The organism is Thauera sp., from assembly GCF_047601425.1.
In the GTDB taxonomy this organism is placed as follows: Bacteria; Pseudomonadota; Gammaproteobacteria; order Burkholderiales; family Rhodocyclaceae; genus Thauera.
The window spans coordinates 225,743-447,851 of sequence record NZ_JASGJL010000002.1 but is presented as its reverse complement, the minus strand read 5'-3'; the positions used below and the strand labels follow the sequence as shown (position 1 = coordinate 447,851).

The window sequence follows — 222,109 nt, the reverse complement described above, 5'->3', positions numbered from 1 at the left end:
GCGCCCGCCTGAAGCGCTGGTTCGAGCGCGTCTGACGGTCAAAGCCCAGGATCGCTGCCGCCGCCGATCAGCGCGCTTTCGACGATTCGCCGCGACAGGTGTGGCGCAAAGCCTTCGATGAAGGCGAAGACATAAGTGCGAAGCCAGGCCCGCTTGCGCAGGCCGATACGGGTGGTACTGGATTCGAACAGGTGCGACGCATCCACCATGCCCAGCCGCCTGTCCTCTTCCGCGTCATAGGCCATGCGCGCGAGGATGCCGATGCCCAGGTCCATTTCCACATACTTCTTGATCACGTCGGAATCGATCGCCGACAGCACCACGTTGGGCTTCAGCCCGCGCCCGAGAAAGGCCTTGTTGATCAGGCTGCGGCCGGTGAAGGCGTCGTCGTAGGTGATGATCGGATAGCGGGCGATCGCCTCCAGCGTCAGCGGCGACTCGTGCAGGATGGGATGGCGCGGCGTGGCGACCACGCAGCGGTTCCACTGATAGCAGGGCAGCATCACGAGATCCTCGTAATCGGCGATGGCCTCGGTGGCGATGCCGATGTCGGCCACGCCATCCAGCACCATTTCAGCCACCTGGCGCGGGTTGCCCTGGTGCAGCGACAGTTTCACCTGCGGATAACGGCGCATGAAGTCCCGCACCACCGCCGGCAGCACGTAGCGCGCCTGGGTATGGGTGGTGGCAATGCTCAGGCTGCCCACCGTCTCGTTGGCAAACTCGCTGCCGACCTGCTGCAGGTCGTCGAGGTCGCGCAGCACCCGCTCGGCAATCGCCAGCACCGCCCGTCCCGGCTCGGTGACGGCGACCAGGCGCTTGCCGTGGCGCTCGAAGATCTCGATGCCCAACTCGGCTTCGAACTGCCGGATCTGCTTCGATACGCCAGGCTGCGAGGTAAACAGCGCATCGGCAGCTTCCGTGACGTTGAGCCCGCGGCGCGCAACCTCATGGATATAGCGAAGTTGCTGAAGATTCATTTCCTCGCCTCACATATAACTTTCAATTCTAAAAGTCTAACCGCAAACCACTTTCTATAGCTAAACTGAAGCTCTACGATCCGCGCACTTCACAGGATGCCCTTCATGGATTTTGCCTACACCATTGCCGGATTTGCCGTGGGCGCCATCGTCGGCCTGACCGGCGTCGGCGGCGGCTCGCTGATGACACCACTGCTGGTGTTGCTGTTCGGCATCCATCCATCGGTCGCGGTCGGCACCGACCTGCTGTATGCCGCCATCACCAAGGCGGGGGGCACGCTCGCCCACGGCCTGAAGGGCACGGTGGACTGGAAGATCACCCGCCTGCTGGCCACCGGCAGCATCCCGGCCGCAACGATCACGCTGATCCTGGTCGGCCGCTACGCACCGGGCGGCATCGAGGGCGCCGCCAGCCTGATCAAGGTGGCGCTCGGCATCGCGCTGGTACTGACCGCCGTCGCGCTGATCTTCCGCAAGCGCATCCAGGCTTTTGCCCTCGCCCGCTTCGGCGGTGAACCCGATCCGGCGCGCACCGCGCGCCTCACCATCCTGACCGGCGCGATCCTCGGCGTGCTGGTGTCGATCTCGTCGGTGGGTGCCGGCGCGCTTGGCGTCACCGCGCTGTTCTTCCTGTATCCGACGATGCCCGCGCTGCGCATCGTCGGCTCGGACATCGCCCACGCCGTGCCGCTGACCGCCGTCGCCGGCGTCGGCCACTGGATGCTCGGCAGCGTCGATTGGCTGCTGCTCGGCAGCCTGCTGGTCGGCTCGCTGCCCGGCATCTGGCTCGGCAGCCATATCTCGACCAAGGTGCCCGACCACTTCCTGCGCCCGATCCTGGCCACCATGCTGGTGCTGGTCGGCGCCAAGCTGATCGCCCACTGACACCACGGCGCAGGCACGCGGCCTGCGCCTCAGCAAATTCCCCTCAGAATCCCCCGAAACCCAGAGAGACGAACCCCATGTACAGATACGACGAATACGACCAGCGCATCGTCGATGAGCGCGTCGCCCAGTTCGCCGATCAGACGCGGCGCTACTTCGCCGGCGAACTGAGCGAAGACGAATACCGCCCGCTGCGTCTGCAGAACGGCGTCTATATCCAGCGCCATGCGCCGATGCTGCGCATCGCCGTGCCCTACGGCAACCTGGACTCGAAGCAGCTGCGCATGCTCGGCCACATCGCCCGCCGCTACGACCACGGCTATGCCCACGTCACCACGCGCCACAACATCCAGTTCAACTGGCCCAAGCTGGAAGACGTGCCCGAAATCCTCGGCCTGCTCTCCAGCGTGCAGATGCACGCCATCCAGACTTCGGGCAACTGCATCCGCAACGTCACCTCCGACCCCTTCGCCGGCGTCGCCGCCGACGAGATCGCCGACCCGCGCCCGTGGTGCGAGATCCTACGCCAGTGGAGCACCTTCCATCCGGAATTCGCCTTCCTGCCGCGCAAGTTCAAGATCGCGGTGAATGGCGCCAGGCAGGACCGCGCGCTGATCCAGGCACACGACATCGGCCTCGACATCGTGCACAACGAGGCCGGCGAACTCGGCTTCCGCGTGCTGGTGGGCGGCGGCCTGGGCCGCACGCCGATCATCGGCGCGGAGGTCTCCAGCTTCGTGCCCTGGCAGCAGATCCTCAACTACTGCAGCGCGATCCTGCGCGTCTACAACCTGCACGGCCGCCGCGACAACGCCTACAAGGCGCGCATCAAGATCCTGGTGAAGGCGCTCGGCGTGGAAGAATTCGCCCGCCAGGTCGAAGCCGAGTTCGTCCATCTCAAGGACGGCCCGTCCACGCTGACACAGGCCGAGCTCGACCGCGTCGCCGGCCGCTTCGACGATCCGGTGCTGGCGCCGCTGCCGCAGGATGCCGGCTACCGCAGCCATCTGGCCGAGAACAAGGCTTTCGCCGCCTGGGCACGGCGCAACGTGCGCGCTCACCAGGTGCAGGGCTACGCCAGCGTGGTGCTGTCGCTGAAGCCCTACGGCGTGGCGCCGGGCGATCTCACCGCCGACCAGTTCGACGCCATCGCCGACCTCGCCGACCGCCATGCCTTCGGCGAAGTGCGCAACACCCACGAACAGAACGTGCTGCTCGCCAGCGTGCGCGAAGCCGACCTGTTCAAGGTCTGGCAGCAGGCGCGCGAGCTGGGCCTGGCGACGCCGAACGTCGGCCTGCTGACGGACATCATCTCCTGCCCCGGCGGCGACTTCTGTGCCCTGGCCAACGCCAAGTCGATCCCGATCGCCAACGCGATCCAGGACCGCTTCACCGACCTCGACTACCTGTACGATCTCGGCGAACTCGAACTGAACATCTCCGGCTGCATGAACGCCTGTGGCCACCACCACGTCGGCCACATCGGCGTGCTCGGCGTCAACAAGAACGGCCAGGAGTTCTACCAGGTGACGATCGGCGGCTCGCAGGGCAACCAGGCCTCGCTGGGCAAGGTGATCGGCCCGTCCTTCGCCGCCGCCGAGATGCCGGACGTGATCACTTCGCTGATCAACAACTTCATCGACAACCGCCACGAAGACGAACGCTTCATCGACACCGTGCGCCGCATCGGCATCGACTCGTTCAAGACCCGCGTCTATGCCGAACGCGCTGCACGCCTCGAAGCCCGGGAGACCGCCAATGCCTGACATCATCAAGAACGGCCTCATCCAATCCGACGACTGGCAGGTGCTGCGCCTGGCCGAAGGCGACACCGCAGCCGAAGCCGCGCTGCCCGCCGGCCGCGTCATCGTGCCGCTGGCCGTGTGGCAGGCACGCCGCGACGAACTGCAACCGAAGGCCGAAGCCGGCGTGCTCGGCATCTGGCTGGCCGGCAACGAAGACCCCTTCGCCCTCGAAGCCGACCTGCCGCTGCTGCAGCTAGTCGCGGTGGATTTCCCCAAGTTCGCCGACGGCCGCGGCTATTCGATCGCCACGCTGCTGCGCACCCGCCTGGGTTACGGCGGCGAGCTGCGCGCGATCGGCGACGTGCTGCGCGACCAGTTCTTCTTCATGCTGCGCTGCGGCTTCAGCGTGCTGCAGCCGAGCGAAGGCAAATACACCACCGCCCAGCTCGAAGCCGCGCTGGCCAGCCTGAAGGCTTTCAGCAATCCCTACCAGGGCGCGGTCGACGTGCCCGAGCCGCTGTTCCGCCGCCAGCCGCGCACCCCGCTGCAGAAGGATGCCGCCTGATGAACGCCACGGTCTCCCTGCTGCGTCGCCCCCCGAGCAACCCGGCGACCCAGCCTGAACTGACCGAAACCCTGCGCGCCACGGTCAGCGCCAAGGCCGCTGCCGCACTCGCCCTGCTGCGCGAGTCGGTGGCTGAATTCGGCACCGCCGGCGAGCTGACCTTCGCCAACAGCTTCGGCGCCGAGGACATGGTGCTGACCGACCTGATCCTGGCGAACGCGCTGCCGATCGAGGTCTTCTCGCTCGACACCGGCCGCCTGCCGGCCGAGACCTACACGCTGATGGGCGAGGTCGAGCAGCGCTACGGCAGGAAGCTGAAGGTTTTCTTCCCCGAGTCCGCGTCGGTGGAGAATTTCGTCCGCAGCCATGGCATCAATGCCTTCTACGACTCGATCGAGTTGCGCAAGGGCTGTTGCGGCGTGCGCAAGATGGAGCCCCTGCGCCGCGCCTTGGCCGGCAAGAAGGCGTGGATCACCGGCCTGCGCGCCGCCCAGTCGGTGACCCGCAGCGGCCTGCCCTTGCGCGAGTTCGACCAGGGCAACGGCCTCGAGAAGCTCAATCCGCTGTCGGACTGGAGCGAAACCGAGGTGTGGGCCTACATCCGTCTCAACGAGGTGCCCTACAACGCGCTGCACGATCAGTTCTATCCCAGCATCGGCTGTGCCCCCTGTACACGCGCCATCGCCTTGGGCGAGGACGTCCGCGCCGGGCGCTGGTGGTGGGAAGACCCCGAAACCAAGGAGTGCGGCCTGCACGCCAAGAAGGGCTGAGGCTGGCCGCTGCACGCTCCCACACGCCCCCCGAACACGCATTCGAAACGGTAATCACATCATGTCGACGCTGACCAAACAGACGCTTTCCCATCTCGACTGGCTCGAAGCCGAAGCCATCCACATCCTGCGCGAAGTCGCCGGCCAGTGCTCGAACCCGGTGCTGCTGTTCTCCGGCGGCAAGGATTCGATCTGCCTGCTGCGCCTGGCCGAGAAGGCCTTCCACCCGGGCCGCTTTCCCTTCCCGCTGATGCACATCGACACTGGCCACAACTACAAGGAAGTGACCGATTTCCGCGACAAGCGCGCCGCCGAACTGGGCGAGCGCCTGGTCGTGCGTTCGGTGGAGGACTCGATGGCGCGCGGCACCGTGGTGCTGAAGCATGCCGACGAGTCGCGCAACAAGCATCAGTCGGTGACGCTGCTGGAGGCGATCGAGGAGTTCGGTTTCGACGCCTGCATCGGCGGCGCCCGCCGCGACGAGGAGAAGGCGCGCGCCAAGGAGCGGATCATGAGCTTCCGCGACGAGTTCGGCCAGTGGGACCCGAAGAACCAGCGCCCGGAGCTGTGGAACCTGTACAACGCCCGCAGCCACAAGGGCGAGAACATCCGCGCCTTCCCGATCAGCAACTGGACCGAGCTGGACGTGTGGCAGTACATCCAGCGCGAGCAGCTGGAGCTGCCGTCGATCTACTTCGCCCACGTCCGCCCGGTGGTGCGCAAGAACGGCCTGCTGCAGCCGGTGACCGAGCTGACGCCGGCCAAACCGGGCGACAAGGTCGAAGACGTCCAGGTGCGCTTCCGCACCGTCGGCGACATCACCTGCACGGCGCCGGTGGAATCGAACGCCGACACGGTGGAAAAGATCCTCGCCGAGACGGCGACGACGACGATCACCGAGCGCGGCGCGACGCGCATGGACGACCAGACTTCCGAGGCCTCGATGGAGCAGCGCAAGAAGGAAGGGTATTTCTGAGCGGTGTTTCCTTTGTGCTCGACCTCCGTGCAAAAGGCCGCGCACGGGGTATTCACTCCGAGGCTGCACCGCTACGCGGTGCTGGGCGGAGATTACGCAAATGCGCGCCCTTCGGGCTCGGACAGTCCTCGCCTCTCCGCGAATACCCCGCACACGTCCCGGAACGCTCAGTGGGTCACAAAGGTAAATCAAAGGCTATCCAGTCATAGCTGAGCCTACCAGCCAGCGACAAGCCGAGCCGGTGACGTGTGGGGTGTTCCTGGCGCAGGCGAGGACTGTCCGAGTGAGCGAAGCGAGCGAGTTCCGCAGCCTGCAGAAGGAACACCCCGCGCGGCACCGGCGGATCGAAGCCATCAGACGAACAACGCTACGTAACCAGCAAGCTGCTCACGACAGCACAGCGAACGAACTCTCAAAAGCTTGAAGGAACCATGACCATGTCCGCACCCGAACAACTGCCCGAGATCGACAACGGCCTGCTGCGCTTCCTGACCTGCGGCAGCGTCGATGACGGCAAGAGCACCCTGATCGGCCGCCTGCTGTTCGACAGCAAGACCATCCTCGCCGACACCCTCAACGCCATCGAGAAGACCTCGGCCAAGCGCGGCATGAGCGCGGTCGACCTGTCGCTGCTCACCGACGGCCTGCAGGCCGAGCGCGAGCAAGGCATCACCATCGACGTCGCCTACCGCTACTTCTCCACCGGCCGGCGCAAGTACATCATCGCTGACGCACCGGGCCACGAGCAGTACACCCGCAACATGGTCACCGCGGCCTCCACCGCCAACCTGGCCATCATCCTGGTCGATGCGCGCAAGGGCGTGCTCACCCAGACCCGCCGCCACTCCTACCTCGCCAGCCTGGTCGGCATCCCGCACCTGCTGGTCGCGGTCAACAAGATGGACCTGGTCGACTACGACCAAGCCGTGTTCGAGCGCATCAAGGCCGACTACCTCGCCTTCGCCGACAAGCTCGGCATCAAGGACGCGCGCTTCATCCCGATCTCGGCGCTGGCCGGCGACATGATCGTCGACCGCGGCGATCGCCTGTCCTGGTACGACGGCCCCACGCTGCTCGACATCCTCGAGAACGCCCCCGCCGCCCACACCGAGCAGGCCGAGGACTTCCGCTTCCCGGTGCAGTTCGTCTGCCGCCCGCAGGACTCGGCCAACCCCGAGCTGCACGACTACCGCGGCTTCATGGGCCGGGTGGAATCGGGCGAAATCGCCGTCGGCGACAGCGTCACGGTGCTGCCCTCAGGCGCCGCCAGCAAGGTCAGGCGGATCGAGATCGGCGGTCTGCCGCTGGAACGCGCGATCCACGAACAGTCGGTGGCGCTGCTGCTGGAAGACGAGATCGACATCTCGCGCGGCGACCTCATCGTCAAGTCCGCCGAAGCGCCCGAGCCGGTCAAGCAGATCGACGCCACCATCTGCTGGCTGTCCGAAACCCCGCTGTCGCCGGCGCGCACCTACCTCGTGCGCCACACCACGCGCGAAGTGAAGGCCAAGGTCGCCAGGATCGACTACCGCCTGGACGTAAACACGCTGGAGCAGGAAAGCGTTGCCGGCCTGGCGATGAACGACATCGCCCGCGTCACGCTCAAGCTCGCCCAGCCCATCGTCGCCGACCGCTATGCGGACAACCGCGCCACCGGCGCCTTCATCATCATCGACGAAAGCACCAACAACACCGTCGGCGCAGGGATGATCGGATAAGCCGCGCCAGGCCAGGCCGGGCCGCGTAGCACTGCAGCGCTTGAGCCTTTGCCCCGATACACGGGGCCACCGATAATGTCGGTGGCCCCGTGTCCTTTTTCAGATCTCCGCAACCGCCATGCCTGACCGTCCCGCCGCCGACAACGCCCGCACCCGCCTCGACAAGTGGCTGTGGGCGGCCCGTTTCTTCAAGCACCGCACCGCGGCGACGGAAGCGGTCGATGGCGGCAAGGTCAGGCTCAACGGCCTCGCGGCCAAGCCTGCCCGCGAGGTCAAGGCCGGCGACCGCATCGATATCACGATCGGCGAGGAAACACGCACCGTCGTCGTGCGGGCGATCGCCGACAAGCGCGGCTCCGCGGCGATCGCACAGGCCTTGTACGAAGAAACACCGGAAAGCGCCGAACAGCGCGAGAAGGCGCGCGAGCTGCGCAAGTTCGCCGCCACGCCGGGCGCCGACCTGCACGGCCGCCCGACCAAGCGCGACCGCCGCCGCATCGACCGCTTCAGCGGCTTGTGACGGCTGGCCGCAGGATTTCAGCCACGCGCGGGCTCGCCATGCACGGCCAGCCAGACCGTGGCCGGCGCGGTCGACTCCACCCTGTGCCGGCAGCCGGCCGGGATCTCCACCCAGTCGCCCGGCAGCAGCCCGATACGCTCGCCGTCGGCAAAACTCAACTCGGCTTCGCCCTGCAACAGCACGACCCATTCGTCCGCGGCCTGGTCGTACCAGAAGCCCGGCGGGCTGGCATGGCCGTGCGAGACGATGCGCTCGACGCGGCAGGCGCCGCTGCCGAACAAGGTCTCGAAATGCTCGTCGGCAGCCGCAACGGGCAGTGCTGCGTAGAGATTGCCCCGCCTGGGAGTTCGCGCGACGCCCATGTCAGGCAAGTACCATCGCCAGCGCGATCGACAGGAAGACCAGTGCCGCAAGGTTGCCGATCAGCACCATCGACGCCACCTTGTCCGGCTCCTGGCCGTAGCGCTCGGCGAACATGTAGTTCAACACCGCCGGCGGCAGCGCGCCAAACACCAGCAGCAGCGCTTGTTCGCGCGGCGGCAGTTCGATCAGCAGCATGATGAGCCAGGCCAGCAGCATGCCGGCCACCGGACGCAGTACCGCGCCGAACACGCCGAAACCGACCGCGGAGATACGCGAACTCGCCAGGCGCACGCCGAGGCCGAACAGCATCAGCGGAATCGAGATTTCCCCGAGCATGCGGATCGCGGTCAGCAGCGGCGGCCAGACCTCGATGTGCAGCAGGCTGACGGCCAGGCCGAGGAAGGTCGCCATCACCGACGGCACTTTCCATACGGTGAAGAAGTTGACGCGGCGGTCGAACAGCCAGGCGCCAAAGGAAAAGTGGATCAGGTTGGAGACCATGAACAGCACCACCATCGGCGCCAGCGCGGCTTCACCGAAGGCCAGCACGGCCAGCGGCAGGCCGAGGTTGCCGCAGTTGTTGAACATGATCGGCGGCACCAGGGTCTTCGGCTCCATGCCGGCCACGCGCGCGACTGCCCAGGCCACCAGGCCCGAGCCGACCACCATCAGCAGGGTGGCAGCGGCCAGCGGCAGGTAGGCGCTGACGTCGAAGGCCTTGTTGGCGAGCGCCGCAAACACCAGCGCCGGCACGAACACGTCCATGTTGAGCTTGTTGGCCTGCGACAGATCCGGCTTGACGCGGCGGCCGACCACATAGCCCAGCGCGGTGATCGCAAACAGCGGGAAGAGAATTTCGACAATGCGGATGAGCATGGGAAAATTCGCGGCAAGAAGACTTGGTCCATGAACGGGAACGCCCCGGCGACGGACTCATCCGCTGCCGGGGCGCATGCAGCAGGCGAATAGGCTCAGAGCACGTAGCGCGCCAGGTCTTCCCGCTGCGCCAGCATGTCGAGCCGGCCATCGACGTAGGCCGCATCGATCACGATCTTGCCGAGCGTGGCCTTGCCCGCCTCGAAGGACAGTTCTTCGAGCAGCTTCTCCATCACCGTATAAAGACGGCGGGCGCCGATGTTCTCGGTCTTCTCATTCACCTGGTAGGCGATCTCCGCCAGCCGGCGGATGCCCTCGGAGGTGAATTCGAGCTCGACGCCATCGGTCGCCAGCAGCGCTTCGTACTGGCGCGTCAGGCAGGCGTCGGTGCTGGTGAGGATGCGTTCGAAATCCCCGACCGACAGCGACTCGAGCTCGACGCGGATCGGAAAACGGCCCTGCAGCTCCGGGATCAGGTCGCTCGGCTTGGACAGGTGGAAGGCGCCGCTGGCGATGAACAGGATGTGGTCGGTCTTGATCATGCCGTACTTGGTCGACACCGTCGTGCCTTCGACCAGCGGCAGCAGGTCGCGCTGCACGCCCTGGCGCGACACGTCGGCGCCGTGGGCGTCGCTGCGGGCGGCGATCTTGTCGACTTCGTCGAGGAAGACGATGCCATCCTGCTCGACCGAGCGAACCGCTTCGAGCTTCACTTCTTCGTCATTGATCATGCGCGCGGCTTCCTCGTCGGCAAGCAGCTTCAGCGCTTCGCGGATCTTCAGCTTGCGCTGCTTCTTCTTGCCGCCACCCAGGTTCTGGAACATGCCCTGGATCTGATGGGTCAGCTCCTCCATGCCCGGCGGTGCGAAAATCTCCGCCTGCATCGACGGTGCCGCCACTTCGATCTCGATCTCCTTGTCGTCGAGCTCGCCTTCACGCAGCTTCTTGCGGAATTTCTGCCGCGTCGCCGTATCCTGCTGCGGCTCGGGTTCGGCGTTGAAGCCCATCGAGCGCGCCGGCGGCAGCAGCGCGTCGAGCACGCGGTCCTCGGCGGCGTCGAGGGCGCGGTCGCGCACCCGCTTCATCGCCCGCTCGCGGCCGTCCTTGATGGCGATTTCCATCAGGTCGCGGATGATGGTGTCCACGTCGCGGCCGACGTAGCCCACTTCGGTGAACTTGGTCGCCTCGATCTTGACGAAGGGCGCGTTCGCCAGCCGTGCCAGGCGGCGGGCGATCTCGGTCTTGCCGACGCCGGTGGGGCCGATCATCAGGATGTTCTTCGGCGTGATCTCGCTGCGCAGCGGCTCTTCGACCTGGGCTCGGCGCCAGCGGTTGCGCAGGGCGATGGCGACGGCCTTCTTGGCCTTGTCCTGGCCGACGATATGCTTGTCGAGTTCGGAGACGATCTCCGGCGGGGTCATCTGGGTCATGCGTTCGCTCTCAATCCAGCACTTCGATGGTGTGATGGTGATTGGTGTAGATGCAGAGGTCGGCGGCGATGCCGAGCGCCTTGGAGACGACTTCGGCCGGTGCCAGTTCGGTGTTCTCGATCAGCGCGCGCGCCGCCGACTGCGCATAGGCGCCGCCGCTGCCGATGGCGACGATGCCCTGCTCGGGCTCGAGCACGTCGCCGTTGCCGGTGATGATCAGCGAGTGGTCGCGGTCGGCGACCGCCAGCATCGCCTCCAGCCGGCGCAGCATGCGGTCGGTGCGCCAGTCCTTGGCCAGTTCCACCGCCGAGCGCAGCAGGTTGCCCTGGTGCTTGTCGAGCTTGGCCTCGAAGCGCTCGAACAGCGTGAAGGCATCTGCCGTGCCGCCGGCGAAGCCGGCCAGGATCTGGCCGTCGTACAGCGTGCGCACCTTGCGCGCCGAAGCCTTGATGACGATGTTGCCCAGCGTGACCTGGCCGTCGCCGCCGAGGGCGACGCGATTGCCGCGCCGCACCGACAGGATGGTTGTACCGCGATATTGTTCCATGACGATTCCCCGCCGGCTCGCGGCCGGCGTTGCTAGATGTGGAAGTTCAGTGGCGCAGCGTGACGTGCGCGACCTGGTCGACGCTCATGACGCGCAGCAGCGCCGCGACCATGGCATTGACGTTGAAGAGGGTCACGAGTTTACCCTGCGCCTTGACCGTGGCGAGCATGTTGAACAGCAGGCCGGCACAGACGAAATCGACCCGCTGCAGCTGGGCACAGTCCACCTTCAGCTCGCTGCGTTCCGCCGCCAGGCTGGCGAGCCGCTTCAGCGACTCGTTCGAGGCGCCGCACAGTTCGCCGCACAGACGGGGCACATCGTCGCCCAAGGCCGCATCCGTACCGGCCTCGGCGCGTTTCGGCACTGCCACCGCGATCCCCTTCCACGACGGCGGCGATTCCTCGAAGGTGATGGCATAGTCGATGGCGAGGTTTTCGAAGCGCTCCTGGTCGCCGGTGAATTGCAACAATTCGAGCAGCAGCAGCCAGGTGTCGCGCCCCTCCGCCCGGCCCACGTCGGCTCGCCGCGCCAGATCCTCGATGAACGGTTCGACGCTCGACAGGCTGAGCTTGATACGCTCGGCCAGCAGTTCCTCGAGCAGCCTCAGCAAGGCAGCACAGCCGGCATCCGGGACATTGCGCAATTTGCCCACATCGATGCGCACAGCCCCGCCGCGACGTGCAACGGCAGCGATCTGGCTCAGCTGGGTCTCCCCCTGGCCTGCCAGACTGCCCGACAGGCCCACCGTCGGCATGCGTTCCCCGCCTGCCCGCCCCCCTTGGGGAGACAGATCCACCCATGGCGGCGGCGAGCGCTCGAAGCGCATGGCATAGTCGAGCACGCGGGCCTCGAAACGCTGATCCTGGCCGGTAAGGCGATACAGGTCCAGCAGCATCATCCACAGCCCTTCGCCCGTCGTCGCCTTCGGGTCGTCGAGCGTCGCCGTCAGCACCTGCTCGGCTTCGGCCACGCTGCCATTGGCATAGAGGATTGCGGCCTCTTCGAATACCGCGCCGATGCCGGTCCCGACCTCCTGGACCTCCACTCCGCCCGAAGCCGTGGACAGACCGCGGTCGGCGCCGCTGAAATCGAGTTCGGACAGCACGGTCGGCGGAGGACGCACGGCCTCGCTGGAATCTCCAGCCGATCCGGTCTGCCGCTCACCGCCCGGCCGCTTCCGGCCGAAAAAGGAAAGTGCCACGCTGCGCTTCGTCCCAAGTATTTGCCACGGGTTCCAGAAACCCTCTCAGAGGATAGCATTTCCCGCAATCTACCTGCGAAAACAGGTCCGCGCCGAGACATTCGCACGGATTACGTTTTGTAAATGTCCTCATCTTCAAACGCCACTGGACGGCCCCATAGGCTCAGATAGAATGCTGCAATGCAACCAGAAATTGCCGCTGCTTCGTCCGCCCTGCCGATCCGTGTCTATTACGAAGACACCGACGCAGGCGGTGTCGTCTACTACGCCAACTACCTGCGTTTCTGCGAACGCGCACGCACCGAATGGTTGCGCGCGCTCGGCGTCGAGCAGCAGGCGCTGCTGGATTCGGCAGGCATCGCCTTCGTCGTGCGCTCGGTCAAGGCGGATTATCTTCAGCCCGCCCGCCTCGACGATTCCTTGCAGGTCGTCAGTCGCATCGCCGCCCTGCGCCGCGCCAGCCTGGTGTTCGACCAGGAAATCCGGCGCGACGGGCAACTTCTGTTCACCGCCCAAGTCCTAATCGCCTGCATCGACCTGCACCGGCAGAAGCCGGTGCCGATGCCGGCCCCGCTGTACACCAATCTGCAGGCCCACTTCGAAAAACTAGCATGACCGTCACTCACGACCTCTCCATCCTCAGCCTCATCAGCCAGGCCAGCGTCCTCGTCCAGCTCGTCATGGCCTTGCTCGCGACCCTGTCGCTGGTGTCCTGGTACTGGATCTTCCGCAAATGGTTCCAGATCCGCTCCGCGCGCACCCAGACCGACGCGTTCGAACGCGACTTCTGGAGCGGCGGCGACCTCAACACCTTGTTCGACTCCGCAACCCGCAACGAGAACGGCGGCATGGAGCGCATCTTCGAATCCGGCTACCGCGAATACACCAAGCTGCGGGCAAAGGGCCACGACCACTCGGCGATCCTCGACGGCGCGCGGCGTGCGATGCGCGCGACCTACCAGCGCGAGGTCGATGACCTCGAAGCCCACCTCGCCTTCCTCGCCTCGGTCGGCTCGGTGTCGCCCTACATCGGCCTGCTCGGCACCGTGTGGGGCATCATGAATTCCTTCCGCGGGCTTTCCAGCGTCGGCGCTGCCACGCTCGCCCAGGTCGCCCCGGGCATTGCCGAAGCGCTGGTCGCGACCGCGATCGGCCTGTTCGCGGCGATTCCCGCCGTCGTCGCCTACAACCGCTTCGCGCATGACATCGACCGTCTGGGCATCCGCTTCGAAAGCTTCATCGAGGAATTCTCCAACATCCTGCAGCGCAACCTGCGCTGACGGACACGGAGAACCGCCATGCGCCAACGCCGCCTGATGAACCAGATCAACGTCGTGCCATACATCGACGTGATGCTGGTGCTGCTGGTGATCTTCATGGTCACCGCACCGATGATCCAGCAAGGCACCATCGACGTGCCCTCTGCAGGCGCCGGCACGCCGCCGCCGAAAGCCGAGGCCCTGGTCATTGAAGTGGATGCCGCCGGCAAGCTCGCACTACGGGCCAGCAACAGCGGCACGTCCCGCCCCTTGCGCAACGACCAGTTGGAGCCGGCACTGCAGGAAGCGCTGCAGAAGAACCCGGACCAGGCATTTCTCGTTGCGGCCAACAGCAAGCTGGACTACCAGAAGGTGATCGACGTTCTCGAAGTCGCCCGCGGCGCCGGCGTGCGCAAGATCAGCCTCGTCACCCAGAGCAGCACATCGCAGAAATGAGGGATCGCGTCGCACCGCCCAGCGAGGCACCGGGCAAATGGCAGTCGCTCGGACTGACCGTTGCGGTCCATCTGGGCCTGTTCCTGTTCCTGTTCTTCGGCATCCGCTGGCAAAGCCCGCCGCCGGCCGGGCTCGAAGTCGGGCTCGTCAGCGCGCCCGACATGGCTGCGCCCGCGCCGAAGCCGGCCCCCAAGCCGGAACCGAGACCCGAGCCGAAACCGGAACCCAGACCCGAGCAGCCCAAGCCTGCACCTGAGCCCAGGCCGGAGCCGAAACCCGAGCCCAGGCCCGAACCGCCCAAGCCGGCGGTCAAGCCCGAGATCGCCACCAAGGCGCCGGAGAAAAAACCGGAACCGAAACCTGAACCAAAGAAGCCGGCCCCCAAGCCCGAGCCGAAAACCGAACCGAAGAAACCGGAACCAAAGCCTGTACCCAAGCCTGAGCCAAAGCCACAGCCACAGCCACAGCCGAAACCGGAGCCCAAACCACAGCCCAAGCCCGCGCCGGACGACGATTACATGAAGCAGTTGCTGAACAAGGAAGCACAGGCCGCGCAGGACGCCCGGCTCGAAGGCATGCTGCGGCAGGAGGCTGCGCGTGCAGGCATGCAGGGCGACATGGACAAGTACAAGCTGGCCATCGCCACCAAGGTGCGCGGCAAGCTGCTGCGGCCCCCCGGCCTGACAGGAAACCCGGAGGCCACTTTCGAGGTCGACCAGTTGCCGGGCGGCGAAGTGCTCGACGTGCGTCTCAAACGCTCATCCGGCGTTCCTGCGCTGGACGATGCCATCAAGCGCGCGATCCTGGGAGCGAGCCCTTTGCCGCTGCCTGCCAACCCGTCCCTGTTCCAGCGCACGCTCGAACTCAAATTCCGTCCGCTGGCCGACAACTAAGCACGCTTTATCCACTTAATCCATCGATATAATCCGCGGCTGGAGCAGCCCCACATGACACGAATCCTAACCGCCTTCAGACTCTTGCTCGTCATCGCGCTCGCCGGCCTCGCGCTGGGCGCGCGCGCCCAGCTTTCGATCGAGATCACGGGCGCCGGCGCCTCGCGCTTTCCGGTGATCATCCCGATCTTCGAGCACGAGGGCCAGTTGCCCAACAGCGTCACCGACGTGGTGCGTGCCGATCTCGATCGCAGCGGGCTGTTCAGCCTGGTCGACCTCGGCCCGCTGGCGCTGCCGGAATCCACCATGCCCGATCTGCCGGCAATGCGCGGCCGCGGCGCAGACGCGGTGCTGACCGGCAGCGTCATCACCCAGGGCAATGGCCGCTACGAAGTGCGCTTCCGCCTGTTCGACACCCAGACCCAGCGCGAACTCGGCGCCATGGCGCTGCCGATGACGGCTGCGCAGAACCGCCTCGTCGGCCACCGCATCGCCGATTTCGTCTATGAGAAGCTCACCGGCGAACCCGGCTACTTTTCCACCCGCATCGCCTACGTGGTCAAGAGCGGTCCCAACTTCGAACTGCAGGTCGCCGACGCCGACGGCATGAACGCTGCCGCGGCGCTGCGCTCGCGCGAGCCCATCATCTCGCCCGCCTGGTCCCCCGATGGCCAGCGTCTGGCCTATGTCTCGTTCGAGCAGAAGAAGCCGATCGTCTACGTACACACCCTCGCCACCGGCCAGCGCCGCGTCGTCTCCAACTTCAAGGGCTCCAACTCCGCCCCGACCTGGTCGCCCGACGGCAGCCAGCTTGCGGTGGTGCTGACCAAGGACGGCCAGTCGCAGCTCTACGTGCTCAACGCCGATGGCTCGGGTGTGCGTCGCCTGGCCAGTTCGTCGGGCATCGACACCGAGCCCTTCTGGGGCAAGGACGACAACATCTACTTCACTTCCGATCGCGGCGGCAGCCCGCAGATCTACCGCATTTCCGCTGGCGGCGGCAGCGCCCAGCGGGTGACCTTCGACGGCAACTACAACGTCAGTCCGCGCCTGTCGGCGGACGGCAAGCTGCTTGCCTTCATCACCCGCAACGGCGGCCGCTTCCAGGTGGCCGTGCAGGACCTCGCCTCCCGCCAGACAACGATCCTCACCGATTCGGCACGCGACGAATCGCCCAGCTTCGCCCCCAACGGCCGCATGATCCTCTACGCCACCGAAAGCGGTGGACGAGGCGTGCTGTCGGCGGTGTCGTCCGATGGGCGGATCAAGCAACGCCTGACGGTGAAGGCGGCCGATGTCCGCGAACCCTCCTGGGGTCCGCAGCCTCGGCAATAACAAAGCTGTAACAACCACTGCTGTCTCAAAACCAGAACCGGAGCATCACACATGAAGAAACTTGCAATCCCCGCCCTGCTGTCGCTGATCCTTGCCGCATGCTCGAGCACCGGCCCCTCCGACACGGCCCAGGTCGAAGACCGTTCGGGCTCGGGCAGCGGCGTCGCCACCGTCAACGCCGGCAGCGCGTCCGGCTCGGGCATCGCCGCGCTGACCGACCCGAACAACATCCTGTCCAAGCGCAGCGTGTTCTTCGACTTCGACAGCTACGTCATCCGCTCCGAAGCCAAGCCGCTGGTCGAGGCCCATGCCCGCTTCCTGGTGCAGAACCCGCAGATGAAGATGCTCATCCAGGGCAACACCGACGAGCGCGGCAGCCGCGAATACAACCTGGCGCTGGGCCAGAAGCGTGCCGACGTGGTCAAGCAGGCCCTGATGCTGCTGGGTGCGAAGGAAGCGCAGATCGAGTCCGTCAGCCTCGGCGAGGAAAAGCCGCGCTGCGACGCCGCCACCGAAGCGTGCTTCGCCGAGAACCGCCGCGGCGACATGCTGTACTCGGGCGAGTTCTGAGATGAAGCGCCTGCTGCCGCTGGCGGCGATCCTCGTCCTGTCATCGGCCGGACCCGCGCAAGCGGGTCTGTTCGATGACGCCGAGGCTCGCCGGCAGATCACCGATATGCGCCAGGACCTCGAAGGCCGGCTGGAGACCACCAGCCGCGGCCAGCTCGAGCTCGCCAACCAGAACGAACAGCTTCGCGCCGAAGTCGCACGCCTGCGCGGCCAGATCGAACTGCTGGTCAACGAGGTGGACACCCTCAAGCAGCGGCAGCGGGACTTCTACGTCGATCTCGACACCCGCCTGCGCCAGATCGAAACCAGCGGAGCAACGGCTACGGGAGCCGCCGCCAATGCCGATCCCGCGGCCGAATCCGCCGACTATGAAGCAGCCCTCAACCTGCTCAAGGAGGGCAAGCATCGCGAGGCGCTGACCGCCTTCGATGCCTTCGTCGCCAAGTACCCTGCCGGCAACTTCAGCGCCGGCGCCCACTTCTGGGCAGGCAATGCCGCACTGCAGGCCAAGGACATCAACGCCGCCACCAGGCACTTCAACACTGTGCTGACCAAGTGGCCCAACGAGAACGTCGCCCCCGACGCACTGCTCGGCCTCGCCAACAGCCAGCAGTCGATCGGCGACGCTGCCACGTCGCGCCGCACCCTGCAGACGCTGGTGGAACGCTACCCGCAAAGCAACGCCGCCCAGGTCGCCAAGCAGCGCCTCGGCAAGCGTTGAGACAGGCGTGACGGTTAACGAAACATCGACGGCAGCCGCCGTCAAACTGCGCATCACCGAAATCTTCGCCTCGGTGCAGGGTGAATCGACCCGCGTCGGCCTGCCGACGGTGTTCGTGCGCCTCACCGGCTGTCCGCTGCGCTGTACCTGGTGTGACACCGCCTATGCCTTCACCGGCGGTCAGTCGCGCAGCCTCGACGACATCATGGGCGAGGTCGCGAGCCACGGTTTGAGGGATGTCTGCGTCTCCGGCGGCGAACCGTTGTCGCAGAAGAGCTGCCTGGTGCTGCTGCGCGCGCTGTGCGACGCCGGCTATTCGGTATCGCTCGAAACCAGCGGGGCGCTCGACATCGGCAAGGTCGACCCGCGCGTATCGCGCGTCGTCGACCTCAAGGCGCCCGGCTCGGGCGAAGTCGAACGCAATCTCTACGCCAACATCGCCCTGCTGACGCCCCACGACGAAGTCAAGATCGTGCTGGCCGACGAAGCAGACTACGAGTGGGCGAAGCGCCAGATCGCCGAACACCGCCTCGCCGAGCGCTGTACCGTGCTGCTGTCGCCGGTCGCAGGCTCGCTCGACCCCGCCCAGTTGGCGGAATGGATCGTGCGCGACCGCCTGCCGGTCCGCTTTCAACTGCAACTGCACAAAGTGCTGTGGAACGATGCCCGCGGCCGCTGAGCCGCGCTGCATCACAGCTCGGAAGTCTTCCCGATGACTCAAGCCAAACGCGCCGTCGTCCTGCTGTCAGGCGGCCTCGACTCCGCAACCTGCCTCGCCATCGCCCGCGACCAAGGCTTCGACGCCTATGCCCTGTCGGTCGCCTACGGCCAGCGCCACACCGCAGAGCTGACGGCCTCGCTGCGGGTCGCCCAGACTCTGGGCGCCAAGGAACACCGGCTCGCACGCATCGACCTCGGCCAGTTCGGCGGCTCCGCACTGACGGACCCTTCCATCGACGTCCCCGAGGACGGCGAGAGCGCCGGCATTCCCGTCACCTACGTGCCCGCCCGCAACACCGTGATGCTGTCCATCGCCATGGCCTGGGCCGAGGTCCTCGGTGCCAGCGACATCTTCATCGGTGTCAATGCGGTGGATTACTCCGGCTACCCGGACTGCCGCCCGGCCTTCATCCAGGCATTCGAGACGATGGCCAATCTGGCCACCCGGGCCGGCGTCGAAGGCGCCCGCCTGCGCATCCATGCTCCGCTGATCTACCTCAGCAAGGCCGACATCATCCGCCGCGGCACTGCACTCGGCGTCGATTACGGCATCACCGTGACCTGCTACCAGGCCGACGATGCCGGCCGCGCCTGTGGCCGCTGCGAAGCTTGCCGCCTGCGCGCCGCAGGCTTCGCGAATGCAGGCGTGGCAGACCCCACGCCCTACCAGTTGCGCAACCCCTGACCCACCTCCCGGTGCTCACCGGGCAGCGGCCCGGCAGCCGTCGACTCAACGCTGCCGGGGTTTTCGCCTAGAATGGCCGGCCACTCAGTCGCCGACTCGCCATGGAAGAAACGCTCGTCTCCGCCTCCACCATCGCCTGGCTCGCTTTCGCCGTCAGCACGGTGTTCGGCTTCGTCGCCAATCGGACCAATTTCTGCACCATGGGTGCGGTATCCGACATCATCAACATGGGCGACTGGAGCCGCATGCGCATGTGGGCCATTGCCATCGCCATCGCCATCCTCGGCAGCGCCGCATTGCAACTGGCCGGCTTCATCGACCTCAGCCGCTCGATCTATACCGGCAGCAGGCTGGTCTGGCTGTCGCACATCGTCGGCGGCCTCGCCTTCGGCGTCGGCATGACGCTGGCCTCGGGCTGCGGCAGCAAGACCCTGATCCGCATCGGCGGCGGCAATCTGAAGTCGCTGGTGGTCTTCGTCTTCCTCGCCATCAGCGCCTACATGACGCTGCGCGGCCTGTTCGCCGTCTGGCGGGTGAACTTCCTCGACACCGTCGCCACCGAGCTGCCGCATACCCAGGACATTCCCGCCTTCATCGCTGCTGCCGGCATCGAGCCGGCCAGCGCGCTGGCGATCGCCGCCGGCCTGGCCGGCATCGCCCTGCTGCTGTGGGCCGTCGCCGACCGCGAGGCGCGCACCGCCGACGTCTGGCTCGGCGGCATCATCGTCGGCGCCACCGTGGTCGCCGGCTGGTACATCTCCGGCCATATCGGCTACGTCGCCGAACACCCCGAAACCCTGGAGGAAGCCTTCATCGCCACCAACAGCGGCCGCGCCGAATCGCTCACCTTCGTCGGCCCGCTGGCGTTTACGCTCGAACTGCTGATGTTCTGGAGCGACACCAGCCGCATCGTCACCTTCGGTATCGCCAGCGTGCTCGGCGTCATCGCCGGCTCGGCGCTCCACGCCATGCTGTCGAAGAGCTTCCGCCTCGAAGGCTTCCGTGATGCCCCCGACCTCGCCCGCCACATCATCGGCGGCATCCTGATGGGCTTCGGCGGCGTGACGGCGCTGGGCTGCACCATCGGCCAGGGGATCACCGGCCTGTCCACCCTGGCCGTCGGCTCCTTCATCACCACCGCAGCCATCATCACCGGCTGCGCCATCGCGATGAAGATCCAGTACTGGATGCTGATGCGTGAAGCCTGAACCAGGCCATCAGGCAGCATGCATTGTTGACGTGCCTGTTCCCAGCTTCTAGAATCCGGCCTCTCTTTTGGGTCGTTAGCTCAGCTGGTAGAGCAGCGGACTTTTAATCCGTTGGTCGCAGGTTCGAATCCTGCACGGCCTACCAAATTCAGAAAAAACGCCAATCCTGCACAGGCTTGGCGTTTTTTTTATTTCCGGCCTCGCGGCCTCTCCGCCCACATGTATCCCGGTTTGTCCGGCCCATGCCGGGATACATGCGCCCGCAAAATCCATCTGCTCCGGAAAAATCCGGGATACATCAGCCTGTTCAAATGACAGCACGGCCCGAACGGCGGGCCCCTGAGCCGAGGAGCAGACAGATGAAGACATGGACGAAGGTACTGGTCGCCACAGGCGTCATCGCAATGCATGCGCTGGGTTTTGCCGCGGGCATCCAGCCGCGCGACGGGACTCTCCAGCAAGGCCTGCTCGTGGCGCAAGCCACCGAAGCGGAATGGCTGCTGCCGGAAATCGTCGTCACCGCCAGCGCCGAAAGGACACGCAAGGAGCGAAACAGCAGGCACAGCGCCCGGCACGGCGGCGATTGCCGATTCCATTGCAATGATGGCATCCGCCCGGTGGGCGCACACCACCGCACCTGATTACAACACCGCTGATTGGACAGCCTGCTGCCGCTGCAGGTATCATGCCCGCCACTGAAGATTGGCAAGAACGCTTCCATCCACGCAGCACTACCGCCGTGGCCCCGGAAACGCCGAGCCGATGACCGCTTGACCTGTCCATGGCCTGGATGACGCCGTGGCAAGAGCGAAAGGCGGCCCTTCCCCTTCAATGACCCATCGTGTCATCCAGTGATTCCCTGAAGGGTTCACCCGGTTTTTTCCGAGACACAAGCTGCAGCATCCGAGTGTTGCAGGCCAATGTGGTCTTCGCGCCCGCCAGGCGCTTCGGACCGCCCTTACGCTGTGTGCCAGTATCAGGCATGCCGCTCGCGCCCGTTCGAAATGATGCGGGTGTGCAATCGCCCCAGCTTTGAAGCGGCCTGTCACTTTTGCGCAGGCCCGGCCGGCCCGCCCCTTGTGCCACACGCGCAAGCCCCCCGGCCCGATGCCCTTCCCCGGCGGAGGTGGGCAAATCGCCGCTGCGCGCCCGAGGCATGCGCTCCGGCACAATGACAAGGAGCCCGAACATGGCCAAGGAAGAACTCATCGAAATGCATGGATCCGTTACCGAAGTCCTGCCGGATGGACGCTATCGCGTCACCCTGGACAACGGCCACAATCTCATCGCCTATTCCGGCGGCAAGATGCGCAAGCACCACATCCGCATCATTGCCGGCGACAACGTTTCGCTCGAAATGTCGCCCTACGACCTGAGCAAGGGCCGCATCACCTTCCGCCACCTCCCTGGCCGGCCGGCCGGCACGGCAGCCGCTCCGCCGCCCCGCCGCCGCTGAGCATTCGCGTCCCTCGAAGCCCCTGCCGCGCCAGGGGCTTTTTCGTTGACGCCGGCACCCCCTGTACCAGCACCGGTCGCCATGGGAACATCGCCCTCGCTGCGGATGTCATCGCAGTGCTCACACCCAGATGGAGGAGATGAAGATGGATGCACACGATAGCTCGACGACCGAGTTCGACAGCCTGCTGCCTGCCACGCGGGTGGATCGCCGTGGCTTCGTCACGACGATCGCCGCCACCGGCTTCGCCCTTGCCGTGCTCCCGGTCCAGGCCAGCACGGTGATCAACACCGATGCGGGCGGCCTGGACGCCGGCACAGGCGCCGTCCGGACCGCCAACGGCGAATTGCCGGTGTACTTCGCCCGCCCCGCCCAGGGCGACAAGCTGCCGGTCGTACTGGTGGTGCAGGAAATCTTCGGCGTGCATGAGCACATCCGCGACGTCTGCCGCCGCCTCGCCAGGCAAGGCTACCTGGCCATCGCACCGGAGCTGTACTTCCGCCAGGGCGACCCGTCCAGGCTCGAAAACGTCGCCGACATCCTGTCGTCCATCGTCTCCAAGGTGCCGGACGCTCAGGTCATGGCCGACCTCGACGCCTGCGCCGAATGGGCCGCGACAAAGGGCGGAGACGCATCACGGCTGGCGATCACGGGCTTCTGCTGGGGCGGCCGCATCACCTGGCTGTACGCCGCGCACAACCCGCAGCTCAAGGCCGGCGTCGCCTGGTATGGGCGGCTGGACGGCGCACCCTCGGACAATCAGCCGACACAGCCGATCGACATCGCCGCGCAGCTCCATGCGCCGGTGCTCGGACTTTATGGCGGGCAGGACCAGGGCATCCCGCTGGACGATGTCGAAGCCATGCGCGCTGCCATCCACGCGGCCGGCAAGCCGGGCGAAATCATCGTCTATCCCGATGCGCCCCACGCCTTCCATGCCGACTACCGGCCAAGCTATCGCCAGCAAGAAGCGGCAGACGGCTGGAAGCGCCTGCTGGAGTGGTTCTCGGCCAGGGTGTGAGCACCCCGCCCACGCACGGCCGTTCGCGACACCCGCAATGCGGACTCGGCGCAGGCACGCGGCCGGCGTGCCTGCGGACGGGGTACCGGCCGCCGAAGCGCCGGCTCAGGAAGGCCGCGCAGCCCCCTCCTCCTTCCCGGGCGTCCCGTCGCCGAGCTCTTCCAGCAAACGTGCCGCCACCAGGCCATTGATCAGGCCGAACACCACCGAAGCCAGCGCAAACACCGGCACCAGATAGAACACCCCGTCATGCGGCACCAGCCATAGCCGCGCCACGAGCAGTTGCGCGCCGATATGCGCAAACGCAGCCAGGATGCTGTGGCTGACCGGGCCGAACCAGCGCCGCGGCAGGTGCATCGCCAGCCCCAGCACGACCAGGCTGGCGAGCGCGCCGGACAGGCTCAGGAAGAACCCCGGCGCCAGGAACTGCCCCAGCAGCAGGCTGCCGGCAAACACCCGCAGCAAGGCCACCCACACGGCCTCGCGCCAGCCCCAGCGCGCCAGCACGATCAGCGTGACGATATTCGCCAGCCCCGGCTTGACGCCCGGCAAGGGCAGCGGAATCGCCGCCTCTGCCACGGTCAGCACGATCGCCGCCGCCGCATGGCGCGCAATGCGGCGATCCTTCGGCGAAGGCACGAGCTCAATAGCTGAGTGAGTCATAGTCGGCGCCACGGCCGGTCAGGCTGAGGCTGACTTCATTGGGTGCGCAGATCGCCACCGCGCCGGCCTGGGTCAGCCAACCCTGGCGCACGCAATACTGCCGCGGCCCAGGGTCCGCGGCGACGCGTGCCCGGCCGGGCTGGATCTCGATGCGCGTGGTTCCGAGCGGACCGGCCACCTCCACCACTTGTGGCGCCGACAGTGCGATCTCGGCCACCACCTTGCCGCCGGCACGCACCACCGCCGTCTCGGGCCGCCCGCCCTGCCACAGCACCGCCGCGGCCTGGACGCACACGACAAGGCCAGCAGCCGCAACCAGCACGTCGCCCGGCCGCAGCAGCGCCCGCCAGGCGGCAAACGGAAAGCTCACGGCTGCTTGTCGGCCGCCGGCGCATGCACGGCCGCGGCACCGCGATCGGCCGCCCGCCGCGCCGCCGAGCGGTGGCGAACGATCACGCTGAGCTGATCACGGAAGCGGTCCGCCAGCCATTCGACGATATAGACCGAGCGGTGCTGCCCGCCAGTGCAACCGATCGCCACCGTAAGGTAGTTGCGATTGTCGCGCGTATAGGCCGGCAGCCAGTTGGCGATGAAACGGCGGATGTCCTCGCCCATGCGGGCAACTTCGGGAATCTTGCGCAGGAAGTCCTTGACCGGCTCATCGCAGCCTGTCAGCGGCCTCAGGCGCGGATCGTAGTAGGGATTGGGCAGGCAGCGGACATCGAACACCAGGTCGGCATCGAGCGGAATGCCGTACTTGAAGCCGAAGGACTCGAACATCAAGGTCAGCCCCTGGCTCTCCTCGACCCGGACGAAATCCTTCACCCAGGCGCGCAGCGTGTTCGGATGCAGATCGCTGGTATCGATGCGGTGAGCCATTTCGGCGATGCGCGACAGCGCGTCGCGCTCGCGCTTGATCGCCTCCTCCACGGTGACACCGTCGCTCGCCAGAGGATGGCGGCGGCGCGTCTCGGAGAAGCGCGCGATCAGCGTTTCGTCGCGCGCATCGAGAAAGATGAAGCGCAGGTCGGAAACCGTATCGCGCAACTGCTCCACCTGGCTCGGCAGGGCCGCGATGCTCGCCCCCGAGCGCATGTCGACCGCAATCGCCACCCGCGCCCAGCCGGTGCCGCGCAGATGCGTGACCAATTGCGGCAGCAGCGCAGCCGGCAGGTTATCCACCACGTAGTAGCCGGAATCCTCCAGCACGTTGAGTGCGATGCTCTTGCCCGATCCCGACAAGCCGCTGATGAGTACGATCTGCATGGTTCCTCTTCATCTGGAAACAGCGCGCAGGATACAGGCGCACTTCAGTCCCTTCGACCCGCGGATCGGCATTTCGATCCTCCGGCAGGCGCCAGCCGGGATGAGCGGCCTGCCAGCGTGAACGAACCCCGCAGCACGCGAATCTCTTGCGGCGCATTCTTGCCGATCCGGGAAGCACGATTGTATCTGTTTGTTGCGCTTCAGCCTCCAGGCTCCGCATCGGAGCTGCCCAGTTTCTGCTGGGCAACCCGATAGACGCCTGGCGTCATGCCGGTCCAGTGCCGAAAAGCGCGATGGAAAACGGCTGGCGAACTGAACCCCAGCGCATAGGATATCTCGGCCAGCGAAACGTCCTGGTGAGCGAGGTTCAGAATGGCCAGATCCCTGCGCAATTCGTCCTTGATGCTCTGAAAGGACAGTCCCTCGTCCTGCAGTCTGCGGATCAAGGTACGCGAGGACATGTGGAGTTTGCCCGACACGTCCTCCAGCGTCCGCCCGAGGTCTGCGTACAGCAATTCGCGCACCTTCAGCCGCAGGGTGTGTTCGTGGTACGAGGTGAAGATCCAGTCGCGAGGGGCGCGCTGCAGGAACATGCGCACATCGCCTACATTGCGTTCAGCCCGGATGCTTCCAAGCTCCGCATCGAAGATGATCTGCGAGAAAGGCCCTTCGAAGTCGATGGCCGCGGGAAAGAGAATCGGATAGTCGGCAGCGAAGACCGGTCGCGGGAACACGAACGACACTCGCTGGACCGGCACTTCATGGCCGACGAGCCAGGAAACGATGCCATGCGTGAGCTTCAGCATCAGCGCATGGCCGAACCGGTTCACTATCGCTTTCGGCGATCTGGGCAGCAGCGCCAGGCTGATGGCATCGTCCGCCTGGGACAGATGCAGGCGGTAGTCGTCCAGCAGCAGGTTCCAGACCTGGGTGAAACGATGCAGTGCGACACTGATCGTCAACGCATCCCTTACCGCCCGGATGATGTACTTCAGTGCGCCTGCGCGAATCGGCCGGCTCCACAAGCCCATCATCTCGTCACCCGTGGCCGATGCGCTTTCCTGATACAGCCGGACGAGTTGATCGTGCGTCAGGCGGGAACCAGGGTGCTCGATGAACTCCTTGGCGATGCCGGCCTGCTTCAGACAACGGTCCAGGACGGGCTCCGCACATATCGCACGAAGGCTCCGCAACAGGTCCTGCACGAAGTGGAAGGAGACGGTTGCAGTGGAGGCCGTATCGGCGATGGCGCCGATCCTGCCCGTTCGAGCAGAGGGTTCCGAACCGTCCACGGCACTGACACCTGCCTTGTGCATTGATGCTCCGACTCGACCTGCTTGATGCTGGTTACCCACGGCTGGTGACCCCATGCCACGACCTGCCGAGCAGTGTATCGAAGCGGCTTTCGGCATTCATGCGGATGTCAGTTTTTGCATATTCATTGTCGCCGTCGGCAATTGGGGCGCCCGTTCGGGCTGTTTACTCTGGATGCACAAAAACCAGGAGACAGCGATATGGAGCAGCCCGGAAACATGATGTGCATGCCCTTGCTCATCAGTTCGATCCTCGAACATACCCTTGAAACGAGCGCAGACCAGCAGATCGTGACCGCCCTCGATGACGGCAGCCTGCACCGCTACTCCTATCGGGAGTTCGCTCGCAGGGTGAAGGAGCTGGCCGTCGGTTTGGCGCGCCGTGGCGTAGGGTCAGGCGTTCGTGTGGCGACTTTGGCATGGAATACCTACCGCCATCTGGAAATCTACTATGCCACTGCGGGCATCGGCGCCATCTGCCATACGGTCAATCCGCGCCTGACCCAGGAACAGATCGAATTCATCATCAACGATGCCCGGGACGCGGCCGTGTTCTACGACGTGCATTTCGCCGAGCTCATCGAGTACCTGCGGGAACGGTGCCCGTCAGTGGAGCATTGGGTGCTGCTCGATGAAAGCGCCGGCGGGCACGCGGAGGGAGCGATCTACGCCGACTGGCTGGGCGCAGACAGCCGGAATTTCGACTGGCCGGCCTTCGACGAGAACACGGCCTGCGGTCTCTGCTACACCTCCGGTACCACCGGCGCGCCGAAAGGCGTGCTGTATTCGCACCGCTCGACCCTGCTGCATGCCTATGCGTCCTGCCATCCGAACGCGCTGGCGATTGCGGGCAGCGACGCGGTCATGCCGCTGGTGCCGATGTTCCACGTCAACGCCTGGGGCCTGCCGTACTCCGCGCTGATGTCGGGTGCCAGGATCGTTCTGCCGGGTTCGAACATGCAGGGCGAGCGGATCTACGCCTTGTGCGAGCGGGCAGGCGTGACCTTGTCGGCCGGCGTGCCCACGGTATGGAAAGGCGTGCTGGATCACGTCGAAAGCCAGGGCCTGGCATTCAGCACGCTGCAGCGCATCGTCATCGGCGGTGCCGCCTGCCCGCCGCACATGATCGCGGCCTTCGGCGCGCGCAATGTCACCGTCCGCCACGCCTGGGGCATGACGGAAGTATCCCCGCTGGGCACTGTCTGCCAATTGCTGCCCAAGCATGCGGGGATGCCCGCCGATGACGTGCTGCAAGTGCTGGCATCGCAGGGGCGCCCCCTGTTCGGAGCCCGCTTCAAACTGATCGACGACGACGGCAGGCGGCTGCCGCACGACGGCATGGCCACGGGGCATCTCATGGTGCAGGGCAACTGGGTCGTCTCGCGCTACTACGGCAAGGCGGAACCCGCCACCGAGGACGGCTGGTTCCGCACCGGCGATGTCGGCAGCATCGACGCGGAGGGCTATCTGCGCATCACGGATCGCAGCAAGGACGTCATCAAATCCGGCGGCGAGTGGATTTCGTCGATCGAGATCGAAAACATCGCCATGGAAGAGCCCGGCGTCGAACTGGCCGCGTGCGTCGCCGAAGCGAACGAGCAATGGGGCGAGCGTCCGGTGCTCTTCATCGTCCCCAAACGCGATACCCGCCCATCCGCCGAGCGGATTCTCGCCCGTTACCAGGGGCGCATGGCGAAGTGGTCGATTCCCGACAAGGTCGTGTTCATCGAGCACATGCCGATGACCGCGACGGGAAAGATCCAGAAAGCCGCACTTCGCGCGCTCGTCATGCACGCCACCCGGGATCAATAGTTCAAGCACCCAAGCCGCAACCCCTAGAGAGGAGAACATTCATGTCCGAAACCTTCCTGAAGATTTCCGAGCTGGACAACATCGGCATCGTCACCCTGAACAAGGCGCATAAACGCAATGCGCTGGACGAATGTGCGATCGCCGAGATCGATGCCTACTTTTCCAACGTGCCCCGCCACATCCGCGCCATCCTGATGACGGCTGAGGGGGATCACTTCTGCGCCGGCCTGGATCTCAAGGAACACCACGACAAGGAGCGCACCGCAGTCGATTTCCTGCGTGTGTGCCAGGGTTGGCACCGTGCTTTCGACAAGATCCAGCACGGCGGCATTCCGGTCATCGCCTGCCTGCAGGGCGCAGTGGTCGGCGGCGGTCTGGAGCTTGCCAGCGCGGCCCATGTGCGCGTCGCCGACAAGAGCACCTTCTTCGCCCTGCCCGAAGGCACGCGCGGCATCTTCACCGGCGGCGGCGCGACGGTCCGCACCGCGAAGATCATCTCGCCCAGCCGGATGGTGGAGCTGATGCTGACCGGACGAGTGCTCGATGCCGTGGAAGGCGAACGCCTGGGCCTCGCCCACTACGTCTGCAACACCGAAGCCAATCCCCGGTCGGCCTACGACCTCGGCCTGGAACTGGCACGCAGGATCGCGGGCAACGCCGTGCTCTCGAACTACGCCATCGTCACCTCCATCGACCGCATCTCCGACATGGCCGCGACCGAAGGTCTGTTCGCCGAGGGCCTGATGGCCGCAGTAGTGCAGACCGGGCGCGACGTCCAGTCGCGCCTGGGCGAATTCGTGAACAAGAAAGCCTACAAGGTCCAGCCGAACAGCTGACCGCCGCCGGCGTGTGGCTGCAGACGCATATACAGGAGAGAAAAACATGAGCTACCAAGCGCCGATCGACGACATGCTGTTCTGCATGCAGGAGCTTGCCGGGCTGGCTCAGACCGCGCAGTGGCCGGGCTTCGAGGAAGCGGGGCCGGACACCGCGGCGGCCGTGCTGGAAGAGTGCGCCAGGTTCAGCCAGGGGGTGGTGGCACCGCTCAATGCCGTGGGCGACAGGGAGCCCTCGACCTGGGAATCCGGACAGGTAAGGACGGCGCCCGGTTTCAGGGCCGCCTACCGCCAGTTCGTCGAGGGTGGCTGGCAGGGCCTGCAGCACCCATCGGAGTTCGGCGGGCAAAGCCTGCCCAAGACCATCGGCGCAGCCTGCGCCGAGATGTTCAACAGCGCCAATCTGAGCTTCGCGCTCTGCCCGCTGCTGACCGATGGCGCGATCGAAGCGCTGCTGACGGCAGGCAGCGACGAGCTCAAGGCGACCTATCTCGACAAGCTGGTGACGGGCGAATGGACCGGGACGATGAATCTCACCGAGCCTCAGGCCGGCTCGGACCTTTCGCGCGTGCGCACGCGGGCCGAGCCGCAGGCCGATGGCAGCTACAAGCTGTTCGGCACCAAGATCTTCATCACCTACGGCGAGCACGACATGGCGGACAACATCGTCCACCTGGTACTGGCCCGCGTGCCCGGCGCGCCTGAAGGCGTCAAGGGCATCAGCCTGTTCGTGGTGCCCAAGTTCCTGGTCGATCGGGCCGGCAAGCCAGGAGCGCGCAACGACGTGCATTGCGTTTCCATCGAGCACAAGCTCGGCATCAAGGCGTCGCCGACGGCCGTGCTGCAGTTCGGCGACGAGGGGGGCGCAGTGGGCCATCTGGTGGGCGAGGAGAATCGCGGCCTCGAGTACATGTTCATCATGATGAACGCGGCGAGATACGCGGTCGGCGTACAAGGCATCGCCATTGCCGAACGAGCCTATCAGCAGGCGGCGGCCTACGCGAAGGAACGGGTGCAAAGCCGTCCCGTGGACGGCTCCACGCCGGGCAGCGTATCGATCATCCTGCATCCCGACGTGCGCCGCATGCTCATGACCATGCGTGCCAACACGCAGGCCTGCCGGGCCATGGCCACGGTGGCGGCAGCCGCATACGACGCGGCACACCACCATCCCGATGCCGCCATGCGCAAGGAAAATGCCACCTTCCACGAATTCCTGGTGCCGCTGGTCAAGGGCTACAGCACCGAAATGAGCCTCGAAGTCGCCTCGCTCGGCGTGCAGGTGCATGGCGGCATGGGCTTCATCGAGGAGACCGGCGCGGCACAGCATTACCGCGATGCCAGGATCCTGCCCATCTACGAAGGCACGACCGCGATCCAGGCCAACGACCTGGTGGGGCGCAAGACGGTGCGCGACGGCGGACGCACGGCACGCGCCGTCGCCGCGCAGATTGCCGCCACCGAAGCCGAACTCGCCGCCCTGGACAGTGCCGCGGCGCGGGCCATGCACAAGCGCCTGCGTGTGGCGCGGGAGGCTTTCGAGCAGGTGATCGGCTTCGTGGTCGAGCACGCCGGGCAACGGCCGAACGAAGTCCATGCCGGCTCGGTGCCATACCTGATGCTGGCCGGCATCACGGTTGCCGGCTGGCAGATGGCCCGTGCGCTGCTGCGCGCGGAGGAAATGCTAATGCGCTGCCAGGGCGATCCGGTGTTCCTGCATGCAAAGACCGTCACGGCACATTTTTACGCCGATCACGTGCTCACCCGAGTGCCTTCACTCCGCGATGCCGCCATCGACGGGGGGAACAGCACGATGGCCCTGGCACCCGAGCACTACTGAACGGTATTCAGCCCCCGCTGCGGGCATTTCAACCCGGAAAACCCATTCGCGACCCACAAGGAGTTCCACCATGACGCAGAGCAGCAGCAATACCGAAATCGCCCAGTACATCGGCGGTGCACGCACGGCCGGCAGCGGCACCCGCACGCAGCCCGTCTACAACCCCGCCACCGGCGCGGTCAGCCGCCAGGTACGGCTCGGCAGCCGGGAGGATGTGGCAGCCGCGGTGGCCGCTGCCCGTGCGGCCTTTCCCGCCTGGGCGGACACGCCGCCGATCCGGCGCGCGCGCGTGATGTTCCGCTTCCTCGAGTTGCTGAACCGGCACAAGGACGAACTGGCCGCGCTCATCACCGCCGAGCATGGCAAGGTGTTCACCGACGCCCAGGGGGAAGTCGCCCGCGGCATCGACATCGTCGAGTTCGCCTGCGGCATTCCGCAGCTGCTGAAGGGCGATTTCACCGACCAGGTCAGCACCGGCATGGACAACTGGACGATGCGCCAGCCGCTGGGTGTGGTCGCCGGCGTCACGCCGTTCAACTTCCCGGTGATGGTGCCGATGTGGATGTTCCCGGTGGCCCTCGCGGCCGGCAACTGCTTCGTGCTCAAGCCCAGCCCCATCGACCCCAGCCCCAGCCTGTTCATCGCCGATCTGCTGAAGGAGGCCGGCCTGCCCGACGGCGTGTTCAACGTGGTGCAGGGCGACAAGGAAGCCGTCGATGCGCTGCTGGAGCATCCGGACGTGAAGGCCCTCTCCTTCGTCGGCTCCACGCCGATCGCCAACTACATCTACGAGACCGGCGCACGGCACGGCAAGCGCGTGCAGGCGCTCGGCGGCGCCAAGAACCACATGGTGGTGATGCCGGATGCCGACATCGACCAGGCCGTCGATGCCCTGATCGGCGCAGGCTACGGTTCGGCCGGCGAGCGCTGCATGGCGATTTCGGTGGCGGTGCTGGTGGGCGACGCGGCGGACAGGATCGTGCCGAAGCTGGTGGAGCGCACGAAGACCTTGAAAGTGCTCGACGGCAGCAATCCGGCGGCCGAAATGGGCCCCATCGTGACGCCTGCCGCGCATTCGCGCATCACCGGCTACATCGAGCAGGGTATCGCTGCCGGCGCCCGGTTGCTCGTCGATGGCCGCGGCTTCCAGGGCTCGGCTGCCGGTGAAGGCTGCGAACAGGGATTCTGGCTCGGCGGCACGCTGTTCGATCACGTCGGCACCGACATGAGCATCTATCGGGAAGAAATCTTCGGGCCGGTGCTGTCGTGCGTGCGGGTGCCCGATTTCGCCGCGGCGGTGAATCTGATCAACGAGCACGAGTTCGGCAACGGTGTCGCCTGCTTCACCCGCGACGGCCATGTGGCGCGGGAGTTCGCGCGGCGCATCGAGGTAGGCATGGTGGGCATCAACGTGCCGATTCCGGTGCCGATGGCCTGGCACGGCTTCGGCGGCTGGAAGAAGAGCCTGTTCGGCGACATGCATGCCTATGGGGAAGAAGGCGTGCGCTTCTACACCAGGCAGAAGTCCATCATGCAGCGCTGGCCGGAGAGCATCGGCAAGGGCGCTGAATTCGTCATGCCGACGGCGAAGTAAAAGCGGCAAGGCGACCGTCTGCCGCCGGGTTCACTCCTGCCGACGGACGGCGCCTTTGCCCAGCGCGCGAAAAAGCCCGGATCAGTTGCCCCGTCCTGCCCGCTGCGGCAGCAACGCAAGCCATGCGCCGCCCAGCGCCGCCACCACGAGGCCCACCCACAGCAGCGACATGAAGGGGAAGACCTTCACCACCGCGACCACGACCGGCGGCTGGCCACCGGCGGTGTTCGCCTCCAGCAGCGCCGCGGGCGAGATCCAGAACTGCACGCTGCGGCCCCAGCCGTGGTCGATCAGGGGGTCGAGCAGGTAGCCCGGTGTCGTGACATGGCGGGCATAGCGATAGTCCAGCAGTTCGCAGACCTGCCGCATCGGCCCGTCGTAGCGCTCGGGCAGGCTGCGGCTGTCGCGGTAGAGGGTCTGCCCGTCCAGGATCTCGCCGTGCTCGCCGCGCACCTCCACCGTCGTCACGGCGCGGATGCCGTCCTCGCCGCGCCGGCCGCCGTCGTCGGCGGCACCGAGCTGGATGCCGGCCAGGCGGAAGGTGTAGCCATGCCTGTCCTTCACCCAGCCGGTACTCGCCTCTCCCAGCCCGCCTGCCGGCATCAGTTCGTGCTGCGAATAGCTGTTGAGCGCGATCGCCATCATGCCGCCCCACAGCATCAGCACCACGCCGGCATGGATCGCCGCCAGCGGTGCCGACACCGACACGCCTTTCCAGCCCAGGCGCCATGCCGTCACGCCGGCCCAGGCAAGGCAGCCTGCCGCCAGGTAAGCCCCCGCGACCAGGCAGGCATCCAGCAGCGGCAGCAGCGCAACGATGTTCTGCGACAGGATGCCCATGCCTGCGTAGCCGCGCGTCAGCAAGCCGCCGAATTCGATCCCCAGCACCGCGAAAGCGGCAGCCAGTACCAGCGACACCCAGCTCGCCCGCTTCGACAGCCTGCGGAAGAAATACCAGCCGCCGACACCGCCGAGCACCACCAGCGGGACCAGCAGCAGGCGGGCCAGCACGTAGCCATCCACGTCCCATTGGTCGAAGGCCCGGCGCAGGGCGTCCAGCTCGCCGCCGCCGGGCATCAGGTTGACCAGCATGGCGAGAAAAGGCTTGTACTCGTCCGGTCGCGGCATGCCCGAAGCCTGGGCGCCGAAGGCGAAAGCCAGCTGCGCCAGCGCCGCGGCACCGGCCGCCAGGAAGCCGAGCTGTGCCAGCCACAGGCCGATGCCCGACGCCGGCTTGCCCGCGGCGCCCCTCTCGGCACGGCCGCGCCGCAGCAGCGCACAGCCGAGTCCGGCCAGCAGCAGCACGACGCCGAGCGCGAGATGGACGACCCACGAGTCCGCCCCCACGTAGCGGTGCGAGCTGGCGAGCATCGGATTGCGCGTCACCGCCATCGCCAAGGGCGCCATCACCGCGGCGAGCAAGGCCGCCCAGGGCATGGCCCAGCCGCGCTTGCGCCCGGGCGCCCAGCCGGCGACACCGTGCAGATGGGCGGACAGGAAGCACCACAGGCAGAAAGCCGAGGTCTGCACCGGATCCCAGTGCCACACCTGGCCGTACATCGCGTCTTCGAAGGCCCACACCATGCCGAAGCCGATGCCGGCGGTCAGCACTGCCCAGGCCCGCCGCGCCCGGGCACGCGCAAGGCCGGGCCAGGCCGGCTGAACGCCGCGCAGCGCAGCCAGCGCGGGCGCCGCCAGCGACAGCACCCAGGCGTAGGCCAGCACCACCAGCGGCGCATGGAACAGCATCCAGATCTTCATCAGGTGGGCATTCATGCCCTGCGACGGCGCTTGCGCCAGCCACTCCGGCGGCGTCGCCGCGAACGGCGCCAGCCAGACCGTGGTCAGCCCATACCAGGCGGCGATCGCCGCAGCAACCGAATAAGGAGCCGCGTCCGCGCCGCGGCGGGCGCCGCTCGCGGCGAGGCTCAGGCAGCAGGCCGCCAGCAGCAGCGTCGTGCCTTCGTCGCCGCCCCAGACGTTGGCCAGTTTGAGATGCAGCGGCAGTTCGGCACTGCTGTACAGCCAGACGTAGCGCAGCGCGAAGCCATCGGTGGCGAAGTGCCAGCCCAGCGCCAGCACGCATCCCCAGGCCAGCGCCGCCGCCAGGGACAGGACGGCGGCGCGCCACTGCGTCCGGAACACGGCGTGCAGCGCCAGCAGGCACGCCGCCGCCAGCACCGCAGAACCCGCACCCGCCCATGCAGCCACCACTACGGCGGCGGCAAGTAGCGCAGGCCACCCGGCCGCACGCGCTCCGATCGACATCATGCCTCCCGATGGAATGTGGTGCCGAATGGCCGGCGCACCCGGCGCTTCATGCAGGCTTCACGCAACTCACACTCGGCATGAGCGCCGCCAGACAGCGGCGCCCCGGCCGATCACAGGGCCATCAGCACCGACTTCAGCTCGGTGTACTGGTCGAACACCGCCCGTCCCATCTCGCGGCCGATGCCCGACTGCTTGAAGCCGCCGAACGGCATCGAGTTGTCCAGCACCGTATGGCAGTTCACCCACACCGTGCCCGCCTTGATCTTCGGGATCAGCCGATGCACCCGCGTCAGGTCGTTCGACCAGATGCTCGCCGCCAGACCGTAGGGCGTGTCGTTGGCACGGCGGGCGACCTCGTCCAGGTCGTCGTACGGCATCGCCACCACCACCGGACCGAAGATCTCCTCGCGCACCACCCGCATGTCGTCGTGCGCATCGACCAGCACCGTCGGCTTGACGAAGTAGCCCCCGCCCCCGCCCGTCTCACCGCCGACCGCGGCGCGCGCCCCTTCCTCGAAGCCGCTGCGGATGTAGCCCATCACCCGCTCCTGCTGCACCGCCGACACCAGCGGGCCGAGCTGGGTGTCGGGGTCCAGCCCGGCGCCGACCTTCATGCCGGCGGCGATGTTCGACAGCCCTTCGACCACCTGGTCGAACTTCTTCTTGTGCACGAACAGCCGCGAGCCCGCGGTGCACACCTGACCGGAGTTGAAGAAGATGCCGTGCGCCGCGCCGGCCGCCACCGCGTCGACGTCGGCGTCGTCGAGCACGATCATCGGGCTCTTGCCGCCCAGCTCGAGCGAGATGCGCGTCATGTTGTCGAGCGCGGCCTTGCCCACCAGCTTGCCGATCTCGGTCGAGCCGGTGAAGGCGAGCTTGTCGATGTGCGGGTGCGAGGACAGCGCTGCCCCGGCGACGTGGCCCAGGCCGGTGACGACGTTGAACACCCCGGCCGGGTAGCCCGCTTCCTGCACCAGCTCGGCCAGGCGCAGCGCGCTCAGCGGCGTCTCCTCGGCCGGCTTGAGCACCATCGTGCAGCCGCTGGCCAGCGCCGGCCCCATCTTCCACGCCGCCATCAGCAGCGGGAAGTTCCACGGGATGATGGCGCCGACCACGCCCACCGCCTCGCGCCGGGTGAAGCCCCAGAACTCGCGCTCGCGGATGATCGGCACCGAGGGCTGCATGGTCTCGCCGCCGATCTTGGTCGCCCAGCCCGCCATGTAGCGCAGCGAATCGACCACCAGCGCGACGTCGGCGAAGCGCGCCACCGCCACCGGCTTGCCGTTGTCCAGCGCTTCGAGCTCGGCCAGCTCCTGCGCGTTGGCCTCCACCAGCTCGGCCAGCTTCATCAGCAGGCGCTCGCGGTCGACCGCCCGCATGGCCGCCCAGTCGCCGCCGTCGAAGGCCTTGCGCGCCGCGGACACCGCACGGTCGATCTCGGCCTTGCCGCCGGCCGGCACCTTCGCAAAGGCCTGGCCCGTGGCCGGGTCGAACACGTCCAGCGTCGACCCGTCGCTCGCCTCCAACCACTCCCCGCCGATCAGCATCCGTTGCCGCTTGGCCACGAAACGGCGCGTGCTCTCATTCAGCAGTGCACTCGTATGTGCATCCATGTTCTGTCTCCGTATGCGTCTCTGGTGTTGGTGAAATCACGCCGCCATCAGAAGTTGAACAGCAGCACCGCCTGCAGGTACACGTTGCGCCTGTCGTTGCCCTGCAGGCTCTTCACGTCCTTGCCGCGCGGCTCGTAGATGCCGAGCAAGGGCACGAAGGTGAGCTTGTCGTTGATCTGCCAGAAGGCGAACAGGTCGATCTCGCGCCCGTCCAGGTCGGCGGCGTCGCCGATCGAGCGGATGTCCCAGTACTGCAGCGTGACCGCCAGATCCTCGCGCGGCGCCAGCGTCAGCTCCAGGCGGTCGACCTTGTTGCCGCTGTTGGCCGGTCCGGCGTAGTTGGCCGCGACTTCGCCCTGGAACCAGGTGCCCAGGCCGCGGCTGAGGCCGAAGAACAGCGGATCGAAGGCTTCGTTGCGGGTGGTCGAGGCCTTGTCGGCCGAGAAGCGCGCATAGCGGTAGTTCAGCGTCGGGCTCCAGGCGACGTCGGCGAAGGTCCAGCCGCCTTCGACGAACCAGGCGTCGGCGTCGTTCTTCACCGCGGTGTCGCCGCCGCGCTGGTCGACGTACTCGAAGGCCACGAACAGGTTTTCCACGCCCAGGCTGCCCTGGCCGCGCAGGTTGGCGATGCGCATGCCGTCGCGGCGGTCGAAGATGCCAAGCCCGGCGCCCTTGTCGACGCCGAGCACCTTCATCCAGCTCAGGCCGAGCGTGCCGTAGGTTTCGGACACGTACTCGAGGTTCAGCCCGCCCAGCTCGGTGTCCTGCTGGTAGGGGTTGTTCGACTTGAGCCAGAACACGTCGCCGCGCCACGGTCCGGCGGGATCGATGCGCAGGATCGCGGTATTGCCGAAGCTTTTCTTCGCTGCCAGGTAATACGAGCCTCCCCGGTTGACATCGACACCGAGCGCATCGAGTCCCTTGCCCAGGTTGACGCGGTCGGCGGCGATCAGGAAGCCGTCGCCGAGCTGGAACTGCTGGCGGCCGAAGGAGAAGTCGAACACGCCGCCCGCGCTGCGCCAGCCCAGATAAGCGTCCTCGAGGTTGACGTCGCGCTCGCGTCCGTTGGTGTAGCCGGCGGCGTCGCCATCGCCCCAGGTGCCCTGCGCGATGGCGCCCAGGCCGCCGTACAGTTCACCTTCGCCGGCACGGAGGCTGCCGGTCAGCACGCCGTGGATGAAGGCTTCCCGCCATTTCTTGCCACCTTCGCCCAGATAGTCCTCACGGGTGGAAAAAGCCCCCGCCATGCCGTCCACGCTCAGCCCCAGCGAAGCCCGCTCGCTTTTATAAAGATCCAGCGCGTACGCCGGCCCCAGGCATGTCAGCCCGGCAGCCAGTGCGGCTGCCACCTTCGTTCGAATACGCATTCCGCCATCTCCCCGATGATTTTTTCAGTGATGCATCCGTGCGGCCTTCCGGCCGCGCGAGCCCCTGCTCCGCCGATGGAACAGGGGCCCCACCTCAGCGCACGAAGACCTGGCCGGTGCCGAGGGACATGTCGCCGCCCGGCAGCTGCACGTTGCCCAGCTTGGTCAGCGAGTCGGCGTCGTAGATGGCGATGTCGTTGAGGGTGCCGGTGAGATAGAGCCGGCTGCCATCGTGATTGGTCAGCAAGGTGTAGTAGGTATGCTCCAGCTCCACCGCCTGCAGCAGCTTGCTCTCGGCGATGTCGTACTTGGTCAGCCGGTGCAGCAGGCCGTAGATGATGTTGCGGTCCTTCGGCGAGCGCAGTCCGGTGAAGTAGATCTCGGTCAGCGGCCCGAACTCGCGCGCCTCGGCCTCGCCCGTCAGCAGGTTGATGTTGAGATAGCCGTACTGGAACTCGGCCGTCGCCATGTCCTGCTTGTCGTCCTGGTATTTCGCCGTGGTGTAGAGAAGGGTGAAGTCCCGCTGCGGCGTCTGCACCGGCCACACGTACAGCACGTCCAGCGGCGCATGGGTGCTGCGGTTCCATTCCCGGATCGGCAGCTTCACCTTCATCTCGCCGGTCTTCACATCGACCTCGTACACGTTCTGCCCGGCGAGATAGAGCCTGCCGTCGGGTGCCGCCTGCATGATGGTGGACTGGCGCGGCGCGGGGAAGGTGCGCACCGGACGGGCCTCGAGCCCGGCGCTGGTGTCATAGACGGCAAAGCGCGGTTCGCCGACGCGGTAATGATCGCGGTTGATCGTCGTCGGGTTCTGCACCGCGTACACCTCCTTGCCGTCGGCACTGACGGTGAAGGACGCGAAGGACTTCGCCCGCTCGTTGTCGGCCAGCGACATCTCGGCGCGGAAAACCACCTTGCAGGTGTCGAGTTCCACCCCGTAGATGGTGCCGAAGCGGTTGTTCAGGATGTAGGCGGTGCGCCGGTCGGGCGAGATCTGCGTCAGGCCCGGGCCGAAGGCGTCGGGCAGCGTGCAGGTCTTGTAGACGCTGGCGGTCGCCACATCGACCACGTTCAGGTTGTTCGGATAGTTCGCCACCATCAGGTACTCGCTGCCCGTTTTCAGCGCCAGCGACTCGTTGGCCGCGGCGGCCGGCAGCGCGCTGCCGGCGACACAGGCAGCCGCAACCACCACGCTTGCGCTGCGGCGCAGGGCGCCGCCGATCATCGTGCTCTTCATGTCCGTCCCCTTACAGCTTGTCGCCCGGGAACACCGAGTCGAGATTGCGCCAGTCTTCGCGGGAGTTCATCGCGTCCTTGTTCCAGTCCGGATAGGTGATCATCGTGTCGGGCACCTGGGCCGGCCACCAGCAGGGGTCGGCGCAACCGTAGAGGTCGGCCTCCATCGGCTGGCACAGCCCGGCCACGCCGCCGAAGACATCGACTTCCCAACCGGGGTCGACCGTCGCCGTGCAGCCGGCGAGCGCGCTCATCGCCACCACTTCCTCGACGCGATCCTCACCGACGGCCTGCTCCAGCAGCTTCGCCTTGTTGTCGATTGCCTTCAGATGTTTCATGACGCCCTCCTCGGGGAAATGTGCTGTTCGATGAAGGCCGGATTGCCGGCCATGATGCGGCTGTAGACTTCGATGCCGAAATCCACCCAGTCGCGCATCAGATCGCAGTAGTGGTAGGTGGGGTGGGTGGCGTCGCCGTAGCGCGCATAGCTCTCGTGGTAGCAGCCGCCGGAGCACAGGTTGCGGATGCGGCAGCTCGCGCAGCCGGTGCCGCTGCGGTCCAGGCGCTGCGACAGGAAATCGCCCAGCTGCTCGCGCTCGATGCCGTCCTTGACGTTGCCGAAGGTCGGCAGCTCGGAGCCGGTGAAGCGGTGGCACAGGTTCAGCTCGCCTTTGTGGTCGACCGCCAGCATCTTCAGCCCGGCGCCGCAGGGCAGCAGCTTCTTGTGCCCTTCGTGCATGTCGGTGATCAGCTGGTGCATGTTCGAGAAGCCGATGTTGCGCCCTTCCAGCGCTGCCTCCAGGTAGCGCCGGCCGAGCCGCTTCATGCCGGCGAAGACCTCGGCCACTTCCTCGTTGCTCAGGTTGAAGGTGCTGATGTCGCCCGAGGTCACTGGCGCGAAGCCGACTTCGGCGAAGCCCAGCTCGTTGAACAGGTGGTCCCAGATGCGCTCGACCTCGGTGGTGCCGTGGGTCAGCGTCACCCGTGCGCCGACCGGCCGCGCGGTATAGCGCGACAGCAGCCGCTCGGCCTTGCGCCGCACGGTTTCGTAGGTGCCCTGGCCGCCGACCGTGAGCCGGTTGCGGTCGTGGATCGCCTTCGGACCGTCGATGCTGATCGACAGGCCGAAGCGGTGCTCGTTGAGCCAGTCGATGGTGTCGTTGGAGAGCAGCGTGGCGTTCGTCGTCATGACGAAATCGACCTGCTTGCCGAGGCCGGCGAAGCGCTCCTCGCAGTAGGCCACCACGTCCTTGATCAGCGGCAGGTTGCTGAGCGGCTCGCCGCCGAAGAACACCACGTTGTAGCGCGACTCGTCGGGCGACTCGCGCAGCAGCAGCTCGATCGAGTCGCGCGCGGTGTCGAAAGCCATCTTGCGGCCGGCCGACGGCTTGTCGAGGTCTTCCTTGTAGCAATAGGTGCAGCTCAGGTTGCAGCCGGTATTGACGTTGAGCACCACCGTCGTCAGCGGAAAGCGCTCGAACACGTGCGCGGCCGCCGCGCTGCCGGCCGGGCGGCCGTCGTCGACCAGCTCGAGCGCCACCAGGTCGCGGATCGCACCGGCGACGTCGTCGGCGTCGAACTGCGTACGCAGGCCGTCGATCAGCGCCTCGGCGGTCAGGCTCTGGCGGCGGATGCGGTCGATCAGCGCCTCGGTCAGCGGATCGAGCGCGAACAGCGAACTGCTCGGAATGTGGAACAGCATGCGCGTGTCGTCGACGCGCAGCTCGTGCAGGTTGTGCTGCACCAGGTTCAAGACGGCACCCATCGGAGCCTCCTCAATCATCGGGATCGCGGGTGGCGGGACATCGCCCGCCGGGACGTCGGACGCAGCCGGTCAGGGAAGCGGCGGGTTGTTCCAGCGCGGCGGCGCAATGATCAACTGGCCTTCGCCGCGCAGCGGCGCACCGCCCTGCTCCACTTCGGCCACCACCTTCAGGTTGCCGACGTTGTTGGCCGACATCCGCCGCAAGGGGTTGGGGCCTGCACCGCCGGGCACGAAGACACCCGAAGCCTCGTCCATCAGGCCGGCGAACTTCACGTCCTCGTCGCGTGCCGCAACCTCGTCGAACGGCTCCACCGACCATCGGGCCGGCACCACGCCGATGCGGAAGTCGTCGCTGGTACCGGGCTGGCCGTCCGGACCCACATCCCAGGCCTCGGCATCGAAGCGGGCTTCGACCTTGGCGGTCGGCGCGCCATTGCCGCCGATGCGGGCCACCGCATAGGCGGGCAGCACCTTGAGTTCGCCGATGCGTTCATACACCGCCAGGCTGCCGCCGCTGGCCGTGCCCACCGTCACCGGATGCGCGCCGCGCGCCGCCGTCTCCGCACGCACGCGCAGCACCACCTCGCTGGCCGAGCGCCTGACGGTTTCCAGCAGGCTGACGCCTGGCGGCAGGCCGATTTCGCCAGCGAGCTTCGAGCCGACGATGCGCAGCTCCCCTTCCTCGCCCGCCTTCAGGTAGGCAGGATGCACCGCCAGCACGCGGGCATTGCCGTCGCGCTGCAGGCTGGCGACGACGTCGCCCCCCACTTCGTCGTGGTCGCGCAGGAACATCCGGCCGCGCAGCACGCCGTCCTCGAGCGCGAGCACCTGGCGCATCGGCATACCATCGACGACCAGATCGCCGCGCCATTCGTAGCCGGTGTAGATCAGCGCCTGGCCCTTGCCTGCCATCGGCTTGCCGTCATCCCAGCGGCCTTCGAAGCTCAGCGCGTGGAGATCCTCGCCCTTGCCGGCCGACACCTTCATGACGCCGGAGAAGCCGCCGCGCCCGGTCATGTGGCCGCTCAGGCTCCATTCGCCGTTGACCGCCTGCGGCGCGCGCGCCTGCCAGGCTTTCCAGGCTTCCGATTCCAGCGGCAGCTTGCCGGCGAGCTCGGGCACCATCTCCTTGAGCGCGATGCCCAGCCAGTCGCGGTCGCGGCTGAAAGCCTGGAACTCGGTGGTGGGGTACTGGCCGAGGTGGAAATGCACCAGGTGCTCCCATTCCGACGCCGGCCGGCGCTGCAGCAGCACCCGCGCACCCGAATGGCAACGCGCGCACATCTGGGTGAACTGCTCCGATTCGAAGGATTCCATGGTGTTCAGGCGGCGCTCGAGCGCATAGCGCACGCCCTCGGTCTCTGACGGCGCCAGCCCCTGGGCATCGGCCAGGTGCTTGACCACCGCGCGGCGCTCCTCGTCGGTGATCTTCAGGCCATGCACGATCTGCATGCGGGCGATCGACATCAGCCAGCCTTCGGGCGACTTGCGCTGATGGCTGATGCGGCTGAAGCCTTCATCAGTTTCGGTGTGACAGGCCTGACATTTTGTGCGTAACACGGCTTCTGCCGACGGGGCGGCGAGCACGCTGTGCCCGGGCAGCAGCACTGCCAGGGCCGCCAGCGCGCCGCGGAATGTTTGGGCGATCAGTTTCTCGTTCAAGGTCGGTACTCCCGTTCTTGGTCATGAGCATCGATTCCAGGCAGGACGATGGCGCCCGTACCCACCACACCGCGACGACGCGATCGAAGCGGCAATGTCGTCAAATGCTAGGCCGGGCAGCAGGGCAGGCGTTATCCGAAACCGGCAAGGCAGGCACCTTCCGCCCGCACGCCCATGCACCATCCCGGGCGCCTGTCCGCCGGCGGCCGGCCCAATCAGTCCTTGACACCGCCTCGATCACGGCATAACCATAAAAGGAGAACGAAAACGACAAAGGCCTTCCTTTCCATCGAGAAGGCAAACAGGAGACAGACAGAAATGAACCGCCCCTGCCCTGCAGCGTGCGCATGTTCGCGCGCGCGCGTCCTGCCCGCGGCACATCCGACATCCCGATTGATCCCCTGTCCGCCGCCGTGCCCGACACGAGGGCGTCGTCGGGCCACCGTGCGCCAGACCGGGGCGCGCCGCCACTTCAGCCGCATCCCGCCGAGCAGCAAGATGCCGTCCATCAAGGGTTTTCGGGCATGGAACGGAGTTGGTGCGGGCCTTGCTTGCACACACCGGTCATCGTCGTTCCGGTGAGGAATCCCCCATGATTGCCCAGGCCCTGGCGCAGGCCAATGCGCCATTCATCAACCACCTGCACGAAACCGGCGACATCGACGAGCATGCCGCCTGTCTGCGGGAGTGGGGACAGCGCTACGACCAGCTGTCGGCAGGCACTTTCGACGGCACCTTCGAGGAATTCTGCTTCGGCAACGTGCAGATCTTCCGCGAACAGGCCAACCAGTCCATCCACGAGAGCGGCATGCCCTGGCAGGGCTCGCTGGTGGTGGGCGTGGCCACCTCGCTCGACAGCAACGGCTGGTTCTGCGGCGAAAACTTCACCCATGATTCGATCATCACGCTGAAAGGCGGCGAGGCACTGGATTTCCGCACACCCAGGCGGCACGAACTGGTGGCCGCCACCATCGACATCAACAAGCTGAACGACTACGCGCTCCAGGTCGAACACCACGATCTCGGCAACGAACTGAAAAACCTCGGCCCGATCGCCAACAGCCCGGAGCATGCGGCGAAGCTGCGCTCGTTTCTCGTCACCGTCCTCGCCAGCCTGCGCGCAACGCCGCAGATGCTGGCGCACGAGCAGATCCGCAAAGCCCTCGAGCAGTCCATCTACGCCACCATCCTCGAATCGATCGGCAGCGCCCCCGAGCCCCGCCAGACGCCGTCCAGCCGGGCGCGCCGGATCATCGTCGAACGGGCGCGCACCCTGATGCACGAGCATATCGACGAACCGATTTCCGTCGCCGACCTCTGTATCCAGCTGCGCGTATCGCGGCGCACGCTGCAATACAGCTTCCAGGACGTGCTGGGCATGAACCCGGTGAAGTTCCTGCGCGCATTACGCCTCAACGGCGTACGGCGCGCGCTCAAGCAGGCGGATCCGCAGCACGACACCGTCGCCGACATCGCCGCGCACTGGGGCTTCTGGCACCTGTCGCATTTCGCTGCCGACTATCGCGAGATGTTCGCCGAGCTGCCGTCCGACACCCTGCGCCGCGCGCGCGATCCGGCCCTCCTCCTGCCGCCGCCGGCGCGCTGAGCGCCCCTGTGCGCCATCATGGTGCACAGCGTCATCCCAAATCGGCAATCCAGCCCTGGCGGCGCATCCATTCGGTGAGCGCAGCGGCACGCTCGATCGGCAGATTCAGCGCCGCTGACAGCGCTTCACCAGCCGGCTGGCCCGGGAGCGCGGCCCGCACGGCCAGCAAGGCGGGTGCCAGCGGCACGCCATCGAGATGCCAGACACCCTGCGGCTGGTCCGGCGTCAGCACCACATCGGCTTCCACGATGCGGTCCCCGTGCAGTACCGGTCGCCGCGCCACGGTGACTTCGGCCGGCATCACCCCGCGATGCAGGGGTTCGGCATCCGGCCAGCCTCGGCGCTGCTGCCAGAACGGCTGGTCCGCCCACGCTGTTTCCTGGGCATAAAAATCACGCCCGATGCGGGCGAAACGGTAGAACAGGTGCTCGATGCGCTGCTGGTGGAAGCGGCGCGCCAGGGCCGCGCGCGCCGGATCGTGGCGCAGCGTCGCCGCCACCGCCGGCGCCTGCAGCGCCGAAGACAGGGCCTGGAAGATGCCGTTGCCCGACAGGGGATCGACCGCCATCGCCGCGTCGCCGACGCGAATCCAGTCGTCGCCGGCCAGCACTTCGTTGAGCACCGGCGTACTGGTGCGCGCATGGGGCTCGCCGACCGGTTCGGCATCGCGCAGGAAAGGCACAGCGGCTTCGATGCCGCGCAGGCGCGCAGCGCAGTAGCCGGCCAGCGCCTTCTTCGGCGGCAATTCGGCACTGCGCACGTCCAGCGTCAGCTGCAGGTAGCGCCGGCCATCGGCTAGCGCCGCCATCCACGCCCAGCCATCCTCGCAGCTCTGCACCGCCGAATGCGCGCTGCCGGGCGGCCCCTGCCAGTACTGCAGCAGCGACACCGTTTCGGCGCCGCGCACGCGCGGCAGCCCGCCGCCCGGCGCCGCGCGGCCGCGGGCCTCGACGATGAAATCCGCCGACAAGGTCTGCATGCCGCCTGGGGTCTCGACCCGGATCTCGTGGCAGCCCGGCGCGGAAGCGACTTCGGCGACGTGGCCGCGCACCACCTTCACGCCCAGGCGCTCCAGATCGTCCAGCACGCCGCGGTCGAAAAGCTGGCGGTCGACGAGGCTCTCATGGTTGGCCTCGGACGGCATGCCGTTCCAGCGCACGCGGCGCGGCGACGGCGGCGCGAACGCGCGCATGGCCTGCTCCAGCCCCAGCCCGCGCAGGGCTCCGAGCACACGCGCCGACACGCCTTCCACCGCGGCGAAACGGCGCGGCTCGCCCACCAGCGTGACCGGCTCGCCCATGCGCGCCAGCCCGATTGCCGCCGCCGCGCCCGCCGGCCCGGCGCCGACCACGACGATTCCGTCAGCGGCCATGTCTCAGCTTCTCCCGTTTCAGGCTCTCCAGGTCTTCCACGCCGTGATGGCGCGCCTGCGCCGCCAGCCAGCCGGGCAGCGAGGCCGCGCTGCCGCCGGCCGCCAGATGGCTTGCGGCCATGCCGCTGAGCCAGGCGCAGGCCATGCTGGCCCCCGCGCCTTCCAGGCTGCCGTCCAGCGGCCGCACATAAGCACCGTAATCGGCATGTCCGGCGCCGAGCGCGGCGATCTCGCCGGGCGCGGCACAACGCGCATCGCCCGTCACCCGCAGCACGCCGGGAAAGCCCGCAGGATAGACCGGCTGGCCGCGCGCCGGCGCCGACGCGCACAGCACCACGCCCGCCGCCAGCGCACGCGCACAGGCGGCCGCCAGCGCCGGGCGTGGCTCGCGCAGGCCCAGGCTCAGGTTGATCAGCCGCGCATCCGCGTCCACCAGCCAGTCGATCGCTGCCGCCACCTGGGCGGCAGACGTCGCCGGGCGGTCGCCGAACACCTGGGCGACCAGCAGCTCGGCCTGCGGCAGGCAATGCAGCAGGGCTTCGGCAACGCGGCTGCCGTGCCCGAGGCGGTCGGCTTCGACAGGCACGCAGCGCAGCTCGCCATCGTCGAGGACGAAGGCGGCGGATGCGGCCACGTGCGGCGCCTGCGCAGCCGCATGTCCGCTATCGACCACACCGATGCGCATCCGCGTGCTCATCTAGACGGCCTCTCCGCTGTCCGCCAGCACACCCAATCGCCCTGCCTGCAAGCACACTCGCAGATCACAGCCGGCCAGCGTCGCCGGGCGATGGCTGATGAGGATGCGGGTACGGCTGGCGAACAGCGCATCCACCTCGGCGATGATGCCGGCCTCGGTCGCCTCATCCACCGCCGACGTGGCTTCGTCGAGCACCAGCACGCAGGGCTGCTGCAGCAGAGCGCGGGCGATCGCGATGCGCTGGCGCTGGCCGCCGGAAAGCTGCTGGCCGCGCTCGCCCAGCGGTGTGTCCAGCCCCTGCGGCAGGCGTTCGACGAGTTCGTCCAGCCGCGCCCGCTGCGCGGCCTCGCGCACCGCCGCATCGTCGGCCCGCGGCGCGGCGTAGCGGATGTTGTCGGCGAGGGTGCCGCGGAACAGCACGATGTCCTGGCTGACCACCGCCACCGCGCGCCGCAATTCGCCGAGCCCGATCCGGCGCAGATCGGTGCCGTCGAGCCGGATCGCGCCTGCGCCCGGATCGTAGTGCCGGTGCAGCAGGTCGATCAGCGTCGATTTGCCGGCGCCCGAGGCGCCGGTCAGCGCCACTTTCGCGCCGGCCGGGATCGACAGGCTGGCGCCGTCCAGCACCGCGTCGGCCCGCTCCGCATGGCGGAACGCCACCTCGTCGAATTCGATCGCGCCGCGCCATGAGCGCGGTGCCGGCTGCACGGCGGGCCGCGGATCGGCGGCGCCTTCACCGCCCCCGTCCACAACGTCGGCCGACGCCTCGCGCAGCTCGCTGACCCGCATCAGGCTCACGCTCATGCGCTGGATGGCGACGTACAGCCCGAGCAGGCTGTTGACCGGGCCGGTCGCCATGCCCAGGTAAGTGGAGAACGCGATCAGCGCGCCGAGCTGCCAGCTGCCCTCGATCACCCACCAGCCACCGATCAGGAAAGCCGCGGCGCGCGTCAGCGAGGTCAGCGTCGATGGCACGGCCTGGGTGAAGAACTCGGTGCGCTGCAGCCGCAGCAGGTCGCCAAGGTAGCGCTCGCCCAGGCGGTCGAGGCGCGCGCGCTCGTCGGCCTCGCGCCGCGAGGCCTGGATGAACTTCATCGCCGGCAGCGTCTCGACCAGGAAGCTCGACACGTCCGCCGCGCGCTCGCGCACCGTGCGCGTGCGCGCTTCCACCTTGCGCCGCATCCAGCGCAGCCAGGCTGCCTCGAGCGGCACCAATACCAGCACCAGCAGCGACAACTGCCAGGACAGGCTCAGCATCAGCACCAGCGCGCCGACCAGGCCGATGACGCTGCTGACCGCGGCGAACAGGCTGTTGACGGCAAAGCGCTGGATCTCCGCCACGTCGCCGTCGAGCCGCGACATCAGGTCGCCCATGCGCTGGCGGCCGTAGAAAGCCGGCGACAGGGTCTGCAGGTGGCGGTAGAGATCGCTGCGCAGCGCGAACAGGATGCGGCCTGACAGGCGCGTGTGCAGCTGCCGGTTGACGCCCGCCAGCACGGTGCCGGCAATGCCGGCCAGGATCATGCCGCTGGCGACCGCCACCAGGGTCGGATAGTCGCGCGCGATCAGGCCGTCGTCGATCAGCATCTTGGTCAGCCACGGCTGCAGCAGCACCAGCAGGGTCGCGCACAAGGACAGCGACAGCAGGCCGGCGATCGCGCGCCGCTGCGGCCGCACGAAGCCGTACAGCCAGCGCAGGCCGCGGCGCAGCTCGTCCGGCCGCTCGCTATGGACCAGGCGGCTCAGCACGGAACGCCCTCCCGCCGCCGCATGGTTCAGCTTGCAACCAGCGCGCCGTGCTCCCGCCGCGCCACGCCAGCCCGCTCCAGCTCCTTGACCAGCCAGGCGGCCAGCGCATCGGGATCGAGGCCGAGGAAGCGCTGGTTGGCCGCGCGGTACAGCGGCGTTTCGTCGAGGTGGCGCGGCAGTTCGTCGAGCGCCATGCTGCGCACGTCGAGCAGCCTGAAGGTGATGCAGGCGCGGATCGCGTTGCGCGCCATGCGCGCGCCGTCCTCCTCGAAGGCGCGCAGGCGGGCGAAAGCGCGCTCGAGCGCATCGTCGAATTCGGCGAAGGGCGCGCCATGGCCGGGAATGACCGCATCCACCGCCAGGCGGCCGATGGCTTCGAGCGTGCGGCGGGCCTCGCCGAGCGCATCGCCGGTGCCGAGCACGTCGCCGAACAGGATGCCGAAGCCGTCGCGCCACAGCGCATCGCCCGACATCAGGATGCGGCGCTCGGCGTTGTAATAGGCCAGCGCGTCCATGTCGTGGCCTGGCGTGGCGATGGCCTGCCATTCCAGCCCGCCGGCGACGAAGCGGTCGCCGGCATCGAGCGTGGCGTCGGCCTTGAAAGGCTCGCCGGCCTGGTCGATGACGCTGAGCAGCAGCGCAGCCTCGTCCCAGCTTTCCACCGCCGGCGCGACACCCTTCGGCACCGTGATGCTGCAGCCGAAAGCACGCTGCACGGCGGCGTTGCCGCCGATGTGGTCGGAGTGGGAATGGGTGTTGATCAGGCTGCAGAGGCGGCGCCCTTCGAGCGCGGCATGCAGCAGCGCCACGGTCTGTTCCGCGTGCGTGACGTAGCCGCTATCGACCAGCGTGGCTTGGTCGCCGTCGAACAGCAGCACGTTGTTGGCCGACAGCCAGCCGCGTTCGATCACGCGCAGCGTATCGGGCAGGCGGGGTAGCGTACTCAAGCCTCGTCCTTCCCTGCTTTCACGGCGTCACCGGGCACGGCAGCACCTTCGCTTGCCGGCGATTCGGCCCCCGCTTCGGTGCCGGGCGTATCCGTCGTGCCGTAGATCTCGTCGGCCGTGCGGCCGCAACCCAGGCAGACGCCCGCATCCCAGTCCATCATGCAGACGCCGACACACAGCGCATCGCCACTCATTCGCGTACCTCCACGGGCAGGCCGGCCTCCTCCAGCCAGGCACGGCGTTCGGCCACGGCAGCAAGGATGGCGCGGCGGACCTCATCCGTCGCGCGGCTCCAGCCCGCGATCTCCTCGATCGTGCGCTGGCAGCCCTCGCACCAGCCCGTTTCCGGGCTCATGCGGCAGACGTTGATACAGGGCGAGGCAGGATTCATGGCAGTTCTCTCGGTGGGGCGCGGACGACGCATGCGTGTGCGCAGTCTCATGATCTCGGCAGGGCAGGATTATGACCGACTCGGCACGGTCCTGGCCGCACGCCCTTCCCAAAGAAGCACTGAACAAGTCCGGCTCGTTCAGTCCCTCCCTAAGCGCAGGCGGCCTTCGCCCGCTTGGCCAGCACCGCCCGCGCCACCCGCGAGGCCGGCTCGCGCTCCAGCTCCGCGCTGATCCAGGCCGCCACGTCCACCAGCGCATCGAGGTCGATGCCGGTGGTGATGCCCAGGCCGTTCAACAGCCAGACCACGTCCTCGGTGGCGACGTTCCCCGATGCGCCCGCCGCATACGGGCAGCCGCCCAGGCCGCCGACCGAGGCATCGAACACCGCCACGCCCATCTGCAGCGAGGCATGGATGTTGGCCACCGCCATGCCGTAGGTGTCGTGGTAGTGGCCGGCCAGGCGCTCGACCGGTACCCGTCGCATCACCGCCTCCAGCATGCGCGAGATGCTGGCCGGGTTGCCGCTGCCGATGGTGTCGCCCAGCGAGATCTCGTAGCAGCCCATCTCCAGCAGCGTCGCCGCCACCTCGGCCACCGCCTGCGGTGCGATCTCGCCTTCGTAGGGGCAGCCGGCCACGCAGGAAACGTAGCCGCGCACCCTGATGCCCGCCGCCCGCGCCGCCTCGGTGACGGGGCGGAAGCGCTCGAGCGATTCGGCGATCGAGCAGTTGATGTTCTTGCGGCTGAAGGACTCGGACGCCGCGCCGAACACCGCGACTTCGGTCGCGCCGGCGGCCAGCGCGGCCTCGAAGCCCTTCAGGTTGGGCGTCAGCACCGGATAGCTGACGCCCGCCACGGCGCCGGCCAGCACGCGGCCCAGCACCTCGGTGTTGTCGCCCATCTGCGGCACCCACTTGGGCGACACGAAGGAGGTCGTCTCGATCGCCTTCAGTCCGACCGCCTCCAGGCGGCGGACGAGTTCGACCTTGGTGTCGGTGGACACCAACCGCTTTTCGTTCTGCAGCCCGTCGCGCGGCCCCATCTCGACGATGCGGACGGCGCTGGGCAGGATCTTGCTGGTCGTCATGGATCGCTTCTCCGCGGTCGTTCAGATGCCTTTCGCGTCCCCGAGCCCGAGGATTTCCTCCATCTTCTGGCGGATCCGGAACTTCTGGATCTTGCCCGAGCCCGTCATCGGGAAGCTGTCCACGAACTGGATGTAGCGCGGGATCTTGTAGTGCGCGATCTGGCCCTGGCAGAAGGCGCGCACGTCGTCCTCGGTGATCGAGCCTTCCTCGCGCGGGATGATCCAGGCGCACAGCTCCTCGCCGTACTTCTTGTCGGGCACGCCGACCACCTGCACGTCGAGGATCTGCGGATGGGCATAGAGGAATTCCTCGATCTCGCGCGGGTAGATGTTCTCGCCGCCGCGGATCACCATGTCCTTGATGCGGCCGACGATCCTGCAGAAGCCCTCGTCGTCGATCACCGCCAGGTCGCCGGTGTGCATCCAGCCGGCGGCATCGATCGCCTCGCGGGTCTTGGCCTCGTCCTCCCAGTAGCCGAGCATCACCGAATAGCCGCGGGTGCACAGCTCGCCGCGTTCGCCGCGCGGCACGATGCGGCCGTCGGTATCGACGATCTTCACTTCCAGGTGCGGCATGATGCGGCCGACGGTGGAGACACGGCGATCGATCGGATCGTCGGTGGCGCTCTGGAAGCTCACCGGCGAGGTCTCGGTCATGCCGTAGGCGATCGTCACCTCGCTCATGTTCATCTTGTCGATCACCCGCTTCATGATCTCGATCGGGCAGGGGCTGCCGGCCATGATGCCGGTGCGCAGGCTGGAAAGGTCGAATTCGGCGAAACGCGGATGGTCGAGCTCGGCGATGAACATCGTCGGCACGCCGTAGAGCGCGGTGCATTTCTCCGCGGCGACGGCCTCCAGCACCGCCAGCGGCTCGAAAGCCTCGGACGGAAACACCATGGTGGCACCGTGGGTCAGGCAGGCGAGATTGCCGATCACCATGCCGAAGCAGTGGAACAGCGGCACCGGAATGCAGACACGGTCGCCCGGCACGAGCCTGATCGCCTCGCCGATGAACAGGCCGTTGTCGAGGATGTTGTGGTGCGACAGCATGGCACCCTTGGGATGGCCCGTGGTACCCGAGGTGAACTGGACGTTGTGGGGATCGTCGAACTGGATCTGCTCGCCCAGCGCTTCCAGTTCGTGCAGTTCCTCATTCGTCGGCGAGGCCATCAAGTCCTCGAAGCCGATCATGCCGGGCGTCTTGTCTGCGCCCATGCGGATCACCATCTCCAGCGCCGGCAGGCGGTGGCTGCGCAGCAGGCCGGGCTCGCAGTGGCCCAGTTCGGGGGCAAGCTCGGCGAGCATCTCCAGGTAGTTGCTGGTCTTGAATGCCGGCGCCATGATCAGCGCGCGGCAACCGACCTTGTTCAGCGCATATTCCAGCTCGGCGAGTCGATAGGCCGGGTTGATGTTGACCAGGATCAGGCCGGCTTTGGCGGTGGCGAACTGGGTCAGCACCCATTCGACGTTGTTCTGCGACCAGATGGCGATGCGATCGCCCGGCGCGAGGCCCAGACGGCGCAGGCCGCAGGCCAGCGCATCGACGCGGCTGCGCAGTTGCGCATAGCTGAGGCGCACGTTCTGGTGGCGCACCACCACGGCGTCATGCTCGGCGTGGCGCGCGCAGGCCTCGTCGAAATAGCGGCCGATCGGCAGGCCGATCAGTTCCTTGCCGGTCGAACCGTGCACGTAACTCGGGATATTGCTCGACATCTTCGTCTCCTTGCGTCCTCATTGCCGCACCAGCTCTTGAACGGCCGGCTGACAGCGTTTGAAATTGCCCCGGTTCAGACTCTCAGCCCACCGCAGCCTCGAAGTCGACCAGCTCGGCACCATCGCCCACCTGATCGCCGACCGCGAAGCGGAAGGCCTTGACGGTGCCGGCCGCAGGCGCGGTGATGGTGTGCTCCATCTTCATCGCCTCCAGGATCAGCAGCGGCGCGCCCTTCTCCACTTTCGCGCCTTCGCTCGCGACCAGCGCGATGACCTTGCCCGGCATCGGCGCCAGCAGTCCGCCTTCGGCACCGCCGCCTTCGCCGCCGTGGTGCAGCGGATCGATCGCGGCGAGCTGCCAGGCGCGGCCGCGGGCAAAGACGTGGCGGCGGCCGGCGGCGGCGATCACGGTGGCATCCATGCGGGTGCCGTCCAGTTCGACGCGCAGCAGGCCGCGCGGATTCAGCTCGCCGCGCGCCTCGACGCTGCGGCCTTCGACGGTGAGCCGCCAGGCGCCCGGCAGGTAGGCGACCTCGACCGCATGGTCGGTCTCGCCGTGGCGGAACATCAGCGTGCGGCGCGCGGTGGCGTTCACGCGCCAGCCGTCACGCGCGTGCCAGGGCGAATGCAGGTCGGCGCTGCGCTGCGCACGCTTGCCGGCCAGCGCCGCCTCGCGCAGCAGCTCGGCCAGCGCGGCGATCTGCAGCACTTCGTCGGGCAGCCCGGCATCCGCGGGGAACAGGTAGTCCTTTTCACGCTCGATCAGCCCGGTGTCGAGGTCGGCGCCGGCAAACGCCGGGCAGGCCGCCAGCCGCGACAGGAACTCGATGTTGTTGGCCACACCCACCACGCGGTAGTCGGCCAGCGCCTGCAGCAGGCGGGCCAGCGCGCGGTCGCGGTTGATGTCCCAGACGATCAGCTTGGCGATCATCGGGTCGTAGTGCGGGCTGATCTCGTCGCCCTCTTCGACGCCGGTATCGACGCGCACGTGCAGGCCCTCGGCCGGCGGCGCCAGATGCACCAGCCTGCCGGTGGAAGGCAGGAAGCCCTTGGCCGGGTCTTCGGCGTAGATCCGCGCTTCCAGCGCATGGCCGCGGATCTGCAGCTGCTCCTGGGCCAGCGGCAGCGGCTCGCCGGAGGCGACGCGCAACTGCCATTCGACCAGGTCCAGGCCGGTGATCATCTCGGTGACCGGGTGCTCGACCTGCAGGCGGGTGTTCATCTCCATGAAGTAGAAGGAGCCGTCCTGGTTGGCGATGAACTCCACCGTGCCGGCGCCGACGTAGCCCACCGCCTTGGCCGCGTTGACCGCCGCCTTGCCCATCGCCGCGCGGCGCTCGAGCGTCATGCCGGGCGCCGGCGCTTCTTCCAGCACTTTCTGGTGCCGGCGCTGCACCGAGCAGTCGCGCTCGAACAGGTAAACCACGTTGCCGTGGGTGTCGCCGAACACCTGGATCTCGATGTGGCGCGGCTTGGTGATGTACTTCTCCACCAGCACGTGGTCGTCGCCGAAGCTGGAGATTGCCTCGCGCTTGCAGGACGCCAGCAGGTCGAGGAAATCTTCCGACCTCTCGACCAGGCGCATGCCCTTGCCGCCACCGCCGGCCGCCGCCTTGATCAGCACCGGGTAGCCGATGGCCTCGGCCTGCCGGTGGAGCAGCTCGGGCGTCTGGTCGTCGCCGTGGTAGCCGGGCGTCAGCGGCACGCCGGCCGCTTCCATCAGCTTCTTGGCTTCGGACTTGGAGCCCATCGCGCGGATTGCCGACACCGGCGGGCCGATGAAGACGATGCCTTCGCGCTCGCAGGCCTCACAGAAATCCTCGTTCTCGGACAGGAAGCCGTAGCCCGGATGGATCGCCTGGGCGCCGGTCTGCTTGGCCGCGGCGATGATGCGGTCGATCACGAGATAACTCTCGCGCACTGCCGCCGGGCCGATCAGCACTGCTTCGTCGGCCAGGCGCACGTGGCGGGCATTGGCATCGGCCTCGGAATAGACCGCGACGGTCTTGATGCCCATGCGGCGGGCGGTCTTGATCACCCTGCAGGCGATCTCCCCTCTATTTGCGATCAGAATCTTGTCGAACATCTTGTCTCCCCCAGGTTTGGGTCAATCTTGTCGCGTTTGGTCACACTGCGGTCGGCCGGGGACGCGGCCGGAAAATACGTTTGAGGAAACGCCACAGCAGCACGATGAGCACGATGGCGCACAGCACGAACACCACCAGGCCGAAGGCGAACCACAGCGGATGGTTGAACATCAGCCACAGGCCGCCGATGAAAATCCCGTCCTCGCCGAAGGACGCCAGCAGGTTGCTCACCGGCTCCGGCGAGGTATTGAGCGCCGCCCGCGCACCTGCCTTGGCGAAGTGGGTGCTGGCCGCCAGCGAACCGCCCAGCAAGGCGCCGGCAAGCTGCAGCCCCGCGCCCTGGTCGCCCATCACGCCGGCCGCCAGCGCCGCGCCGGCCGGAATGCGGATGAAGGTGTGCAGCGAATCCCACAGCGAATCCAGCCAGGGCAGCTTGTCGGCGAAGAACTCGGTGAACAGCATCAGTCCGGACAGGCCGAGCACCCAGGGGTTGGTCAGCGCTTCCAGCCCACCCGGCAGATGCACGCCGCCCCAGCGGCCCAGCGCCCCCAGCACGAACACCAGCGCATAGAGCCGCAGGCCGCTCGCCCAGCCCACACCGGCCGCCAGCACCGCCAGCGAGGCGAGGTCCAGCGGCAGTCCGCTCCAGTCCAGCAGCGGCGTCAGGCTGCCCAGCCCGGCGAACCATTCGGCCAGGGTATCCATATTCATCGCCCCCAGGCGCGGCTCAGGCCTGCGCTGGTGGCACCCAGGCCGCCGGCCGCTTGGACAGGAAGGCGTCCAGGCCCTCGCGGGCTTCCGGCGTCACGCGCAGGCTGGCGATGCGGCGGGCGGTGTCCTGCACCACCGCATCATCCACCGGCTTGTTCGCCACCGCGCGGATCAGGTCCTTGCCCGCGGCCTGCGATTTCGGCCCGCCCTGCAGCAGCGCGGCGACGATGGCCTGCACTTTCGCATCCAGTTCATCCGTCGCCACCGCCTCGTGCGCCAGCCCCAGTTCGGCCGCGCGCCGGGCGTCGATGCGCTCGGCGGTCTGGAAGTAGCGATAGGCCTGGCGCTCGCCGATGGCGCGGATCACGTAGGGGCTGATCGCCGACGGGATGATGCCGAAGCGGACTTCGGAAGTGGCGAACGCCGCCTTGTCGCCGGCGATGCAGATGTCGCAGGCGCTCGCCAGCCCCATGCCGCCGCCCAGCGCCGCGCCATGCACGCGGGCGATGGTCGGCTTGGCCATGCCGGCCAGCGTGCGCAGCATGCCGGCCAGCTTCATCGCGTCGGCGAAGTTGTCCGCTTCGCTGGCCTCGCCGGCGGCCTTCATCCAGTTGAGGTCGGCGCCGGCGGAAAAGCTCTTGCCGCGTCCGGCCAGCACCACCACACGCACCGCCTCGTCTGCATCCAGCGCCCGGCAGGCCGCGGTGAGGTCGGCGATCAACTGGGCGTTGAAGGCGTTATGCACGTCCGGACGGTTCATCCAGATCGTCGCCACGCCGCCGTCGCGCTGGATTTCCAGGGTTTCGTAGTCCATCTTTCCGTCCCCGTTGCTTACATGCGGAACACGCCGAAGCGCGTCTGCTGGATGGGTGCATTGAGCGCCGCCGACAGCGACAGGCCGAGCACGCGGCGGGTCTGGGCCGGGTCGACCACGCCGTCATCCCACATGCGGGCGGTGGCGTAGTAGGGGTGGCCCTGGAACTCGTACTGCTCGCGGATCGGCGCCTTGAAGGCTTCCTCTTCCTCGGCGCTCCAGCTGCCGCCCTTGGCCTCGATGCCGTCGCGGCGCACGGTGGACAGCACGCTCGCGGCCTGCTCGCCGCCCATCACGCTGATGCGCGCGTTGGGCCACATCCACAGGAAGCGGGGGCTGTAGGCGCGGCCGCACATGCCGTAGTTGCCGGCGCCGAAGCTGCCGCCGATCAGCGCGGTGATCTTGGGCACCTGCACGGTGGCGACCGCGGTGACCATCTTGGCGCCGTCCTTGGCGATGCCGCCGTTCTCGTACTTGCGGCCGACCATGAAGCCGGTGATGTTCTGCAGGAACAGCAGCGGAATGCCGCGCTGGCCGCACAGCTCGATGAAGTGCGCGCCCTTCTGCGCCGACTCGCCGAACAGGATGCCGTTGTTGGCGACGATGCCGACCGGATAGCCGTGGAGCTGGGCGAAGCCGCACACCAGCGTGCTGCCGTAGCGGGCCTTGAATTCGTCGAAGCGCGAACCGTCGACCACGCGGGCGATGATCTCGCGCACGTCGAAAGGCTTGCGGGTGTCGGTGGGGATGATGCCGTAGATTTCTTCCGGGTCGTAGGCGGGCTCTTCGCCCTGGCCCAGCGCCACGCCCAGCGGCTTGGTCCGGTTCAGGTTGGAGACGATGCGGCGCGCCAGGTAGAGCGCGTGGGAGTCGTTCTCGGCCAGATGGTCGGCGACGCCGGACAGCCGGGTGTGCACATCGCCGCCGCCGAGGTCTTCGGCGCTGACGACCTCACCGGTGGCCGCCTTCACCAGCGGCGGGCCGCCGAGGAAGATCGTGCCCTGGTTCTTGACGATGACGGTCTCGTCGCTCATCGCCGGCACGTAGGCGCCGCCGGCGGTACACGAACCCATCACCACCGCGATCTGCGGGATGCCCTTGGCCGACATGTTGGCCTGGTTGTAGAAGATGCGGCCGAAGTGATCGCGATCGGGGAAGACTTCATCCTGGCGGGGCAGGAAGGCGCCGCCCGAGTCGACCAGGTAGATGCACGGCAGGTTGTTCTGCTCGGCGATCTCCTGCGCGCGCAGGTGCTTCTTGACCGTCATCGGGTAGTAGGTGCCGCCCTTCACCGTGGCGTCGTTGGCCACGATCATGCACTCGACGCCCTGCACGCTGCCGATGCCGGTGATGACGCCCGCGCTCGGTGCCTCATCGCCGTACATTCCCCAGGCGGCCATCTGGCCGACTTCGAGGAAGGGCGTGCCGGGGTCGAGCAGGTGGCCGACGCGGTCGCGCGGCAGCAGCTTGCCGCGCGCGGTGTGCTTGGCGCGTGCGGCCTCGCCGCCGCCGAGGCTGACCTGCGCCGCCTTGGCACGCAGGTCGTCGACCAGGCCACGCATGGCCTTGGCATTGGACTGGAAATCCTCGCTGCGCGTATTGATGCTGGATTTGATCGTACTCATGTCACCTCGTCCTCATGTTCTTTTGTACGGAGGCTCGTTCAGAACCCGCCCGTTGCCAACCAGCATTCGATCTGCGGCACGCGATCCACACCCCAGAAGGGCTCACCGTCGATGATGACGAAAGGCGAGCCGAATACGCCACGGCTGATGGCCTGCGCGCATTCGTCCTTCAAGCGGTTGCGGATCTCATCACCGGCGAGCCCCTCGACCAGCGCCGCACGGTCAGCGCCGTGGGCGGCAGCGATGTCCAGCACCGCATCCTGCTGCGAGATGTCGCGCCCATCTACAAAGTAGGCGCGCAGGGCCGCGAGCGCGAAGCGGCGCGCCGCTGCGGCATCACGGTCTTCCAGCCAGTAGAAGGCACGCGCGGCAATCTGGGTGCCGATCGGAAAGGCTTCTGGAATGCGGCAGGACAGACCGAGGAAGCGGGCCGAGCGTTCGAAGTCGTGCTTCGTGTAAGCACCCTTGAGCGGCTTCGACGGCAGGGGCGTGTCGCCCGTGACCTTGTACACCGCTCCCAGCAGGAAAGGCCGCCAGCGCACGCCGCGGCCGTGGGCAGCCGCCAGCGCATCGATCTGCTCGGCCATGAAGTAGCCGTAGGGGGAAGAGAAGTCGAAGTAGAAATCGATCGGCTCAGCCATGTTCCGACCCTCCCTGTCAGCGCGTTTCGCTGAACAGTTCGCGGCCGATCAGCATGCGGCGGATTTCGCTGGTGCCGGCGCCGATCTCGTACAGCTTGGCGTCGCGCCACAGGCGGCCGACGGCGTATTCGTTGGTGTAGCCGACGCCGCCCAGCGCCTGGATCGCCTCGCCCGCCATCCAGGTGGCTTTCTCGGCGGTGTAGAGGATCACGCCGGCCGCGTCCTTGCGCAGCGTGCGGGCGTGGTCGGCGCGGTCGCAGGCCTGGCCGACGGCATAGGCGTAGGCGCGGCAGGCGGACCAGGTGGAGTACATGTCGGCGATCTTGCCCTGCATCAGCTGGAACTCGCCGATCGGCGTGTCGAACTGCTTGCGCTCGTGCATGTAGGGCACGACCTCGTCCATGCACGCCGCCATGATGCCGAGCGGGCCGCCCGACAGCACCGCGCGCTCGTAGTCGAGGCCGGACATCAGCACCTGCACGCCGCGGCCGATGTTGGCCTCGCCGCCGAGCACGTTTTCGAGCGGCACCTCGACGTCGTCGAAGAACAGCGGGAAGGTGTTGGAGCCGCGCATGCCGAGCTTGTCGAGGTGGGTGCCGCACGAGAAGCCCTTCATGTCCTTCTCGACGATGAAGGCGGTGATGCCCTTCGGGCCGGCATTGACGTCGGTCTTGGCATAGACCACCAGGGTGTCGGCATCGCCGCCGTTGGTGATCCACATCTTGCTGCCGTTGAGGATGAAGCGGTCGCCCTTGCGCTCGGCGCGCAGCTTCATCGACACCACGTCGGAACCGGCATTGGGCTCGGACATCGCCAGCGCACCGACGTGTTCGCCGGAAATCAGCCTGGGCAGGTACTTGTGCTTCTGCTCCTCGGTGCCGTTGCGGCGGATCTGGTTGATGCAGAGGTTGGAATGCGCGCCGTAGGACAGGCCCACCGAAGCCGAGGCACGCGAGATTTCTTCCATCGCCACGATGTGGGCGAGATAGCCCATGTCGGTGCCGCCGTACTCCTCGCCGACCGTCATGCCATGCACGCCCAGGTCGCCGAGCTTCTTCCACAGGTCGGCGGGGAACTCATTGACGCGGTCGATCTCGGCCGCGCGCGGGGCGATCTCGGCCGCACAGAAAGCCTGCAGCGTGTCGCGCAGCGCATCGATGGTTTCGCCGAGGTTGAAGTTCAGGCTGGGCACGTTCATGAGTTGTCTCCTTCTCGATTTGTCCTGGAGCTTGGGCAGTCCGCTCTGTCCAATGATGGACGACAGACGCTTGAAGATGAAGCGAGATTAGCCCCATGCAACGCCCGACAACTGCCATCAGGGTTGCAGATCCTGCCACATTGTCCAAGAATTCCGGCCATGAAGATCATCACCCCCTCGCCCGCCGAACTCACGCTGGGCCGCGCGGCCACACCGACCGCGTTCATCCGCGCGATCGTCACCGCGTACCGTCAACGGGGGATGGATCCGGCCAGTGCGCTGCGCCAGGCGCAGATTCCCGCCAGCCTGCTCGACGACCCCGACGCGCACGTCACCGCCGCGCAGATGGAAACCATCTCGGGCATCGCCATGCAGGCGCTCGACGACGAGGCGCTGGGCTGGTTCTCGCGCCGCCTGCCCTGGGGCAGCTACGGCATGCTGTGCCGCGCCTCGCTGAGCTCGCCCACGCTGGAAGTGGCGCTCAAGCGCTGGTGCCGCCACCACCGCCTGCTGACCGAGGACATCGTGTTCGAGTTCGGCCAGACGGGCAGCCAGCAGCGCGGCACGGCGGCGGTCCGCGTCGTCGAGAACGTGGAACTCGGCGAACTGCGTGAATTCTGCCTGCTCACCACGCTGCGCTACCTGCTGGGCTACGCGAGCTGGCTGATCGACTCGCGCATCGCGCTGACGGAAACCCGCTTCCCCTTCCCCGCGCCGCGCCATGCCGACGCCTATTCCCACCTATTCCCCTGCCCACTGCACTTCGACGCCGACACCGCCGGCTTCAGCTTCGACGCCCGCTACCTGTCGCTGCCGGTGCGCCGCGACGAGCGTGCCTTGCAGACGATGCTGCAGCGCGCGCTGCCGCTCACCGTGCTGCAATACCGCCGCGACCGCCTGCTGGTGCACAGCGTCGCGCAGATCCTGAACGCCGCGCCCGGCGGCGCCCACACCGCCGAGGACGTCGCCGCCCGGCTCAACCTGTCGGTACGCACCCTGCACCGCCAACTGAAGGACGAAGGCGTGTCGCTGCAGCGGCTGAAGAACGAAGCTCGCCGCGAACACGCCGTCCGCCTGCTGCTGCAGACGAAGAAGCCGATCAAGCAGATCGCCGCCGCGGTCGGCTTCGACAGCGAAAAGAGCTTTGCGCGGGCGTTCCGGAGCTGGACGGGGGCGGCGCCGAGCGCGTTCAGATCGGAGGCACTGGACGGACTGTCATGAAGTCCGCGCGATAACCAGCGACATATTGCACGCCGCCCATCAAGTTTTCCGCGTTGCGGCCGTTAACCCCCGCATCCGACGACGGCCGGAATCACGCCGCGAGCAGCGCTCCAAGGAGAACACCATGGCAATGACAGGCAACGGCATCAACCAGGCGGCAGCGGGCGGCGCGACGCAAGCCGCGCAGGCACAACAAGCAACCAAGAACGCCCAGCGCAGCGAAGCCGGCAGCCTCATGTCAACCGCCGAGACGGTTCGCCACGAGCAGAACGCCGCGATCATCACTGCATCGCTGCAGGTTTCGATCAAGGCCGGCAACGATTCGCTCACCCTGCTCTACCGCTCGGCCATCGGCAGCCTGAACGAGATGTTCGCCTCCTCCGGCCGGAACGTCAACACCATCGGCGAAGCCGCCGGGCAGGACAACTCGCCCGAAGCCACCGCCGAACGCATCCTTGGCTTCGCCACCGGCTTCTTCGACGCCTACGCGGCCCAGCACCCCGGCAAGGATCCGGAAGAGCTGGCCCGCAACTTCACCGACATGGTGCGCGGCGGCTTCGAGAAAGGCTTCAAGGAGGCACGCGACATCCTCGACGGACTGGGCGTGCTGGGCGGCAGCGACATCGAGAACGGCATCATGAAGACCTACGAACTGGTCTCGAAAGGCTTCGACGACTTCCTCGCCGCCAAACTGAAGCCGGCAGACGGAGCCGAAGCTCAGCCCAAGACCGAAACCCAGCCGAAGACCGAAAGACCGCTCTGACCGGGAAACCGGCCGCCCCTCATGACGCGTGCGGCTTCGCCGCCGCGTCATCTCCACCCAGCCACAACCACAGCGCGGTGCCCGCCAGCAGCACGGTCGCTGCCGCGCTGGCCCAGTCGAGGGCGCCCCAGCCGGCGATCCGCGAGTCGCCGATCAGCCGCACCAGCAGCGGACCGGCGATCTGGCCGGCGGCGAAACCGGCGGTCATGCGCGCCAGCAGCGGCGTCGGATTCTCGGGCATGCGTTCGCGCGCCAGTTGAAGGCCGCCCATGGTGGTGACCATGAAGGTGCCACCGACCAGCACCGCCGACACTGCCAGCACCCACAGCGACTGCTGCAGCAAGGGCAGGACGGTGCCCACCGCCATCACGCCCTGGGCGAAGCCCCAGACATTGCGGCGCGGCCAGCCGTGCATCCAGCGCGAGGCGATGGCGATCGACAGCGCCGCCGCGGTACCGAAGATCGGCCAGGTCAGGCCGAAGACGAGCGGGTCGGACACCAGTTGCCGCGCCATCGTCGGCAGGAAGGTCGCCGGAATGATGTAGCCGAAGCCGAACGCGCTGTAGCAGAACACCACGCCCAGGTTGCCGCGCCCGCCTTTCGTCGGCGCCGGCTTCGGCGCCGCACCGATGCCGGCGGGTGCCGCAGCCGCAGCGGGCGAGCCCGGCAACTGCCACAGGACGTAGGCTGCGCCGACGATCGCAAGCAGGCCCAGCTCCAGCCACAGCAGCATGGCGCGCTGGCCGCCGCCCAGCCAGGTCAGCACCCCGGTCGTAGCGATGCCCAGGCCCACGCCGATGTAGATCCATCCGCCGAGCGCGGTCGCGTTCCGCCGCGTCAGTTCGGGCAGGCACCAGCCGCTGGCGCAGACCAGCACCCAGGCACTGAAAACACCCGCGCTGAAGCGCAGCACCAAACCCAGCCACGGCAGTTCGGCGTCGCCCCAGGCCATCCCGAGCGTGGTCGCGGCGACACCGATCAGGCCGACCTGCAGCCCTCGCCGCGGGCTGCGCGCGAACCACGACGCGCTCAGCGCACCCAGCAGATAGCCGAAGTAATTGGCCGTGGCCCATTCGGTGCCCGTCACCGCATCGAGGCTGCCGTCGCGCAGCATCAGCGGCATCATCGGCGTGAATGCGAAACGGCCGACACCCATCGCGATCGCCAGCGCGACCAAGCCGATGAAGACGATCACATGCGGCGGCGGCGCCGAGGCGAAACGCCCTTCCTGCGAGGACAGGAGCTTCATTCCTTGAACCTGATCGCCAGCATTTCAGCGCTTGCGCACACCTGGCCAGCAGCCGTCAGCGATAGTTCCACCCACACCTTGCGGCCTTCGATGCTGCGCAGCCGGCCCTTGATGACAAGCTCGGTACCCATTGGTGTCGGCTTATGGAAGTCGACCTTCAGGGAGGCCGTCACATAGCGGATGGGCTCGCCTGCCGAACCCATCTCGCGCCCTTCGGCCCGATAGCTGAATGCGGCCGCCGAGGCCGCGCCATGGCAATCGAACAGGGAGGCAATCAGGCCGCCATAGACGTGATCCGGCACGCCGCCGCTGTACTTCGCGTCCGGCAGAACCCTGGCCACCGTGTCGTCGCCGTCCCAATGACTCTTCAGGTGATGTCCTGCCGGATTGTTCCTGCCACAGCCGTAGCAGTGGCTGAATTTCTCGGCATAGACGTCCTGGAATGCAATGCTCATTTCGTTTTCTCTGGGATGAAACCCGTCAAGGCGCATGGATTTGCGCAAGCGCCGCCATCACCAGCAGCAGGGTGACGGCGGACAGCAAGGTCTGGAACGTGATGAGGCCGGCCATCAGGTGGCTGTCGCCGCCGAGCTGGCGCGTGAGCACGTAGGCCGACGGCGCGGTGGGCAGGGCGAAGAACACCACCACGACAACCGTTTCGATTTCGGGCAGCCCCAGCAGCCAGGCGCTCAGGAAGGCGACCGCCGGCACCGCGAGCAGGCGGACCAGGCTGTTGCCGAGCAACGCGGCGCCCTGCCCGCGCAGTTCCTCGAGCTTCAGCGCCGCCCCCACGCACAGCAAGCCGAGCGGCAGGCTGGTATTCGCCAGCAGGGTCAGCAGCCTGTCGGTGCCCCATTTCAGCTCCAGCCCGGAAAGATTGAACAGCGCCCCGGCCAGGCAGGCCAGGATCAGCGGATTCTTGATCACCGGCACCAGCAGCGACCTCACGCTCCGGCTCCTGTCGGCCGACAGCGCCAGCACCGACAGCACATTCACCGCCGGCACCAGCACCGCCAGGATCACCGCGGCGAACACCATGCCTTCCTTGCCATACAGCCCGCTGACGGCGGCGATGCCCAGATAGGTGTTGAAACGCAGCAGGCCCTGGAGCTGGACGCCGAAGCGCGCCGCCGGCCACTGCCTGATCCGGCGGGCGGCGAGCAGGCCGGCGGTGACCACGCCCAGCACGACCACCAGCACGACGAGCAGGCGCGGCAGCGCCGGATTGTTCAGCGGCGCGCCGCTGAGGCTGCTGAACAGCAGCGCCGGAAACAGCACGAAGTAGTTGAAGCGCTCCGCCCCCGGCCAGAACCCGGCTCCCGGAAACCCGGAGCGCTGCATGATGTGGCCGACCACGATCAGGACGAAGAGCGGCCAGAGTGAAAACAGGATGTCGCTCATCAGGCGTAGCTTGCCCCCATGCCTGCACGCACGTCCTGCTGAATCCCGTACTGCGGGAACGGGTAGCGGAAGCCGTTGCGCGCGAGCGCCTTCATGCCTTCGATGGCCTTGTCCAGATGATCCGGCGGCAGCGCCATCAGCATCTCGTCGTCCAGCACGCCGCCGTAGCGGCGTTCGGCGAAACAGGGGATCGACAGGCTGGGTTCGCGGGTCTTCAGCGCGCGGCCCCAGGAATCCGCACAGGCGGATTCACCGACCACCGACCAGTCGAACTTCCGGTAGCCGCTCCACTGCAGGCCATTGATGAAGTACATCATCGCCCCCGGCGTGGCGTAGAACAGCACGATGTCGGGCGGATCGAGCCGGCCGCTGGCGAGCGGCGAAATCGCCAGCGCCTCGTACCTGCCATCCTCGACGCAGTGCATCGCCGCCTGGTGCGCGGCCGCATCGCCGGCGGTCTTGAACCAGTGGCCGACCATGAACTCGCCGCTGCGCCATTCGGCATCCTTGGCATTGCCCAGGCCGACGACCGAACGGCACTGCGGGCCGTAAAGGTTTTCCGCGGTGACGCCGACCGTCCAGCCCAGCCTGGCGGCCTGCGCGACGAGCTGGTCGAGGTTGTACACCGACGCGGGACGCCGGATCTTGGGGATGGCCTCCATGTCGGACCTGCTCTCGTACAGTTTCATGCCGAAGACGAAGCTGCGGAGCTTGAGCAACTGCTCCAGTTCCTGCGACCTGCTTTTCCAATCGACGCTCATCCTGCCTCTCCAAAGCGATGGCCGGCGCAGAACGCGCCGGCTCCGGAGTTTAGCGCCCCATCGAGTAGAACTCGGCGTTCGGCCGCATGCTGGTGACGTTGGCGATGCGGTTGGACATGCCGAAGAAAGCCGCGATACCCGCGATGTCCCAGATGTCGTCGTCGGTGAAACCGTGCGCCTTCAGCACCTCGAAGTCGGCATCGCCGACCAGCTGGGCCGCCTGCGACACCTTCATGCCGAAATCGAGCATCGCCTTCTGGCGCTCGCTGATGTCGGCCTTGCGGTAGTTGGTCGCAACCTGGTCGGCGATCAGCGGGTTCTTGGCGCGGACGCGCAGGATGGCGCCGTGCGCGATCACGCAGTACTGGCACTGGTTCACCGCGCTGGTCGCCACCACGATCATCTCCCGCTCGGCCTTGCTCAGGTTGCCCGGCTTTTCCATCAGGGCATCGTGGTAGGCGAAGAAAGCGCGGAATTCATCCGGGCGATGTGCCAGGGTCAGGAACACGTTGGGAACGAAGCCGGCTTTTTCCTGGACGGCGACGATCCGCTCGCGGATGTCCTCGGGCATCTCCTCGAGTGCGGGAACCGGGAAACGGCTCACGGCGGCCTGTTGTGCTTGAGTCATGTACTTCTCCTTCGAGTGATGAGGCAGGTTTCGGGATCTGCCAGGTTTTTATCGATTGACGTCCACGACCACGCGGCCGCGCACTTCGCCCTTCAGGATGCTCGTGGCCAGCGGGATCGCTTCGGCAAGGCCGACTTCACGGCTGATCTGGCCGAGTTTGATCACGTCCAGGTCGCTGCCCAGCCGCTGCCACGCCACCAGGCGGTCGGCACGCGGGCACATCACGCTGTCGACGCCCGCCAGGGTCACGCCGCGCAGGATGAAAGGCGCGACGCTCGCCGGCAGGTCCATGCCCGCCGCCAGGCCGCAGGCCGTCACCACGCCGCGGTACTTCGTCGTCGCGCAGACGTTGGCCAGCACATGGCTGCCGGCGACATCGACCGCACCGGCCCAGCGCTCCCGGCCCAGCGGCTTGCCGGGCGTGGCATAGTCGGCGCGATCCACCACCTCGGCAGCGCCGAGCGCCTTCAGGTAGTCGGCATCGTTCGTCCGGCCGGTCATCGCCACCACCGTGTAGCCCAGCTTCGCCAGCACCGCGACGGCCACGCTGCCCACGCCGCCCGCCGCGCCGGTGACGAGGATCTCGCCATCCGCCGGCTTCACGCCATGCCGCTCCAGCGCCAGCACGCACAGCATCGCGGTATAGCCTGCGGTGCCGATCGCCATCGCCTGCTGCGGCGTGAAGGCCGCGGGCAGCGGCACCAGCCAGTCGCCGTTCAGCCGCGCCTTCTGCGCCAGCCCGCCCCAGTGCGTTTCACCGACGCCCCAGCCGTTCAGCACCACCGCGTCGCCGGCTTTGTATTCGGGGTGGCTGCTGTCCTCGACCACACCCGCCAAGTCGATGCCCGGCACCATCGGGAACTTGCGCACCACCGGCCCCTTGCCGGTGATCGCCAGGCCGTCCTTGTAGTTGATCGTCGAATGGCTGACCCGCAGCGTGACGTTGCCTTCGGGCAGTTGCGCCTCGTCGATGTCCTTCACGCCGGCGCGATAACCGGCTTCGTCCCTCTCGATCAGAATGCCCTTGAACATCTCACCCTCCTTTATTTAGACCGATCGTCTATTTCCGGTCAAAAAAATCAGCCTGCTGCCAGGCTGGCAAAGAAAAACCCTGCAAACACCTCGAGCGGCCTCGCGCTGCGCTCGAGCTTGGCGCGCAATACCGCGCCCTCCCAGCCGATCCAGAACACCGCCGCAAGCTGCGCGACGTCGGCATCCGCGGAAACCTCCCCAGCCTTCTGCGCTTCGCTCAGGCACACCGCCAGACGAGCCTGCCAATCCTCGAAGGTCTCCTTGAGCCGGTCGCGGAAACTTTCCGGCAGCGCCCCCATCTCCTGCCCCAGATTGCCGATCAGGCAGCCTCGGCGGAATTCATAGCGGGCCATGCCGTCCGTGGCGTCGGCCACGAAAGAGCGCAGGCGCTCCAGCGGAGACAGCGAGGGATTGGCAAGATGCCGATCCAGCTTGCGGGCAAAGAACACCCCATAGCGCTCGATCAGGTCGAGGCCAAACACCTCCTTGCTGCCGAAGTAGTGATAGAAGGAGCCCTTCGGCACGCCGACTCGGCCGAGGATTTCCTCGATGCCTGTGGCGGAAAAGCCCTTCTCGGTGAGCACCTCCAGACCCGCGCGCAGCAACAGCTCGCGGGTTTCGATCAGGTTCTCACGCTGCCTGGGCGGCCTGCCGCGGCGGCGAGGAGCTTGTTGTTCGACATCCATGCGGCGACATTAAACTGATCGTCTCTTAAAATCAAGCGGAAAGATCGTCAAACTGCACGCGACCTGCCACACCACAAGACGAGGAGCCAGCCGAGCATGCTGCCGGCAAGGCACCCCATCGACCCGATACCAATGCTGGCGGTCAGAGGATGGCCGAGATGAAAATAGGCAAGCGCATTGCCAATGCCAAAGCCGGCAACGGCAAACCGGCTGACTTGGCGCCGTCGTGCCTCGATGGCCTCCTGCTCGCAGCGTTTGCAGCGGGCTTCTTCCTGAGCACGGATGCCCGGTTCAAGTATTGCGCGGGCTACGGCGTCTGCTTGGTTCTTGTTCATGAAATTGCCAAGGCCGGGTCGGGACTCGATAGGGAACGAATGAAGTCTAGCACCGCCCAAACCGCATTCGATCATGCAAGAAGCATCAACAAGTCCGATGCAATAGCTGACGATAGCCACAGGAAGCCTCAAATGGGACCAGTCCCAAGTGGATAAAGCCCACGACGTACCTCACAAAAAAGAACAGCCGGTGCGCCCGACATGAGCAGCACCGGCCATTCGCCGAAATCTCGAATCCGCGCCGAACCGGCGCAGCTTTCAGCCTCCCTGCACCAGCAGATCCCCGGTGATTTCGGAAACGCTCTTCACGCTGGTCAGCGTCATCGCCACCCGCATTTCCTTTTCCAGCAGGTCGAGCAGATTGCTCACGCCCGTCTGCCCCTGAGCGGCCAGCGCGTAGATGAAGGCGCGGCCGATCATGGTGCAGTCGGCCCCGAGGGCAAGCATGCGCACCACGTCCAGGCCGTTGCGGATGCCGGAGTCGACCAGGATCTTGATCTGGCCCTTCACCGCGTCGGCGATGGCCGGCATCGCGCGGGCCGAGGACAGCACGCCGTCGAGCTGGCGGCCGCCGTGGTTGGAAACGATGATGCCGTCGGCGCCGAAGCGCACGGCGTCCTTGGCGTCTTCGGGGTCGAGGATGCCCTTGATGACCATCGGGCCTTTCCAGAAGTCACGGATCCATTCCAGATCCTTCCACGAGATCGAGGGGTCGAAGTTGGCCCCCAGATAGCCCATGTAGTCTTCCAGGTTGATGTCCTTGCCCTTGTAGGTGGAGATGTTGCCCAGGGTGTGCGGCTTGCCGTTGAGACCGACGTCGATGGCCCAGTGCGGGTGCAGCACGGCCTGGATGTAGCGGCGCAGCGCGGCGTTGGGGCCGCTCATGCCGGAGTGGGCGTCGCGGTAGCGGGCGCCGGGCACCGGCATGTCAACGGTGAACACCAGCGTCGAGCAGCCGGCGGCCTGGGCGCGCTCGAGCGCGTTCTGCATGAAGCCGCGGTCCTTGAGCACGTAGAGCTGGAACCACATCGGCCGCTTGAGCTTGGGCGCGACTTCCTCGATCGGACACACCGACACGGTGGACATCGTGAAGGGGATGCCCTTCTTGTCGGCAGCGACTGCGGCCTGGACTTCGCCGCGACGCGCGTACATGCCGGTGAGGCCGACCGGCGACAGCGCGACCGGGATGGAGAGCTTTTCGCCGAACAGCTCGATGCTGGTGTCGAGCTGGCTCATGTCCTTGAGCACGCGCTGGCGCAGCGCGACTTCGGCAAGGTCTTCGACGTTGCGGCGCAGGGTCTTTTCGGCATAGGCGCCGCCGTCGATGTAGTGGAACAGGAAGGGCGGCAGGCGCTTTTGCGCGGCGGCCCGGTAGTCGCTGGCAGAGGAGATGATCATTGCGTTTGTCTTCCTTGATAGCTGGATCGGGATGACGAAGCATCAACCCGGTTCATCGGGAATCAACGTGGGCACACGCGCTTCTTCAGGCAGGCGGCCGTAGCGGGCGCGCCTGGCGTCGTCGTCGTCGAAACGACGAACGGTGTCGCGCACGAAATCGAGGTGGTTTTCGATCAGTGCGCGCGCCCGCGGTGCGTCTCCGTCGAGGATGGCCTGCATCAGTGCGTGGTGCTGGTCCGTCAGCTCGTTGATGGTTTCCGGCGAGCTCAGCGTGAACATCGTACGCCGGCTATGCATGACGTTGGAGAACACCAGCTCGAACAGGCTGTGCATGACGCGCAGCAGGACCACGTTGTGCGAAGCTTCGGCGATGGCGAGATGGAACTGCGCGTCGGCGCGTGCGGACAGCTCGGCATGGCCGTTCTGCTGGTGGCGCACCATGACGTCGTAGCTGCGCCGGATGCGGTCCTTGTCGGCCTGCGTGGCGCGCAACGCGGCGTGCCATGCGGTGCTGCTTTCAAGCGCGTGACGGGCTTCCAGTACGTCGTAGCGGTATTCGGGGTCTGCGGTGAGCAGGTTGGCCAGGGGCTCGAACGTGCCCGCCAGCAGAAAGCCCCGCTTGCGCTCCTGGACGTAGGTGCCCGCGCCCCGCCGGCTGTGGAGCACGCCCTGGCTGACCAGCTTCTGGATGGCTTCCCGCAGGGAAGGCCGGGAAACCCCCAGTTGCTCGGCAAGCTGCCGTTCGGCCGGCAAGCGCTCGCCCGGCTGCCACTTGCCTTGCCGGACGAGGGTATGCAGTTGCTCGGCGATCTGATCAGCCAGGCGCATCACGTGCTTCCTACCCTACTCAGTGCGCCGCATGGACGACCGGGATCATCCACGGGAAGACGTAAGCCTGCAGCGTCGTCATCGCACCGATGATGGCGGCGAAGATCAGGCTGTGCTTCACCGTGAAGCGGAACAGATCGGATTCCTTGCCCGCCAGGCCCACGGCCGCGCACGCGATGGCGATGGATTGCGGCGAGATCATCTTGCCGGTCACGCCGCCCGTCGTGTTGGCCGCCACCGTCAGCACTTCCGGCAAGCCAAGCTGCTGCGCCGTGGTGGCCTGCAGCGCGCCGAACAAGGCGTTAGCCGAGGTGTCGGAACCGGTCAGGAACACGCCGATCCAGCCCAGGAAGGGCGAGAAAAAGGTGAAGGCATCGCCGGTGTGGGCCAGCGCCAGCGCCAGCGTGGCGGACAGGCCGGAGTAGTTGGCGATGAAGGCGAAGGCCAGCACCATGCCGATGGAGTAGATCGGCCACGCCAGGCTCTTCAGCGTGTCGGCGAAGGTCTCGATCGCCTTGGCCGGCTTGAGGCGCAGGAAGATGATGGTCAGCAGCGCGCCGATCATGATCGCGGTACCGGTCGCGGAGAACCAGTTGAACGAGTACACCGCGCCATACGGCGTGGCTGCCGCGACCACCGGCGGCATCTTCTCGACCAGGTTGTGCAGCAGCGGCACCGGGATATTGACCACCCAGTCGGCCAGCGCACCATTGGCGGCGAACAGCGCCTTGAAGGGCTTCAGGCTCCACAGCGTCACCATCACGGTCAGGATGATGAAGGGCGACCAGGCCTTGAGCACCGTGCCGACGGTCAGTTCCACTTCAGGCTTGGCCAGGCCGGCTGCGCCGCCTGCCGCGCCCTGGGGCGGCGTGCCGTCTTCGGTCTCGAAGCGGAAGATGCGCTTGGGCTGCCATACCTTGAGGAAGGCGGTCAGCGCCACCAGCGACACGATCGCCGAAGTGATGTCCGGCAGTTCGGGGCCGATGTAGTTGGCGGTCAGGAACTGCACGATCGCGAACGAGCCGCCGCCGACCAGCACCGCGGGCCAGGTTTCCTTGATGCCGCGCCAGCCGTCCATGATGGCCATCAGCCAGAACAGCACGATGATGGTCATGAACGGCAGCTGGCGGCCGGCCATCTGGCCGATCGCAAACGCATCCACGCCCGACACCTGCCCGGCGACGATGATCGGAATGCCCATCGCGCCGAAGGCCACCGGCGCGGTGTTGCCGATCAGGCACAGACCGGCGGCATACAGCGGCTTGAAGCCGAGGCCGACCAGCAGGGCGGCAGTGATCGCCACCGGCGCGCCGAAACCGGCCGCACCTTCCAGGAAGGCGCCGAAGCAGAAACCGACCAGGATCATCTGCAGGCGCTGGTCAGGAGTGACCGACAGGATCGAGGAGCGGACGATGTCGAACTGTCCGGTCGCGATCGAGACCTTGTACAGGAACACCGCGGCAACGATGATCCACGCGATTGGCCACAAGCCGTAGAAGAAGCCGTAAACGGCAGAGGCCAGCGCCGCCGAGACCGGCATCTGGTAGAAGATGAGGGCTACGGCCAATGCCAGCACCACGGTGATGGTGCCCGCCACATAACCCTTCAGTCGCAACTTCGTCAGTGCCAGAAAGAAGAAGATGATCGGTATCAGCGCGATCAGCGCCGATATCCATACGTTCCCGGCGGGATCGTAGTTTTGTTGCCAGATCTGTTCCATTTTTGCCTTCCTTGGTCGATGAACACGGCCTCTGAAGTTATCGCTCTTCAGCTTGGCCCCTCTGCGCGCCAGCTATCGAGGGCGGTTCGCCACACTGGGCAAATCCACTCCCGCACCGATCTAATTGGTCATACCAGATCACATGCCTATCGCGCCGCGCGATTATATGAAGCCAGTTCCCGGGCAGGCGTATCGGCAATGCGGAAAAATACAGTTATTGGCACCCATTAGCAATTATTATCAAATTGGACTGACCAATCATGTTACTGATTCGCTTTCTCATCACGACGGGAGGCTCAAAAACAACAGGGCCGGCGCCGCTCCTTGCGAGCGGGCCGGCCCTGCGGGCGGGGAACGTAACGCGAGTGGTCAGCCCACCAGCGCGCGTCCGATCACCAGGCGCTGGATGTCGCTGGCGCCTTCGTAGATCTGGCACACCCGCACGTCGCGGTAGATGCGCTCGACCGGGAAGTCGGTGACGTAGCCATAGCCGCCATGCACCTGGATGGCATCGGAACACACGCGCTCGGCCATTTCCGAGGCGAACAGCTTGGCCATCGACGCCTCCTTGAGGCAGGGCCGGCCGGCGTCCTTCAGGCTGGCGGCATGCCAGACCAGCTGCCGCGCCGCTTCCAGCTGCGTCGCCATGTCGGCGAGGCGGAAATTAACCGCCTGATGCTCGAAGATCGGCTTGCCGAAGGTCTCGCGCTCCTGCGCATACTTGATCGCCGCCTCCAGCGCGGCCCGCGCCATGCCGAGGCACTGGGCGGCGATGCCGATGCGGCCGGCTTCCAGATTGGACAGGGCAATCCTGTAACCTTCGCCCTCGGCGCCGATCACCGAGCCGGCCGGGATGCGGCAGTTCTCGAACAGGATCTGCGTGGTGTCCGAGGCCCGCTGGCCCATCTTCTCCTCGATGCGCCCGACCTGATAGCCCGGCGCATCGGCCGGCACCAGGAAGCAGGTGATGCCCTTCTTGCCCGCCGCCCTGTCGGTGACGGCGAAGACGATGGCGACGTCGGCGTGCTTGCCGGTGGTGATGAACTGCTTGACGCCGTTCAGCACCCATTCATCCCCCTCCCGCACCGCGGTGGTGCGGATGGCGGCGGCGTCGGAACCGACATGCGGCTCGGTGAGGCAGAAGCAGCCGAGCTTTTCGCCGCGGGCCAGCGGCCGCAGCCAGGCTTCCTTCTGCGCCTCGGTGCCGAAGCGGTTGAGGATGCCGCAGGGCAGCGAGTTCTGCACGCTGAGGATGGTCGAGGTGGCGCCATCGCCGGCGGCGACCTCCTCCAGCGTCAGCACCAGGCTCATGTAGTCCATGCCTGCACCGCCCCATTCTTCCGGCACCACCATGCCAAGCGCGCCGAGCTCGGCCAGTTCCTTCAGCGCCTCGCGCGGGAAGGTATGGTTGCGGTCCCATTCGGCGGCGAAAGGCGCCAGGCGCTCCTGGGCGAAGGCGCGCATCGAGTCGCGGACGAGTTCCTGCTCCTGGGTCAGAATCATGATCGTGCTCCTTTCAGCCGCCGCAGCCGACGGCCGCGTCAACCTCGACCGCCACCGCCGTGGCCTCGCCGCCGCCGATGCACAGGCTGGCGACGCCGCGCTTCAGCCCGCGCTTGCGCAGCGCGCCGATCAGCGTCACCAGGATGCGGGCGCCGGAGGCGCCGATCGGGTGGCCCAGCGCGCAGGCACCGCCATTGACGTTGACCCTGTCGTGCGGCAGCTTCATTTCGTGCATCGCCGCCATCGTCACCACGGCGAAGGCTTCATTGATTTCCCACAGGTCAACTTCGTCGCTGCGCCAGCCGGCCTTGGCCAGCACTTTCTGCATCGCCCCCACCGGCGCCGTGGTGAACAAGGCCGGCTCCTGCGCATGGGTGGCATGGCCGACGATGGTGGCGACCGGCTTCAGGCCGAGCCTGTCGGCGGTCAACCTGCGCATCAGCACCAGCGCCGCGGCGCCGTCCGAGATCGAGCTGGAATTGGCCGGCGTGACCGTGCCGTCCTTGCGGAAAGCCGGTTTCAGCGACGCAATCTTGTCGATCTGCGCCTTCAGCGGCTGCTCGTCCTTGTCGACGATCACTTCGCCCTTGCGCCCGGAGACCGTCACCGGCACCACTTCCCAGCTGAAATCGCCATTGCTGATCGCGGCCTGGGCACGGGTGGTCGAGGCGATGGCGAACTCGTCCTGCGCCTCGCGGCTGAAGCCGAAGTGGCCGGCGCAGTCCTCGGCGAAGGTGCCCATCAGGCGGCCCTTGTTTTCCTTCGAATAGCTGTCTTCCAGGCCATCGAGGAACATGTGGTCCAGCGTCTGGCCGTGGCCGAGGCGGTAGCCGGCACGCGCCTTGGGCAGCAGATAGGGGGCGTTGGACATCGACTCCATGCCGCCCGCGACCATCACCTCGTTGGTGCCGGCGAGGATCAGGTCGTGCGCCAGCATCGTGGCCTTCATGCCCGAGCCGCACACCTTGTTGATCGTGGTGCAGCCGGCCGACAGCGGCAGGCCGGCGCCGAGCGCTGCCTGGCGCGCCGGCGCCTGGCCGAGGCCGGCGGGCAGCACGCAGCCCATGATCACTTCCTGCACCTGCTCAGGCGCCAGGCCGGCACGCCCGACCGCCGACCTGATGGCGGCGGCGCCGAGCTGCGGAGCGCTCAGGCTGGACAGATCGCCCTGGAAACCGCCCAGCGGCGTGCGGGCGACGGAAACGACGACGACAGGATCGGACATGCTGTTCTCCTCATTGATGTTTTGTTGCAGCCGCGCTCAGTGGCCGAGCGCGTCGAGTGCCGCCACGTAGCGCGGCATCAGATCCTGCGGGCGGCTGACGTTGAGCCCGAGATCGCGGATCAGGCCGTTCTTGAGCCCGTAGATCCAGCCATGCACGGTGAGCGGCTGGCCCTTGCGCCAGGCGTCCTGCACGACCACGGTCTGGGCGACGTTGAGCACCTGCTCGAGCACGTTGAGTTCGCACAGGCGGTCGTGGCGCAGTTCGGGCGGCAGCGTGTCAACTTCCTGCAGGTGGCGCACATGCACGTCCTGCACGTGGCGCAGCCACAGGTCGACCAGGCCGACACGGGCACGGTCTAGCGCAGCCTTGACGCCGCCGCAGCCGTAATGGCCGACCACCATGATGTGCTTCACTTTCAGCACATCCACCGCATACTGGATCACTGCCAGGCAGTTCAGGTCGGTATGCACGACGACGTTGGCGACGTTGCGATGCACGAAAACTTCGCCCGGCAGCAGGCCGACGATCTGGTTGGCCGGCACGCGCGAATCGGAACAGCCGATCCACAGGTATTCCGGGTTCTGAAGGTGGGACAGCTTTTCGAAGAAGCTCGGATCGAGCTGCTGCATCTGGCGCGACCAGGCCTGGTTGTAGTCGAACAGGTGCAGCAGGCCTTCGTTGTTCGCCTGCTCCTCGGACCACTGCGAAAGGTCGAGCGTCAGGAAGATCGTGCCTTCGATCGGACTGGGGTAATAGGCCGGCGCTTCGGTGAAACCCAGTTCGCGGTACAGCTTCACCGCGATGCGCATCGCCGGCAGGGTGTCGAGCAGGATGCGGCGGTAGCCCAGTGCCTGCGCCGCCTTGATCGCCTCCAATGCCAGCTTGCGGCCCAGGCCGTGGCCGCGCGCATCGGGATCGACGTAGAGCCGCTTCATCTCGCAGACGCCTTCGGAGAAGCGCCGAACGCCGACACAGCCGGCCGGGCGGCCGTCCACCTCGGCGAAGAACAGCCGCCCGTCGGCCTCGCCATAGGCGCCCGGCAGGTTCGCGACTTCGTCGGCGAAACCCTGGTAGCTGAGATCGACGCCCAGCCAGGCGGCGTAATTGCGGAAGAACTGGCGCACCTGCTCCAGTTCGGCCGTATCGGCGGAAGTCAGCACGCGCAGGCTCAGAGACATATGAATTCCTAGGATTGTGGCAAGCAGATGAGCCGGACTGCAGACACTCAGCCCTGGCGTTCGTTCTTGCCCTGCATCGCCATGATGGTCTGCTGCATGAGTGCGCACAGCGTCCAGCGCTCGTCGCGGATCGCGAACACTTCGGCCTTGGTGATGATCAGCGTGCGGCCGGGCTTGATCACTTCCCCGCGCGCCACCAGGCGCTGGCCGTCGGCGGGAGCGACGAGGTTGAGCTTGTATTCCACCGTCAGCACGCTGGTATCGGCGGGCGTGAGCGTGTTGGCCGCGTAGCCGGCGGCGGAATCCGCGATCATGCCGACCACGCCGCCGTGGATGTAGCCATGCTGCTGCGTGACTTCGGGCTTGGTGGGCAGGTGGATCTCGGTATAGCCCGGCTCGATCACGGCCAGTTGCGCACCGATCAGCGCCATGGCCCGCTGGAGTTCGAAGCTAGCCCGCACGCGTGCGGCATAGCCGGGGTCCTTGGGCTGAAACTGCGGCATTTCCGGACGCATGGTGATCTCCTTCGCAAGCCTGCTCTCGCAGGGTCCTCATTCCGGCGCGTATTTTCTTTGTTTTTACGTTTACGTCGAACGTAAGATTGAACTTGCCAAAACCGGGAAGCATCGCTCAATCGGCCACGGCACGGCCCGTGCCGACACCATCGATGTGCCTGACCAGCTGCGCCCTTGCCGCTGCAGCACCGGCAGCATTGTGGCCGAGCAGGGCATGGCATTGCTGCTCGAGCATGTCGATCTCGAGCAGTACCGCCTCGATGTCGAGCCGCTGCTGCTCCAGCGCCGCACGGCGCTCCTTCAGCACATCGAGGAAGAGTTCGAGTTGCGAAGCGGAATTGTGTACGCCACCGTACATGTCGAGCAGTTCGCGGATCTCGGCAAGCGACAGGCCCAGCCGCTTGCCCCGCAGCGTGAGCTTGAGTCGGGTACGGTCGGCCTTGGTGTAGATGCGGGCACGCCCGGCCCGGGCCGGGGTCAGCAAGCCCTGGTCTTCGTAGAAACGAATCGCCCTCGGCGTGATGTCGAATTCGCGTGCGAGTTCGGTGATGGTGTAGGTTTGTTCGTCGCCCATGAGTCGTCCGGGGTGGCCGCTGACGCCGCACGAGGCGCGGCACAAACAGCAAGATATTGTTTTATAAATCAAAAATTATATAAATCAGCGGAAGTTAAGCAGATTTCGGCAGTTTGGGCAACGCCAGGCTGCCGCAAGCCCGCTACCGCGCAAGCCCACGAGGAAGACAGAATGATGCCCCCGCTGCACTACCCCTTTCCCGATCTCCCTGCCGCAGCCCATGCCACCGAAGTCGCCCCCGGCGTGCACTGGGTGCGGATGCCCCTGCCCTTTGCCCTCGACCACATCAATCTGTGGCTGCTGGACGACGGCGATGAAAGAGTGGTCGTCAACTGCGGCTATGGCTCCGACGACACGCGCCAGGCCTGGACCGGCGTGCTCGACGCCGATCCGCGCCCGGTCACGCGCGTCGTCGTCACCCACCACCATCCGGACCACGTCGGGCTGGCGACCTGGCTGGCGGCACGCGACGGCGCCAGCATACACATGACACTGGGCGAATATCTCCTCGGCCACACCATCTGGCACCAGTTGCCGGGATACAGCGTGGGCGACATGGTGGCCCAGTTCCGCGCCCACGGTCTCGACAATGGCCCGGCGCTGGCACTGGCGAATCGCGGCAATGCCTACCGCCGCGGCATTCCGGAGCTGCCGTCGCGCTACGAGCGCATTCGCCACGGCAGCACGCTGCAGATCGACGGCCGCGAATGGCGCGTCATCGTCGGCTACGGCCACGCCCCCGAGCACGCCAGCCTGTACTGCGCCGAGCTCGGCGTGCTCATTTCCGGCGACATGCTGCTGCCTCGCATCTCGACCAACGTCAGCGTCCATGCTGCAACGCCACATGACGACGCCCTCGGCTATTTTCTCGACTCGATTCAGGAACTTTGCGCCTTGCCCGATGACACGCTCGTGCTACCATCGCACGGCAAACCTTTCAAGGGTATCCGGTCAAGAGTGGAGCAGCTCGTCACCCACCACCGCGAGCGCTGTGCGGCATTGCAGGCCGAGTGCCGCAGTGCACGAACGGCGGGCGAAGTGCTGGCGACGCTGTTTCCGCGCGAGCTGGATACCCATCAGGTCATGTTCGCCATGGGGGAGGCCATTGCCCACCTCAACTACCTGGAGGAGCGGGGAGAGCTCCGCCGGGAAGTCGGTACGGACGGCCTGATCCGTTTCATCGATAGCAAGCAATGAAGAAACCTGCCGGAGAGACATTCCGGTCGCCAACCAGGAGCTCAAACAAGATGGCTGCACCCTCCACCGAAACCGCTCGTCCTGAATTGCCCGATCCGCAGGAGGTCGCCAAGACCTACGCCGAAGTCGCCCGCCGTGCCTCGCACCTGATCAGCGATCACGTCAACCGCCAGCTGAAGAAGGGCATCACCGCGCCCGCCGACGAACTGGGCATCGCCCAGGCCTTCATGGACATGATGGCCAAGCTGCTGTCGAACCCGTACAAGCTCGCCCAGGCGCAGATGAACCTGGTATGGGACTACTTCTCGCTGTGGCAGCACTCGATGATGCGCTTTGCCGGCCTCAACGCCTCGCCGGTCGCCGCGCCCGAGAAGACCGACAAGCGCTTCAAGGACGAGGAATGGGAGCAGCACTTCCTGTTCGACTTCATCAAGCAGTCCTACCTGATCGCCGCCCGCCACATCCATGACACCGTGTGCTGCGTGGACGGCCTGGACGAGCAGACGCAGAAGAAGGTCAACTTCTACACCCGCCAGTACATCGACGCACTGTCGCCGTCGAACTTCGCCGTGACCAACCCGGAAGTCTTCCGCGAGACCGTCAAGAGCGGCGGCCAGAACCTGCTGAAGGGCCTGAACAACCTGCTGCGCGACGTCGAGGACGGCGGCGGCCAGCTGCGCGTGCGGATGACCGACACCTCGGCCTTCGAGCTGGGCAAGAACGTCGCCACGACGCCGGGCAAGGTCGTGTTCCAGACCGACATGATGCAGCTGGTGCAGTACACGCCGAGCACCGACAAGGTGCTGAAGAAGCCGCTGCTGATCGTGCCGCCCTGGATCAACAAGTTCTACATCCTCGACCTGCGCGAGAAGAACTCCTACATCAAGTGGTGCGTCGACCAGGGCCACACCGTGTTCGTCATCTCGTGGGTGAACCCGGACGAGCGCCACGTCGAGAAGACTTTCGACTCCTACCTGGTGGAAGGCACGCTCGCCGCACTCGACGCCATCGAACAGCAGACCGGCGAGAAGTCGGTCAATGCCGCCGGCTACTGCCTGGGCGGCACCCTGCTCGCCACCACGCTGGCCTACCTGGCCGCCAAGAAGCAGTCCGGCCGGATCTCGGCCGCGACCTTCTTCACCACCATGACCGACTTCTCCGACCCGGGCGAGCTCGGCGTCTTCATCGACGAAGGCCAGATCTCCAGCCTCGAGAAGAAGATGTTCGAGCGCGGCTACCTGGAAGGCTCGGAAATGGCCGGCACCTTCAACATGCTGCGTGCCAACGACCTGATCTGGTCCTTCGTGGTCAACAACTACCTGCTGGGCAAGGACCCGTTCCCGTTCGACCTGCTGTACTGGAACTCGGACTCCACCCGCATGCCGGCCAAGATGCACAGCTTCTACCTGCGCAAGCTGTACATGGAAAACCGCCTCGTCGAAGCGGGCGGCATCAGCGTCAACGGCGTGCCGATCGACCTCGGCAAGATCAAGACGCCGTGCTACTTCATCTCGACCATCGAAGACCACATCGCGCCCTGGAAGAGCACCTACATGGGTGCGCGCAACTTCGGCGGCCCGGTGCGCTTCGTGCTGGGCGGCTCGGGCCACATCGCCGGCATCGTCAACCCGCCGGCGGCCAACAAGTACGGCTACTGGATCAATCCGGCCGCCAAGCTGCCCGCCAGTTCCGACGACTGGCTGGCCGGTGCGCAGCAGCACCCCGGTTCGTGGTGGACCGACTGGCAGGCCTGGCTGACCGCCATCGACGGCGAGCTGGTCGATCCGCGCGACCCCGCCAAGGGCAAGCTGAAGGCGCTGGAAGAAGCACCGGGCTCCTTCGTCAAGGCGCGCATCACTGCCGCACAGCCCGCCTGATCGAAACCGACCGGCCGAAAATGAACGGGGAGGGGCAACCCTCCCCGTTTTTGTTTCTGCCGGCTTCCCGTGCCCGCCATGCAAGCCCGGCTCGCTCTCGACACCAACACCATCCTCGCGCTGTGGATGTTCCGCGATCCCCGCCTCGCTTCGCTGCGCGACTGGATCGAGGGCGGAGCCTGTGCGCTCGTCTCGCGCGAGGACGCGTTGACCGAACTGCGGCATGTGCTCGCCTATTCCCAGTTCAGGCTCGGCGAGGAAACGCAGCACGCGCTGCTGGCGGACTACCGCAGCCGGATCGAAATCCTGCCGGACATCCCCGAAGGCGAAGGGCACCCGCGCACCCTCCCCGTCTGCCGCGACGGGGACGACCAGAAGTTCCTCGAGATCGCCTTCGACGCCGGCGCCAGCCATCTGCTGACCCGCGACAAGCTGCTGCTGCGGGCCGGCCGGCACCGCCTGCTGCGCGACCGCTACCTGGTGATGACGCCCGAGCGTTTCATCACCGAGGTGATCGCTAAGCGCCCGCCAGGCGGCGGCGCAACGCGATGAGGTAGCGCAGCCCGGCAATCGCCCGGCTGCCATACCACGACACCATCTCGCCGTCGATCAGCACCGCAGGACGCCTGCCGAGCGCCTCGACTTCCGCCAGATGGCCGTCGTTGAAGTGATAGGGCTCGGACGAAAGGAACACCCGTGCAGCCTGGTCCGCCAGCGCCCACTCGAACACCGGGTAGCGTTCCAACGCCCTTGCGGGCAACGTGCGCCAGCCGACGGCTTCGAGCATCGCCGCAATGTACGTGTCGCGCGACACCGTCATCCACGGCTCCCGCCAGATCAGGTAAAGCACGGCTTCGTCCGCCAGGCTCGCGCGCAGCGCCGCGGCATCGTCCAATGCGGACTGCAGTTCGATGCTCAGCCTTTCCGCCGCCGCCTCGCAACCGAACACGCCGCCGAACAGGCCATAAAGCTGGAGATTGTCGGCCGGAACACACGGATGCGTGACGATCACGTGCGGCACGAATGCCGCCAGTTCATCGACCGTTTCCTTGCGGTTCTCGTCGATATTCACGATCAGGTGCGTCGGCGCGAGCGCCTTCAGCACATCGATCTTCACATCCTTGGTGCCGCCGACCTTGGGCACCGGGCGCAGGGGTCCGCGGGGATGAATGCAGAATCCGGTACGACCCACCAGCCGTTCGCCGAGGCCCAGATCGAAGATCAGTTCCGTCAGCGACGGCACCAGCGAGACGATGCGGGCATCGGGCCCCGCCGGCGGGTGTGCATGGCCGAGGGCATCGACGTTCGTGGAACTGGCCAAGGCAGCCCCGCCTAGATCAGCGACGGCCCCGCCACGATCGCGGCGGCATCCTTCTCGGTGATGCGGACCGTCGCCGTCATCAGCACGTGGGCGATCAGCCAGTCGCGCAGGCGTTCGGCACCATCGCCTTCCAGGCTGACGAAGGAACAGCCGATCTGTGCCGATGCCGCAAGAAAATTCACCGTCACGGCACGGCCGCGGATTTCGTCCGGCACCCCTTCGCGCTGCAGCACGAAGCCGAACACCTCGTCGCTGGCAGGAGCAGGTGTCGCCGACGGGTACGAGAACCCCTCGGCAGACAGATCATTGAGTGGAATGCGCGTGCCGTCCATCACCACCCAGAAGCAGGGTTCGCCCCGGCGCCGGGCAACGAAGCGCTGGCAGCCCCGGCGCTCGGCCGAAGCCTCGTCACCCTGGGGCGGCACGGCACGCGTCTCGCTCATTTTCCGCTGCGCTCCTTGCGGGCCCGTTCGATCAACTGGCCGACGACCTGCAGCGTGCCCTCATGGCCGCCTGCCATCGTGGCCGAAGTCAGGAAACGGCCATCGACGGCCATCGTCGGCACGCCCTGGATCTTCATCGCGCGCGCGAGCTGGTCGGCCCGCTGCAGCTTGGAATTGACGCCGAAGGACTTGTAGGCTTCCATGAACTTGGCCGTGTCGGCCACCTTGCCCGGGATCCACTCGAGCACGCCTTCCTCGGTATGCAGCGGACGGCGCTCGTCCTGCACGGCGACGAACACTTTCTCGTGCAGCGTCTTCAGGTCGCCCGAGGCCTCGGCGGCGTAGTACAGCCGCGCCAGCGCGCCGAGCTGCGGATTGTTCCAGATTGCCGGCACGTGGCGGAAACTGACGTCCGCCGGCAGCTTCTTGCTCCAGGCCGCAACCAGCGGATCGAAATCGCGGCAATGGGGGCAGCCGTAGTGGAAGAACTCGATGACCTCGATCTTGGACGGATCGTCGGCCGGCTGGGCGGGGTTCAGGACCACGAACGGATCCTTGGCCCAGGCGAGATTGGCGAGCGGCAGGGCTGCGGATACGGCGGCAAGCTGCTTCAGGACATCACGACGGTTCATTCAGGCTCACTCCAGTATCGATAACGGCCTTCAGACGCCAGCAACGCCTCCGCGTTCCCGGCCGTTCAAAAGTATCGGGCAATCAAGGGGTGCTGCGGCTCACCGAAGCATTGAAGCCGGCTTCGGCCAGCCGGGCACGGGTCGGGTTCATGTCTTCCGGCCGCGAGAACGGGCCGATGCGCACCCGGTGCACGACCCGGCCGTCGGCCAGTTGCGCCCGCTGGGCGCTGGCCTCGATGCCGGCCAGCGCCAGGCGCGCCTTCAGGTTGTCGGCCTCGCCCGGATTCTCGAATGCGCCCACCTGCAGGTACAGGCGCTCGGCCGGCTTCACCGAAACCTCCTGCACCGGTGCCGGCGGCTGCTGCGCAGGCACGTTCACCGCCGGCCTCTGCGGACGGGCGGGCGGCTCGGCCGGCGCGGGCACGTTATCGCCTTCGGGCAGGATCTTGTAGAACTCGAAATCCTGCTTCGCCACCGGACGGTCGCCCGGCTTGCCCGGTAGCGCGGCCGGCGCCTGCCGCTCGCTGGGCGGCAGGCGCGAAGCCGTCGGCGCCGACTGGAAGGGGTTGGCGCGAGTGAAATACCAGGCCGCGCCAGCGGCGATCAGCGCACCGAACACCAGGCCGATGAAGATGCCGATCAGGGTGCTGCCGCCACTGCGCGACGGCGCACGAGCGGATTTGCGGGCAGGCTTGCGATTACGGCTCACGAACGTCTCCGCGGTTTACATCGATTCCGGCGCCGACACGCCGAGCAGCGCGAGGCCGCTGGCCAGCACCTGGCGCACCGCGCCGGCAAGCGCCAGGCGGGCGAGCTTGAGCGCCTCGTCCTCGACCAGCATGCGCTCGGCGTTGTACCAGCTGTGGAAATCGGCTGCGAGATCCTTCAGATAGAAAGCCACCTGATGCGGCGCGTAGTCGGCCGCCGCGTTCTGCACCAGTTCGGGAAAGGCCGCCAGGCTTGCACACAGCGCCAGTTCGCGTTCGTGCTGCAGCAGGCCGAGATCGGCACCTGCCAGCTCGGCCGCTTCGCCGCCCCACTGGTTCAGCACCGAACACACGCGGGCGTGGGCGTACTGCACGTAATAGACCGGGTTCTCGTTGCTCTGGCTCTTGGCCAGATCGAGATCGAAGTCGAGGTGCTGGTCGGACTTGCGCAGCACGTAGAAGAAGCGGCAGGCGTCGTTGCCGACTTCCTGGCGCAGCTCGCGCAAGGTCACGAACTCGCCCGAGCGGGTCGACATCGAGGTCTTCTGGCCGTTGCGGTACAGCACCGCGAACTGCACCAGCGCCACTTCCAGCTTTTCCGGCGGCAGGCCGAGCGCGGCGATGGCGCCCTTCACGCGCGGAATGTAGCCATGATGGTCCGCGCCCCAGATGTCGATGATGCGGTCGAAGCCGCGCTCGTACTTGTTGAGGTGGTAGGCGATGTCGGAAGCGAAATAGGTGTACAGCCCGTTCTCGCGCTGCACGACGCGATCCTTCTCGTCACCGAAGGCGCTGGAGCGGAACCACTTGGCGCCGTCCTGGACGTAGATGTGGCCCTGCTTCTCGAGCTGGGTCACGGCACGCTCGACCAGGCCGGTGTCGAACAGGCTCTGCTCGGAGAACCACTTGTCGAAGCGCACGCCGAACTCGCCGAGGTCGTCGCGGCCGTCGCCGAGCTGCTCGTTCAGCGCGAAGCCATGCACCCAGCCATAGTCGTCGCCGAGCAGGCGCTTGGCGTTGGCGATCAGCGCGTCGAGGTGAGCCTCGCGCTGCTGCTTGGCGTCATCGTCGTTGCGCTCGGCAGGCGGCAGGCCCGGCGTGCCGGCCAGCACCTGCTCGGCGCTCACGCGCGCGAAGCGGTCCTGATGGGCCTCGCGCATGTCGCGGCCCATTCCAGTGACGTAGTCGCCCTGGTAGGCATTGGGCGGGAAGGCGATCTCGATGCCGAACAGCGCCAGGTAGCGCAGCCAGGTCGACAGCGCCAGGATGTCCATCTGGCGGCCGGCATCATTGACGTAATACTCGCGCGTGACGTCGAAGCCGGCGAAGGCCAGCACGTCCGACAGCGAGGCGCCGTAGGCCGCGCCGCGGCCATGGCCGACGTGCAGCGGCCCGGTCGGGTTGGCGGAGACGAACTCCACCTGCACCTTCACGCCCTTGGCCGCGCCGCGGCCGAAGGCCGCGCCCCTGGCCAGCACCTCGGAGACGACCGCGGTCTTGGCATCGGCGGCGAGGGTGAAATTGATGAAGCCCGCGCCAGCCACTTCGGCCTTCGCAACCAGCTTCGACACCGGCAGCTCGGCCATCAGCATCGCCGCCAGTTCACGGGGATTGCGCTTCAGCGGCTTGGCCAGCTGCAGCGCGAGATTGGTGGCGAAATCGCCGTGGCTCGCCTGTTTCGGACGCTCCAGCAGGACGGGGGTATCGGCGTGATCCGGCGCCACGCTCTTCAGCGCGGTTTTCAGCAGATCGGTCAGCAGGGCTTTGGGGTCGGCGCTCATGGCACTCGGCTGGAAATCTAAACGCTGGATTATAGCGGATCGCCCTGGGCACTCCGCGGCCGGCATGTGAGCGCGAATTACAGCGCAATGGAAACGGCATTCAAAGCTGCATTCGTCACTATCGCAACAATGTTGCGAATAAAGCGCAAGCCCCATAGAATCCGCCCATGCCTTACTCCGCCCGCGCCCGCCACTCCGCCGTCCCGCCTCGCGCGCTGCGCAGCGGCGCTCCGCGGGCACGCCCGGCCAATGCCATGGCCCGCTTGCTGTGGTCGCTGGCATTGGCTCTGGCGCTGCTTGCCGTGCAAGGCCAGGCCCAGCTCCATCTGATCGGCCATGCCGGCGAGTCGCTGCAAGGCGAAGGCGCCAGCAAGGCTCCCGCTACATTCGACCAAACCGAAAGCGACGGCGAGCACCTTGCCGCCGCCTGCCTCGAATGCCTGGCTCTCGCCGGCGTCGATACACCGCTGGGCAGCCCCGCCGCTGGCCACTGCCATCCCCCCACGGCGCTGCTGTCTGCACAGACTGCATCAATTCCTGCTCCCGGCGCGCCACCGCTCCAGCCGCGCTGCCGCGCCCCGCCCGCATCTCCCCTGTTCGCCCCGCTGGCTTGAACGACCACCCCGCTTGAACGCCCACCGCGCCGGCTCACCGTCCGGCCGCGGCATTTCCACTGCCGGCACCACCGGCTGGTGGGGCTTGCTGTCGCACCCCGGCCCCGTCCGATGCCTGAACAAGCCCCGACCTGACTGAAAGAACAAGGGATATCCGATGTCCTCCATGCTCCATCCCAGGCGCCGCGCCGCCTTCCCCCGCCATCCCCTCGCCGCCAGCCTGCTGCTCGCCTTCGCCCAGGTGCCGGCCTTCGCCGACGAGGCTGGCGGGCGCACCGCCACGCTCGCACCGGTCACCGTATCGGCCAGCGCGCTCACGCTCGGTACCGACGCCATGAGCACGCCGGCCAGCGTGCTCGAAGGCGACACGCTCGTGCTGCGCCGCGGTGACACGCTGGGCGCCACCCTGGCCAGCGAACCCGGCATCGCCGCCAGCCATTTCGGCGCCGGCGCCAGCCGGCCGATCATCCGCGGCATGGACGGCCCGCGCGTCAAGGTGCTGTCCGACGGCGCCGAGATCATGGATGCCTCCAGCATCAGCCCCGACCATGCCGTCGCGCTGGAGCCGATGCTGAGCAAGCAGATCGAAGTGCTGCGTGGCCCGTCGGCACTTGCCTACGGCGGCGGCGCCGTGGGCGGCGTGGTCAATGTGCTCGACAAGCGCGTACCCACTGCGGTGCCGGAAAAAGGCGTCGAAGGCAGCATCGAACTGCGCGCCGGCAGCGCCGCCCGCGAGGGCGCCGGCGCCTTCGAGATCACCGCCGGATCAGGCAGCTTCGCCGTCCACGCCGAAGGCCTGAAGCGCGACGCCAATGAATACCGCGTCGGCGACGGCTGGCATGACGGCCGCCGCGTTGACGGCAGCTACAACACCACCGACAGCGGCAGCCTGGGCCTGTCCTGGGTTGGCGAACGCGGCTACCTCGGTCTCGCCTGGAGCCGCCAGCGCAACGAATACGGCCTGCCCGGCCACAGCCACGAATACGAGGACTGCCATCCGCACGGCGACCACCTGCACTGCGGCGGACACGGACATGGCCACGACGATGACGGCCATGGTCACGGGCACGACCATGAGCACGGCGTTCCCTATGTCGAACTCGACAGCAAACGCTGGGACCTGCGCGGCGAACTGCTGGACCCGCTGCCCGGCTTCACCCGGCTGCGGCTGCGCGCCGCGCACACCGACTACGTGCATGACGAAATCGAGAAGGAAGACGGCGAGCGCCACATCTCGACCCGCTTCCGCAGCAAGGCGCACGACGGCCGCCTCGAGCTCGAGCACGCCCCGCTCGCCGGCTGGCGCGGCGTCGTCGGCCTGCAGACCTCACGCCGCGACTTCAGCGCCAATGGCGAAGAAGCCTATGTGCCACCGACGCTGACGAAGAAGCACGCCGTCTTCCTGATCGAGGAATACGCGCTCGGCGACTGGCGCTTCGAGGCCGGCCTGCACCACGAGTGGCAGGACATCGACGTCGACGCGGCGCAACGCGACCGCAGCCACCGCGGCAACTCGCTGTCGCTCGGCGCGGTGTGGAACTTCGCCCCGCAGTACGCGCTGGGCCTGTCGCTGTCCCGCACCCAGCGCCTGCCGAGCGCCGAGGAGCTCTACGCCAACGGCATCCACCTGGCGACCAGCACCTGGGAAGTGGGCAACCCCGACCTGAAGGCGGAGACCTCGCGCAACATCGACCTTTCGCTGCGCAAGACCGAAGGCGCCACCACCTTCTCGGTCGGCGTCTTCCACAACCGGGTCAAGGACTACATCTACGCCAGCACCCTGGACGTGCACGAAGGCTTCCAGCTGATCGAGTACGCCCAGCGCGACGCCCGCTTCACCGGCATCGAAGGCCAGCTTCGCCAGCAGTTGACCCCGATCTTCGGCGCCACCGTGTTCGGCGACTACGTCCGCGCCCGCCTCGACAGCGGCGGCAACCGCGACCTGCCGCGCATTCCCGCCCACCGCATCGGCCTGCGGCTGGACGCCAACTGGAACGCATGGAGCGGCGAAGCCGAGATCTACCGCGTCGGCCGCCAGAACAAGGTCGCCGAATTCGAAAGCGAAACCGCCGGCTACACGATGCTGAACCTCGGCGCCAGCTACCGCGGCAAATACGACGGCATGCCCTGGCTGCTCTACGTCAAGGCCAACAACCTGACCGACAAGCTGGCCTACAACCACAGCTCCTTCATCAAGCACGTGGCGCCGCTGATGGGGCGCAACGTAACGGTAGGCGTCAGGCTGGAGTTCTGAGCTGCTTGCCCGAGCGGGCCAATCCCGGCTTCCGGGCTGGCTCGCTCAAGCCGCACCTTGCCTGACAGTCCGGCTTCCGTGCTCACCAGCGGCTCCATCATCGTTGCCTCGCCACCAGGCATGCACCAGCGCAAGCAGCATGCCGAACATGCCTCCCAATATGCCCCCCAGCACGCCTCCCATCACCATAGAGGACCTGCGCTGCTTGATCTCGGAGCCCTCAGGCGGCGCAATGAAACGCATGCCCAGCAAGTAGGTATCGATCCAGTTTTCGCGCTCCACGTCGAGTTCGTTCCAGGTCTGCTCGACGATGTCCAACTGCTTATCGTGATCCAGAAACACTTCCGCCTGAATGTCCCTGAGCCCTTCGAGAAACACCCGGCCGCTGGCCGCATGCTGCAGAGCCTGCTGAGCCCGGCAGTAGTAATCGCGCTTGAGCCCGCTGCTCACACGATCGCGCTTGCGGCGGACTTCGGCAAGCTTCATGTCGGCCACCTCGATTTCGGCGGCCACCAGTTGCGCAGAAGGTGACAGGAAACGCTCCGTACCCTTTTCCAACGAGACGATCTGGCGGTTTTCGACGATTCCGGCATCGGGGTTCAGAGCGACGATCCTGCGCAGGTTCGTGATGCGGCTCTCGTCCTGCCGAATGGCGAAGTCGTTCTGTATCTGGGCATTGCGCAGTTCCTGCTCGCGCTTACGGAAACTCGTGCATTGGGAAAGCAGCACGGCTTCCATGCCTACCCTTATGATCGACTCGCGGACATATTCCGACAGCAGCACGATCGGCGCGCCATTGGTCGGCTGGTCATGCTCGAAAAGGAGGAGGATGCCAAGAACGAGCGGCAGTTCGTCTTCCTTCCTCGCTGCAATACCGAATTCCTTCTGATCCTTGTCGGTCACAGAGATCTGAGGTTTCAGACTTTTCCTGAAACGCTCCGGATTGCTCGCCAGAGCATGGAGTATCTGTGCATCCGGCGTGGCCGACTGACCCGAACTCTGCAGGAACTGCTGCAGGCGTGCACCGCTGGTAAGGACGCCTTCATAGCGCTTGAATTCCCCCACCGAACGGATCGGAGTAAGAAACAGAGCTTCGGTGACGTAGCGGGTGGATTGCAGGCTGGCACCCACTCCAAGCACCGCACCAAGGATTCCCGCACTGACGATCAGGCGCTTGCGCCGCCATAGCGCGCTGACCAATTGACGCAGATCGATTTCGTCTTCGGCATATGCGACTGACTGGCTGTTTTGCATGACTGCTGAACCGGGCTACATCTGGAATTGAGGAAAAAACCGCCCCTGCCGTCCGATGCAACCGCCGGCTACCACGTCGTGACGCAGGCATGAGCGACAGAATGCAGCACAGTTCCAGAGGCTGAACTGCCGCCGGCAGCTGCCATTCATCTGTCTTGGGAGCAGGGCTTCGGAGGGATCGAACCGGCAAATCCCGGAAAGTTTGCCGCCAACTTAACTTATAGTCAAAAAATAATAATGCACCTCTGGACAACATCGCGATTGCTAGCGTTGCGCCCATGCAGCCCTACCTCGAACGCGATGCCTTCAGCGCCCGCTTGCGGGAAGCACTTGCACGCGCGGCACCCGATGCCGCACGGCCTGCGGCACTTGCACGGGAATTCAACCGCCGCTATGCCGGCGAGCCCGTGACGCTGCATGCCGCGCGCAAATGGCTGGGTGGCGACGCCATTCCGGCCCAGGACAAGCTGCGCGTGCTGGCTGACTGGCTGGGCGTAAATGCGGAATGGCTGCGCTTCGGTGCCGGCAATGCCCCTCTCGCTGCCAGGGAACCGGTGCCCGCAGTCGATTACCAGTTGATGCGCGACATCGCGACACTCAACGATGCCCACCAGCAAGTCGTCAGGGATCTGGTCAAGTCCTTGCACCAGGCGGAAACACGCTAGCGCCCGGCTGCCGCGCTCCCGCGCTTTTTCCCGCCCCGTTCCACGCCCGGCGCTTTCCGGCTAAAGTCCGGCCTTTGCTGCCGCCTCCCCCTTCCGCCGTGCGCCTCTTCCGCCTCATCAAGATCGTTTCCGTCAGCCTGCGCTTCGGCCTGGACCGCCTGATCCTCGACGCCGACAGCAGCGGCCGCCTGGCCCGGGTCTGGCAGGCCGTGTTCTTCTGGCGCAGTTTCTCCGAGCCCCGCGGCGTGCGGCTGCGCCAGGCGCTGGAGTCGCTCGGGCCGATCTTCGTCAAGTTCGGCCAGATGCTGTCCACCCGCCGCGACCTGCTGCCGCCCGATCTCGCCGACGAACTGGCGCTGCTGCAGGACCGCGTGCCGCCGATTCCGATCGAGCAGGCGCTCGGCGTGCTGGAAGGCTTCTACGGCCGGCCGATCGACGAGGTGTTCCGCAACTTCGAGCGCACGCCGGTGGCGTCGGCCTCGGTCGCGCAGGTGCATTTCGCCTGCCTGCCGGACGGCACCGAGGTAGCGGTCAAGGTGCTGCGGCCGGGCATCGACCGCGTCATCACCCACGACCTCGCCCTGCTCGAAGCCGCGGCGATGCTGCTGGAAAAGGTCTGGCCGGAAGGCCGGCGGCTGAAGCCGCGCGAAGTGGTGGCCGAGTTCGACAAGCACCTGCACGACGAGCTCGACCTGATGCGCGAGGCGGCCAACTGCTCGCAACTGCGGCGCAACTTCAAGGACTCCCCGCTGCTGCTGGTGCCCGAAGTGCACTGGGACTGGTGCGGCAACCGGGTCATGGTGATGGAGCGCATGCACGGCGTGCCGATCTCGCAGACACCGGCGCTGATCGCCCAGGGCAACGACCTCAAGGCGCTGTCGCGCGCCGGCGTCGAGATCTTCTTCACCCAGGTGTTCCGCGACGGCTTCTTCCACGCCGACATGCATCCGGGCAACATCTTCGTGCACCGGGACGGCCGCTACATCGCGCTCGACTTCGGCATCATGGGCACGCTCAACGAGGTGGACAAGAACTACCTCGCACAGAATTTCCTCGCCTTCTTCAAGCGCGACTACCGGCGCGTGGCCCTGGCCCACATCGAAGCCGGCTGGGTGCCGGCGAAAACCCGCGTGGATGAGTTCGAGGCGGCGATCCGCACCGTGTGCGAACCGATCTTCGACAAGCCGCTGAAGGACATCTCCTTCGGCAAGACCCTGCTGCGCCTGTTCCAGACCGCGCGCCGCTTCGAGATGGAAGTGCAGCCGCAACTCGTGCTGCTGCAGAAGACCCTGCTCAACATCGAAGGCCTGGGCCGCCAGCTCGACCCCGAGCTCGACCTGTGGAAGACCGCCAAGCCCTTCCTCGAGCGCTGGATGAACGAGCGCATGGGCTGGCGCGCACTGACGCATGGCATCAAGGAAGAAGCGCCGTCCTGGGCCGGGATGCTGCCGCAGCTGCCGCGCCTGATCCACCAGAACCTGGCGGAGGCCGGCAAGCAGCAGGCCGCCCAGCAGCAGCGTCTCGACCAGCTCGCCGCCGGCCAGCGCCTGCAGGGGCGCATGCTGGCCGTGATCGGCGCGCTGGCCGCGGCCCTGCTCGGCCTGGAGCTGTACCGCCTGTTCGGCTGAACGAATCCCCCTCGCCCCCGTCCAATTTCGCAAGGCGGCCTGCCAGAACAATCCAGCGGCGCCCGCGCCAAAGCGGGACGGGAGGTGTGCAATGGAGAAGACAGCGCTGCGGCCGTCCGCGCCGCGTTCCCCACTGAAGATCATCGGTGCCGGCTCCGCCCTCGGCGCCCCTCACCCCGGCAGCGCCGCCGCGCCCGAGGCCTTGCGGCAGGGCGGGCTGGCCGAGCGCCTGGCCTCGATCGGGCTCGCCGTCGAATGGAGCGCGGCGCTGGAAGCGCCTCCCTCGGCGTCAGTTCCTCCCGGCATGGATGCGCGCCTGCAGGCCAACGGCGACTTTGCCCGCCGCCTCGCCGACGAGGTCGCCGCGCTGCCGGCCAATGCCACCGGGCTGGTGATCGGCGGCGATCACACCATCGCCGCCGGTACCTGGCGCGGCATCGCCCGGCGCATCGGCCATGCGCCCGGCCTGATCTGGGTCGATGCCCATCTCGACAGCCATACCGCCACCACCACCCATTCCGGCAACATCCACGGCATGCCGCTGGCGGCGCTGCTCGGCGAAGGCGACCCGGCGCTGGCCGGCATTCCCGGTCCACGGCTCGATCCGGCGCACGTCTGCATCATCGGCGCACGCTCGTGGGAAGTGGAAGAGCTCCAGTTGCTGCAAGGTCTTGGCGTGCGCATCTTCGACATGGCCGAAATCAGGCGGCGAAGCCTGGCAACCGTGCTCGATGATGCGCTGACGGTCGCGCGCGGCGGCGGCAGCGGGTTCGGCCTCAGCCTTGATCTCGACGCCCTCGACCCGCAGGCCCTGCCTGCGGTCACCTGCCCCGAAGCCAATGGCATCGATCCTCGCGAACTGGCCAGTGCCTTGCTGGCGCTGCGCGGCTGCGACGATTTCCTCGCCCTCGAGATCGTCGAATACCGTCCCGATCTCGATGCCGACGGCCGCAGCGCCCGCTGGGCGGCCGAGTTCGCCATTGCGGCGCTGGGTCCGGACGGCAATGATCTGCGCAACCGTGAGCGGAATCACGGCGCCGCCAACTATGCGCCGCTGCCGGTGGTGTTCCAGCGCGGCGAGGGCATGTGGCTGTGGGACGTGGAAGGGCGGCGCTACCTCGACATGATGAGCGCCTATTCGGCGGTCAGCTTCGGCCACGGCCACCCGCGCCTGCTGCGCGCGCTGACCGAGCAGGCGCAGCGCCTGGCGCTGACCTCGCGCGCCTTTTCCAGCGACCGCCTGCCGGTCTTCCTCGAGCGCCTGTGCAAGACGTTCGGCTACGAGCGCGCGCTGCCGGTCAATACCGGCCTGGAGGCAGTCGAGACGGCGCTGAAGGCGGCACGCAAATGGGGCTACAAGGTCAAGGGCATCGACGAAGGCGAAGCCGAGATCATCGCCTGCGACGGCAATTTCCACGGCCGTTCGATCGCCATCGTCGGCCTTTCCTCGCATCGCCAGTACCGCGACGGTTTCGGCCCCTTCCCGTCCGGCCTGCGCCGCATCCCGTACGGCGACGCCGACGCGCTGGAAGCAGCGATCACGCCGCGCACCGCGGCCTTCCTGGTCGAGCCGATCCAGGGCGAAGGCGGCATCGTCGTGCCACCGGCCGGCTACCTGGCGCGCTGCGCCGAGATCTGCCGCCGCCACGGCGTGCTGCTGCTCGCCGATGAAGTCCAGACCGGCCTCGGCCGCAGCGGCCGGCTGCTGGCCTGCGAACATGAAGGCGTGCGGCCAGACGGCCTGATCCTGGGCAAGGCGCTGGGGGGCGGGCTGCTGCCGGTGTCGGCCTTCCTCGCCGACCGCGCGGTGATGGACGTGTTCCGTCCAGGCGACCATGGCTCGACCTTCGGCGGCAACCCGCTGGCCGCCGCGGTCGGTACCGAAGTGCTCGCGCTGCTGGCCGAAACCCGGCCCTGGGAGGCGGCCGAGCGCCTGGGCGAGGCTCTGCGCACGCAACTCCGCGCCGCCGCCCTGCCCTGCGTGCGCGAAGTGCGCGGCCTCGGCCTGCTGGTCGGCATCGAGCTCGACCCCGCCTTCAGTGCCGCCCGTGCCGCCGAATGCCTGCTGGCACGCGGCATCGCCACCCGCGACACCAACCGCAACGTGCTGCGGCTGGCGCCGCCGCTGGTCATCGACGAAGCGGTGCTGAAGGAGGGCACGAAGCTCGTCATCGACACCTTGGCCGGCCTGTCGGCCTGAGAACGCCGACGCAGGCTGGCACAGCCGTACCGGCCCGGCAGCGGAGGCGTTTCCAGCCCGCCTTCCGCGCCCCCCGTTTTTCTCCGTTGCACGACAGCCGGAACACAGGCAAATTGCACTGCAACACGCGGCCGATTCATTGCTAGAATCGGCCGGTTTTGCCGTCGCAGCCCCTTTCCCCTGGCCTCCTTACCCCGCTGCCTGGAGTCACCCAACATGATGCTCTGGCTCGTTGCCGCCTATCTGGTCGTGTCCATCGTGATCGGACTCGTCGCCGCCACCCGGGTGCACAACACCCAGGACTACGTCAGTGCCGGCCGCAATCTGCCGATGTTGATGGTGCTGGCCATGGTGTTCGCGACCTGGTTCGGCGCCGAAACGGTGCTCGGCATCTCGGCCACCTTTCTCGAGGAAGGCTTTCGCGGCCTGATCTCCGATCCGCTCGGCGCCTCGGTATGCCTGGTGCTGTTCGGCCTCGTCTTCGCCCGCCCGCTGTACCGGCTCAACCTGCTGACGCTGGGCGACTTCTTCCGCATGCGCTACAACCGCGCGACCGAGCTGGTGCTGTCGATCTGCATCGTGCTGTCCTACCTGGGCTGGGTCGCGGCACAAGTCACGGCGCTGGGCCTGGTGTTCAACGTACTGTCGGCAGACGTGATCTCGATGAACCAGGGCATGCTGATCGGCGCCTCGGTGGTCCTGCTCTACACCCTGTTCGGCGGCATGTGGTCGGTAGCGGTGACCACTTTCGTGCAGATGATCATCATCGTGCTCGGCCTGCTCTACGTCACGTATCTCGCCGGCGACATGGCGGGCGGCTTCGAGGTCGTGGTATCGAAGGCCGCCGCCGAAGGCAAGCTCGACTTCCTGCCTACGCTGGACCTGCTCGACATCATCGGCTGGATCGCCGCCTTCGTCACCATGGCGCTGGGCTCGATCCCCCAGCAGGACGTGTTCCAGCGCGTCAACTCGTCGAAGAACGAGTTCGTCGCGGTCTGGGCCACCACGCTCGGCGGCGTCGGCTACTTCTTCTTCGCCGCGGTGCCGCTGTTCCTGGCCTACACCGCCAACATCATCGACCCGGCGATGGTCGAGCGCCTGATGGAGCAGGATTCCCAGCTCATTTTGCCGACCCTAGTGCTGCAATACATGCCCTTCTACGCCCAGGTGATCTTCTTCGGCGCGCTGCTGTCGGTGATCATGAGCACGGCCTCGGGCACGCTGCTGGCGCCCTCGGTGACCTTCACCGAGAACGTGCTGCGCGGCTTCATCCCGGACATGAAGGACCGCCAGTTCCTGTGGAGCACCCGCATCACCATCACCGTGTTCACCGCGCTGGTGACCTGGTATGCCACCAGCACCGAAAGCTCCATCCATCACATGGTCGAAAACGCCTACCGCGTGACCCTGGCCGGCGCCTTCGTGCCGCTGGCCGCCGGCCTGTTCTGGAAGCGGGCCAACAATCTGGGGGCGGCGCTGGCGATCGGCTTCGGCCTGGGCACCTGGATCCTGTGCGAGATCTTCGTCGCCGAAGGCGACATCGAACCGCAGCTCTACGGCCTGTTCGCCAGCGCCTTCGGCATGCTGATCGGCGGCTATCTCGGTTCGCACCCGGCACCCGGTGCCCACCGCGTAACGCACTGAGTGGAATCCGCCGGCAGCGCCGGCAAGCACAGTTGCTCAAGCACGGCCGGTCAGGTGTGGCCGGCGAGGTGCGGCCCGCCGCGCCAGCCCTCCCGGCGCCTGGCTTTGATGGTTATCAACGAACGGCCAGCCCCCCTCGTCTAAGGTGGCGCAGTTTTTACCGTTCCGGACACCATCATCGTGCCTGCCCCGATCGAGCTCGTCTGCCCCGCCGGCAGCCTGCCGGCCCTCAAGACCGCCGTCGACCACGGTGCCGACTGCGTCTATCTCGGCTTCAAGGACGCGACCAACGCCCGCAACTTCACCGGCCTGAACTTCGACCCGCCGCAGATGCGCGAGGGCATCGCCTATGCCCACGCCCGCGGCCGCAAGGTGCTGCTGGCGCTCAACACCTACCCGCAGGCCGGCAACTGGCCGAGCTGGACGCAGGCGATCGACCGCGCCGCCGAATTCGGCGTCAACGCCCTCATCCTGGCCGACCCCGGCCTGATGGACTACGCCACGCGCACGCATCCGCAGCTGCGCCTGCATCTGTCGGTGCAGGGTTCGGCGACCAGCTACGAAGCGGTGAACTGGTACCACGAGCGCTTCGGCATCCGCCGCGCGGTGCTGCCGCGCGTGCTGTCGCTGCCCCAGGTCGCCCACGTGGTTGCCAACACCCCGGTGGAGATCGAGGTCTTCGGCTTCGGCGGCCTGTGCGTGATGGTCGAAGGCCGCTGCGCGCTGTCGGCCTACGCCACCGGCGAATCGCCCAACTGCAACGGCGCCTGCTCGCCCGGCAAGCACGTGCGCTGGGAAGACACGCCGAAAGGCATGGAAACCCGCCTCAACGGCATCCTGATCGACCGCTTCGCCGACGGCGAGCGCGCCGGCTACCCGACGCTGTGCAAGGGCCGCTTCGAGGTCAACGACGAGACCTATTACGCGCTCGAGGAGCCGACCAGCCTCAACACTCTGGAACTGCTGCCCGAGCTGGCGCGCATCGGCATCCGCGCGGTCAAGATCGAAGGCCGCCAGCGCAGCCCGGCCTACGTCGCCCAGGTCACCCAGGTGTGGCGCGCCGCGCTCGACAGGCTCGCCGCCGGCGGCGCCGAGACCTTCAGCGTGCTGCCGGGCTGGATGGCCGAACTCAACAAGGTATCCGAAGGCCAGAGCCACACGCTCGGCGCCTACTACCGTCCGTGGAAATGATGGGAACCCGCCACATGAAACTCGCCCTCGGTCCCCTGCTCTACTACTGGCCGCGCCAGAGCGTGCTCGACTTCTATGCCGGCATCGCCGACAGCCCGGTCAACAGCGTCTATCTCGGCGAAACGGTCTGCTCGCGCCGCCACGAACTGCGCCTCGACGACTGGCTCGAAGTCGGCGAGATGCTGAGCGCCGCCGGCAAGGAAGTGGTGATCAGCACCCAGGGCCTGATCGAATCCGAATCCGACCTCAAGGTGCTGCGCCGCATCGTCCGCCAGCGCGCCGAAGGCCGGCCCGGCTTCCGCGTCGAGGCCAACGACATGGGCGCGGTGCGCCTGCTCGGCGAAGCCGGCGCCAGCGGCTGGGTCGCCGGCCCGACGCTGAACATTTTCAACCCGGCGACGCTGCAGATGATGATCGACGCCGGCGCCACGCGCTGGGCGATGGCACCCGAGATGTCGGGCGAGGCGCTCGCCGCCGTGCGCGCGGCGCTCGCCGCACCGATCGAGACCGAAGTCTTCGCCTACGGCCGCCTGCCGCTGGCGCATTCGGCGCGCTGCTTCACCGCCCGCCACTTCAACCTGCAGAAGGACACCTGCGAGTTCCGCTGCCTGTCCGTCATGGACGGCATCACGCTGCGCACGCGCGAAGGCGAACCCTTCCTGGTCCTGAACGGCGTGCAGACCCAGTCGGCCCGCGTGCACAACCTGCTCGGCGACCTGCCGGCGGTACGTCAGAACGCCGAGCTGCTGCGCATCAGCCCGCAGGGCGCCGACACCGGCCGAGTCGTCGAACTGTTCCGCGCCACCCTCGACGACGCGCAGGCACCGGCCGCCGCGCTTGCCGCCAGCCGCGAACTGATGGTGGAAGCCCCGTGCAACGGCTTCTGGCACGGCCGCGCCGGCGCCGAGCAGTACGTGACGGCCTGAACCCTTCCGATGGCCGCCTTCTCGCCAAGGAATGACCTCACCCAGCCCGCTGCTCCCGCGCAAGCGGAAACCGCCTCGCTCGCCTGACGCCATTCCCGTTTCGCCCTTCCGTCCCATCCGGAGCCCGAACATGCCCGCCCTGCCTTCCCTGCCATTCCCGCCGCCATCCGTGCTGCTGCCCGGCAGCCTGCGCCGCCGTATCGGCGAACGCATCGAGCGCTTCCGCGTGCCGGACTTCACCGTGCCGGCGCCACTGGCGAAGCTGGCCGGCCGCCTGCCGCAGCAGCCGCCCACCCTGGCACTGACGCTGGCGCTGAACCTTGCGCTCGACCGCATCCTGCCGCGCGACACCCTGGCGCCGCTGAGCGGCCGCCACCTGCAGATGCGCGTGCTCGACGCCGGCCTCAGGCTCGACTTCACGCTGGGCGACGAGGGCTTCCGCCACGCCGTGCCGGCATCCGCCGAGAGCAAGCCCGATCTGATCATCTCCGCCACCACCCGCGATTTCATCGCCCTGGCCCTGCGCGAGGAAGACCCCGACACGCTGTTCTTCAGCCGCCGCCTGCGCATGGAGGGCGACACCGAGCTGGGCCTGCTGGTCAAGAACACCCTCGATGCGGTCGATTGGGACGCGCTGAAAGCGAATCTGGGCCTCGGCGGCTGAGATACCGACGGGCACGGCAGGCGAGCTGGCAGGCGGGGCGGCGGCATCTGCGTTAAGCTTGCGCCCCCGCTTCGCTGCCGCGTCCGCGCCATGCCCCGCCCGACCGCTTCCGCTCCGCCTGCCGCCTCCGAATTCGACCTGATCCGGCGGCACTTCAGCCGCGCCACGCGCCACACCGATCTCGCCGGCGGCGACGACGCGGCGCTGCTGCGTGCGCGGCCGGGCATGCAGCTGGCCATATCGACCGACATGCTGGTGTCCGGCACCCACTTCTTCGCCGACACCGATCCGCACGACCTCGGCTGGAAGACGCTGGCGGTCAACGTCTCGGATCTCGCGGCGATGGGCGCGGAGCCGCGCTGGGCCTTCCTCGCGCTGGCCTTGCCGACCGCCGACGAAGGCTGGCTCTCCGCCTTCGCGCGCGGCTTCTTCGCCTGCGCCGATACGTTTGGCGTCGATCTGGCCGGCGGCGACACCACGCGCGGGCCGCTGAATCTGGCGGTCACGATCATCGGCGAAGTGCCGGCAGGCGACGCGATCACCCGTGCCGGCGCATGCGCCGGCGACGAACTGTGGGTGTCCGGCCAGCCCGGTCTGGCCGCCCTCGGCCTCGCTGCATTGCGCGACGAGTCGGTACTGGATGACCCCGGCCGCCAGCGCTGCGTTGCCGCCCTGCAGCGCCCGCAGCCGCGCGTGGCGCTGGGGCTGGCCCTGCGCGGGCTCGCCAGCGCGATGCTCGACGTTTCCGACGGCCTGCTCGGCGATCTGGCCCACATCCTCGCGCAATCACGCGCCGGCGCCACCATCGATGACGGCGCATTGCCGCTGGCGGAATTGCTTGCGACCGGCGCCCCCGCGGAAAAGGCCCGCGCCTGCCTGCTGGCAGGCGGCGACGATTACGAACTGCTGTTCACCGCCCCCGCCGCCGCGCGCGCGCGCATCGAGGCGCTGTCGCACCGGCTCGCGCTGCCGCTGCACCGCATCGGCCGGATCACCAGCCAGCCGGGCGAATGCCTGTTGCACACGGCCGACGGCCGGGAGCAGCTCCTGCGCCCGAGCGGCTACGATCATTTCGCATGAGCGCCGCCGTCCCAGCCATGATCCCCCGCCTTCCGCACACCCCATCTTCCGGAGCGAGCCGATGCGCCCCACGCTGAAACTGATGATGAGCCACCCCGCCCACTTCATCTCGCTCGGCTTCGGCTCGGGCCTGTCGCCGTGGGCGCCGGGCACGGCCGGCACGCTGCTGGGCTGGGCGCTGTATCCGCTGCTCAGCGCACCGCTGTCGGAATTCGTCTTCCTGGCCTTTCTCGTCAGCCTGTTCATCGTCGGCGTGCTTGCCGCCGAACGCACCGGCCGCGCACTCGGCGTCCCGGATCACGGCGGCATCGTCTGGGACGAAATGGTGGCGATCTGGCTGGTGCTGGCATTCACGCCCGCGACGCTGGGCTGGCAGGCGGTCGCGGTGGCGCTGTTCCGCTTCTTCGACATCGTCAAGCCGCCGCCGGTGCGCTGGGCCGACCGCAGCTTCAAGGGCGGCTTCGGCGTGATGTTCGACGACATCATCGCCGCCGGCTATGCCCTGCTCGTGCTGGCCATCCTGGTCAATCTGTTTGGCATATGATGTGCGCGACGCCATTCGACGGGAGCAAGACGATGGATACTGAACTCGACCAGCTGTCGGCCGCAGCGGGCGCCGCGCTGAACGCACGCCGCTGGCAGCTGGCCACGGCCGAATCCTGCACCGGCGGCTGGATCGCGGCGGCCGTCACGGCCACCAGCGGCAGCTCCGCCTGGTTCGACCGCGGCTTCGTCACCTACTCCAACGCAGCCAAGAGCGACATGCTGGGGGTTCGCAGTTCGACGCTCGAAACGCACGGCGCCGTCAGCGAAGCGACCGTCATCGAAATGGCGGAAGGCGCACTGGCCCACAGTACGGCAGACGTCGCGATCGCCGTTTCCGGCGTCGCCGGTCCGACCGGCGGTACGCCGGCAAAACCCGTCGGCATGGTGTGCGTGGCCTGGGCGCGGCGCGGCGGCGCCACCCTGGTGCGGACGCTGCAGCTGGCCGGCGACCGCGAGGCCGTACGGCGCCAGACCGTCATCCACGCGCTGCATACGCTGATCGAACTGGCTGGCGCAGATATTGCCTGACATGTTTGCTGTATATAAATACAGCTGCTAAGCTGTGGTTGTCAGAGACCTTGTTCAAGGCTGCGACAGCTCATCGTCGTAAATCCCTGCAAGCTCTGTGCCATAATCAGCCCATCACTAGGAAAGGTTTCCATGGACGACAACAAGGCCAAGGCACTCGCCGCCGCGCTCTCGCAGATCGAAAAGCAGTTCGGCAAGGGATCGATCATGCGCATGGGCGACGGCAATGTCGAGCGCGACATCCAGACCGTCTCCACCGGCTCGCTCGGCCTCGACATCGCGCTTGGCCTCGGCGGCCTGCCGCGCGGCCGCGTGGTCGAGATCTACGGTCCTGAATCTTCCGGCAAGACCACGCTGACGCTGCAGGTCATCGCCGAAATGCAGAAGCTCGGCGGCACCGCCGCCTTCATCGACGCCGAGCACGCGCTCGACGTCGGCTATGCCGAAAAGCTCGGCGTCGACATCGAGGATCTGCTGATCTCGCAGCCGGACACCGGCGAACAGGCGCTCGAGATCGCCGACATGCTGGTGCGCTCGGGCGGCGTTGACATCGTCGTCGTCGACTCGGTCGCCGCGCTGACGCCCAAGGCCGAAATCGAAGGCGAGATGGGCGACCAGCTGCCCGGCCTGCAGGCCCGCCTGATGTCGCAGGCGCTGCGCAAACTGACCGCCAACATCAAGCGCACCAATACGCTGGTCATCTTCATCAACCAGATCCGCATGAAGATCGGCGTCATGTTCGGCAGCCCCGAGACCACCACCGGCGGCAACGCGCTGAAGTTCTACGCCTCGGTGCGCATGGACATCCGCCGCACCGGCACGATCAAGAAGGGCGACGAAGTGGTCGGCTCGGAGACCCGCGTCAAGGTCGTCAAGAACAAGGTCTCGCCGCCGTTCAAGGAAGCGCATTTCGACATCCTGTACGGCGAGGGCATCTCGCGCGAAGGCGAGATCATCGATCTCGGCGTGCTGCACAAGATCGTCGACAAATCCGGTGCCTGGTATTCCTACAACGGCGACAAGATCGGCCAGGGCAAGGACAACTCGCGCGAGTTCCTGCGCACCAACCCTGCACTGGCGCGCGAGATCGAGAACAAGGTCCGCGCCGCCGTCAGTCTGCCCGAAATGGCGTCGGTCGGCGCTGCGCCGGCCGCACCGGCGGCGGACGAGGCCTGACCGGAGCGCCGCTGGCTGCCATGCCCGAACCGAGCCTGCGCGAACGCGCCCTGCGCCACCTCGCCCGCCGCGACCATTCACGCGCCGAACTGGCGAAGAAGCTCGCAGCCCACGGCGACGAGGACGAGATCCAGGCGGTGATCGAACGCATGGGGGAACTCGGCCTGCAGTCCGACGAGCGTTTCGCCCAGGCTTTCGTGCGCAGCAAGGCGGCGCGCTTCGGCGCCAGCCGCCTGCGCAGCGAAATGGCCCGGCGTGGCCTCGACCGTGACCTGGTCGACGAGGCAATCTCCAGCGAATGTGCAGAATCCGAATCAGAGCGCGCACGCAGCGTGCTGCACGGCCGCTTCACCGCGCCTCCCGCCGATGCCCGCGAATGGGCGCGGCAGGCGCGCTTCCTGCAAACCCGCGGCTTCGCACCCGACCTGATCCGCAAGCTGCTGAAAGAGCCCTACGATGAGTCTGCTTAAGGTCGCCGGCCTGCAAAAGCGCTACAAGGCGCGCACCGTGGTGCATGACGTCGGCTTCGAAGTCGGTTCGGGAGAAGTCGTCGGCCTGCTCGGCCCCAACGGCGCGGGCAAGACCACCTGCTTCTACATGATCGTCGGCCTGGTACGCGCCGACGGCGGCCAGATCGGCCTCGACGGCGAGGATCTGACCCATCTGCCGATCCACGCCCGCGCGCGGCTGGGCCTGTCCTACCTGCCGCAGGAAATGAGCGTGTTCCGCAAGCTCACCGTGGCCGAGAACATCCGCGCCGTGCTCGAACTCCAGGGCCTCGAAAGCCGCCAGGTGGACGATCGCCTGCAGGAGTTGCTGGAAGAGCTCGGCATCGGCCATCTGCGCGACAACACCGCCATCTCGCTGTCGGGCGGCGAGCGCCGCCGCTGCGAGATCGCCCGCGCGCTGGCCACCGACCCGCGCCTGATCCTGCTCGACGAGCCGTTCGCCGGCGTCGATCCGATCGCGGTGATCGACATCCAGAAGATCATCCGCTTCCTCAAGGAGCGCGGCATCGGCGTGCTGATCACCGACCACAACGTCCGCGAGACGCTCGGCATCTGCGACCGCGCCTACATCATCAGCGAAGGCCGCGTGCTTGCAAGCGGCGAGCCGGACGAAATCATCGCCAACGAAAAAGTCCGCCAGGTCTACCTCGGCGAGCACTTCCGCCTCTGAGTACACGATGAAACCCAGTCTCCAGCTCAAGCTCTCCCAGCACCTCACGCTGACGCCGCAACTGCAGCAGTCGATCAAGCTGCTGCAGCTGTCGACGATCGAGCTGAACCAGGAGATCGAGCGCTTCCTGCACGAGAATCCGATGCTGGAGCGCGAGGAATTCGACGAACCGCCTCCCAGGCCCGAGCCGGCCACCAGCACCTCTCCAGCCGAGCGCGAACGCGAGCAGCAGCGCGAAACGAACAGCGATACAGGTGCCGATGGCGACGCCGGCGGCGCTTCCGAACGCGAGGGCGGCGACGAAGGCATCGACTGGTCGAACGTCGGCACCGGCGCATCGGCCAAGCGCGACGATGACGACGACGTCGATTTCCAGGAAATCCAGGCTGCCGAGCTGTCGCTGCGCGAACACCTCGACGAGCAGGTCGCGCTGTCGCCGCTGAACGATCTCGACCGCGCGCTGGTGCGCTTCATCATCGAGGCGCTCGACGACGACGGCTACCTGTACCAGCCGCTGGAGGAGCTGCTCGAGCTGCTGCCGCCCGAGCTCGAACTCGATCTCGACGATCTGTCGATCGCCCTGCGCCACGTGCAGAACCTCGATCCGGCAGGCGTCGGCGCCCGTACCCCGCAGGAATGCCTGGCACTGCAGCTGCGCGCGATGCCCGAAAGCTCGATCCAGATGCTGGCGCTCGAGATCGTCGATGCACACCTCGAGCTGCTGGCCGAACGCAATTTCGTCCGCCTGAAGAAGCTGACCGGCTGCAACGACGACGAACTGCGCGCCGCCCACGCCCTGATCTGCAGCCTGGACCCGCACCCGGGGCTGCGCCATTCGGCTTCCGAAACGCGCTACGTGCTGCCCGACGTCATCGTGCGCAAGGTCCGCGGCCGCTGGACCGTCAGCCTGAACCAGGAGGCCATGCCGCGCCTGCGCGTCAACCGCCTGTATGCCAGCCTGCTGCAGCAGAACAAGGGACAGGGCGGCGGGCTCAGCGGCCAGCTGCAGGAGGCGCGCTGGCTGATCAAGAACGTGCAGCAGCGCTTCGACACCATCCTGCGGGTCTCCCAGGCCATCGTTGACCAGCAAAGACAGTTCTTCGATCATGGAGACGTGGCGATGAGGCCACTGACACTCCGGGAGATCGCAGACCAGCTCGAGCTGCACGAATCCACCGTATCGCGTGTCACGACGCAGAAGTACATGGCAACGCCGCGTGGCGTATTCGAACTCAAATATTTCTTTGGCAGCCACGTTTCCACCGACACCGGCGGAGCAGCTTCCTCAACGGCAATTCGCGCACTGATCCGCCAGCTGGTGGATGCAGAGGACAGGAAGAAACCCCTGTCCGACGCACGAATCGCAGAAGTTCTCGGCCAGCAGGGTATCGTGGTCGCACGTCGCACCATCGCGAAATACCGCGAATCACTCAATATCCCGCCGGTCAGTTTGCGCAAATCGATCTGACAACAACAGGAGTTAGCATGAATCTCAACATCACCGGACGCCACGTCGAAGTCACGCCGGCCATTCGCGACTACGTCGGCGCCAAGCTCGACCGCGTCATCCGCCACTTCGACAACGTCACCAGCGTGGCGGTGATCCTCTCCGTCGAAAAGCTGCAGCAGAAGGCCGAAGTCACGCTGCACGTGCGCGGCAAGGACATCTTCGTCGAGAGCGAAGACACCGACCTGTACGCCGCCATCGACGCCATGGCCGACAAGCTCGATCGCCAGGTCCAGAAGTACAAGCAGAAAATGGCCGACCACAACCACGAAGCCCTGAAGCACCAGGCACCGCCGGAAGCCTGAGCCGCCATTGCGCTGGGCCGCCATTGCGGTTTTATGTCCGGGGTGTGGTTATAATGCGCGCGTTTTCAAGACGCGGCTTCAACGCACCCCGGTCCAACCCCCGTCGCCCAGCGTGGCGCCAACGGTAACGGCGCTGCGCGAGCTCCATAGCGAATGAGCCTGATATCCCAACTCCTGCCACTGTCGAACGTGGTGGTCGATCTCGACGCCAGCAGCAAGAAGCGCGTCTTCGAACAAGCGGGCCTGCTGTTCGAAAACAACCAGGGCATCGCCCAGAGCCTGGTGTTCGAGAGCCTGTTCGCCCGCGAACGGCTCGGCTCCACCGGCCTCGGCCAGGGTATTGCGATTCCCCACGGCCGCATCAAGGGACTCAAGGACGCCGCAGGCGCCTTTCTCCGCCTGGCGGCGCCGGTGCAGTTCGATTCGCCCGACGGCAAGCCGGTCAACCTGCTGTTCGTGCTGCTGGTGCCCGAGCAGGCCAACGAAACCCATCTTCAGCTGCTGTCCGAACTGGCGCAGATGTTCAGCGACCGCGAATTCCGCGAAGCCCTGCTGGACGCCCCCGACGCCGCGCACATCCACAAGCTGTTCGTGAACCTGGGGCGCCGATGAATGAGGCAGACCAGCGTCGCACGGCTGTTCGAGGCTGAGCGGGAGCTCCTTCAGCTCAGCCACGTCAGCGGGCGGCTGGATGCCGTGCTGGCGATGGCCGAAGAGCGGATCTGGCCGGCCGATCTCGTCGGCCACCTGAACCTGATCCACCCCACCCGGCTGCAGATCGTCGGCGCCGCCGAGCTGGCCTGGGCCCAGCGCCAGACCACCGACAAGGTCACCCACCACCTCAACGAGATCCTGTCCTGCCAGCCGCCGGCGATCATCGTCGCCGACGGCTGCGCGGTGTCCCCTATCATCCGCGGCGTCTGCGAAGCCCACGACGTCGCGTTGTTCACCACGCCCCAGCCATCGGCCAGCGTCATCGACCAGTTGCGACTCTACCTGTCGCGCGAACTGGCGGAGAAAGTCTCGCTGCACGGCGTCTTCATGGACGTGCTCAGCGTCGGCGTGCTGATCACCGGCGATTCCGGCGCGGGGAAGTCCGAACTCGCCCTCGAACTGATCTCTCGCGGCCACGGCCTGGTGGCGGATGACGTCGTCGAGTTTTCACGCATCGCCCCCACCGTGCTGGAAGGCCGCTGCCCGCCGATGCTGCAGGATTTCATCGAAGTCCGCGGCCTCGGCATTCTCAACATCCGCACCATCTTCGGCGAGACCGCCTGCCGCCGGAAGATGCGCCTGCGCCTGGTCTGCCACCTCGAACGCCGCCAGCCCGGGGACGGCGACCCGAGCCGGCTGCCGGTGCAGCAGGAAGTGAAGGACATCCTCGGCGTCAAGATCGCCCGCGTGGTGCTGCCCGTGGCCGCGGGCCGCAACCTCGCGGTGCTGCTCGAGGCCGCGGTGCGCTCGACCATCCTGCAACTGCGCGGCATCGATGCGATGCAGGAATTCATCGACCGCCAGATGCGGGCGATGAGCAGCACCGACGGCGACGGCGCGGCCTGACCCTTTGCTGACCTTCCATCCTCCGAGCAGGCCAATGGCAGCGCTATTGCCGCAGTGCCGCATCGGCTGATACCCTCGGCGGCTTTGCTGCCCCGCGAGCCTTCGATGAGCACCCCCACGGATTACCTCGAGCGCGTCCTGAACGCCCACGTCTACGATGTCGCCGTCGAGACGCCGCTCGATCTCGCCGCCAACCTGTCCGCGCGCGTGCACAACCGCATCCACCTCAAGCGCGAGGACATGCAGCCGGTGTTCAGCTTCAAGATCCGCGGCGCCTACAACAAGATGGCGCGGTTGTCACCGCAAGCCATGAAACGCGGCGTGATCTGCGCTTCGGCCGGCAATCATGCCCAGGGTGTCGCGCTGTCGGCCTCGCGGCTCGGCGTACGCGCAGTGATCGTGATGCCGAGCACCACGCCCCAGATCAAGGTTGACGCGGTCAAGGCGCGCGGCGGCGAAGTCGTGCTCGTCGGAGAATCCTATTCGGACGCCTATGCCCATGCGCTGGAACTGGAAAAGAGCGAGAAACTGACTTTCGTCCATCCCTACGACGACCCGGACGTCATCGCCGGCCAGGGCACGATCGGCATGGAAATCCTGCGCGCTCATGCCAAGCCCATCCACGCCATCTTCTGTGCGGTCGGCGGCGGCGGCCTGCTCGCCGGCGTCGCGGCATACGTCAAACGGGTGCGGCCGGAGACGAAGATCATCGGCGTCGAGACGCTGGACGCCGACGCGATGACGCAATCGCTCGCCAGCGGCAAGCGGATCGCCCTGGACCAGGTCGGCCTGTTCGCCGACGGCACCGCGGTCAAGCAGGTCGGCGTCGAAACCTTCCGCCTGTGCCAGCAGTACGTGGACGAGATGATCCTGGTCGACAACGACGCCATCTGCGCGGCGATCAAGGACGTGTTCGAGGACACCCGCTCGATTCTCGAACCCTCGGGTGCGCTTGCCATCGCCGGCGCCAAGGAATACATCAAGCGCCACAAGCTGCGCGACAAGAACCTGGTGGCCGTCGCCTCCGGCGCCAACATGAACTTCGACCGCCTGCGCTTCGTCGCCGAACGCGCCGAACTCGGCGAACAGCGCGAGGCCGTGCTGGCAGTGACGATCCCCGAAAAACCGGGCGCCTTCCTCAAGTTCATCAAGCTGCTGGGCAACCGCAACATCACCGAGTTCAACTACCGCTACGCCGACGCCGAACATGCCCACATCTTCGTCGGCGTCACGGTGCACAACCGCAACGAAGCCAGCCGCCTGGTGGAAATGCTCGAGCGCCACGAACAGCCGGCGATCGATCTGACCGACGACGAACTGGCCAAGACCCATGCCCGCTACATGGTCGGCGGCCGCTCGCCGCAGGCCGAGAACGAAGTCGTCTACCGCTTCGTTTTCCCCGAACGGCCCGGCGCGCTGGTGAACTTCCTCTCGCGGCTGCATTCGGACTGGAACATCTCGCTGTTCCACTACCGCAACCACGGCTCGGATTTCGGCCGCGTGCTGGTCGGCATGCAGGTGCCGCCGGAAGACACCCAGGCGTTCGAGGACTTTCTGCAGCAGCTCGGCTACGAATACGAAGCGGCGACACACAATCCCGCCTACCGGCTGTTCCTCGCCGGCTGACGGCGGGCTTCAGCGCACAGCCGGGGCCGTGCCAGTGCGTGCTGCCCCGGTATGCACCGCGCCACTCTCCGTGACGATCCAGTCCATCGGCAGGTCGTGCGGCTGCGGCAGCACGCTGGGGACGCGGCCCAGTTCGAAACCGACGCCGATGGCGACGGCGTCCATCTGCGCCAGCGTGCGGTCGAAGTAACCGCCGCCGTAGCCCAGGCGATAACCGGCGGCATCGAAGGCGTTCAGCGGCACGATCACGGCCTCTGGCACCACCTCCTCCGGCACCACCGGGTACGGGATGCCGTGGCGATCGGGCGCCATATCGGCCCCCGGCGTCCAGCGGCGGAAATGCATCGCCGTGCCGGCCGCCACGACCACCGGCAAGGCCGCCGTCCGCTGCGCATCCCGCATCAGCCAGTCCTGGACCCAGGCCCTCAGATCGGGCTCGGCACGGAACGGCCAGCAGAAGGCCAGCACACGGGGCGCCACTTCACCGATCACGCCATCGAGATGTGCCGTCAGGCGCGCGGTGAGTCGTTGCCGCTGCGCCTCGTCCAGCGCCTCGCGGGCCTGGAGTGCGTGCCGGCGCAGGAATTTGCGACGCTTCTCGATGTCATCGGCGGGGTCGGAAACAGGCTTCGTCACTGTGGTATGGTGCTTGCAATGAACAGCAGGGGAAGTATGAAAACGGGCTTGATGAGGGTCGCACTCTGTGCGGCCGGGATGTTGCTGTCGGCGACGGCGCAGGCCCAGGTGCCGCCGACGTTCGGCGACGAGCGCATCGTCGCTGCTCGCGAGGCGGTGCGCAAGGGGGACCGCGACACGCTCGACATGCTCGCGTCCGAATCCGGCCCGCACGTGCTGGACCCATATGTCCGCTACTGGCGTTTCGTCAATGTGCTGGCACGCCCCGAACAGCCTCCCCCGGTGCAGGAGCTCGAGGCTTTCCTGCGGCAGGAAACCGGCACCGTGCTGGCCGAACGCCTGCGTGCCGACTGGCTGCGCCGCCTGGCTGCGGATGGTGACTGGACAGGCTTCTCGGCGCTCTATCCGGACCTGCAGAACCCTGACAGCGAAATGCGCTGCACGGCCTGGACCGCCCGCCTGATGACCGGCGACACCAGCGCGCTCGACGAAGCCGCGCAGGAATGGCGCTCCCTGGACAATGCTCCGGCGGCCTGCGACACCGTGCTGAGCGCCACTCACGCCACCGGCAGGGTCGATGACGACGAGGTCTGGCGCCGTGCCCGCCGCCAGGCCGACACACGCAAGCCCGACGATGCGTTGCTGAGCTGGCGCTGGCTGCCTGCCGACATCGCGCCGGCCGCCGCCGATGCCGAACAGGCCTTGCGCTCTTCCGCCGCGTGGCTCGACCGTCTGCCGGCCAATTTCGCCGTCACCCGCGCCGGCCGGGAACTCGCCCTTGCCGCGCTGACGCGCATCGCCTGGCAGGACGCCCGCCTCGCCCATGCCCGCCTGCTGCGCCTGCAGGACCGCCTCAGCGGCGAGGAGCGCGGCGAAATCCAGGCCGTCATCGCCATGCATGCCGCCATCGACCAGATGCCCGAAGCGATGGCCTTCTACCGCGCCACGGGCAAGGCCGAGCTGACACCGTCACAACGCGCCTGGCGCGTACGCGCCGCGCTGCGCGCCGGAGACTGGGCCGCCGTGCGCACGGCCATCGAAATCATGCCGGAATCCGAGCGCCAGCAGCCCGAATGGACCTACTGGCTCGGTCGCGCGCATGCCGCGACCGGCCGCGCCGAAGACGCCGAGGCACTCTTCAGCCCTATTGCCGCCGAACCGCATTTCTACGGCATGCTCGCCGCCGAGGAACTCGGCCAGCCCTTTGCGCTTCCCTCGGCCGGAGACCCGCCGTCCGTGCCCCCGCTCGACGAGGCCGAGAACGATCCCGCCCTGCGCCGCGCCCTCGCGCTGTACCGGCTCGATCTGCGCACCGAAGCAACCCGCGAGTGGATCTGGGCCTTGCGCGGCCGCGACGAAACCTTCCGTCTTGCTGCGGCACATCTCGCGCTGCGCAACGAGCTCTACGACCGCGCCATCAACAGCGCCGAACTCTCCAATCCGCGCGCAAACTATGCGCTGCGCTTCCTGGCCCCCTACCGCGAGCTGATCGAACCGCAGGTGCACATGCAGGGACTCGACCTCGGCTGGGTGTACGGCCTGATGCGGCAGGAAAGCCGCTTCGTCGTCCCGGCGCGCTCCAGCGCTGGCGCCCAGGGCCTGATGCAGGTGATGCCGGCGACCGGGAAATGGGTGGCGAACAAGATCGGCCTGCGCGGCTACCATCCCCGCCTGCTGAACGACCCCAGCACCAACGTGCTGCTCGGCACCAGCTACATGCGTCTGATCCTGAACGACCTGGACGATCACCCGGTGCTGGCCAGCGCCGGCTACAACGCCGGCCCGGGGCGTGCGCGCCGCTGGCGCGACGACAAGCCGCTGGAAGGCGCCATCTACGTCGAGACCATTCCCTTCAACGAGACGCGCGACTACGTCAAGAAGGTGATGGCCAATGCAGTCATCTACGGTGCGATGTTCGAACACCGGCCCCAGTCGCTGAAAGCACGGCTGGGCGTGATCGGCCCGCGCCCGGCCAGTGAATGAGCCGAGTCTTTCCGGAGTCCCAACCATGAATATCAAACGCGTCGTCCTCATCGGTGGCACCGGCTTCGTCGGCCATGCCGTCGCCAATCGCCTCGTCGAAGCCGGCATCCGCGTCATCGTCCCCACCCGCCGCCGCAGCCGCGCCGGCCACGTCCTGCTGCTGCCCACGGTCGAGGCCGTCGAAGCCGACGTGCATGACCCCGCCACGCTGGAGCGCCTGCTTGCCGGCGCCGACGCAGTGGTCAACCTGGTCGGCATCCTGCATTCGCGCGGCGGCGAGCCCTACGGCGCGGACTTCGCCCAGGCCCATGTCGAGCTGCCGAAGAAGATCGTCGCTGCCTGCCGCAACACCGGCGTGCGCCGGCTGGTGCACACCAGCGCGCTCGGCGCCAGCGCCGACGGCCCCTCCGGCTACCAGCGCTCCAAGGCCGCGGGCGAAGCGGCGATCCGCAGCACCGGCGCCGACCTCGACTGGGTCATCCTGCGGCCCTCGGTGATCTTCGGCCGCGACGACCGCTTCCTGAACCTGTTCGCCAACCTCGCCTCGACCTTCCCGGTGCTGCCGCTGGCCGGCGCCGATACCCGCTTCCAGCCGGTCTGGGTCGAGGACGTCGCCGAAGTCGTCTGGCGCAGCCTATGCACGCCGGCGGCAGCCGGCCAGATCTTCGAGGTCGCCGGCCCCAGGGTCTATACCCTGCGCCAGCTCGTCGAATACGTCTCCGCCCAGATCGGCAAGCCGCGCCCGGTGATCGGGCTGCCGGAAAGCCTGGCGATGCTTCAGGCCGCGCTGCTGGAGCTCGCTCCCCAGCCGCCGATGAGCCGCGACAACGTCCGTTCGATGCGCGTCGACAACGTCACCGATGGCCCTCCGCTGCCCTTCGGCCTGCAGCCGACCGCCATCGAAGCCCTGGTGCCGAGCTGGCTGGGCGATGAAACCGTCCGCTCGCGCTACCATCCCTTCCGTCGCCACGCGCGCCGCTGACGCGCGAGCGCCCCCACCCACAAGCCCATCATCATCACCCGGAGTCGGCCATGAAGCTCATCATCGGCAACAAGAACTACTCGTCCTGGTCCCTGCGCGCCTGGCTCGCCGCGCGCGAAGGCGGCTTCAGCTTCGGGGAAATCGACATCCCGCTGTTCATCCCGGGCAGCCGCGAGCGCATCCTGGCGCACTCGCCCTCGGGCAAGGTACCCTGCCTCAACGATCACGGCCTGCTGGTATGGGACTCGCTGGCGATCGGCGAATACCTCGCCGAGAAGCAGCCCGCGCTGCTGCCTGCCGACGCTGCCGCGCGAGCCACCGCCCGCGCCGTCACCGCGGAAATGCACTCCGGCTTCCAGAACCTTCGCAGCAGGATGCCGATGAACATCCGCAAGGATTACCGCGGCTTCGGCCACACGCCGGAGGTCGATGCCGACATCGCCCGCATCACCGCGATCTGGAACGACTGCCGCGCCCGCTTCGGCCAGGACGGCCCCTACCTGTTCGGCCGCTTCAGCCTTGCCGACGCCGCTTTCGCGCCGGTCTGCTTCCGCTTCCAGACCTATGGCGTGCAGCCGGACGGCGCCGCCGGCGAATACCTCGCCACCATGCTCGCCAACCCGCACATGCAGGACTGGGCAGCCGCAGCGCGCGCCGAGACCGAATCGATCCCGTCCGAGGATCTGTACGGCTGATGCAATGCTACGTCGTGGGCGGCGCGGTGCGCGACGCCCTGCTCGGGCTGCCGGTCTCGGACCATGACTGGGTGGTGGTCGGCGCCACGCCCGAGGACATGCTGGCCCGGGGCTTTCGCCCGGTGGGCAAGGATTTCCCGGTCTTCCTGCATCCGCAGACCCAGGAGGAATACGCGCTCGCCCGTACCGAGCGCAAGTCGGGCAAGGGTTATAGCGGCTTCGTCTGCCACGCATCGCCCGACGTCACGCTCGAAGAAGACCTGCTGCGCCGCGACCTGACGATCAACGCCATCGCACGCGACGCGGACGGCAGCCTGATCGACCCCCACGGCGGCATCCGCGACCTCGAGGCCCGGGTGTTCCGCCACGTCTCGCCTGCCTTCGCCGAAGATCCGCTGCGCATCCTGCGGGTGGCGCGCTTCGCCGCGCGCTTCGCCGACTTCGACACCGCACCGGAAACCCTCGCGCTGATGCGCCGGATGGTCGAGGCCGGCGAGGTCGACCACCTCGTCGCCGAGCGGGTGTGGCAGGAATTCGCCCGCGGCCTGATGGAACAGAAGCCGTCGCGCATGATCCGCAGCCTGCGCGACTGCGGCGCCCTCGCCCACATCCTGCCGGAAGTGGACAGGCTGTTCGGCGTACCCCAACCAGCTCAACATCACCCGGAAATCGACACTGGCGAGCACGTCATGATGGTCATCGACCATGCCGCCGCCACGGCACAGCCGCTCGCCGTGCGCTGGGCCTGCCTGCTGCACGATCTCGGCAAGGGCGACACGCCGGCCGGCATCCTGCCGCACCACTACGGCCACGAGCAGGCCAGCGCGCGGCGCGCACGCGAAGTGTCGATGCGGCTGAAAGCACCGGCCGACTGCCGCGACCTGGCCGAAATGGTCGCGCGCGAACACGGCATCTTCGGCCAGGCGGCGATCCTGCGGCCCGAGACCATGGTCAAGGTGCTGGAGCGCTGCGACGCCCTGCGGCGGCCGGAACGCTTCGCGCTCGCACTCGATGCGGCGGCTTGCGATTACTTCGGCCGCGGCGGCGGCCCGCGGCCCGAATGGGCGCCGCGCACGGCCTGGCTGGCAGCGCTGGATGCGGTACGCAAGCTCGATGCCGGCGCGATCGCGCGCAGCTGCGCCAACAAGGAGCGGATACCCCAGGCCATCCACGCCGCCCGGGTCGACGCAGTGCGCGCACTCGGCCTCCGCACTCCTGCCGCCAGCCCGAATCCGGCAGGCAGCACGCGAACGTGATCCAGTCGGCTTGGCGCCGTGGCAAGCTGCGTGCAAAATCGCCCTCACGACAGCGGATGAGCCCCCAGAACAAGAAACGCACACGCCCCTTCTCCGCTGAGCACGAGCGGCCCCGCACCGTGCCTGCAGCCCTCTTCCCCAGGAGCCCCAAATGAATACTCGCCGCTTCGGTGACCTCGAAGTCCTCTGTCACTCGCCCTCCACCCCGGTCCACGCCACCCCGCTGCTGTTCGTGCACGGCGCCTACGTCTCGGCCTGGTGTTGGGAAGAGCACTTCCAGCCCTGGTTCGCCGCGCGCGGCTGGACGTCCTATGCGGTGTCGCTGTCCGGCCACGGCTACAGCCGCCAACGCGAACATCTCGACACCTATTCCATCGACGACTACGTGCGCGACGTCGCCGAAGTGGCTGCGTCGCTGCCGGCGCCGCCGGTGCTGGTCGGCCATTCGATGGGCGGCCTGGTGGTGCAGAAATACCTCGAGCGGTACGATGCCCCCGCAGCCGTGCTGATGTCCTCGGTGCCGCCGCAGGGCCTGATGAGTTCGGCGCTCGGCCTGATGATGCAGCGGCCCACGCTGATGAGCGATCTCAACCGCATCATGGCGGGCAAGGACATCGACATCCGCAGCCTGCGCGAAGCGCTGTTCCACCAGCCGGTGGACGCTCGCGACCTGCAGCGCTACTACACCCTGTGCCAGCCCGAATCGCACCGCGCGATCTGGGACATGACGCTGTTCAACCTGCCCAACCCGATGCAGGTGCGCAGGGTGCCGATGCTGGTCCTCGGCGCCGAGCACGATGCCCTGATCCCGCCCGACCAGGTGCGGATGACCGCCATGACCTACGGCCACCAGGCGGAGATCTTCCCCGGCATGGGCCACGGCCTGATGCTGGAGAAAGACTGGGAAAAGGTCGCCGAGCGCATTGCCGCCTGGCTCGAAGACCAGCGCTGCTGAAGCGGCGGCCCGCCGGCTGCACGCCTACAAGGTATGCAGCCGGTCGCCGCGGGCGAAGCCCTGCAGCGGTTCGGCCATGCCGCGGCCGAGCGCCAGCACCTTGAACAGTTCGCCCATCTCCTGCGGCGCCGTCAGCCGCTGCACCGCCCGCGCGGCGCGGATGTAGTCGGCGCTTTCCTGCGGGCCGCGCCGCGCCAGGCAGTCGAGCACGCCGCAGTTGAACAGGAAGTGGGCCTGGGACGTGTAGCCCAGCACGTCCAGCCCCGCCGCGAAGCCCGCTTCCGCCACCGCGGTGAAATCGACGAAGGTCGTGATGTCGTTCAGCCCCGGCCACAGGAAGGGGTCGCCGTGGGCATGATGGCGGTAGTAACACAGCAAGGTGCCGCCGGAACGCGAAGGCAGGTAGTACTCGGCGCGCGGGTAGCCGTAGTCGATCAGCAGCATCGCGCCACGCTCCAGGCGCTCGGCCCAGGACGCCACCCAGGCGTCCCCTGCCAGGTTGAGCTCGGTCACGTACTCGCCGCCGGCAGGTGCGGGCAGATCCAGGGCCTGCGCCGCCTCGCGCACCGTGCCGGTCGCCGGCACGTCGGCCCAGCACAGGCGGCGTCCGCCTGCGCCGTCGTCGGCAAGGCCCACCCCGCGCTCGAACAGGCCGTCCGCACGCGAGGCCAGCAGATGAACCGGCATCACGTCCAGCACTTCGTTCGCCACCACCGCGCCGCTGAAGCGCTCGGGCAGTTCATCCAGCCAGCGCACCCGCGCAGCCAGGTGCGGCGCCTTCTGTGCCAGGGTGTCGAACTGGCGTTCGCGCAGCTCGCCCGACAGTTCGAGAATGCCGTAGTGCTCGGGCAGGCAGCCGCGGCGCTCCAGTTCGAGCAGCAGGTCGGTGGCGAGCAGGCCAGTGCCGGCGCCGACTTCGATCACCTGCGGCGTGCTCACCCGCATCACCTGTTCGACCTGGGCGGCCAGCGCCTGGCCGAACAGCGGCGTGAGTTCGGGCGCGGTGATGAAATCGCCGCCGGGGCCGAACTTTCGCGCACCGCCGCTGTAATAGCCCAGGCCCGGTGCGTACAGCACCCGCTCCATGTAGCGTGAGAACGGCAGCCAGCCGCCGGCCCCATCGATGTCGGCCTCGACAAGCCGGAGCAGGCGGGTGCTCTGGTCGAGCGCATCGGCGGAGGGCTGGGGCAATGAAGACATGGACGCGGCAGGCATTGAAACGGAAGTGCGGGATTGTACCGGCAAGCCCGATCGTCCATGCTCACGCCGTGCAGATCATCACTTTCGCCAGGGATACCTGACATGACGCCTTTCGATTCGGCCAGGCCCTCTCTCGATACGCATGAAGCGGACACACTGCCCGTCGTCCTCGTCACCGGCGCCGCCCGCCGCGTGGGCGCAGAGATCGCCCGCCAGTTGCACGCCGCCGGCGCCCGTGTCGTGCTCCACTACCGCAGCAGCGGCGGCGAGGCCGACAAGCTGGCAACGGAACTGAACACACGGCGCGCCTGCTCGGCCGCCACCGTCGGCGGCGATCTCGCCCGCTTCGGCACTGCCGACGAAGTCGCCGCCGCCGCCCTCGCCTGCTTCGGCCGCATCGACGGCCTGGTGAACAATGCCTCCAGCTTCTTCCCCACTCCGCTCGGCAGCATCGACCGCGCCGCCTGGGACGAACTGGTCGGCTCGAACCTGATGGGCCCGCTGTTCCTGTCGCAGGCGCTGGCGCCCGAAATCCGGCGCCGGCATGGCGCCGTGGTCAATATCGTTGACATCCACGCCGAACGGCCCTTGCCGCACTACCCGGTGTACAGCGCGGCCAAGGCCGGACTGGCCGGGCTGACCCGTGCGCTGGCGATCGAACTGGCGCCGGAAGCCCGCGTCAACGGCATCGCGCCGGGGCCGATCGAATGGCCGGAAGACGGCCAGTTCTCTGCCGGCGAACGCCAGCACATCATCGACCACACCCTGCTCAAACGCATCGGTTCGGCAGCGGACATCGCCCGCACGGTGCGCTTCCTGATCTTCGATGCGCCCTACATCACCGGCCAGATCATCGCCGTCGATGGCGGCCGCAGCGCCCATCTGTAGGCCGGGGAAGCAGCGCCAAGTGTATAATTCTTCGCTTTTTTCGCCGACCGAGCCGATCCGTGAGTGCAGCCATCGCCCCGCTTGAACCCCTCGCCCCCGCCGTCGATGCCGGGCCGGAAACCCGCCATTCGAACACCTTCCTGCGCCTGAAGAAGAAGCTGGAGCGCAGCGTCGGCGAAGCGATCGGCGACTACGGCATGATCGGCGACGGCGACACCGTGATGGTGTGCATCTCGGGCGGCAAGGATTCCTACACGCTGCTGTCCTGCCTGCTGGCGCTGCGCGAACGCGCGCCGGTCGACTTCCGCATCGTCGCGATGAACCTCGACCAGAAGCAGCCCGGCTTCCCCGACCACATCCTGCCGGCCTATTTCGAGTCGATCGGCGTCGAGTACCGCATCGTCACCGAGGACACCTATTCCATCGTCAAGGACAAGATCCCGGAAGGCAAGACCACCTGCTCGCTGTGCTCGCGCCTGCGCCGCGGCATCATCTACCGCACCGCAAAGGAGATCGGCGCCACCCGCATCGCGCTTGGCCACCATCGCGACGACATCCTCGAGACGCTGTTCCTGAACATGTTCTTCGGCGGCAAGATCAAGGCCATGCCGCCCAAGCTCGTCAGCGACGACGGCAACCATGTCGTGATCCGGCCGCTGGCCTACTGCACCGAAGCCGAGATCGCCCGCTTCGCCCGCGCGATGGATTTCCCCATCATCCCGTGCAACCTGTGCGGCTCACAGGAAAACGCCCAGCGCAAGCAGATCAAGGCGATGCTGCAGGGCTGGGCGCGCGACTTCCCCGGCCGCATCGAGTCGCTGGCGACCTCGCTGAAGAACGTCGTGCCCTCGCATCTGGCCGATCAGCGCCTGTTCGATTTCGCCGGACTCACGCAGCAGACGGAAGTGGAGGAAGGCGACACCGCCTTCGATCCGCCCGAACTGCCGCGCCTGGCGCCGCAGGCCGTCCAGATCGTGGCGCGCCTGCAGGACGGGGACTGAAGCCGCAGTCCGGCGAAGACTTGCACAACGGGCCGCATTTCAACATCATTGGATGCTGCCACGCACGCTCCCCGTATCCAGACGACATCCAAGCCATGCCCGACCGCAAGAACCTCTGCGTGCTCGCCGCCAATGTGGTCACCGACGACAATTTCGTCGCCCGCCTAGGCAGCACGGAAGCCAGCCATGCGGCCGAACGCTGCCTGAATCGCATCGAGCGCGCGATCGCAGCACACGGCGGCCAGATGCTGCAGCAGCAGGGCCGCTCGATCGTCGCAGCCTTCGAGCGCAGCGACACCGGCGTGCTTGCCGCAAGCGACATGCTCGACCGGATCAGGAGCCTGCCGAGCATGAACGGGCTGCGCCAGCCGGTACGGATCGGTCTGCACTACGGCATCGTCGATCCGTCGCAGGGATCGGGAGAAGGCATCGACGTTGCCCAGCGCATCGCCGGGCATGCAGAATCGGAACAGGCGCTGGCCAGCAGCACCGCGGTGCTGCTGCTGACGCCTGCCGCCCGCCATACCGCAAGCGCCCATCCGCTGCAGACCCAGGCCCTGCAGGCGCTGGACTGGCCGATCTACGCCATCGGCCAGCGCATGGGCACGGTGACGTCGATCCCGGCCACCGCGCGGCTGTCGCAGCGCCTGCGCCTGCGCCACCAGCAGGACGTCGTGTTCGTCGAGGAACAGCGGCCCGTGCTGCTGCTTGGCCGCGAACTGGGCAACGACATCGTGATCATGGACCCGCGCGCATCGCGCCAGCACGCGCGCATCGAACGGCAGCGCGACGGTTTCACCCTCATCGACGAAAGCACCAACGGGACGTTCATCTCGATCGAAGGCGGCGAGGAACGCCGCGTACGTCACGACAGACTGGTGCTTCGAGGGCCGGGGCGCATCGGCTGCGGCTTCTCCGCCGATGAAATCGAGCGTGACCTGGTGTTCTTCGACATCGTCTGAGACCGTACCCGCCGCCACGCGATCACGCTTCCCCCACGAAGCATTGCGCCGCCTTCCCGCGATTGGCGAGTCGGCGGCACATGCATGAAAGCCCATCAGGCCTTGGTGCACTCGGCAATGAAAGCCTTGCGCTTGGCGCCGGTCAGCGACTGCTCGGTCGCCGCCAGGTTGCAGGCCTTCTTCTTGTCAACACCCTCAGCCGGCGCCGCGGCCCGGGAAACCGGCTGCTCGGCCGCCGCGGGCGAAGCAGCTGCCTCCGCGGCGACGTGCTTGCCCTTCAGGCAAGTGCTCATGAACGCCTTGCGTTCATCGCCCTTCAGTTCCTGCGCCTTGGCTTCGGCGTTGCAGTTCCTCATCCGGTCATGCTGAGGATTGGCCAGTGCGCCGGCAGGAGCCAGCATCAGGACGGCAAGGCTGGCGACAAGAGCACGCAATGTGTTTTTCATCATCGAATCTCCTCTGGTGTACGCAGCATGGCTGCAGTCCGATTCTGCTGACGGCATATTCATATGTCAATTAAATTAATCCATACGTCATCATCGCCGCAGAACCCGGCTTCATCATGGACCTTGGCTCCGATCTCGCCCTGCTCGGCTCGCTGACGCTTGCTGCCTTTCTCGCTGCCACCCTGCTGCCCGGCGGTTCGGAAGCGGTGTTCGCCGGCCTCGTCGCCCTTCGGCCGGACCTGAGCCTGCCCGCACTCGTGCTGGCGACCCTCGGCAACACCGCGGGCGGCATGAGCACGTACGCACTCGGCCGCCTGCTGCCGCGCAAGGAGCTGCCGCCGCGGCTCGAACTGGTGCGCCGCCACGGCAGCCTGATCCTGCTGCTGTCCTGGGTGCCGCTGATCGGCGATGCGCTGTGCGCCGCGGCAGGCGTGCTGCGCCTGAACTGGCTCGCCTGCATGGCCTGGATGGCCCTGGGGAAGGGTTTGCGCTACGGTGCGATCGCCTGGCTGCTGGCGTGAGGGCGGACACCGCGCATACCGGAACCGGATCATGCGTCGCGCGCTGGAGTCGAGTCACGGGCCCTGGCCTATACTGCGCCCCTTCCCCTGGACAGGAGCCCCTCCACATGGAGACCGCGGATGTCGTGGTGATCGGCGCCGGCGTGATCGGCCTTGCCTGCGCCAGCGCACTGGCCGCAGCCGGCCGCGACGTGCTGATCGTGGAGCGCGAGCATTGCATCGGCAGCGGCATCAGCTCGCGCAACAGCGAAGTGATCCACGCCGGTCTCTATTACCCGCCCGGTTCGCTGAAAGCGCAGCTGTGCGTGGAAGGCCGGCAGCGCCTGTACGCCTACTGCGCGCAGCGCGGGGTAGCCCATGCCCGCTGCGGCAAGCTGGTGGTCGCCAGCCGCGAGGCCCAGCTCGATGCGCTGCAGGCGATCGCCGGCCGCGCACACCGGAACGGCGTGGACAACCTGCGCCTGTTCGGCCGCGCCGAGATCGCCGAGTTCGAACCCGCACTCGATGCTGAAGCCGCACTGCTGTCGCCCTCCACCGGCATCGTCGACAGCCACGGCCTGATGATGGCCCTGCTCGGCGATGCCGAAAGCCGCGGCACGATGCTGGCGCTCGGCAGCCCGGTGATCGGCGGTAACACCGATGGCGACGGCGTCGTGCTTGAAATCGGCGGCGAGGCTCCGACGATGCTGCGCGCACGATGGGTGATCAACTCGGCCGGCCTGGATGCGGTGGCGCTCGGCCGCGCCATCCGCTGCGCGGCGTCGACACAAGCGCCGGAAGCCCATTTCGCCCGCGGCGTGTATTTCAGCTACAGCGGCAAGGCCCCCTTCTCGCGCCTGATCTATCCGATTCCAGAACCGGGCGGACTGGGCGTGCATCTGACCCTGGACCTCAGCGGCCAGGCCAGATTCGGCCCTGACGTGGAGTGGATCGACCGCCCCGACTATCACGTCGATCCATCCAGGACCGCGCGTTTCGCCACGGCGATCCGCAACTGGTGGCCGGCGCTCGACGCCGAGCGCCTGCAGCCTGGCTACGCCGGCGTGCGGCCCAAGATCGTCGGCCCCGGCCAGGCGGACGCGGATTTCCGCATCGACGGCCCGGCACGGCACGGCGTGGCCGGACTGATCCACCTGTACGGCATCGAATCGCCCGGGCTGACCGCCTCGCTGGCGATTGGCGCTCATGTGGCGAAACTGGTGAACAGTTGATCCCCGAGGCGCGTCGGACCAGAACTGCTCCTTGCCGCCCAGGTGTCCATGCTTCGGGTAAGGTCTTGTTTTTTGCTGCATGGTGCACTGCGGTCGGCTAAAATGGCACGTTTCCCAGCAGCAGCCACCCCGGTACCCCGATGAGCCAACGCCTGCGCGAGATTCCGTACAACTACACTTCGTTCTCGGATCGCGAGATCGTCATGCGCCTGCTCGGCAGCGAAGCCTGGGCCGTGCTCGACGAATTGCGCGCGGAACGCGTCACCGGCCGTTCGGCACGCATGCTGTACGAAGTCCTCGGCGACATCTGGGTGGTGCGCCGCAACCCCTATCTCGAAGACGACCTGCTCGACAGCCGCGAGCGTCGCGAAGCGCTGATCGGCGCACTGAACCACCGCCTCAACGAGATCGAGAAGCGCCGCCAGGGCAACGACCGCGTGACCCTGCTGATCGCGCGCACCCGCGAGGCAATCGCCAGCTTCGAAAGCTGGTTCGACAATACCGCGCGGCGGCGCAAGTCGGTGCTCAAAGCCCTGTCGCGCCATACCCGGCGCGACAACATCTGCTTCGACGGCCACGCCCGCGTGTCGCACGTCACCGACGCCACCGACTGGCGCGTCGAATACCCCTTCCTCGTCCTCTACCCCGACACCGAGGAAGAGATGGCGCCGCTGGTGCGCGAGTGCATCAGCCTCGGCCTCACCATCATCCCGCGCGGCGGCGGCACCGGCTACACCGGCGGCGCGGTGCCGCTGGATGCCAACTCGGTGGTGATCAATACCGAGAAGCTGATCTCGATCGGCGCGGTCGAGGACATGGTGCTGCCCGATGCCGACGGCAAGCCGATGGATTCGCCCTACGCGACGATCCGCACCGGCGCCGGCGTCGTCACCGATCGGGTCTCCGAAGCCGCCTCGCTGGCCGGCCGCGTGTTCGCGGTCAACCCGACTTCGGCCAGCGCCTCCTGTGTGGGCGGCAACATCGCGATGAACGCCGGCGGCAAGAAGGCCGTGCTGTGGGGCACCGCGCTCGACAACCTGGCGTGGTGGAAGATGGTCACGCCGGACGGCAACTGGCTGGAAGTCGAACGCCTGGACCACAACTTCGGCAAGATCCACGAACAGCATACCGCCCGCTTCCGCCTGCGCCGCTTCGACGGCCTGACCTACGCGCCGCTGGGCGAAGAGCTGCTGTCGATGCCCGGCGCCCACTGCCGCAAGGACGGCCTGGGCAAGGACGTCACCGACAAGTTCCTCGGCGGCATCCCGGGCGTGCAGAAGGAAGGCACGGACGGCCTGATCGTCGCCGCGCGCTGGGTGCTGCACAAGATGCCGCCGATCACCCGCACCGTATGCCTGGAGTTCTTCGGCCAGGTACGTGAGGCGGTGCCGGCGATCGTCGAGATCACCGACTGGTTCAAGCCGGGCGGCGCCGGCAACCTCGCCGGCGTGCTGCTGGCGGGCCTCGAGCACCTCGACGAACGCTACGTGAAGGCGGTCGGCTACGCCACCAAGGCCAAGCGCCACGGCCGGCCGAAGATGGTGCTGATCGGCGACATCGTCGGCTTCGACGAGAACGCGGTGATGCAGGCCGCCTCCGAAGTCGTGCGCATGACCAACAGCCGCGGCGCCGAAGGCTTCATCGCCGTCAGCCCCGAGCAGCGCAAGCGCTTCTGGCTCGAACGCAGCCGCACCGCAGCGATCTCGCGCCACACCAACGCCTTCAAGATCAACGAGGACGTGGTCATCCCGCTGCCGCGCATGGGCGAGTATTGCGACGGCATCGAGCGCATCAACATCGAGCTGTCGCTGCAGAACAAGATCGAGCTGTGCGACACGCTGGAAACCTTCCTGCGCGGCGAGCTGCCGCTCGAAGTCAAGGACGAGATCGTCAACCGCGAGACGCTGATCGCCGACCACCGCGCCCAGGCGCTGGCCTATGTCGCCGCGGTGCGGCGGCGCTGGCAGTGGCTGCTCGACAACCTCGACCTGCCGCTGGCCGAGGCCGAGCCGCAGTTCGCCGGCTACGGCATCGAGGCCGGCGAGCTCAGCAACCGCGCCGCCGATCCGGTGCTGTTCCACCGCCTGCAGGACTACTCCATCCGCGTGTCGTGGAAGACCGAGCTGCGCCCGCTGCTCGAGCAGGTCTTCGACGGCGCGCTGTTCGCCCGCATCCTGGCCCGCATCGCCGACATCCACCGCGAAGTGCTGCGCGGCCGCGTCTTCGTCGCGCTGCACATGCACGCCGGCGACGGCAACGTGCACACCAACCTGCCGGTCAACTCCGACCACTACGAGATGCTGCAGACCGCCAACCGCGCGGTCAACCGCATCATGGCGCTGGCGCGCAGCCTCGACGGCGTGATCTCGGGCGAGCACGGCATCGGCATCACCAAGCTCGACTACCTCACCGACGAAGAGATGGCGAGCTTCTGGGCCTACAAGCAGAAGATCGACCCGGAAGGCCGCTTCAACCGCGGCAAGCTGATGCGCCAGGGGCCGATCAAGGGCAACCTCGACAACGCCTACACGCCCAGCTTCAACCTGATGGGACACGAGTCCATCATCATGGAGCAGACCGACGTCGGCGAGATTTCGCACGACATCAAGGACTGCCTGCGCTGCGGCAAGTGCAAGCCGGTGTGCTCCACCCACGTGCCGCGCGCCAACCTGCTGTACAGCCCGCGCAACAAGATCCTGTCCACCTCGCTGCTGATCGAGGCCTTCCTGTACGAGGAACAGACCCGCCGCGGCGTGTCGCTGGCGCACTGGGCCGAGTTCGAGGACGTCGCCGACCACTGCACGGTCTGCCACAAGTGCGAGAAGCCCTGTCCGGTGGACATCGACTTCGGCGACGTGTCGATCAAGATGCGCAACCTGCTGCGCAAGCAGGGCAAGAAGTCGTTCAACCCGGGCAAGGCCGCGGCGATGGCCTTCCTGACCGTCAAGGATCCGGCGACGATCAAGGCAATGCGCGTCGGCATGATGGACTGGGGCTACAAGGCCCAGCGCTGGGCACACGAGACGGCGAAGAAGTTCGGCCTGATCCAGCCGCAGGTGAAGACACCGCCGGCCACGCTCGGCAAGCCGCCGGTCAAGGCCCAGGTGATCCACTTCATCAACAAGCCGATGCCCGGCAACCTGCCCAAGCGCACCAGCCGTGCGCTGCTCGACATCGAGGACGACAAGGTCATTCCGGTGATCCGCGACCCGCAGAAGGTCAACGGCCCCGACTACAACGGCGATGCCGTGTTCTACTTCCCCGGCTGCGGCTCCGAGCGCCTGTTCAGCCAGGTCGGCCTCGCCACCCAGGCCATGCTCTACCACGTCGGCGCCCAGACCGTGCTGCCGCCGGGCTACCTCTGCTGCGGCTACCCGCAGACGGCCGCCGGCGAGGACGAAAAGGGCCAGAAGATCACCACCGACAACCGCGTGCTGTTCCACCGCGTCGCCAACACGCTGAACTATCTCGACATCAAGACCGTGATCGTGTCCTGCGGCACCTGCATGGATCAGCTGCAGAAATACGAGTTCGAGAAGATCTTCCCCGGCTGCCGGCTGCTCGACATCCACGAGTACCTGATGGAGAAAGGCGTCAGGCTCGACGGTGTGCAGGGCGTGAAGTACATGTACCACGAGCCCTGCCACACGCCGATGAAGGTGCATTCCGGCATCAAGGTGGCCAACGAACTGATGGGCACGCGCGTCAACCTGTCCGACCGCTGCTGCGGCGAATCCGGCACGCTGGCGGTCGCCCGCCCGGACATCTCGACCCAGGTGCGCTTCCGCAAGCAGCAGGAGATCGAGAAGGGCGCGGCGCTGCTGCGCGAGGACGATCCCAACGCCCGCATCAAGCTGCTGACCTCCTGCCCGAGCTGCCTGCAGGGCATGCACCGCTACGCCAACGACGCCGGCGGCGTCGAACCCGACTACATCGTGGTCGAGCTCGCCCGCCACCTGCTCGGCGAGAACTGGCTGCCCGACTACGTCGGCAAGGCCAACAACGGCGGCATCGAGCGCGTGCTGCTGTAGGCAGAGGCGGCGCAGCAAAACAAAGGGCCGGGATCGCAAGACCCCGGCCCTTTGCCTTCGACCCCGCTACAGCAAGGCTGGACGAGCCAGCCATCGCGCCGGGCAGCGCAGCCTCAGCCTTCGGCAGCTTCGCTGGGGTGGGTTCGATCCCATAGCGCACGCAGCGCTTCGCTCGCGGTCATGCGCAGGCGGTGACGGACGATGCGGCTGACCTCGGTATCGCCCGGGTTGATCTCCACCGTCGGCACGCCATCCTGCGCCGCCCATACGACGGGCCCGGCGATGTAGGGAAAGACGCTGGTGGTGCCGATCGAGATCACCAGATCGACCCCCTGCTGCAATACGTGCTCCAGGCGCTCGAGCGCACGCGCCGGCAGCTGCTCGCCGAACAGCACGATGTCCGGCCGCATGATGCCGCCGCAGCGCGGGCATTCGGGCGGGATCTGCAGGCCGGCATAGTCGATCACCTGGCGCGCATTCATGCAGTCGTCGCAGCGCAGGCGGCGCACCGTGCCGTGCATCTCGATCAGGTTGCGCGAGCCGGCATCGGCATGCAGGCCATCGACGTTCTGCGTCAGCACGCAGACCATCGGCTTTTCCTGCTCGAGCGCGGCGATCAGGCGGTGCGCGGTATTGGGGCGGGCGCCGCGGCAGTTGGCCTCGATCTCGGCGATGTACTTCCACGATACTTCCGGCCGCAGCGCCATCATCTCACCCGACAGCGCCTCCTCGATCGTCAGCCCCTCCGCCGTCAGGCGGTCATGGTAGAGGCCACCGATGCCACGGTAGGTGGGCAGGCCGGAATCGGCCGAGATGCCGGCGCCGGTGATGAAGAGAATGCGCTGAGCCTGTCCCAGCAGCGAAGCGACGCGGTCCAGATCGGGGTCCAACTGAGCGTGGTACATGGCTTGCGGAACTCAACGCCTCTTGGGCTGCAAGGCAGAAGACTTTGGCGCGGTGAGCTCGATGTAGCGCTGCCGGTCTTCATCGAAGCGGTCGAGGATCGCCGAACGCTCGCGCATCTTGGCGTCGATCACGCTGCGCTGGGCGATGATCTCGCCGTCCAGGCTGCGGATGTTCTCCTCGATCACCGGATCGACCTTGCCTTCGCCGGCCTGGGCGGCCTCCTCGATCAGCTTGTGCTGGCGCTCGATCAGCTCGGCCTCGCGCTGGCGCAGAACCTGGATGGACTTGTCCAGCGAACCGACTTCCCGGTCACGCCGCTCATCGAGATGCTCCAGGCTGCGATAGGTCTCCAGCAGGGCTTCGTCCAGGCGCAACTGCTTCAGGCGGGCCGCCTCCCTGGCACGATGTTCCCGCTCCAGCGCATTGCGCTGGGCGATCTCCTCGGCGGTCAAGGGCGCGGGCACGAAGCGGCGCAGGGTTCCCGATGGGCTCATCTCGCGGTAGGCACGGCCGTAGCACACCGGCGGCAGGATGTCGCCGCAGACCGGCTGGCTGCCGACGTCGCAGCAATAGATCACACGCCCGCCCGGCGCCTGGGCCATTGCACCGCCCGCTGCGGTCAATGCAGCGACAAGCAGCACGCCCGCCAGGGCAGCCTTCCCGGTCAGGATCTCAGTTCGACGCAATGCCATACTGTTCGCGATAGGCCTGCACCGCCCCCAGATTCGCCGCAAGTTCGGGGCTGCCGGCCAGATAGGCGATCAGGTCTTCGAGCGTCGCGACCGCAATCACCGGAATGCCGAACTGCTCTCGCACTTCCTGCACCGCCGACAGCGCGCCCTTGCCGCGCTCCATGCGGTCGAGGGCGATCACCACGCCCGCCGGCGTCGCGCCCGCGGCCCGGATGATCTCCACCGACTCGCGCACCGAAGTGCCGGCCGAGATCACGTCGTCGAGGATCAGCACGCCGCCCTTCAGCGGCGCGCCGATCAGGGTGCCGCCTTCGCCGTGGTCCTTGGCTTCCTTGCGGTTGAAGGCGAAAGGCATGTCGATGCCGCCCTCGGCGAGGCGGATCGCCGTACCCGCCACCAGCGGAATACCCTTGTAGGCCGGCCCGAAGAGCATGTCGCAAGCCACACCCGACGCGCGGATCGCGCGGGCGTAGTAGCCGCACAGTTCGCGGAAGGATGCGCCGTCGTCGAACAGACCGGCATTGAAGAAGTATGGCGAGTTGCGGCCTGCCTTGGTCACGAAGGCGCCGAAGCGCAGCACCCCCTTGCGACAGGCGAGCTCGATGAAATCCCGGCTAAAATCCACGGCTGTCCGGCTGCTGTGCAGCATTTCTGGAAAGTGTTCATGTTACGCATCATCTCCCTCAACCTCAACGGCATCCGCTCCGCAGTCAGCAAGGGCTACCTCGATTGGCTGCCCCGCCAGCAGGCCGACATCGTCTGCATGCAGGAACTGAAGGCGCAGGCAGGCGACCTGAGCGCGGAGATGCGCACACCGGCAGGCATGAAGGGCTGGTTCCACCACGCCGAGAAGAAGGGCTACAGCGGCGTCGGCATCTACAGCCGCATCGAGCCGGACCGCGTCGTCGAGGGCCTGGGCATCGCCGACATCGACGCCGAGGGCCGCTTCCTTCAGCTCGACTTCGGCAAGCTGTCGGTGGTATCGCTGTACCTGCCGTCGGGTTCGAGCTCGGAAGAACGGCTGCAGATCAAGTTCGGTTTCATGGACCGCTTCCTGCCGCACATGGCCGCGCTCGCCGCCAGCGGCCAGGAAGTCGTGGTGTGCGGCGACTGGAACATCGCCCACCGCGAGATCGACCTGAAGAACTGGAAATCCAACCAGAAGAACTCGGGCTTCCTGCCCGAGGAGCGCGCCTGGTTCAGCCGCCTGTTCGACGAGCAGGGCTGGATCGACGTCTATCGCCGCCTGCACCCCGAGGCCACCGACGCCTGCTACACATGGTGGTCGAACCGCGGCCAGGCCTGGGCGAAGAACGTCGGCTGGCGGCTGGACTACCAGATCGCCACGCCCGGCATCGCCGCCACGGCGCAAAGCACCGCGGTCTACAAGGAACAGCGCTTCTCGGACCACGCGCCGCTGACCGTCGACTACGACTGGGCGCCGTAGGGCGCACCGTTTCAGCGGCGGCGCGCGACCACGAGCTGGTAGAGACCGCCGAAGCGGGTCTCCTTGTGCCACGCGAAATCGGCAGCCTCTTCGGCGAGCGTCTCCAGCGGCACATCGAGCAGGGACTCGGCGAAGGGCTCCAGCCAGCGGAACACGCCGGCCATCACCGGCGCCAATGGATGCCAGGGACGAGGCCGGTGGTAATCGACGAACACCGCGCGGCCGCCGGGCTTCACTGCCGCGAGCAGGTTGGCGACGATGCGCCGGCGCTCGGCCTCGGGCACTTCGTGGAGCAGGAAGAAACAGCACACGGCGTCATGGCGCGTGGCCAGAGGCTCGACGAGATCGGCGACGTCGGCATCGGCCTGCGGCAGGCCGGCGAGCTTGCGCCGCACGTTGTCGATCTGGATCGGCGCCACGTCGCGGATCGACAGGCGTCCCTGCGGGCCGACACGCCGTGCCAGCATCGGCGAGAAATCGCCATACACGCAGGCGGCCTGCAGCACGTGCTCACCGGGCATGAACTGCGCCGTCGCCCAGCGCATCAGGCGGCCGGCGTTGCCCCACAGGATCGCCGACACCACCGGCGCCCGATCCAGCCAGGGCATGGTGCGCGGACTCAGGTAGGCCCAGGTATAGGTGCGGCGCAAGTATTCCGGCAGCTTCACGCCGGACGCTCTGGTGCCGGCAAGCGGCACGGATTCGGAACGAATGCTCATCGGACAGGGAGAAAGGGAATCATGGTTGCCCGGCTGGCCGCCAGCCCACGCAGATGGCGTAGCGGGGCGATGCCGTCAGGCTGTTGGTGTCGATGAGACTATACGCGGATTCTGCGCTGCACAAACCCTCCGCAGCCAGCATTGGCGCCAATCGCGGGACGTGCATCCATTTTTGTTACCGGCTTCCGCATTGCCTTTGCCCCCCTGCGGCGTTAGCCTGTGGATGGGCGCGCAGAAGCGCGATCATCATGACGGATGAACAAGGAGAGGCATCATGGCCAAAGCTGCAACCCCCTCGAAAGACAAGCTCGTCGATGATCTCAAGGCCATCATCACCGACGCCGAAGATTTGCTTGCCCTGACCGCCGACCAGACCGGCGACAAGCTGGGCGACCTGCGCGGCCGCATCACCGAACGCCTCGCCGCGGCCAAGGACAAGCTGTCCGATGCCGAAGCCGCGCTGATCGATTCGAGCAAGAAAGCCGCTCGCGCCACCGACGACTACGTGCATGAGCATCCCTGGCAGTCGCTGGGCGTCGCCGCCGGCGTCGCCTTCCTGCTCGGCCTGCTCGCCAGCCGCCGCTGACGCCGAAGATGGAGCGGGGCCGCAAGCCGCGCATGGCAGGACGCCTGCGCGGCATCGCCGATGCCGCGCTGCAGATGTTGCAGACGCGGCTCGAACTGCTGGCAGTCGAGGTGCAGGAAGAAAAACTGCGCCTCACCCGCCTGGCGATCAACATCGTGCTGTGCGGGCTTCTGCTGGGTTTCGGCCTGGTCTTCCTGATGGTGTTCCTGACCGTGCTGTTCTGGGAGGAGCACCGCCTGCTCGCACTCGGCCTGTCCACCGCGATCTGCCTCGGTGGCGCACTGTTCGCCGCGACCAACGTGGCCCGCGAATTCAAGCAGGGCAGCCGGCTGTTCGCGGCCAGTCTCGCCGAACTCGCCCGCGACCGGGAGGCTTTGCGCGCCCCCGACGACGACGCCTGAACGGCTTGCCGCCATGGATTCGCGACTCGTCAACATCGCCCTGCGCAAGCAGCGCCTGCAGCTTCGCGCCGCAGTACAGCGTGAAGACATGATGGCGCGCCTGGCTGCTGTCGAAACCGGCCTGACCCGTCTCGACGCTGTTCGCGACCAGCTGTCGTGGGCAAAGGAAAAAATCCCCCTGCTGTCGGTCGGTCTGATCACCGTGCTGCTGTTCAAGCCGCGCCTCACCCTGCGCCTGGCCCGGCGCGCCTGGCTGGGCTGGCTGCTGCTGCGCCGGGCGCGCGGTCCGCTCGCCACGCTGCTGCCCGTCGCCACTCCTTTGCTGCGGCGCCTGCTGCGATCGCTCAAGCGCGCCCTGTCGGCCTGAACGTCAGCCGACACAATTCAATCAGTCGTGGCGGGTGCCGAAGATCTTGTCGCCCGCATCACCAAGCCCGGGAATGATGTAGCCCCTGGCATCGAGATGGCTGTCGATGCTGGCGGTGAAGATATCGACATCCGGGTGCTGCTCGTTCATCAGCGCGATGCCCTCGGGCGCCGCCACCAGCACCAGCGCCCTGACCTGCGTGCAGCCCTTGCGCTTCAGCATATCGACCGTCGCCGCCATCGAGCCGCCGGTGGCCAGCATCGGGTCGATGATCAGCGCCATCCGCTCATCGAGCTGGCCGACGAGTTTCTCGAAGTACGGCACCGGCTGCAGGGTTTCCTCGTCGCGCGCAATGCCGACCACGCTGACCTTGGCGCTCGGCACCATGTCGAGCACACCGTCGAGCATCCCCAGCCCTGCGCGCAGGATGGGCACCACGGTGACCTTCTTGCCCTTGATCCGCTCGATCCGGACCGGTCCCGCCCAACCCTGGATCTCGACCGCCTCCAGCGGAAAATCCTTGCAGGCCTCGTAGGCCAGCAGGCGCGCGATCTCGGCCGTGAGTTCGCGGAATTTCTTCGTGCTGATGTCGCCTTCGCGCATCAGGCCGATCTTGTGGCGCACGAGCGGGTGGCAGATTTCATGGATGGGCATGGAAGCTCCAGGCAGCAAGGCAGCGATCTGCCTCTTTTACCGCGCAGCCGAAGCGCGCACAAGCGGTTGCGCCGCCGGTGCGCTCGGGGCCACGCCATTTCCCGTTCGGCGCTAGAATGGCGAGCCCGAACACTCGCCAGGCACTCCACGCGGCTCATCGACATGCAAGCAGATCTGGAAGAAATCAAACGTGCCCGCGAAGAAGCGGACTGTCTCGCCGACGGCGCCACCGTGGAAACGGCGCTCGACCGCATGGCAGCGGAAATCACCGCGCGCCTGGCCGAGCGCAATCCGCTGGTCTATACGGTGATGAACGGCGGCCTCATCCTCGCCGGACGCATCCTGCCGCGCCTGCTGTTTCCGCTCGAAGTCGCCTATCTGCACGCCACCCGCTACGGCCACGCACTGCAGGGTACCCAGCTCGACTGGCGCGTGCGCCCGACGCAGGATTTGCGCGGCCGCACCGTGCTGGTGCTGGACGACATCCTCGACGAAGGCCATACGCTGAAGGCCATCATCGAGCACCTGAAGGAAGAAGGCGCCGCCGAAGTGCTGTCCGCGGTACTCGTGCATAAACTGCACGACCGCAAGGCCAGCCCCGGCATGCGTGCCGACTTCAGCGGCCTCGACATCCCCGACCGCTTCCTGTTCGGCTGCGGCATGGACTACAAGGGCTACTGGCGCAACGCCCCAGGCATCTACGCAGTCAAAGGCCTGTAAGACCGACCCTGACCACGAGGAGAACCGCCATGCTCTACACCTTCAAGTCTTCCGCCAGCGCCGACGTGCTGATGCTGGGCGACTCGGCGAAGAAGCTCATCGCCATCATGGGCAAGGATGCTGCCGACACCCAGGGCATCGTCACGGTCGAGCAGCTGGCGGACGCAATCGTCCGGCTGCGCACGGCGATCGAGGAAGATCGCGCGCGCCAGGCCGAACTCGAACGCCAGCGCACCGAAAAGGACGCCGCCGCCGACCGCGAAGCCGGCCGCACCGGCATGGCGGCGCCAGTCGGACTCGCGCAGCGCGCCTGGCCGCTGCTCGACATGCTCGAAACCGCGCAGAAGGAAAAAGTGCCGGTGATCTGGGGCTCTTGAGCCAGCCCCGCAAGTTCAGACCCGCTGCCCGCAGCGGGTGCAGAAAACCACGCCGGGAACAAGCCGGTGGCCGCAAGCGATGCAAAACTGCGGCGCGCGCGGCGCGACGGGCTCCATCAGCGCCTCGATCGCCGCGGTCAGCCGCCTGATGCCGTCGGCAAAGTAGGGCTCGGGCGGGATGAGCACGGCGTTGAGCGGGCTCAGCGCTGCAAGCGAGGCCGGCAACTCCTCGCGCCCGGGCATCCTGGCCTGCTTGACGAGCACCGGCACCAGCGGCAGCCCCAGGCCGAGCGCGGTTTCCAGTTCGAAGCGCACCGGATCGTCCGCCTGATCGAGGCGACGCCGCCCCTGGCGATCGGCAGCGGCAAGCCATTGCGGGCCGATGATCGCCACCAGCGCACGCGCGCCCCTGATCGACTCCTCGACCTTGCGCACGAAGTCGATGCCGGCCGGGATCGAATCGACATCGCGGAAGATCGCATGCTCGCCAAAGTGCGTGCCGAGCCGGTCGCGGATGCGGCCGGTGATGTGCTCGGTGTCGTCGCGGCGGTAGGAAAGGAAGATCATCGGTTCGGCGCCCGCCTGCATGCGCGGCGGCGTGATGCTGCCCATGGCGGCGGCCGCGGCGCCGGTTGCCGCCATCTCGGTCACTTCGTCACCGACGACGTTCAGGTAGAAATAGTCGCCCGGCGACAGCATCGAGCCGAACGCCGCACCCAGCCCGCGCAAGGACAGCCCGCCCTGGCTGAGCAAGGGCGCCCTTTCACCGCATTCGAGGCGCACGGTCTGGCCTGCGCGCAGTTCGAGCACCAGCGGCTGGCTCTTGTAGAAATCCATCGCCACACCGATCTCATGGCCCCCTGCCGGTAGCGCGTAGCGCCGCGTGGCGCCCGCCTCGAGGCTGTCCACCTTGCGACCATCGATCAGCACGCTGTAGCCGCGCAGCACGTTCACCGCGGTGCGCGGACGGGTGAGTTCGACAGTGGCCAGCGGGGCGCTCACGAGTTCAGGCTCCTCAGTACTGCTCGGTGCCGAGCAGGAGGTAGAAAGCGGTGATGCCCAGGCCGATGAAGAACCAGGTCTTGCCGACTGCCAGCTTCTCCGGCGACTCGGCGCGCATCCAGTAATACAAGCCCATGCCCATGCCGACGATCGGTGCCAGCACGCTCGCGGCGATCACCCCCCACTTGAGCCCGGGCGAGACAGCGGAGGCGGCACGAGCGAGATCGACGATGCGTACAGGCTCGCCGGGCACCGCCGGACGTCCCGGCCCCGGCGGGGATTCGGGAGCACATTCGCCGATGGTCGCGCCGCAATGGCCGCAGAAGCGGGCGGCCGCCTCATTCTCCTTACCGCACTGGGGGCAGAACATGGTGGCATCCTCCGCTCTGGGGTCGATCCCAGTATAGCCAAGGAAGCCGACTCATGAACCGCCGCACGGCTGTGCGGTCAGGCGGCCGGGTGCGCCATTCCCGCCAGGCCGGCTGAAATGCCGCAGTCAGTTGCCGCAACTGGCCGCAAGCCAGCGCGCCGTGCTTTCGACGTCGAGATCGCCCTGCGCGGAGCGCATCGTCAGCCGCGTGGTGAAGCGCTCGGGGCTGTCGATCTGCGACCGGAACTGGCCGGTCGCGTCCGGCCCTGCGCACCTGAGCTTGCCGGTCACCGTGTTGCCGGCCTTCACCACGTCGGTCAATGTGCAGTTGCCTTCCATCTTGCCCGCATAAATCGTGTCCTGCCGCGCCTGCTCGGGCGTGATGCAGGCGCGGGCGGAGCCGTCCTGGCCAAGGCTGACGCCGCGCTGCGCCATCTCCTGCTCGATCATGCGGCGGGCTTCGGCGGGAAGGTGCTTGAGCTGCAGCTGCAACTGCGCCATCTGCGACGACATGTCGGGCAGACCGCCCAGGCTCAGGTGGGTGGAGCGGAACTCCCACAGGCCGGGGCGAATGTCCTCGACCGCATGAGCGGAGAGCGAGGAAGCAGCCAGAGTCAGTACGAGTACGCCGGATGCAGCAGATAGACGGATGGGCATGGACTGCGTCCTATGATGCGGGCTCGGCCCCATGGGCCGCAGATGATCGAAGCGGCAGCATTATCTCAGGCGGAGGCATGACACTCCATCCGCACACGTCTTCCATTGGTGAGCAAAGTTATCCATCATCCGCAAGATGCCCGACACCACATCCGCCCCGCTCCATCACCTCCACGCCGGCATCGACACCCGTGTCGCTGCCATCCGTGAATCGCACCCCGACTGGCAGTGCGCGCGCGGTTGCGCCAGCTGTTGCCGGCAACTGGCCGATATCCCGCGGCTGACAGCAGGCGAATGGGCCTTGCTGAAACAAGGCCTCGCCACCCTGCCGGCGCAGCGCCTGGCAGAGATCGGCGACAGGATCGCCCGGCTCGCCACCGCGCCGTCACGCCCCATCGTGTGCCCGATACTGGACGAGACGGAGGGCGCCTGTCCGGTGTACGTCCAGCGCCCGGTCGCATGCCGGACCTACGGCTTCTACGTACAGCGCGAACTCGGCCTGTACTGCGGCGACATCGAGCAACGCGTCGCCGGCGGCGAGCTGGCCGACGTGGTGTGGGGCAACCACGACAGCATCGACCACGCCCTCCGCGCGCTCGGCGAACTGCGGCCGCTCACGGAATGGTTCGCACAGGACGCGCCGGGAAGGTGAACATCGGCGGCCGGAGATGACCCGCTGCCTGCAGCTCAGGCAGCGGCCAGCATGCCCTGGCGCTCGATGAAGCCGATGATCTCGTCCAGCCCCAGCCCCGTCTTCTGGTTGGAGAAGACGAAGGGACGCGGGCCGCGCATCTTGCGCGCATCGCGATCCATGACGTCCAGCGAGGCGCCGACCAGCGGCGCGAGGTCGATCTTGTTGATGACCAGCAGGTCGCTGCGGGTGATGCCCGGCCCACCCTTGCGCGGGATCTTGTCGCCGGCGGAAACGTCGATGACGTAGATCGTCAGGTCGGACAGCTCCGGCGAGAAGGTCGCCGCCAGATTGTCGCCGCCGGATTCGACGAAGATGATGTCCAGCCCGGGAAAGCGTGCGTTCAGGCGATCCACCGCCTCCAGGTTGATCGAGGCGTCCTCGCGGATCGCGGTATGCGGACAGCCGCCGGTCTCGACGCCGATGATCCGCTCCGGCGCCAGCGCCTCGTTGCGCACCAGGAACTGGGCGTCCTCGGCGGTGTAGATGTCGTTGGTGACGACGGCGATGTCGTACTTGTCGCGCAGCGTCAGGCACAGTGCCAGCGTCAGCGCGGTCTTGCCCGAACCGACCGGGCCGCCGATGCCGACGCGCAAGGGGCCGCGCCGGTTGGGGACATGCATGTTCATGATCTGAAAAGCCTCGTGTATTGGGTTTCATGCCGACTGCTGGCGACCGCCAGGCCGGGGGTGTAGTTGCTCCAGCGCGCTTCGGGCAGGCACAGCGCCACCTCCACCAGCGGCACGATGCGCTCGCCCAGCGCGGCGAGCAGGCGCTGGCCGGCGCTCTGGCCCAGCGGCACGCATTTCACCGCCGCCATCACCTGGTTCTCGGCCCAGGCCCACAGGTAGGCGGCCAGCGCCTGCGCGGCCGGCACCTGCCAGGCCGCGGCGGCCGCCGACCAGGCGGTCGGGAAGGCCGGCGTGTCGATGGCGAGCAGGCGTTCGCGCCAGCCGGGCAGCGTGGCGAAGGCATCGAGCTCGGCCAGCAGGCGCACCAGCGACCAGCCCATCTGCACGGTTTCGGCGCGCAGTTCGGCGCTTTCTCGGCTGGCGAGAAAATCGTCGTTGAGGCGCGCGACCTCGGCATCGTCGCCCCGCGCCCAGGCACCGATCTGGCAGGCCAGCAGCGGCGCTTCGAAACGCGCCAGGCTCCATTCGAGCAGGTCGCCGATCCATGCCGCGGCATCCGCCTCCTTGCCCACGACACCGCTTTCCACCGCCCATTCCAGGCCTTGCGAATAGGTGTAGGCACCCACCGGCAGCGCCGGACTGCTCAATTGCAGCAGGCGCAGCAGCGGCAGCAGGCCGCCGTTCAGTGCCGGCGGACCGGCGGACATGTCCACGCTCAACGCCCCGCCATCATATGGATGCGTGCGCCGCTGCCATCGCCGGGATGCTGGTGGCCGTGGGCATAGGCGCCGGCCTCGGGCTCGAACGGCGCATTCAGCTTCACCAGTTGCGCGCCCAAGCCGGCGAGCATGCCTTCGAGCACATGGTCGGCCTGGATGCGCAGCCAGTCGCCGCCGGCGTCGCCGCCGACCTGCACCGCGACGTGGCGGTTGCCGAGGTGGTAGGCCGCACGGGCGAGTTCGACCGGCGAGGCGCAGCGGGCTTCGATCAGTTCTTCCGGCGCGGCGCGGACTTCGACGATGCGGCCGTCCTTGGCCTGCAGCTTCTGCCCGTCGCGCAGGATGGTGCCGCGCGGCAGGAACAGCCCGGCCTCGGCGCCCGACACCAGCTTCGCGCGCAGCCGGCTCTTGGTACGGTAGTTGAAGTCGAGTTCGAGCACCTCGGCCGCCACTTCGCTGCCCTCGTAAAGCGATTCGATCAGCAGCACCGCGGCGGTTTCGGCCGGGGTATCGTTGGCCGGCATCCCGGTGGCCGGCGCACCGGTGTCTGGAGTCAGGGTCGTCGTCATGGCTGGATTCAGAACAGGAAATAGCGCTGCGCCATCGGCAGCGTGTCCGCCGGCTCGCACACCAGGTGCTCGCCATCGGCGCGGACGACATAGGTTTCGGGATCGACGTCGATGTCCGGCGTGGCGTCGTTGAGCACCATGTCGCGCTTCTGCACCGTGCGGCAGCCTTTCACCGCGACCAGCGGCTTGCCCAGGCCGAGCGCCGCCACCGCCGGATTGGCCAGCGCGGCCTGCGACACGAAGGTCACCGACGTCGCCAGCGCCTTGCCGAAGGCGCCGAACATCGGCCGGTAATGCACCGGCTGCGGTGTCGGGATCGACGCATTGGGGTCGCCCATCGCCGCCACCGCGATCATGCCGCCCTTCAGCACCAGGCTCGGCTTGACGCCGAAGAAGGCCGGCCGCCACAGCACCAGGTCGGCGAGCTTGCCTTCCTCGATCGAGCCGACGACGTGTCCGATGCCGTGCGTGATCGCCGGGTTGATGGTGTATTTGGCGATGTAGCGGCGCACGCGGAAGTTGTCGTTGCCGCGGCCCTCGTCCTCGGGCAGGGCGCCGCGCTGCAGCTTCATCTTGTGCGCGGTCTGCCAGCTACGGATCACCACTTCGCCGACCCGGCCCATCGCCTGCGAATCCGACGACATCATCGAGAACGCGCCGGTGTCGTGCAGGATGTCCTCGGCGGCGATGGTCTCGCGCCGGATGCGCGACTCGGCGAAAGCGACGTCCTCGGCGATCGCCGGGTCGAGGTGGTGGCACACCATCAGCATGTCGAGGTGCTCGTCGATGGTGTTGACCGTGTAGGGACGCGTCGGGTTGGTGGACGATGGCAGCACGTTCGGACGGCTGATCGCCTTGATGATGTCCGGCGCATGGCCGCCGCCCGCACCTTCGGTATGGAAGGTGTGGATGGTGCGATCCTTGAACGCCGCCAGCGTGGTCTCGACGAAGCCGGACTCGTTGAGCGTGTCGGAGTGGATCGCCACCTGCACGTCCATCTCGTCGGCCACCGTCAGGCAGTTGTCGATCGCCGCCGGCGTCGTGCCCCAGTCCTCGTGCAGCTTCAGGCCGATCGCACCGGCCACCACCTGCTCCTTCAGCGGTGCCGGCAGGCTGGCGTTGCCCTTGCCGAAGAAGCCCATGTTCATCGGAAAGGCATCGGCCGCTTCGAGCATGCGATGGATGTGCCACGGCCCCGGCGTGCAGGTGGTGGCGAAAGTGCCGGTCGCCGGCCCGGTGCCGCCGCCCAGCATGGTGGTGACGCCGCTGGTCAGCGCTTCCTCGATCTGCTGCGGGCAGATCCAGTGGATGTGGCTGTCGATGCCGCCGGCGGTCAGGATCATGCCCTCGCCGGCGATGACCTCGGTGCCGGCGCCGACCGGAATCGTAACCCCCGGCTGGATGTCCGGGTTGCCGCCCTTGCCGATGCGCCAGATGCGGCCGTCCTTGAGACCGACGTCGGCCTTGACGATGCCGGCCACCGCATCGACGATCAGCGCATTGGTGATGAGGGTGTCGGCGACGTTGGCCGACACATCCTGGCCCTGGCCCATGCCGTCGCGGATCACCTTGCCGCCGCCGAACTTCACCTCCTCGCCGTAGATCGTCCAGTCCTTCTCGACCTCGATCACGAGCTCGGTGTCCGCCAGCCGCACGCGGTCGCCCACCGTCGGGCCGAACATTTCCGCATAGGCGCGGCGCGATATCCTTGCCATCTCAGGCCTCCTGCCGGGCCGTCCCGAGGGAGGCCTGTGCCTCCATCGGAGGCAGCGAATGCAATGAGCGCGGGGGCTCGCCCAGCGCTCCCATCACCTGGCCGTTGAAGCCATACACTTCGCGCTCGCCGTCCAGCGCCACCAGCTCGACGGTGCGCGACTGTCCCGGCTCGAAGCGCACTGCGGTGCCCGCCGCGATGTTCAGCCGGAAGCCGCGCGCCGCCGTGCGGTCGAAGGCCAGCGCCTCATTGGTCTCGGCGAAGTGGTAGTGCGAGCCGACCTGGATCGGGCGGTCACCGGTATTGCTCACCGCCAGGCTCAGCGTGGCGCGGCCGACGTTGAGCTCGATGTCGCCGTCGGCGACGAAGAATTCTCCGGGGATCATCGTCTTCTCCTCACACGATCGGTTCATGCACGGTCACCAGCTTGGTGCCGTCCGGAAAGGTGGCTTCGACCTGGATGTCCGGGATCATCTCCGGCACCCCTTCCATCACGTCCTCGCGTCTCAGCAGCGTCGCGCCGTGGCTCATCAGTTCGGCCACCGTGCGGCCGTCGCGCGCACCTTCCAGGATCGCGCAGGTGATCAAGGCCACGGCCTCCGGGTAATTCAGCTTCAAGCCGCGTGCGCGCCGCCGCTCGGCCAGCAGGCCGGCGGTGAAGATCAGCAGCTTGTCCTTCTCGCGTGGCGTCAATTCCATCGTCCTCTCCGCGGCGCCCGGCGCCGCCTGCTACACAATTGATCAGGTATTCCAGATGCGCGGGGGCTGCGCCGCCCGGCCGGCCACCACCGGCCGCACCGCCGCCCACAGCCGCGCAAACCACGCCCGCCCCGGCTCGCATGCCGGCCCCAGCCAGCGCGCCAGCAGCAGGCCGGGCAGCAGCGTCACCGCGCCCTGACCCGCCTCGGCTTCGATGCCGCGCCAGCATTCGAGCAATGCACCATCACAGTGCGGCGAAGCGACGACGAAGCTGCCACCGACCGGCTGCCCCTGCATGCCGACCGCCGCGCCTAGCAAGGCGCTGCCGCCCGCCAGCACACCGCGTTCGAGCCACAGCGGACGGCGGTCGCGCTCGATCCGGGTGCGCATCGCCAGTTCGCCATGGTTGAAGCGCTCGCCGGACGCGGTACGCCCGAAGCACAGCATCTCGCTGCCGACGAAGCAGGCGTCGCCATGCAGGCGCACTTCGGTGGACAGCTCGCCCAGCGCGCCGTCGAAGACGATGCTCTCCTGCGGCAACCATTCGCAGACGCCGCCGGCAGCGACTTCGATGCGCTGCGCCAGCGAGCCCGTCTGCCCCGCACTGCGGTACCACTTGCCCGCGCCCGGGGTGGTCACCAGCGCATGCGCGCCCGGACCGACGTCGAGATCGACGCTCAGGCGGTCGCCGCCCGCAATCCCCGCCGGCGGATGCACCAGAATGGTGTGGCACACCGCATCCCCTTCGGGATACAGCGGCCGCTGCACCACCAGCGGTCCGACATGTTCGCGGCGCGCCAGCACCGTCCGCCCGCCGCGCCGCTCATAGCCAAGGCGCAATCCGGCCCGCCAGCCGCGGCCGGCGGGCTGCTCGGCCAGGGCATGGGTTTCGGGCGTGCTTACGGCGTTCATGCCGGACGATAAGCAAACGGCGTTCCAGCACTGGCAGGAAGGCCGTATCTGCTTGTCGATCAAGGAAATTTCAGCGCCACTCCGGCACCGGAACGGTCGATGGCAGGAAGTCGGACGGCCTGCGGCCGAAGATTTGCACCATCTCGGTGCATGAACTCGATCGGCGTCTCGAGGCAAGGCCGCCGAGTGCATCGAACCTGCTGCCGCGTCCCAAGCCCGCAGGCCGAAGCCGCAGCGGCCGGCGCCTTGCCTTACGGTGTTTCGCCGCCCTGCGCTTTCTTCATCAGCACCACGTCCTTGCACGGCACTTCGCACAACCAGCCGAAACGATCCGCCAGCCAGCGGAAGGTCACCGCGCGGTAGAACACCACGTGCGTCGGATCGCGGCGGTAATGCCAGCCGGCGAAGCGGGCATCGTCGGTCTGGAAGCAGGTCATCACCGCCAGCCAGCCGCCGGGCCGCAGCAGGCCGTCGAGGCGGGCGAATTCGGCTGCCGGATCATGGAAATGCTCCGCGACCTCGGTGCAGGTGATGAAGTCGTAACTTCGCGCCAGCGCGGCGGCATCCGGCACGAAGAAGGGGTCGTACAGCGCCACCGCATGCCCGGCTGCACGCAGCATCCCGGCCAATGCCGGACCGGGACCGCAGCCATAGTCCAGCCCCGTGCTCGCCGGCGCCAATCGGGCCAGCAGCGGCGCGGCCAGGCGGCCGAGAAAACGGCAATAGGCTGGATCGGCGGCATCGTTGCAATGCAGCTCGTACTCCGCCCGCTCGGCTGCCGCCGGCGGGCGCTGCGCGGGCAGCAGGAAAGTCGCCTCGCAGCGTCCGCAGCGCAGGTAATCCCGCCCTTCGACGCACATGAAGGGGCGCACATCGGCGCCGCGGCACACCGGGCAGACGGCAGATGCCGGCGGAGAGGCTTCAGCCCTTGCGCTGCCGGGCACGCCTGGCCGCCGACAAGGTGGTGATCGCCACGCCGGCCAGCACCGCCGCGCCCGCCAGCCAGCGCTCCGCGCCCAGGTGCTCGCCGAGCATCATCATGCCGAGCAGGGCACTGAGCACCGGCACGCTCAGCTGCACCGAACCGGCGGCGATCGCGGTCATCCGCACCCGGACCCAGTACCACACCGCATAACCCAGCCCCGACATCACGGCGCCGGACAGCAGCGCGTAGGCGACGCCAACACCATCCATCCGGATGGCGTCGCGCTGCAGGAACATCAGGCCGAGCGCCAGCGGCAGAGCCCAGATGAAGCTGCTGGCAGTGTTGCCCACCGGCGTGTCCTGGCTGAAGCGCCCGAGCAGCGAGAAGCCGCCCCAGGCAATGCCGGCAACCGTCATCAGCCCGGCAGGCAGCAGCGCCGGCGCCGACGCGCCCGGCGCCAGGAAAGCCACCAGCCCCCCGATCGCCAGCAGCACGCCCGGCAGGCTGGCGCGCTCGCCGCGGGCATAGCCGTAGGCGATCATCGTCAGTTGCGCGCTGGCGAACAGCAGCAGCGCGCCCGCGCCGGTGTCGATGCCGCGGTAGGCGAAGGAAAAAGCCACCGCATAGATGAACAGCAGCAAGGCGGATGGCCACGACTTCCGCAACGCTGGCATCCGCAGCCGCTGGAGCATCACGATCAGCGCCAGCATGGCCGCGCCCGAGGCGAGGCGGACGACGATGAAGGATGTCGGGTCGATGGACGTCGTCTGCAGGGCCAGCCGGGTGAGCAGCGAGTTCGCCGCGAAAGCCAGCATGGTGGCGGCCGTCAGCGCCACGACGAACATGGCCTGCCTTCTCAGCCCTGGGTCAGCGGGCGATGCCGCGGTCTCGTTTCCATTCATCGATTGTGTCTCCTCGAAGAGGGCGGCACGGTGCCTGCCTCATGTCTGCGACCTTGTCCGCCCCCGTATCGGCGGCGCGATCGTCTGGTGATGTTCGGGATGCGGTATTCAGGCTTCTTCCACGCCCGCGATGCGCAGCAGGATGGCGGTATCGAAACGGCACGCGTCTTCCAGCACCCAACCGACGAAGCTCGCCCCCTCCATCTGGCTCAGGAGCTGGCAGGCACATGCCCTGGTGTCGGTGCCCCGCGGAATCTCGCTGCGCCTCGTGCCTTCGTCCAGCACCTTCACCAGCCAGTCGATCTGGAGCAGGAAGAAGCGCCGGGTCAGTATCTGCAGCCGCTCCGGCAGCACGGCCATCTCTGCCGCCAGCGCACCGCACAGCGGCAACCGGCCCTGCCTGTTGCCCGCAGTGAACAAGCCGGCGAAGGCCTTCAGCCGATCCGCCAACGCGGCGGATTCCGCCTCGATGCCGGCAAAAGTCTGCACGACGCCTGCGACGTAGGCCTCCACCACGGCCACGCCCAGATCTTCCTTGGCAGGAAAATGGTAGTGGATGCTTGCCTTGCGGATGCCGACCTCCTGAGCCAGGTCGGCATAGCTGAAAGCAGCATAGCCCTTCGAGCGCAGCAGCGACTCGGCTGCCTGCAGCAAGGCTTCGCGGGTATCTGGAGCGCTCATCGAATGCTTCGTGTCGGATTGGCCGGCGTGATACTACCTACTAGTTGATAGGCAATCAAGGCAAACAAAACGGGGCAATCGCCCCGTTTCCGATCAAGCGCTTCTGCGCCCCCTCAGAAGTGCAGTTCCATCTGGAACATCGGCGCCGTGGTCTTGATGCCCGGCTTCTGGTCGCCATTGGCGAAGGCATGGTTGCCGAACTTGTTGCGCCAGTATTCGTAGCCCACGCCCATCAGGAAAGTGTTCTTCTTGCCCCAGGCCATCTGGCCGACGTCGACCATCAGCGAAGTGCGCATCAGGGTTTCGGTCTTGGTCTCGACCCCGGCGTAGTCCTTGCCCTTCTCGCTGTTGACGTTGATGAAGCCCTGGAACTTCAGCGGCACCGGACCGGCATTGAAGGGGATGCCCCAGGCCGCGCTCAGGATCCATTGCGGGTCGAAAGTGATGTCGCTCTTCGGGCAGGCGGGCGAGCCGAGGCCGCAGTGGTTCCACTCCTTGCCGTACAGCAGGCTGACGTCGAGGAAGCCCGGCACGTCGAACTTCAGCGTCGGGCCGATGACCAGCAGGCGCTTGCGCGGCGCGAAGGTGGTGTTCTTGGTGTTGAGGTCGAAGCCGGCGGTCAGCGCGACTTCCTTGACCGGACCGAAGGCGAGGCTGCGGTCGAAGATCTTGCTCAGATGGAACTGGTGACGATAGGTCAGGTAGAACTCGGTGGCGCCGTTGCTGCCGTTGCGCGTCGTCGGATCCTTGTCGTCGGACTGGAAAACGTCGAGGTTCACGAAATGCTGGCCGATCGAATGGCCGCTGGCATGGGTCAGCTGCAGCACGTGCTTGCGCACCTTCTCGGTATTGCTGGGCTCGTGGAAATCGGTGCCGTAGCGGTAGCCGATGAAAGTGTCGCTCCAGGTTGCCGCCTGGGCGACGGCCGGCAGGATGGCGAAGGCACAGACGATGGCGAGCGTCTTACCGCGGGGTTGTCTCTTTGTCATTTTGGGCTCCGGGGAGAGGTGCGGGTGGCAGGAAAAAGCTGAACGAGAATCGGGCGAGTCACTGTCAAACAAGCTGGCGGACGATTTGACGTGCGCTTCTCTCAAGTTAACAGCACACTTCACACACGGAAATCGCACAGTCGTGATAGAGCACATCAGGCTTGCCTGATAGCGTTTATCCTGCTGCAATGCACAAACCATGCCAATTGCACATGCAATGCGTGATTGCGCAGCCCATGCACGGACGAAGCACGCACATCGAGGAAATTCCCACAGCCACGCGGTGCGATAGACGTGTATGGTGTCGGGGCTTTTTCGACCGCAAGGCGCGCGAACCCAGGTTCGGCACACAGCGCAGCCATAAGGAGGAAACACCATGAATGCGACCGCCACCGACTCCCTGCCGAGCGAAGCCGAGATTCGCCAGGCTCCGGCCGACGACTACATGTCCGCGCGGCAACTGGCCTTCTTCCGCGCCCTGCTTGAGCGCGAGCGTGACGCCTTGCTGGAATCCGCCCACCGCACCACCCTGCACCTGCAGGAATTCGAGAGCACGCCCGACCCTTCCGACCGCGCCTCGCTCGAGGAAGACCATACCCTGGAGCTGCGCGTGCGCGACCGCGAACGCAAGCTGCTGCACAAGATCGACGAGGCCCTGGCCCGCATCGACAACGGCAGCTACGGCTGGTGCGAGGACACCGGCGAGCCGATCGGCATTCCCCGCCTGCTGGCGCGGCCGACCGCCACGCTGAGCGTCGAGGCGCAGGAAATCCACGAGGCCCGGCGCAAGATGCAGGGCGGCTGAAGACCACTCAGGGACGTGCCAGCCGCGCGAACTGGGCAACCGCGGCGGTCCGCGTCTCCACTCCGAGCTTCTCGTAGATGTGCTCGAGATGCTTGTTGACGGTGCGCGGGCTCATGTCGAGGATTTCCGCCACGTCGCGGTTGGTCTTGCCGCGCGCCACCCATTCCAGCACGTCCATTTCACGCGGAGTCAGCGGATTCGGCAGTTGGCCCGGTGACGCACTTTCCACCGGCGCCTCGCTGCCGCGGGCGCTGATCGCGGCATTCATTTCGCGCGCGACACGCAGATGAGCCTGCAGCCGGGCGACCAGTTCATCGGGCACCACGGGCTTCACCAGATAGTCGATGCCGCCGGCCGACAGGCCTTCGACCAGGCGCTCGGTTTCCGCCAGCCCGGTCATGAAGATCACCGGCACGGTGCGCATGCCCGATACCTGCTTGAGCCGGCGGCAAGTCTCGAAACCATCCATGCCCGGCATGCAGGCATCAAGCAGCACCGCGTCGGGAATGACGCGTCCGACCCGCTTCAGCGCGCTGGCGCCGTCGGTTGCCACCAGCACGGTATAGCCGGCATCGTCGAGCGCCTCGGCGATCATGCGCACGGTGTCGGGCGCATCGTCGATCAGCAGCACGACCGCGCGTTCGCGCTGCGTTTCGTCCGTCTCAGTCATCGGCAGCCTCATCCAGCACTCGCAGCAGGGAATCGAAGCGCAGCGCCATCGTCATCTCGCGCAACGCGGCCAGCGGCACCTGCAGCTCGGGATGCAGGACTTCGAGTTCGTCGAGGCGGCGGATCAGGCCCTGCAGATGGCCGAGGTCGGCGAAGTCGCGCAGCTCGGCACGAACGCGCGCGGACAGCCCCGCCAGCCCGGGGTCCGGCATGGCGGCAGGCAAGCGGGCAGCGGCCGGCAACGCATTCCAGCCCTCTTCCCCGCCCTGCTGCAGTGCGTGCGGCACCGGCCCAGGCACCGACATGGCCTGCCCGCCACCCACGCCGGCATCTTCGGCTGGCTGCGCCTCCGCATAGGTCCAGCTCAACCCCAGCCAGGCGCTCAGCCGCGCGAAGAGCTCGGTTTCCAGCACCGGCTTGACGATGAAGTCATCGCAGCCTGCCGCCTCGCGCCGCTGCGGCAGGTTCTCGTAGGCATTGGCCGAAACCATCACGATCGGCATGCCGTGACCGGCATCGCGCAGCCGGCGGCACAGCGTCCAGCCATCGAGCGCCGGCATCGACACGTCGAGGAAAACCAAGTCGGGCTGCAAGCTGCCGAGCAGGCCCGGCACTTCGTCCGGATGCCGGCATTCATGCACCAGGAAGCCGCGCGGCCGCAACATGTCGGCGATCAGCCGGCTCTGGCCGGGCTGGTCATCCACCACCAGCAGGCAGCGGCGGCGGCCGGCATAGCCGCGGATCTCGCGCTCGGGCCGCAGCGCCAGCTTCGGCCGGGCAACGCGCGGCAGGTGAAGCTTGACGCGGAACACGCTGCCGCGCCCCGGCGTGCTGTTCGACCGTGAGCTGGCCGCCGGCGAGTTCGACCAGCAGGCGGGTGATCGTCAGCCCCAGGCCCGTGCCGGGTACGCTGGCCACGCCAGCACCGGTGCCGCGCTCGAAGGGCAGGAAGATGCGCTCCATGTCCTCCTGCGCGATGCCGCAGCCGGTGTCGCAGATCTCGAACACCGCCGTCTCGCTTCGCCAGGCGATCTTCAGTCGCACTTCGCCGCGCTCGGTATAGCGCACCGCGTTGGCCAGCAGGTTGATCAGGATCTGGCGCAGGCGGCCGGTGTCGCCCTGCACCACTTCGGGCATGCCGTCGCTGAACTCGGAGCGGAAATCCAGCCCCTTCCTCACCGCTTCGAGGCGGAACATCTTTTCGATGTGGGCGAGGAATTCGCCGAAGCGGATCTCCTCGCGCCTGAACTGCAGGCGGCCGGCTTCGATGCTGGCGATGTCGAGCAGGCCGTCGATCAGCCCCAGCAGGTGTTCGCCGCTGCGCTGGATGGTGGAGATCGCGTCGCGCCGCCGGCGCGGCAGGTCGGTGTCGCGCAGCATGATCTGGCAGTAGCCGAGGATGGTGTTGAGCGGCGTGCGCAGCTCGTGGCTGATGCCGCGCACGTAGCGGCTCTTGGCCGCGTTGGCGGCCTCGGCGTCTTCCTTGGCCTGCTGCAGCTTGGCGTCGGTGTCGCGGTGGGCCTCGATCTCGCGCAGCAGCAGCTGGTTCTGGCGCTCGGACTCCTCCTGCGCCACCCGCCGGCTTTCATTGACCAGCACCAGCCACCAGATGCCCAGCGCGGCGAGCAGCACCAGCACCGCGAAGATGCGCACGAAGGCGATGCCGAGGTCGGTTTCGCCGGCCTCGGCGGCGATCAGCTCCTGCTGGTAGACCAGCGCCACCACCGCGGCCAGCACCAGGCTGCAGACCGAGAACACCAGCAGGAACTGCCCCACCCGCCGCGCCACCCGCGCCGAGGCCGGCGACGGCATCCAGCCTGCCATCCGCGCCGCCAGGCGCCCGAACAAGCCAGGTGCCGGCTTGCAGCGGTCACGGCAGCGCGCATCCAGCGTGCAGCACAGCGAACAGATCGCCCCGCCGTAGGCCGGGCACTGCGCCATGTCCTCGGACTCGAAGCGGTTCTCGCACACCACGCAGCGCAGTTGCTGCGCCGGCCGCCACTGCGTCTCGCGCGGCCGGGCGAGGTAATAACGGCCGCCGGTGGCCCAGGCGATCAGCGGCGCCAGCACGAAGGCGGTGCCGAGCGAGATGAAGGGCGCGAAAGCCTGCGCCGCGGCGCCCAGATGGCCGCCGAAGGCGACGATGCCGAGCACCGAACCGGCCAGCATCGAACCGACGCCCACCGGATTGATGTCGTACAGGTAGGCGCGCTTGAACTCGATATGGCGCGGCGACAGGCCGAGCGGCTTGTTGACGACGAGATCCGCCACCACCGCGCCGATCCAGGCCACCGCCACGCTGGCATACACGCCGAGCACCTGCTCCAGCGCCTCGAACACCCCCAGCAGCATCAGCATCAAGGCGATCAGCACGTTGAAGATCAGCCATACCACCCGTCCAGGATGGCTGTGGGTCAGGCGCGAGAAGAAGTTCGACCAGGCCAGCGAGCCGGCATAGGCGTTGGTGACGTTGATCTTGACCTGGCAGATGATGACGAAGACGCAGGCCAGCGCCACCGCGGCGCGCGGATCGTCCACGACGTGGCCGAAGCCGGCCAGGTACATCTGCGTCGGCTGCAAGGCCTTGTCCGGCGGCACCATCGCCTGCAGCGCGACGAAGGCGAGGAAGGCGCCGCCCAGCATCTTCAGCGCGCCGGGAATGATCCAGCCCGGCCCGGCGGCGATCACCGACGCCCACCAGCGCAGCGTGTTGCGCCTGCCCGGCGGCGGCAGGAAGCGCAGGAAGTCGACCTGCTCGCCGATCTGCGAGATCAGCGCCACCGCCACGGTGCAGCCGGCCCCGACCGCCAGCCAGTCGAAGCTGTTGCCGTGGCGGCCGCCGAATTCGGTGAAGGCCACGTACAGCTCGGGCTCGCGCACCAGCATGAAGAAGAAGGGCGTCAACAGCAGCACGACGAACACCGGCTGGGTCCACGCCTGCAGGCGGCTGATCCAGGTGATGCCGTGCGTCACCAGCGGAATCACCACCAGCGAACTGAGCAGATAGCCCCACTGCAGCGGCAGGCCGAACCACAGTTCCAGCGCCAACGCCATGATCGCCGCCTCGATGGCGAAGAAGATGAAGGTGAAGGAAGCGTAGATCAGCGAGGTGATGGTCGAGCCGATGTAGCCGAAGCCGGCGCCGCGCGTCAGCAGATCCATGTCCAGCGCCTCGCGCGCGGCGTAGTAGCTGATCGGCAGGCCGGTGAGGAAGATCACCAGCGCCACCAGGCCGATCGCCCACACCGCGTTGGTGAAGCCCCAGTTCAGCGCGATGGTGCCGCCGATCGCCTCCAGGGCGAGGAAGGACACCGCGCCGAGCGCGGTATTGGCGATGCGCGAGAACGACCACTTGCGGAAGCCGAGCGGCGCATAACGCAGGGCGTAGTCCTCCAGCGTCTCGTCCGCGACCCAGGCGTTGTACTCGCGGCGGATGGGGAGAATGCGCTGGGTGGCGGGAGCGGTCACGGCGATAGGCGGCGAGAGAAAAAGGATCGGGACGATCCCGGGGTTCAGCAAAAGGCGTTCCCGTACGGCACACGGCCCCCGGGGACGGCACCGCGGCCCTCCACGGTTCGCAGCGCGCGCCGGTTCGCACCGTGTCGGCGCATCCTGCCGGTGCCCACGCACCAGCATGGGGGACGGACGCTCGCGCGCGGCGCCTGTGCGCTGCACAAAACCATAGCGCCGCCGCCTGCGCATCCCCATACGTCGTTTGACGTATTCGCCGCATCGCGCCCGATGGGTAGTTTGTGCACCGCAGCGAGACGCTGATCCGTCCCGCCTCCCGCACCGCCGCCCACCCATCAAGGAGCGATCCATGTCCGACCAGCACCTGCCCTCCTCCCAGCGCCGCAAGTTCATGCTCGGCGCCGCAGCCCTCCCGCTCGCCCTGGCGATGTCCCGCATCGGCCATGCCGCCGCGCTGCCCACCGCCCAGGTCAACACCACCGGCCTGGCCGTCACCGACACCGAGGTCGTGGTCGGCCAGCTGCACTCGGCCACCGGCACCATGGCGATCTCCGAGACCGGCTCGATCCAGGCCGAACAGCTCGCCATCGACCAGATCAACGCGATGGGCGGCATCCTCGGCCGCAAGATCCGCGTCATCAAGGAAGACGGCGCCTCCGACTGGCCGACCTTCGCCGAGAAGTCGCGCAAGCTGCTGGTCAACGACAAGGTCGCCACCGTGTTCGGCTGCTGGACCTCGGCCTCGCGCAAGGCGGTGCTGCCGATCTTCGAGAAGGAAAACGGCCTGCTCTACTACCCGACCTTCTACGAAGGCCTGGAGCAGTCGAAGAACGTCATCTACACCGGCCAGGAAGCGACCCAGCAGATCCTCTACGGCCTCGACTGGGCCAAGCAGCAGAAGAGCGCCAAGACCTTCTTCCTGATCGGCTCCGACTACATCTGGCCGCGCACCTCGATGAAGATCGCGCGCAAGCACGTCGAGGCCTTCCAGGGCGGCAAGATCGTCGGCGAGGAGTACTACCCGCTCGGCCACACCAACTTCAACTCGCTGATCAACAAGATCAAGATCGCCAAGCCGGACTGCATCTTCGCCGCGGTGGTGGGCGGCTCGAACGTGGCCTTCTACAAGCAGTTGAAGGCGGCCGGCATCACCGGCGCGAAGCAGTTCCTGCTGACGCTGTCGGTGACCGAGGACGAGATGCTGGGCGTCGGCGGCGAAAACTTCGCCGGCTTCTATTCCTCGATGAAGTACTTCCAGTCGCTCGACAACGCCAACAACAAGGCCTTCGTCGAAGCCTTCAAGAAGGCCTACGGGCCGAAGGCGGTGATCGGCGACGTCACCCAGGCCGCCTATCTCGGCCCCTGGCTGTGGAAGGCGGCGGTCGAGAAGGCAGGCAGCTTCGACGTTGACAAGGTCGTCGCCGCCTCGCCGGGCATCGAGCTGCCGACCGCGCCCGAAGGCTACGTGAAGATCCACGAGAACCATCACCTGTACAGCAAGGCCCGCATCGCCGAAGGCCAGCCCGACGGCAGCTTCAAGGTGGTGGCGGAATCGCCCGAGCTGATGGTGCCGGACCCCTTCCCCAAGGGCTACCAGTAAGCCCCGCCGGCCGCCGCGCCGCTCACGGCGCGGCGGCGCTGCCCCGTCCGACTTTCCCCGGAGAAGCGCCATGTCCTTCGACGAAATCTACAACATCACCCTGATGCAGGGTTTTGCCGGCCTGAGCCTGTTCGCGGTGCTGCTGCTGATGGGTCTGGGCCTGGCGATCATCTTCGGCCAGATGGGCGTCATCAACATGGCGCACGGCGAGTTCATGACCATCGGCGCCTACACCATCTTCCTGCTGTCGACGCTGACCGAAAGCTACGCGCCGGGACTGATGCAGGCCTATTTCCCCTTCGCCATCGTCTGCGCCTTCATCGTCGCCTTCATCTTCGGCTGGCTGGCGGAATGGGCGCTGATCCGGTACCTGTACAAGCGCCCGCTCGACACCCTGCTCGCCACCTGGGGCCTGTCGCTGGCGATGCAGCAGGCCTTCCGCACCCTGATCGGGCCGAAGGAAGTCAGCCCCACGCTGCCCGACTGGCTGATGGGCTCGTGGGAAGTCACCGAAGGCCTCGACATCCCGATCAACGGCATGTTCGTGCTCGGCCTCACCGTGCTCGTCACCGGCGGCGTGCTGCTGGCGCTGTACAAGTCGCGCTGGGGCCTGCGCGTGCGCGCCACCGTCGCCAACCGCGCCATGGCCAACGCCATCGGCATCAACACCACGCGCACCGACCGCGTCACCTTCGCCATCGGCTGCGGCATCGCTGGCGTCGCCGGCGCGGCCTTCACCACCATCGGCTCGACCGGCCCGACCAGCGGCTCGCTGTACATCGTCGACGCCTTCCTGGTGGTGACCTTCGGCGGCGCCGCCAGCCTGTGGGGCACCGTGGTATCAGCCTTCGGCATCGCCCAGACCCAGTCGATCTCGGAATTCTTCCTGTCCGGCTCGATGGCCAAGCTGCTGACCCTGCTGCTGATCGTGACCATCCTGATGCTGCGCCCGCAAGGCCTGTTCGCATCCAAGGTGCGCCGCTGATCCGGCGCCCCGACACACGAGAACCCACGGAGAGCCAATCATGGATGCACTCAAAACCTGGCTGGATCGCAGCGGCCTCGCCAGCATCGCGATCCTCGCCGTCCTGCTGCTGGTGGTGTTCCCGCTGGCGATGGACAGCTTCCGCCTGAACCTGGTCGGCAAGTACCTGACCTACGGCTTCGTCGCCATCGGCCTGGTGATGCTGTGGGGCTACGGCGGCGTGCTGAGCCTGGGCCAGGGCGTGTTCTTCGGCCTCGGCGGCTACGCGATGGCGATGTTCCTGAAGCTGGAAGCGTCCGACCCGCAAAGCACCGCCATCCAATCGACGCCGGGCATCCCCGACTTCATGGACTGGAACCAGCTCACCGCGCTGCCGCTGTGGTGGGAACCGTTCAACTCCTTCGGCTTCACGCTGTTCGCAGTGGTGGCGGTGCCGGTGCTGCTGGCCTTCGTCATCAGCTACGCGATGTTCAAGCGCCGCGTCGGCGGGGTGTATTTCGCCATCATCACCCAAGCGGTGGCGCTGATCCTGACCGTGCTGATCATCGGCCAGCAGGGCTACACCGGCGGCGTCAACGGCATGACCGACCTCAAGACCCTGCTCGGCTGGGACATCCGCAGCGATGAAGCCAAGACCGTGCTGTACTTCGTCAGCTCCGCGCTGCTGCTCGCCGCCGTGCTGCTGTGCCGCTGGATCCAGCTCAGCAAGCTCGGCACGCTGCTGCTGGCGATGCGCGACAAGGAAGACCGCGTGCGCTTCTCGGGCTACGACGTGTCGATGTTCAAGGTCTTCGCCTTCTGCCTGGCGGCGGCGCTGTCGGCGATCGGCGGCGCGCTGTTCACGCTGCAGGTCGGCTTCATGTCGCCGACGCTGATCGGCATCGTGCCCTCGATCGAGATGGTGATCTTCGCCGCGGTGGGCGGGCGCATGAGCCTGGTCGGCGCGGTGTATGGCGCGCTGCTGGTCAATTTCGGCAAGACCTACTTCTCCGAGACCTTCCCCGACCTGTGGCTGTTCCTGATGGCCGCGCTGTTCATCGGCGTCGTCATGGCCTTTCCCAACGGCCTGGCCGGCCTGTACGAGAGCCACCTCAAGCCCTGGCTGGCACGGCGCAAGGGCGGTGCCGCCGAGGCCGGCGGACCGCCGGCCGGCGCGCCGGGCGAAGCCGGCCAGCAGGCTGCCGCCCCGATCGCATCGCCCGGCCCCTCGGCTTCCCCCGCGGCCTCACATTCCACGCCCGCGGTCGCCGCCGACCCCGGCCTGGGCATCGGCACCAAGGTCAGCAGCCAGTCGGCCTGACGGCACAGGGAGACAGACATCATGAGCAACACCGACTTCGTCCTCGCGGTGGAAGACCTGACGGTCTCCTTCGACGGCTTCAAGGCCATCGACAGCCTCAACCTCTACGTCGATCGCGGCGAGCTGCGCGTGGTCATCGGCCCCAACGGCGCCGGCAAGACCACACTGCTCGATCTCATCTGCGGCAAGACCAAGGCCTCGGCCGGCAGCATCAAGTTCAAGAACCAGGAGATGACCCGGCTGCCCGAGCACATGATCGTGCGCGCCGGCATCGGGCGGAAGTTCCAGACCCCGTCGATCTACGAAAACCTCAGCGTGTTCAAGAACCTGGAAGTGTCCTACCCGCGCGGCCGCGGCGTGTTCGGCGCGCTCGGCTTCAAGTGCGACGAGGAAGTGAAGGCCAAGGTCGACGAGATCGCCGACATGATCGGCCTCGCCGACCGTCTCGACCTCGAAGCCGGCCTGCTGTCGCACGGCCAGAAGCAGTGGCTGGAGATCGGCATGCTGCTGATGCAAGACCCCGAGCTGCTGATGCTCGACGAACCGATCGCTGGCATGAGCGCGCGCGAGCGCGAACTGACCGCCGAGCTGCTGAACCGCATCTGCCGGAACCGCTCGGTGATCGTCATCGAGCACGACATGGAATTCGTCGCCCGCATCGCCCACAAGGTCACGGTCATGCACCAGGGCAGGATCCTCGCCGAAGGGCCGATGGACAAGGTGCAGGCCGATCCCAAGGTCATCGACGTTTACCTGGGCCATTGATTGCGGCCACGCCCCCACTGGAGAACACCATGCTCAAGGTATCCAACCTCGTCGTCAACTACGGCCAGAGCGAGGCCCTGCACGGCATCTCGTTCGCCGCGCAGCGCAATGAAGCCGTCGCCATCATGGGCCGCAACGGCATGGGCAAGACCACCTTGTTCAAGTCGCTGATGGGCGTGCTGCCGCTCAGATCCGGCAGCGTCGAGGTTGACGGCGTCGAAGTCGGCAAGGACGAAAGCTACCGCCGCGTCGCCAAGGGCATCGCCTACGTGCCGCAGGGCCGGATGATCTTCCCCACCCTCACGGTGCAGGAAAACATCGAGACCGGGCTGGAAAACGCCAAGGTCAAGAAAGTGCCGGAGGAAATCTACGCCCTGTTCCCGGTGCTGTGGGACATGCGCCGGCGCAAGGGCGGCAACCTGTCGGGCGGCCAGCAGCAGCAACTGGCGATCGCCCGCGCGCTCGTCACCGAGCCCAAGGTGCTGCTGCTCGACGAGCCCACCGAGGGCATCCAGCCCTCGATCATCAAGGACATCGCGAAGGCTCTGAACGAGATCCGCAAGATCCGCCAGATCACCATCGTCGTGTCCGAGCAGGTTCTTTCCTTCGCGATGGACGTGGCCGACCGCCTGTTCGTCATCGAAGGCGGACGCCTCGTCCATGAAAGCGCGCGCGCCGACACCGACGAAGCCCACATCAAGCAGTTCCTCTCCGTGTAACCCATCCAAGAAAGAGGTGTGCCATGCCTGAAACCCTGATCAAGGTCGATCTGAAGCAGTCCCCCTACGAAAACGAGATGGTGCACAACCGCTGGCACCCGGACATCCCGATGGCGTGCTGGGTCAAGCCGGGCGACGACTTCGTGCTCGAAACCTACGACTGGACCGGCGGCGCGATCAAGAACGACGACGATGCGTCCGACGTGCGCGACGTTGACCTGTTGACGGTGCATTTCCTGTCCGGCCCGGTCGGCGTCGAAGGCGCCGAGCCCGGCGATCTGCTGGTGGTCGACCTGCTCGACATCGGCGCCAAGGACGAGAGCCTGTGGGGCTTCAACGGCTTCTTCTCCAAGACCAACGGTGGCGGCTTCCTGACCGAGCACTTCCCCCATGCGCAGAAGTCGATCTGGGATTTCGAAGGCATGTTCACCAAGAGCCGCCACATCCCCGGCGTGCGCTTCGCCGGCCTGATCCACCCCGGCCTGATCGGCTGCCTGCCCGACCAGAAGATGCTCGGCACCTGGAACGAGCGCGAAGTGGATTTCATCGCCACCCAGCCCGACCGCGTGCCGCCGCTGGCCAACCCGCCCGCGCCCAAAACCGCGCACATGGGCAAGCTCAAGGGCGAGGCGCGCGACAAGGCTGCCGCCGAAGGCGCCCGCACCGTGCCGCCGCGCGAACATGGCGGCAACTGCGACATCAAGGACCTGTCGCGCGGCGCACGGGTGTTCTTCCCGGTCTACGTCAAGGGCGCCGGCCTGTCGGTGGGCGACCTGCACTTCTCCCAGGGCGACGGCGAAATCACCTTCTGCGGCGCCATCGAGATGGCCGGCTGGGTGCACATGCGCGTCAGCCTGATCAAGGACGGCATGGCCAAGTACGGCATCAAGAACCCGATCTTCAAGCCCAGCCCGATCACTCCGAACTACAAGGACTACGTGATCTTCGAAGGCATCTCGGTCGATGAGCAGGGCAAGCAGCACTACCTCGACGTGCATGTGGCCTACCGCCAGGCCTGCCTCAACGCCATCGAGTACCTGAAGAAGTTCGGCTACTCCGGCGCCCAGGCCTACTCCATCCTCGGCACCGCGCCGGTCCAGGGCCACATCAGCGGCGTGGTCGACATCCCCAACGCCTGCGCCACGCTGTGGCTGCCGACCGAGATCTTCGAGTTCGACATCAACCCGAGTGCCGCCGGCCCGACCAGATTCATCGACGGCGCCGTCGACATGCCGATCGCCTACGACAAGACCTGACCGCCACACGCCAGACGGACCGCCGCCCCAATGCGGCGGCCCGCTTAGGGAGCACACCATGCCGACCTACGAATACTTCTGCGAAGACTGCGGCGACTTCTCCGCGCTGCGCCCGATGAGCGCGCGCAACGAAGCCTGCCCCTGCCCCCGCTGCGGCACCGCCGCCTACCGCGTGATGCTGAGCGCCCCCACGCTGGCCACCCTGGACAGCGCCAGCCGCAGCGCCCACGCCACCAACGAACGCGCCGCCCACGCACCGATGACCAGCGCCGAATACGCCACCCGCCACAAGCACGGGCCGGGCTGCGGCTGCTGCGGCGGCAAGCCCTCGAAAGCCACGCTGCGTGCGCCCGACGGCTCGAAAGCCTTCCCGGCCAAGCGGCCGTGGATGATCAGCCACTGAGGAAACGACAGCAGGGGCCATCGCCGTCTTCCGACCAGCCTGCACAGCCATCACGGCACGCTCCCCTGACGCTCAACGCTTCCGGCGCGGCGCGAGCAATTCGGATCGACCGATCTCCGTTCGAGCACTCTCAGGTGGCTCCGGAGCGGAGAAACCCGCTTCGGCAATGGCCGCATCCAGTCCTCTGAACGCCACCGATTTCTTCGGGTCGAGCAGGGACGACATGCCTTCGTTCCACGCATGCACCATCTGCTTGGCGACGGCATGCCAGCGCGGCTCGTTCCTTGCCGCCTCGATCACTTCGTTGCCCACCTCCACGGCCGACTCGCACAGGCGCTCGACCATTTCGGCATAGCGCCGCGGCGGCACTCCCAAACGTGTATTGAAGAAGCGCTCCAGCGTCTTGCCCGCAGCCCAGGTCTGGCGGCCATCGACCGGCAAGCCCGGAGGATTGTTCGCGTAGCGCGGATACGCCTGAGTGGTCACGACATCGTAGACCGGGGAATAGCCCACGTCGGCCAGGCTGGTGTAATGGAGCGCGATGTTCTTCGCATGGCAGTCGGCATTGCGCACCACATAGTTGAGCAGCAGATGCCAGCCGAACTGCTCCAGTTTTCCGCTGACCTAGACGTCGAGTTTCATCACGCATCATCCTGGCGCTGCTCGGCCAGGATGTCCTCGACCGTGCGCACGTGACCGGCCTTGACCAGCTTCAGGTCATAACCCGCCGCTTCGAGCAGGCGTACCAGTACCGACACGCTCATGTCCCCCTTGGACAGGTTCTCCATCCGCGCCACAGTCGTGCGCGCAACGCCTGCCCGCTGGGCCAGTTCATGCTGGCTCAGCAGCGCTTCGCGGCGAGCGCTCCTGAGCATCTGGGCAACATCGGAAAGTGTAGTCATTGTAGCCCTCGGGCATCTTTTTCCATGTTTTCATCAAAAATGTAGCCCAAGGGATACAGAACAGCAAGAGAGATCAGGGTGCTTGATGCTGATCGCGCACGCTGGCAAACATGAGGAAACCAGAGACAACCGGGCACGCAGTCCGGCAGCCCAAGCGCGTCAACGCTGCAGATCCTGCACCACGCTCTTCACCACGGCGCGGAAGAATGCCGCGCGCGGAAAGTCGGCAGGCGAGGCGATGGTGCGAACCAGCAGGCTGGGATGTCCCGACAGCGGCAGCACATAAGTCCAATGGTCGGACTTCACTTCGGCCAGCAGCGTCGAGCCCGGCAGCAGGCTCCAGCCGGCGATCACCTGCCCGTCGTTCATCGGGTCCAGCGTGGCGAGCAAGTCGTGGAAGTGGCGCAGGCCCGGCGAAACCGCGTCGCGCTCCGCATGAGCGACCACCGAATAAAGCGCGATGCGCTCCGGCAGGCGCCGGGCGACGAGCCAGGGCAGGCGCTCCCGTACCGTGAGGCTCGCCACCTCGCCGCCGGCCGACTGCGAGCATCCCAGCGGCGCAAACAGTGGCGCCAGGCTGTCGTGCAGGCGCTGGTAGCGATCCGCGATCGGCGTTCCCAGCAGCACACCCGAGATCGACACCAGGGCCTTCAGCTCCGACGGCAAGCGACCTTCGCGCCGCAGGACATCCAGCGCCAGCAGCGCATCCGGCAGCCCCTTGGAATAGGCCACCAGCACGATCGCCTCGACGCCAGCACGTTGGGCTTCCGCCTGCACTTCGTCGGCAAGCAGCACGGCATTGCTCGCCGACGAAGCACGTCCGCTCAACTGGATTGCACGCACCGAACCCAGCGATGCCCGGTAATGCGCGTAGCCTTCGGTGTAATTCGCCGGCCGTTCACGCGCGATACCATCGCTGAAAGGCAGCGACTGCTCGTCCACGCAATCGCCGAAGATGCCGGGAATGACCAGCACGCTCATCCCGCGGGGCACCACCTCCACAGGTAATGCCTTACCCGCCGTCTCATCGACATGATGAAGCCAGTTCGACGGATTCGCGGGGTAGCCATCCGCCTCGAGCTCGCGGGAGAAGCGCGCAGCAAATGCTTCACGGCCGTCCTCGATACCCGCGGCCTGAAAGGGCAGCGTCGCCAACAACGGATTTCCGGGGACACGCTGTACGGACAGTGAACTACAGGCGGCGCACAGCACGGCTGCCAGCATCATGGCGGTACGCATCAACCAAGGGCGCGCCATTACTCCTCCCACACCGTCCCGCCGCAACCCTGGGCGAAAGCTATCGGACACAGCCCGGTGCAGCGTAAGTCGAACTGACCAGGCACTTCAACCTTAGATGGTTTTATTCAGGAAAAGGGTCAAACGCCAACAATGCCCACACCTGCGGCCACCGCAGCCGTCAACAAAGCCTCGTCCTTGCTGGCAACGGGCATACGCAACCTCAGCGCGAGTTCCAAATAAGCCGCATCGTAGCTGCTCAAGTTGTATTCCAGCGCCAAAGCCAGCAGCCGAGCCGAACCAGGGGCGGCAGTATCGACCAGTATCGGCAGACGTTCGATCTGTTCGGCAATTTGCCCAGCCTGGATCGGAGAGAGGCGTTGCCGCTTGCAGGCCGTGCGCAATACGTTGGCAAACTCGAGCTGCCACAAGGCAGGCACAACGGCTTGCTCGCGCTCCAGCCGCAGGGCCACCGTGTCGGTATAGGGTGTGGCCTGGTCAACCAGAAACCAACCGACCACCACGGAATTGTCGAGCACGAAAGACATCAGTCACGGCCATCCTCGATGGCCTGCCGCACATCCATGCCAAGGCTTGCACCCTGCCCTATTTCCCGCAGCCGAGCCATCGCCCTGGCAACTTGCTCTCGCTGTCCATGCACCAGATTGTTTTTCTCACGCAGCAGCGCGCTTTCAAGCATTGCACTGATGGCAGAAGCCGAAAGCAGCCCCTGACGACGCGCCTGTTCGGCAATGTCATCCGGAAGTTCGATGGTGATGGTGGTCATGGCGTGTGCCTCCCGGTGGGCGTCAGGTCTGATCAATATAACGCGATGAGTGCGCAGTATGGCAAACATGTCGATTTCGTCCAGAGAGCCAGTACGAAACACTCACAAGCCGCTGACGATCCAATTGGCTCCCTGAACCGGACGGGGTCACGGGAGGAAAGACCGCCCCCATACGTCAAACGACGTATTTGTGCAGCGCACAAGCCTCCCGACAATGTCTCCAGGCCTTTCGCCCCCACTTTCCACCGGAGACCCCGCCGATGAGACACGGAGACATTTCCAGCAGCGCCGATTGCGTGGGCGTTGCCGTCGTCAATTACAGGATGCCCCGCCTGCATACCCGGGCGGAGGTGCTGGACAATGCCCGCAGGATCGCCGACATGGTGGTCGGCATGAAGCAGGGCCTGCCCGGCATGGACCTGGTGATCTTCCCCGAGTACTCCACCCACGGGATCATGTACGACCCCAGGGAGATGTACGACACCGCCGCCACCGTGCCCGGCGACGAAACCGAAATCTTCGCCGCCGCCTGCCGCAAGGCCAGGGTGTGGGGCGTGTTCTCGCTGACCGGCGAGCAGCATGAGGAGCATCCCAACAAGGCGCCCTACAACACGCTGATCCTGATGAACGACCAGGGCGAGATCGTGCAGAAGTACCGCAAGATCATGCCCTGGGTGCCGATCGAGGGCTGGTATCCGGGCGACTGCACCTACGTGTCCGACGGCCCGAAGGGCATGAAGATCAGCCTCATCATCTGCGACGACGGCAACTACCCCGAGATCTGGCGCGACTGCGCGATGAAGGGCGCCGAGCTGGTCATCCGCTGCCAGGGCTACATGTACCCGGCCAAGGACCAGCAGGTGATGGTGTCGAAGGCGATGGCGTGGATGAACAACTGCTACGTCGCGGTCGCCAATGCCACCGGCTTCGACGGCGTGTATTCCTATTTCGGCCATTCCACCATCATCGGCTTCGACGGCCGCACGCTGGGCGAATGCGGCGAAGAGGACATGGGCATCCAGTACGCCGAACTGTCCACCAGCCTGATCCGCGATTTCCGCAAGAACGCGCAGTCGCAGAACCACCTGTTCAAGCTGCTGCACCGCGGCTACACCGGCAAGATCAACTCCGGCGAGGATGCGGCCGGCGTCGCCGCCTGCCCCTACAGCTTCTACGGCGAATGGATCAACGATCCGGAAGGCACGCGCAAGAAGGTCGAAGCCCTCACCCGCTCGACGGTGGGCACCGCGGAATGCCCGATCGACGGCATTCCCAACCAGGAAAGCCAGCACCGCTGAACGCCCCGCCTGCCGAGCCGCACATGGATCTCTCTTCCTACCGTATTGCCGCCGAGCCCTACTACCACCCGACCGGCCACGAGATCGCGCTCTACGAGCATGCCTATGCCCACCGCCTGCCGCTGGTGCTGAAGGGCCCCACCGGCTGCGGCAAGACGCGCTTCGTCGAGTACATGGCCTGGCGCCTCGGCAGGCCGCTGATCACGCTGGCCTGCAACGAGGACATGACCGCCGCCGACCTCGTCGGCCGCTACCTGCTCGACGCCGACGGCACCCGCTGGCACGACGGCCCGCTCACCACCGCGGTGCGCCACGGCGCCATCTGCTACCTCGACGAAGTCGTCGAGGCGCGGCAGGACACCACCGTGGTCATCCATCCGCTCACCGACAGCCGCCGCATCCTGCCGCTCGACAAGAAAGGCGAGATCGTCACCGCCCATCCCGACTTCCAGCTCGTGGTGTCCTACAACCCCGGCTACCAGAGCCACAGCAAGAGCCTGAAGCAGTCCACCCGCCAGCGCTTCGCCGCGCTGGAATTCGACTATCCCGCCGCCGCGGCCGAAGCCGACATCGTCGCCCACGAGGCCGGCATCGAGCCGACGCTCGCCGCGCGCCTGGTGGACATCGCGATCAAGTCGCGCCGGCTGCGCGAGCGCGGACTGGAAGAAGGCATCTCCACCCGCATGCTGATCTATGCCGGCATCCTGATCCGCGACGGCCTGCCGCCGGTCGATAGCTGCCGCATGGCGATGACCGCGCCGATCACCGACGATCCGGACATGCAGGCCGCGCTGGACGCGATCCTGGAAGCGACCTTCTGACGGGGCGTGCCACCATGCCCCCGGCGCCGACCAGCGATGTCCTTGCCGCGCACCTGAGCCGGCTGAGCCACCTGCTCCATGCCTTCGGCGTCGAGGGTGGCCAAGTCCAGCTGCTCGAACGCCCGCCGCAGGACGGCCCACCGGCACGCCCGGTGCTGCACGGCACCACCCTGCTGCTGCCGGCCATCCCCAGCAACTGGCGCAGCGACGGCGGCCACTTCCAGCTCGCCGCCACGCTGCACGCCATCGGCCACCTGCTGCATTCGCCGCGCCGGCAGCCGACCGGCAAGCGCAAACCGATGGGACTGGCGCTCGCCGCGGCGATCGAGGACGTGCGCGTCGACCGTCTGTTGATGGAGCGCTATCCGGGCGTCGCACGGCTGATCCGCCACCTGATCCGCACCCAGGACGAACTGGCGCAAGTCGGTTTCGATGCCCGTATCGCGCGCCTGCAGCGCGTGCTGCTCGATCCGTTCGCCGCCGCCGCCGCCGCCGACAACGATGACGATGCCTGGGTATACAAGGGCCGCAGCCTGTTCGAGGAGCAGGCCGAGCGGCTGGACGACCCGGAAGCTTTCCGCCCGGTGATCGACGTACTCGCCAACGACCTCGGCCAGTTGCGCGTGCGCATGAACCTGCAGACCTATGCCCCGCCCTTTCCCTGGCACGACGACAACAGCCACCTGTGGGCCCACGCCGCCGACGCCGAGCAGGCGGACACGCCGCTGCGCCGCCCGCCACCTCCCACCGGAGAAAGCAGCGCTGCCACAGCACAGACATCGGCCCCGCCGCCTGAAACAGCGGCGCTGCCCGAAATCGCCCGCCACGACTATCCCGAGTGGCACTACCAAATGGCGCGAATGCGCGACAACTGGTGCACCGTGATCGAACGCGCCGTGCCGCCTCCAGCTCCGGACGAAAGCGGGATACAGATCAGCGATAGCCTGCGCCTGAAACGCGGCCTGCGTCTCGACCGCCGCGAACGCATCCGCCGCCAGTGGGAAGGCGAGGACATCGACCTCGACGCCGCTACCGAAGTTTTCGTCGACCGCCGCCTGGGCCTCGCCCCCGACCCGCGCCTGTTCTGCCGCACCGGCCGCAGCCCGCGCCATGCCAGCATCCTGCTGCTGCTCGACCTGTCGGCCTCGACCGCCGACTGCCTCGCCGACGGCCGCAGCGTGCTCGGACTCGAACACGAAGCCGCCGGCATGCTGATGACGGCGCTGCGGACAGGCGCCGACCGTCTGGAAGTCGCCGGTTTCGATTCCGATGGCCGGCAGGCGGTCAACTACCTGCGCCTGCTCGACTTCGGCCAGCCGATTCCGGCCGAGCCGGCAGCGGTCCTTGCCCATGCGCGCAGCGGCCTGTCGACGCGCATGGGCGCCGCGATCCGCCACGCCACAGCGCGCCTGGCCACGGAACGCAATGACTCCCGCGTGCTGATCCTGCTGTCGGACGGCGCGCCTTCCGACATCGACGTCTTCAATGAACGCCACCTCGTCGAAGACGCCACCTTCGCCGTCGGCGAAGCGAGGCGCAAGGGCATCCGCTGCTTCTGCCTGACGCTGGACCGCCAATCCGAAACCTATGTGCGCCGCATCTTCGGCCGCGACGGCTACCGCATCGTCAACGACGCCCGCAGGCTTGCCCGCGTGCTGCGCGAGACCTGCGCGCGGGTGGTGGACAGCAGCTGACGCCCCAAGGAGGTGCCGGAGAAGCTGACCGACAGCGGGCCTGGCAGGCCCCGGACAGCCGCCATGCACACAACTGATGCCGACGTGCTCGGCAGGCCCCTGCTTTGCGCACGACATTGGTGCGCCGCAGCGCTTTTTCAGCCCGATGCACCGTTCGAGAGCATGAAAGCTCGAACCGCAGAATCCTGCCGCACCGCCGCAGCCAAAGGCTTGCAGGCGAATGGCACAGGCTTTGCTAAAGGGTCATCGAGCCCGCCAATCAGGCGGCATTCAGCCCTTTGGAGGACATCGTCACCATGCGTCACCTCACCCTCAAGACTCTCACCGCCGCCCTTGCCGTCGCCGGCCTGTCCTTCTCCGCACAGGCTGCGGACACCATCAAGGTCGGCGTGCTGCATGCGCTCTCCGGCACGATGGCGATCTCCGAAACCGCGCTGAAGGACATGGCGCTGATGACCATCGAGGACATCAATACCAAGGGCGGCGTGCTGGGCAAGAAGCTGGAGCCGGTGATCATCGACACCGCTTCCAACTGGCCGCTGGCGGCGGAAAAGGCCAAGCAGCTCATCGGCCAGGACAAGGTGGCCGTCACCTTCGGCTGCTGGACTTCGGTGTGCCGCAAATCGGTGCTGCCGGTCTATGAAGAGAACAACGCGCTGCTGTTCTACCCCGTCCAGTACGAAGGCGAGGAACTGTCCAAGAACGTCTTCTACACCGGCGCCGCGCCCAACCAGCAGGCCATTCCCGCGGTGGAATACCTGATGAGCGAGGACGGCGGCGAGGCCAAGCGCTGGGTGCTGCTGGGCACCGACTACGTCTATCCGCGCACGGCCAACAAGATCCTGCGCGCCTTCCTGAAGGCCAAGGGCGTGGATGACAAGGACATCATGGAGACCTACACGCCCTTCGGCCACAGCGACTACCAGACCATCGTCGCCGACATCAAGCGCTTCGCCGCAGGCGGCAAGACGGCGGTGGTGTCCACCATCAACGGCGACTCCAACGTGCCCTTCTACAAGGAACTGGGCAACGCCGGCCTGAAGGCCACCGACGTGCCGGTGGTCGCCTTCAGCGTCGGCGAGGAAGAGCTGCGCGGCCTCGATCCCAAGCCGCTGGAAGGCCACCTGGCGGCGTGGAACTACTTCATGAGCGTCAAGAACCCGACCAACGACGCCTGGATCAAGCAGTGGAGCGACTACGCCAAGGCCAAGCGCCTGCCCGGCCAATCGACCAAGCCGCTGACCAACGACCCGATGGAAGCCACCTACGTCGGCATCCACATGTGGAAGCAGGCGGTCGAGAAGGCCGGCAGCGTCGATCCCGACAAGGTCATCGCCGCGATGGCCGGCCAGAGCTTCGAGGCGCCCAGCGGCTTCACGCTGACGATGGACGCGAAGAACCACCACCTGCACAAGCCGGTGCTGATCGGCGAGATCCGCGGCGACGGCCAGTTCAACGTGGTGTGGAAGACTGCCGCGCCGGTGAAGGCCCAGCCCTGGAGCCCGTACATCGAAGGCAACGACAAGAAGAAGGACGAGCCGGAAAAGCAGTAAGCCTCCTCTTCCGCCTCTCGCCCTGGCGGGTCGCCCGGGCACGGCGTGCGCCGTGCCCGCGGCCCCCTCGTGCCCCGACACCGGTGCGTGCCGCGCCACTCGCCGCAATCCGTTCGTGGCCTGGCTCAGACCGCTTGCCGCGCACCGCCAGGCGCAAGCCGCACAGTTTCTTTTGAGTGTTCCCCATGACTGGATATTTGCGAAAGCTGGCCCTGCTGGCCTGCCTTGCGCTGCCCGGCCTGTCGCATGCGCTGGCGCCCGACGCCGCCCTGGCGATGGCCAAGGGCGACAGCAACAGCCGCATCGCCGCCATGCAGGCGGCCATCGCCGACGACCCCGACGAGCGCACCGCGGCCTTCCTGCGCGCACTGGCCGCCAATGAAGTGGTGGTGACCGGCGACCGCGCCCTGATCGTGCGCAACGGCCAGGCGCAGGACCCCGTCAGCGGCGAAACCCTGGCGCTGCCCGCGGGCGCGGAAAGCGTGATGAACGACAACCGCATGCGCGGCGCGATCAGCGCCGCCCTGGCCGCGCTCGACCTGTTCGCCGCCGACGCCGGCCAGCGCCTGAAGGCCGCGCAAGCCATGCGCCAGGGCGCATCGGCCGAGCGCCTGCCGCTGGTCGAAAAGGCGCTTGCCCAGGAAACGGATTCACGCGTGAAGCAGGCACTGGAGCAGATCCGCGCCTCGGTGCAGCTGAATGCCGAGCTGCCCGCCGCACGGCTGGCCGCGATCGACACGCTGGCCGCCGACGCCAGCCCCGCCACCCGCCTGCTGCTCGACGAGCGTCTGGCCGCCGAAAGCGACGACCAGGTGCGCAGCGAGCTGCAGCGCACACTACGCAAGATCGACGACAGGCTGGCCTGGGGCGAGCGCCTGGGCGTCGCCTTCACCGGCATCAGCCTCGGCAGCATCCTGCTGCTGGTGGCGCTCGGCCTGGCGATCACCTACGGCCTGATGGGCGTCATCAACATGGCCCACGGCGAACTGATGATGATCGGCGCCTACGCCACCTACGTGGTGCAGGACCTGTTCCGGCAGTACCTCCCGGGCGTCTTCGACGCCTACCTGCTCGCCGCGATCCCGGTCGCCTTCCTCGCCTCGGCGCTGGTCGGTGCGATCCTCGAACGCAGCGTGATCCGCTTCCTGTACGGCCGCCCGCTGGAAACCCTGCTGGCGACCTGGGGCATCTCGCTGATCCTGATGCAACTGGTGCGCACCGTGTTCGGCGCGCAGAACGTCGCGGTGGAGAACCCGTCGTGGATGAGCGGCGGCTGGCAGGCGCTGCCGAACCTGACGCTGCCCTACAACCGGATCATCATCATCGGCTTCGCCTTTGCGGTGCTGGCGCTGGTGGCCTGGATCATCTCGCGCACCCGCCTGGGCCTGTTCGTGCGCGGCGTCACCCAGAACCGCCCGATCGCCTCGTGCATGGGGGTCAATACCGCGCGCGTCAACACCATGGCCTTCGCCCTTGGTAGCGGCATCGCCGGACTGGCAGGCTGCGCGCTGAGCCAGGTCGGCAACGTCGGCCCGGACCTGGGGCAGAGCTACATCGTCAACTCCTTCATGGTCGTGGTGCTGGGCGGCGTCGGCCAGTTGGCAGGCACGGTCTATGCGGCGCTGGGCCTGGGCATCCTGAACAAATTCCTCGAAGGCTGGACAGGTGCGGTGCTCGCCAAGATCGCCGTGCTGGTGTTCATCATCGCCTTCATCCAGAAGCGCCCGCAGGGCCTGTTCGCCATGAAAGGCCGCAGCGCGGAGGCATGACATGCAAGCTACCACTTCCTCGACTCCTGCCGTACCCACGGTACAACTCCCGGGCCGCAGGCCGCTGCTGACGCGCAAGGGCTGGGGCGCATTCTTCGCCGCGCTGCTGGCGGTGTGCGCGCTCGCCCCGCTGCTCAACCTGTGGGTGCCGCCGGACAGCGCCTTCCACCTGTCGGACTACGCGGTGGCGCTGCTCGGCAAGATCATGTGCTACGCCATCTGCGCGCTGGCGATGGACCTGATCTGGGGCTACACCGGCATCCTGAGCCTGGGCCACGGCCTGTTCTTCGCCCTCGGCGGCTACGTCATGGGCATGTACCTGATGCGCCAGATCGGCACCGAAGGCAACTACGGCAGCGAGCTGCCCGACTTCATGGTCTTCCTCGACTGGAAGGAGCTGCCCTGGCACTGGATGCTGTCCGACAGCTTCGTCGCCACGCTGATCCTGATCGTCGCCGTGCCCGGGCTGCTGGCCTTCGTATTCGGCTGGTTCGCCTTCCGCTCGCGCATCAAGGGCGTGTATTTCGCCATCATCACCCAGGCGCTGACCTACGCCGCGATGCTGCTGTTCTTCCGCAACGAAACCGGCTTCGGCGGCAACAACGGCTTCACCGACTTCAAGCGCATCCTCGGCCAGCCGCTCGCGACGCAGGAAATGCGCATGCTGCTGTTCGTGCTGACCGGCTGCACCCTGCTCGGCTTCTTCCTGCTGGCACGCTGGCTGGTGCGCAGCAAGTTCGGCCGCGTGCTGCAGGCGATCCGCGACGCCGAAAGCCGGGTGATGTTCTCGGGCTACTCGCCGCTGCCCTACAAGCTGACGATCTGGGTCATCAGCGCGATGATGTGCGGCGTCGCCGGCGCGCTCTACGTGCCGCAGGTCGGCATCATCAACCCCGGCGAGATGAGCCCCGCCGCCTCGATCGAGATCGCGGTGTGGGCCGCGGTGGGCGGGCGCGGCACGCTGATCGGCCCGATCGCCGGCGCCTTCCTGGTCAACGGCGCCAAGAGCTGGCTGACCGTGGTGGCGCCGGAATTCTGGCTCTACTTCCTCGGCGCGCTGTTCATCGCCGTCACGCTGTTCCTGCCACAAGGCATCGCCGGCCTGGCGCGCAAGCTGCGCCGCAGCGGCGGCGAAGCCCGGCCCCTTGCAGGCGCACAGGCGGAAGGCCGCAGCCCCGCTGCCAAAGAGGAGACGCGCGCATGACGCCCGAACTGATGAAGGCGGGTACGGCCCGCTTCGAACGCCACCTCGAACGCGAGGCCCAGCGCCGCGCCGCGCTCACCGAATCGGGCGGCCGCAGCGCCGGCTATGCCCGCCACGCGCTGGCCGGCGAAGTGGACGTCACCCACGGCCGCATCCTGTACCTGGAGGACGTGCATGTCAGCTTCGACGGCTTCAAGGCCATCAACGGCCTGAACCTGGACATCGCCCCCGGCGAGCTGCGCTGCATCATCGGCCCCAACGGCGCCGGCAAGACCACGATGATGGACATCATCACCGGCAAGACCCGGCCCGACAAAGGCACGGTGTTCTTCGGTTCGACCATCGACCTGCTGCGCCACAACGAGCCGCAGATCGCGCAGTTGGGCATCGGCCGCAAGTTCCAGAAGCCGACGGTGTTCGAGCAGTTGAGCGTGTTCGAGAACCTCGAGCTCGCGCTGAAGACGCACAAGGGCGTCAAGCACTCGATGTTCTTCCAGCTCGACAGCGCCCAGCGCGACCGCCTCGCCGAAGTGCTGCACACCATCCACCTCGCCGGCAGCGTCGGCCGCATGGCGGGCGAGCTGAGCCACGGCCAGAAGCAGTGGCTGGAAATCGGCATGCTGCTGATGCAGGACCCCAAGCTGCTGCTGCTCGACGAACCCGTCGCCGGCATGACCGACGAGGAAACCGCCCGCACCGCCGAGCTCTTCCTGCGCCTGAAGGGCAAGCACTCGCTGATGGTGGTGGAGCACGACATGCACTTCATCCGCGCCATCTCGGAAAAAGTCACCGTGCTGTGCGACGGCTCGGTGCTCGCCGAAGGCACGCTCGACCAGGTCCAGGCCGACGAGCGCGTGATCGAGGTCTATCTGGGGCGCTGAAGCCCCGGCATGCCCTCTCCCGATGGATAAGCGATAAAGACCGAACCATGCTCAAAGTCCACAACCTGCACCAGTACTACGGCGGCTCGCACATCCTGCGCGGGGTCGGCCTCACCGCCGAGCCGGGCCAGATCACCGTGCTGCTGGGCCGCAACGGCGTCGGCAAGACCACCCTGCTCAAGAGCCTGATGGGCCTGGTGCCGATCAAGGACGGCAGCATCGAATGGAACGGCCAGTCCCTGCTCGGCCGCGCACCCTACGAACGCACCCGCGCCGGCATCGGCTTCGTGCCGCAGGGCCGCGAGATCTTCGGCCGCCTGACGGTGGAAGACAACCTGCGCATGGGCCTGGCCTACAAGAGCGCCAGCACGCCGATCCCGCCCGACCTGTACGAACTCTTCCCGGTGCTGAAGCAGATGCTGCACCGCCGTGGCGGCGACCTGTCGGGCGGCCAGCAGCAGCAACTGGCGATCGCCCGCGCGCTGGCGCCGGGGCCCAAGCTGCTGATCCTCGACGAACCGACCGAAGGCATCCAGCCCAGCATCATCAAGGACATCGGCCGCGTGATCCGCATGCTCGCCAAGGAGCGCGGCATGGCGGTGCTGCTGTGCGAGCAGTACTACGACTTCGCCGAGGAACTGGCCGACGCCTACCTGGTGATGGAACGCGGCGAAGTCATCGCCCACGGGCCGGGCAGCGAGATGCGGGAGAAGAACATCCAGAGCCTGGTGGCAATCTGAGGAAGCGCGGGCCTGAAGAATCAGCCTGCATTCCCAATTCCTGCCAGGCCGCCCGAGAAGAGCTAGCACGATATGCATGAGTTGAACTGTGCAGCAACTGTGCATAAAATGTTCACGTCGTCTGATCTTCCACAGGAGCCTGGTCATGGCAGCCATCCTCTCGGACGTGCTCGAATCGGCCCGCGAACCCGGCACGTCACGGTTTTCTGCATCGAGCATCGCCGGCATTCTCGGCCTGCAGCAACAGGATCTGGCCGAACTGGCTGGCGTTCACCGCAATACGCTGCGCACCCATCCCGAGTCCCCGCGGCTGCAATCGGTGCTGCGTGATTTGATGCGGGTGCTGTCGGCCGCCACGGTGCTGCAGCCGGACCCGCAGCGGGCGATCTTCCTGATCAAGAACGAACCCATCCCTGCCTTCCGCCACAAGACTCTGTTGCAGTTGGTGCAGGAAGGGCGAACGGAGGATGCGATCGATTACCTGGAATCGGTCAGTTCTGGATTCGTTGGATGATTCTTCAAGACCCGCTGACCGGAACCACGTTGTTTCGGGCGCAGGTGCCGCCTTGTCTTACCAGTAAGACGAAGATAGGATGACCAACAGCCTTCCCCCTCGGAGTACGCCATGACTACGGTCATCCTTTCATCCAAGGGCCAACTGGTGCTGCCCGCCGAGGTGCGGCAGCACTTTGGCCTCACCCCCGGCAGCCGGCTCGAACTGGTCGAGGAACCGGACGGCATCCGGCTGATCGTTCCCCATCCCGCGCCCCAGGCAGATGTGGAGTCCGGCTACGGCATGCTCAAGCCTAGATCCAAGGGCAAGCCGCGGCGTCTGGCGGATTTCGATGCCGCCAGTCTGCTTGCCAAAGCCAAGCCATGAAAGCCGTCGACACCAATGTGCTGGCACGCTTCTTCGTGGATGATCCGGACGACCCGGAAGCCGCGCGCCAGCGCCCTGCGGCGCTGGAGGCCATGCGGGGCCGTGTGTTCGTCTCCGTGACGGTGATGCTGGAACTGGAATGGGTGCTGCGCGGCTTCTACGAACTGCCGCGTGCTTCCATCCACCGCGCCCTGAGCGCGCTGTGCACGTATGGCAACGTCGTCGTCGAAGACCGTGCCCGCGTGCTGGCTGCCTTGCAGGCGTTCGAGCAGGGACTGGACTTTGCCGACGCGCTGCATCTGAGCCGCGCCGCATCCTGCACGGCGCTGCTGACGTTCGACAAGCGCTTCATCAAGCGGGCGTCCAGCCTGCCGGATGCCATTCCATGCGAGCAGCCTCGCTCGTCCTGATGATGCTCCCGTGTGAGGAAACGCGATGTTCTGGCAGGCTCTGACCACGATGCGCGATCTGGGGCGCTTGCACGAAATCGCCTCGATCCTGGTCCGCTACGGATTCGGCGACATCGTGCGGCGGATGGGGCTGGCCAACGCCCTGGAGCGCGCGGGGACGGCGCTGCACTGGAGTGAAGCGGCCGACTTCGCCCACATGACGCCGCCCGAACGGGTGCGGCGGGCACTGGAAGACATGGGGCCGGCCTTCGTCAAGCTCGGCCAGGTACTCGCCACCCGGGTCGATCTGCTCGAACCCGAGTGGATCGCCGAATTCGGGAAACTGCAGGACAGCGCGCCGCCCGCGCCCTGGGCTGCCGTGCATCAGCAACTCGGCGAAGACCTCGGTGCGCCACCCGAGGAAGTCTTCGCCGCGTTCGAACCCGAGCCGCTGGCAGCCGGCTCAATTGCACAGGTACATCGGGCGCGCCTCGACGACGGCAGCGAAGTCGTGGTCAAGGTGCGGCGGCCGGGCATTCGCCCGGTTCTGGAAGCCGATTTGCGCTGGCTTGCACGCCTGGCCGAACTTGCCGAGGCCGAGAGCCCCGAATGGCGTGTACTGCATCCACGCGAGATGGTGCGTCAGTTCGCCCAGTCGCTGCGCAACGAACTCGACTTCGCCGGCGAGTGCCGCAATGCCGATCGCATCGCAAGAAACTTCGCGGACTATGCCGACCAGGACTCGGCCGCTGCCGTTTCCGGCAGCGGGGAGCCGGATCCCGCCTGTGGCCCGGCCATCATCGTCATTCCCCGCGTCTATTGGCAATGGACCGGCGAGCGGGTCTGCGTACAGGAATTCATCGGCGGTATTTCCGGGCGCAGGCTGCAAGCCGTAGAGCAGGCCGGCCTGGACCGCAAAATTCTCGCTCGGCGCGGCGCCAATGCGGTACTGAAAATGATCGTCGAGGATGGGCTGTTCCACGCCGACCCTCACCCGGGCAACGTGTTCTACCTGCCGGGCAATCGCATCGCCTTCATCGACTTCGGCATGGTCGGCAGGCTGTCGGAGGAGCGCCGCGACGAATTGATCCGGCTGATGCTGGGGCTGGTGAAGAACGATGCCCGCAGCGTCGTCAACGTCATGCTCGAATGGGCGAACGACGGTGCGGCAAATGAACAGGAGCTGCTGCTGGAAATCCAGTCCTTCGTCGATCGCTACCACGGCGTGCCACTGAAGCAGCTGCGCCTAAGCGAGTTGCTGAGCGACCTCGTGGCGATTCCGCGCCGGCATCATCTCGTGCTGCCCAACGATCTGGCCTTGCTGGTCAAGGCCTTCGTCACCCTCGAAGGCCTGGGCCGCGAACTCGACCCCGGCTTCGACATGGCTAGCCAGGCCCTGCCCCTGCTGGAACGTGCCATGCAGGCACGCTACTCCCCGGCCGCGCTGCTCAAGCGGGGAAAACAGTCAGCAACCGGGGTGCTCTCACTGCTGGCGAGCCTGCCCCAGGATCTCTCCCGCCTGCTGCGCCTTGCCCGTCGCGGCCGGCTGGAAATACACATCGACGTCCCCCACCTGAAACGGCTCGGCGATCAACTCGATCGCGCCGCCAACCGACTCGTACTCGGAATCGTCGTCGCCGCACTCATCGTCGGCTCGTCCATCGTCATGACCGTGCCGGGCGGGCCGACGCTCATGGGCTTGCCGGTCTTCGGCCTCGTCGGCTTCCTTGGTGCGATGATCGGCGGCATCTGGCTTCTGTTCTCGATTCTGCGCAGCGGGAAAGGACCATGAGTACCGACGAGAAGAAACCGGGCTGCGCCCGACTCAAGGCAAGCTCACCCAGCTAAGCCTCGAACAAGTCGGCATGCGTACCCGAACGCACGAAGAGGACCATGTTCCCCTCCAGCCGGTAGATCAGCAGAAAATCGCCGCCGATGTGGCATTCGCGGTGATCTGCCCAATCGCCCTTCAAGGGATGGTCGAACCATTCCGGACCCAGGGGAGCATCGTTGCCGATGAGCAGCAGCATTGCTTCCTTCAGGCGCTTGAGGTCGTTACGGCCCGAACGGGACAGGCGGTCCCAGTCCTTCAGGAAAGCCTTCGTGTAATCGCACAGCCTGGGCGGCGATGCCCGCTTACTGCTGGCGGTCTTTTTCGAGCTCATCGACCAGGGCATCGACAGAGGAGAAACGGGCAGTACGCGCTGCCATCATCGCGCGAGCCTCTTTCATCGCCTCACGCGTCTCTGCGTTCGGAACCTTGAGTTCCAGCGGAAAAGCCTGGTCATTGACCACCCGCTTGAGCAGGATGCGTACCGCATCCGACACCGACAGCCCCATGGCTGCCAGCGCCTCGCTGGCCTGGGTCTTGATTTCGTCGTCCACCCGGACGTGCAGCATCGTGGAACGTGCCATGATCCAACCCTCCATGCGCCGGAATTTTGTATCTCCGTTGAGACACAGTCAAGCAGGCGCCCACTACTCCGGCAGCCGCCGGACGAGCGAATCCATGTAGCGCTCGAACAGCAGGTCCGGATTCTGCCTGAACAGCCGGATCCGCCCGGTGTTGTTCAGCACCAGCACACCGACGATGTGGGCGAACGCCGCGGTGGTCTCGGCCACCGCCTCGTCGGCATCCAGGCCCAGCACCATCAACTGCTGCTCGACCGGCCGCAGCGCGGCCATCAACCGTTCGTTCAACTGCTGGTTCAGTGCCGGCGTCAGGCCCCGCGGCTTGACGCCGTCGAACAGGTAGAAGCCCAGGTCCAGCTCCTTCGGGTTGTCGCGGTAGAACACGTAGAAGGCGGTGGCCTTGGCCCGCAGCAGCTCGACCGGCCCGGCGGCGTCCGCCCCTGCCGCGTCAACGACGCCGTTCAAGCGCTGCAATGACTCGCCGAGCAGCGCGCCGTAGATCTCTTCCAGGTTGGCGAAGTAGCTGTAGATCGCGCCCGGCGTGTAGCCCGCCCGCTTGGCGATCTCCCGCAGGCTCGCGCCATCCAGCCCCAGCTCGAAGAAGGCCGAGCGCGCCGCATCCAGGATCAGTTCGCGGCGCGCCTGGTTGAGGGTGTTCTCCCTGAGTGCCTTCGATTCCGCCCGCGACTCTGTTGTCGATTCGGCTTGGGCTGCGCGGGCGCGCGCTCGGGGCGGATTCTGGCGAGTAGTCGTTGACTTGGGCATGAGCCGGATTCTACACTGCACGACATATTGAACACTGTTCAATATAATCAACGCCACTCAGAAAGGAGCCACCATGTCTGCCACCAACACCAGCGGCCTGATGGACGGCCAGCAGTATCGGGAGTCCCTGCGCGGCTACAAGCCCATCGTTTACGTTTGACGGGCAAAGGATCGAATCGGTCGTCGATGCTCCTTCGCTGCAGCCCGGCATCAACGCCCTCGCCGTCACCTACGACTTCGCCCACGACCCCGCGCTGGCACCGCTGATGCTTGCGAAGCAGACGGCCTCGGGCAAGACGGTCAACCGCATGCTGCACATCGACGAGTCGGCCGGCGACCTGCTCAACAAGCTCGAAGCCATCCGCGTGCTGTGCCAGGAGACCGGCTGCGCCCAGCGCTACCTGGCGCACGACGCGCTCAACGGCATCGGCCAGGCGATGGCCAAGCTCGATGACGCCAGGGGTTCGACCGAATACCGCGCCAGGTTCGCCGCCTGGCTGCAGAAGGTGCAGGACGAAGACCTGACACTGGGCATCGCGATGACGGACGCCAAGGGTGACCGCAGCAAGCGCCCCAACCAGCAGCTGAACCAGGACGTCTATGTCCACGTCGTCGAACGCAATGCCAAAGGCATCGTTATTTCCGGCACCAAGGCCATCGTCACCGGCGCGCCCTACGTGCATGAACTCCTCGTCATGCCTTCGCGCAACATGCGCGAAGACGACAAGGACTTCGCCCTCTGCTGTGCGGTGCCGATCGATGCGCCGGGCATCACCATCGTCGCCCGCCCGGCCGGACGCCCCGGCGAGAAGCCCGAGCACGGCGCGCCGCTGTTCTCGCGCAAGTACGGCCAATCGACCGGCGTGGTGATCTTCGACAAGGTCTTCGTGCCCTGGGAGCGCGTGTTCCTGGCCGGCGAATGGGAATTCTCCGGCGACGTCACCTACAACTACGCCACCCACCACCGCCACAGCTGCATCGGCGCGCGGGCGGGTTTCGGCGACCTGCTGATCGGCGCCGGCGCCCTGATGTGCGAGGCCAACGGCCTCGACCCGGACAGGAAGGCCAACCTGCGCGACCCGATGGTCGAGCTGATCAAGATCACCGAAGGCTTCTACGCCTGCGGCGTGGCCGCGAGCGTCTATTCGGTGCGGGACCCGTATTCGAAGAGCTTCATGCCCGAGCCGGTGTATTCGAACATCGGCAAGCTGCTGCTCTCCACCCAGATCTACGACATGCACCGGCTCGCCCACGAAGTCTCCGGCGGCCTGATCGTCGCCCTGCCGGGGCCGGACGAGGACCACAACCCGGCCACTGCGGCGACGCTGGCCGAAGTGCTGCGCGCCAACCCGGCCGTCCCCTACGACAAGCGGATCGAAGTGTCCCGCTTCATCGAAGACCTGACCGCCTCCTACCAGGGCGGCTGGTACTCGCTGATCAGCCTGCACGGCGGCGGCTCGCCGACCGCGCTGAAGCAGGAAATCTGGCGCAACTACCCGGTCGGCAACAAGGTCGAGTTGGTCGAGCGCCTGCTCGAACGCGGCGTGCTGGCCGAGGACGGCCGTTCGATCAGCAAGAACAAGCAGCCCGGGCGCTGCTGCGACGCCGGCTGCAGCCAGCCCGGCCAGCCGGTGATGGTGCCGCTGCCGAAGGTCGGCAAAGACGCCTGAAAACCGGCACCAGCGTCAGCCGGCGCCGGGAGGCAGCCGTCAGTCCGTGGCGGCTGCCTCCGATGCGTCCGTCTGCTTCGCTTCGGCCAGGATCCAGTCGATCAAGGCCTGGGCGCCCTTCGACGGCTCGGCATCCCGCTGGAGCAGGTAGAAAGCCTTGCTCGACTGCGGGCCGGACCGGCGCGTCGGTAGCGCAATCAGACGTCCATCGTCGAGCATCGGGCGGATGAACTGGCTGCGGCCGAGGGCAATGCCCTGGCCCGCGACCGCGGCATGGATCATCTGATCGAACAGATTGAAACGGATCACCCCTTTCGGCCTGATGCCCGCCCAGCCCTGCGCCTCGAGCCAGGCATCCCAGTTCCAGCAGGGCGAGGCATCGCCCTCGAATTCGAGCAATACCGAGCGGGCGACGATCCCCGGGTCGTCCAGGCTGCGGATGCCCAGGCTCGGATGCGCCACCGGAAAGATCGTTTCACCGAAAAGCCGTTGCGCGCCGGTGGGCATCTGCTCCGGCAGGCCGTAGCGGATCGCGATGTCCAGCCCTTCCCGGCGCAAGTCCATGACGCTGTTGCTGGCCGACAGGCGGACCTCGACTTTCGGATTGTGTTGCTGGAACTGCGGCAGCCGAGGCAGCAGCCACAGTCCCACGAAGGAAATACTGGCAGTCAGTGTGACCGGCCGCTGCGCAAGCAGGCTGGCCTGCAGCGCCCCGACCGTGTCCTGCAACTGCTGCATCGCGCTGTCGGCGCTGACGAACAGGCGCTCGCCTTCGGCCGTGAAATGGATCGCGCGGTGCGTGCGCTCGAACAGCTTCATTCCCAGTGCCGCTTCCAGCGCATGGATCTGGCGGCTGACGGCCGACTGAGTCAGGAACAAATCCTGTGCGGCCAGCGTGATGCTCATGCGCCGCCCCACGGCGACGAAGCTGCGCAGAAGATCCGGCGAAGGGAGCCTGGCAAGTGAAATTGACATTCCGTCACCGCATGCGAACTGCTGAAAAACTCATTTGTACCAGCTTCGCACATGAATTCAAATGAGGCTCCAGATATAAAAGGAGACTCAGGCATGCCACACGCCATCGACCCCGATTTCGCCATCCGCGTCCGCGAAAGCTTCGAACGCCAGAACGTCATGCACCTCATCCGGGCCACCCTGCCGGTCGTCGAGCCGGGGCGTGCCGAAATCCACCTGCCGCATTGGGAAGGCGTCGAACAGCAGCACGGTTTCGTCCATGGAGGCGTCGTCGGCACCATCGCCGATTCGGCCGCCGGCTACGCAGCGATGAGCATCGTGCCGGACAACGCCTCCGTACTGACCGTCGAATACAAGATGAACCTGATGGCGCCCGCCGATGGCGAGAAGCTCATCGCCCGCGGCGAGGTGATCCGCCCCGGCCGGACCCTGATCGTGACCAAGGCCGAAGTGTTCGCGGTCAAGGACGGCAAGGAAACCCTGTGCGCGCTGATGCAGCAGACGATCATGGTCATGCACGGCAAGACGGAAAAGTGAGCGAGAACGACGATGATCCATCTCCATAGCTGGCCCGCTCCCAATGGGCACAAGGTACAGATCCTGGTCGAGGAACTGGGCATTCCCTACACCCTCGTCCCGATCGACATCACCAAAGGCGAGCAGCACACGCCTGCTTACCGGGCGATCAACCCGAACACCAGGATTCCGGCGATCATCGACGACGAGCCGCTGGACGGTGGCGAACCGCTCACCATCTTCGAGAGCGGTGCGGTCATGCTCTATCTCGCCGAGAAGACCCGGCGCTTCATTCCCGCCGAACCGCGTCGGCGCATCGAGATGCTGCAATGGCTGTTCTGGCAGGTCGGCGGTCTCGGACCGATGATGGGGCAGGCACAGCATTTCTTCCGCTATGCACCCAGCCCCGTTCCCTACGCCATCGAGCGCTACCAGAAGGAGACGCGGCGGCTGCTGACGGTGCTCGACCAGCGGCTCGCCGGCAGGGACTACCTCTGCGACGACTATTCGATAACCGACATGGCCTGCTTTCCGTGGGTCCGCATCCACAAATACACCGGCGTCGCCCTCGACGATTTCGCGAACGTGCAGGCCTGGTACGGCCGCATACGCAGCCGACCCGCGGTGGGCAGGGGCCTCGACCTGTTGCGGAACCGCTGGGTGGACGTCACGACCTCCGACGAAGCCAAGCGCAACCTGTTCAAGGCGGGAGACGGCGCATGAGTGCGCAGGAAACCCCGGTGGTCGATGCTTTCATCGATCTGCGCAGCCCGTACTCCTATCTCTCCTTGGGGCCGGCGCGCCAACTGGCCGAACGCACCGGCACGCGTTTCGACTGGTGGCCGTACATCACGGATTTCCGTTCCGCTTATGGCGGAGAAGTCGAAGCACGCAGCAGCCGCGATGTCGCCAAGGTGAAATACCTGTACATGGACTGCCGCCGTCTGGCAAAAAAGCAGGGCCTGACGATCCGCGCCACGACCAAGCTGTGGGAGCCGACGCTGGGCTGCCAGGCCATGCTGTTCGCCAAGTCGCACCACCGGCTGTGGGCCTTCCTCGATCCGATGCTCGCTGCGTTCTGGCGCCGCGAATTCGATCTCGAATCCCATGCGGAGATCGAGGCCGCGCTGCAGTCGGCCGGGCTGGACGCGCAGGCATGGCAGGCCTACCTTGCCACCGATGCCAGGGCGGATCTCGCTGCGGCGCATGCGAAGGCGGGAGCGCTCGGCGTGTTCGGCGCTCCGACCTTCGTTTACCAAGGCGAGCTTTTCTGGGGAAGCGACCGTATCGACCTGCTTGCCGAAACCCTGACCGGGGCGGCGTGACTTTTCCCGACTACATACCGCGCGACCGGACATGCTTGGTCCACCTTCCCGCCGCATATACGATGCCCGACACCCTGTGACCGAGGAAACAAATCGTGAGCACGACCGAACCCGCAGCCAAAGCCATCTTCCATTTCGACGTCATCTCGCCCTGGGCCTGCCTGATGGACCAGGCCCTGCGCCGCGAGCCGCTGCCGGTCGCACTCGAACGGCGCCCCGTGCTGTTCGCCGGGCTGCTGAACGCCTTCGGCCACAAGGGGCCGGCCGAGATCGAGCGCAAGCGGCGCTTCACCTACGAACTGTGCACCTGGACCGCCCAGGAACGGGGCTTCCCTTTCGTGATGCCGGCCGTGCATCCGTTCAACCCCCTGCGCTACCTGCGCCTCATCGTCGCGCTGGGCGCCACGCCCGCTGTGGTGTCGGCGGTGTTCGACGCGCTCTACACCACCGGCTGCGACCCCGAGAGCGCCGAAGCCTGGCAGGACGTGCTCGGTCGCCTGAGCGTCGACGCAGGCACGCTGGATCTGGATGCACCCAAGGTCAAGAACCAGCTCAAGGACAACACGGCCCAGGCCGCCAGCGATGGCGTCTTCGGCGTGCCGACGATCGTGGTCGGCGAACGCCTGTTCTGGGGGTTGGACGCCTTGCCGATGCTGCACGCCCATTTGCGGAATGATCCCCGGCTGACATCGCCGGCCATGCAGGCCGCAGCCAAGGTCCGTTTCGGCGCCCGCCGCGCCTGAGCACAGCGGCACACTCGGTGTGCCGCATGGGCTAAAAGCAATGCTCCGGCCCGGGAAAGCTGCCCTCCCGGACCGCCCGGACATAGGCCCGGACCGCCCCCTCGATGTTCGACTGTCCTTCCATGAAGTTACACACGAAACGCGCCTTGCGCCCCGGAAAGACACCCAGCATGTCGTGCATCACGAGTACCTGGCCCGAGCAGTCCGGCCCGGCGCCGATGCCGATGGTCGGGATGGAGAGCAGTTCCGTGACTTCATGACCCAGCCCGGCGGGAATCGCCTCCAGCAGCATCATGGACGCTCCTGCATCCTGCAAAGCCAGCGCGTCCGCCTTGATCCGCTCCGCGTCATCCTGCGTCCTGCCTTGCACCCGGAAGCCCCCGAGTCGATGCACGTATTGGGGCGTCAGGCCGATGTGCGCAAACACCGGCACGCCACGCTCGCACAGGAAACGCACGGTATCGGCCAGCCACGCGCCACCTTCGAGCTTGACCATCTGCGCACCGGCCTGCATCAGCTTCACCGCATTGTCGTAAGCCGCCTGTGGCGTCGCATAGGTTCCAAACGGCAGGTCGGCGACGAGGAAGGCACGTTCGTTTCCATGTGCCACACAAGCGGTGTGGTAGGCCATGTGCTCGAGCGTGACGGGCAAGGTCGTCGATTGCCCCTGGACCACGTTCCCGAGCGAATCGCCGACCAACAGCACATCGACGCTGCATCGGTCCATCAACGCGGCAAAGCTCGAATCGTAGGCGGTGAGCACGGAGATCTTCTTGCCAGCGCTCCGCAGATCGAATAGCGACTGCAGCGTGACGGCCTTGGTCCGCCGTGTGGAATCGTTTGCTTGCAGGTATCCCGTCATGGCGGTTCCTCCATTGACAGCCGGTCATCATGAACACGGCGAGCACAGACACCACGCCAGCATATCCACCTGGCGCCGGGATTTTTTCCTTCAATTTCATCCGATCAGCATTTGGCTGGAAGATTTTCCACAATGGATCGAATCGACAAGAAAATTCTTGCAGCGCTGCAACGCGACGGCCGCCTGTCGGTGACCGACCTGGCCGAGCGCGTCGGCCTCAGCCTGTCGCCGTGCCATCGCCGGGTCCGCGCGCTGGAGGAAGCGGGCGTGATCCAGGGATATCGCGCCCAGCTCGCTCCGGGCGCCCTGGGGCTGAACTTCTCGGCCATGGTCTTCGTGACACTCGGGGAAGGAAACCGCCAGGCGGTCGCCGCCTTCGAAACCGCAGTGCTCGACATCCCGCAGATCGTCGAGGCCCAGCGCCTGTTCGGCGAACCCGACTACCTGCTGCACGTCGTGGCGCACGACCTGCCGGCCTTCCAACGGCTCTACGACGAGCACCTCAGCGCCCTGCCCAACGTCCAGCGGCTCACGTCGACGCTGGTGATGAAGCGGGTGATCCAGGACCGGGGGCTGCCGCTGTGATGCGTAGAGCAGTGGGTTGTAATGACGCTGAGCTTACGGCGTTACCGGCGAGTGTTCGGCAGGAGCGCTGTGACTAGCCCGAGCAGGGGCAGGAACGACACGCACTGAAACACCCATACAACGCCATGGATGTCGGCCAGCTTACCCAGACCGGCGGCACCGATGCCGCTGATACCGAACATCAGGCCAAACATGATGCCAGCCACCATCCCCACACGGCCAGGCACAGCCTCCTGGGCATAGACCACCAGTGCAGCAAAGGCTGATGACATGACAAGGCCGATCACGATGGCCAATACCGCGGTCCAGAAGAGATCGGCATAGGGCAAGATCAGCGCGAACGGCGCTACGCCGAGAAATGACACCCAGATGACAGCCTTCCGGCCTATGCGGTCACCAACCGGGCCACCTATGAAGGTGCCTGCTGCGACGGCTGCCAGGAAGATGAACAGGAATACCTGGCTTTCCTGCACTGCAAGCTGAAACCGCTCCATCAGGTAAAAGGTGAAGTAGTTGGTGAACGCCGCGATGTAGACGAACTTGGCGAACATCAGAATCGAGATGACCACGATGGCACGGATCACCGCGGCACGTCCCAACCCATCACCTTGTTTTCCCGCGAGTCCTTTCAGTTGTGCATGACCGTGCTGCACGTTCCACTTCGTGATGCGCCAAAGCACCCAGATGGCACCCGCTGCCGCGATCATGAACCAGGCCACAGCCGGTTGTCCGTACGGAATGACGATGGCGGCAGTCAGCAGCGGCCCAATGGCTGAGCCGGTATTGCCGCCAACTTGGAAGGTGGACTGCGCAGTGCCGAACCGGCCGCCCGACGCGAGGCGCGCGACCCGGGAGGCTTCGGGGTGAAAGCTTGCCGAACCTACGCCAATGACTGTTGCAGCCAGTAGCAGCAGGGGGTAGCTGTTCGCGCTGGCGAGCAGTGCAATGCCGATCAATGTGACGCTCATGCCCGAGGGCAGGAGGTATGGCATGGGATGCTTGTCGGTGTACAAACCTACCCATGGTTGGAGCAGTGATGCCGTGACCTGATACACCAGTGCGATCATGCCGATCTGCCCGAAGGTCAGGGAGTAGTCCGCCTTGAGCAGTGGGAAGATGGCCGGCAACATGGCCTGTATCAAATCGTTGAGTAGATGAGCGAAAGCAGCGGCACCAACGATGCGGACGACGAAGCCTTGTGGTTTGGGCGTTGCCGAGGTTTGTATCTCGTGGGGTCCAAGACTGGCGGTTTTGATCGACATGGAGTGTGGCAGGGAACGTTGGTGGCAGGCACGTGGTTTGTGATTGCTTCGGAGGCCAGAGACTAAGGCGGCGGCGACAGTCCGTCTCACGGCAATCTGCCAAAACCTGTAGAGTTTCGGACATGGAGGAATACGGCCCCAAAAAGCATCTCGATTTCCACAACCATCCGCGCCCGCTGGTGGTGATGGAGAACCGCTGGGTCGCCGGTACTTCAACGGGTTGGCATTCACATCCCAGGGGTCAGTTGCTCTACGCAACCGAGGGGGTGATGGTCATCCACTCGGATGTGGGGTCATGGGTGGTGCCACCAAACCGCGCTTTGTGGATGGTCACGGGGCTTCGCCACTGCGTCACCATGTCCGGCGATGTGCTGATGCGAACAGCCTATGTGGATGAAGCAGCCATCAAACGCTTACCCAAGGCAAGCTGCGTCATCAACGTGTCTCCGTTGTTACGCGAGCTGCTGGTGGAAGCCGTGCGCATTCCCGCCACAGGCAAACTGACACCACGGGATAAGCGCCTCATTGCGCTGCTGACGGACGAGCTGCGCGTCTCCAGTACGGTCCCGCTTCATCTTCCCATTCCAAGCGATGACAGGCTGCGCTCCATCTGCGATGCCCTGATTGCAAGGCCCGACGACCAGACCAGTGCCGCAGGTTGGGCAGAAATCATCGCCGTGGGCGAACGAACGCTGCAACGCATGTTTGCCAAGGGCGCAGGCATGACCTTCTCGCAATGGCGGGAACAGGCAAGATTGCTGGCTGCGCTGACCGCCATTGCGCAAGGCAAAAAGATCATCGATGTGGCTTTCGATTGCGGTTATTCAAGCCACAGTGCGTTTACTGCGATGTTCCGCCGCCACTTCGGCGTACCGCCATCCGCCTTCTATCAATAGGTTCGGTTTTGCGATGCCGTGCTTCAGACGTGCCTGGCCGCGGCGTGCAACTGGAGCCTCCTGGTCTGCGTTACCCTTCGAGGCGCAACCAGTCATAGCAACCTGAAAAGTTGACTCTTGAACCTCCGATAATGTCTGTCAAAGCCCCTTTCCGCTGGCTGCCATATGCCGTTCGAAGTTGGTCCCATTGTGGCAGTCGATGACAAGAGGCTGAGGGGCAACCTGCTCCAACCTTACCTCCATGATCAAAGGTCTTGCAGCTTCAATCACCGCGTCCGTGCTGTTCGGCGTGCTCTATTACCTCGCGCCGCTGCTGGCGCCGCTGGACGGCGAGCAGATCTTCGGCTGGCGCATGTTGTGCACGATGCCGTTCACGACCATGCTGCTTTTCTCCAGGGGGCAATGGCCGCTCGTGCGGCAACTGGTACTGCGCGCATGGCGGCAGCCGCTGCTGGCCCTGGGAATCGTGGCCAGTTCGGCCTTGCTGGGCATACAGATCTGGCTGTTCCTGTGGGCGCCGTTGCATGGGCGGGCGCTGCCGGTGTCACTGGGCTATTTCCTGCTGCCGCTGGTGATGGTACTGGCCGGGCGCGTGCTGTACCGCGAGCGTCTTTCATCCCTGCAATGGCTGGCGACGGCGCTGGCGGCCGCAGGCGTGGTGCACGAAGTGGTGCGTACGGGCGGCATGCCGTGGGAAACCTGGCTCGTCGCGCTGGGCTACACCGCATATTTCATACTTCGCCGGCGCATGGGCACCGGCCACCTGGGCGGGCACTGGCTGGACATGCTGCTGCTCGTGCCGGCTGCGTCGTGGTTCGTGCTGCGCGCGCCTTCGTCGCTGCCCTTGATGGCGGAGAATGCGCACCTGTGGGCGCTGGTTCCCGCGGTCGGCGTGATCAGCGCGGTGGCGCTGGCGCTCTACATGGCGGCCAACCGTCTGCTGCCGATGGGACTGTTCGGGCTGCTCGGCTACGTGGAGCCGGTTCTGCTGGCCATCGTGGCGCTGCTGCTGGGCGAGAGCATCGGCGCCACGCAGTGGCCGACCTATGGCCCCATCTTCGCGGCCGTGGCGGTACTGATGATCGACGGAACGCTGCGGCTGCGCCAACGCAGCCAGCGACCAGCCCCGGCCTGACACCAGAACAGCATGTCGTCGGACATGACCTGCCGACGGCTCACGTTGACGCTGGTGATGAAGCGGCTCATCCAGGATAGGGGACTACCGTTGTGATTCAGGGCATCATCGCCCATCTCGACCGGCCTCCAAAGGCCGGCGCATCAACGGCAAGCCTGCTTGCCCCCACCAAAGGAGACATCAATGAACGCCCCGATTCCCTCGACCGCTGCGCTCAAGCCGGCCCCCGACCGCTACGCCACCCACGTCGTCAGGAACCAGGCCGCGATGCCGACCGGCTTCAACGCCTTCGACGGCGACGTGGTGCTGAAGGCCGCGATCGAGCGCGAGGCGCCGTGGGCCGCGTCGCGCTGCTCGGCCATCGGCAAGCTGGCGGGCGACGACGCGGTGCAGGAACTCGCCCGCCAGGCCAATCGCAACGACCCGGAACTGAAGACCCATGACCGCTTCGGCAACCGCATCGACTGGGTCGAACTGCATCCCGCCTGGCACGCGCTGATGTCGCTGGCCTGGAAGCACGAAGTGCCGACGCTGTCGTGGACCAGCAAGGAAAAGCAGCCGCATTTCGCCCGCGCCGTGCTTTCTTATCTGTGGAACCAGGTCGAGCAAGGCACGGGCTGCCCGACCGGGATGGTCTATGCGTCCTACGCCGGCTTCCGCCACGAGCCGGCACTGAAGATCTGGGCCGAAAAAAGCCTCGGCACGGTCTACGAGAACAGCCGCCGCGAAGTGGCCGACAAGCCCTCGGTGGTGATCGGCTACGCGATGACCGAGAAACAGGGCGGCTCCGACCTGCGCGAAACGCAGACCACCGCGGTGTTCTCGCACAGCGCCGACTACCACGGCGCCACCGCCCACTGGTACGAACTGACCGGCCACAAGTGGTTCTGCTCGGTGCCGCAGTCCGACGGCTTCTTCACCCTGGCCAAGGTCGATGGCGGCGTCACCTGCTTCTTCCTGCCGCGCACGCTGCCCGACGGCAGCCATAACCGCTTCTTCATCCAGCGGCTCAAGGACAAGGCCGGCAACCGCTCCAATGCCAGCAGCGAAGTGGAATACAGCGGCACCCTGGCGATCCGCGTCGGCGAGGAAGGCGCCGGCCTGAGGGAAATCCTCTCCCACTCCCACCTGACCCGGCTGGACTTCGCCGTCGGCTCCGCCGGCCTGATGCGCCAGATGCTGACGCTGGCGCTGAACCACGCCACCACCCGCGACGGTTTCGGCTCCAGCCTGGCCCGGCGCCCGATGATGGCCAACGTGCTGGCCGACATGGCGGTGGAAGTCGAGGCCGCGACGCTGATGGCCCTGCGCATCGCCAGGGCGACCGACCATATCGACACCGACCCGCAGGAAAAGGCCTTCGCCCGCGTGACGACGCCGATGGCCAAGTACTTCAACTGCTCCCGCGTCGTCGCGGTCGCCAACGAGGCCCTGCAATGCCACGGCGGCAACGGCTTCGTCGAGGACGGCCCGATGGCCCGCCTGTACCGCGAAGCGCCGCTCAACAGCGTGTGGGAAGGCACGGCGAACATGATGTGCATGGACGTCCGCCGCGCGATGCTGAAGGACGCCAGCTGCCGCGATGCCCTGTTCGCCGAACTGGCCGACGTGCGCGGCCAGGACGCGCGCTTCGATGCCTACGTGAATGCCATGGGACCGCTGCTGGACGCCGTGCTGCAGGACGAATTCCTCGCCCGCCCGGCAGCCGAAGCGATCGCCCGCTCGCTGCAGGGCGCCGAACTGCTGCGCCACTCGACGCCGGAAGTGGTCGACGTCTTCATGAAGACCCGGCTGGGCGGCGGTGCGAACAACTGGGGCGTGATGTTCGGCTCGCTCGGGCCCGGCGTGACCCAGGCGCAGGCGGACATCATCGTCGAGCGGGCGCGGGTCAAACGCTGAGCACGCCGGTCGCCTGCGCGGGCGACCAAAACATCCTCAGCCCTCGACGGCACCGACCACCACGATCTCGATCCGGTAGGCCGGATTGGCCAGCTGCGCCTGCACCGTCGCACGCGGCGGGGTGTGGCCGGGCACGATCCACTCGTCCCAGACGGTGTTCATCGCGCCGATCTCGCCAATGTCGGCGAGGAAAATCTGGCATTGCAGGATGCTGCGCTTGCTGGAGCCGGCTTCGTCCAGCAGGCGCTCGACGTGGCCCAGCACTTCGCGGGTCTGGGTGGCGATGTCGGCGCCGGGGCTGTTCTCGGGAATCTGCCCGGCCAGATAGACCACGCCGTTGAACACGGCGCTTTCGGACAGGCGCGGGCCGACGTGGCGGCGTTGCAGGGCGGGTGCGGACATGGCGGTCTTCCTTTTCAGGGGGAAATGGCGGACAAGCTTACATGTTGCGGGATACCCCTGTGGCGATGCCAGGGAACGGCCGCGACACCGCCAGCGCCGCGAGCATCGGGCAGAGACACAGCACGCAAAGCCCGGCAGTCCAGGCGATCCGCCTGTCCGTCATGCTCCGGCTGTCAGGGTTCACAACCAACGCGGAGACCGCTTGCAGAAGCTGGCGTACGCCTCCGGGAAGCGAGCAGACAGATACCGCTCCTCCGGCTGGATCTGGAATCGGGTGATGTAAAGCATGAAGGCCGGGACGGCCACGAAAGCCGCGGCATTGCCGAGGTATAGCGCCCATCCCAGCAGGATTACGGAGTCGCCGAGGTACATCGGGTTGCGGGTATGGCGATAAATACCGGATGTCACCAGGCTCGTGGCCGCATCAGGCCGGAGCGGGTTGAAGGTCGTGCTCGCGCGCAGAAAAGCGAGCCCAGGAAGGAGGTTCAAGGCCAAGCCGGCAAGAATCAACGCAATCGCAAGATAGGCGCGCAGCGCAAAGTCAAAGGAGAACCCTGGCAGCAAAGGTGCCACGCCATAAACGGCAGCACCGAGCAGCGCCATGACAATCGGCGGAGGTATTTTTGTCTCAAGCCACTGCATTATTGTTTGGATGAATCCTGACGAATGAATCAAGTCATACGCACCGCAGCGACGACCTCAATGAACCACTATGGCTTATACAGGAAACTGCTTATCGCCCCACAATACATTGCGGTCCGACACTCAATGAGCTGGGCGACAACAAACCCGGCGCTGCATGCCAGCAGACCGATCCAAAACACTGTGCCAGGGGAAGTTTGACGCCGCTTCACGAGAACAGCGGCCATGACGGCTGCGATGCCAAGACCTCGCAAAGAAAACAGATGGCCGAGCCCAAGCAGACCTTGGGGATATGGCAAAGAGATTTTCCATATCCAATAGAGGAGAAAGGACAAGGCCAGCGCCGCAACTGCTCCGGTTGTAAACAAAGGCGGCGCCCTGACGATTTGTACCAGTCCGACAAGGCATAGCCAACTAAGCAGATAGTACCAAGCACCCAAATAAAGCGGCTCGCCGAAAATGAGGACCACGGCCAGCAAAACGAGTCCTATTCCAAGCGCAATGACGACGTCCATCTTCCGCGACAATGTACGCATGATCTTTCGCCTCGAACTCTGTCTCAGTAGCGAGTCAGCACTGTCCTTTTGATATTCGTCTCAAGTTCCAACTGCAGAGCCTGACATATTCACTCTTGTTCTACCCCACAAACACCGGCTCCGCCTCCAGCGCCACCCCGAAGCGCCCCTCCACATCGGCCACGATCGCCCGCGCGATCCGCTCCACGTCCGCCCCCGTCGCCCCCCCCCCGATTCACCAGCACCAGCGCCTGGCGCTCGAAGCAGCCCACCGGGCCGAGGTCGCGGCCTTTCCAGCCGGCCTGTTCGATCAGCCAGCCGGCGGCGAGCTTTTCACGGCCGTCGGGCTGGGGGTAGTGCGGCATGGTCGGGTATTCGGCCAGCAGGCGGGCGCAGTGGGCGGCGTTGACCACCGGGTTCTTGAAGAAGCTGCCGGCATTGCCGATTTCGGCGGGGTCGGGCAGTTTGCGGCGGCGGATGGCGACGACGGCGTCGGAGATGTCGAGCGGCGTCGGTGCGGTGATGCACGCGGCGGCCAGTTCGCGTTCGACGTCGGCGTAGCGGGTCACGGGCTGCCAGGGTTTCGGCAGGCGAAAGCGCACTGCGGTGACCAGCCAGCAGCCTGGATTGCGCTTGAATACGCTGTCGCGGTAGCCGAAGGCGCAGTTGACCAGGGTGAAGATCTGGCGCTTGCCGGTTTCGAGCTCGATCGCGTCGAGCGAATCGAAGCGGTCGGCGGTTTCGATGCCGTAGGCGCCGACGTTCTGGATCGGCGCCGCGCCGGCGGTGCCGGGAATCAGCGAAAGGTTCTCCAGCCCGGGCCAGCCCTGCTGCAGCGTCCAGCGCACGAAGTCGTGCCACGGCTCGCCGGCGCCCGCCTCGACGATCCAGGCATCGGCATCCTCGCGCACCAGGCGGCGGCCGGCGATTTCCACCTTCAGCACGGTGCCGGCAAAGTCGCCGCGCAGCACCAGGTTGCTGCCGCCGCCGAGCACCAGCCGCGGTTCCAGCGCCCAGCCGGGCGCGGCAATGGCGGCGACAAGCTCGTCCACCGAACTCAGGCGCAGCAGCCGTGCCGCATGCGCGCGCAGGCCGAAGGTGTTGAGTGCGGTGAGGTCGGCCTGCGTCTCGAAACGCGGCGATGCGGCACGCATGTCAGCGTTCCAGGCTCACGCTGTCGCGCTCGGGCGCGGCGGGCGTGTCGGGGATGGGGAACATGCGGTCGTAGGCCATGTTGAACAGCAGCGCGTACACCGTGTAGGTGACGGCGAGGAAGACGTCGGCGATCGCAGCCTCGATCCAGCCCATGCCGGTCCACCAGACGATGATCGGCAGCGTCATGCAGAACAGGCCCAGCTCGAAGCCGACCGCGTGGATGCAGCGCAGGCGGAAGGGCCGGCGGTCGGCGGTGCGGCCGGTGAGCCGGCCCTCGAGCCAGTCGAAGCTGGTGTTGTAGCAGCCGTTCCAGATCGCCGCGATCAGCGCCAGCAGGGCGAGCAGGCCGAGCGATTCGGTGATGGGGACGCCGCTGCCCCAGGCGAAAGGCGGCGTGACGATCAGCAGCCCGCCGACCTCGAACATCGTGATCTGGCGCAGCCGGTCGCCCAGCGAACGAAGTTTGGGTTTTGAAGACACGGTGAAATCCTGCAATGAAGATGCGGCCCCGAGGATAAGACCCAGGGGATTGCCGTCAGCACGGGCCGTCCCGTGGGAAACCGACGGTCGCTGCGTCATTGCGCATGGCGGGCGGGGTCGTCCCCGCGTCGGAACATGGGGCCCGCTGGCGCGGACCAGCGGACCTTTTAGCAAATCCCCCTCACTTCTGGCAAGCGTGGCACGCGGCGGCAGGTTCGGCATCACGCTGCTAAAATATAAGTCATCACTGATTTTCATCCGCACACGGAGAAGGAGCCTGCCATGAAGACCGCCCACGACCTCGTCGCCGCCGCCAAGGCCCGCGTCACCGAAATCACCGTCGATGAAGCCGAAGCCGCGCTCCGCGATGCCGACCTGATCATCGACGTGCGCGAACCCGACGAGTATGCCGCCGGCCACGTCCCTGGTGCAGTGGCGATTCCTCGCGGAGTGCTGGAGTTCCGCCTCAGCGGCACGCCCGAGTTCGATTCGCGCGACCTCGACGTGGTGCTTTACTGCAAGACCAGCGGCCGCGCCGCGCTGGCGGCGTGCGCGATGCAGGACATGGGTTATCGCCGGGTGCGCTCAATCGCCGGCGGCTTCGACGCCTGGGCGGCGGCCGGCAAGCCGGTGGTGCAGCCGAAGCTGCCGTCCTTCGAGTAACAAAGCGCCACATGGGCGAATCCCGTAGCGGGAGCCGTAGCGGGAGCCGTAGCGGGAGCCGTTCCGCAAGACACGCCGGCTAAACTATTTGGCCAAATAATCGTCAAGACGTGCTTGCGCCGGCATCGTGCCGGTTTTCGAGGTTTCGCCCATGCTTCCCACCCTGCTGCCGATCGGCGCCCTGCTCGCCGGCATCGCCCTGCTGCTGCTCGGCTCCGGCCTGCTCAACACCATCGTCGCCCTGCGCGGCGGCCTGGAAGGTTTTTCCGACACCACCCTGGGCCTGCTCGGCTCGACCTACTTCCTCGGTTTCTTCCTCGGCGCCTTCGTCGCGCCGCGCCTGATCCGGCGCATGGGCCACATCCGCGCCTTCGCCTTCTTCGGCGCCGCACTGGCCGCCTGCATGCTGCTGCACGCCCTCGTCGTGGACGCGGCATTCTGGATGGTGCTGCGCGTCATCACCGGCGTGGCGCTGGTGGGTTTCTACACCGTGATCGAAAGCTGGCTCAACGAGCAGACCACCGCCGAGCGGCGCGGCCAGGTGTTCGCGGTATACATGGTGGTGAACCTGCTGGCGCTGGCCGGCGCCCAGCAGCTGCTGCGGCTCGACGGGCCGGGCAACTTCACCCTGTTCGCGGTCGCCGCCATCTTCGCCTGCCTGTCCTTGCTGCCGGTCACCATGACCCGGCTGCCCCAGCCGCAACTCGGCCACGCATCGAAGCTCGACTTGCGCATGGTGTGGCGCGCAGCACCGGCCGCCTTCGTCGGCGCGCTGTCGTCCGGCATCGGCATGGGTGCGTTCTGGAGCCTGGGGCCGATCTACGGCCAGCGCCTCGGCCTCGATCCGGCCGGCATCGCGATGCTGATGAGCAGCGCCATCCTGGGCGGCGCCCTGCTGCAATGGCCGATCGGCCGCCTGTCTGACAGCGGCGACCGCCGCCGCGCGCTCGGCCTGGTCGCCGCCGCAGCCGCCTTCACCGGCGCGGCGATGGCCGCGCTGGGCGACGTCACGGGCAGCGTCGAAACGATCGCGCTGGCGGGTTTCTTCATCTTCGGCGGTACCGCCTTCACCATCTACCCGATCACCGTCGCCCACCTGATCGACCATGTGCGCCAGCAGGACATCCTCGCCGGCAACACCGGCGTGCTGTTCCTGCACGGTGTCGGCGCCGCCATCGGCCCGCTGATCGCCGGTGCGCTGCTCGGCGTCGCCGGCCCTGCCGGCCTGCCGCTGCACTTCGCCATCGCCTTCACCCCGCTGGCCGTCTTCGCCCTGCTGCAGGCCCGGCGCGGCAGCGACGAGATCGTCGATGAGGCCGCGCACTTCTCGCCGATGCTGCGGACCTCGCCCACGGCGCTGGACATGGTGGCGCCGGACGCTGGCGGCCCATCGTCCGGCGAAGCGGCCGGCGCATCCATCCCGGGCGCCAGCGGCACCGCTGCCGAGCCCTTCGACGCCCCCCGGACCGCCCCGGCACCGAACGCCTGAGCAGCCCGTCACGCGGCTCCCGCTCTCCGGCTCGAAGCCGTCGGCCCCTTCACATATACTGTGCGCCGTTTTGCGATGCATCAATGACATCGGCACGACGAGCCGCAAACCCGGTGGCGCCCTGCTGCGGCCCACCACGATCTCTTGACCGGAAGAAAGGAAACCCCCCGGATGAACCGCCCCACCAAGATCGCGGCCGCGCTGGCCGTGATTGCCCTGAGCTACCCCGCTGCCGCATGGTTTACCGGCCAGAAGGTCCAGGCCGTGCTGGATGAACAATACGCAGAACTGCAGTCGCACCCCACGCTGAAGATGACCGAGCGCAGCTACGAGCGCGGCGTGTTCAGCAGCACCGAGAAGATCACCTTCGAGATGGTGATGCCGACTGCCGCGGAAGACGGCACCCTGCAGGCCGGCGAACCGCTGCGCATGCATGCCATCAACCACATCAAGCACGGCCCGCTGCCGGGCTTGTCGACGCTGGCCGCCGCAACGATGGACAGCAGGATCGTGCTGGACGGCACTCCGGACGAGAGCCTCAAGCTGCCGCTGGAGATTCGCACCGTGTTCCAGTTCGACGGCAGCGGCCGCTCCGCAGTCAGCAGCCCGGCACTGGAATTCGGCATGCCCGACAGCAGCGGCAACGAAGTCCGCTTCGGCCTGGGCGAGCTGAAAGCCGACATCGCCTTCAGTGCCGGCCTGCGCAGCTACACCACCAAGGGCACGGCGGACAGCTTTTCGATGGAAGACCCCAGCATGCGCATCACGCTGTCCGGCCTCGTCTTCGACGGCGACCAGCGGCGCCTGTTCGACGACGAGCCCTGGCTGTATGTCGGCAAGCAGCGCGCAACGGTGGCGTCGATGGACGTGAGCGGCAAGGAGGACGGCCAACTCGACGGCATGGCCTTCCAGCTCGAACGCATGAGCTACGACATCGACGCGCCGGCCGAGGGCGACTACGTCAACCTCAAGGCGCTGATGGGCACCGAAGTGCTGCGCATCGGCGATACCGACTACGGCCCCGCCCACTACGATTTCTCGCTCACGCACCTGCACGGACGCACCCTGGTCGCACTGTGGCGCAAGCTGATGGAGATCAGCACCGACCCCGCGGTGCTCGCCGCCCAGGAAGAAGATCCGACGGCCCTGCTCGCTCCGCTGGCGGAGCCGGCCATGGCCTTGCTGGGCTACAGCCCGGCGTTCAGCATCGACCGCATCAGCTTCTCCAGCCCGCACGGCAAGACCGACCTGTCGGCGCAGGTCAGGCTCGACGGCCTGCAGCCCGAGGACACCGCCAATCCGATGATGCTGATCGCCAAGCTGCAGGCGGAGGCCAAGCTGTCGATGCCCCAGGTCCTGCTCCAATCCTTCGCCGGCGGCGAAGCCGAGGACGAAGACGAAGCGGCATTCGCGGCAGCGCAGTTCGAAGCCCAGCTTGGCGCGCTGGAAGCGCAAGGCTATCTGCAGCGCGACGGGAACATCGTCAAGACCCAGGCAGCATTCCGCCAGGGCCAGTTTACCGTCAACGGCAAGCCTTTCAACCCTCTGGCGCTGGGCGGCCAGTAAGGCCCGCAGCAGCGGATGGCATGGCCGCCGGCACAGGCGGGCATGCCATCTCCGCATCCGGCTCCAGATAAGGAAGCAGCTCCGGCGCCATCGATTTCAGGATCTGCACCGGCAGCGCCGAAGTGAAACGGTAGGCGGCGGCGCCAGGGCCGGTGACGTAGGCGGTCAGGGTGCCGAAATGGCGCGGACCGAGATAGAAGACAAAAGTCGCGGTGCGGTTCAGCGCCGTGCCGGCGCGGCCGCCGATGACGATGCGGTTGTCGCCGGTGCCGGTCTTGCCGCCCAGCGTCAGCTCCCTGCCGTCGGCCAGGCGGAAGCTGCCCGCCAGCCGGCGCGCGGTGCCGCTCTCGACCACGTCCGACAATGCGCTGCGCAGCGCTGCCGCCACTTCCGGCGCCATCACCCGCTCGCCTTCCTCCTGGCGCAGGGCAAACGCGGTTTCGTACGGCGTGCCGGCGCCGAAGCCGATGCGGTCGATGCGCTGCATCGGCAGGCGCAGGCCGTCGTTGACGATGATGCCCATCAACTCGGCCAGCGCCGCCGGACGGTCGCCCGAGCTGCCGAGCGCGGTCGCCAGCGAAGGCACGAGATGGCCGAAGGGATAGCCCAGCCGTGCCCAGCGGCGGTGGATCTCGAGAAAGGCTTCCACTTCCAGCATCGTGAAGATGCGCGAATCCTGCGCGTTGCGCGAGCGCGTGCGGAACAGCCAGCGATACACCGCCTGGCGCTCGCCCTCGCTGGCGGCAATCGCCTCGCCCAGGCTCGCCTGCGGATTGCGCATGCGGTAGCCGGCCAGCCACAGCTCCAGCGGATGCAGACGCGCGACATAGCCGCGGTCGGGCAGGTCGAAGGCCTCTGGCGCATAGCGCTCGTAGAGCTGGGCGATGCGCGATTCCGACGGCGTCGCCTCGCCCAGGCGCTGGCCGAGGAAGGCGACGAGCGCTTCAGGCGGCGCATCGGGTTCGAGATAGCGGAACACCGCAGCCAGACGCTCGACACCCGGGCGCAGGCCATCCAGCAGCAAGCTGCGCATTTCATCCGGTTTCAGGCCCTGGTACTTGCGCCAGAAGCGGCGCAGGAAGACCTGGCCCTCGCGGTCGGCGAAGCGCGCCAGGTATTCGGCGCGGCGCGGATCCTCGGCGTCTTCCAGCAGCTGCGCGGTGCTGCCCGGCACCTCGTACATGGTATGGCGCACGATCTCGCGCATCAGGCGCACGAAAGGCAGGTTGATCGACGCCTGCAGCGCCTCGCGCAGCGTCGGCATGCGCGCGTCGTCGCTGCTGTTGAAGTTGCCGAAGCCGTGCAGGCCGCCGCCGGTGAAGAAACCCTCGCCCGGGCTGGCGGAAAAACGCCGCTCCAAAGCCGCATCGAGCATCGCCGGCAGACTGCGGTCGCGCGTGGTGGCGAGGTGGTCGATGGCCCAGCGCGCCAGGTTGTCCTGGCGGGCGACCTCGACCTGGCGCAGCGCCGGCATGTCCAGTTCGGCCAGCCGCCCGTGCAGTTCGGCGACGATTTCCAGATAGGTCGCCAGCACGCGCAGCTTGGCGGTGGAGCCGAGTTCGAGCTTGCTGCCTTCATTGATGTCGAACAGCTGGTCGGAGGTGTCGGTCTGCACCCGCACGCGGTTGCCGCCGGGCGCGCGCTCGGCCAGGGTGAAGCTGTAGCGCACCGCGCCCAGCGTCGCCGGGTTCAGCATCCGGTCGCCGATCAGGCCCTGGCTGCGGGCGAAGTCCGCATCGGCCAGGCGGCCCAGGTAGTCGCCGACCACCTGCTGCAGGCCGCTGTGCAAAGTGGTGCCGACTTCGGCATCGAGCCGGTCCAGGTTGTACAGCGAAATGCCCAGCATGCCCGCCAGCCTGTTGCGCACCGCGGTCGTGCCCTTGCCCGGGCGGCTCGGCAGCACGGCGGGATCGGCCGCCATGTCGCGGAACACCAGCCGCTGCGACAGCGCGGCATCGCGCAGTACCGCATCGATGGTGCCGGCCTCGGCGAGCAGGCGCAGATAGGCGTCGGTGCTGCGCGCCAGTTCGTCGCGGCCGCGTGCCAGATACCATGACGGCCGGCGGTGGGCGATCATCAGCGCCACCACCTGGCGCAGTGCCAGGCCTTGTTCATTCAGTGTATCGCCCTGCCCCGGCGGTGCCGACAGCAGCGCATTGACACGGTCGAAATCGGCGCCGAACCACACCCACAGGCCGTCGCCCAGACCATTGACTTCGCCATGCCCCGGGGCGGCCGACAGCGGCACGGTGTTCAGGTAGTCGAGCACCAGCCGCTGCCGCACCGGCAGGGTCTGTTCGCCCTCGCGGTAGGCGCGCACGCTGGCCGACACCATCTGGCGCAGCTTTTCGCGCGCATCGATGGTGATGCCGTCGGGCGAGTGGCGGTACTTCTCGATCTGCGTCGCCAGCGTGCTGCCGCCGGGAGCGTCGAGGTCTTCCTTGACCATACGCCCCAGTTGCGCCGCCGCCGCGCGGGCAAAGCGTACCCAGTCCACCGCCGGGTTCAGCGTCGGCCGGCTGTCGTCGAGCAGGTCGCGGTTCTCGATGAACAGCAGGGCCTGCGCCACCGCCGCCGGCACGGCGGCGAAGTCGGCATAGCCGCGGTAGGGATAGCGGAAGTCGTACAGCACGCCGGCGCGGCAGTCGAGCACGTCGAGGCCGGCGCGGGTCTTCTCGCGATAGGGCGGAAACAGGCCGCGGTCAACGTAGTCGATGAGTTCCGGGCTGAAGCGGGTCTGCGCCGCCAGTTCGAAACCACGGGCCTGCAGGCGCTCGATGAAATCCGGCAGTTCGGTATAGCCGAGACGCTGGTCGAAGGGGCCATGCGTGGGGTAGCGCCGCGCATCGCTGCTGCCCGCAACGCGCTGGTAGTCGAGCTTCGCCGCGAAACGCGAAATCTCGCGCGCCTGCAGGCGCGAGCTGTGCAGCTCGTGGACGAGCAGCACGGCCCCAGCCACCAGCGTGACCAGCACCAGGATGAACAGCGCGGCACCGAACAGACGCCAGGGACGCAGGCGCCGCCGGACAATGGGAGCAGCAGTTTCTTGTACGGCGGGTGCTTCGGCGTCGGAATTCACATCAGGAGGTACGGTAGGACGAATCGATACTGCATCGCCGCAATTATGCGTTTTTCAACGCAAGAAAATGACACTGTTACAGAAGCGCCACAGTGCCTGACGTGCGGCCTGCCACCTATTACCGGAAACGGAATAAGCAATCCGTTTTTTCTAAGTTCAGGTTATGAAGCCCGAAGGATAGATTTCAGCCATCGCAATCATCGCTACATGGAGAAACCCCGATGGCCTTCAATCCCCTTCGCCCCGTTTGGCCCGCCCGCCGCGGCCTGCTCGCCCTCGCACTCGCCGCCAGCTTCGCCGGCACTGCCCAGGCCCAGACCACGCTGCTCAACGTCTCCTACGACCCGACGCGCGAGCTCTACCAGGAGTTCAACCCCGAGTTCGCCAAGCACTGGAAGGCGCAGACCGGCGAAACCGTCACCATCAAGCAGTCGCACGGCGGCGCCGGCAAGCAGGCGCGCGCGGTGATCGACGGCCTGGAAGCGGACGTCGTCACGCTGGCGCTGGCCTACGACATCGACGCCATCGCCGAGCAGACCGGCAAGATCCCCGCCGACTGGCAGAAGCGCCTGGCGCACAACAGCTCGCCCTATACCTCGACCATCGTCTTCCTGGTGCGCAAGGGCAACCCGAAAGGCATCAAGGACTGGGGCGACCTGGTGAAGCCGGGCATCGAAGTCGTCACCCCCAACCCGAAGACATCGGGCGGCGCGCGCTGGAACTATCTCGCCGCCTGGGCCTACGCGCTGCAGCAGCCGGGCGGCAACGAAGACAGCGCCAAGGAATTCGTCGGCCAGTTGCTGAAGCACGTGCCGGTGCTGGATTCGGGCGCGCGCGGTTCGACCAACACCTTCGTCCAGCGCGGCATCGGCGACGTGCTGCTGGCCTGGGAGAACGAAGCCTTCCTGTCGATCAACGAGCTTGGCCCGGACAAGTTCGAGATCGTCGTGCCCTCGATCTCGGTCCTCGCCGAACCGCCGGTCACCGTGGTCAACGGCGTCGCCGACAAGCGCGGCACCACCAAGGTCGCCCAGGCCTACCTGGAATACCTGTATTCGCCGGTCGGCCAGAAGATCGCCGCCAAGCACTACTACCGTCCGTCCGCACCGGAACATGCCGATCCGGCCGACGTCGCCCGCTTCCCCGAAGTGAAGCTGGTCACCATCGACGACCTCGGCGGCTGGCAGGCGGCGCAGAAGAAGCACTTCGCCGACGGCGGCGTGTTCGACCAGCTCTACGCCAAGTAAACGGGAGATTGACGATGGCAATCCAGGCAATCAACGTCCGCAACCAGTTCCGCGGCCGGGTGAAGGAAATCATCCGCGGCGACGTCGTCAGCGAAGTCAACGTCGAGACGTCTTCGGGCATCGTCACCTCGGTGATCACCACGCGCTCGGTGGACGAGCTGGGGCTGAAGCCCGGCTCCGAAGTCGTCGCGCTGGTGAAGTCCACCGAAGTGTCGATCGCGACGCTCTGAGCCCGCCGTGCGCCACACGATCCTGACCGTGCCCGGCTACCACGGCAGCGGCGCCGGGCACTGGCAGAGCTGGCTCGAAGGCGAGCTGCCGGAAGCACGCCGCGTCGGCGGCATCGACTGGGAAGACCCCTTGCTCGCGCGCTGGGCCGGCGAGGTCCGGCGCGAGATCGACGAAGCGCCCGGCGCGGTGTGGATCGTCGCGCACAGCTTCGGCTGCCTCGCCAGCGTCGTCGCCGCGGCGGACCGGCCGCAGAAAGTGGGCGGGCTGCTGCTGGTGGCGCCCGCCGACCCGGAACGCTTCGACCCGCTCGGCCTGCGCGCCGATGCCGGGCAAGGCCTGAGCCTCGCCGACTACCTGCCGCAGACCGCGTTCGACTGTCCCAGCATCCTGGTTGCCAGCCGCAGCGACCCCTGGCTCAGGATGCCTGCCGCCCGTACCTGGGCTGAGCGCTGGGGCAGCCGACTGATCGACGTCGGCGACGCCGGCCACATCAATACCGACTCCGGCTACGGGCCATGGCCGCAGGCGCTCGAGCTGCTGGCGCAACTGCGCGCGGCGGCCGACACCACGCTCGGCGCGATCTCGTCGCGCAAGCAGGCCCGGCGCGGACGCATGGGTGCACTGGCCCGGCTGCGCCACCAGACCCGGCGCCTGATCAACAGCGAAGCCCGCGTACCGGGCCGGCCATAGCACTCGGTCATGAACCGGCCATCCGGAGGCCGGCTGTCCGGGGCCAGGCCATCCGGCTACCGGAAGCGCCGGTTTCATATTCCCCGCACGGGAATCCATTGGAATTTTTGTTGGTTCGGATGCGGACGGGGCAAGCGTAAGGTTTGCGTATATCGACGCAGGGCAAAACGCCCGAAGACACAGGAGGAAGGAAGATGGCCATCAGCGCAAGCACCGCAACCCCCACCAGTCCCGCCGCCTCGCAGCCGGCTCAGACCGGACCGCTCCACCCCATTCTCGAGCGCGCCCAGGCCCATGCGGCCGACGAAGGCCTGCCTTATGCGGGCGGCGTGACGCCGGCCGAGGCCTGGGAACTTGTGTCGGCCGGCGAAGCCGTACTGGTGGACGTGCGCAGCGGCGAGGAACGCAAGTTCGTCGGCCACGTGCCGGAATCCCTCTTCGCTCCCTGGGCCACCGGCACCTCGCTGACGCGCAATCCGCGCTTCGTCCGCGAGCTGGAAAGCAGGGCAGGCAAGGACGCGGTCGTGCTGCTACTGTGTCGCAGCGGCAAGCGTTCGGCCCTGGCGGCCGAGGCCGCTGCCAAGGCAGGCTTCAAGCATGTGTTCAACATCCGCGAAGGCTTCGAAGGCGATCTGGACGAGCAACAGCGCCGTGGCTCCTTCAACGGCTGGCGGCACGCCGGCCTGCCCTGGGTCCAGGACTAATCACACGGAAACAGGAGTCACATCATGTCGCACTGGTATACAGACAACGCGCAATCCATCGGCAATACGCCGCTGGTGCGCCTGAACCGGATCATCGACGGCGCCCCGGCGACCGTGCTGGCCAAGATCGAGGGCCGCAACCCGGCTTATTCGGTCAAGTGCCGGATCGGCGCGGCGATGGTCGAGGATGCCGAGGAGCGCGGCCTGCTCGGCCCCGGCAAGGAGCTGGTCGAACCCACCAGCGGCAACACCGGCATCGCACTGGCCTTCGTCGCCGCCGCCAAGGGCATTCCGCTGACGCTGACGATGCCCGAGACCATGAGCATCGAGCGGCGCAAGCTGCTGGCCACCTTCGGCGCCAAACTGGTGCTGACCGAAGGCGCCAAGGGCATGCCCGGCGCGATCGCCAAGGCCGAGGAAATCGCCGCTTCCGAGCCGGCCAAGTACGTGCTGCTGCAGCAGTTCAACAATCCGGCCAACCCAGCCATCCATGAAGCCACCACCGGTCCGGAAATCTGGAACGACACCGAGGGCGCGATCGACATCCTGGTCTCGGGCGTCGGCACCGGCGGCACCATCACCGGCGTGTCGCGCTTCATCAAGCAGATCAAGGGCAAGGCGATCCAGACGGTTGCAGTCGAGCCGACCGCCAGCCCGGTGCTGACCCAGGCCCGCAGCGGCGAGCCGCTGAAGCCCGGCCCGCACAAGATCCAGGGCATCGGCGCCGGTTTCGTGCCGAAGGTGCTGGACCTCGAACTGGTCGACAGTGTCGAGCAGGTCAGCAACGAGGACGCGGTCGACTACGCCCGCCGCCTGGCGCGCGAGGAAGGCATCCTGTCCGGCATCTCCAGCGGCGCCGCGGTGGCCGCGGCCGTCCGCCTGGCGAAGCAGCCGAAGAACGCCGGCAAGACCATCGTCGTGATCCTGCCGGATTCGGGCGAACGCTATCTCAGCTCGGTGCTGTTCGAAGGCCTGTTCAACGAAGCGGGGCTGCCGGCGTGAACAACCGTCCCGCGAACCTCATGCCGCTGACGGCGGCAGTGCCTGCTTCGGTGCCTCCCTCGATTCCGTATCTCGATCTGCGGAGCATCGTCGCCGGCCTGCACGAGGCGCGGGACCGCTGGCGCGCGCAACGCAAACGCGGCGGCGAAGGCGGCGCGCGCGAGTTTCCATCGCGCGACGCCCTGCGCAGCATCGCCACCGACCTGTGCGGCGCGCTGTTCCCGATGCGGCTCGGGCCACCGGACCTGCACGTCGAAGGCGAGGATTTCTACGTCGGCCATACCCTGGACCGCGCCCTCAGCGGCCTGCTGACCCAAGTAAGGCTCGAACTGGCCTGCCAGGCACGCCACGACGAAACGCTCGCGCCCCAGGTCGATGAGCGCGCCGCCGGCATCGTGCGCAGCTTCGCCGCCGGCCTGCCGGGGCTGCGTGCGCTGCTCGACACCGACGTGCTCGCCGCCTTCGACGGCGACCCCGCGGCGCGCAGCGTGGATGAAGTGCTGCTGTGCTACCCGGGCGTGCTGGCGGTCATCCACCACCGTCTCGCCCATGCACTGTACGAACTCGGCGTGCCGCTGGTGGCGCGCATCCTGGCCGAGCTGGCGCATTCGGACACCGGCATCGACATCCACCCGGGCGCGCAGATCGGCCCCGGCTTCTTCATCGACCATGGCACCGGCGTGGTCGTCGGCGAGACCGCGGTGATCGGCCAGCGCGTCCGCCTGTACCAGGCCGTCACGCTCGGCGCCCGGCGCTTCGAGGTCGACAGCGACGGCCATCTCGCCAAGGGCGGCGCGCGCCACCCGATCGTCGAGGACGACGTCGTAATCTACGCCGGCGCCACCGTGCTCGGCCGCATCACGATCGGACGCGGTTCGAGCATCGGCGGCAACGTCTGGCTGACGCGCAGCGTGCCGCCGGGCAGCAACGTCACCCAGGCCGGCCTGCACCACGAACGGCTGGAGGAACGGGATGGGGCCGACAGCTAATTTCGGCCCCGTCGTCCGCAGCCTGCGCCGGCGCCAGCGCTGGTCGCAGGAGCGCCTGGCCGAACTGGCGGACCTCGACCGCACCTATATCGGCGAGATCGAGCGCGGCGACGTCACGCCTTCGCTGCTCACCGCGCAGAAGCTCGCGATCGCGCTGCAGACCCCGCTGTCGGCGCTGATCGCGTGTTGCGAGCACGACGCCTCCAGCGCCCTCCACTCCTGAATTTGATGGCGATAGCCGGTTGAGACCGCCCCGCCCGGGGCAGGACACTTGCTGCGTCCCGCTTTTCCATTCCATATGGTTTCTGACAGAAAGGAGTCGACCATGGCAGCAACAGAGAAGGTGCATCACGCGCTCGGCGACACGGCAGCCCGCCAGCTCGCCAACGCCACCAAGACCGTCCCCCAACTCGCCACCATCACGCCGCGCTGGCTGGTGCATTTCCTCGAGTGGCTGCCGGTCGAGGCCGGCATCTACCGCCTGAACAAGGTCAAGAACCCGCAGGACGTGCGCGTGTCGTGCTCGCAGCGCGAGGACGAAGGCGACCTGCCGGAGATCTTCGTCGATTACGAGGACCAGCCGCGCGAATACTTCCTCAACGCCGTCACCACGGTGCTGGACGTCCATACCCGCATCTCCGATCTCTACAGCAGCCCGCACGACCAGATCAAGGAACAGCTGCGCCTGACCATCGAGACGGTCAAGGAGCGCCAGGAGTCCGAACTGATCAGCAACCCGGACTACGGCCTGCTGGCCAACGTCGCCGACGAGCAGCGCATCTCGACGCTGACCGGCGCGCCGACGCCGGACGACCTCGACGACCTGCTGACCCGCGTGTGGAAGGAACCGGCCTTCTTCCTCACCCACCCGCTCGGCATCGCCGCCTTCGGCCGCGAATGCACCCGCCGCGGCGTGCCGCCCCCGACCGTGTCGCTGTTCGGCTCGCAGTTCCTGACCTGGCGCGGCATTCCGCTGGTGCCTTCGGACAAGGTGCCGGTCGAGGACGGCAAGACCAAGATCCTGCTGCTGCGCGTCGGCCAGAAGCGCCAGGGCGTGTCGGGCCTGTTCCAGCCGGGCGTCGCCGGCGAGCAGGGGCCGGGCCTGTCGGTGCGCTTCATGGGCATCAGCCGCAACGCGATCGCCTCCTACCTGATCTCGCTCTACTGCTCGCTGGTGGTTCATTCCGACGACGCGCTGGCCGTGCTCGAAGACGTTGAAGTGGGCAAGTACCATGACTATTCCGCACTCGATACCTACAAGTGAGGGGCTGGCCGCCATCGGCGGTCCACCGCCCGGCTTGCCTGGCGGCCTGCCCGAGGAAGCGCTGCTGAGCCGGCTCGCGGGCGAATTCTTCGCCCTGCTGCCGAGCGGCGCGCCTGACGCGCAACTGCCCTTCGGCCCGCCGCCGCAGCCGCCACAGACCGAGATCGCGCTCGGCAACCGTGCGCCCGCGCTGGCGCCGCTGCCGGGCACGCCCCACGCCGCGCCGGACGAAGCCGTCGATGCCGCGCCGCTCGCAGGCCGGGCGGCCAATCCAGTGCTCGGCGTGCCCGAAGCCCATGCCGCGGCGCTGCCGCCGCTCGCGCCGCCACCGGCGGCGACCGTGCCGGGCGCACCCTCGACGCCCTACTACTTCCTTGGCGAAGCCAGTGCCTGGCCGTCGCAGGCTGATCCCGGCGCTCCGGAGCACATCGGCCCGGGGCGCGCCAGCCCGGCGCCCGGCACCTTGGCACACGCCAATCCGGCGCAAGAGGACCGCATCACCGCGCGCTCCTTCGGCCTGCCGGGCGAGGCGGAGCTGGCACGCCTGCTCGGCGATCTCGACCGCGGACAGCGCAGCCCTTCGCCGGCAAGCAACTCCGGCCCGGGCTTCTACTTCCTCGATCCAGCGGTGGAGCAGCAGGTCCCGGCCGTGCCGGCCGCCCGTGCGCCCTTCGACGTTCATGCGGTGCGCAAGGATTTCCCCATCCTGCAGGAGCGCGTCAATGGCAAGCAACTGATCTGGTTCGACAACGCCGCCACCACGCACAAGCCGCGTGCGGTCATCGACCGGCTGGCGTACTTCTACGAGCACGAGAACTCCAACATCCACCGCGCGGCGCACGAACTGGCCGCGCGCGCGACCGACGCCTACGAAGGCGCGCGCAGCAAGGTGGCGCGCTTCATCGGCGCCGCGTCGCCGGAGGAGATCGTCTTCGTGCGCGGCACCACCGAAGGCATCAACCTGATCGCCAAGACCTGGGGCGTGCAGAACGTCGGCGAAGGCGACGAGATCATCGTCTCCCACCTCGAACACCACGCCAACATCGTGCCCTGGCAGCAGCTCGCCGCGACCAAGGGCGCGAAGCTGCGGGTGATTCCGGTCGATGACAGCGGCCAGGTGAAGCTCGACGAATACGCCAGGCTGCTCAACCCGCGCACCCGCATCGTCTCGGTGACCCAGGTGTCGAACGCGCTCGGCACCGTGGTGCCGGTCAAGCAGATCGTCGCCATGGCGCACGCCGCCGGCGCCAGGGCGCTGGTCGACGGCGCGCAGTCGGTGTCGCACGTGCGGGTCGATGTGCGCGACATCGACGCCGACTTCTTCGTCTTTTCCGGCCACAAGGTGTTCGCGCCGACCGGCATCGGCGCGGTGTATGGCAAGCGCGAAGTGCTCGAGGACATGCCGCCCTGGCAAGGCGGCGGCAACATGATCGCCGACGTCACCTTCGAGAAGACGATCTACCACGGCCCGCCGACCCGCTTCGAAGCCGGCACCGGCAACATCGCCGACGCCGTCGGCCTGGGCGCGGCGATCGACTACGTCGAGCGCATCGGCATCGACAACATCGCCCGCTACGAGCACGACCTGCTGGTGTATGCCACGCACGGCCTGCTCGGCGTGCCCGGCCTGCGGCTGATCGGCACCGCCGCGGACAAGGCCAGCGTGCTGTCCTTCGTGCTGAACGGCTACACCACCGAGGAAGTCGGCCGCGCCCTCAACGAGGAAGGCATCGCGGTGCGCTCCGGCCACCACTGCGCCCAGCCCATCCTGCGCCGCTTCGGCCTCGAAGCGACGGTGCGGCCTTCGCTGGCCTTCTACAACACCTGCGAGGAAGTCGACACCCTGGTCGCGGTGCTGAAGCGGCTGGCGTCGGGCAGGCGGTCGGTGCGCTGAGTTACGCAAGCCGGCAGCGAAAGGAAAGAGCCATGGCGCAAGCTGTGGCTCTTTTCGCGTTCACGCGCGCCAGCCTCATCCCTTCCCGCCTCCCGCCACGCCACCCCGGCGGACAGACACGAAATCAGCAAAGTCATCAGGCGCAAGTGCAGCACTGAAGATCCAGCCCTGTACGGTGATGTCGTCCCATTGCGGAACGATCGCCAGTTGCTCGGGCGTCTCCACCCCCTCGACCACGACGGCGAGTTCCAGGCTGGCGGCGAGGGCACACAGGCCGCCGAACATCCGCTGCCCTTTCTCGTGCGCCAGCGCCAGCACGAAGCTGCGGTCGATCTTGATCGCGTTGAACGGGATACAGGTGCAGATAACCGAGCGAAGAGTAATCCGTGCCGAAATCATCGACGTAGATCCGTGCGCCAGCCGCGCGCAGTTGCGTCAGTGACCAGCGGACCGTGTCCACATCACGGGCGAGCGAGCCTTCGGTGATCTCGATGTTGATGCCGTGCCCGACCCTTCCGATGACACCGACGAGCTGGCTCACGGCCTTGCGGTCGCTCAGGCTCTCGGTGCCGAGATTTACCGTGATGGGCAGATCGATACCTGCTCCGCGCCAGGCGACCGCCTGCTTGCAGGCGGTTTCCACCACCCACAGATCGATCTCTCGCATCAATCCGGCCTGCTCCAGCCATGGCAGGAAGGCGGCCGGGCCGGTGACCGAACCATCAGGGTTCTGAATCCGCATCAGCGCTTCGCAACCGGTGATGCGTCCGCTGGCGGGATGAAGCTGAGGCTGGTAGTGGAGAATGAATTCCTTCGCACTCAGACCTTTCAGCCTGTGGGCCAGCAAGCGACGCGTCTCTTCCTCCTGCAGGCGCTTTCCGACCGGATCGTCGAGCATGGTGGCGGCCTCTTCCTCGTACTGAACGAAGCGCGTGTCGAAGCAGGGGAAGTGGATGACGCTGGTGCGCCCCTGCCATTCTATCCGGCGCACGAAAGGCAGGTAGATGCACAGACCGACAAACACGCAGGCGAGCTGCAGGACGACGCCTTCCGCACCACCAGCCGCCAGCCAGGCATTGAGCACGACCGGGCTGGTGAAGGGAATCATCGCGCTCGACGGCACGATCAGGCCCAGTCCGATCGCCAGATGAGCCAGACCGAGATTGACCAGCGGTACCAGCCAGAACGGAATCAGCAAGCGCGGGTTGAGGATGATGGGGAGACCGAACAGCAGCAGTTCATTGACGTTGAACAGTGCGGGCAGCAACGCGGCGAAGCCGAGGACCCGCAGCCGGCGGCTCGTGCCGGCGATGATCAGCGCAATCGCCAGCGGCAACGTGCCACCTGCGCCGCCAATGAAGACGAAGGCGCCAAGCACCGAGGTGAAGCTGCCCGAACCGGAGAACTGCGCCTCCATCACCTCCAGCAACGGCAGCAGCGCGTGGTAGCCATGGATGCCGAGCGACCACGTGCAGGAGTTCAGCAGCACGTAGAGTGCTTCCGCCTCCGCCCTGCCGAGCCCGACCAGCCACTGGCTGAGCGCCGGCAGCAAGGAGGCTGGCCAGAGCGCCCGCAGCAGCGCAAAACCGCCGGCCAGCAGCAGCCCCGCCACGATGCCCGGCAGGATGAGGTTGAGCGTGATCTTGACGTTCTCCCCCGCCATGTTGCTGGCAACCAGCCGGGTCCAGCGCCGGCCATACAGCCAGGCCACCAGCGGCACCCCCAGGAAGGGCAGACCGATACTGACGACGTAGGACAAGGCATGGGCAGCATTGCCGGCAAGGAAATCGAGGCCCGCCTGCACCAGGGTCACGTACCCCACGTTCAGCAGGGCCAGCGTGGGCCGGGGAAGGTGCCAGCGGATCGCCAGCATCGAACTGACGGCAACCGTGAGGCAAAGCGGCAGAACCTGGCCAAGCGCGCGATCGACCGCAGCCAGTTCGGCTCGCCACTCAGGTGCGGCAGCGAACAGTTCGAACATCGAGGACAGCAGCGTGGTGGTGTTCGACACCAGCAGCAAAGGCACGACCCACACCATGGCATCGCGGATGATGCGGAGTTCGAGGATGGCGAGCCCGGCAAGTGGCGCAATTCGGATCTGTTGCAGGGCTATCCTGTCGCTCATCACTGAATCCTTGGATCGTGCTTGGCAACCTCGATCTCGTCGATCCGGTTGCCATGACCCGAGGATGCACGATGCAAGCGCTGATTGCCACCTGGATATGCGATGCGTTGATGAAAATCCGTCAGTGAACGCGAACGGCCACCCGCGAAAGCTTGTCGCGCAATTCCACCACCGAGTCACGGCAGAACACTAGCACCAGATCGCGGCTCGCCGCCTGGCGCTTGATGCTGTACAGCAGGTCGTGGCTGACCCGGTTGCACAGCACGACGACGACACGGGTGTCGATGGGGATCGGCTTGCGGTTCTGATGCACGTGCCGTCCCGACCAATGTTCGGCGCAGGTGATGCCGAGATGCGCCGAGCGGATGAGTTCGTTCCTGATCGCGTCCACCCGGTCCGCACCTACCACGAGTGCTCTCATTTTCTTCTCCGCCGATACTGGATTTCGATCCATGTCTATCCATGTGCATTTCCATTCCGGAATTGGCAGGGACATTCATGAATGCCGTGGAGAAAAGATAAGCAAGAAGCGCCGGACAACGAACCAAGTTAATCTGATTTTCATTTCCAGATTCCGGAGCGGCCTGCTTTTCACAAAGCGCTCAGAAAGGCCAGCAGCGCGGCCTTTTCCGCATCGGTCAGCCCGAGCGGGCGTAAATGGGGTGATTTACGCGCAATAGCCATATACAGCGGATGGGCTGCTTCAGCCGGATTGCGCGCCCACGTCTCGCCGCCGCCCCGGTCATACAGGTTGATGACGCCTTCCAGGGTACGGAACAGACCGTTGTGCATGTACGGCGCGCTCTCGGCAACATGGCGCAGGCTCGCGGTGCGGAAAGCGCCGGCATCCGCCCTGCGGCCGGTGACGAGGTAGCGGCCGAGATCGGCCGACGGTTCGCCGAAGAAGGCAATGCCCAGATTGTGGAAACCGCCATCGGTCAGCAAAGGGCCGAAGTGGCAGTTGGCACAGCGGGCCTTGGTACGGAAGAGGTGCAGGCCTTCGATTTCGGGATCGGACAACTGCCGGAAGTCGCCGGCGGCAAAACGATCGAAACGGCTTGGCTTTTCCAGCGAGCGCAGAAAGGCGGCGAGCGCGTCGCCGAGCTCGGCCGCGCCGATGCCGCCCTCGCCGAAATGCTCGCGGAACGAGGCCACGAAAGCGGTATCGCTGCGGATGCGCGCCAGGACCTGCTCGAGGCTGTCGTTGCCCATCTCGTGCGCCAGCGTCAGCGGCAGGAGCGCCTGGGCCGCCAGGCCGGCGCCTGCACCGTCCCAGCCGAACCGGGCTTGCCAGGCTGCGGCATACAACGACGGCGGATTGCGCCTGCCGAGCCGCCCCCCATGTCCCCGCGCCACCGCCGCGGGAATGCTCCAGCCATGCTGCGGCTGGTGGCAGCCGGCGCAGGCAGGCGCGCCGTCCGCAGCAAGGCGGCCATCATGGAACAGGCGCCTGCCCAGTTCTGCCTTGGTGCCTGCAACCGGCAGCGCCAGCGCGCCAAGCTCGACGTAATCGACTTCGGCATCGATCCACGGTGCCGGCCAGCGCTCGGGAGGCTGCTGATAGGCAGCGCGCAGTGCAGACGACGTGTCCGAGCTGCCAGCAGTGGCCAGGGACGACAGCAGCAGCGCTACCAGCAATGCGGCAGCAAGAACACGCTCCATCAATGGCAATCGGGGCCGATCTGGTCGAAAAAGACTTCGAAAGCAACATCGGAAGCCCATTGGCCGGCCCGTCGCTGCCAGTGCGCGGAACCGTCCAGCGCCTTCAATGCCCGGCGCAGTGCGGCTTCGACGGTAGGGTTTTCCGGCGGCAGCACCAGCCGCAGCACCGCTGGCTGGCGCGCCCCCAAAGTCGCCGAGAACTTGCGCCATTCGTCCTTTCCGCGCAACGCGTCCAATAGCACGGCATCGTGCAGCGAGGCGTCGCACTGCCCGGTTCGCATCGCCACCAGGGCCTGCGCGGGCGCTTCGAACGAAAGCGTGTGCGCGCCAAGGACATGTGCCAGCACCTGCGCCTCGGCGTGGGCGCTGGTCAGGCACAGCGTACGCCCGGCAAGCTGATCCCAGCGCCTGATCGTGGTGTCGGAGCGCATCAGCACATCGAGGCCGGAGGTAAATCCGGTGTCGACCAGCCTCGCACCCGGTGGCAGCTCAGCCGGCGTGCCGCGCACGAGCAGCGCATCGACCTCGCCGCCACCGAGCGCCGCCTGTGCCTGTCCTGCAGGCAGCGGCACCAGTTCGACCACCACGTCCAGGTGGCGCCCGATCTCCTCCGCGAACGCGGGTTGGAGGCCATCCGCCGTGTAGTCGCGGCTATCGCTGCGCGGCTGGGCGATATCGACGAGGCCGATCCGCAGGACGGTATCGGCAGGCAGGCGCTCGGCGCTGGCCTCCCGGGATGTCCCGCCGGGAATCACCACCGCCATGGCCGCAATGGCGAGCAGGGCCATGACGAGAATCGGCTGCCAGGTAAGCTGCTTTCCTGAAATGAGGTCGCCACGATCCGGCGGCCTTCCACCGGAAGGCGGCGACAATACGGGATCATCCTGCTCGGAATTTGAATTCAATAGCATTGCACTCCAGAGAATAAGGCCCATTCATTTCATGGCATGCCGAAATTAGCACCTCCGTGCGCGGCCTGTGGAATAAGAAATACGGGAATCCTTATCTGCAAATATTCGTTCCCCGCCGCCAGGCCCATCCCTAGACTTTCCCCAGCCCGATCGACACGGCAGCCGGCAACAAATCGGCATTGCCGGTCATGAATCGATGCAGTCCGCAAAAAAAACCCACCTGAATCCGAATGGATGAAATCCGTTCCAGAGCCGCTTTTCCCCATTCCCCACGGAGATCGAGAATGAAAACGTCCAGTAAACGCAAAACACCGGTCCGCCGGCATCTGCTGGCCCTCGCGGCGCTGGCCGGCGCAATGCTGCTGCCGGCCATTCCGGCCACGGCCGCCGCCGAGACCCTGCCCGCGATCAATCTCCAGCTCTCGCCCTGGACCGTGATCGCGCGGGAAAAAGGTTTCTTCAAGGAAGAATTCGAGCGCATCGGCACCAGGCAGGTGAACCTGATCGCTTCCGGCGCCGCCGACCTGCTCGGCGCCGAGGCCGCTGCGGTCGGCAACGGCGCGATCGCCATCGCACAGCGCATGATCTACCCGGCGACGGTGCACCGCGCCAACGGACTGGACGGCGTCGTCGTCTGGGCCTCCGAGCCGTCCAACCGCTACCGCGCGCCGATCCTGACCCGCGCCGACGACGACAGCATCAAGACGGTGGCGGATCTGGACGGGCGCAAGTTCGGCAGCAGCCGCATCAGTTGCTACTGGTCCTCGCCTTTCGAGCAACTGCACAAGGCCGGCTTGCCGCTCGATTCGCGCGCCGAGCGCGGCCGCGTCCGCTACGAATCGATCGACAACGGCGTGGTGGCGATCTCGGCCGTGCTGTCGGGCGCCACCGACGCCACCACCGCGCACCTAGCGGCGACCCAATTCACCGGCGCATGGCTGTCGGGCAAGCTCAAGGTCGTCGGCCATTCGCCCGACGACGGCGTGTACGTCAATCATGCCGGCCGTGTCACCTACTTCGCCCGCCGCGACTTCGTCGACAAGTACCCCGAAGTGGTCAAGGCCTTCCTCGCCGCACGCGAGCGCACGCTGGCATGGACGCTGGACAACGTCGATGAGGCAGCAAAGATCGTCGCCCGCGACACCCGCGTGCCGGTCGAAGTCGCCAAGTTCCAAATCACCCATGCAGGCCAGTGGGAGTTCATGGCCGGCGAGCCCAATGCCGAGCGCGCCCGCAACGCGATCAGGACCTTCCAGGAATGGCACATCGCCAACGGCGACGACATCCTGTCCGAACGCCAGTTGAGCGATGCGCAGATCCACGCCTTCATCGACGAGCGCTTCTTCGTCGGCGGCCAGTACTCGATCTATCAATGACCCGCGTGGCGGGCCATCGCGCCCGCCCCAACCGAGCACAGGTAATCCCCATGAGTACAGCAGAAGTCGTCAACGGCAGGCTGGCTGCCGGCAGCGCCGGCCCTTCGCGCCTGTCGCGCATCCAGTCCTTTCTCGCCCGCCTCGACCCCATCGGCCTGATCCTGCCGGCGCTGATCCTGGCCTTGTGGCAGCTATCGTCCTCGCGCGGCTGGGTCAACCCGGTCTTCCTGCCCGAACCGCGCACGGTGGCCAGCGCCTTCTGGAAGATGCTGACGGAGCAGGATCTCGCGCTGGATTTTCTCGCCAGCGTGACCATCGTCGGCCAGGCCTTCATCTACGGTTCGCTCGCCGCGGTCGTGCTCGGCATCGCCGCCGGCCTGTCCCGGCGGGTGGAGCGCTTCCTCGGCCCGACCTTCGACACCATCCGCCACATTCCCGGCATCGCCTGGCTGCCGCTGATCGTGCTGTGGCTCGGCCTGGGTGCGCCGGCCAAGATCCTGGTGATCGCCAAATCGGTGTTCTTCCCGGTGTTCCTCAACACCCTGCAAGGCATCCGCAACGTGGACAAGGCCCACATCGAACTGGCGCAGGCGCTGACCCTGACGCGCTGGCAACTGGTGCGCAGGATCATCATTCCGTCGGCCATTCCGAACGTCATGGTGTCGCTGCGCTATGCCGCCGGGCTGGCGTGGGCGCTGGTGGTGGTGGCCGAAGGACTGAGCGGCCTGGAAGGCCTGGGATTCCTGATCTTCCGCGCCCAGGGCCTGCTGCTGACCGATCAGTTGCTGGTGTGCATGGTCGTCATCGGCGGCGTCGGCTTTCTGATCGACCGCAGCATGTACCTGCTGCAACGCCGCGTGCTGCGCTGGAAGCAGGGCTTCGAAGGCTGAACCCGCCTCCTCCCCATCAGGCATCACCCCCATTCCGGAGAAAACCCCAATGGCAGAACCTTCGCGCCTGGAGATCCGCAAGGTTTCCAAGCACTACGACGTCAATGGCAAGCGGCGGCTGGACGTGCTGGCCGGCATCGAGCTCATCGTCGAGCCCGGCTCCTTCGTCTCCATCGTCGGCCCGAGCGGCTGCGGCAAATCGACCCTGCTGCGCCTGATCGCGGGCCTGGACACCGACTACCGCGGCGACATCCTGCTGCACGGCGAGCGCGTTTCCGGCACCAGCCTGTCGCGCGGCATCGTGTTCCAGGATCACCGCCTGCTGCCCTGGCTGACCCTGGAAGAAAACATCGCTCTCAGCCTGGAGAACTCGGGCTGGAGCAAGGCCAGGCGAACCGAGGCGGTGCGCTCGCACATCGCCCTGGTCGGCCTCGGCGGCTTCGAGAAAGCCTATCCGCACCAGTTGTCGGGCGGCATGGCGCAGCGCGGCGCGATCGCCCGCGGCCTCGTCGGCCAGCCCGAAATCCTGCTGCTGGACGAACCGCTGGGCGCGCTCGACGCCCTCACCCGGCTGCGCCTGCAGGAAGAACTGCAACGCATCTGGCGGGCCGAGGGCGTCAGCATGATCCTCGTCACCCACGATGTGGACGAGGCGCTCTTCCTCAGCGACAAGGTGGTGGTGATGAATGCCGGGCCGGGGCGCATCGTGCGCGAATTCGAGCCGAGGCTCGCCCACCCGCGCGAGCGCGGCAGCCACGCCTTCGGTCAACTGAAAGGCGAGATCCTGGCCGCGATGGGCGACAGCATCCACGCCGAGGCGCTGGCTGCATGATCGCCACCGTCTTCGTCCGCCGGCGCATCACCGCGCTTGCGCTGCTGGCCGGCCTTGTCTCGAGCGGCAGCGCCGGGGCGGCCGACATTCCGCCGGCGACCGATCTGCCGGATCTCGCCCCCATCCGCGCCCGGATCTACGCCGGCGAGTTCGACGACGCGGCTGCCGCACTGCTCGCGCTGAGCGCGAGCGTCCGCCATGCCGACGTCTACAACCTGCTCGGCTTCAGCCTGCGCAAGCTCGGCCGCTACGAGGAGTCGGGCCGCTGGTACCGCGAAGCCCTGCACTTCGACCCCGGCCACCGCCCCGCGCTCGCCTACCAGGGCGAACTCTTCATCGCCCTCGGCGACATCGAATCGGCGCAGAAGAACCTGCGCTATCTGGAACTGCTGTGCGCCCCGCCCGCCTGCCTCGAACGCGACGAACTGCTCGCCGCGCTGGCGCAGGCCGGCCATGCACCTGAATGAAAACCCCCGGAACCATGGACATCCCACTGGACGACATCCTCGCCCGCCTGCACGCCACCGCCGTCGAGCGCGACGCCCGCGGTGGCCATGCCGCAGCCGAAAAAGCCCTGCTGCGCGATGCCGGCCTGCTGCGGCTGTCGATTCCGCGCGCCTTCGGCGGCGAGGAACGCAGCTGGCAGGAAATCTACGCGATCGTGCGCCGGGTCGCCGCGGTCGACAGCGCGCTCGGCCACGTGCTCGCCTTCCATCACCTGCAAGTGGCGACCGTGCTCATCTATGGCGACGCCGAACAGGCCGAGCGCCTGCTGAGCCACACCATCGCCCACCAGTGCTGGTGGGGCAACGGCATGAACCCGCGCGACCGCCGGCTGGCGGCACGGCGTACCGGCGACGGCCTGCTGCTGAACGGCATCAAGTCCTTCTGCTCCGGCACGGTCGGATCGCATTTCATGACGCTGTCGGCCGTGCTCGGCGATGCGCCGCGGCCGCTGCTGGCGGTCGTGTCCACCGCGCATCCGGGCGTCCGCATCCAGGACGACTGGGCGCCGATCGGCCAGCGCCAGACCGACAGCAACTCGGTCGTGTTCGAGCAGGTGCCGGTCGCCGAAGGCAACGTGCTGCTGTGGCCCGAGCGCGAGCCGACGCCTTTCCACACCTTGCGCAACTGCCTCGCCCAACTGGTGCTGAGCAACCTCTACCTGGGCATCGCCGAAGGGGCGTTCGCCGAAGCCAGACACTACGCACACACGCAGGCCCAGCCCTGGCTGGCCTCGGACGCCGCCCACGCGGTCGACGACCTCTTCACCCAGAACCGTTTCGGCGAGATGCATGTGCACATCGTCGGCGCCCGCGCACTTGCCGAACGTGCCGCCGAGCTGGTCGACCGCGCCTTTTCCCTCGGCCAGGCGCTCACCGCAGCCGAGCGCGCCGACGTCGCGGTCGCCGTCGCGGAATCGAAGATCCTCGCCCACCGCGCCGGGCTCTTCGTCAGCCAGGAACTGTTCGACGTCACCGGCGCACGCGGCACCAAGGCGAGCCTGGGCTTCGACCGCTTCTGGCGCAACGTGCGCACCCACACCCTGCACGACCCCATCGACTACAAGCTCAACATGCTCGGCCGCTGGACGCTGAAGGGCGACCTGCCCAACCCGCAGCTCTACGCCTGAATCCATTTCATTCCTGCCGCCTTGCCGCGGCACCACCTGAACGCCCAGATCCAACAGGAGCCCCCATGAGTACCCCCATCAAGGTCGTCGCCGTATCCGGCAGCCTGCAACGCCCGTCCCGCACCCTGAGCGTGGTCGAGGCACTGCTCGACGAGCTCGCCGAACAGGCGCCGATCAACACCCGCCTGATCGAACTCGGCAACATCGGCCCGCGGCTGGCCGGCGCACTCTATCCCTCGCAACTGCCGGACGACATCAAGGCCGACATCGCCGCCATCGAGTCGGCCGACTTCCTGGTGGTGGCGAGCCCGGTCTATCGCGCCTCCTTCACCGGCCTGTTCAAGCACCTGTTCGACTTCGTCGACCAGCATGCCCTGGTCGACGTGCCGGTGCTGCTGGCCGCGACCGGCGGCAGCGACCGCCATGCGCTGGTCATCGAACACCAGTTGCGGCCGCTGTTCAGCTTCTTCCAGGCCCACACGCTGCCGATCGGCGTCTATGCCAACGAAGCCGAGATCCGCGACTACAAGGTCGACAGTCCCTCGCTGCGCGCCCGCATCGAGCTCGCCGCCGAGCGCGCCCGCCCCTTCCTGCGCAAGCGGACCACCCCCCTGGCGGAGGCGCCGAAATTCGTGCGCGCCGCCGCCTGAGCGAGGACACACCATGAGCCTGGACATCTTCTGGTTCCTGCCGACTTCCGGCGACACCCGCTACCTCGGCAAGTCCGACTCCGGCCGCCCGGTCACCATCGACTACCTGCGCCAGATCGCCACCGCGGCGGACGATCTCGGCTACGACGGCCTGCTGATCCCGACCGGCAGCGGCTGCCTCGACCCCTGGGTGGTGGCGGGCAGCGTCGCCCAGGCGACGCGCAAGCTGAAGCTGCTGGTGGCCCTGCGCACCGCGCTGACCAAGCCGGCCGCCGCCGCGCGCATGGCAGCCACGCTCGACCAGGCCACCGGCGGGCGCCTGCTGCTGAACGTGGTGGCGGGCGGCGACTCGTCCGAACTGGCCGGCGACGGCATCTTCCTCGGCCACGATGCGCGCTACGACGAAGCCGACGAATTCCTCTCCATCTGGCGCCGCCTGCTGCAAGGCGAGACGGTCGACCATGAAGGCGAGCACCACCGCGTACACGGCGCCCGGCTGCTGTTCCCGGCGGTGCAGAAGCCCTATCCGCCGCTGTACTTCGGCGGCTCCTCGGACGCCGCCCACGCGCTCGCGGCCGAGCACGTCGACGCCTACCTGACCTGGGGCGAACCGCCCGCCGCGGTGGCGGAGAAGATCGCCGACGTGCGCGCCCGTGCCGCCCGGCGCGGGCGCAAGCTGCGCTTCGGCGTGCGCCTGCACGTGATCGTGCGCGAAACCGACGAGGAAGCCTGGGCCGCCGCCGACAAGCTCATCAGCCGGCTGGACGACGACACCATCGCCAAGGTGCAGGCCCGCTTCGCCTCGATGGACTCCGAAGGCCAGCGCCGCATGGCCGCGCTGCACGGCGGCAGCCGCGACAAGCTCGAGGTCAGCCCCAACCTGTGGGCGGGCGTGGGCCTGGTGCGCGGCGGCGCAGGCACGGCGCTGGTCGGCGACCCGCAGACCGTGGCAGCAAGGCTGAAGGAATACGCCGACCTCGGCGTCGACACCTTCGTGCTGTCCGGCTATCCGCACCTGGAAGAGGCCTGGCGCTTCGCAGAGCTGGTGTTTCCGCTGCTGCCGGGCAAGAAGCCGGTGACGATCCAGGACCAGGTGATCACCGGCGGCCCCTTCGATGCCAGCACGGTGAAGATTCCCGACGCCGCCACCGCTTGAATATCACCGGCTCAGGTAGCCGGCACCGCCACTCGTCTCCACCCGCGGCAATTCGCTCCCTCCCCCTGGCCTTGCCGCCTTCCCCCTCGTGCCGGGCACGAGGGGGTTTTCTTGCCCGCTGCAAAGCAAAGCTGATTTTCTTGGTTCCGCTTGCGGGACACATCGGGACAATCGGCAGCCTGTCTCCAGGCCATACATTCCTCGACGCATGAATCCCGATACCGACCGCCTGATCGATTGGCTGCTCAGCAATCTCGAACCCGGCGCCGCCGTTTTCCACCTCGGCCAGTACTGCGGTTCCTGGCGTGCGTCGACCACGGGCCGGGCCCAGGCAAGCTTCCATCTGGTGCTGCGCGGCAGTTGCTTCCTGCATCTCGGCGACGGCAGCGACACCCTCGAACTGAACAGCGGCGATGCCGTGTTCATGCTGCGCGACCGCCCGCATTCGCTCACGCCGGAACGGCACCCCAGCCCCGCATGCGTGCCGCGTGCGATGCTGCCGATGCAGCCCATTCATCCCGACGGCACCAGCCTGGCCTGCGGCTTCTTCGATTTCCAGGGCCTGGCGGGGGCCTTCTTCGTCGAGTCCTTTCCCGATCTGCTCATCCTGCGCGCAGGCTCCGACGCGCTGCGCGCGGCCGCGCCGCTGTTCGACCTGATCCGTGCGGAAGCAGACCGCGACCAGCCCTCGTCATTGATCGCGCGCCTGACCGAATTGCTGCTGTTCTACCTGATCCGCGAAATGGCAAAACAGGAACGGATGGCGGCAGGCCTGTGGGCCGTTGCCGGCCAGCCCCGCTTCGCCGCCGTGCTGAACCGCCTGCTGGACGACCCCGGACGCGACTGGTCGGTGGACGACATGGCACGGCTCGCCAACATGTCGCGGGCCAGCTTCTTCAAGCACTTCGTCGATGCGAGCGGCCAGCCGCCGGCGCAGTTCCTGCTGTCGCTGCGCATGAACATCGCTGCGCGCCATCTGCGCAACGGCGACAGCGTCACCCGCGCGGCCGAGCGCGTCGGCTACCAATCACCCGCCGCATTCACGCGAGCCTTCCGGAAAGTGATCGGCGAGCAGCCCGGCGCCTACCAGCGGTCGCGGCGCAGCGCCGGGCTCCATGCACGACGGCACGGCCCTGCACCGGGCGAAATGCACTGACGGACATCGACCCGTGGACGCTCGAGCAAGAAAGCGCGACGGATGTTCGTAGAAACAAACACGGCGCGCTGCGCACAATCGCACCGTCTCCCTCGAAGGATCGAAACCCATGTCCCGCCTGCCTCTGCAAGCCCTGGAAACTGCGCCCGAAGCAAGCAAGCCCTTCATCGAACGCGCGCTCGCCGACAACGGCTTCGTGCCAAACCTGATCGGCGTGCTGGCAAACGCCCCGGCCGCGCTGGAAACCTACTTCACCGTCGGCGAGATCAATGGCCGCAGCAGCCTGACGCTGGCCGAGCGCGAAGTCGTGCAGATCACCGCCGCCAGCGTGCATGGCTGCGAATTCTGCGTCAGCGGCCATTCGGCGATCGCCTTGAAGAAGGCCGGCTTCGACCGCAGCACCGTCGTCGCCCTGCAGCAGCGCGGCACGACCGGCAATGCGCGCCACGATGCCCTCGTCGCCTTCACCCACGCCATCATCGTCAGCCGCGGCGCGGTCGGCGATGGCGAGCTGAAGGCTTTCGTCGACGCCGGCTTCACCCCGGCGCAGGCGCTGGAAGTGGTGCTGGGCATCAGCCTGGCGACGCTGTGCAACTTCGCCGACAACCTGGCTGGAAGCGAAATCAATCCCCAGCTCCAGGACTTCCGTCCCGGCGTGCTGCAGCCATGAACGCGCCGCTCGACAGCCTCGCCTGGCTCGCGGATGAAGCCGAGGCTCACGACCGCGGCACCGCCGATGCCGACCGTCTGGTACCGGAACTCGGCCGGCGCGGCCTGTTCCGCATCGGCGTGGCGCAAAGCCTGGGCGGCGCCGGTGGCGACACCTATGACGGCGTCGAGGCCATCGCCGCTACCGCCGAACGTTCGCTGACCGCCGCCTTCGTCTTCTGGGGCCAGCGCACCTTCATCGAATATCTGCTGCAGTCGCCGAACGCGGCGCTGCGCGAGCGCTGGCTGCCCGCGCTGCTGGCCGGCGAGTTCGCCGGCGCCACCGGCCTGTCGAACGCGATGAAATTCCTGTCGGGCATCGAATCGCTACAGATCACCGCAACGCCGCGGGACGGCTGCTGGCGGCTGGACGGCTGCCTGCCCTGGGTCACGAACCTGCGCAAGGCCGGCTTCATCGTTGCTGCCGCCGTGGCACGCGCCGACGCCGGCACGCCGATGGTCGTCGCCATCACCGGCGAGCAGGCAGGCGTCGCCCGCAGCGACGATCTCGATCTCGTCGCGCTGCGCGGCAGCAACACCGCCGCGATCGGCATCGCAGCCGTCAACATCGGCCCCGAACACCTGCTGCACGAAGATGCACGCAGTTTCTGCCCGGCAGTGCGGCCCGCCTTCCTGTCGCTGCAGCTGGGCATGTCGATCGGACTTGCACGTGCCGCGCTGCGCACGGCTGCCGTACAGGGACAAGGTGCGCATCGCCCCCTGCTGCCTCGCGTCGACGAGATTTCGGCGGAATTGGAAGGCCTGGCCGGCATCCTGCGCAGCGGCCTGACGGACCGCCGCTTCGCCTCCGACCCGGCGGAGCTGTTCCGCATCCGCATCCGCCTGGCCGAGATCGTGCAGATCGCGCTCGGCCTGGAACTCGACGCCAGCGGCGGCCGCGCCTACCTGCGCGACCAGCACCGCGGCTTCGCCCGCCGCTGGGTGGAAGGCGCTTTCATCCCGGTGATCACACCCAGCCTGACGCAGTTGCAGGGCGAACTCGCCCGGCAGGCCGGGACCTGCGCCGCATGACTGCCCGCCCGGCAGCCGCGCCCGACATGGTGCTCAGCGCCGAAGGCCTGTCCTTCGCCTATGCGAAGTCGGGCACGACCTTTTCCGGCGTTTCGCTCGGCATCCGCCGGCGGGAGATCGTCAGCCTGCTCGGCGGCAGCGGCTGCGGCAAATCGACCCTGCTGCGCGTGCTCGCCGGTCTCGAGCCGGCCAGCAGCGGCACGTTGAGCTTCCTCGGGCAGCCGCTCGACCGCCCCCACCCGCGCAGTGCGCTGGTGTTCCAGCAGGCGAGCCTGCTGCCCTGGCTCGATGTATTCGACAACGCCGCCTTCGGGCTCGACTTCAGGCACCAGCCCGCGATCGATGCACGCACGCGCAAGACCCGCGTGGAAGACGCACTGGCAGCCGTCGGCCTGGGCGGGCGCGAACACGCCTGGCCGGCCGAGCTGTCCGGCGGGCAGGCGCAGAGGGTGACGCTCGCGCGGGCCCTGGCGCGCGAGCCGGAACTGCTGTTCGCCGACGAGCCGTTTTCCGCCCTCGACGCCATCACCCGCGCCGAAATGCAGATCTTGCTGGTGGACCTGGTGCATCGCTGGCACACCGCGGTGCTGCTCGTCACCCACGACATCGACGAAGCCATCCTGGTCGCCGACCGCATCCTGCTGATGGCCGGCAGGCCCGGCCGCATCCAGCGCGAGTGGAACGTCGCAATCCCCCATCCACGCGAAGAGCACCCCGAAGCCGTCACCGCGCTGCGGCTGCAGATCCTGGCCGCGCTGCGCGACACGCGTGCCGACACCGCTGCAACATCCCCTTCCTGAACAGGAGCAAGCATGGATTCCAGACCCGTCTCCCGCCCGCACATCTGCCAGTCGCCCGCCTGCGGCTGCGGCCTGAACCGCCGCGACTTCCTGCGCCTGTCCGCCCTGACCGGCGCCAGCCTGGCGGTGCCGATGCTGCGCGCCGGCGACGCCGCGGCACAGAGCGCCAGAGGCGACGACGTGCCGGTGAAAATCGGCTACCTGCCGATCACCGACGCCACGCCGCTGCTCATCGCCCATGCGCGCGGGCTGTTCGAGGCCGAAGGCCTGCGCACCGAGGCGCCGCGCCTGTTCCGCAGCTGGGCGCAGATCGTCGAGGCCTTCGTCGCCGGCCAGGTCAACGTCATCCACCTGCTGTCGCCGACCACGCTGTGGGTGCGCTACGGCACGAAATTCCCGGCCAAGGTCGTGGCCTGGAACCACATGAACGGCTCGGCGCTGACCGTCGCCCACGACATCGGCAGCGTGGCCGATCTCGGCGGCAAGACGGTAGCGGTGCCGTTCTGGTACTCGATCCACAACATCCTGCTGCAGAAGCTGCTCGTCGCCAACGGCCTGGCGCCGGTCACCCGGCCGCGCAATACGGCGATTGCCGCCACCGAGGTGAACCTGATCGTGCTGCCGCCTGCGGAAATGGTCTCGGCACTGGCCGGCAAGGGCATCGCCGGCTTCATCGTCGCCGACCCGTTCAACGCCGCCGCCGAACTCAACGGCGTCGGCAAGATCCTGCGCTTCTCCGGCGACGTGTGGAAGGACCACGCCTGCTGCGTGACCTTTCTCGCCGAGCGCGACATCGCCGAACGGCCGCAATGGGCGCAGCGCGTCACCGACGCCATCGTCAAGGCCCAGTTGTGGACGCGCGGCAACCAGCTCGACGCCGCCAAGCTGCTCGCCGCCACCGGCGACAAGCGCTACACGCCGCATTCGGTCGAAGTGCTGGCGAAAGTGCTGTCCGCCACCGACTACGCCGGCTACGAGGCAAGCGGCATCGCCCGCAACAAAGGCTGGCACCAGCGCCGCATCGACTTCCAGCCCTACCCCTTCCCGTCCTACACCGAAGAGCTGGTGCGCAGCCTGCTCGCCACCAAGGTCGAAGGCGACGCGTCCTTCCTGTCCAGCCTCGATCCGGCCTTCGTCGCCCGCGATCTGGTCGACGACCGCTTCGTGCGCGAGGCGATCACCAAGCTCGGCGGCCCGCGCGTCTTCGGCCTGCCCGACGATCTGCTGCGGCAGGAAACCATCGTCGTCTGAAACCCGTGCCTGCCAAGTTCATGCTGCCCACGCTCGGGCTCGCGCTGGCCACCGCGCTGTGGGCGGCCGCCACACTGCTGTTGGCAGAAGAGACGCCGATCCTGGCGCGCTTCGCTCCCGCCGAAGCCCTGCGTGCGCTGTCGCGCCTGGCCGTCGATCCGATCATGTGGGAGCACATCGGCACCAGCCTGCAACGGGTGGCCGTCGGCCTCGCCGCGGCACTGGCGTTCGGCGTGCCGGCCGGCATCCTGACCGGCGTGTCGCGCAGCTTCGCCCAGGCGACCACACCGCTGTTCCAGTTCCTGCGCATGATCTCGCCGCTGTCGTGGATGCCGATCGCGGTGATGGTGCTCGGCGTCGGCGACGCCCCGGTGTATTTCCTGCTCGCCTTCGCCGCGGTCTGGCCGATCCTGCTCAACACCGCCGCCGGCGTCACCCAGCTCGACCGCAACTGGCTGATGCTCGCCCGCAGCCTGTCGGCGACGCGCAGCGAAACCCTGCTGCGCGTGGTGCTGCCGGGCATCGTCGCCCACATCCTCAGCGGCGTGCGGCTGGCGATCGGCATCATCTGGATCATCCTGGTGCCGGCGGAGATGCTCGGCGTGTCCGCCGGGCTGGGCTATTTCATCCTCGACGCCCGCGACCGCCTCGCCTACTCCGAGCTGATGGCCGCGATCCTCATCATCGGCGCGCTGGGTTTCCTGCTCGATTACGCTGCACGCTGGCTGTACCAGCGGTGGCTGCATGCGCGTTGAGCGTAGCCGCACCAGCGGTAGAGCGCCACGAAGTGCCATCGCATCTGCTATCCTTCTGACCAATTAGTCACGAGAGCAGAATCATGCGAACGCTCACACTTGCGGAAACGAAGTCACATTTCTCCGCCGTCGTCGACCAGGTCGTCGCCGGCGAGGAAATCGTCATCACCCGCCGCGGCCAACCTGTCGCCCGCATCATCCCCGAGCGCAGGAAATCACCGCCCGAAGTGGCGGCGATCGTCGAGGAGTTGCGCGCCTTCCTCGCAGCCCAGCCTGCCCAATCCCGCCCGGCCACGGAGCTGGTGCGCGAAGTACGGGACAGCGAGCGCTACTGATGGTCTGGTATGCGGACACCTGTGTCCTGCTGTCCCTTCTTTTTCAGGATCGGGGTAGTCAGGCCGCGCTGGCCTGGCTCGAAGCTGCGGGTAGCGAAACGATCGCGATCACACCCTGGACGCGCACCGAGTTCACCAGTGCGGCGGGCATCATGGCGCGCAGGGGAGACATTTCCGCCGGCCTTCATCGCGACGGACTCGCACGCTTCGACCGTCTGATCGACACTCGACTCGCCGTGGAAGCAATCGACACCACGGATTTCGATCGGGCCAGAGCATGGCTTGCCGACTACCGCTCCAGCCTGCGGGCGGGCGATGCGCTTCATCTTGCCGCATGCGTCCGCCTGAACGCCCTGCTCTGCACAGCCGACGAAACCCTCGCCAGGACGGGGCTCGCCGTCGGCGTGGCGGTTCACATGCTGCGGACGCCGGACTGACGTCCCTGCGCACCCCAGTCGCTCAGCCCGCTGCCGTCCCGAACCGCTTCGCCACCCGATTGGCGCACAGCTCCAGCGTCGAGCAGAAGACGTAATACACCAGCGCGACGAACAAGAAGATTTCGGTCGGGTAGACCATCTCGCGGTTGCTGACCTGGGTGGCGACGAAGGACAGTTCGCCGACGCCGATGACGTAGGCGAGCGAGGTGTCCTTGATCAGCGCCACCCACTGGTTGATGAAGGACGGCACCATGATCGGCAGCGCCTGCGGCAGGATCACCAGGCGCAGCGCCTGGCCGCGGCTCAGGCCGAGCGCGGCGGCGGCCTGCCACTGGCCCGGCGGCAGGCTGGCGATGCCGGCATGCACCGAATGCGCCAGGTAGCTGCCGCCGATCAGCGACAGCGCCACCACCACGGTGCCGGTGCCCGGCACGTCGATGCCGAACAGGATCGGCAGCAGGAAATAGGTCCAGAAGATCAGCATGATCACCGGGATGGCGCGGAAGAAGCCCAGCCCCATCAGCAGCACGCTGTGCGCGGCGCCGCGCGCCATCGCCAGCGCGACGCCGAACACCAGTCCGAGCACCCCCGAGGCGATCGCCGACACCACGCTCAGCACCAGCGTCAGCGCGGCGCCGCCGAGCGGGCCGTTGGGCCAGGCGCCCAGCATGAAATAGCCGAAATTGTTGGCGACGACGCTGAAGTCCATGATGCGGAACGGCTCTCAGTGACTGGCGCCGGGTGCGGGCTTCCTGCGCTGCAGCCACTGCCCGGCGAGTTCGATGACGATGATGGTGAGGATGTACAGCGTGGTGGCGATACCGAAGGCCTGGAAGGTCTTGAAGGTCTCGGTTTCGACCTGGCGCGAGGCGTAGGACAGCTCGGCCAGCCCGATCGCCATCGTCAGCGAGGAGTTCTTGACCGCGTTCATGTACTGGCCGAGCAGCGGCGGCAGCGAGATGCGGAAGGCCTGCGGCATCACCACGTTCAGCCACACCTGCAGCGGCGTGAAGCCCAGCGCCTGCGCGGCGGCGATCTGGCCGGCGGGCACGCCGCGCACGCCGGAACGGAATTCCTCGGCAATGAAGGCTGCGGTGTACAGCGTCAGGCCGAAGAAGCCGGCGATGTATTCGAACGAAGGCCAGCTCACGCCGAACAGCTTTAGATCCCATTCGCGCGGCGTGTTCAGCCAGATCAGCAGGTTTTCCGGCATCAGCGCACTGGCACCGAAGTACCAGAAGAAAAGCTGCACCAGCAACGGCGTATTGCGAAACACCGACAGCCAGGCGCGCGCCGGCCACGACCACAGCCGCGACTGCGCGACGCGGGCCAGGCACAGGCCGAGGCCGAGCACCGTGGCGGCGACCGAGACCAGCGCCGACAGCAGCAGCGTGACGCCGAAGCCCTCGATCAGCCAGCCCAGGTATTTCGGTGCGAGCAGTTCATCGAGCATGGTCGGCAGTCATGGCGAAACGGATGTGGACAAAGGAAATACCCCCGCCGGCCGGCGAGGCAGGCGGAGGCCGAAGCAGAAACGGCAGTTGCTTACTTGTCACCGATACGGAAGATGCGCGTCAGCGGCGTCTTCGAGTCGGGACCGAACCAAGCGTCGTAGATCGCCTGTGCCCGGCCGCTGGCTTCCAGCTCGCGCAGCGAATCATTGACGAACTCGGTCAGCCGATCCTCGCCCTTGGGCAGGCCGGCGCCGATCAGGTCGTCGGAGATCGAGAACGGCGGGATCTCGTACTTGTCCCGATCCGGCACGTTGGCGAGCAAGCCGACCAGCTTCGGCCCGTCCTGGGTGATCGCCTGCACGTTGCCGTTGCGCAGCGCGGTGAAGGCGAACGGCGTGTCGTCGTAGGCGACCAGCTTGGCGCTCGGGTATTTTTCGCGCAGCACGATCTCGTTGGTCGTGCCCTTGTCCACGCCGATGCGCAGGCTGCCGAGCTGCTCCGGCGAACTCAGCGTGCCCTTGCGGGCGATGAACTGCTGGCCCGAAGCGAAATAGGGAATGCTGAAATTGACCTGCCTGGCGCGCTCTTCGGTGATGGTGAAGTTGGCCAGCACGACGTCGACCTTGTTGGCGGTCAGCAGCGGGATGCGGTTGGCCGGGTTGGTCGGCACCAGTTCGAGCTTCACGCCGAGCCGGTCCGCCAGTTCCCTGGCGTAATCGACGTCCAGGCCGGCGATCTGGCGGGTCTGCGGGTCGATGAAGCCGAAGGGCGGGTTGCTGTCGAAGGCGGCCACGCGCAGCACGCCGTTCTTCTTGATGTCGTCCAGGCGGTCGGCCTGGGCGAGGCCGGACAGCAGGGACAGAGCGAGCAGGGTCGCCAGGCGCAGTTTCTTCATGTCGGGGACTCCGGATACGGTGGAAACATTCGGTCCGTCGGCCGTACATGGCCGAGGAGAGGCGCCGAGATTAATCGGCGCACTCCGGATATCCAACGAACAAGAAGTGATATGGATATGCGCGCCGACGCTTTCAGCCCGCCAGCGCCTGGCGCAGGTCGGCCAGCAAATCGTCTGCAGGTTCGATACCCACCGACAGCCGCAACAGGTCGGACGGGCAGCGGGTGCCCTCGCCCTCGACACTGGCACGGTGCTCGATGAGGCTTTCCACCGAACCGAGCGAGGTCGCGCGCTTGAACACTTGCACACGGGCGGCAACGTCGCGGGCCTTGGCCTCGCCGTCCTTCAGGCGGATCGACAGCATGCCGCCGAAGCCGCCGCTCATCTGCGCCGCGGCCACCGCATGGCCCGGATGCGAGGGCAGCCCGGGATAAAGCACCTGCGAGATGGCCGGGTGGGCTTCGAGCTCGGTGGCGAGCCGCAGCGCATTAGCGCAGGCGGCGCGCACACGCAGATGCAGGGTGCGCATGCCGCGCAGCAACAGCCAGGCCTCGAACGGCCCGAGGATGCCGCCGCCGAGGTTGCGCATGGCGCGGATGCGCTGCCACAGCGGCGAATCCGCGCGCGTGGCCAGCGCGCCGGCGACGACGTCGGAGTGGCCGTTGAGGTACTTGGTCGCCGAGTGCATGACGATGTCGGCACCGAGCGCCAGCGGCTGGCACAGCACCGGCGTCGCCACGGTCGAATCGACCACCGTCATCGCCCCATGCTCGCGGGCGAGCGCCACTGCGGCGCGGATGTCGGTGACCTCCCAGGTCGGGTTGGCCGGCGTCTCGATCCACAGCAGGCGGGTCGGCGCGGCGGCGAGCTGGGCGCGCAGGCCATCCAGGTCGGCGTTGTCGTAGAAGGCGAGCTGGATGTGGCCGTGCTCGGCCAGGTCCAGCAGCCACTTGCGCAGCGCCCAATACATCGAATGCGGCGCAACCACCCGCTCACCCGCATCCAGTGCCTGCAGCACCGCCGTCGCCGCCGCATGGCCGGACGCGAACAGCAGCGCCTGCGTTCCGCCTTCGAGCTGGCGCAGCACCTCTTCCGCCTCGATGTAAGCCGGGCTGCCGTCACGCGCGTACAGCCGCCCGCCCGGATAGCTGCCGTCGGCCGCGCGCTCGAAGGTGGTGGCGAGATGGATGGGCGGCACGATGTCGCGGTAAGGCTCGGCGACCTGACCGAGGCCATGCACGGTGAGCGTTTCGAGTGAGCGCATGTCGGGTTCCTGTCGGTAGGGCTGCGGCACGCGGCCGCAAACCCGGAAGGCTAGCGCTTCGTCCGGTGCCCGCCAAGTTCGGCAGCACAACCGTTCATATCGATTGCATGAAATCTTGGTGTGCTGGAATGCCTCGCTCCGCTATGGTCGCAACACTAGACTGATGGAACCTGCATGCCCCTGGAGACTGCCGTGCCTC

At 66.9% G+C, this 222,109-nt stretch carries 228 protein-coding genes, 1 tRNA gene and 2 pseudogenes (2 of these 231 cut by a window edge); 127 read left to right on the top strand and 104 right to left on the bottom strand.

Features of this window, described 5'->3' with window-relative positions:
* Positions 1-35, top strand: the final stretch of a protein-coding gene (locus QM748_RS18655) for an asparaginase (protein WP_415248486.1). It extends 967 nt beyond the left edge of the window; 35 of the gene's 1,002 nt are visible here — the last part of the coding sequence; its start codon lies beyond the left edge, outside the window; its stop codon occupies positions 33-35.
* Between the two features lie 3 nt (positions 36-38).
* Here the strand turns inward: QM748_RS18655 and QM748_RS18650 are convergent, their stop codons facing one another.
* Positions 39-980 (bottom strand): CysB family HTH-type transcriptional regulator, encoded by a 942-nt coding sequence (locus QM748_RS18650; protein ID WP_415248485.1) that lies wholly within the window; start codon positions 978-980, stop codon positions 39-41.
* A gap of 105 nt (positions 981-1,085) precedes the next feature.
* Here QM748_RS18650 and QM748_RS18645 point away from each other — a divergent pair, with 105 nt between their 5' ends.
* From QM748_RS18645 to QM748_RS18615, 7 genes are all read left to right on the top strand, one after another.
* Positions 1,086-1,865, top strand: a complete 780-nt coding sequence (locus tag QM748_RS18645) for a sulfite exporter TauE/SafE family protein (RefSeq protein WP_415248484.1) — start codon at positions 1,086-1,088, stop codon at positions 1,863-1,865.
* A gap of 77 nt (positions 1,866-1,942) precedes the next feature.
* A complete protein-coding gene (locus tag QM748_RS18640) occupies positions 1,943-3,631 on the top strand; it encodes a nitrite/sulfite reductase (protein ID WP_415248483.1) in 1,689 nt (562 codons plus the stop codon).
* On the top strand, positions 3,624-4,175 hold the full coding sequence (locus tag QM748_RS18635; RefSeq protein ID WP_415248482.1) for a DUF934 domain-containing protein: 552 nt from the start codon (positions 3,624-3,626) through the stop codon (positions 4,173-4,175). Before QM748_RS18640 ends, QM748_RS18635 begins: the two co-directional genes overlap by 8 nt.
* Positions 4,175-4,945: a phosphoadenylyl-sulfate reductase gene (locus QM748_RS18630; protein WP_415248481.1), complete on the top strand. Its 771-nt coding sequence runs from the start codon at positions 4,175-4,177 to the stop codon at positions 4,943-4,945. The genes QM748_RS18635 and QM748_RS18630 overlap by 1 nt, the downstream gene beginning before the upstream one ends.
* Positions 4,946-5,006: 61 nt before the next feature.
* Positions 5,007-5,921 (top strand): sulfate adenylyltransferase subunit CysD, encoded by a 915-nt coding sequence (gene cysD / locus QM748_RS18625; RefSeq protein ID WP_415248480.1) that lies wholly within the window; start codon positions 5,007-5,009, stop codon positions 5,919-5,921.
* Positions 5,922-6,358: 437 nt separating this feature from the next.
* Positions 6,359-7,639 carry a sulfate adenylyltransferase subunit CysN gene (gene cysN / locus QM748_RS18620; RefSeq protein ID WP_415248479.1) on the top strand — a complete coding sequence of 427 codons (1,281 nt, stop codon included), beginning with the start codon at positions 6,359-6,361 and terminating at the stop codon, positions 7,637-7,639.
* Between the two features lie 118 nt (positions 7,640-7,757).
* Positions 7,758-8,159, top strand: a complete 402-nt coding sequence (locus QM748_RS18615) for an RNA-binding S4 domain-containing protein (protein ID WP_415248478.1) — start codon at positions 7,758-7,760, stop codon at positions 8,157-8,159.
* A gap of 17 nt (positions 8,160-8,176) precedes the next feature.
* On the opposite strand, the gene QM748_RS18610 is transcribed toward QM748_RS18615, so the two are convergent.
* From QM748_RS18610 to QM748_RS18590, 5 genes are all read right to left on the bottom strand, one after another.
* Positions 8,177-8,521 carry a cupin domain-containing protein gene (locus QM748_RS18610; protein ID WP_415248694.1) on the bottom strand — a complete coding sequence of 115 codons (345 nt, stop codon included), beginning with the start codon at positions 8,519-8,521 and terminating at the stop codon, positions 8,177-8,179.
* A gap of 1 nt (position 8,522) precedes the next feature.
* Positions 8,523-9,398: an AEC family transporter gene (locus QM748_RS18605; protein WP_415248477.1), complete on the bottom strand. Its 876-nt coding sequence runs from the start codon at positions 9,396-9,398 to the stop codon at positions 8,523-8,525.
* A 95-nt stretch (positions 9,399-9,493) separates the two neighbouring features.
* Positions 9,494-10,828, bottom strand: coding sequence for an ATP-dependent protease ATPase subunit HslU (gene hslU / locus QM748_RS18600; RefSeq protein ID WP_415248476.1), 1,335 nt, complete (start codon positions 10,826-10,828; stop codon positions 9,494-9,496).
* A gap of 10 nt (positions 10,829-10,838) precedes the next feature.
* Positions 10,839-11,375, bottom strand: a complete 537-nt coding sequence (gene hslV / locus QM748_RS18595; RefSeq protein ID WP_068639493.1) for an ATP-dependent protease subunit HslV — start codon at positions 11,373-11,375, stop codon at positions 10,839-10,841.
* A gap of 46 nt (positions 11,376-11,421) precedes the next feature.
* A complete protein-coding gene (locus tag QM748_RS18590) occupies positions 11,422-12,576 on the bottom strand; it encodes an STAS domain-containing protein (RefSeq protein ID WP_415248475.1) in 1,155 nt (384 codons plus the stop codon).
* A 180-nt stretch (positions 12,577-12,756) separates the two neighbouring features.
* Between QM748_RS18590 and ybgC the strand changes: the two genes are divergently transcribed.
* The 14 genes from ybgC (at position 12,757) to QM748_RS18520 (ending at position 22,900) form a co-directional block, all read left to right on the top strand.
* Positions 12,757-13,191, top strand: a complete 435-nt coding sequence (gene ybgC / locus QM748_RS18585) for a tol-pal system-associated acyl-CoA thioesterase (RefSeq protein ID WP_415248474.1) — start codon at positions 12,757-12,759, stop codon at positions 13,189-13,191.
* Entirely contained in the window at positions 13,188-13,856 is a 669-nt protein-coding gene (gene tolQ, locus QM748_RS18580; protein WP_415248473.1) for a protein TolQ, read from the top strand. Before ybgC ends, tolQ begins: the two co-directional genes overlap by 4 nt.
* Positions 13,857-13,874: 18 nt before the next feature.
* Positions 13,875-14,291, top strand: a complete 417-nt coding sequence (tolR, locus tag QM748_RS18575; RefSeq protein WP_415248472.1) for a protein TolR — start codon at positions 13,875-13,877, stop codon at positions 14,289-14,291.
* Positions 14,288-15,184, top strand: a complete 897-nt coding sequence (locus QM748_RS18570; RefSeq protein ID WP_415248471.1) for an energy transducer TonB — start codon at positions 14,288-14,290, stop codon at positions 15,182-15,184. The genes tolR and QM748_RS18570 overlap by 4 nt, the downstream gene beginning before the upstream one ends.
* A gap of 54 nt (positions 15,185-15,238) precedes the next feature.
* Positions 15,239-16,519: a Tol-Pal system beta propeller repeat protein TolB gene (gene tolB, locus QM748_RS18565; RefSeq protein WP_415248470.1), complete on the top strand. Its 1,281-nt coding sequence runs from the start codon at positions 15,239-15,241 to the stop codon at positions 16,517-16,519.
* A gap of 51 nt (positions 16,520-16,570) precedes the next feature.
* Positions 16,571-17,089 carry a peptidoglycan-associated lipoprotein Pal gene (pal, locus tag QM748_RS18560; RefSeq protein WP_415248469.1) on the top strand — a complete coding sequence of 173 codons (519 nt, stop codon included), beginning with the start codon at positions 16,571-16,573 and terminating at the stop codon, positions 17,087-17,089.
* A gap of 1 nt (position 17,090) precedes the next feature.
* Positions 17,091-17,810, top strand: coding sequence for a tol-pal system protein YbgF (gene ybgF / locus QM748_RS18555; RefSeq protein ID WP_415248468.1), 720 nt, complete (start codon positions 17,091-17,093; stop codon positions 17,808-17,810).
* Between the two features lie 7 nt (positions 17,811-17,817).
* Positions 17,818-18,489 (top strand): 7-carboxy-7-deazaguanine synthase QueE, encoded by a 672-nt coding sequence (queE, locus tag QM748_RS18550; protein WP_415248467.1) that lies wholly within the window; start codon positions 17,818-17,820, stop codon positions 18,487-18,489.
* 33 nt (positions 18,490-18,522) lie between these two features.
* On the top strand, positions 18,523-19,215 hold the full coding sequence (gene queC, locus QM748_RS18545) for a 7-cyano-7-deazaguanine synthase QueC (RefSeq protein ID WP_415248466.1): 693 nt from the start codon (positions 18,523-18,525) through the stop codon (positions 19,213-19,215).
* 101 nt (positions 19,216-19,316) lie between these two features.
* Complete coding sequence (locus QM748_RS18540; RefSeq protein WP_415248465.1) at positions 19,317-20,423, top strand: YeeE/YedE family protein; 1,107 nt, start codon at positions 19,317-19,319, stop codon at positions 20,421-20,423.
* A 69-nt stretch (positions 20,424-20,492) separates the two neighbouring features.
* A tRNA-Lys gene (locus QM748_RS18535) sits at positions 20,493-20,568 on the top strand.
* A 214-nt stretch (positions 20,569-20,782) separates the two neighbouring features.
* Positions 20,783-21,064, top strand: a complete 282-nt coding sequence (locus QM748_RS18530) for a hypothetical protein (RefSeq protein WP_415248464.1) — start codon at positions 20,783-20,785, stop codon at positions 21,062-21,064.
* A gap of 548 nt (positions 21,065-21,612) precedes the next feature.
* A complete protein-coding gene (infA, locus tag QM748_RS18525; protein ID WP_415248463.1) occupies positions 21,613-21,879 on the top strand; it encodes a translation initiation factor IF-1 in 267 nt (88 codons plus the stop codon).
* 145 nt (positions 21,880-22,024) lie between these two features.
* Complete coding sequence (locus QM748_RS18520; RefSeq protein ID WP_415248462.1) at positions 22,025-22,900, top strand: dienelactone hydrolase family protein; 876 nt, start codon at positions 22,025-22,027, stop codon at positions 22,898-22,900.
* Between the two features lie 105 nt (positions 22,901-23,005).
* Here QM748_RS18520 and QM748_RS18515 read toward each other — a convergent pair whose 3' ends face one another.
* The 4 genes from QM748_RS18515 to QM748_RS18500 all read right to left on the bottom strand — a co-directional run bounded on the left by QM748_RS18515 (position 23,006) and on the right by QM748_RS18500 (position 26,145).
* Positions 23,006-23,563, bottom strand: coding sequence for a Gx transporter family protein (locus QM748_RS18515; protein ID WP_415248461.1), 558 nt, complete (start codon positions 23,561-23,563; stop codon positions 23,006-23,008).
* A complete protein-coding gene (locus QM748_RS18510) occupies positions 23,544-23,933 on the bottom strand; it encodes a NusG domain II-containing protein (protein ID WP_415248460.1) in 390 nt (129 codons plus the stop codon). The genes QM748_RS18515 and QM748_RS18510 overlap by 20 nt, the downstream gene beginning before the upstream one ends.
* Complete coding sequence (gene rapZ / locus QM748_RS18505; protein ID WP_415248459.1) at positions 23,930-24,829, bottom strand: RNase adapter RapZ; 900 nt, start codon at positions 24,827-24,829, stop codon at positions 23,930-23,932. The genes QM748_RS18510 and rapZ overlap by 4 nt, the downstream gene beginning before the upstream one ends.
* Positions 24,830-25,029: 200 nt before the next feature.
* Positions 25,030-26,145 carry a helix-turn-helix domain-containing protein gene (locus QM748_RS18500; RefSeq protein ID WP_415248458.1) on the bottom strand — a complete coding sequence of 372 codons (1,116 nt, stop codon included), beginning with the start codon at positions 26,143-26,145 and terminating at the stop codon, positions 25,030-25,032.
* A 72-nt stretch (positions 26,146-26,217) separates the two neighbouring features.
* Here QM748_RS18500 and QM748_RS18495 point away from each other — a divergent pair, with 72 nt between their 5' ends.
* The 4 genes from QM748_RS18495 to QM748_RS18480 all read left to right on the top strand — a co-directional run bounded on the left by QM748_RS18495 (position 26,218) and on the right by QM748_RS18480 (position 32,224).
* Positions 26,218-27,954, top strand: a complete 1,737-nt coding sequence (locus QM748_RS18495; protein ID WP_415248457.1) for a long-chain fatty acid--CoA ligase — start codon at positions 26,218-26,220, stop codon at positions 27,952-27,954.
* A gap of 41 nt (positions 27,955-27,995) precedes the next feature.
* Positions 27,996-28,790, top strand: coding sequence for a crotonase/enoyl-CoA hydratase family protein (locus tag QM748_RS18490; protein WP_415248456.1), 795 nt, complete (start codon positions 27,996-27,998; stop codon positions 28,788-28,790).
* A 46-nt stretch (positions 28,791-28,836) separates the two neighbouring features.
* On the top strand, positions 28,837-30,630 hold the full coding sequence (locus tag QM748_RS18485; protein ID WP_415248455.1) for an acyl-CoA dehydrogenase: 1,794 nt from the start codon (positions 28,837-28,839) through the stop codon (positions 30,628-30,630).
* Between the two features lie 70 nt (positions 30,631-30,700).
* A complete protein-coding gene (locus tag QM748_RS18480) occupies positions 30,701-32,224 on the top strand; it encodes a CoA-acylating methylmalonate-semialdehyde dehydrogenase (RefSeq protein ID WP_415248454.1) in 1,524 nt (507 codons plus the stop codon).
* An 81-nt stretch (positions 32,225-32,305) separates the two neighbouring features.
* Here the strand turns inward: QM748_RS18480 and ccsA are convergent, their stop codons facing one another.
* The 7 genes from ccsA to peaA all read right to left on the bottom strand — a co-directional run bounded on the left by ccsA (position 32,306) and on the right by peaA (position 42,141).
* Positions 32,306-34,495, bottom strand: a complete 2,190-nt coding sequence (ccsA, locus tag QM748_RS18475; protein ID WP_415248453.1) for a cytochrome c biogenesis protein CcsA — start codon at positions 34,493-34,495, stop codon at positions 32,306-32,308.
* A gap of 110 nt (positions 34,496-34,605) precedes the next feature.
* On the bottom strand, positions 34,606-36,108 hold the full coding sequence (locus QM748_RS18470; RefSeq protein ID WP_415248452.1) for an aldehyde dehydrogenase family protein: 1,503 nt from the start codon (positions 36,106-36,108) through the stop codon (positions 34,606-34,608).
* Between the two features lie 47 nt (positions 36,109-36,155).
* Entirely contained in the window at positions 36,156-37,475 is a 1,320-nt protein-coding gene (locus QM748_RS18465) for an alginate export family protein (protein WP_415248451.1), read from the bottom strand.
* Between the two features lie 94 nt (positions 37,476-37,569).
* The gene (peaD, locus tag QM748_RS18460; protein WP_415248450.1) at positions 37,570-38,715 is read right to left on the bottom strand and encodes a quinohemoprotein amine dehydrogenase subunit beta; all 1,146 of its coding nucleotides are present in this window, start codon (positions 38,713-38,715) and stop codon (positions 37,570-37,572) included.
* A 10-nt stretch (positions 38,716-38,725) separates the two neighbouring features.
* Positions 38,726-39,052, bottom strand: coding sequence for a quinohemoprotein amine dehydrogenase subunit gamma (qhpC, locus tag QM748_RS18455; RefSeq protein ID WP_415248449.1), 327 nt, complete (start codon positions 39,050-39,052; stop codon positions 38,726-38,728).
* On the bottom strand, positions 39,049-40,479 hold the full coding sequence (peaB, locus tag QM748_RS18450) for a quinohemoprotein amine dehydrogenase maturation protein (protein WP_415248448.1): 1,431 nt from the start codon (positions 40,477-40,479) through the stop codon (positions 39,049-39,051). Before peaB ends, qhpC begins: the two co-directional genes overlap by 4 nt.
* 69 nt (positions 40,480-40,548) lie before the next feature.
* Positions 40,549-42,141 carry a quinohemoprotein amine dehydrogenase subunit alpha gene (peaA, locus tag QM748_RS18445; RefSeq protein WP_415248447.1) on the bottom strand — a complete coding sequence of 531 codons (1,593 nt, stop codon included), beginning with the start codon at positions 42,139-42,141 and terminating at the stop codon, positions 40,549-40,551.
* 592 nt (positions 42,142-42,733) lie between these two features.
* On the opposite strand from peaA, the gene QM748_RS18440 reads away from it, so the two are divergent.
* On the top strand, positions 42,734-43,747 hold the full coding sequence (locus QM748_RS18440) for a helix-turn-helix domain-containing protein (RefSeq protein WP_415248446.1): 1,014 nt from the start codon (positions 42,734-42,736) through the stop codon (positions 43,745-43,747).
* A gap of 31 nt (positions 43,748-43,778) precedes the next feature.
* On the opposite strand, the gene QM748_RS18435 is transcribed toward QM748_RS18440, so the two are convergent.
* The 14 genes from QM748_RS18435 to QM748_RS18370 form a co-directional block, all read right to left on the bottom strand.
* A complete protein-coding gene (locus tag QM748_RS18435) occupies positions 43,779-45,119 on the bottom strand; it encodes an NAD(P)/FAD-dependent oxidoreductase (RefSeq protein WP_415248445.1) in 1,341 nt (446 codons plus the stop codon).
* Entirely contained in the window at positions 45,109-45,816 is a 708-nt protein-coding gene (locus QM748_RS18430; RefSeq protein WP_415248444.1) for a S8 family serine peptidase, read from the bottom strand. Before QM748_RS18430 ends, QM748_RS18435 begins: the two co-directional genes overlap by 11 nt.
* Positions 45,817-47,565 carry an ABC transporter ATP-binding protein gene (locus QM748_RS18425; RefSeq protein ID WP_415248443.1) on the bottom strand — a complete coding sequence of 583 codons (1,749 nt, stop codon included), beginning with the start codon at positions 47,563-47,565 and terminating at the stop codon, positions 45,817-45,819.
* A 26-nt stretch (positions 47,566-47,591) separates the two neighbouring features.
* Positions 47,592-48,512 (bottom strand): MBL fold metallo-hydrolase, encoded by a 921-nt coding sequence (locus QM748_RS18420; protein WP_415248442.1) that lies wholly within the window; start codon positions 48,510-48,512, stop codon positions 47,592-47,594.
* Positions 48,509-48,706 carry a DUF1289 domain-containing protein gene (locus tag QM748_RS18415; protein ID WP_415248441.1) on the bottom strand — a complete coding sequence of 66 codons (198 nt, stop codon included), beginning with the start codon at positions 48,704-48,706 and terminating at the stop codon, positions 48,509-48,511. The genes QM748_RS18420 and QM748_RS18415 overlap by 4 nt, the downstream gene beginning before the upstream one ends.
* Positions 48,703-48,903, bottom strand: coding sequence for a DUF1289 domain-containing protein (locus tag QM748_RS18410; RefSeq protein WP_415248440.1), 201 nt, complete (start codon positions 48,901-48,903; stop codon positions 48,703-48,705). The genes QM748_RS18415 and QM748_RS18410 overlap by 4 nt, the downstream gene beginning before the upstream one ends.
* Positions 48,904-49,052: 149 nt before the next feature.
* Complete coding sequence (locus tag QM748_RS18405; RefSeq protein WP_415248439.1) at positions 49,053-49,991, bottom strand: hydroxymethylglutaryl-CoA lyase; 939 nt, start codon at positions 49,989-49,991, stop codon at positions 49,053-49,055.
* A 21-nt stretch (positions 49,992-50,012) separates the two neighbouring features.
* A complete protein-coding gene (locus tag QM748_RS18400; protein ID WP_415248438.1) occupies positions 50,013-51,707 on the bottom strand; it encodes an AMP-binding protein in 1,695 nt (564 codons plus the stop codon).
* Between the two features lie 82 nt (positions 51,708-51,789).
* The gene (locus QM748_RS18395) at positions 51,790-53,793 is read right to left on the bottom strand and encodes an acetyl-CoA carboxylase biotin carboxylase subunit (RefSeq protein ID WP_415248437.1); all 2,004 of its coding nucleotides are present in this window, start codon (positions 53,791-53,793) and stop codon (positions 51,790-51,792) included.
* A 40-nt stretch (positions 53,794-53,833) separates the two neighbouring features.
* Entirely contained in the window at positions 53,834-54,505 is a 672-nt protein-coding gene (locus QM748_RS18390; RefSeq protein WP_415248436.1) for a DUF4126 domain-containing protein, read from the bottom strand.
* Positions 54,506-54,521: 16 nt separating this feature from the next.
* Entirely contained in the window at positions 54,522-55,319 is a 798-nt protein-coding gene (locus tag QM748_RS18385) for an enoyl-CoA hydratase/isomerase family protein (protein WP_415248435.1), read from the bottom strand.
* A gap of 17 nt (positions 55,320-55,336) precedes the next feature.
* The gene (locus tag QM748_RS18380) at positions 55,337-56,944 is read right to left on the bottom strand and encodes a carboxyl transferase domain-containing protein (protein WP_415248434.1); all 1,608 of its coding nucleotides are present in this window, start codon (positions 56,942-56,944) and stop codon (positions 55,337-55,339) included.
* A gap of 38 nt (positions 56,945-56,982) precedes the next feature.
* Positions 56,983-57,585, bottom strand: a complete 603-nt coding sequence (locus QM748_RS18375; protein ID WP_415248433.1) for a 2-hydroxychromene-2-carboxylate isomerase — start codon at positions 57,583-57,585, stop codon at positions 56,983-56,985.
* A 16-nt stretch (positions 57,586-57,601) separates the two neighbouring features.
* On the bottom strand, positions 57,602-58,783 hold the full coding sequence (locus QM748_RS18370) for an isovaleryl-CoA dehydrogenase (RefSeq protein WP_415248432.1): 1,182 nt from the start codon (positions 58,781-58,783) through the stop codon (positions 57,602-57,604).
* 159 nt (positions 58,784-58,942) lie between these two features.
* Between QM748_RS18370 and QM748_RS18365 the strand changes: the two genes are divergently transcribed.
* Together QM748_RS18365 and QM748_RS18360 are read left to right on the top strand one after the other, a co-directional pair.
* Positions 58,943-60,004: an AraC family transcriptional regulator gene (locus tag QM748_RS18365; protein WP_415248431.1), complete on the top strand. Its 1,062-nt coding sequence runs from the start codon at positions 58,943-58,945 to the stop codon at positions 60,002-60,004.
* A 124-nt stretch (positions 60,005-60,128) separates the two neighbouring features.
* On the top strand, positions 60,129-60,767 hold the full coding sequence (locus QM748_RS18360) for a DUF5610 domain-containing protein (RefSeq protein ID WP_415248430.1): 639 nt from the start codon (positions 60,129-60,131) through the stop codon (positions 60,765-60,767).
* Positions 60,768-60,786: 19 nt separating this feature from the next.
* On the opposite strand, the gene QM748_RS18355 is transcribed toward QM748_RS18360, so the two are convergent.
* From QM748_RS18355 to QM748_RS18280, 16 genes are all read right to left on the bottom strand, one after another.
* The gene (locus QM748_RS18355; protein ID WP_415248429.1) at positions 60,787-62,016 is read right to left on the bottom strand and encodes a YbfB/YjiJ family MFS transporter; all 1,230 of its coding nucleotides are present in this window, start codon (positions 62,014-62,016) and stop codon (positions 60,787-60,789) included.
* The gene (locus QM748_RS18350) at positions 62,013-62,519 is read right to left on the bottom strand and encodes a PaaI family thioesterase (RefSeq protein WP_415248428.1); all 507 of its coding nucleotides are present in this window, start codon (positions 62,517-62,519) and stop codon (positions 62,013-62,015) included. The genes QM748_RS18355 and QM748_RS18350 overlap by 4 nt, the downstream gene beginning before the upstream one ends.
* Positions 62,497-63,417, bottom strand: coding sequence for an AEC family transporter (locus QM748_RS18345; RefSeq protein ID WP_415248427.1), 921 nt, complete (start codon positions 63,415-63,417; stop codon positions 62,497-62,499). The genes QM748_RS18350 and QM748_RS18345 overlap by 23 nt, the downstream gene beginning before the upstream one ends.
* Positions 63,417-64,178, bottom strand: a complete 762-nt coding sequence (locus QM748_RS18340) for a DUF169 domain-containing protein (RefSeq protein WP_415248426.1) — start codon at positions 64,176-64,178, stop codon at positions 63,417-63,419. Before QM748_RS18340 ends, QM748_RS18345 begins: the two co-directional genes overlap by 1 nt.
* 49 nt (positions 64,179-64,227) lie before the next feature.
* Positions 64,228-64,806 (bottom strand): peroxidase-related enzyme, encoded by a 579-nt coding sequence (locus QM748_RS18335; protein WP_415248425.1) that lies wholly within the window; start codon positions 64,804-64,806, stop codon positions 64,228-64,230.
* 48 nt (positions 64,807-64,854) lie between these two features.
* Positions 64,855-65,838, bottom strand: coding sequence for an MDR family oxidoreductase (locus QM748_RS18330; protein WP_415248424.1), 984 nt, complete (start codon positions 65,836-65,838; stop codon positions 64,855-64,857).
* Positions 65,839-65,885: 47 nt separating this feature from the next.
* On the bottom strand, positions 65,886-66,461 hold the full coding sequence (locus QM748_RS18325; RefSeq protein WP_415248693.1) for a TetR/AcrR family transcriptional regulator: 576 nt from the start codon (positions 66,459-66,461) through the stop codon (positions 65,886-65,888).
* A gap of 110 nt (positions 66,462-66,571) precedes the next feature.
* Positions 66,572-66,859, bottom strand: coding sequence for a hypothetical protein (locus QM748_RS18320; RefSeq protein ID WP_415248423.1), 288 nt, complete (start codon positions 66,857-66,859; stop codon positions 66,572-66,574).
* A 258-nt stretch (positions 66,860-67,117) separates the two neighbouring features.
* The gene (lldD, locus tag QM748_RS18315) at positions 67,118-68,257 is read right to left on the bottom strand and encodes an FMN-dependent L-lactate dehydrogenase LldD (protein WP_415248422.1); all 1,140 of its coding nucleotides are present in this window, start codon (positions 68,255-68,257) and stop codon (positions 67,118-67,120) included.
* A gap of 42 nt (positions 68,258-68,299) precedes the next feature.
* Entirely contained in the window at positions 68,300-69,085 is a 786-nt protein-coding gene (lldR, locus tag QM748_RS18310) for a transcriptional regulator LldR (protein WP_415248421.1), read from the bottom strand.
* 19 nt (positions 69,086-69,104) lie between these two features.
* Positions 69,105-70,805 carry an L-lactate permease gene (gene lldP / locus QM748_RS18305; RefSeq protein WP_415248420.1) on the bottom strand — a complete coding sequence of 567 codons (1,701 nt, stop codon included), beginning with the start codon at positions 70,803-70,805 and terminating at the stop codon, positions 69,105-69,107.
* A gap of 369 nt (positions 70,806-71,174) precedes the next feature.
* Positions 71,175-72,308 (bottom strand): acyl-CoA dehydrogenase, encoded by a 1,134-nt coding sequence (locus tag QM748_RS18300; protein WP_415248419.1) that lies wholly within the window; start codon positions 72,306-72,308, stop codon positions 71,175-71,177.
* A gap of 13 nt (positions 72,309-72,321) precedes the next feature.
* Positions 72,322-73,533 carry an acetyl-CoA C-acetyltransferase gene (locus QM748_RS18295; RefSeq protein ID WP_415248418.1) on the bottom strand — a complete coding sequence of 404 codons (1,212 nt, stop codon included), beginning with the start codon at positions 73,531-73,533 and terminating at the stop codon, positions 72,322-72,324.
* Positions 73,534-73,569: 36 nt separating this feature from the next.
* Positions 73,570-74,712, bottom strand: a complete 1,143-nt coding sequence (gene can / locus QM748_RS18290) for a carbonate dehydratase (RefSeq protein WP_415248417.1) — start codon at positions 74,710-74,712, stop codon at positions 73,570-73,572.
* 47 nt (positions 74,713-74,759) lie between these two features.
* Positions 74,760-75,227, bottom strand: coding sequence for a PaaI family thioesterase (locus QM748_RS18285; protein ID WP_415248416.1), 468 nt, complete (start codon positions 75,225-75,227; stop codon positions 74,760-74,762).
* A 115-nt stretch (positions 75,228-75,342) separates the two neighbouring features.
* Positions 75,343-75,801, bottom strand: a complete 459-nt coding sequence (locus QM748_RS18280) for a MerR family transcriptional regulator (protein ID WP_415248415.1) — start codon at positions 75,799-75,801, stop codon at positions 75,343-75,345.
* Positions 75,802-75,972: 171 nt separating this feature from the next.
* Between QM748_RS18280 and QM748_RS18275 the strand changes: the two genes are divergently transcribed.
* From QM748_RS18275 to QM748_RS18265, 3 genes are all read left to right on the top strand, one after another.
* Positions 75,973-76,998, top strand: a complete 1,026-nt coding sequence (locus tag QM748_RS18275; protein ID WP_415248414.1) for an MBL fold metallo-hydrolase — start codon at positions 75,973-75,975, stop codon at positions 76,996-76,998.
* Positions 76,999-77,048: 50 nt separating this feature from the next.
* On the top strand, positions 77,049-78,875 hold the full coding sequence (phaC, locus tag QM748_RS18270; protein WP_415248413.1) for a class I poly(R)-hydroxyalkanoic acid synthase: 1,827 nt from the start codon (positions 77,049-77,051) through the stop codon (positions 78,873-78,875).
* Between the two features lie 78 nt (positions 78,876-78,953).
* Positions 78,954-79,427 carry a putative toxin-antitoxin system toxin component, PIN family gene (locus QM748_RS18265; RefSeq protein ID WP_415248412.1) on the top strand — a complete coding sequence of 158 codons (474 nt, stop codon included), beginning with the start codon at positions 78,954-78,956 and terminating at the stop codon, positions 79,425-79,427.
* Here the strand turns inward: QM748_RS18265 and QM748_RS18260 are convergent.
* From QM748_RS18260 to argS, 5 genes are all read right to left on the bottom strand, one after another.
* Positions 79,393-80,196 carry a helical backbone metal receptor gene (locus tag QM748_RS18260; RefSeq protein WP_415248411.1) on the bottom strand — a complete coding sequence of 268 codons (804 nt, stop codon included), beginning with the start codon at positions 80,194-80,196 and terminating at the stop codon, positions 79,393-79,395. The two genes, QM748_RS18265 and QM748_RS18260, sit on opposite strands and share 35 nt — an antisense overlap.
* An 11-nt stretch (positions 80,197-80,207) precedes the next feature.
* On the bottom strand, positions 80,208-80,639 hold the full coding sequence (locus tag QM748_RS18255; RefSeq protein WP_415248410.1) for a PilZ domain-containing protein: 432 nt from the start codon (positions 80,637-80,639) through the stop codon (positions 80,208-80,210).
* Positions 80,636-81,271 (bottom strand): thiol:disulfide interchange protein DsbA/DsbL, encoded by a 636-nt coding sequence (locus tag QM748_RS18250; protein WP_415248409.1) that lies wholly within the window; start codon positions 81,269-81,271, stop codon positions 80,636-80,638. Before QM748_RS18250 ends, QM748_RS18255 begins: the two co-directional genes overlap by 4 nt.
* A gap of 82 nt (positions 81,272-81,353) precedes the next feature.
* Positions 81,354-81,980: an SPOR domain-containing protein gene (locus tag QM748_RS18245; RefSeq protein ID WP_415248408.1), complete on the bottom strand. Its 627-nt coding sequence runs from the start codon at positions 81,978-81,980 to the stop codon at positions 81,354-81,356.
* 15 nt (positions 81,981-81,995) lie between these two features.
* Positions 81,996-83,759 carry an arginine--tRNA ligase gene (argS, locus tag QM748_RS18240; protein ID WP_415248407.1) on the bottom strand — a complete coding sequence of 588 codons (1,764 nt, stop codon included), beginning with the start codon at positions 83,757-83,759 and terminating at the stop codon, positions 81,996-81,998.
* Positions 83,760-83,926: 167 nt separating this feature from the next.
* On the opposite strand from argS, the gene QM748_RS18235 reads away from it, so the two are divergent.
* Complete coding sequence (locus QM748_RS18235) at positions 83,927-84,373, top strand: hypothetical protein (RefSeq protein WP_415248406.1); 447 nt, start codon at positions 83,927-83,929, stop codon at positions 84,371-84,373.
* Between the two features lie 157 nt (positions 84,374-84,530).
* Positions 84,531-86,627 (top strand): TonB-dependent receptor domain-containing protein, encoded by a 2,097-nt coding sequence (locus QM748_RS18230; protein WP_415248405.1) that lies wholly within the window; start codon positions 84,531-84,533, stop codon positions 86,625-86,627.
* A gap of 45 nt (positions 86,628-86,672) precedes the next feature.
* Here QM748_RS18230 and QM748_RS18225 read toward each other — a convergent pair whose 3' ends face one another.
* Complete coding sequence (locus QM748_RS18225) at positions 86,673-87,881, bottom strand: Wzz/FepE/Etk N-terminal domain-containing protein (RefSeq protein WP_415248404.1); 1,209 nt, start codon at positions 87,879-87,881, stop codon at positions 86,673-86,675.
* A 278-nt stretch (positions 87,882-88,159) separates the two neighbouring features.
* On the opposite strand from QM748_RS18225, the gene QM748_RS18220 reads away from it, so the two are divergent.
* The 18 genes from QM748_RS18220 (at position 88,160) to ilvA (ending at position 106,306) form a co-directional block, all read left to right on the top strand.
* Complete coding sequence (locus QM748_RS18220) at positions 88,160-88,546, top strand: hypothetical protein (protein WP_415248403.1); 387 nt, start codon at positions 88,160-88,162, stop codon at positions 88,544-88,546.
* Between the two features lie 98 nt (positions 88,547-88,644).
* Positions 88,645-90,174, top strand: coding sequence for a ubiquinone biosynthesis regulatory protein kinase UbiB (gene ubiB, locus QM748_RS18215; protein ID WP_415248402.1), 1,530 nt, complete (start codon positions 88,645-88,647; stop codon positions 90,172-90,174).
* A gap of 91 nt (positions 90,175-90,265) precedes the next feature.
* A complete protein-coding gene (gene rocD / locus QM748_RS18210; protein ID WP_415248401.1) occupies positions 90,266-92,374 on the top strand; it encodes an ornithine--oxo-acid transaminase in 2,109 nt (702 codons plus the stop codon).
* A gap of 216 nt (positions 92,375-92,590) precedes the next feature.
* Positions 92,591-94,018 (top strand): sodium:solute symporter family protein, encoded by a 1,428-nt coding sequence (locus tag QM748_RS18205; RefSeq protein ID WP_415248400.1) that lies wholly within the window; start codon positions 92,591-92,593, stop codon positions 94,016-94,018.
* Positions 94,019-94,192: 174 nt separating this feature from the next.
* Positions 94,193-95,209, top strand: a complete 1,017-nt coding sequence (gene ubiU, locus QM748_RS18200; protein WP_415248692.1) for a ubiquinone anaerobic biosynthesis protein UbiU — start codon at positions 94,193-94,195, stop codon at positions 95,207-95,209.
* A 14-nt stretch (positions 95,210-95,223) separates the two neighbouring features.
* Positions 95,224-96,135, top strand: coding sequence for a U32 family peptidase (locus QM748_RS18195; RefSeq protein WP_415248399.1), 912 nt, complete (start codon positions 95,224-95,226; stop codon positions 96,133-96,135).
* A gap of 130 nt (positions 96,136-96,265) precedes the next feature.
* The gene (gene ubiT / locus QM748_RS18190; RefSeq protein WP_415248398.1) at positions 96,266-96,799 is read left to right on the top strand and encodes a ubiquinone anaerobic biosynthesis accessory factor UbiT; all 534 of its coding nucleotides are present in this window, start codon (positions 96,266-96,268) and stop codon (positions 96,797-96,799) included.
* A gap of 90 nt (positions 96,800-96,889) precedes the next feature.
* Positions 96,890-97,879 (top strand): thiamine-phosphate kinase, encoded by a 990-nt coding sequence (gene thiL, locus QM748_RS18185; protein ID WP_415248397.1) that lies wholly within the window; start codon positions 96,890-96,892, stop codon positions 97,877-97,879.
* A 61-nt stretch (positions 97,880-97,940) separates the two neighbouring features.
* Positions 97,941-98,423 carry a phosphatidylglycerophosphatase A gene (locus QM748_RS18180; RefSeq protein WP_415248396.1) on the top strand — a complete coding sequence of 161 codons (483 nt, stop codon included), beginning with the start codon at positions 97,941-97,943 and terminating at the stop codon, positions 98,421-98,423.
* 32 nt (positions 98,424-98,455) lie between these two features.
* Positions 98,456-98,953: a CinA family protein gene (locus tag QM748_RS18175; RefSeq protein ID WP_415248395.1), complete on the top strand. Its 498-nt coding sequence runs from the start codon at positions 98,456-98,458 to the stop codon at positions 98,951-98,953.
* A gap of 132 nt (positions 98,954-99,085) precedes the next feature.
* Positions 99,086-100,129, top strand: a complete 1,044-nt coding sequence (gene recA, locus QM748_RS18170) for a recombinase RecA (RefSeq protein WP_415248394.1) — start codon at positions 99,086-99,088, stop codon at positions 100,127-100,129.
* Positions 100,130-100,149: 20 nt separating this feature from the next.
* Positions 100,150-100,599: a recombination regulator RecX gene (recX, locus tag QM748_RS18165; protein WP_415248393.1), complete on the top strand. Its 450-nt coding sequence runs from the start codon at positions 100,150-100,152 to the stop codon at positions 100,597-100,599.
* Positions 100,586-101,308, top strand: a complete 723-nt coding sequence (lptB, locus tag QM748_RS18160) for an LPS export ABC transporter ATP-binding protein (RefSeq protein ID WP_415248392.1) — start codon at positions 100,586-100,588, stop codon at positions 101,306-101,308. Before recX ends, lptB begins: the two co-directional genes overlap by 14 nt.
* A 7-nt stretch (positions 101,309-101,315) precedes the next feature.
* A complete protein-coding gene (locus QM748_RS18155) occupies positions 101,316-102,776 on the top strand; it encodes an RNA polymerase factor sigma-54 (RefSeq protein ID WP_415248391.1) in 1,461 nt (486 codons plus the stop codon).
* A 17-nt stretch (positions 102,777-102,793) separates the two neighbouring features.
* Positions 102,794-103,120, top strand: coding sequence for a ribosome hibernation-promoting factor, HPF/YfiA family (gene hpf / locus QM748_RS18150; RefSeq protein WP_068636248.1), 327 nt, complete (start codon positions 102,794-102,796; stop codon positions 103,118-103,120).
* Between the two features lie 153 nt (positions 103,121-103,273).
* On the top strand, positions 103,274-103,732 hold the full coding sequence (gene ptsN / locus QM748_RS18145; protein ID WP_415248390.1) for a PTS IIA-like nitrogen regulatory protein PtsN: 459 nt from the start codon (positions 103,274-103,276) through the stop codon (positions 103,730-103,732).
* Positions 103,733-104,680 carry an HPr(Ser) kinase/phosphatase gene (hprK, locus tag QM748_RS18140; protein WP_415248389.1) on the top strand — a complete coding sequence of 316 codons (948 nt, stop codon included), beginning with the start codon at positions 103,733-103,735 and terminating at the stop codon, positions 104,678-104,680.
* Between the two features lie 105 nt (positions 104,681-104,785).
* Complete coding sequence (ilvA, locus tag QM748_RS18135; protein ID WP_415248388.1) at positions 104,786-106,306, top strand: threonine ammonia-lyase, biosynthetic; 1,521 nt, start codon at positions 104,786-104,788, stop codon at positions 106,304-106,306.
* A 9-nt stretch (positions 106,307-106,315) separates the two neighbouring features.
* Here the strand turns inward: ilvA and QM748_RS18130 are convergent, their stop codons facing one another.
* On the bottom strand, positions 106,316-106,942 hold the full coding sequence (locus QM748_RS18130) for a 5-formyltetrahydrofolate cyclo-ligase (RefSeq protein ID WP_415248387.1): 627 nt from the start codon (positions 106,940-106,942) through the stop codon (positions 106,316-106,318).
* Positions 106,943-106,978: 36 nt separating this feature from the next.
* Between QM748_RS18130 and QM748_RS18125 the strand changes: the two genes are divergently transcribed.
* From QM748_RS18125 to QM748_RS18105, 5 genes are all read left to right on the top strand, one after another.
* Complete coding sequence (locus QM748_RS18125) at positions 106,979-108,925, top strand: transglycosylase SLT domain-containing protein (RefSeq protein ID WP_415248386.1); 1,947 nt, start codon at positions 106,979-106,981, stop codon at positions 108,923-108,925.
* A 25-nt stretch (positions 108,926-108,950) separates the two neighbouring features.
* A complete protein-coding gene (locus QM748_RS18120; protein WP_415248385.1) occupies positions 108,951-109,907 on the top strand; it encodes a complex I NDUFA9 subunit family protein in 957 nt (318 codons plus the stop codon).
* A 50-nt stretch (positions 109,908-109,957) separates the two neighbouring features.
* Complete coding sequence (locus tag QM748_RS18115) at positions 109,958-110,602, top strand: glutathione S-transferase family protein (RefSeq protein ID WP_415248384.1); 645 nt, start codon at positions 109,958-109,960, stop codon at positions 110,600-110,602.
* Positions 110,602-111,858 (top strand): multifunctional CCA addition/repair protein, encoded by a 1,257-nt coding sequence (locus tag QM748_RS18110; RefSeq protein ID WP_415248383.1) that lies wholly within the window; start codon positions 110,602-110,604, stop codon positions 111,856-111,858. The genes QM748_RS18115 and QM748_RS18110 overlap by 1 nt, the downstream gene beginning before the upstream one ends.
* A 151-nt stretch (positions 111,859-112,009) precedes the next feature.
* Positions 112,010-112,813, top strand: a complete 804-nt coding sequence (locus tag QM748_RS18105; RefSeq protein WP_415248382.1) for an alpha/beta hydrolase — start codon at positions 112,010-112,012, stop codon at positions 112,811-112,813.
* Between the two features lie 24 nt (positions 112,814-112,837).
* On the opposite strand, the gene QM748_RS18100 is transcribed toward QM748_RS18105, so the two are convergent.
* Entirely contained in the window at positions 112,838-114,013 is a 1,176-nt protein-coding gene (locus QM748_RS18100; RefSeq protein ID WP_415248381.1) for a class I SAM-dependent methyltransferase, read from the bottom strand.
* A gap of 102 nt (positions 114,014-114,115) precedes the next feature.
* On the opposite strand from QM748_RS18100, the gene QM748_RS18095 reads away from it, so the two are divergent.
* The 3 genes from QM748_RS18095 to QM748_RS18085 all read left to right on the top strand — a co-directional run bounded on the left by QM748_RS18095 (position 114,116) and on the right by QM748_RS18085 (position 116,864).
* Entirely contained in the window at positions 114,116-114,901 is a 786-nt protein-coding gene (locus QM748_RS18095) for a pteridine reductase (RefSeq protein ID WP_415248380.1), read from the top strand.
* Between the two features lie 59 nt (positions 114,902-114,960).
* A complete protein-coding gene (gene ttcA, locus QM748_RS18090) occupies positions 114,961-115,902 on the top strand; it encodes a tRNA 2-thiocytidine(32) synthetase TtcA (RefSeq protein ID WP_415248379.1) in 942 nt (313 codons plus the stop codon).
* 95 nt (positions 115,903-115,997) lie between these two features.
* Positions 115,998-116,864 (top strand): FHA domain-containing protein, encoded by an 867-nt coding sequence (locus QM748_RS18085; protein ID WP_415248378.1) that lies wholly within the window; start codon positions 115,998-116,000, stop codon positions 116,862-116,864.
* 95 nt (positions 116,865-116,959) lie between these two features.
* Here QM748_RS18085 and QM748_RS18080 read toward each other — a convergent pair whose 3' ends face one another.
* Positions 116,960-117,313: a PsiF family protein gene (locus tag QM748_RS18080; RefSeq protein ID WP_415248377.1), complete on the bottom strand. Its 354-nt coding sequence runs from the start codon at positions 117,311-117,313 to the stop codon at positions 116,960-116,962.
* A gap of 113 nt (positions 117,314-117,426) precedes the next feature.
* Between QM748_RS18080 and QM748_RS18075 the strand changes: the two genes are divergently transcribed.
* The 3 genes from QM748_RS18075 (at position 117,427) to QM748_RS18065 (ending at position 123,073) form a co-directional block, all read left to right on the top strand.
* Positions 117,427-117,831 carry a YqaA family protein gene (locus QM748_RS18075; protein ID WP_415248376.1) on the top strand — a complete coding sequence of 135 codons (405 nt, stop codon included), beginning with the start codon at positions 117,427-117,429 and terminating at the stop codon, positions 117,829-117,831.
* A gap of 107 nt (positions 117,832-117,938) precedes the next feature.
* Positions 117,939-119,042 (top strand): NAD(P)/FAD-dependent oxidoreductase, encoded by a 1,104-nt coding sequence (locus QM748_RS18070; protein WP_415248375.1) that lies wholly within the window; start codon positions 117,939-117,941, stop codon positions 119,040-119,042.
* Between the two features lie 140 nt (positions 119,043-119,182).
* Positions 119,183-123,073, top strand: coding sequence for a DUF3683 domain-containing protein (locus tag QM748_RS18065; protein ID WP_415248374.1), 3,891 nt, complete (start codon positions 119,183-119,185; stop codon positions 123,071-123,073).
* Between the two features lie 113 nt (positions 123,074-123,186).
* Here QM748_RS18065 and QM748_RS18060 read toward each other — a convergent pair whose 3' ends face one another.
* The 3 genes from QM748_RS18060 to pyrE are packed head-to-tail and all read right to left on the bottom strand — an operon-like array spanning position 123,187 to position 125,320.
* Positions 123,187-123,978, bottom strand: coding sequence for an NAD-dependent deacylase (locus QM748_RS18060; RefSeq protein ID WP_415248373.1), 792 nt, complete (start codon positions 123,976-123,978; stop codon positions 123,187-123,189).
* A 12-nt stretch (positions 123,979-123,990) separates the two neighbouring features.
* Entirely contained in the window at positions 123,991-124,671 is a 681-nt protein-coding gene (locus tag QM748_RS18055; protein WP_415248372.1) for a hypothetical protein, read from the bottom strand.
* Entirely contained in the window at positions 124,652-125,320 is a 669-nt protein-coding gene (gene pyrE / locus QM748_RS18050) for an orotate phosphoribosyltransferase (protein WP_415248371.1), read from the bottom strand. Before pyrE ends, QM748_RS18055 begins: the two co-directional genes overlap by 20 nt.
* Before the next feature lie 15 nt (positions 125,321-125,335).
* On the opposite strand from pyrE, the gene QM748_RS18045 reads away from it, so the two are divergent.
* Positions 125,336-126,118, top strand: a complete 783-nt coding sequence (locus QM748_RS18045; RefSeq protein WP_415248370.1) for an exodeoxyribonuclease III — start codon at positions 125,336-125,338, stop codon at positions 126,116-126,118.
* A gap of 11 nt (positions 126,119-126,129) precedes the next feature.
* Here the strand turns inward: QM748_RS18045 and rquA are convergent, their stop codons facing one another.
* Positions 126,130-126,837, bottom strand: coding sequence for a rhodoquinone biosynthesis methyltransferase RquA (rquA, locus tag QM748_RS18040; RefSeq protein WP_415248369.1), 708 nt, complete (start codon positions 126,835-126,837; stop codon positions 126,130-126,132).
* Positions 126,838-127,111: 274 nt separating this feature from the next.
* Here rquA and QM748_RS18035 point away from each other — a divergent pair, with 274 nt between their 5' ends.
* Genes QM748_RS18035 through QM748_RS18025 form a run of 3 tightly spaced genes read left to right on the top strand, consistent with a single transcriptional unit; the run spans position 127,112 to position 128,191 of the window.
* Positions 127,112-127,423: a DUF883 family protein gene (locus tag QM748_RS18035; RefSeq protein ID WP_415248368.1), complete on the top strand. Its 312-nt coding sequence runs from the start codon at positions 127,112-127,114 to the stop codon at positions 127,421-127,423.
* Between the two features lie 8 nt (positions 127,424-127,431).
* Positions 127,432-127,824 carry a phage holin family protein gene (locus QM748_RS18030; protein WP_415248367.1) on the top strand — a complete coding sequence of 131 codons (393 nt, stop codon included), beginning with the start codon at positions 127,432-127,434 and terminating at the stop codon, positions 127,822-127,824.
* Positions 127,825-127,837: 13 nt separating this feature from the next.
* Positions 127,838-128,191, top strand: coding sequence for a YqjK family protein (locus tag QM748_RS18025; protein ID WP_415248366.1), 354 nt, complete (start codon positions 127,838-127,840; stop codon positions 128,189-128,191).
* Positions 128,192-128,212: 21 nt separating this feature from the next.
* Here QM748_RS18025 and upp read toward each other — a convergent pair whose 3' ends face one another.
* Entirely contained in the window at positions 128,213-128,845 is a 633-nt protein-coding gene (gene upp, locus QM748_RS18020; RefSeq protein ID WP_415248365.1) for a uracil phosphoribosyltransferase, read from the bottom strand.
* A 162-nt stretch (positions 128,846-129,007) separates the two neighbouring features.
* On the opposite strand from upp, the gene QM748_RS18015 reads away from it, so the two are divergent.
* Together QM748_RS18015 and QM748_RS18010 are read left to right on the top strand one after the other, a co-directional pair.
* Complete coding sequence (locus tag QM748_RS18015; protein WP_415248364.1) at positions 129,008-129,565, top strand: hypoxanthine-guanine phosphoribosyltransferase; 558 nt, start codon at positions 129,008-129,010, stop codon at positions 129,563-129,565.
* A 29-nt stretch (positions 129,566-129,594) separates the two neighbouring features.
* Positions 129,595-129,942: a DUF1840 domain-containing protein gene (locus tag QM748_RS18010; RefSeq protein ID WP_415248363.1), complete on the top strand. Its 348-nt coding sequence runs from the start codon at positions 129,595-129,597 to the stop codon at positions 129,940-129,942.
* Positions 129,943-129,957: 15 nt separating this feature from the next.
* Here the strand turns inward: QM748_RS18010 and QM748_RS18005 are convergent, their stop codons facing one another.
* From QM748_RS18005 to QM748_RS17995, 3 genes are all read right to left on the bottom strand, one after another.
* Positions 129,958-130,944 (bottom strand): TIR domain-containing protein, encoded by a 987-nt coding sequence (locus QM748_RS18005; protein ID WP_415248362.1) that lies wholly within the window; start codon positions 130,942-130,944, stop codon positions 129,958-129,960.
* A 13-nt stretch (positions 130,945-130,957) separates the two neighbouring features.
* Positions 130,958-131,314 (bottom strand): zinc-ribbon domain-containing protein, encoded by a 357-nt coding sequence (locus tag QM748_RS18000; RefSeq protein ID WP_415248361.1) that lies wholly within the window; start codon positions 131,312-131,314, stop codon positions 130,958-130,960.
* 126 nt (positions 131,315-131,440) lie between these two features.
* Positions 131,441-131,971 (bottom strand): DUF3617 domain-containing protein, encoded by a 531-nt coding sequence (locus tag QM748_RS17995; protein ID WP_415248360.1) that lies wholly within the window; start codon positions 131,969-131,971, stop codon positions 131,441-131,443.
* A gap of 136 nt (positions 131,972-132,107) precedes the next feature.
* Between QM748_RS17995 and QM748_RS17990 the strand changes: the two genes are divergently transcribed.
* Positions 132,108-132,623 (top strand): YkgJ family cysteine cluster protein, encoded by a 516-nt coding sequence (locus QM748_RS17990; RefSeq protein WP_415248359.1) that lies wholly within the window; start codon positions 132,108-132,110, stop codon positions 132,621-132,623.
* Between the two features lie 35 nt (positions 132,624-132,658).
* Here the strand turns inward: QM748_RS17990 and ureG are convergent, their stop codons facing one another.
* The 11 genes from ureG to QM748_RS17935 all read right to left on the bottom strand — a co-directional run bounded on the left by ureG (position 132,659) and on the right by QM748_RS17935 (position 141,404).
* Entirely contained in the window at positions 132,659-133,291 is a 633-nt protein-coding gene (ureG, locus tag QM748_RS17985; RefSeq protein ID WP_415248358.1) for an urease accessory protein UreG, read from the bottom strand.
* Positions 133,288-134,001, bottom strand: coding sequence for an urease accessory protein UreF (locus QM748_RS17980; protein ID WP_415248357.1), 714 nt, complete (start codon positions 133,999-134,001; stop codon positions 133,288-133,290). Before QM748_RS17980 ends, ureG begins: the two co-directional genes overlap by 4 nt.
* Before the next feature lie 8 nt (positions 134,002-134,009).
* Positions 134,010-134,537: an urease accessory protein UreE gene (gene ureE / locus QM748_RS17975; RefSeq protein WP_415248691.1), complete on the bottom strand. Its 528-nt coding sequence runs from the start codon at positions 134,535-134,537 to the stop codon at positions 134,010-134,012.
* Positions 134,538-134,590: 53 nt separating this feature from the next.
* The gene (ureC, locus tag QM748_RS17970; RefSeq protein ID WP_415248356.1) at positions 134,591-136,297 is read right to left on the bottom strand and encodes an urease subunit alpha; all 1,707 of its coding nucleotides are present in this window, start codon (positions 136,295-136,297) and stop codon (positions 134,591-134,593) included.
* Position 136,298: 1 nt separating this feature from the next.
* A complete protein-coding gene (locus QM748_RS17965) occupies positions 136,299-136,682 on the bottom strand; it encodes an urease subunit beta (RefSeq protein ID WP_415248355.1) in 384 nt (127 codons plus the stop codon).
* A 10-nt stretch (positions 136,683-136,692) separates the two neighbouring features.
* Complete coding sequence (gene ureA / locus QM748_RS17960; RefSeq protein ID WP_415248354.1) at positions 136,693-136,995, bottom strand: urease subunit gamma; 303 nt, start codon at positions 136,993-136,995, stop codon at positions 136,693-136,695.
* A gap of 42 nt (positions 136,996-137,037) precedes the next feature.
* The gene (locus tag QM748_RS17955; protein ID WP_415248353.1) at positions 137,038-137,907 is read right to left on the bottom strand and encodes an urease accessory protein UreD; all 870 of its coding nucleotides are present in this window, start codon (positions 137,905-137,907) and stop codon (positions 137,038-137,040) included.
* A 251-nt stretch (positions 137,908-138,158) separates the two neighbouring features.
* Entirely contained in the window at positions 138,159-138,779 is a 621-nt protein-coding gene (locus tag QM748_RS17950; RefSeq protein ID WP_415248352.1) for a class I SAM-dependent methyltransferase, read from the bottom strand.
* A gap of 49 nt (positions 138,780-138,828) precedes the next feature.
* Positions 138,829-139,677, bottom strand: a complete 849-nt coding sequence (locus QM748_RS17945) for a DMT family transporter (protein WP_415248351.1) — start codon at positions 139,675-139,677, stop codon at positions 138,829-138,831.
* 165 nt (positions 139,678-139,842) lie between these two features.
* Positions 139,843-140,415, bottom strand: coding sequence for a TetR/AcrR family transcriptional regulator (locus QM748_RS17940; protein WP_415248350.1), 573 nt, complete (start codon positions 140,413-140,415; stop codon positions 139,843-139,845).
* A 113-nt stretch (positions 140,416-140,528) separates the two neighbouring features.
* Positions 140,529-141,404, bottom strand: a complete 876-nt coding sequence (locus QM748_RS17935) for an outer membrane protein OmpK (RefSeq protein WP_415248349.1) — start codon at positions 141,402-141,404, stop codon at positions 140,529-140,531.
* A gap of 376 nt (positions 141,405-141,780) precedes the next feature.
* Between QM748_RS17935 and dksA the strand changes: the two genes are divergently transcribed.
* Entirely contained in the window at positions 141,781-142,209 is a 429-nt protein-coding gene (dksA, locus tag QM748_RS17930; RefSeq protein ID WP_415248348.1) for an RNA polymerase-binding protein DksA, read from the top strand.
* Positions 142,210-142,216: 7 nt separating this feature from the next.
* Here dksA and QM748_RS17925 read toward each other — a convergent pair whose 3' ends face one another.
* From QM748_RS17925 to QM748_RS17915, 3 genes are read right to left on the bottom strand one after another with little or no spacing between them, the layout of a single operon-like run.
* On the bottom strand, positions 142,217-142,879 hold the full coding sequence (locus QM748_RS17925) for a response regulator transcription factor (protein WP_415248347.1): 663 nt from the start codon (positions 142,877-142,879) through the stop codon (positions 142,217-142,219).
* The gene (locus QM748_RS17920; protein ID WP_415248346.1) at positions 142,872-143,690 is read right to left on the bottom strand and encodes a response regulator transcription factor; all 819 of its coding nucleotides are present in this window, start codon (positions 143,688-143,690) and stop codon (positions 142,872-142,874) included. The genes QM748_RS17925 and QM748_RS17920 overlap by 8 nt, the downstream gene beginning before the upstream one ends.
* Entirely contained in the window at positions 143,575-146,346 is a 2,772-nt protein-coding gene (locus tag QM748_RS17915; RefSeq protein ID WP_415248345.1) for an ATP-binding protein, read from the bottom strand. Before QM748_RS17915 ends, QM748_RS17920 begins: the two co-directional genes overlap by 116 nt.
* Before the next feature lie 352 nt (positions 146,347-146,698).
* Between QM748_RS17915 and urtA (QM748_RS17910) the strand changes: the two genes are divergently transcribed.
* The 7 genes from urtA (QM748_RS17910) (at position 146,699) to QM748_RS17880 (ending at position 153,377) form a co-directional block, all read left to right on the top strand.
* The gene (urtA, locus tag QM748_RS17910; protein ID WP_415248344.1) at positions 146,699-147,949 is read left to right on the top strand and encodes an urea ABC transporter substrate-binding protein; all 1,251 of its coding nucleotides are present in this window, start codon (positions 146,699-146,701) and stop codon (positions 147,947-147,949) included.
* Positions 147,950-148,019: 70 nt separating this feature from the next.
* Positions 148,020-148,934, top strand: a complete 915-nt coding sequence (gene urtB, locus QM748_RS17905; RefSeq protein WP_415248343.1) for an urea ABC transporter permease subunit UrtB — start codon at positions 148,020-148,022, stop codon at positions 148,932-148,934.
* A 40-nt stretch (positions 148,935-148,974) separates the two neighbouring features.
* Positions 148,975-150,234, top strand: coding sequence for an urea ABC transporter permease subunit UrtC (gene urtC, locus QM748_RS17900; protein WP_415248342.1), 1,260 nt, complete (start codon positions 148,975-148,977; stop codon positions 150,232-150,234).
* 21 nt (positions 150,235-150,255) lie between these two features.
* Entirely contained in the window at positions 150,256-150,999 is a 744-nt protein-coding gene (gene urtD, locus QM748_RS17895) for an urea ABC transporter ATP-binding protein UrtD (protein ID WP_415248341.1), read from the top strand.
* 29 nt (positions 151,000-151,028) lie between these two features.
* A complete protein-coding gene (gene urtE / locus QM748_RS17890) occupies positions 151,029-151,718 on the top strand; it encodes an urea ABC transporter ATP-binding subunit UrtE (RefSeq protein ID WP_415248340.1) in 690 nt (229 codons plus the stop codon).
* Positions 151,719-151,741: 23 nt separating this feature from the next.
* Positions 151,742-152,974, top strand: coding sequence for a formamidase (gene fmdA, locus QM748_RS17885; protein WP_415248339.1), 1,233 nt, complete (start codon positions 151,742-151,744; stop codon positions 152,972-152,974).
* Positions 152,975-153,032: 58 nt separating this feature from the next.
* Positions 153,033-153,377 (top strand): FmdB family zinc ribbon protein, encoded by a 345-nt coding sequence (locus QM748_RS17880; protein ID WP_415248338.1) that lies wholly within the window; start codon positions 153,033-153,035, stop codon positions 153,375-153,377.
* A gap of 72 nt (positions 153,378-153,449) precedes the next feature.
* Here QM748_RS17880 and QM748_RS17875 read toward each other — a convergent pair whose 3' ends face one another.
* The 5 genes from QM748_RS17875 to QM748_RS17855 all read right to left on the bottom strand — a co-directional run bounded on the left by QM748_RS17875 (position 153,450) and on the right by QM748_RS17855 (position 156,302).
* Positions 153,450-153,989, bottom strand: a complete 540-nt coding sequence (locus tag QM748_RS17875; protein ID WP_415248690.1) for a HipA domain-containing protein — start codon at positions 153,987-153,989, stop codon at positions 153,450-153,452.
* Positions 153,990-154,018: 29 nt separating this feature from the next.
* Positions 154,019-154,279 carry a helix-turn-helix domain-containing protein gene (locus QM748_RS17870; protein ID WP_263460547.1) on the bottom strand — a complete coding sequence of 87 codons (261 nt, stop codon included), beginning with the start codon at positions 154,277-154,279 and terminating at the stop codon, positions 154,019-154,021.
* Positions 154,280-154,438: 159 nt separating this feature from the next.
* A complete protein-coding gene (locus tag QM748_RS17865) occupies positions 154,439-155,434 on the bottom strand; it encodes a hypothetical protein (RefSeq protein WP_415248337.1) in 996 nt (331 codons plus the stop codon).
* A gap of 221 nt (positions 155,435-155,655) precedes the next feature.
* Positions 155,656-156,063 carry a type II toxin-antitoxin system VapC family toxin gene (locus tag QM748_RS17860; RefSeq protein WP_415248336.1) on the bottom strand — a complete coding sequence of 136 codons (408 nt, stop codon included), beginning with the start codon at positions 156,061-156,063 and terminating at the stop codon, positions 155,656-155,658.
* Complete coding sequence (locus QM748_RS17855) at positions 156,063-156,302, bottom strand: hypothetical protein (RefSeq protein ID WP_415248335.1); 240 nt, start codon at positions 156,300-156,302, stop codon at positions 156,063-156,065. The genes QM748_RS17860 and QM748_RS17855 overlap by 1 nt, the downstream gene beginning before the upstream one ends.
* A 260-nt stretch (positions 156,303-156,562) precedes the next feature.
* Between QM748_RS17855 and QM748_RS17850 the strand changes: the two genes are divergently transcribed.
* From QM748_RS17850 to QM748_RS17795, 12 genes are all read left to right on the top strand, one after another.
* Complete coding sequence (locus QM748_RS17850) at positions 156,563-157,600, top strand: aliphatic amidase (RefSeq protein ID WP_415248334.1); 1,038 nt, start codon at positions 156,563-156,565, stop codon at positions 157,598-157,600.
* A 23-nt stretch (positions 157,601-157,623) separates the two neighbouring features.
* Positions 157,624-158,421: a CbbQ/NirQ/NorQ/GpvN family protein gene (locus QM748_RS17845; protein ID WP_415248333.1), complete on the top strand. Its 798-nt coding sequence runs from the start codon at positions 157,624-157,626 to the stop codon at positions 158,419-158,421.
* Between the two features lie 14 nt (positions 158,422-158,435).
* Positions 158,436-160,115, top strand: coding sequence for a nitric oxide reductase activation protein NorD (locus tag QM748_RS17840; RefSeq protein ID WP_415248332.1), 1,680 nt, complete (start codon positions 158,436-158,438; stop codon positions 160,113-160,115).
* Positions 160,116-160,411: 296 nt separating this feature from the next.
* A complete protein-coding gene (gene urtA, locus QM748_RS17835) occupies positions 160,412-161,668 on the top strand; it encodes an urea ABC transporter substrate-binding protein (protein WP_415248331.1) in 1,257 nt (418 codons plus the stop codon).
* A 185-nt stretch (positions 161,669-161,853) separates the two neighbouring features.
* Positions 161,854-163,437 carry an urea ABC transporter permease subunit UrtB gene (gene urtB / locus QM748_RS17830; RefSeq protein ID WP_415248330.1) on the top strand — a complete coding sequence of 528 codons (1,584 nt, stop codon included), beginning with the start codon at positions 161,854-161,856 and terminating at the stop codon, positions 163,435-163,437.
* Position 163,438: 1 nt separating this feature from the next.
* Entirely contained in the window at positions 163,439-164,641 is a 1,203-nt protein-coding gene (gene urtC, locus QM748_RS17825; protein WP_415248329.1) for an urea ABC transporter permease subunit UrtC, read from the top strand.
* Positions 164,638-165,522, top strand: a complete 885-nt coding sequence (gene urtD / locus QM748_RS17820; protein WP_263460537.1) for an urea ABC transporter ATP-binding protein UrtD — start codon at positions 164,638-164,640, stop codon at positions 165,520-165,522. Before urtC (QM748_RS17825) ends, urtD (QM748_RS17820) begins: the two co-directional genes overlap by 4 nt.
* A 47-nt stretch (positions 165,523-165,569) precedes the next feature.
* Positions 165,570-166,262, top strand: coding sequence for an urea ABC transporter ATP-binding subunit UrtE (urtE, locus tag QM748_RS17815; protein WP_341646299.1), 693 nt, complete (start codon positions 165,570-165,572; stop codon positions 166,260-166,262).
* A gap of 145 nt (positions 166,263-166,407) precedes the next feature.
* Positions 166,408-166,776 (top strand): DNA-binding protein, encoded by a 369-nt coding sequence (locus QM748_RS17810; protein WP_263460535.1) that lies wholly within the window; start codon positions 166,408-166,410, stop codon positions 166,774-166,776.
* Between the two features lie 111 nt (positions 166,777-166,887).
* Positions 166,888-167,142: an AbrB/MazE/SpoVT family DNA-binding domain-containing protein gene (locus QM748_RS17805; RefSeq protein WP_415248328.1), complete on the top strand. Its 255-nt coding sequence runs from the start codon at positions 166,888-166,890 to the stop codon at positions 167,140-167,142.
* A complete protein-coding gene (locus QM748_RS17800) occupies positions 167,139-167,552 on the top strand; it encodes a type II toxin-antitoxin system VapC family toxin (protein ID WP_263460527.1) in 414 nt (137 codons plus the stop codon). The genes QM748_RS17805 and QM748_RS17800 overlap by 4 nt, the downstream gene beginning before the upstream one ends.
* Positions 167,553-167,577: 25 nt before the next feature.
* Positions 167,578-169,323, top strand: a complete 1,746-nt coding sequence (locus tag QM748_RS17795; RefSeq protein WP_415248327.1) for an ABC1 kinase family protein — start codon at positions 167,578-167,580, stop codon at positions 169,321-169,323.
* Between the two features lie 52 nt (positions 169,324-169,375).
* On the opposite strand, the gene QM748_RS17790 is transcribed toward QM748_RS17795, so the two are convergent.
* The 3 genes from QM748_RS17790 to QM748_RS17780 all read right to left on the bottom strand — a co-directional run bounded on the left by QM748_RS17790 (position 169,376) and on the right by QM748_RS17780 (position 170,708).
* On the bottom strand, positions 169,376-169,696 hold the full coding sequence (locus tag QM748_RS17790) for a type II toxin-antitoxin system YafQ family toxin (protein WP_415248326.1): 321 nt from the start codon (positions 169,694-169,696) through the stop codon (positions 169,376-169,378).
* Positions 169,668-169,946 (bottom strand): type II toxin-antitoxin system RelB/DinJ family antitoxin, encoded by a 279-nt coding sequence (locus tag QM748_RS17785; protein WP_415248325.1) that lies wholly within the window; start codon positions 169,944-169,946, stop codon positions 169,668-169,670. Before QM748_RS17785 ends, QM748_RS17790 begins: the two co-directional genes overlap by 29 nt.
* Positions 169,947-170,009: 63 nt before the next feature.
* Entirely contained in the window at positions 170,010-170,708 is a 699-nt protein-coding gene (locus QM748_RS17780; protein ID WP_415248324.1) for a TetR/AcrR family transcriptional regulator, read from the bottom strand.
* A 116-nt stretch (positions 170,709-170,824) separates the two neighbouring features.
* Between QM748_RS17780 and QM748_RS17775 the strand changes: the two genes are divergently transcribed.
* Complete coding sequence (locus QM748_RS17775; RefSeq protein ID WP_415248689.1) at positions 170,825-172,378, top strand: 4-hydroxyphenylacetate 3-hydroxylase family protein; 1,554 nt, start codon at positions 170,825-170,827, stop codon at positions 172,376-172,378.
* A 39-nt stretch (positions 172,379-172,417) separates the two neighbouring features.
* On the opposite strand, the gene QM748_RS17770 is transcribed toward QM748_RS17775, so the two are convergent.
* Positions 172,418-173,353 carry a LysR substrate-binding domain-containing protein gene (locus QM748_RS17770; protein ID WP_415248323.1) on the bottom strand — a complete coding sequence of 312 codons (936 nt, stop codon included), beginning with the start codon at positions 173,351-173,353 and terminating at the stop codon, positions 172,418-172,420.
* Between the two features lie 93 nt (positions 173,354-173,446).
* Here QM748_RS17770 and QM748_RS17765 point away from each other — a divergent pair, with 93 nt between their 5' ends.
* The 4 genes from QM748_RS17765 (at position 173,447) to QM748_RS17750 (ending at position 175,937) form a co-directional block, all read left to right on the top strand.
* A complete protein-coding gene (locus tag QM748_RS17765; RefSeq protein WP_415248322.1) occupies positions 173,447-173,890 on the top strand; it encodes a PaaI family thioesterase in 444 nt (147 codons plus the stop codon).
* A 12-nt stretch (positions 173,891-173,902) separates the two neighbouring features.
* Entirely contained in the window at positions 173,903-174,592 is a 690-nt protein-coding gene (locus QM748_RS17760) for a glutathione S-transferase N-terminal domain-containing protein (RefSeq protein WP_415248321.1), read from the top strand.
* Entirely contained in the window at positions 174,589-175,194 is a 606-nt protein-coding gene (locus QM748_RS17755; protein ID WP_415248320.1) for a DsbA family protein, read from the top strand. The genes QM748_RS17760 and QM748_RS17755 overlap by 4 nt, the downstream gene beginning before the upstream one ends.
* A gap of 95 nt (positions 175,195-175,289) precedes the next feature.
* Positions 175,290-175,937: a 2-hydroxychromene-2-carboxylate isomerase gene (locus QM748_RS17750; protein WP_415248319.1), complete on the top strand. Its 648-nt coding sequence runs from the start codon at positions 175,290-175,292 to the stop codon at positions 175,935-175,937.
* A gap of 31 nt (positions 175,938-175,968) precedes the next feature.
* Here QM748_RS17750 and panB read toward each other — a convergent pair whose 3' ends face one another.
* On the bottom strand, positions 175,969-176,799 hold the full coding sequence (gene panB, locus QM748_RS17745) for a 3-methyl-2-oxobutanoate hydroxymethyltransferase (RefSeq protein ID WP_415248318.1): 831 nt from the start codon (positions 176,797-176,799) through the stop codon (positions 175,969-175,971).
* A 132-nt stretch (positions 176,800-176,931) separates the two neighbouring features.
* Here panB and QM748_RS17740 point away from each other — a divergent pair, with 132 nt between their 5' ends.
* Positions 176,932-177,384 (top strand): Lrp/AsnC family transcriptional regulator, encoded by a 453-nt coding sequence (locus QM748_RS17740; protein WP_415248317.1) that lies wholly within the window; start codon positions 176,932-176,934, stop codon positions 177,382-177,384.
* A gap of 41 nt (positions 177,385-177,425) precedes the next feature.
* Here QM748_RS17740 and QM748_RS17735 read toward each other — a convergent pair whose 3' ends face one another.
* Positions 177,426-178,646 carry an MFS transporter gene (locus QM748_RS17735; protein WP_415248316.1) on the bottom strand — a complete coding sequence of 407 codons (1,221 nt, stop codon included), beginning with the start codon at positions 178,644-178,646 and terminating at the stop codon, positions 177,426-177,428.
* 122 nt (positions 178,647-178,768) lie between these two features.
* On the opposite strand from QM748_RS17735, the gene QM748_RS17730 reads away from it, so the two are divergent.
* The 3 genes from QM748_RS17730 to QM748_RS17720 all read left to right on the top strand — a co-directional run bounded on the left by QM748_RS17730 (position 178,769) and on the right by QM748_RS17720 (position 182,576).
* The gene (locus tag QM748_RS17730; RefSeq protein WP_415248315.1) at positions 178,769-179,542 is read left to right on the top strand and encodes an AraC family transcriptional regulator; all 774 of its coding nucleotides are present in this window, start codon (positions 178,769-178,771) and stop codon (positions 179,540-179,542) included.
* 241 nt (positions 179,543-179,783) lie between these two features.
* Positions 179,784-180,677, top strand: a complete 894-nt coding sequence (gene rarD / locus QM748_RS17725; RefSeq protein ID WP_415248314.1) for an EamA family transporter RarD — start codon at positions 179,784-179,786, stop codon at positions 180,675-180,677.
* Between the two features lie 183 nt (positions 180,678-180,860).
* Positions 180,861-182,576 carry an acyl-CoA dehydrogenase family protein gene (locus tag QM748_RS17720; RefSeq protein ID WP_415248313.1) on the top strand — a complete coding sequence of 572 codons (1,716 nt, stop codon included), beginning with the start codon at positions 180,861-180,863 and terminating at the stop codon, positions 182,574-182,576.
* Between the two features lie 36 nt (positions 182,577-182,612).
* Here the strand turns inward: QM748_RS17720 and QM748_RS17715 are convergent, their stop codons facing one another.
* The 5 genes and pseudogenes from QM748_RS17715 to QM748_RS17695 all read right to left on the bottom strand — a co-directional run bounded on the left by QM748_RS17715 (position 182,613) and on the right by QM748_RS17695 (position 185,770).
* The gene (locus tag QM748_RS17715) at positions 182,613-182,978 is read right to left on the bottom strand and encodes a RidA family protein (RefSeq protein WP_415248312.1); all 366 of its coding nucleotides are present in this window, start codon (positions 182,976-182,978) and stop codon (positions 182,613-182,615) included.
* Between the two features lie 180 nt (positions 182,979-183,158).
* Positions 183,159-183,581, bottom strand: a complete 423-nt coding sequence (locus QM748_RS17710) for a methyltransferase family protein (protein WP_415248311.1) — start codon at positions 183,579-183,581, stop codon at positions 183,159-183,161.
* Between the two features lie 107 nt (positions 183,582-183,688).
* On the bottom strand, positions 183,689-184,156 hold the full coding sequence (locus QM748_RS17705; protein ID WP_415248310.1) for a hypothetical protein: 468 nt from the start codon (positions 184,154-184,156) through the stop codon (positions 183,689-183,691).
* A 100-nt stretch (positions 184,157-184,256) separates the two neighbouring features.
* Positions 184,257-185,289 (bottom strand): annotated as a pseudogene (gene murB / locus QM748_RS17700) (UDP-N-acetylmuramate dehydrogenase).
* 1 nt (position 185,290) lies between these two features.
* Complete coding sequence (locus tag QM748_RS17695) at positions 185,291-185,770, bottom strand: PACE efflux transporter (protein ID WP_415248309.1); 480 nt, start codon at positions 185,768-185,770, stop codon at positions 185,291-185,293.
* 282 nt (positions 185,771-186,052) lie between these two features.
* Here QM748_RS17695 and QM748_RS17690 point away from each other — a divergent pair, with 282 nt between their 5' ends.
* From QM748_RS17690 to QM748_RS17680, 3 genes are all read left to right on the top strand, one after another.
* Entirely contained in the window at positions 186,053-186,433 is a 381-nt protein-coding gene (locus QM748_RS17690) for a rhodanese-like domain-containing protein (protein ID WP_415248308.1), read from the top strand.
* A gap of 151 nt (positions 186,434-186,584) precedes the next feature.
* A complete protein-coding gene (locus QM748_RS17685) occupies positions 186,585-187,922 on the top strand; it encodes an MFS transporter (RefSeq protein ID WP_415248307.1) in 1,338 nt (445 codons plus the stop codon).
* Positions 187,923-188,093: 171 nt separating this feature from the next.
* Positions 188,094-189,488, top strand: a complete 1,395-nt coding sequence (locus tag QM748_RS17680; protein WP_415248306.1) for a YdgA family protein — start codon at positions 188,094-188,096, stop codon at positions 189,486-189,488.
* Here QM748_RS17680 and QM748_RS17675 read toward each other — a convergent pair.
* Positions 189,460-192,567 (bottom strand): transglycosylase domain-containing protein, encoded by a 3,108-nt coding sequence (locus tag QM748_RS17675; RefSeq protein WP_415248305.1) that lies wholly within the window; start codon positions 192,565-192,567, stop codon positions 189,460-189,462. The genes QM748_RS17680 and QM748_RS17675 overlap by 29 nt on opposite strands.
* A 221-nt stretch (positions 192,568-192,788) precedes the next feature.
* Here QM748_RS17675 and QM748_RS17670 point away from each other — a divergent pair, with 221 nt between their 5' ends.
* The 9 genes from QM748_RS17670 (at position 192,789) to QM748_RS17630 (ending at position 200,588) form a co-directional block, all read left to right on the top strand.
* Positions 192,789-193,814, top strand: a complete 1,026-nt coding sequence (locus QM748_RS17670) for a sulfate ABC transporter substrate-binding protein (RefSeq protein ID WP_415248304.1) — start codon at positions 192,789-192,791, stop codon at positions 193,812-193,814.
* 14 nt (positions 193,815-193,828) lie between these two features.
* Positions 193,829-194,044: a TOBE domain-containing protein gene (locus tag QM748_RS17665; RefSeq protein WP_415248303.1), complete on the top strand. Its 216-nt coding sequence runs from the start codon at positions 193,829-193,831 to the stop codon at positions 194,042-194,044.
* Between the two features lie 7 nt (positions 194,045-194,051).
* Positions 194,052-194,735: an RBBP9/YdeN family alpha/beta hydrolase gene (locus QM748_RS17660; RefSeq protein WP_415248302.1), complete on the top strand. Its 684-nt coding sequence runs from the start codon at positions 194,052-194,054 to the stop codon at positions 194,733-194,735.
* A 194-nt stretch (positions 194,736-194,929) separates the two neighbouring features.
* Positions 194,930-195,439, top strand: a complete 510-nt coding sequence (locus tag QM748_RS17655) for a rhodanese-like domain-containing protein (RefSeq protein ID WP_415248301.1) — start codon at positions 194,930-194,932, stop codon at positions 195,437-195,439.
* A 24-nt stretch (positions 195,440-195,463) separates the two neighbouring features.
* Positions 195,464-196,441: a cysteine synthase A gene (gene cysK, locus QM748_RS17650; RefSeq protein ID WP_415248300.1), complete on the top strand. Its 978-nt coding sequence runs from the start codon at positions 195,464-195,466 to the stop codon at positions 196,439-196,441.
* A gap of 20 nt (positions 196,442-196,461) precedes the next feature.
* Complete coding sequence (epsC, locus tag QM748_RS17645) at positions 196,462-197,430, top strand: serine O-acetyltransferase EpsC (RefSeq protein ID WP_415248688.1); 969 nt, start codon at positions 196,462-196,464, stop codon at positions 197,428-197,430.
* Entirely contained in the window at positions 197,414-197,653 is a 240-nt protein-coding gene (locus tag QM748_RS17640) for a helix-turn-helix domain-containing protein (RefSeq protein ID WP_415248299.1), read from the top strand. Before epsC ends, QM748_RS17640 begins: the two co-directional genes overlap by 17 nt.
* Before the next feature lie 102 nt (positions 197,654-197,755).
* Entirely contained in the window at positions 197,756-198,694 is a 939-nt protein-coding gene (locus QM748_RS17635; protein ID WP_415248298.1) for a family 2A encapsulin nanocompartment shell protein, read from the top strand.
* On the top strand, positions 198,663-200,588 hold the full coding sequence (locus QM748_RS17630; protein ID WP_415248297.1) for a family 2A encapsulin nanocompartment cargo protein cysteine desulfurase: 1,926 nt from the start codon (positions 198,663-198,665) through the stop codon (positions 200,586-200,588). Before QM748_RS17635 ends, QM748_RS17630 begins: the two co-directional genes overlap by 32 nt.
* A gap of 75 nt (positions 200,589-200,663) precedes the next feature.
* Here QM748_RS17630 and QM748_RS17625 read toward each other — a convergent pair whose 3' ends face one another.
* The 5 genes and pseudogenes from QM748_RS17625 to QM748_RS17605 all read right to left on the bottom strand — a co-directional run bounded on the left by QM748_RS17625 (position 200,664) and on the right by QM748_RS17605 (position 205,163).
* Entirely contained in the window at positions 200,664-200,987 is a 324-nt protein-coding gene (locus QM748_RS17625; protein WP_415248296.1) for an EAL domain-containing protein, read from the bottom strand.
* Positions 200,956-202,569, bottom strand: a pseudogene (locus QM748_RS17620) (EAL domain-containing protein); the annotation flags it as partial. The gene QM748_RS17625 and the pseudogene QM748_RS17620, both read right to left, overlap by 32 nt.
* Positions 202,570-202,834: 265 nt before the next feature.
* Positions 202,835-203,134 (bottom strand): hypothetical protein, encoded by a 300-nt coding sequence (locus tag QM748_RS17615; protein WP_415248295.1) that lies wholly within the window; start codon positions 203,132-203,134, stop codon positions 202,835-202,837.
* A gap of 170 nt (positions 203,135-203,304) precedes the next feature.
* Positions 203,305-204,375 (bottom strand): cytochrome-c peroxidase, encoded by a 1,071-nt coding sequence (locus QM748_RS17610; protein WP_415248294.1) that lies wholly within the window; start codon positions 204,373-204,375, stop codon positions 203,305-203,307.
* Complete coding sequence (locus tag QM748_RS17605; RefSeq protein WP_415248293.1) at positions 204,375-205,163, bottom strand: hypothetical protein; 789 nt, start codon at positions 205,161-205,163, stop codon at positions 204,375-204,377. Before QM748_RS17605 ends, QM748_RS17610 begins: the two co-directional genes overlap by 1 nt.
* Positions 205,164-205,570: 407 nt before the next feature.
* On the opposite strand from QM748_RS17605, the gene QM748_RS17600 reads away from it, so the two are divergent.
* The 15 genes from QM748_RS17600 (at position 205,571) to QM748_RS17530 (ending at position 218,297) form a co-directional block, all read left to right on the top strand.
* The gene (locus tag QM748_RS17600; protein ID WP_263460487.1) at positions 205,571-206,662 is read left to right on the top strand and encodes an ABC transporter substrate-binding protein; all 1,092 of its coding nucleotides are present in this window, start codon (positions 205,571-205,573) and stop codon (positions 206,660-206,662) included.
* Between the two features lie 50 nt (positions 206,663-206,712).
* Positions 206,713-207,552: an ABC transporter permease gene (locus QM748_RS17595; protein ID WP_415248292.1), complete on the top strand. Its 840-nt coding sequence runs from the start codon at positions 206,713-206,715 to the stop codon at positions 207,550-207,552.
* A gap of 49 nt (positions 207,553-207,601) precedes the next feature.
* Positions 207,602-208,384 carry an ABC transporter ATP-binding protein gene (locus QM748_RS17590; protein ID WP_415248291.1) on the top strand — a complete coding sequence of 261 codons (783 nt, stop codon included), beginning with the start codon at positions 207,602-207,604 and terminating at the stop codon, positions 208,382-208,384.
* Positions 208,381-208,851 carry a tetratricopeptide repeat protein gene (locus QM748_RS17585; RefSeq protein WP_415248290.1) on the top strand — a complete coding sequence of 157 codons (471 nt, stop codon included), beginning with the start codon at positions 208,381-208,383 and terminating at the stop codon, positions 208,849-208,851. The genes QM748_RS17590 and QM748_RS17585 overlap by 4 nt, the downstream gene beginning before the upstream one ends.
* Positions 208,852-208,865: 14 nt before the next feature.
* On the top strand, positions 208,866-210,017 hold the full coding sequence (locus QM748_RS17580) for an acyl-CoA dehydrogenase family protein (RefSeq protein WP_415248289.1): 1,152 nt from the start codon (positions 208,866-208,868) through the stop codon (positions 210,015-210,017).
* 65 nt (positions 210,018-210,082) lie between these two features.
* Positions 210,083-210,667 (top strand): FMN reductase, encoded by a 585-nt coding sequence (msuE, locus tag QM748_RS17575; protein ID WP_415248288.1) that lies wholly within the window; start codon positions 210,083-210,085, stop codon positions 210,665-210,667.
* Positions 210,668-210,686: 19 nt separating this feature from the next.
* Complete coding sequence (gene ssuD / locus QM748_RS17570) at positions 210,687-211,823, top strand: FMNH2-dependent alkanesulfonate monooxygenase (RefSeq protein ID WP_415248687.1); 1,137 nt, start codon at positions 210,687-210,689, stop codon at positions 211,821-211,823.
* Positions 211,824-212,031: 208 nt separating this feature from the next.
* On the top strand, positions 212,032-212,979 hold the full coding sequence (locus QM748_RS17565; RefSeq protein ID WP_415248287.1) for a cupin domain-containing protein: 948 nt from the start codon (positions 212,032-212,034) through the stop codon (positions 212,977-212,979).
* A gap of 109 nt (positions 212,980-213,088) precedes the next feature.
* The gene (locus QM748_RS17560; RefSeq protein WP_415248286.1) at positions 213,089-213,649 is read left to right on the top strand and encodes a carboxymuconolactone decarboxylase family protein; all 561 of its coding nucleotides are present in this window, start codon (positions 213,089-213,091) and stop codon (positions 213,647-213,649) included.
* Positions 213,646-214,719 carry an acyl-CoA dehydrogenase family protein gene (locus tag QM748_RS17555; protein ID WP_415248285.1) on the top strand — a complete coding sequence of 358 codons (1,074 nt, stop codon included), beginning with the start codon at positions 213,646-213,648 and terminating at the stop codon, positions 214,717-214,719. Before QM748_RS17560 ends, QM748_RS17555 begins: the two co-directional genes overlap by 4 nt.
* Positions 214,716-215,519 (top strand): ABC transporter ATP-binding protein, encoded by an 804-nt coding sequence (locus QM748_RS17550; RefSeq protein WP_415248284.1) that lies wholly within the window; start codon positions 214,716-214,718, stop codon positions 215,517-215,519. Before QM748_RS17555 ends, QM748_RS17550 begins: the two co-directional genes overlap by 4 nt.
* Before the next feature lie 12 nt (positions 215,520-215,531).
* A complete protein-coding gene (locus tag QM748_RS17545; RefSeq protein ID WP_415248283.1) occupies positions 215,532-216,770 on the top strand; it encodes an ABC transporter substrate-binding protein in 1,239 nt (412 codons plus the stop codon).
* A gap of 5 nt (positions 216,771-216,775) precedes the next feature.
* Complete coding sequence (locus QM748_RS17540; RefSeq protein ID WP_415248282.1) at positions 216,776-217,525, top strand: ABC transporter permease; 750 nt, start codon at positions 216,776-216,778, stop codon at positions 217,523-217,525.
* A gap of 83 nt (positions 217,526-217,608) precedes the next feature.
* On the top strand, positions 217,609-217,860 hold the full coding sequence (locus QM748_RS17535) for a type II toxin-antitoxin system Phd/YefM family antitoxin (RefSeq protein ID WP_263460475.1): 252 nt from the start codon (positions 217,609-217,611) through the stop codon (positions 217,858-217,860).
* Entirely contained in the window at positions 217,860-218,297 is a 438-nt protein-coding gene (locus tag QM748_RS17530; protein WP_415248281.1) for a type II toxin-antitoxin system VapC family toxin, read from the top strand. The genes QM748_RS17535 and QM748_RS17530 overlap by 1 nt, the downstream gene beginning before the upstream one ends.
* A gap of 22 nt (positions 218,298-218,319) precedes the next feature.
* Here the strand turns inward: QM748_RS17530 and QM748_RS17525 are convergent, their stop codons facing one another.
* The 4 genes from QM748_RS17525 to QM748_RS17510 all read right to left on the bottom strand — a co-directional run bounded on the left by QM748_RS17525 (position 218,320) and on the right by QM748_RS17510 (position 221,910).
* A complete protein-coding gene (locus tag QM748_RS17525; protein ID WP_415248280.1) occupies positions 218,320-219,006 on the bottom strand; it encodes an amino acid ABC transporter permease in 687 nt (228 codons plus the stop codon).
* Between the two features lie 15 nt (positions 219,007-219,021).
* Entirely contained in the window at positions 219,022-219,750 is a 729-nt protein-coding gene (locus QM748_RS17520; protein WP_415248279.1) for an amino acid ABC transporter permease, read from the bottom strand.
* A gap of 92 nt (positions 219,751-219,842) precedes the next feature.
* Positions 219,843-220,646 (bottom strand): ABC transporter substrate-binding protein, encoded by an 804-nt coding sequence (locus QM748_RS17515; protein WP_415248278.1) that lies wholly within the window; start codon positions 220,644-220,646, stop codon positions 219,843-219,845.
* 133 nt (positions 220,647-220,779) lie between these two features.
* Positions 220,780-221,910, bottom strand: a complete 1,131-nt coding sequence (locus QM748_RS17510; protein ID WP_415248277.1) for a trans-sulfuration enzyme family protein — start codon at positions 221,908-221,910, stop codon at positions 220,780-220,782.
* Between the two features lie 192 nt (positions 221,911-222,102).
* Here QM748_RS17510 and QM748_RS17505 point away from each other — a divergent pair, with 192 nt between their 5' ends.
* A protein-coding gene (locus QM748_RS17505) for an EAL domain-containing protein (protein ID WP_415248276.1) crosses the window boundary here: on the top strand, positions 222,103-222,109 show its 5' portion. The gene runs 875 nt beyond the window's last position; only the first 7 of its 882 coding nucleotides appear in the window; the start codon lies at positions 222,103-222,105; its stop codon lies off the right edge, out of view.

Excerpts from the sequence above, each read along its gene's own strand:
- QM748_RS18650 (WP_415248485.1), bottom strand. The coding sequence starts at position 980 with ATGAATCTTCAGCAACTTCGCTATATCCATGAGGTTGCGCGCCGCGGG.
- QM748_RS18645 (WP_415248484.1), top strand. The coding sequence starts at position 1,086 with ATGGATTTTGCCTACACCATTGCCGGATTTGCCGTGGGCGCCATCGTC.
- QM748_RS18640 (WP_415248483.1), top strand. The coding sequence starts at position 1,943 with ATGTACAGATACGACGAATACGACCAGCGCATCGTCGATGAGCGCGTC.
- QM748_RS18635 (WP_415248482.1), top strand. The coding sequence starts at position 3,624 with ATGCCTGACATCATCAAGAACGGCCTCATCCAATCCGACGACTGGCAG.
- QM748_RS18630 (WP_415248481.1), top strand. The coding sequence starts at position 4,175 with ATGAACGCCACGGTCTCCCTGCTGCGTCGCCCCCCGAGCAACCCGGCG.
- cysD (WP_415248480.1), top strand. The coding sequence starts at position 5,007 with ATGTCGACGCTGACCAAACAGACGCTTTCCCATCTCGACTGGCTCGAA.
- cysN (WP_415248479.1), top strand. The coding sequence starts at position 6,359 with ATGTCCGCACCCGAACAACTGCCCGAGATCGACAACGGCCTGCTGCGC.
- QM748_RS18615 (WP_415248478.1), top strand. The coding sequence starts at position 7,758 with ATGCCTGACCGTCCCGCCGCCGACAACGCCCGCACCCGCCTCGACAAG.
- QM748_RS18610 (WP_415248694.1), bottom strand. The coding sequence starts at position 8,521 with ATGGGCGTCGCGCGAACTCCCAGGCGGGGCAATCTCTACGCAGCACTG.
- QM748_RS18605 (WP_415248477.1), bottom strand. The coding sequence starts at position 9,398 with ATGCTCATCCGCATTGTCGAAATTCTCTTCCCGCTGTTTGCGATCACC.
- hslU (WP_415248476.1), bottom strand. The coding sequence starts at position 10,828 with ATGACCCAGATGACCCCGCCGGAGATCGTCTCCGAACTCGACAAGCAT.
- hslV (WP_068639493.1), bottom strand. The coding sequence starts at position 11,375 with ATGGAACAATATCGCGGTACAACCATCCTGTCGGTGCGGCGCGGCAAT.
- ybgC (WP_415248474.1), top strand. The coding sequence starts at position 12,757 with ATGCAACCAGAAATTGCCGCTGCTTCGTCCGCCCTGCCGATCCGTGTC.
- tolQ (WP_415248473.1), top strand. The coding sequence starts at position 13,188 with ATGACCGTCACTCACGACCTCTCCATCCTCAGCCTCATCAGCCAGGCC.
- tolR (WP_415248472.1), top strand. The coding sequence starts at position 13,875 with ATGCGCCAACGCCGCCTGATGAACCAGATCAACGTCGTGCCATACATC.
- QM748_RS18570 (WP_415248471.1), top strand. The coding sequence starts at position 14,288 with ATGAGGGATCGCGTCGCACCGCCCAGCGAGGCACCGGGCAAATGGCAG.
- tolB (WP_415248470.1), top strand. The coding sequence starts at position 15,239 with ATGACACGAATCCTAACCGCCTTCAGACTCTTGCTCGTCATCGCGCTC.
- pal (WP_415248469.1), top strand. The coding sequence starts at position 16,571 with ATGAAGAAACTTGCAATCCCCGCCCTGCTGTCGCTGATCCTTGCCGCA.
- ybgF (WP_415248468.1), top strand. The coding sequence starts at position 17,091 with ATGAAGCGCCTGCTGCCGCTGGCGGCGATCCTCGTCCTGTCATCGGCC.
- queC (WP_415248466.1), top strand. The coding sequence starts at position 18,523 with ATGACTCAAGCCAAACGCGCCGTCGTCCTGCTGTCAGGCGGCCTCGAC.
- QM748_RS18540 (WP_415248465.1), top strand. The coding sequence starts at position 19,317 with ATGGAAGAAACGCTCGTCTCCGCCTCCACCATCGCCTGGCTCGCTTTC.
- QM748_RS18530 (WP_415248464.1), top strand. The coding sequence starts at position 20,783 with ATGAAGACATGGACGAAGGTACTGGTCGCCACAGGCGTCATCGCAATG.
- infA (WP_415248463.1), top strand. The coding sequence starts at position 21,613 with ATGGCCAAGGAAGAACTCATCGAAATGCATGGATCCGTTACCGAAGTC.
- QM748_RS18520 (WP_415248462.1), top strand. The coding sequence starts at position 22,025 with ATGGATGCACACGATAGCTCGACGACCGAGTTCGACAGCCTGCTGCCT.
- QM748_RS18515 (WP_415248461.1), bottom strand. The coding sequence starts at position 23,563 with ATGACTCACTCAGCTATTGAGCTCGTGCCTTCGCCGAAGGATCGCCGC.
- rapZ (WP_415248459.1), bottom strand. The coding sequence starts at position 24,829 with ATGCAGATCGTACTCATCAGCGGCTTGTCGGGATCGGGCAAGAGCATC.
- QM748_RS18500 (WP_415248458.1), bottom strand. The coding sequence starts at position 26,145 with ATGCACAAGGCAGGTGTCAGTGCCGTGGACGGTTCGGAACCCTCTGCT.
- QM748_RS18490 (WP_415248456.1), top strand. The coding sequence starts at position 27,996 with ATGTCCGAAACCTTCCTGAAGATTTCCGAGCTGGACAACATCGGCATC.
- QM748_RS18485 (WP_415248455.1), top strand. The coding sequence starts at position 28,837 with ATGAGCTACCAAGCGCCGATCGACGACATGCTGTTCTGCATGCAGGAG.
- QM748_RS18480 (WP_415248454.1), top strand. The coding sequence starts at position 30,701 with ATGACGCAGAGCAGCAGCAATACCGAAATCGCCCAGTACATCGGCGGT.
- ccsA (WP_415248453.1), bottom strand. The coding sequence starts at position 34,495 with ATGATGTCGATCGGAGCGCGTGCGGCCGGGTGGCCTGCGCTACTTGCC.
- QM748_RS18470 (WP_415248452.1), bottom strand. The coding sequence starts at position 36,108 with ATGGATGCACATACGAGTGCACTGCTGAATGAGAGCACGCGCCGTTTC.
- QM748_RS18465 (WP_415248451.1), bottom strand. The coding sequence starts at position 37,475 with ATGCGTATTCGAACGAAGGTGGCAGCCGCACTGGCTGCCGGGCTGACA.
- peaD (WP_415248450.1), bottom strand. The coding sequence starts at position 38,715 with ATGAAGAGCACGATGATCGGCGGCGCCCTGCGCCGCAGCGCAAGCGTG.
- qhpC (WP_415248449.1), bottom strand. The coding sequence starts at position 39,052 with ATGAAACATCTGAAGGCAATCGACAACAAGGCGAAGCTGCTGGAGCAG.
- peaB (WP_415248448.1), bottom strand. The coding sequence starts at position 40,479 with ATGGGTGCCGTCTTGAACCTGGTGCAGCACAACCTGCACGAGCTGCGC.
- QM748_RS18440 (WP_415248446.1), top strand. The coding sequence starts at position 42,734 with ATGATTGCCCAGGCCCTGGCGCAGGCCAATGCGCCATTCATCAACCAC.
- QM748_RS18435 (WP_415248445.1), bottom strand. The coding sequence starts at position 45,119 with ATGGCCGCTGACGGAATCGTCGTGGTCGGCGCCGGGCCGGCGGGCGCG.
- QM748_RS18430 (WP_415248444.1), bottom strand. The coding sequence starts at position 45,816 with ATGAGCACGCGGATGCGCATCGGTGTGGTCGATAGCGGACATGCGGCT.
- QM748_RS18415 (WP_415248441.1), bottom strand. The coding sequence starts at position 48,706 with ATGAGTGGCGATGCGCTGTGTGTCGGCGTCTGCATGATGGACTGGGAT.
- QM748_RS18410 (WP_415248440.1), bottom strand. The coding sequence starts at position 48,903 with ATGAATCCTGCCTCGCCCTGTATCAACGTCTGCCGCATGAGCCCGGAA.
- QM748_RS18405 (WP_415248439.1), bottom strand. The coding sequence starts at position 49,991 with ATGACGACCAGCAAGATCCTGCCCAGCGCCGTCCGCATCGTCGAGATG.
- QM748_RS18400 (WP_415248438.1), bottom strand. The coding sequence starts at position 51,707 with ATGTCGAGCAATATCCCGAGTTACGTGCACGGTTCGACCGGCAAGGAA.
- QM748_RS18395 (WP_415248437.1), bottom strand. The coding sequence starts at position 53,793 with ATGTTCGACAAGATTCTGATCGCAAATAGAGGGGAGATCGCCTGCAGG.
- QM748_RS18390 (WP_415248436.1), bottom strand. The coding sequence starts at position 54,505 with ATGAATATGGATACCCTGGCCGAATGGTTCGCCGGGCTGGGCAGCCTG.
- QM748_RS18385 (WP_415248435.1), bottom strand. The coding sequence starts at position 55,319 with ATGGACTACGAAACCCTGGAAATCCAGCGCGACGGCGGCGTGGCGACG.
- QM748_RS18380 (WP_415248434.1), bottom strand. The coding sequence starts at position 56,944 with ATGAGTACGATCAAATCCAGCATCAATACGCGCAGCGAGGATTTCCAG.
- QM748_RS18375 (WP_415248433.1), bottom strand. The coding sequence starts at position 57,585 with ATGGCTGAGCCGATCGATTTCTACTTCGACTTCTCTTCCCCCTACGGC.
- QM748_RS18370 (WP_415248432.1), bottom strand. The coding sequence starts at position 58,783 with ATGAACGTGCCCAGCCTGAACTTCAACCTCGGCGAAACCATCGATGCG.
- QM748_RS18365 (WP_415248431.1), top strand. The coding sequence starts at position 58,943 with ATGAAGATCATCACCCCCTCGCCCGCCGAACTCACGCTGGGCCGCGCG.
- QM748_RS18360 (WP_415248430.1), top strand. The coding sequence starts at position 60,129 with ATGGCAATGACAGGCAACGGCATCAACCAGGCGGCAGCGGGCGGCGCG.
- QM748_RS18355 (WP_415248429.1), bottom strand. The coding sequence starts at position 62,016 with ATGAAGCTCCTGTCCTCGCAGGAAGGGCGTTTCGCCTCGGCGCCGCCG.
- QM748_RS18345 (WP_415248427.1), bottom strand. The coding sequence starts at position 63,417 with ATGAGCGACATCCTGTTTTCACTCTGGCCGCTCTTCGTCCTGATCGTG.
- QM748_RS18340 (WP_415248426.1), bottom strand. The coding sequence starts at position 64,178 with ATGAGCGTCGATTGGAAAAGCAGGTCGCAGGAACTGGAGCAGTTGCTC.
- QM748_RS18335 (WP_415248425.1), bottom strand. The coding sequence starts at position 64,806 with ATGACTCAAGCACAACAGGCCGCCGTGAGCCGTTTCCCGGTTCCCGCA.
- QM748_RS18330 (WP_415248424.1), bottom strand. The coding sequence starts at position 65,838 with ATGTTCAAGGGCATTCTGATCGAGAGGGACGAAGCCGGTTATCGCGCC.
- QM748_RS18320 (WP_415248423.1), bottom strand. The coding sequence starts at position 66,859 with ATGAACAAGAACCAAGCAGACGCCGTAGCCCGCGCAATACTTGAACCG.
- lldD (WP_415248422.1), bottom strand. The coding sequence starts at position 68,257 with ATGATCATCTCCTCTGCCAGCGACTACCGGGCCGCCGCGCAAAAGCGC.
- lldR (WP_415248421.1), bottom strand. The coding sequence starts at position 69,085 with ATGCGCCTGGCTGATCAGATCGCCGAGCAACTGCATACCCTCGTCCGG.
- lldP (WP_415248420.1), bottom strand. The coding sequence starts at position 70,805 with ATGGAACAGATCTGGCAACAAAACTACGATCCCGCCGGGAACGTATGG.
- QM748_RS18300 (WP_415248419.1), bottom strand. The coding sequence starts at position 72,308 with ATGATTCTGACCCAGGAGCAGGAACTCGTCCGCGACTCGATGCGCGCC.
- QM748_RS18295 (WP_415248418.1), bottom strand. The coding sequence starts at position 73,533 with ATGTCCGATCCTGTCGTCGTCGTTTCCGTCGCCCGCACGCCGCTGGGC.
- can (WP_415248417.1), bottom strand. The coding sequence starts at position 74,712 with ATGTCTCTGAGCCTGCGCGTGCTGACTTCCGCCGATACGGCCGAACTG.
- QM748_RS18285 (WP_415248416.1), bottom strand. The coding sequence starts at position 75,227 with ATGCGTCCGGAAATGCCGCAGTTTCAGCCCAAGGACCCCGGCTATGCC.
- QM748_RS18280 (WP_415248415.1), bottom strand. The coding sequence starts at position 75,801 with ATGGGCGACGAACAAACCTACACCATCACCGAACTCGCACGCGAATTC.
- QM748_RS18275 (WP_415248414.1), top strand. The coding sequence starts at position 75,973 with ATGATGCCCCCGCTGCACTACCCCTTTCCCGATCTCCCTGCCGCAGCC.
- phaC (WP_415248413.1), top strand. The coding sequence starts at position 77,049 with ATGGCTGCACCCTCCACCGAAACCGCTCGTCCTGAATTGCCCGATCCG.
- QM748_RS18265 (WP_415248412.1), top strand. The coding sequence starts at position 78,954 with ATGCAAGCCCGGCTCGCTCTCGACACCAACACCATCCTCGCGCTGTGG.
- QM748_RS18255 (WP_415248410.1), bottom strand. The coding sequence starts at position 80,639 with ATGAGCGAGACGCGTGCCGTGCCGCCCCAGGGTGACGAGGCTTCGGCC.
- QM748_RS18250 (WP_415248409.1), bottom strand. The coding sequence starts at position 81,271 with ATGAACCGTCGTGATGTCCTGAAGCAGCTTGCCGCCGTATCCGCAGCC.
- argS (WP_415248407.1), bottom strand. The coding sequence starts at position 83,759 with ATGAGCGCCGACCCCAAAGCCCTGCTGACCGATCTGCTGAAAACCGCG.
- QM748_RS18235 (WP_415248406.1), top strand. The coding sequence starts at position 83,927 with ATGCCTTACTCCGCCCGCGCCCGCCACTCCGCCGTCCCGCCTCGCGCG.
- QM748_RS18230 (WP_415248405.1), top strand. The coding sequence starts at position 84,531 with ATGTCCTCCATGCTCCATCCCAGGCGCCGCGCCGCCTTCCCCCGCCAT.
- QM748_RS18225 (WP_415248404.1), bottom strand. The coding sequence starts at position 87,881 with ATGCAAAACAGCCAGTCAGTCGCATATGCCGAAGACGAAATCGATCTG.
- QM748_RS18220 (WP_415248403.1), top strand. The coding sequence starts at position 88,160 with ATGCAGCCCTACCTCGAACGCGATGCCTTCAGCGCCCGCTTGCGGGAA.
- rocD (WP_415248401.1), top strand. The coding sequence starts at position 90,266 with ATGGAGAAGACAGCGCTGCGGCCGTCCGCGCCGCGTTCCCCACTGAAG.
- QM748_RS18205 (WP_415248400.1), top strand. The coding sequence starts at position 92,591 with ATGATGCTCTGGCTCGTTGCCGCCTATCTGGTCGTGTCCATCGTGATC.
- QM748_RS18195 (WP_415248399.1), top strand. The coding sequence starts at position 95,224 with ATGAAACTCGCCCTCGGTCCCCTGCTCTACTACTGGCCGCGCCAGAGC.
- ubiT (WP_415248398.1), top strand. The coding sequence starts at position 96,266 with ATGCCCGCCCTGCCTTCCCTGCCATTCCCGCCGCCATCCGTGCTGCTG.
- thiL (WP_415248397.1), top strand. The coding sequence starts at position 96,890 with ATGCCCCGCCCGACCGCTTCCGCTCCGCCTGCCGCCTCCGAATTCGAC.
- QM748_RS18180 (WP_415248396.1), top strand. The coding sequence starts at position 97,941 with ATGCGCCCCACGCTGAAACTGATGATGAGCCACCCCGCCCACTTCATC.
- QM748_RS18175 (WP_415248395.1), top strand. The coding sequence starts at position 98,456 with ATGGATACTGAACTCGACCAGCTGTCGGCCGCAGCGGGCGCCGCGCTG.
- recA (WP_415248394.1), top strand. The coding sequence starts at position 99,086 with ATGGACGACAACAAGGCCAAGGCACTCGCCGCCGCGCTCTCGCAGATC.
- recX (WP_415248393.1), top strand. The coding sequence starts at position 100,150 with ATGCCCGAACCGAGCCTGCGCGAACGCGCCCTGCGCCACCTCGCCCGC.
- lptB (WP_415248392.1), top strand. The coding sequence starts at position 100,586 with ATGAGTCTGCTTAAGGTCGCCGGCCTGCAAAAGCGCTACAAGGCGCGC.
- QM748_RS18155 (WP_415248391.1), top strand. The coding sequence starts at position 101,316 with ATGAAACCCAGTCTCCAGCTCAAGCTCTCCCAGCACCTCACGCTGACG.
- hpf (WP_068636248.1), top strand. The coding sequence starts at position 102,794 with ATGAATCTCAACATCACCGGACGCCACGTCGAAGTCACGCCGGCCATT.
- ptsN (WP_415248390.1), top strand. The coding sequence starts at position 103,274 with ATGAGCCTGATATCCCAACTCCTGCCACTGTCGAACGTGGTGGTCGAT.
- hprK (WP_415248389.1), top strand. The coding sequence starts at position 103,733 with ATGAGGCAGACCAGCGTCGCACGGCTGTTCGAGGCTGAGCGGGAGCTC.
- ilvA (WP_415248388.1), top strand. The coding sequence starts at position 104,786 with ATGAGCACCCCCACGGATTACCTCGAGCGCGTCCTGAACGCCCACGTC.
- QM748_RS18125 (WP_415248386.1), top strand. The coding sequence starts at position 106,979 with ATGAAAACGGGCTTGATGAGGGTCGCACTCTGTGCGGCCGGGATGTTG.
- QM748_RS18120 (WP_415248385.1), top strand. The coding sequence starts at position 108,951 with ATGAATATCAAACGCGTCGTCCTCATCGGTGGCACCGGCTTCGTCGGC.
- QM748_RS18115 (WP_415248384.1), top strand. The coding sequence starts at position 109,958 with ATGAAGCTCATCATCGGCAACAAGAACTACTCGTCCTGGTCCCTGCGC.
- QM748_RS18110 (WP_415248383.1), top strand. The coding sequence starts at position 110,602 with ATGCAATGCTACGTCGTGGGCGGCGCGGTGCGCGACGCCCTGCTCGGG.
- QM748_RS18105 (WP_415248382.1), top strand. The coding sequence starts at position 112,010 with ATGAATACTCGCCGCTTCGGTGACCTCGAAGTCCTCTGTCACTCGCCC.
- QM748_RS18100 (WP_415248381.1), bottom strand. The coding sequence starts at position 114,013 with ATGTCTTCATTGCCCCAGCCCTCCGCCGATGCGCTCGACCAGAGCACC.
- QM748_RS18095 (WP_415248380.1), top strand. The coding sequence starts at position 114,116 with ATGACGCCTTTCGATTCGGCCAGGCCCTCTCTCGATACGCATGAAGCG.
- QM748_RS18085 (WP_415248378.1), top strand. The coding sequence starts at position 115,998 with ATGCCCGACCGCAAGAACCTCTGCGTGCTCGCCGCCAATGTGGTCACC.
- QM748_RS18080 (WP_415248377.1), bottom strand. The coding sequence starts at position 117,313 with ATGATGAAAAACACATTGCGTGCTCTTGTCGCCAGCCTTGCCGTCCTG.
- QM748_RS18075 (WP_415248376.1), top strand. The coding sequence starts at position 117,427 with ATGGACCTTGGCTCCGATCTCGCCCTGCTCGGCTCGCTGACGCTTGCT.
- QM748_RS18070 (WP_415248375.1), top strand. The coding sequence starts at position 117,939 with ATGGAGACCGCGGATGTCGTGGTGATCGGCGCCGGCGTGATCGGCCTT.
- QM748_RS18065 (WP_415248374.1), top strand. The coding sequence starts at position 119,183 with ATGAGCCAACGCCTGCGCGAGATTCCGTACAACTACACTTCGTTCTCG.
- QM748_RS18060 (WP_415248373.1), bottom strand. The coding sequence starts at position 123,978 with ATGTACCACGCTCAGTTGGACCCCGATCTGGACCGCGTCGCTTCGCTG.
- QM748_RS18055 (WP_415248372.1), bottom strand. The coding sequence starts at position 124,671 with ATGGCATTGCGTCGAACTGAGATCCTGACCGGGAAGGCTGCCCTGGCG.
- pyrE (WP_415248371.1), bottom strand. The coding sequence starts at position 125,320 with ATGCTGCACAGCAGCCGGACAGCCGTGGATTTTAGCCGGGATTTCATC.
- QM748_RS18045 (WP_415248370.1), top strand. The coding sequence starts at position 125,336 with ATGTTACGCATCATCTCCCTCAACCTCAACGGCATCCGCTCCGCAGTC.
- rquA (WP_415248369.1), bottom strand. The coding sequence starts at position 126,837 with ATGAGCATTCGTTCCGAATCCGTGCCGCTTGCCGGCACCAGAGCGTCC.
- QM748_RS18035 (WP_415248368.1), top strand. The coding sequence starts at position 127,112 with ATGGCCAAAGCTGCAACCCCCTCGAAAGACAAGCTCGTCGATGATCTC.
- QM748_RS18030 (WP_415248367.1), top strand. The coding sequence starts at position 127,432 with ATGGAGCGGGGCCGCAAGCCGCGCATGGCAGGACGCCTGCGCGGCATC.
- QM748_RS18025 (WP_415248366.1), top strand. The coding sequence starts at position 127,838 with ATGGATTCGCGACTCGTCAACATCGCCCTGCGCAAGCAGCGCCTGCAG.
- upp (WP_415248365.1), bottom strand. The coding sequence starts at position 128,845 with ATGCCCATCCATGAAATCTGCCACCCGCTCGTGCGCCACAAGATCGGC.
- QM748_RS18015 (WP_415248364.1), top strand. The coding sequence starts at position 129,008 with ATGCAAGCAGATCTGGAAGAAATCAAACGTGCCCGCGAAGAAGCGGAC.
- QM748_RS18010 (WP_415248363.1), top strand. The coding sequence starts at position 129,595 with ATGCTCTACACCTTCAAGTCTTCCGCCAGCGCCGACGTGCTGATGCTG.
- QM748_RS18000 (WP_415248361.1), bottom strand. The coding sequence starts at position 131,314 with ATGTTCTGCCCCCAGTGCGGTAAGGAGAATGAGGCGGCCGCCCGCTTC.
- QM748_RS17995 (WP_415248360.1), bottom strand. The coding sequence starts at position 131,971 with ATGCCCATCCGTCTATCTGCTGCATCCGGCGTACTCGTACTGACTCTG.
- QM748_RS17990 (WP_415248359.1), top strand. The coding sequence starts at position 132,108 with ATGCCCGACACCACATCCGCCCCGCTCCATCACCTCCACGCCGGCATC.
- ureG (WP_415248358.1), bottom strand. The coding sequence starts at position 133,291 with ATGAACATGCATGTCCCCAACCGGCGCGGCCCCTTGCGCGTCGGCATC.
- QM748_RS17980 (WP_415248357.1), bottom strand. The coding sequence starts at position 134,001 with ATGTCCGCCGGTCCGCCGGCACTGAACGGCGGCCTGCTGCCGCTGCTG.
- ureE (WP_415248691.1), bottom strand. The coding sequence starts at position 134,537 with ATGCCGGCCAACGATACCCCGGCCGAAACCGCCGCGGTGCTGCTGATC.
- ureC (WP_415248356.1), bottom strand. The coding sequence starts at position 136,297 with ATGGCAAGGATATCGCGCCGCGCCTATGCGGAAATGTTCGGCCCGACG.
- QM748_RS17965 (WP_415248355.1), bottom strand. The coding sequence starts at position 136,682 with ATGATCCCCGGAGAATTCTTCGTCGCCGACGGCGACATCGAGCTCAAC.
- ureA (WP_415248354.1), bottom strand. The coding sequence starts at position 136,995 with ATGGAATTGACGCCACGCGAGAAGGACAAGCTGCTGATCTTCACCGCC.
- QM748_RS17955 (WP_415248353.1), bottom strand. The coding sequence starts at position 137,907 with ATGAACGCCGTAAGCACGCCCGAAACCCATGCCCTGGCCGAGCAGCCC.
- QM748_RS17945 (WP_415248351.1), bottom strand. The coding sequence starts at position 139,677 with ATGTTCGTCGTGGCGCTGACGGCCGCCACCATGCTGGCTTTCGCGGCG.
- QM748_RS17940 (WP_415248350.1), bottom strand. The coding sequence starts at position 140,415 with ATGAGCGCTCCAGATACCCGCGAAGCCTTGCTGCAGGCAGCCGAGTCG.
- QM748_RS17935 (WP_415248349.1), bottom strand. The coding sequence starts at position 141,404 with ATGACAAAGAGACAACCCCGCGGTAAGACGCTCGCCATCGTCTGTGCC.
- dksA (WP_415248348.1), top strand. The coding sequence starts at position 141,781 with ATGAATGCGACCGCCACCGACTCCCTGCCGAGCGAAGCCGAGATTCGC.
- QM748_RS17925 (WP_415248347.1), bottom strand. The coding sequence starts at position 142,879 with ATGACTGAGACGGACGAAACGCAGCGCGAACGCGCGGTCGTGCTGCTG.
- urtA (WP_415248344.1), top strand. The coding sequence starts at position 146,699 with ATGTCCGACCAGCACCTGCCCTCCTCCCAGCGCCGCAAGTTCATGCTC.
- urtB (WP_415248343.1), top strand. The coding sequence starts at position 148,020 with ATGTCCTTCGACGAAATCTACAACATCACCCTGATGCAGGGTTTTGCC.
- urtC (WP_415248342.1), top strand. The coding sequence starts at position 148,975 with ATGGATGCACTCAAAACCTGGCTGGATCGCAGCGGCCTCGCCAGCATC.
- urtD (WP_415248341.1), top strand. The coding sequence starts at position 150,256 with ATGAGCAACACCGACTTCGTCCTCGCGGTGGAAGACCTGACGGTCTCC.
- urtE (WP_415248340.1), top strand. The coding sequence starts at position 151,029 with ATGCTCAAGGTATCCAACCTCGTCGTCAACTACGGCCAGAGCGAGGCC.
- fmdA (WP_415248339.1), top strand. The coding sequence starts at position 151,742 with ATGCCTGAAACCCTGATCAAGGTCGATCTGAAGCAGTCCCCCTACGAA.
- QM748_RS17880 (WP_415248338.1), top strand. The coding sequence starts at position 153,033 with ATGCCGACCTACGAATACTTCTGCGAAGACTGCGGCGACTTCTCCGCG.
- QM748_RS17870 (WP_263460547.1), bottom strand. The coding sequence starts at position 154,279 with ATGACTACACTTTCCGATGTTGCCCAGATGCTCAGGAGCGCTCGCCGC.
- QM748_RS17860 (WP_415248336.1), bottom strand. The coding sequence starts at position 156,063 with ATGTCTTTCGTGCTCGACAATTCCGTGGTGGTCGGTTGGTTTCTGGTT.
- QM748_RS17855 (WP_415248335.1), bottom strand. The coding sequence starts at position 156,302 with ATGACCACCATCACCATCGAACTTCCGGATGACATTGCCGAACAGGCG.
- QM748_RS17850 (WP_415248334.1), top strand. The coding sequence starts at position 156,563 with ATGAGACACGGAGACATTTCCAGCAGCGCCGATTGCGTGGGCGTTGCC.
- QM748_RS17845 (WP_415248333.1), top strand. The coding sequence starts at position 157,624 with ATGGATCTCTCTTCCTACCGTATTGCCGCCGAGCCCTACTACCACCCG.
- QM748_RS17840 (WP_415248332.1), top strand. The coding sequence starts at position 158,436 with ATGCCCCCGGCGCCGACCAGCGATGTCCTTGCCGCGCACCTGAGCCGG.
- urtA (WP_415248331.1), top strand. The coding sequence starts at position 160,412 with ATGCGTCACCTCACCCTCAAGACTCTCACCGCCGCCCTTGCCGTCGCC.
- urtB (WP_415248330.1), top strand. The coding sequence starts at position 161,854 with ATGACTGGATATTTGCGAAAGCTGGCCCTGCTGGCCTGCCTTGCGCTG.
- urtC (WP_415248329.1), top strand. The coding sequence starts at position 163,439 with ATGCAAGCTACCACTTCCTCGACTCCTGCCGTACCCACGGTACAACTC.
- urtD (WP_263460537.1), top strand. The coding sequence starts at position 164,638 with ATGACGCCCGAACTGATGAAGGCGGGTACGGCCCGCTTCGAACGCCAC.
- urtE (WP_341646299.1), top strand. The coding sequence starts at position 165,570 with ATGCTCAAAGTCCACAACCTGCACCAGTACTACGGCGGCTCGCACATC.
- QM748_RS17810 (WP_263460535.1), top strand. The coding sequence starts at position 166,408 with ATGGCAGCCATCCTCTCGGACGTGCTCGAATCGGCCCGCGAACCCGGC.
- QM748_RS17805 (WP_415248328.1), top strand. The coding sequence starts at position 166,888 with ATGACTACGGTCATCCTTTCATCCAAGGGCCAACTGGTGCTGCCCGCC.
- QM748_RS17800 (WP_263460527.1), top strand. The coding sequence starts at position 167,139 with ATGAAAGCCGTCGACACCAATGTGCTGGCACGCTTCTTCGTGGATGAT.
- QM748_RS17795 (WP_415248327.1), top strand. The coding sequence starts at position 167,578 with ATGTTCTGGCAGGCTCTGACCACGATGCGCGATCTGGGGCGCTTGCAC.
- QM748_RS17790 (WP_415248326.1), bottom strand. The coding sequence starts at position 169,696 with ATGAGCTCGAAAAAGACCGCCAGCAGTAAGCGGGCATCGCCGCCCAGG.
- QM748_RS17785 (WP_415248325.1), bottom strand. The coding sequence starts at position 169,946 with ATGGCACGTTCCACGATGCTGCACGTCCGGGTGGACGACGAAATCAAG.
- QM748_RS17780 (WP_415248324.1), bottom strand. The coding sequence starts at position 170,708 with ATGCCCAAGTCAACGACTACTCGCCAGAATCCGCCCCGAGCGCGCGCC.
- QM748_RS17770 (WP_415248323.1), bottom strand. The coding sequence starts at position 173,353 with ATGTCAATTTCACTTGCCAGGCTCCCTTCGCCGGATCTTCTGCGCAGC.
- QM748_RS17765 (WP_415248322.1), top strand. The coding sequence starts at position 173,447 with ATGCCACACGCCATCGACCCCGATTTCGCCATCCGCGTCCGCGAAAGC.
- QM748_RS17760 (WP_415248321.1), top strand. The coding sequence starts at position 173,903 with ATGATCCATCTCCATAGCTGGCCCGCTCCCAATGGGCACAAGGTACAG.
- QM748_RS17755 (WP_415248320.1), top strand. The coding sequence starts at position 174,589 with ATGAGTGCGCAGGAAACCCCGGTGGTCGATGCTTTCATCGATCTGCGC.
- panB (WP_415248318.1), bottom strand. The coding sequence starts at position 176,799 with ATGACGGGATACCTGCAAGCAAACGATTCCACACGGCGGACCAAGGCC.
- QM748_RS17740 (WP_415248317.1), top strand. The coding sequence starts at position 176,932 with ATGGATCGAATCGACAAGAAAATTCTTGCAGCGCTGCAACGCGACGGC.
- QM748_RS17735 (WP_415248316.1), bottom strand. The coding sequence starts at position 178,646 with ATGTCGATCAAAACCGCCAGTCTTGGACCCCACGAGATACAAACCTCG.
- QM748_RS17730 (WP_415248315.1), top strand. The coding sequence starts at position 178,769 with ATGGAGGAATACGGCCCCAAAAAGCATCTCGATTTCCACAACCATCCG.
- rarD (WP_415248314.1), top strand. The coding sequence starts at position 179,784 with ATGATCAAAGGTCTTGCAGCTTCAATCACCGCGTCCGTGCTGTTCGGC.
- QM748_RS17720 (WP_415248313.1), top strand. The coding sequence starts at position 180,861 with ATGAACGCCCCGATTCCCTCGACCGCTGCGCTCAAGCCGGCCCCCGAC.
- QM748_RS17715 (WP_415248312.1), bottom strand. The coding sequence starts at position 182,978 with ATGTCCGCACCCGCCCTGCAACGCCGCCACGTCGGCCCGCGCCTGTCC.
- QM748_RS17710 (WP_415248311.1), bottom strand. The coding sequence starts at position 183,581 with ATGGCGCTGCTCGGTGCTGCCGTTTATGGCGTGGCACCTTTGCTGCCA.
- QM748_RS17705 (WP_415248310.1), bottom strand. The coding sequence starts at position 184,156 with ATGCGTACATTGTCGCGGAAGATGGACGTCGTCATTGCGCTTGGAATA.
- QM748_RS17690 (WP_415248308.1), top strand. The coding sequence starts at position 186,053 with ATGAAGACCGCCCACGACCTCGTCGCCGCCGCCAAGGCCCGCGTCACC.
- QM748_RS17685 (WP_415248307.1), top strand. The coding sequence starts at position 186,585 with ATGCTTCCCACCCTGCTGCCGATCGGCGCCCTGCTCGCCGGCATCGCC.
- QM748_RS17680 (WP_415248306.1), top strand. The coding sequence starts at position 188,094 with ATGAACCGCCCCACCAAGATCGCGGCCGCGCTGGCCGTGATTGCCCTG.
- QM748_RS17670 (WP_415248304.1), top strand. The coding sequence starts at position 192,789 with ATGGCCTTCAATCCCCTTCGCCCCGTTTGGCCCGCCCGCCGCGGCCTG.
- QM748_RS17665 (WP_415248303.1), top strand. The coding sequence starts at position 193,829 with ATGGCAATCCAGGCAATCAACGTCCGCAACCAGTTCCGCGGCCGGGTG.
- QM748_RS17655 (WP_415248301.1), top strand. The coding sequence starts at position 194,930 with ATGGCCATCAGCGCAAGCACCGCAACCCCCACCAGTCCCGCCGCCTCG.
- cysK (WP_415248300.1), top strand. The coding sequence starts at position 195,464 with ATGTCGCACTGGTATACAGACAACGCGCAATCCATCGGCAATACGCCG.
- epsC (WP_415248688.1), top strand. The coding sequence starts at position 196,462 with ATGCCGCTGACGGCGGCAGTGCCTGCTTCGGTGCCTCCCTCGATTCCG.
- QM748_RS17640 (WP_415248299.1), top strand. The coding sequence starts at position 197,414 with ATGGGGCCGACAGCTAATTTCGGCCCCGTCGTCCGCAGCCTGCGCCGG.
- QM748_RS17635 (WP_415248298.1), top strand. The coding sequence starts at position 197,756 with ATGGCAGCAACAGAGAAGGTGCATCACGCGCTCGGCGACACGGCAGCC.
- QM748_RS17630 (WP_415248297.1), top strand. The coding sequence starts at position 198,663 with ATGACTATTCCGCACTCGATACCTACAAGTGAGGGGCTGGCCGCCATC.
- QM748_RS17625 (WP_415248296.1), bottom strand. The coding sequence starts at position 200,987 with ATGATTTCGGCACGGATTACTCTTCGCTCGGTTATCTGCACCTGTATC.
- QM748_RS17615 (WP_415248295.1), bottom strand. The coding sequence starts at position 203,134 with ATGAGAGCACTCGTGGTAGGTGCGGACCGGGTGGACGCGATCAGGAAC.
- QM748_RS17610 (WP_415248294.1), bottom strand. The coding sequence starts at position 204,375 with ATGGAGCGTGTTCTTGCTGCCGCATTGCTGGTAGCGCTGCTGCTGTCG.
- QM748_RS17605 (WP_415248293.1), bottom strand. The coding sequence starts at position 205,163 with ATGGCCCTGCTCGCCATTGCGGCCATGGCGGTGGTGATTCCCGGCGGG.
- QM748_RS17600 (WP_263460487.1), top strand. The coding sequence starts at position 205,571 with ATGAAAACGTCCAGTAAACGCAAAACACCGGTCCGCCGGCATCTGCTG.
- QM748_RS17595 (WP_415248292.1), top strand. The coding sequence starts at position 206,713 with ATGAGTACAGCAGAAGTCGTCAACGGCAGGCTGGCTGCCGGCAGCGCC.
- QM748_RS17590 (WP_415248291.1), top strand. The coding sequence starts at position 207,602 with ATGGCAGAACCTTCGCGCCTGGAGATCCGCAAGGTTTCCAAGCACTAC.
- QM748_RS17585 (WP_415248290.1), top strand. The coding sequence starts at position 208,381 with ATGATCGCCACCGTCTTCGTCCGCCGGCGCATCACCGCGCTTGCGCTG.
- QM748_RS17580 (WP_415248289.1), top strand. The coding sequence starts at position 208,866 with ATGGACATCCCACTGGACGACATCCTCGCCCGCCTGCACGCCACCGCC.
- msuE (WP_415248288.1), top strand. The coding sequence starts at position 210,083 with ATGAGTACCCCCATCAAGGTCGTCGCCGTATCCGGCAGCCTGCAACGC.
- QM748_RS17565 (WP_415248287.1), top strand. The coding sequence starts at position 212,032 with ATGAATCCCGATACCGACCGCCTGATCGATTGGCTGCTCAGCAATCTC.
- QM748_RS17560 (WP_415248286.1), top strand. The coding sequence starts at position 213,089 with ATGTCCCGCCTGCCTCTGCAAGCCCTGGAAACTGCGCCCGAAGCAAGC.
- QM748_RS17555 (WP_415248285.1), top strand. The coding sequence starts at position 213,646 with ATGAACGCGCCGCTCGACAGCCTCGCCTGGCTCGCGGATGAAGCCGAG.
- QM748_RS17550 (WP_415248284.1), top strand. The coding sequence starts at position 214,716 with ATGACTGCCCGCCCGGCAGCCGCGCCCGACATGGTGCTCAGCGCCGAA.
- QM748_RS17545 (WP_415248283.1), top strand. The coding sequence starts at position 215,532 with ATGGATTCCAGACCCGTCTCCCGCCCGCACATCTGCCAGTCGCCCGCC.
- QM748_RS17535 (WP_263460475.1), top strand. The coding sequence starts at position 217,609 with ATGCGAACGCTCACACTTGCGGAAACGAAGTCACATTTCTCCGCCGTC.
- QM748_RS17530 (WP_415248281.1), top strand. The coding sequence starts at position 217,860 with ATGGTCTGGTATGCGGACACCTGTGTCCTGCTGTCCCTTCTTTTTCAG.
- QM748_RS17525 (WP_415248280.1), bottom strand. The coding sequence starts at position 219,006 with ATGGACTTCAGCGTCGTCGCCAACAATTTCGGCTATTTCATGCTGGGC.
- QM748_RS17520 (WP_415248279.1), bottom strand. The coding sequence starts at position 219,750 with ATGCTCGATGAACTGCTCGCACCGAAATACCTGGGCTGGCTGATCGAG.
- QM748_RS17515 (WP_415248278.1), bottom strand. The coding sequence starts at position 220,646 with ATGAAGAAACTGCGCCTGGCGACCCTGCTCGCTCTGTCCCTGCTGTCC.
- QM748_RS17510 (WP_415248277.1), bottom strand. The coding sequence starts at position 221,910 with ATGCGCTCACTCGAAACGCTCACCGTGCATGGCCTCGGTCAGGTCGCC.